Origin of the sequence: Thermogemmatispora tikiterensis, assembly GCF_003268475.1 — a bacterium.
Classification (GTDB): domain Bacteria; phylum Chloroflexota; class Ktedonobacteria; order Ktedonobacterales; family Ktedonobacteraceae; genus Thermogemmatispora; species Thermogemmatispora tikiterensis.
The window spans coordinates 3,456,671-3,687,356 of sequence record NZ_MCIF01000002.1 but is presented as its reverse complement, the minus strand read 5'-3'; the positions used below and the strand labels follow the sequence as shown (position 1 = coordinate 3,687,356).

At 60.0% G+C, this 230,686-nt stretch carries 172 protein-coding genes, 4 tRNA genes and 1 pseudogene (1 of these 177 only partly in view); 94 read left to right on the top strand and 83 right to left on the bottom strand.

Annotated features, from left to right (window positions below):
* The 17 genes from A4R35_RS14790 to A4R35_RS14710 form a co-directional block, all read left to right on the top strand.
* A protein-coding gene (locus A4R35_RS14790) for a heme o synthase (RefSeq protein WP_112430647.1) crosses the window boundary here: on the top strand, positions 1–1,707 show its 3' portion. It extends 150 nt beyond the left edge of the window; 1,707 of the gene's 1,857 nt are visible here — the last part of the coding sequence; its start codon lies beyond the left edge, outside the window; it ends in the stop codon at positions 1,705–1,707.
* Positions 1,708–1,717: 10 nt separating this feature from the next.
* Positions 1,718–2,383, top strand: a complete 666-nt coding sequence (locus tag A4R35_RS14785; RefSeq protein WP_112430645.1) for an SCO family protein — start codon at positions 1,718–1,720, stop codon at positions 2,381–2,383.
* Positions 2,384–2,694: 311 nt separating this feature from the next.
* Positions 2,695–3,507, top strand: a complete 813-nt coding sequence (locus A4R35_RS14780) for a BON domain-containing protein (RefSeq protein WP_189361827.1) — start codon at positions 2,695–2,697, stop codon at positions 3,505–3,507.
* 818 nt (positions 3,508–4,325) lie between these two features.
* Positions 4,326–4,916 (top strand): response regulator transcription factor, encoded by a 591-nt coding sequence (locus tag A4R35_RS14775; protein ID WP_112430641.1) that lies wholly within the window; start codon positions 4,326–4,328, stop codon positions 4,914–4,916.
* 170 nt (positions 4,917–5,086) lie between these two features.
* Complete coding sequence (locus A4R35_RS14770) at positions 5,087–6,016, top strand: protein phosphatase 2C domain-containing protein (RefSeq protein ID WP_189361825.1); 930 nt, start codon at positions 5,087–5,089, stop codon at positions 6,014–6,016.
* A gap of 23 nt (positions 6,017–6,039) precedes the next feature.
* Positions 6,040–8,046, top strand: coding sequence for a protein kinase domain-containing protein (locus A4R35_RS14765; protein WP_112430639.1), 2,007 nt, complete (start codon positions 6,040–6,042; stop codon positions 8,044–8,046).
* A 122-nt stretch (positions 8,047–8,168) separates the two neighbouring features.
* On the top strand, positions 8,169–10,091 hold the full coding sequence (locus A4R35_RS14760) for a protein phosphatase 2C domain-containing protein (RefSeq protein ID WP_112430637.1): 1,923 nt from the start codon (positions 8,169–8,171) through the stop codon (positions 10,089–10,091).
* A 49-nt stretch (positions 10,092–10,140) separates the two neighbouring features.
* Positions 10,141–11,379: a vWA domain-containing protein gene (locus tag A4R35_RS14755; RefSeq protein WP_112430635.1), complete on the top strand. Its 1,239-nt coding sequence runs from the start codon at positions 10,141–10,143 to the stop codon at positions 11,377–11,379.
* Between the two features lie 139 nt (positions 11,380–11,518).
* Positions 11,519–12,187, top strand: coding sequence for an FHA domain-containing protein (locus A4R35_RS14750; protein ID WP_112430633.1), 669 nt, complete (start codon positions 11,519–11,521; stop codon positions 12,185–12,187).
* A 148-nt stretch (positions 12,188–12,335) separates the two neighbouring features.
* On the top strand, positions 12,336–12,470 hold the full coding sequence (gene rpmH / locus A4R35_RS14745; RefSeq protein WP_069805928.1) for a 50S ribosomal protein L34: 135 nt from the start codon (positions 12,336–12,338) through the stop codon (positions 12,468–12,470).
* 139 nt (positions 12,471–12,609) lie between these two features.
* The gene (gene rnpA / locus A4R35_RS14740) at positions 12,610–13,005 is read left to right on the top strand and encodes a ribonuclease P protein component (protein ID WP_189361823.1); all 396 of its coding nucleotides are present in this window, start codon (positions 12,610–12,612) and stop codon (positions 13,003–13,005) included.
* A 17-nt stretch (positions 13,006–13,022) separates the two neighbouring features.
* Positions 13,023–13,235 (top strand): membrane protein insertion efficiency factor YidD, encoded by a 213-nt coding sequence (yidD, locus tag A4R35_RS14735; protein ID WP_228026495.1) that lies wholly within the window; start codon positions 13,023–13,025, stop codon positions 13,233–13,235.
* A 29-nt stretch (positions 13,236–13,264) separates the two neighbouring features.
* Positions 13,265–14,272 (top strand): YidC/Oxa1 family membrane protein insertase, encoded by a 1,008-nt coding sequence (locus A4R35_RS14730; RefSeq protein ID WP_112430627.1) that lies wholly within the window; start codon positions 13,265–13,267, stop codon positions 14,270–14,272.
* Positions 14,273–14,601: 329 nt separating this feature from the next.
* Positions 14,602–15,615 carry an RNA-binding cell elongation regulator Jag/EloR gene (jag, locus tag A4R35_RS14725; protein ID WP_112430625.1) on the top strand — a complete coding sequence of 338 codons (1,014 nt, stop codon included), beginning with the start codon at positions 14,602–14,604 and terminating at the stop codon, positions 15,613–15,615.
* Positions 15,616–15,838: 223 nt separating this feature from the next.
* A complete protein-coding gene (locus tag A4R35_RS14720) occupies positions 15,839–16,759 on the top strand; it encodes a PfkB family carbohydrate kinase (RefSeq protein WP_112430623.1) in 921 nt (306 codons plus the stop codon).
* Between the two features lie 193 nt (positions 16,760–16,952).
* Positions 16,953–18,440, top strand: coding sequence for a replication-associated recombination protein A (locus A4R35_RS14715; protein WP_223258347.1), 1,488 nt, complete (start codon positions 16,953–16,955; stop codon positions 18,438–18,440).
* Between the two features lie 275 nt (positions 18,441–18,715).
* Positions 18,716–19,519 (top strand): hypothetical protein, encoded by an 804-nt coding sequence (locus A4R35_RS14710; RefSeq protein WP_112430621.1) that lies wholly within the window; start codon positions 18,716–18,718, stop codon positions 19,517–19,519.
* Positions 19,520–19,819: 300 nt separating this feature from the next.
* Here A4R35_RS14710 and A4R35_RS14705 read toward each other — a convergent pair whose 3' ends face one another.
* From A4R35_RS14705 to A4R35_RS14680, 5 genes are all read right to left on the bottom strand, one after another.
* Complete coding sequence (locus A4R35_RS14705) at positions 19,820–20,206, bottom strand: hypothetical protein (RefSeq protein WP_112430619.1); 387 nt, start codon at positions 20,204–20,206, stop codon at positions 19,820–19,822.
* A gap of 190 nt (positions 20,207–20,396) precedes the next feature.
* Positions 20,397–21,392 (bottom strand): hypothetical protein, encoded by a 996-nt coding sequence (locus A4R35_RS14700; protein ID WP_112430617.1) that lies wholly within the window; start codon positions 21,390–21,392, stop codon positions 20,397–20,399.
* 4 nt (positions 21,393–21,396) lie between these two features.
* A complete protein-coding gene (locus tag A4R35_RS14695; RefSeq protein ID WP_112430615.1) occupies positions 21,397–21,690 on the bottom strand; it encodes a 4Fe-4S dicluster domain-containing protein in 294 nt (97 codons plus the stop codon).
* A complete protein-coding gene (locus A4R35_RS14690) occupies positions 21,691–23,508 on the bottom strand; it encodes an NAD(P)/FAD-dependent oxidoreductase (RefSeq protein ID WP_112430613.1) in 1,818 nt (605 codons plus the stop codon).
* A 318-nt stretch (positions 23,509–23,826) separates the two neighbouring features.
* Positions 23,827–24,162 (bottom strand): hypothetical protein, encoded by a 336-nt coding sequence (locus tag A4R35_RS14680; protein WP_112430609.1) that lies wholly within the window; start codon positions 24,160–24,162, stop codon positions 23,827–23,829.
* 460 nt (positions 24,163–24,622) lie between these two features.
* On the opposite strand from A4R35_RS14680, the gene A4R35_RS14675 reads away from it, so the two are divergent.
* The 7 genes from A4R35_RS14675 to A4R35_RS14645 all read left to right on the top strand — a co-directional run bounded on the left by A4R35_RS14675 (position 24,623) and on the right by A4R35_RS14645 (position 28,268).
* Positions 24,623–24,695, top strand: a tRNA-Phe gene (locus A4R35_RS14675).
* 312 nt (positions 24,696–25,007) lie between these two features.
* Positions 25,008–25,766 (top strand): DNA methyltransferase, encoded by a 759-nt coding sequence (locus tag A4R35_RS14670; RefSeq protein WP_223258507.1) that lies wholly within the window; start codon positions 25,008–25,010, stop codon positions 25,764–25,766.
* Positions 25,736–26,353 carry a hypothetical protein gene (locus A4R35_RS14665; RefSeq protein ID WP_146747227.1) on the top strand — a complete coding sequence of 206 codons (618 nt, stop codon included), beginning with the start codon at positions 25,736–25,738 and terminating at the stop codon, positions 26,351–26,353. The genes A4R35_RS14670 and A4R35_RS14665 overlap by 31 nt, the downstream gene beginning before the upstream one ends.
* Before the next feature lie 307 nt (positions 26,354–26,660).
* Positions 26,661–27,272: a Bpu10I family restriction endonuclease gene (locus tag A4R35_RS14660; RefSeq protein WP_399357520.1), complete on the top strand. Its 612-nt coding sequence runs from the start codon at positions 26,661–26,663 to the stop codon at positions 27,270–27,272.
* 140 nt (positions 27,273–27,412) lie between these two features.
* Positions 27,413–27,661, top strand: coding sequence for a carboxymuconolactone decarboxylase family protein (locus tag A4R35_RS14655; RefSeq protein ID WP_112430604.1), 249 nt, complete (start codon positions 27,413–27,415; stop codon positions 27,659–27,661).
* Positions 27,662–28,063, top strand: coding sequence for a carboxymuconolactone decarboxylase family protein (locus A4R35_RS14650; RefSeq protein WP_112430602.1), 402 nt, complete (start codon positions 27,662–27,664; stop codon positions 28,061–28,063).
* Positions 28,014–28,268 carry a hypothetical protein gene (locus A4R35_RS14645; RefSeq protein WP_112430600.1) on the top strand — a complete coding sequence of 85 codons (255 nt, stop codon included), beginning with the start codon at positions 28,014–28,016 and terminating at the stop codon, positions 28,266–28,268. Before A4R35_RS14650 ends, A4R35_RS14645 begins: the two co-directional genes overlap by 50 nt.
* A 222-nt stretch (positions 28,269–28,490) precedes the next feature.
* On the opposite strand, the gene A4R35_RS24335 is transcribed toward A4R35_RS14645, so the two are convergent.
* Complete coding sequence (locus tag A4R35_RS24335; RefSeq protein WP_170293340.1) at positions 28,491–28,748, bottom strand: YtxH domain-containing protein; 258 nt, start codon at positions 28,746–28,748, stop codon at positions 28,491–28,493.
* 337 nt (positions 28,749–29,085) lie between these two features.
* Positions 29,086–29,481, bottom strand: a complete 396-nt coding sequence (locus A4R35_RS14635; protein ID WP_112430596.1) for a response regulator — start codon at positions 29,479–29,481, stop codon at positions 29,086–29,088.
* Between the two features lie 893 nt (positions 29,482–30,374).
* Here A4R35_RS14635 and A4R35_RS14630 point away from each other — a divergent pair.
* The 3 genes from A4R35_RS14630 (at position 30,375) to A4R35_RS14620 (ending at position 33,817) form a co-directional block, all read left to right on the top strand.
* Positions 30,375–30,446 (top strand) — tRNA-Lys (locus A4R35_RS14630).
* A 349-nt stretch (positions 30,447–30,795) separates the two neighbouring features.
* Positions 30,796–32,403, top strand: a complete 1,608-nt coding sequence (fdrA, locus tag A4R35_RS14625) for an acyl-CoA synthetase FdrA (RefSeq protein WP_112430594.1) — start codon at positions 30,796–30,798, stop codon at positions 32,401–32,403.
* On the top strand, positions 32,393–33,817 hold the full coding sequence (locus tag A4R35_RS14620; RefSeq protein ID WP_223258345.1) for a YlbE family protein: 1,425 nt from the start codon (positions 32,393–32,395) through the stop codon (positions 33,815–33,817). Before fdrA ends, A4R35_RS14620 begins: the two co-directional genes overlap by 11 nt.
* 188 nt (positions 33,818–34,005) lie before the next feature.
* Here A4R35_RS14620 and A4R35_RS14615 read toward each other — a convergent pair whose 3' ends face one another.
* From A4R35_RS14615 to A4R35_RS14585, 7 genes are all read right to left on the bottom strand, one after another.
* Positions 34,006–35,523 carry a phospholipase C gene (locus A4R35_RS14615; RefSeq protein WP_112430590.1) on the bottom strand — a complete coding sequence of 506 codons (1,518 nt, stop codon included), beginning with the start codon at positions 35,521–35,523 and terminating at the stop codon, positions 34,006–34,008.
* A 710-nt stretch (positions 35,524–36,233) separates the two neighbouring features.
* Complete coding sequence (locus tag A4R35_RS14610) at positions 36,234–37,568, bottom strand: ABC transporter permease (protein ID WP_112430587.1); 1,335 nt, start codon at positions 37,566–37,568, stop codon at positions 36,234–36,236.
* Positions 37,565–38,362 (bottom strand): ABC transporter ATP-binding protein, encoded by a 798-nt coding sequence (locus A4R35_RS14605; protein WP_112430585.1) that lies wholly within the window; start codon positions 38,360–38,362, stop codon positions 37,565–37,567. The genes A4R35_RS14610 and A4R35_RS14605 overlap by 4 nt, the downstream gene beginning before the upstream one ends.
* Positions 38,363–39,775, bottom strand: a complete 1,413-nt coding sequence (locus A4R35_RS24330) for an efflux RND transporter periplasmic adaptor subunit (RefSeq protein ID WP_189361820.1) — start codon at positions 39,773–39,775, stop codon at positions 38,363–38,365.
* Between the two features lie 63 nt (positions 39,776–39,838).
* Positions 39,839–40,603, bottom strand: coding sequence for a DUF5666 domain-containing protein (locus tag A4R35_RS14595; protein WP_112430583.1), 765 nt, complete (start codon positions 40,601–40,603; stop codon positions 39,839–39,841).
* Between the two features lie 331 nt (positions 40,604–40,934).
* Positions 40,935–42,257 carry a sensor histidine kinase gene (locus tag A4R35_RS14590; protein ID WP_112430581.1) on the bottom strand — a complete coding sequence of 441 codons (1,323 nt, stop codon included), beginning with the start codon at positions 42,255–42,257 and terminating at the stop codon, positions 40,935–40,937.
* A complete protein-coding gene (locus A4R35_RS14585; protein WP_112430579.1) occupies positions 42,254–42,952 on the bottom strand; it encodes a response regulator transcription factor in 699 nt (232 codons plus the stop codon). The genes A4R35_RS14590 and A4R35_RS14585 overlap by 4 nt, the downstream gene beginning before the upstream one ends.
* A gap of 634 nt (positions 42,953–43,586) precedes the next feature.
* Between A4R35_RS14585 and A4R35_RS14580 the strand changes: the two genes are divergently transcribed.
* From A4R35_RS14580 to A4R35_RS14565, 4 genes are all read left to right on the top strand, one after another.
* Positions 43,587–43,659, top strand: a tRNA-Thr gene (locus A4R35_RS14580).
* 671 nt (positions 43,660–44,330) lie between these two features.
* Complete coding sequence (locus A4R35_RS14575) at positions 44,331–45,476, top strand: acyl-CoA dehydrogenase family protein (protein WP_112430577.1); 1,146 nt, start codon at positions 44,331–44,333, stop codon at positions 45,474–45,476.
* Positions 45,477–45,970: 494 nt separating this feature from the next.
* Complete coding sequence (locus A4R35_RS14570; protein WP_223258506.1) at positions 45,971–47,626, top strand: ribonuclease J; 1,656 nt, start codon at positions 45,971–45,973, stop codon at positions 47,624–47,626.
* Positions 47,627–48,245: 619 nt separating this feature from the next.
* On the top strand, positions 48,246–51,236 hold the full coding sequence (locus tag A4R35_RS14565; protein ID WP_223258344.1) for a DNA translocase FtsK: 2,991 nt from the start codon (positions 48,246–48,248) through the stop codon (positions 51,234–51,236).
* Between the two features lie 75 nt (positions 51,237–51,311).
* Here the strand turns inward: A4R35_RS14565 and trmD are convergent, their stop codons facing one another.
* Positions 51,312–52,040 carry a tRNA (guanosine(37)-N1)-methyltransferase TrmD gene (gene trmD, locus A4R35_RS14560; RefSeq protein ID WP_112430573.1) on the bottom strand — a complete coding sequence of 243 codons (729 nt, stop codon included), beginning with the start codon at positions 52,038–52,040 and terminating at the stop codon, positions 51,312–51,314.
* A 146-nt stretch (positions 52,041–52,186) separates the two neighbouring features.
* Here trmD and A4R35_RS14555 point away from each other — a divergent pair, with 146 nt between their 5' ends.
* The 7 genes from A4R35_RS14555 (at position 52,187) to A4R35_RS14525 (ending at position 59,869) form a co-directional block, all read left to right on the top strand.
* Positions 52,187–53,839: a sensor histidine kinase gene (locus A4R35_RS14555; protein ID WP_112430571.1), complete on the top strand. Its 1,653-nt coding sequence runs from the start codon at positions 52,187–52,189 to the stop codon at positions 53,837–53,839.
* A gap of 2 nt (positions 53,840–53,841) precedes the next feature.
* The gene (locus A4R35_RS14550) at positions 53,842–54,561 is read left to right on the top strand and encodes a response regulator transcription factor (RefSeq protein WP_069804796.1); all 720 of its coding nucleotides are present in this window, start codon (positions 53,842–53,844) and stop codon (positions 54,559–54,561) included.
* A 6-nt stretch (positions 54,562–54,567) separates the two neighbouring features.
* Complete coding sequence (locus A4R35_RS14545; protein ID WP_112430569.1) at positions 54,568–56,577, top strand: M6 family metallopeptidase; 2,010 nt, start codon at positions 54,568–54,570, stop codon at positions 56,575–56,577.
* Positions 56,578–57,018: 441 nt separating this feature from the next.
* Positions 57,019–58,008, top strand: coding sequence for a uroporphyrinogen decarboxylase family protein (locus tag A4R35_RS14540; RefSeq protein WP_189361818.1), 990 nt, complete (start codon positions 57,019–57,021; stop codon positions 58,006–58,008).
* A gap of 218 nt (positions 58,009–58,226) precedes the next feature.
* Positions 58,227–58,856, top strand: coding sequence for an NUDIX hydrolase (locus A4R35_RS14535; protein WP_112430565.1), 630 nt, complete (start codon positions 58,227–58,229; stop codon positions 58,854–58,856).
* A 4-nt stretch (positions 58,857–58,860) separates the two neighbouring features.
* A complete protein-coding gene (locus A4R35_RS14530) occupies positions 58,861–59,226 on the top strand; it encodes a hypothetical protein (RefSeq protein WP_112430563.1) in 366 nt (121 codons plus the stop codon).
* Positions 59,216–59,869: an MEDS domain-containing protein gene (locus tag A4R35_RS14525; RefSeq protein WP_112430561.1), complete on the top strand. Its 654-nt coding sequence runs from the start codon at positions 59,216–59,218 to the stop codon at positions 59,867–59,869. Before A4R35_RS14530 ends, A4R35_RS14525 begins: the two co-directional genes overlap by 11 nt.
* 259 nt (positions 59,870–60,128) lie before the next feature.
* Here A4R35_RS14525 and A4R35_RS14520 read toward each other — a convergent pair whose 3' ends face one another.
* The 11 genes from A4R35_RS14520 to A4R35_RS14470 form a co-directional block, all read right to left on the bottom strand.
* On the bottom strand, positions 60,129–61,121 hold the full coding sequence (locus tag A4R35_RS14520) for an AIM24 family protein (protein ID WP_112430559.1): 993 nt from the start codon (positions 61,119–61,121) through the stop codon (positions 60,129–60,131).
* Between the two features lie 1,192 nt (positions 61,122–62,313).
* A complete protein-coding gene (locus A4R35_RS14515; RefSeq protein WP_112430557.1) occupies positions 62,314–62,694 on the bottom strand; it encodes a hypothetical protein in 381 nt (126 codons plus the stop codon).
* 79 nt (positions 62,695–62,773) lie between these two features.
* Positions 62,774–64,162: a bifunctional phosphopantothenoylcysteine decarboxylase/phosphopantothenate--cysteine ligase CoaBC gene (gene coaBC, locus A4R35_RS14510; protein ID WP_112430555.1), complete on the bottom strand. Its 1,389-nt coding sequence runs from the start codon at positions 64,160–64,162 to the stop codon at positions 62,774–62,776.
* A 256-nt stretch (positions 64,163–64,418) separates the two neighbouring features.
* Positions 64,419–67,562 (bottom strand): FHA domain-containing protein, encoded by a 3,144-nt coding sequence (locus A4R35_RS14505; RefSeq protein WP_112430553.1) that lies wholly within the window; start codon positions 67,560–67,562, stop codon positions 64,419–64,421.
* Between the two features lie 437 nt (positions 67,563–67,999).
* Positions 68,000–69,325: a threonine ammonia-lyase gene (gene ilvA / locus A4R35_RS14500; protein WP_112430551.1), complete on the bottom strand. Its 1,326-nt coding sequence runs from the start codon at positions 69,323–69,325 to the stop codon at positions 68,000–68,002.
* A gap of 492 nt (positions 69,326–69,817) precedes the next feature.
* Positions 69,818–71,668: a R3H domain-containing nucleic acid-binding protein gene (locus A4R35_RS14495; RefSeq protein WP_112430549.1), complete on the bottom strand. Its 1,851-nt coding sequence runs from the start codon at positions 71,666–71,668 to the stop codon at positions 69,818–69,820.
* 11 nt (positions 71,669–71,679) lie between these two features.
* Positions 71,680–72,813 carry a hypothetical protein gene (locus tag A4R35_RS14490; RefSeq protein ID WP_112430547.1) on the bottom strand — a complete coding sequence of 378 codons (1,134 nt, stop codon included), beginning with the start codon at positions 72,811–72,813 and terminating at the stop codon, positions 71,680–71,682.
* A gap of 187 nt (positions 72,814–73,000) precedes the next feature.
* Positions 73,001–73,612 carry a pyridoxal 5'-phosphate synthase glutaminase subunit PdxT gene (pdxT, locus tag A4R35_RS14485; protein WP_112430545.1) on the bottom strand — a complete coding sequence of 204 codons (612 nt, stop codon included), beginning with the start codon at positions 73,610–73,612 and terminating at the stop codon, positions 73,001–73,003.
* A gap of 227 nt (positions 73,613–73,839) precedes the next feature.
* Positions 73,840–74,730, bottom strand: a complete 891-nt coding sequence (gene pdxS / locus A4R35_RS14480; RefSeq protein ID WP_112430543.1) for a pyridoxal 5'-phosphate synthase lyase subunit PdxS — start codon at positions 74,728–74,730, stop codon at positions 73,840–73,842.
* A gap of 443 nt (positions 74,731–75,173) precedes the next feature.
* Entirely contained in the window at positions 75,174–75,527 is a 354-nt protein-coding gene (locus A4R35_RS14475; RefSeq protein WP_189361816.1) for a type II toxin-antitoxin system PemK/MazF family toxin, read from the bottom strand.
* A gap of 68 nt (positions 75,528–75,595) precedes the next feature.
* The gene (locus A4R35_RS14470) at positions 75,596–75,922 is read right to left on the bottom strand and encodes a hypothetical protein (protein ID WP_112430539.1); all 327 of its coding nucleotides are present in this window, start codon (positions 75,920–75,922) and stop codon (positions 75,596–75,598) included.
* Between the two features lie 566 nt (positions 75,923–76,488).
* Between A4R35_RS14470 and A4R35_RS14465 the strand changes: the two genes are divergently transcribed.
* The 8 genes from A4R35_RS14465 (at position 76,489) to A4R35_RS14430 (ending at position 87,125) form a co-directional block, all read left to right on the top strand.
* A complete protein-coding gene (locus A4R35_RS14465; protein ID WP_112430537.1) occupies positions 76,489–77,247 on the top strand; it encodes a response regulator transcription factor in 759 nt (252 codons plus the stop codon).
* A gap of 77 nt (positions 77,248–77,324) precedes the next feature.
* Positions 77,325–78,602 carry a sensor histidine kinase gene (locus tag A4R35_RS14460; RefSeq protein WP_189361814.1) on the top strand — a complete coding sequence of 426 codons (1,278 nt, stop codon included), beginning with the start codon at positions 77,325–77,327 and terminating at the stop codon, positions 78,600–78,602.
* 388 nt (positions 78,603–78,990) lie between these two features.
* Positions 78,991–80,508, top strand: a complete 1,518-nt coding sequence (locus A4R35_RS14455; RefSeq protein ID WP_112430533.1) for a zinc-dependent alcohol dehydrogenase — start codon at positions 78,991–78,993, stop codon at positions 80,506–80,508.
* A 65-nt stretch (positions 80,509–80,573) separates the two neighbouring features.
* Positions 80,574–81,977: a glycoside hydrolase family 3 N-terminal domain-containing protein gene (locus A4R35_RS14450; protein ID WP_112430531.1), complete on the top strand. Its 1,404-nt coding sequence runs from the start codon at positions 80,574–80,576 to the stop codon at positions 81,975–81,977.
* A gap of 145 nt (positions 81,978–82,122) precedes the next feature.
* Entirely contained in the window at positions 82,123–83,487 is a 1,365-nt protein-coding gene (locus A4R35_RS14445; RefSeq protein WP_112430529.1) for a glycoside hydrolase family 3 N-terminal domain-containing protein, read from the top strand.
* Positions 83,488–83,862: 375 nt separating this feature from the next.
* Positions 83,863–84,447, top strand: coding sequence for a GNAT family N-acetyltransferase (locus tag A4R35_RS14440; RefSeq protein ID WP_112430527.1), 585 nt, complete (start codon positions 83,863–83,865; stop codon positions 84,445–84,447).
* Positions 84,448–84,473: 26 nt separating this feature from the next.
* Positions 84,474–85,697, top strand: a complete 1,224-nt coding sequence (locus A4R35_RS14435) for a lipid II:glycine glycyltransferase FemX (RefSeq protein ID WP_112430525.1) — start codon at positions 84,474–84,476, stop codon at positions 85,695–85,697.
* 273 nt (positions 85,698–85,970) lie between these two features.
* Positions 85,971–87,125, top strand: a complete 1,155-nt coding sequence (locus tag A4R35_RS14430; RefSeq protein ID WP_112430523.1) for a lipid II:glycine glycyltransferase FemX — start codon at positions 85,971–85,973, stop codon at positions 87,123–87,125.
* Positions 87,126–87,396: 271 nt separating this feature from the next.
* Here the strand turns inward: A4R35_RS14430 and A4R35_RS14425 are convergent, their stop codons facing one another.
* On the bottom strand, positions 87,397–91,329 hold the full coding sequence (locus tag A4R35_RS14425; protein WP_112430521.1) for a tetratricopeptide repeat protein: 3,933 nt from the start codon (positions 91,327–91,329) through the stop codon (positions 87,397–87,399).
* 436 nt (positions 91,330–91,765) lie between these two features.
* Here A4R35_RS14425 and A4R35_RS14420 point away from each other — a divergent pair, with 436 nt between their 5' ends.
* A complete protein-coding gene (locus tag A4R35_RS14420) occupies positions 91,766–92,974 on the top strand; it encodes an MFS transporter (RefSeq protein ID WP_189361812.1) in 1,209 nt (402 codons plus the stop codon).
* 160 nt (positions 92,975–93,134) lie between these two features.
* A complete protein-coding gene (locus tag A4R35_RS14415; protein ID WP_112430516.1) occupies positions 93,135–93,974 on the top strand; it encodes a bifunctional 5,10-methylenetetrahydrofolate dehydrogenase/5,10-methenyltetrahydrofolate cyclohydrolase in 840 nt (279 codons plus the stop codon).
* A gap of 308 nt (positions 93,975–94,282) precedes the next feature.
* On the opposite strand, the gene A4R35_RS14410 is transcribed toward A4R35_RS14415, so the two are convergent.
* The gene (locus A4R35_RS14410; protein WP_112430514.1) at positions 94,283–95,167 is read right to left on the bottom strand and encodes a 4-hydroxy-3-methylbut-2-enyl diphosphate reductase; all 885 of its coding nucleotides are present in this window, start codon (positions 95,165–95,167) and stop codon (positions 94,283–94,285) included.
* 121 nt (positions 95,168–95,288) lie between these two features.
* Positions 95,289–95,702, bottom strand: coding sequence for a hypothetical protein (locus A4R35_RS14405; RefSeq protein WP_112430512.1), 414 nt, complete (start codon positions 95,700–95,702; stop codon positions 95,289–95,291).
* Between the two features lie 377 nt (positions 95,703–96,079).
* Here A4R35_RS14405 and A4R35_RS14400 point away from each other — a divergent pair, with 377 nt between their 5' ends.
* The gene (locus A4R35_RS14400) at positions 96,080–96,874 is read left to right on the top strand and encodes a TatD family hydrolase (RefSeq protein WP_223258343.1); all 795 of its coding nucleotides are present in this window, start codon (positions 96,080–96,082) and stop codon (positions 96,872–96,874) included.
* The gene (gene cysS / locus A4R35_RS14395) at positions 96,861–98,057 is read left to right on the top strand and encodes a cysteine--tRNA ligase (RefSeq protein ID WP_112430510.1); all 1,197 of its coding nucleotides are present in this window, start codon (positions 96,861–96,863) and stop codon (positions 98,055–98,057) included. The genes A4R35_RS14400 and cysS overlap by 14 nt, the downstream gene beginning before the upstream one ends.
* Before the next feature lie 176 nt (positions 98,058–98,233).
* On the opposite strand, the gene A4R35_RS14390 is transcribed toward cysS, so the two are convergent.
* From A4R35_RS14390 to A4R35_RS14335, 12 genes and pseudogenes are all read right to left on the bottom strand, one after another.
* Positions 98,234–99,805: an ABC transporter ATP-binding protein gene (locus tag A4R35_RS14390; RefSeq protein ID WP_399358732.1), complete on the bottom strand. Its 1,572-nt coding sequence runs from the start codon at positions 99,803–99,805 to the stop codon at positions 98,234–98,236.
* Positions 99,806–99,913: 108 nt separating this feature from the next.
* On the bottom strand, positions 99,914–100,864 hold the full coding sequence (locus tag A4R35_RS14385; RefSeq protein WP_223258342.1) for an ABC transporter permease: 951 nt from the start codon (positions 100,862–100,864) through the stop codon (positions 99,914–99,916).
* A gap of 3 nt (positions 100,865–100,867) precedes the next feature.
* Complete coding sequence (locus A4R35_RS14380; RefSeq protein WP_112430506.1) at positions 100,868–102,259, bottom strand: ABC transporter permease; 1,392 nt, start codon at positions 102,257–102,259, stop codon at positions 100,868–100,870.
* Positions 102,260–102,648: 389 nt separating this feature from the next.
* The gene (locus tag A4R35_RS14375; protein ID WP_112430504.1) at positions 102,649–103,734 is read right to left on the bottom strand and encodes a BMP family lipoprotein; all 1,086 of its coding nucleotides are present in this window, start codon (positions 103,732–103,734) and stop codon (positions 102,649–102,651) included.
* 546 nt (positions 103,735–104,280) lie between these two features.
* Positions 104,281–106,479, bottom strand: coding sequence for a LabA-like NYN domain-containing protein (locus A4R35_RS14370; RefSeq protein ID WP_112430502.1), 2,199 nt, complete (start codon positions 106,477–106,479; stop codon positions 104,281–104,283).
* Between the two features lie 1,009 nt (positions 106,480–107,488).
* Positions 107,489–107,987 (bottom strand): annotated as a pseudogene (locus tag A4R35_RS25320) (CDP-alcohol phosphatidyltransferase family protein); the annotation flags it as partial.
* Between the two features lie 269 nt (positions 107,988–108,256).
* Entirely contained in the window at positions 108,257–109,426 is a 1,170-nt protein-coding gene (locus A4R35_RS14360) for a glycosyltransferase family 4 protein (RefSeq protein WP_112430498.1), read from the bottom strand.
* A gap of 160 nt (positions 109,427–109,586) precedes the next feature.
* On the bottom strand, positions 109,587–110,408 hold the full coding sequence (locus tag A4R35_RS14355) for a PHP domain-containing protein (protein WP_112430496.1): 822 nt from the start codon (positions 110,406–110,408) through the stop codon (positions 109,587–109,589).
* Positions 110,409–110,496: 88 nt separating this feature from the next.
* Entirely contained in the window at positions 110,497–111,480 is a 984-nt protein-coding gene (locus tag A4R35_RS14350; protein ID WP_146747226.1) for a lysophospholipid acyltransferase family protein, read from the bottom strand.
* Between the two features lie 314 nt (positions 111,481–111,794).
* A complete protein-coding gene (locus A4R35_RS14345; RefSeq protein ID WP_112430492.1) occupies positions 111,795–112,685 on the bottom strand; it encodes a lysophospholipid acyltransferase family protein in 891 nt (296 codons plus the stop codon).
* 3 nt (positions 112,686–112,688) lie between these two features.
* The gene (locus A4R35_RS14340) at positions 112,689–113,051 is read right to left on the bottom strand and encodes an ArsR/SmtB family transcription factor (RefSeq protein ID WP_112430490.1); all 363 of its coding nucleotides are present in this window, start codon (positions 113,049–113,051) and stop codon (positions 112,689–112,691) included.
* A gap of 1,336 nt (positions 113,052–114,387) precedes the next feature.
* A complete protein-coding gene (locus A4R35_RS14335; RefSeq protein WP_189361810.1) occupies positions 114,388–115,773 on the bottom strand; it encodes a glucosaminidase domain-containing protein in 1,386 nt (461 codons plus the stop codon).
* Positions 115,774–116,227: 454 nt separating this feature from the next.
* Between A4R35_RS14335 and A4R35_RS14330 the strand changes: the two genes are divergently transcribed.
* Together A4R35_RS14330 and miaA are read left to right on the top strand one after the other, a co-directional pair.
* The gene (locus tag A4R35_RS14330; RefSeq protein ID WP_112430486.1) at positions 116,228–118,543 is read left to right on the top strand and encodes a serine/threonine-protein kinase; all 2,316 of its coding nucleotides are present in this window, start codon (positions 116,228–116,230) and stop codon (positions 118,541–118,543) included.
* Positions 118,544–118,563: 20 nt separating this feature from the next.
* Positions 118,564–119,502, top strand: coding sequence for a tRNA (adenosine(37)-N6)-dimethylallyltransferase MiaA (gene miaA, locus A4R35_RS14325; protein WP_112430484.1), 939 nt, complete (start codon positions 118,564–118,566; stop codon positions 119,500–119,502).
* A gap of 198 nt (positions 119,503–119,700) precedes the next feature.
* Here the strand turns inward: miaA and A4R35_RS14320 are convergent, their stop codons facing one another.
* Both A4R35_RS14320 and A4R35_RS14315 read right to left on the bottom strand, forming a co-directional pair.
* Positions 119,701–123,483 (bottom strand): AAA family ATPase, encoded by a 3,783-nt coding sequence (locus tag A4R35_RS14320; protein ID WP_112430482.1) that lies wholly within the window; start codon positions 123,481–123,483, stop codon positions 119,701–119,703.
* 207 nt (positions 123,484–123,690) lie between these two features.
* On the bottom strand, positions 123,691–125,136 hold the full coding sequence (locus tag A4R35_RS14315) for a metallophosphoesterase family protein (protein ID WP_112430480.1): 1,446 nt from the start codon (positions 125,134–125,136) through the stop codon (positions 123,691–123,693).
* Between the two features lie 391 nt (positions 125,137–125,527).
* On the opposite strand from A4R35_RS14315, the gene A4R35_RS14310 reads away from it, so the two are divergent.
* A complete protein-coding gene (locus tag A4R35_RS14310; RefSeq protein WP_112430478.1) occupies positions 125,528–126,187 on the top strand; it encodes an HD-GYP domain-containing protein in 660 nt (219 codons plus the stop codon).
* Between the two features lie 154 nt (positions 126,188–126,341).
* Here A4R35_RS14310 and A4R35_RS14305 read toward each other — a convergent pair whose 3' ends face one another.
* The 4 genes from A4R35_RS14305 to A4R35_RS14290 form a co-directional block, all read right to left on the bottom strand.
* On the bottom strand, positions 126,342–127,112 hold the full coding sequence (locus tag A4R35_RS14305; RefSeq protein WP_112430476.1) for an iron-sulfur cluster-binding protein: 771 nt from the start codon (positions 127,110–127,112) through the stop codon (positions 126,342–126,344).
* A gap of 39 nt (positions 127,113–127,151) precedes the next feature.
* A complete protein-coding gene (locus A4R35_RS14300; RefSeq protein ID WP_112434209.1) occupies positions 127,152–127,910 on the bottom strand; it encodes an amino acid ABC transporter ATP-binding protein in 759 nt (252 codons plus the stop codon).
* Between the two features lie 117 nt (positions 127,911–128,027).
* Positions 128,028–128,819, bottom strand: coding sequence for an amino acid ABC transporter permease (locus A4R35_RS14295; RefSeq protein ID WP_112430474.1), 792 nt, complete (start codon positions 128,817–128,819; stop codon positions 128,028–128,030).
* Positions 128,820–129,195: 376 nt separating this feature from the next.
* Entirely contained in the window at positions 129,196–130,056 is an 861-nt protein-coding gene (locus tag A4R35_RS14290) for an ABC transporter substrate-binding protein (RefSeq protein ID WP_223258341.1), read from the bottom strand.
* Positions 130,057–130,554: 498 nt separating this feature from the next.
* On the opposite strand from A4R35_RS14290, the gene A4R35_RS14285 reads away from it, so the two are divergent.
* From A4R35_RS14285 to rpoD, 3 genes are all read left to right on the top strand, one after another.
* The gene (locus A4R35_RS14285) at positions 130,555–132,993 is read left to right on the top strand and encodes an amylo-alpha-1,6-glucosidase (protein ID WP_112430470.1); all 2,439 of its coding nucleotides are present in this window, start codon (positions 130,555–130,557) and stop codon (positions 132,991–132,993) included.
* Positions 132,994–134,398: 1,405 nt separating this feature from the next.
* On the top strand, positions 134,399–136,549 hold the full coding sequence (dnaG, locus tag A4R35_RS14280; RefSeq protein WP_112430468.1) for a DNA primase: 2,151 nt from the start codon (positions 134,399–134,401) through the stop codon (positions 136,547–136,549).
* 194 nt (positions 136,550–136,743) lie between these two features.
* On the top strand, positions 136,744–137,973 hold the full coding sequence (gene rpoD / locus A4R35_RS14275) for an RNA polymerase sigma factor RpoD (RefSeq protein ID WP_084659122.1): 1,230 nt from the start codon (positions 136,744–136,746) through the stop codon (positions 137,971–137,973).
* Positions 137,974–138,050: 77 nt separating this feature from the next.
* Here the strand turns inward: rpoD and A4R35_RS14270 are convergent, their stop codons facing one another.
* The 5 genes from A4R35_RS14270 to tilS all read right to left on the bottom strand — a co-directional run bounded on the left by A4R35_RS14270 (position 138,051) and on the right by tilS (position 143,617).
* Entirely contained in the window at positions 138,051–139,082 is a 1,032-nt protein-coding gene (locus tag A4R35_RS14270; RefSeq protein WP_112430466.1) for an NAD(P)H-dependent glycerol-3-phosphate dehydrogenase, read from the bottom strand.
* Between the two features lie 178 nt (positions 139,083–139,260).
* Positions 139,261–139,863 (bottom strand): hypothetical protein, encoded by a 603-nt coding sequence (locus tag A4R35_RS14265; RefSeq protein ID WP_112430464.1) that lies wholly within the window; start codon positions 139,861–139,863, stop codon positions 139,261–139,263.
* Between the two features lie 40 nt (positions 139,864–139,903).
* The gene (locus A4R35_RS14260; RefSeq protein ID WP_112430462.1) at positions 139,904–141,379 is read right to left on the bottom strand and encodes an AAA family ATPase; all 1,476 of its coding nucleotides are present in this window, start codon (positions 141,377–141,379) and stop codon (positions 139,904–139,906) included.
* A 120-nt stretch (positions 141,380–141,499) separates the two neighbouring features.
* Positions 141,500–142,084 (bottom strand): hypoxanthine phosphoribosyltransferase, encoded by a 585-nt coding sequence (hpt, locus tag A4R35_RS14255; RefSeq protein WP_112430460.1) that lies wholly within the window; start codon positions 142,082–142,084, stop codon positions 141,500–141,502.
* Between the two features lie 45 nt (positions 142,085–142,129).
* Entirely contained in the window at positions 142,130–143,617 is a 1,488-nt protein-coding gene (gene tilS, locus A4R35_RS14250) for a tRNA lysidine(34) synthetase TilS (protein ID WP_112430458.1), read from the bottom strand.
* 129 nt (positions 143,618–143,746) lie between these two features.
* On the opposite strand from tilS, the gene def reads away from it, so the two are divergent.
* Positions 143,747–144,250, top strand: coding sequence for a peptide deformylase (def, locus tag A4R35_RS14245; RefSeq protein WP_112430456.1), 504 nt, complete (start codon positions 143,747–143,749; stop codon positions 144,248–144,250).
* A gap of 147 nt (positions 144,251–144,397) precedes the next feature.
* On the opposite strand, the gene A4R35_RS14240 is transcribed toward def, so the two are convergent.
* Positions 144,398–144,766, bottom strand: a complete 369-nt coding sequence (locus A4R35_RS14240) for a hypothetical protein (protein WP_112430454.1) — start codon at positions 144,764–144,766, stop codon at positions 144,398–144,400.
* Between the two features lie 495 nt (positions 144,767–145,261).
* On the opposite strand from A4R35_RS14240, the gene A4R35_RS14235 reads away from it, so the two are divergent.
* Complete coding sequence (locus tag A4R35_RS14235; protein WP_189361806.1) at positions 145,262–147,214, top strand: S1 family peptidase; 1,953 nt, start codon at positions 145,262–145,264, stop codon at positions 147,212–147,214.
* 243 nt (positions 147,215–147,457) lie between these two features.
* On the opposite strand, the gene A4R35_RS14230 is transcribed toward A4R35_RS14235, so the two are convergent.
* The 3 genes from A4R35_RS14230 to A4R35_RS14220 all read right to left on the bottom strand — a co-directional run bounded on the left by A4R35_RS14230 (position 147,458) and on the right by A4R35_RS14220 (position 148,956).
* The gene (locus A4R35_RS14230) at positions 147,458–148,231 is read right to left on the bottom strand and encodes an enoyl-ACP reductase FabI (protein ID WP_112430450.1); all 774 of its coding nucleotides are present in this window, start codon (positions 148,229–148,231) and stop codon (positions 147,458–147,460) included.
* Between the two features lie 94 nt (positions 148,232–148,325).
* A complete protein-coding gene (locus A4R35_RS14225) occupies positions 148,326–148,697 on the bottom strand; it encodes a rhodanese-like domain-containing protein (protein ID WP_223258340.1) in 372 nt (123 codons plus the stop codon).
* Complete coding sequence (locus A4R35_RS14220) at positions 148,687–148,956, bottom strand: hypothetical protein (RefSeq protein WP_112430448.1); 270 nt, start codon at positions 148,954–148,956, stop codon at positions 148,687–148,689. Before A4R35_RS14220 ends, A4R35_RS14225 begins: the two co-directional genes overlap by 11 nt.
* A 258-nt stretch (positions 148,957–149,214) precedes the next feature.
* On the opposite strand from A4R35_RS14220, the gene hutI reads away from it, so the two are divergent.
* Together hutI and hutH are read left to right on the top strand one after the other, a co-directional pair.
* Positions 149,215–150,498 carry an imidazolonepropionase gene (gene hutI, locus A4R35_RS14215; protein ID WP_112430446.1) on the top strand — a complete coding sequence of 428 codons (1,284 nt, stop codon included), beginning with the start codon at positions 149,215–149,217 and terminating at the stop codon, positions 150,496–150,498.
* Between the two features lie 455 nt (positions 150,499–150,953).
* Positions 150,954–152,504, top strand: coding sequence for a histidine ammonia-lyase (hutH, locus tag A4R35_RS14210; RefSeq protein WP_112430444.1), 1,551 nt, complete (start codon positions 150,954–150,956; stop codon positions 152,502–152,504).
* Between the two features lie 276 nt (positions 152,505–152,780).
* On the opposite strand, the gene A4R35_RS14205 is transcribed toward hutH, so the two are convergent.
* Positions 152,781–153,548: an SDR family NAD(P)-dependent oxidoreductase gene (locus tag A4R35_RS14205; RefSeq protein ID WP_189361804.1), complete on the bottom strand. Its 768-nt coding sequence runs from the start codon at positions 153,546–153,548 to the stop codon at positions 152,781–152,783.
* A gap of 466 nt (positions 153,549–154,014) precedes the next feature.
* On the opposite strand from A4R35_RS14205, the gene A4R35_RS14200 reads away from it, so the two are divergent.
* The 5 genes from A4R35_RS14200 to A4R35_RS14180 all read left to right on the top strand — a co-directional run bounded on the left by A4R35_RS14200 (position 154,015) and on the right by A4R35_RS14180 (position 160,033).
* A complete protein-coding gene (locus A4R35_RS14200) occupies positions 154,015–155,493 on the top strand; it encodes a pyridoxal phosphate-dependent aminotransferase (protein WP_112430440.1) in 1,479 nt (492 codons plus the stop codon).
* A gap of 668 nt (positions 155,494–156,161) precedes the next feature.
* Positions 156,162–157,178: a type I glyceraldehyde-3-phosphate dehydrogenase gene (gap, locus tag A4R35_RS14195; protein WP_112430438.1), complete on the top strand. Its 1,017-nt coding sequence runs from the start codon at positions 156,162–156,164 to the stop codon at positions 157,176–157,178.
* A 73-nt stretch (positions 157,179–157,251) separates the two neighbouring features.
* On the top strand, positions 157,252–158,445 hold the full coding sequence (locus tag A4R35_RS14190) for a phosphoglycerate kinase (protein ID WP_112430436.1): 1,194 nt from the start codon (positions 157,252–157,254) through the stop codon (positions 158,443–158,445).
* A gap of 17 nt (positions 158,446–158,462) precedes the next feature.
* Positions 158,463–159,266 carry a triose-phosphate isomerase gene (gene tpiA / locus A4R35_RS14185; RefSeq protein ID WP_112430434.1) on the top strand — a complete coding sequence of 268 codons (804 nt, stop codon included), beginning with the start codon at positions 158,463–158,465 and terminating at the stop codon, positions 159,264–159,266.
* 284 nt (positions 159,267–159,550) lie between these two features.
* Entirely contained in the window at positions 159,551–160,033 is a 483-nt protein-coding gene (locus A4R35_RS14180; RefSeq protein ID WP_112430432.1) for a DUF5680 domain-containing protein, read from the top strand.
* 189 nt (positions 160,034–160,222) lie between these two features.
* Here A4R35_RS14180 and A4R35_RS14175 read toward each other — a convergent pair whose 3' ends face one another.
* Complete coding sequence (locus A4R35_RS14175; RefSeq protein WP_112434205.1) at positions 160,223–161,635, bottom strand: class II fumarate hydratase; 1,413 nt, start codon at positions 161,633–161,635, stop codon at positions 160,223–160,225.
* A 305-nt stretch (positions 161,636–161,940) separates the two neighbouring features.
* Between A4R35_RS14175 and A4R35_RS14170 the strand changes: the two genes are divergently transcribed.
* From A4R35_RS14170 to A4R35_RS14155, 4 genes are all read left to right on the top strand, one after another.
* Positions 161,941–162,507: a DUF402 domain-containing protein gene (locus A4R35_RS14170; protein WP_112430430.1), complete on the top strand. Its 567-nt coding sequence runs from the start codon at positions 161,941–161,943 to the stop codon at positions 162,505–162,507.
* Positions 162,508–162,593: 86 nt separating this feature from the next.
* The gene (locus tag A4R35_RS14165) at positions 162,594–162,884 is read left to right on the top strand and encodes a hypothetical protein (RefSeq protein ID WP_112430428.1); all 291 of its coding nucleotides are present in this window, start codon (positions 162,594–162,596) and stop codon (positions 162,882–162,884) included.
* A 472-nt stretch (positions 162,885–163,356) separates the two neighbouring features.
* Positions 163,357–163,779, top strand: a complete 423-nt coding sequence (gene panD, locus A4R35_RS14160) for an aspartate 1-decarboxylase (protein WP_112430426.1) — start codon at positions 163,357–163,359, stop codon at positions 163,777–163,779.
* Between the two features lie 321 nt (positions 163,780–164,100).
* On the top strand, positions 164,101–164,784 hold the full coding sequence (locus tag A4R35_RS14155; RefSeq protein ID WP_112430424.1) for a regulatory protein RecX: 684 nt from the start codon (positions 164,101–164,103) through the stop codon (positions 164,782–164,784).
* Here A4R35_RS14155 and A4R35_RS14150 read toward each other — a convergent pair.
* The 3 genes from A4R35_RS14150 to A4R35_RS14140 all read right to left on the bottom strand — a co-directional run bounded on the left by A4R35_RS14150 (position 164,774) and on the right by A4R35_RS14140 (position 169,791).
* Entirely contained in the window at positions 164,774–166,960 is a 2,187-nt protein-coding gene (locus A4R35_RS14150; RefSeq protein WP_189361802.1) for a serine/threonine protein kinase, read from the bottom strand. The genes A4R35_RS14155 and A4R35_RS14150 overlap by 11 nt on opposite strands.
* Before the next feature lie 142 nt (positions 166,961–167,102).
* Entirely contained in the window at positions 167,103–168,596 is a 1,494-nt protein-coding gene (locus A4R35_RS14145) for a PrsW family glutamic-type intramembrane protease (protein WP_112430420.1), read from the bottom strand.
* Between the two features lie 508 nt (positions 168,597–169,104).
* Positions 169,105–169,791: a tryptophan 2,3-dioxygenase family protein gene (locus tag A4R35_RS14140; RefSeq protein ID WP_112430418.1), complete on the bottom strand. Its 687-nt coding sequence runs from the start codon at positions 169,789–169,791 to the stop codon at positions 169,105–169,107.
* A 274-nt stretch (positions 169,792–170,065) separates the two neighbouring features.
* Between A4R35_RS14140 and cmk the strand changes: the two genes are divergently transcribed.
* Positions 170,066–170,749, top strand: coding sequence for a (d)CMP kinase (gene cmk / locus A4R35_RS14135; protein ID WP_112430416.1), 684 nt, complete (start codon positions 170,066–170,068; stop codon positions 170,747–170,749).
* Positions 170,746–171,549 (top strand): lysophospholipid acyltransferase family protein, encoded by an 804-nt coding sequence (locus tag A4R35_RS14130; RefSeq protein ID WP_112430414.1) that lies wholly within the window; start codon positions 170,746–170,748, stop codon positions 171,547–171,549. The genes cmk and A4R35_RS14130 overlap by 4 nt, the downstream gene beginning before the upstream one ends.
* Positions 171,550–171,677: 128 nt before the next feature.
* On the opposite strand, the gene A4R35_RS14125 is transcribed toward A4R35_RS14130, so the two are convergent.
* Positions 171,678–172,925 carry a glycosyltransferase gene (locus A4R35_RS14125; protein WP_112430412.1) on the bottom strand — a complete coding sequence of 416 codons (1,248 nt, stop codon included), beginning with the start codon at positions 172,923–172,925 and terminating at the stop codon, positions 171,678–171,680.
* A gap of 974 nt (positions 172,926–173,899) precedes the next feature.
* Between A4R35_RS14125 and A4R35_RS14120 the strand changes: the two genes are divergently transcribed.
* The 8 genes from A4R35_RS14120 (at position 173,900) to A4R35_RS14085 (ending at position 181,783) form a co-directional block, all read left to right on the top strand.
* Entirely contained in the window at positions 173,900–175,273 is a 1,374-nt protein-coding gene (locus A4R35_RS14120) for a type 1 periplasmic-binding domain-containing protein (RefSeq protein ID WP_112430410.1), read from the top strand.
* A 5-nt stretch (positions 175,274–175,278) separates the two neighbouring features.
* Positions 175,279–176,286 carry an ARPP-1 family domain-containing protein gene (locus A4R35_RS14115; RefSeq protein ID WP_146747224.1) on the top strand — a complete coding sequence of 336 codons (1,008 nt, stop codon included), beginning with the start codon at positions 175,279–175,281 and terminating at the stop codon, positions 176,284–176,286.
* A gap of 255 nt (positions 176,287–176,541) precedes the next feature.
* On the top strand, positions 176,542–177,579 hold the full coding sequence (locus A4R35_RS14110) for a hypothetical protein (protein ID WP_146747223.1): 1,038 nt from the start codon (positions 176,542–176,544) through the stop codon (positions 177,577–177,579).
* Between the two features lie 219 nt (positions 177,580–177,798).
* The gene (locus A4R35_RS14105) at positions 177,799–178,443 is read left to right on the top strand and encodes a chromate transporter (protein WP_189361800.1); all 645 of its coding nucleotides are present in this window, start codon (positions 177,799–177,801) and stop codon (positions 178,441–178,443) included.
* Complete coding sequence (locus tag A4R35_RS14100; RefSeq protein ID WP_112430403.1) at positions 178,440–178,976, top strand: chromate transporter; 537 nt, start codon at positions 178,440–178,442, stop codon at positions 178,974–178,976. The genes A4R35_RS14105 and A4R35_RS14100 overlap by 4 nt, the downstream gene beginning before the upstream one ends.
* A gap of 559 nt (positions 178,977–179,535) precedes the next feature.
* Positions 179,536–180,159 (top strand): superoxide dismutase, encoded by a 624-nt coding sequence (locus tag A4R35_RS14095; RefSeq protein WP_112430401.1) that lies wholly within the window; start codon positions 179,536–179,538, stop codon positions 180,157–180,159.
* A 422-nt stretch (positions 180,160–180,581) separates the two neighbouring features.
* The gene (locus A4R35_RS14090) at positions 180,582–180,929 is read left to right on the top strand and encodes a hypothetical protein (protein ID WP_112430399.1); all 348 of its coding nucleotides are present in this window, start codon (positions 180,582–180,584) and stop codon (positions 180,927–180,929) included.
* 89 nt (positions 180,930–181,018) lie between these two features.
* A complete protein-coding gene (locus A4R35_RS14085) occupies positions 181,019–181,783 on the top strand; it encodes a hypothetical protein (RefSeq protein ID WP_112430397.1) in 765 nt (254 codons plus the stop codon).
* Positions 181,784–181,954: 171 nt separating this feature from the next.
* Here the strand turns inward: A4R35_RS14085 and A4R35_RS14080 are convergent, their stop codons facing one another.
* Both A4R35_RS14080 and A4R35_RS14075 read right to left on the bottom strand, forming a co-directional pair.
* On the bottom strand, positions 181,955–182,758 hold the full coding sequence (locus A4R35_RS14080; protein ID WP_112430395.1) for a type III pantothenate kinase: 804 nt from the start codon (positions 182,756–182,758) through the stop codon (positions 181,955–181,957).
* A 123-nt stretch (positions 182,759–182,881) separates the two neighbouring features.
* The gene (locus A4R35_RS14075; RefSeq protein WP_146747222.1) at positions 182,882–183,553 is read right to left on the bottom strand and encodes a hypothetical protein; all 672 of its coding nucleotides are present in this window, start codon (positions 183,551–183,553) and stop codon (positions 182,882–182,884) included.
* Positions 183,554–183,975: 422 nt separating this feature from the next.
* On the opposite strand from A4R35_RS14075, the gene A4R35_RS14070 reads away from it, so the two are divergent.
* The 8 genes from A4R35_RS14070 to A4R35_RS14030 all read left to right on the top strand — a co-directional run bounded on the left by A4R35_RS14070 (position 183,976) and on the right by A4R35_RS14030 (position 196,277).
* On the top strand, positions 183,976–187,773 hold the full coding sequence (locus tag A4R35_RS14070; protein ID WP_112430391.1) for a UvrD-helicase domain-containing protein: 3,798 nt from the start codon (positions 183,976–183,978) through the stop codon (positions 187,771–187,773).
* Between the two features lie 319 nt (positions 187,774–188,092).
* Positions 188,093–188,788: a hypothetical protein gene (locus tag A4R35_RS14065; protein ID WP_112430389.1), complete on the top strand. Its 696-nt coding sequence runs from the start codon at positions 188,093–188,095 to the stop codon at positions 188,786–188,788.
* A gap of 211 nt (positions 188,789–188,999) precedes the next feature.
* A complete protein-coding gene (locus A4R35_RS14060; protein ID WP_112430388.1) occupies positions 189,000–190,745 on the top strand; it encodes an ATP-binding protein in 1,746 nt (581 codons plus the stop codon).
* A 3-nt stretch (positions 190,746–190,748) separates the two neighbouring features.
* Complete coding sequence (locus tag A4R35_RS14055) at positions 190,749–191,144, top strand: hypothetical protein (RefSeq protein ID WP_112430386.1); 396 nt, start codon at positions 190,749–190,751, stop codon at positions 191,142–191,144.
* Positions 191,145–191,147: 3 nt separating this feature from the next.
* Entirely contained in the window at positions 191,148–192,125 is a 978-nt protein-coding gene (locus A4R35_RS14050) for a glycosyltransferase family 9 protein (RefSeq protein ID WP_112430384.1), read from the top strand.
* Positions 192,126–192,279: 154 nt separating this feature from the next.
* Positions 192,280–193,092, top strand: coding sequence for a hypothetical protein (locus A4R35_RS14045; RefSeq protein ID WP_112430382.1), 813 nt, complete (start codon positions 192,280–192,282; stop codon positions 193,090–193,092).
* Positions 193,093–194,001: 909 nt separating this feature from the next.
* Entirely contained in the window at positions 194,002–194,961 is a 960-nt protein-coding gene (locus tag A4R35_RS14035) for an AAA family ATPase (protein ID WP_112430378.1), read from the top strand.
* Complete coding sequence (locus tag A4R35_RS14030) at positions 194,958–196,277, top strand: DUF58 domain-containing protein (protein WP_112430376.1); 1,320 nt, start codon at positions 194,958–194,960, stop codon at positions 196,275–196,277. The genes A4R35_RS14035 and A4R35_RS14030 overlap by 4 nt, the downstream gene beginning before the upstream one ends.
* Positions 196,278–196,398: 121 nt before the next feature.
* Here the strand turns inward: A4R35_RS14030 and A4R35_RS14025 are convergent, their stop codons facing one another.
* A complete protein-coding gene (locus A4R35_RS14025; protein ID WP_112430374.1) occupies positions 196,399–196,995 on the bottom strand; it encodes a hypothetical protein in 597 nt (198 codons plus the stop codon).
* A 384-nt stretch (positions 196,996–197,379) separates the two neighbouring features.
* Between A4R35_RS14025 and A4R35_RS14020 the strand changes: the two genes are divergently transcribed.
* Positions 197,380–198,432, top strand: a complete 1,053-nt coding sequence (locus A4R35_RS14020; protein WP_112430372.1) for a serine/threonine protein kinase — start codon at positions 197,380–197,382, stop codon at positions 198,430–198,432.
* Here A4R35_RS14020 and A4R35_RS14015 read toward each other — a convergent pair.
* From A4R35_RS14015 to purL, 15 genes are all read right to left on the bottom strand, one after another.
* On the bottom strand, positions 198,429–200,423 hold the full coding sequence (locus A4R35_RS14015; protein WP_189361798.1) for a DUF6909 family protein: 1,995 nt from the start codon (positions 200,421–200,423) through the stop codon (positions 198,429–198,431). The two genes, A4R35_RS14020 and A4R35_RS14015, sit on opposite strands and share 4 nt — an antisense overlap.
* A 141-nt stretch (positions 200,424–200,564) precedes the next feature.
* The gene (locus tag A4R35_RS14010; protein WP_112430370.1) at positions 200,565–201,416 is read right to left on the bottom strand and encodes a TRM11 family SAM-dependent methyltransferase; all 852 of its coding nucleotides are present in this window, start codon (positions 201,414–201,416) and stop codon (positions 200,565–200,567) included.
* Between the two features lie 234 nt (positions 201,417–201,650).
* On the bottom strand, positions 201,651–202,985 hold the full coding sequence (locus tag A4R35_RS14005; RefSeq protein WP_112430368.1) for a hypothetical protein: 1,335 nt from the start codon (positions 202,983–202,985) through the stop codon (positions 201,651–201,653).
* 99 nt (positions 202,986–203,084) lie between these two features.
* Positions 203,085–204,317 carry a glycosyltransferase gene (locus tag A4R35_RS24725; protein ID WP_223258505.1) on the bottom strand — a complete coding sequence of 411 codons (1,233 nt, stop codon included), beginning with the start codon at positions 204,315–204,317 and terminating at the stop codon, positions 203,085–203,087.
* Complete coding sequence (locus tag A4R35_RS13995; RefSeq protein ID WP_112430364.1) at positions 204,220–205,668, bottom strand: glycosyltransferase; 1,449 nt, start codon at positions 205,666–205,668, stop codon at positions 204,220–204,222. Before A4R35_RS13995 ends, A4R35_RS24725 begins: the two co-directional genes overlap by 98 nt.
* 111 nt (positions 205,669–205,779) lie before the next feature.
* A complete protein-coding gene (locus tag A4R35_RS13990; RefSeq protein WP_112430362.1) occupies positions 205,780–206,988 on the bottom strand; it encodes a glycosyltransferase in 1,209 nt (402 codons plus the stop codon).
* A gap of 157 nt (positions 206,989–207,145) precedes the next feature.
* Positions 207,146–208,744 carry a carotenoid biosynthesis protein gene (locus A4R35_RS13985; protein WP_112430360.1) on the bottom strand — a complete coding sequence of 533 codons (1,599 nt, stop codon included), beginning with the start codon at positions 208,742–208,744 and terminating at the stop codon, positions 207,146–207,148.
* Positions 208,745–208,942: 198 nt separating this feature from the next.
* The gene (locus A4R35_RS13980; protein WP_146747221.1) at positions 208,943–210,409 is read right to left on the bottom strand and encodes an ADP-ribosylglycohydrolase family protein; all 1,467 of its coding nucleotides are present in this window, start codon (positions 210,407–210,409) and stop codon (positions 208,943–208,945) included.
* A 157-nt stretch (positions 210,410–210,566) separates the two neighbouring features.
* The gene (gene purN / locus A4R35_RS13975; protein ID WP_112430356.1) at positions 210,567–211,280 is read right to left on the bottom strand and encodes a phosphoribosylglycinamide formyltransferase; all 714 of its coding nucleotides are present in this window, start codon (positions 211,278–211,280) and stop codon (positions 210,567–210,569) included.
* The gene (locus tag A4R35_RS13970; RefSeq protein ID WP_112430354.1) at positions 211,261–211,758 is read right to left on the bottom strand and encodes an AIR carboxylase family protein; all 498 of its coding nucleotides are present in this window, start codon (positions 211,756–211,758) and stop codon (positions 211,261–211,263) included. Before A4R35_RS13970 ends, purN begins: the two co-directional genes overlap by 20 nt.
* Before the next feature lie 100 nt (positions 211,759–211,858).
* Entirely contained in the window at positions 211,859–213,130 is a 1,272-nt protein-coding gene (purD, locus tag A4R35_RS13965) for a phosphoribosylamine--glycine ligase (protein WP_112430352.1), read from the bottom strand.
* Between the two features lie 134 nt (positions 213,131–213,264).
* Positions 213,265–214,818, bottom strand: a complete 1,554-nt coding sequence (gene purF / locus A4R35_RS13960; RefSeq protein WP_112430350.1) for an amidophosphoribosyltransferase — start codon at positions 214,816–214,818, stop codon at positions 213,265–213,267.
* Between the two features lie 74 nt (positions 214,819–214,892).
* Entirely contained in the window at positions 214,893–215,639 is a 747-nt protein-coding gene (locus A4R35_RS13955) for a phosphoribosylaminoimidazolesuccinocarboxamide synthase (RefSeq protein ID WP_189362304.1), read from the bottom strand.
* Positions 215,640–215,778: 139 nt separating this feature from the next.
* Positions 215,779–217,761, bottom strand: a complete 1,983-nt coding sequence (gene purM / locus A4R35_RS13950) for a phosphoribosylformylglycinamidine cyclo-ligase (protein WP_112430346.1) — start codon at positions 217,759–217,761, stop codon at positions 215,779–215,781.
* On the bottom strand, positions 217,758–220,805 hold the full coding sequence (gene purL, locus A4R35_RS13945; protein WP_223258338.1) for a phosphoribosylformylglycinamidine synthase subunit PurL: 3,048 nt from the start codon (positions 220,803–220,805) through the stop codon (positions 217,758–217,760). Before purL ends, purM begins: the two co-directional genes overlap by 4 nt.
* Positions 220,806–221,121: 316 nt before the next feature.
* Here purL and A4R35_RS13940 point away from each other — a divergent pair, with 316 nt between their 5' ends.
* Entirely contained in the window at positions 221,122–222,036 is a 915-nt protein-coding gene (locus A4R35_RS13940) for a class I SAM-dependent methyltransferase (RefSeq protein ID WP_112430344.1), read from the top strand.
* Between the two features lie 45 nt (positions 222,037–222,081).
* On the opposite strand, the gene A4R35_RS13935 is transcribed toward A4R35_RS13940, so the two are convergent.
* Positions 222,082–223,227: a LacI family DNA-binding transcriptional regulator gene (locus tag A4R35_RS13935; protein WP_112430342.1), complete on the bottom strand. Its 1,146-nt coding sequence runs from the start codon at positions 223,225–223,227 to the stop codon at positions 222,082–222,084.
* 299 nt (positions 223,228–223,526) lie between these two features.
* Between A4R35_RS13935 and A4R35_RS13930 the strand changes: the two genes are divergently transcribed.
* Positions 223,527–227,045 (top strand): DNA polymerase III subunit alpha, encoded by a 3,519-nt coding sequence (locus A4R35_RS13930; RefSeq protein WP_112430340.1) that lies wholly within the window; start codon positions 223,527–223,529, stop codon positions 227,043–227,045.
* 101 nt (positions 227,046–227,146) lie between these two features.
* Positions 227,147–227,220: transfer RNA gene (locus A4R35_RS13925), tRNA-Pro, on the top strand.
* 335 nt (positions 227,221–227,555) lie between these two features.
* On the opposite strand, the gene A4R35_RS13920 is transcribed toward A4R35_RS13925, so the two are convergent.
* Both A4R35_RS13920 and A4R35_RS13915 read right to left on the bottom strand, forming a co-directional pair.
* Entirely contained in the window at positions 227,556–228,107 is a 552-nt protein-coding gene (locus A4R35_RS13920; protein ID WP_112430338.1) for an anti-sigma factor family protein, read from the bottom strand.
* Positions 228,094–228,762 carry an RNA polymerase sigma factor gene (locus A4R35_RS13915; protein WP_170293327.1) on the bottom strand — a complete coding sequence of 223 codons (669 nt, stop codon included), beginning with the start codon at positions 228,760–228,762 and terminating at the stop codon, positions 228,094–228,096. Before A4R35_RS13915 ends, A4R35_RS13920 begins: the two co-directional genes overlap by 14 nt.
* 137 nt (positions 228,763–228,899) lie before the next feature.
* Between A4R35_RS13915 and A4R35_RS13910 the strand changes: the two genes are divergently transcribed.
* From A4R35_RS13910 to A4R35_RS13900, 3 genes are all read left to right on the top strand, one after another.
* The gene (locus tag A4R35_RS13910) at positions 228,900–229,334 is read left to right on the top strand and encodes a DUF6249 domain-containing protein (RefSeq protein ID WP_146747220.1); all 435 of its coding nucleotides are present in this window, start codon (positions 228,900–228,902) and stop codon (positions 229,332–229,334) included.
* 160 nt (positions 229,335–229,494) lie between these two features.
* Positions 229,495–229,986 carry a beta-class carbonic anhydrase gene (locus tag A4R35_RS13905; RefSeq protein WP_112430332.1) on the top strand — a complete coding sequence of 164 codons (492 nt, stop codon included), beginning with the start codon at positions 229,495–229,497 and terminating at the stop codon, positions 229,984–229,986.
* A gap of 71 nt (positions 229,987–230,057) precedes the next feature.
* The gene (locus A4R35_RS13900) at positions 230,058–230,282 is read left to right on the top strand and encodes a hypothetical protein (protein ID WP_112430330.1); all 225 of its coding nucleotides are present in this window, start codon (positions 230,058–230,060) and stop codon (positions 230,280–230,282) included.
* Positions 230,283–230,686 lie beyond the last annotated feature (404 nt).

The following is a 230,686-nucleotide window of genomic DNA, read 5'->3' as shown; positions in this document are numbered from 1 at the left end:
CGTACCTTGCTTGAGGAGTCGCACCGCTATACGGCTTCGATTGTGAGCGCCTTGATTGTAGCCCTGGCCATCTGCGCCCTGCTGTGGGCCCGGAAGGAGCGGCAGGTACTGATCCCTGCTTTGATTGCTCCCGCGCTGCTGGTAGTGCAGATTGTGCTGGGAGGGCTGACGGTGCTTTGGAAGCTGCCCCCCGAGATTATTACCGCTCACCTGGCGACGGCTCTGGCTATCTTCGCGACGGTGATTACGATCGCGGTGATGGCCGGCCAGCCCTCTCCCAGCCAGGAGCATCCGGCTCAGACCCGTCGTTTCTTGCGCCTGGCGCTGACAACGGCCTTACTGGTTTACGGGTTGATGCTGAGCGGCTCCTACGTGGTTGGCAGCGGGGCGACTTTTGCCTGCACGAGCTGGCCCCTGTGCGGGCAAACGCTTCCCGGCATGGCGCGCCTCGGAGATATTAATACCCTCCACCGCCTGATCGCGACCATTGTAGGACTGGTGGTGGCCTGGACCCTCTATACGGCCTGGCGTCGGCGCCAGGTCGCCCCCGGACAGGCTCGCGTGGCTGTAGCTGCCGCCTTGCTCTTTGTCTTGCAGTCCCTGATTGGCGGCACCATTCCCCTGCTCGGCAGTGGCTCGCTGCATTTCGGTAGCATTTCCAATCAGGATGCGGCTACCTTTATGCGCGGCTTGCACCTGGCGGTGGCAAGCGCCGTCTGGGGCCTGTTGGTCCTCCTGGCCGTCTTGGCCGCTCGCCAGTTGCGCGCTGCTCCCCAGGGCGCCGAGCTGGAGCGGCTGGAGGCCGCTGAGGCCGCTGCACGCGAGAGCGTCAGCCCCCTGCGCCAGACGCTCTCGGGCTACATCGACCTGATGAAACCCCATGTGACGGTGCTGTTGCTGGGAACAACCGCGGCGGCGATGGCCATCGCCTACCAGGGCCTGCCCCCACTGGGCTTGACAGTGGCGACCTTACTGGGCGGCGCTCTGGCAGCGGGCAGCGCCAATGCCATTAACTGTTACTACGACCGCGATATCGACAGCATCATGTCCCGCACATCGCGGCGCTCTCTTCCCGCCGGGCGCGTGCAGCCACGCCAGGCCCTGATCTTCGGTCTCGCGCTGGGCGTGGCCTCTTTCTTGATCCTGGCCCTCTTTGTGAACCTGCTAAGCGCAGTGTTGGCCTGTGGTGCCATTCTCTTCTATGTGGGTGTCTATACCATGTGGCTGAAACGCACCACGGCGCAGAATATCGTCATTGGGGGGGCCGCCGGCGCTGTTCCTGTCCTTGTCGGCTGGGCGGCGGTTACTGGTACGATCTCGCTGCCAGCGATCTGGCTCTTCGCCATCATTTTCTACTGGACACCGCCCCACTTCTGGGCCCTCTCGCTCTTGATCGAGAAAGACTACGAGAAGGCCCATGTGCCTATGCTTCCGGTTCTCTTTGGCGAGCAGGAGACGCGCAAGCAGATTTTCCTCTACTCGCTGCTGTTGCTGGCAGTGACCCTGGTGCTCTTCGCCATGCGGGCGATGAGCTACCTCTACCTGGCGGCAGCGCTGGTACTGGGGGGCATCCTGGTTTATATGGCTCTGCGCCTGCTTTGGGAGAGACACTCCCGGCGCTGGGCCCGCACATTGTTCTGGTATTCTAATTGCTATCTGGCGATGATCTTCGCTGCAATGGTGTTGGATCGCGTCATTTTCCATTAGGAGCTGAGCCGTGAGGTGGCTGAACTGGCGTCTGGCTTCACGCCTTTCGGTATTGACAATGGCCTTGCTGGTGGTCCTCGTGGTGGCTGTGCTGAACTTGCGGGCCGGCCAGGGAGGGAGCGCCAGCGGCCAGCCTGCAGCTCAGCCCACCGCTAACAGCTCTGGGCTGCAGGGGACGCTGCTGGATGGTCGACCTGCCCCTGGTTTCCAGCTCACAGATCAGTTCGGCCATTCCGTCTCACTGGCAGAGTTCAAGGGGAAGCCGGTGGTGATCACCTTTCTCTATACTCACTGCCCAACGGTCTGCCCCTTGACCGCCGATAAGCTGCATACAGTCATGCAGCAGCTCGGCAGCGAGGCCCAGCGCGTGGCGGTCCTGGCTGTAAGCGTCGACCCGGTAGGCGATACCCAGTCCGCCGCTCTGGCCTTTTCGAATACGCACAAGATGACCGCCTACTGGCACTTCTTGATCGGCTCGCGCTCAGCTCTCTCGCCTATCTGGAGCGCTTATAGTATCGATGCCGAGGCGGCTACCGCCAATAGTAGCAGCGGTTCGGTGTCCCATACTGCCGTGCTCTATGTGCTGGATAAACAGGGGCGTGAGCGCGTCCTCCTGAGCGATGACTTCGACCCATCTCAGCTAACGAGCGACCTGAAAATACTGCTTAAGGAGTAGTGCCAGCGCAGCCAGCCAGCCAGCCAGGCTCGCTCTTCAGGCCGGAGTCAAGGCCCAGGCAGACAACAGGACGGGAGAGGTTCGGCGTTACTGGCGGCAGCAGACAGGCCAGGGCAGGGCAAGACGCCGCGCCCAAAAGAAGAGCTATGGAGAGGATGGGGCCCCTGTCTGAAAGCCTGAAGCTGTGGGGCCTGGCTTGCAAGAACCTTCCTCTCCTGCTATCCTTAGAAAAGGAGGGGACTCTTGCAATCTGTCCGCGCTCGTACGCTATTTATTCTGCAGTAGAAAGATTTCGCGGAGATGCGATAAGTATGGAAACTCACCTGCAAGGCATCAATCTCTCGACAGGTGACCTGACCGCCACGCTCCTCCCGGCCTATGAGGAGGAGCATGAGGGGGCAGGAGAGCATCACCTGCCCATTCCTAGCTACTGGCCGCTGATCGCCAGCGTGTCAATCTTTGTGACCTTCATCGGCCTGCTGATCATCGATCAGACGCCGGTGCTGGCCTTACTTGGTGCGCTGGGCACGCTCATCGGGATCGTCGGCTGGGGACTGGAAGACCCGCAGGCTCATGCTCATGCCGAGGCCTACCCCGGTTTCGGTGTCGGCACCGCCGAGGGCGAGGTCAGTCCGCTAGCCGAGGCGGTGCGCGAGCAGGCCCAGGAGATTGTCGATCGCCTGGTGGTGCGTGGAGATCTGGCCTGGAGTGCCCACCCGGTCAACGTGGAGGTAGAGCAGGAGGGTGTGGTCCTGGCCCTCTACGGTAAGGTGGAGCTGGAGGCTCAGAAGCAGGCTATCGAGGAAGAGATTCGTAAGCTGCCCCATGTGATCGATGTGCGCAACTTCATTATCGCTGAGGATGCCATCCTCAACGAGGCCAACCGCCGCATTGCTAAGCTACAAGAGGCGGGCAAGCTGGAGGGCGCCACAGACCTGCGGGTGCTGGTTGAAAACTATGTCCTTCACCTCTACGGCGAAGTGCCTACGCGCCAGATGAAGTACCTGCTGGAGGATGAGCTGATCCAGATCCCTGGCGTGCGTGTAGTGGTGAACCACATTGGCCTGAATGAGGATATCCCAGGCGAGCTGGGTCGCACAAAGGGGAAAGTCGGAAAGGGCTAGTCTCGGTCTCGGTTCCGGGCCGGGGGATGTTTCTTTGGCCGTTCAAAGGCTGTCCGACCCGTTCCCCACTCCATCTCTCGCCTCCGGCTTAGCCTGGGTGTTGAACGCACCTGTCAGCTGATCATAGGACCCGTCTATCTGGCCAGTGACTTTACTGGCCAGTCAAATCAGTCGCTCATCCGGCCCTGCGGGACGAGCGAGAACATAGCAGGGAGAGGGTTTCTGTGCTTAATCGATAGCCCTGGCCCTGTTTTCCTCATGCCAACGACTAGGCCTGGCTGCCAGACTGCCAGTCGTTTTGGAGATTCTTTTTGAGCTGAGGCGACGCAAGCAAGGCGAGCAAAAGCGGTTGCTTTTGCTCGCCTCCTTTCTTTGTTTCCCGGGAGCAATAGACGCAGCGGCCTGCCGCTACTCCCTCTGCTCACCTGGCCGGCTTAGGCCATCTTGCTCTGCCGGATGCAAAAGCACTTGCGACCGCGAAGACAGAGATCGGACCTTCGCCTGTTGGGGCCAGACTCCCTCTCAACTCAACATTCTGTAACCGCTCGCCAGACCGAAACGTATCCTTTAGGGGGATGGCGATAGCCCCTGGCAGGTCCACTTCGGCTGGCCCGCGGCTATAGCCGAGGAGAAGAGAAAGGCGCCGCTGCAGGCTCATGTCTAGATCGCTTGGGATCATAGCGTAGTATCTTGACAGGGGAGATCATAGTCTGCCCGTAGAGAGGCTGCCACAGAGGAGGCCACTCTGCAGGAAGGAAACCAGTCTCTGCTCATGACTGTCCATGACAAGCCGCCGCTGAGTAGGAGGCCAGAGAGCAATGGCAGATTCGCCCACCCAAACCGTCCTGTTGATCGAGGCAGAAGCCTCCCTACGGCGCCTGATCACCCTGGGCTTGCAACAACAAGGGATCTCGGTCATCGCGACCGATCCCCAGCACTGGCCCTCTCTCTCACCTGATTATCAACCAGCACTTCTGGTCATAGACATCGATACCGGTCGCAGGCAAGATGCTTCTCTCCTGCAGATCCTGCGCGCTCAACCGCAGTTTGCCGGAGCGACAGCCATCGCCTTGTCTTGGGATTGGGAAACGCCTTGGTTTCCGCGAGATGAAACTACGTTTTACGTACGTAAGCCTTTCGATGCACGTTTTCTCTATGCATTAATCAAAGAGCGGCTCACGGCCCAGCCTGTGGTCGCAGAGGCCGTGAGCCATCAGACGAGCTTTTGCCCGCTGGCAACGGCTGCGGGTCTGCTTCTGGTCATTGTTGGCCTGATGGGGCAATTGGTCCTTGCGGGAATAGGTCTGGCGATTGCGCTGGCTGCTCTTCTGTGGTGGACCCTGGACCAGCAGCCGCGCTCCTACCTCTCCGCCCCCGGGCTACAACCTTCGCATCCATGCCACGTATAGACTAGTGTCAAGGCTAGATGATACAGTAATGAGAGTTTCCTGAACCCTTTTTAAATGACGTAGGTAGAGGCGGTCTGTGCCTTTCACCTCCCCCATAAATATGAGTTATGCTATAGTAAACAAACAGTGAAATACAGGCAGAAAAGCCCGCCTGCATGAGGTATTCGACCATGCCATTGAAACTGCTTGCCGCGGATAAAACCGATGTTGGTCGGCAACGAGAACAGAATGAAGACTGCGCCTATCGGAGGATTAGCTCAGAGGGGGATGTGGCCCTTTTCATCGTCGCCGATGGAATGGGGGGCTACCGCGCCGGGGAAGTTGCCAGCCGCCTGGCGGTAGAAACGATCAGCCAGGCCCTCGACAGCTTTTTCCAGCCGCTTAGTGAGCAACCAACCATTCAGCTTGCTCCTCCGATAGAAGAGCAGCCGACCGTGAAACTGGCTCCCCCAGCCGAGGAGGCACCCGCGGTAAGGGGCAGCCAGGAAGCCGTTCCTCATCATTCACCCGCCCCGGAGCAACAGGCGCGACTGACGATCAAACTACCTGAGACGCCGCTGTTGCGCTCCGTTGAAGAGCGGCTTGTGAACGCCATCAGGCAGGCCAACAGCGCCATCATCCACCACGGCGAGCAGCGAAGAGAGGCCCGGGGACTGGGCTGTACCGTCACCGCGGCCCTGGTTTACCAGGGCACAGCCTACATCGCCAACGTTGGTGACAGCCGGACCTACCTGCTGCGTCATGGCCAGCTCAAGCCATTGACACGAGACCATTCGCTGGTGGCCAAGCTGGTCGAAGCTCACCAGATTTCGCCTGAAGAGATTTACACTCATCCTCAGCGCAATCTCATCTATCGCTCGCTAGGAGCGGGCCGCCGGCAGGTCGAGGTAGACATCTTTCAGGAGCGCTTGCAGCCTGGCGATATGTTGCTTCTCTGTAGTGATGGGCTTTGGGAAATGGTCCGCGATGATGAAATCTGCAAAACCTTAAGCGAACAGAAGTCCCTTCAGGACATCTGCGATCAGTTGATCGCTCTGGCCAACGCACACGGGGGCGAAGATAATATCACCGCCCTTGTCGTGCGCGTCGAGGCGGCCTGAAGGCGGTTGAGGAAGAAAGCGCTATGGCTCTCCCGATCGGCACAATTCTCGATGGTAAATTCCGCGTTGTTGAAGTGCTCGGCGAAGGCGGGATGGGCACCGTCTACAAGGTCGAGCAGGTTGATCGCCCCGGCTTTTATCGCGCGGTCAAGGAGCTGCTCATCAACCCGGCCATGCCAGAGGAGGAGCGCAAAGCCGCCATCGAGCGCTTTAATAAAGAGATTGATTTGATGTTCAATCTCAAGCATCCCAATATCCCCTCGTTGATTGTCAGCTTCCAGGAACGGGGCAATTACTACTTCGTCATGGAATTTGTGCCCGGTAAAAGCCTCGATAAGATCCTGGAAGAGAACAAGGGGCCGCTCGATGAGGAACAGGTCATTCGCTGGATGATGAAGGTCTGTGAGGCCCTCAGCTACATCCACTCGCGTAACCCGCCGATCATACTACGCGACCTCAAGCCCGGCAATATCATGATCACGCCGGAGGGCGATGTGCAGCTGATCGACTTTGGGATTGCCCGCCGCTTCAACCCGAATAAGCGGACCAACACAGAGAACCTGGGCACCATCTCTTATGCCTCGCCCGAGCATCTTGGCTCAATTACTGCTCCGGGCCAGAAGCGCTCACCTCAGAACCCCGGTCGTCTGGTTCAAACCGACGCCCGCTCGGATATCTATTCGCTTGGGGCCACCATGTATCACCTGCTGACCAACCAGGAGCCGGAGCCGATGCAGACGCCGGCTCCGGGCAGCATTCGCGCCAGGAATCCGAAGTTGCGCACGATCCAGGTAGACGGGCGCATCATCTGCCCGATCGAGCAGGTGATTATCAAAGCCATGCAGCAGGACCCGGCCCATCGCTTTCAGAGCGCCGAGGCCATGCGAGTAGCCTTGCAGCAGTGTCTGCCTGGTCAGGCGGCGCCCGCTACCATTCACATTCCGGCGATCTCACCCAACGCCACCATTGTGGTGCCGGCAATAGGTGGACAGGCAGCCACACCAGCGGCGTCGCTGCCCCAGGCTCCCCAGGGCCAGGGGCCCATTTGTCCCCGCTGCGGCCTGCAGAACCGCCCGGGGGCCAAATTCTGCAAGCGTGATGGTCAGCCCCTGTTCCAGGGAGCGGCCACGGTCCCCCCCAATGTACGCCTGCAGGCACAAGCTTACGCCTCACTGCCAGCAGGCGTCGTGCGCCAGCCGATCCGCGCCCGTCCCGTCTCCGTCGGTGCCCCGGTCAGCAACGACCCGCTGGCCTTCTATCGACGCGGCTTGCAAGATCTCAACAACCGGCACTACGTCGAGGCGATTGAGGAATTCAAGCAAGCGCTGGCCCTGGGTCGCCCTACCTACGACGTACTCTACAGCCTGGCCCGAGCTTATCGTCAGTACGCTCAGTCCCTGCGCGATAAAGATGAGAAGCTTTTTCATGAAAACATGACGCATGCTGCTGAGTACTTCGCCCAGGCGGTCAATAACCGGCAGAACGCCCTGGATGCCCACTTCCAGCTCGGCCTCTGCTATCTCGACCTGGGCCTTTATCCCAAGGCCGAGGCCGCTTTCAAAGAGGCACAGCGCATTGCCCCCCAGGACGCCGCCATCTATTATCAGCTAGGGCAGGTGGCCATGAAACAGGGCTACCATCGCGAAGCCGAGGGCTACCTGCTCGAAGGTCTCAAGATTAATCCCGATCACGCCCTCATTTTGCTCGCCCTGGGGCGCCTTTACAGCGAAACACGCCAGTACAACTCGGCGATCCGCGTCCTCCAGGAGGCCACGCGTTGCGACCCCTCACACGTGGACGGCTGGTATGAGTTAGGTCGCGCTCACATGCGCGCCAACCAGTGGAATCAGGCCCTCAGCGCCCTTGAACAGGCGCGGCAACGCGATCCCGAGCGAGCCGAGATCTATAGCGCCATGGCCACGTGCTACCTGAAAATGCGTAAAAAGGTGGAAGCCAGACAAATGCTCCGCGAGGCCCTCCAGCGCGATCCCAACAGCGCCGAGGCGCTGCGTCTGCAAAAGCAGCTGTGATGAGCCTGACCTGGAGCATCAACAAGACAGCAATGAATGAAAGGATCGTCGCCAGCCACTCCTGAGCCGAACACCAGGAGAAGAGAGGACCGAATCTGTCTCAGAGAGCGAGGAGAGCAGGTATGATCTGTCCAGTGTGTAGCACGCCCAACCGCGACGATGCAAAATTCTGCAAAAGCTGTGGGCGCTCGCTTCCGCGGGAAACCCCCGCCGGCGAAAGCTCCACCGCTTCCGAGCAGTCAATTGGACAACCACAAGGAGCGGAGCGCATCGCCACCAGCCAGGAGCCGGAAGACCCCAGTCTGGCACCGACCCTGATCCTTACTCCCGAGCGCATGATGGCCTACCATAGCCAGCGCTGGCAGCGCGAGCTGGAGGAGGCCGAACGTCAGCAAAAGCAGCAGCAGCAAGCAAGCAGCAGATCGGAAGAAGAGGCCAGGGACGTGGCCGACTTACCAACCATTCTGCTTGCGCCGGGCATGAGCGAGAAGGTAGCCGAGACGCCGGGTGGCACCATCGCCAGTGAGCAGCCCGCTGCTTCAGCGGCTGCGACCGGCGAGAGAAGTGGCCAGGCAGAGCCAGGCTCAGCGGCAGCGATGAGCAGTCCACCAAGCAGCGGCGAGCTGATGGGGACCTCAGCAGCTCAGTCTGTCGAGAGCGAGCAACCGGCCTCCGCTGCGGTCAGCCGCGCGGCTGACCGCCCAGCAGAGTCAGCCGCGCAAGGAGCAATAGAAGAACAATCACAAGAAGGGATAACAACCGCGGTGGAAGAGCAATCATCAGCAGATCAACCTGCTCAGCCAGAGGCTGCCGAGCAGACCTCCGCAGCCAGTGCTGGATTGGATTCAAAGAGCCAGCAAGCAGAGAATCTCGGCAGCGAAGTCATGGCAGGAGCGAGCAGCGGGCCGCTAGAGAGCGGCACCCTCCTTGGTGGGCGCTACCTGATCAACCAGCTCATACGAGAAGAGGAACACGAGCGCATCTATCAGGTCACCGACCAGCAGGGCTACCAGCGCTGCTGGAACTGTGGCAGCCAGGAAAATGCCGAAGGTGACGAATTCTGCATCAATTGCGGCGCCGAATTGCTGGGTATGCCCTACCTTTTGCATGAATTTAGCGGCGAGCGGACCAGCCCAGAGACTCGGGTCACCGGAGGTCACATCATCAACACTTTCATTGAAGGAGGGCGCACCTACGCCGTTGAGCAGCCGCAGGCCGAGCGCGATCCCTTCCCCGAGGGCGTGCATTTGATGGCGGCGGCCCTCTCCGACGCGGGCATCCTTCGCCGCGATCAGCCGAACGAGGACAGCACCCTGGTCCTCCTCCTGGAGCGCTCGCACGAATCCATCTCCCAACCAATGGGTATCTTCATCGTCGCCGACGGCATGGGAGGACATGCCAGCGGTCAGCTTGCCAGCCGCGTCGCCGTCAATACTATAGCCGAGCGCATTGTCCGCGACCTGCTGGCAGCCCCCCTGAGCGCCGAAAGGGAGAGCCAGCAACCGCCGGCACCCGCGGAGGAAGACCAGCTTGTGCGCTTGCTTCAGGAAGCCGTCGAGGAGGCCAACAGCCGCCTCTGCCAGATTAACCAGCAGAACAAGACCGATATGGGTTGCACCCTGACCGGTTTTATGATTGTGGGGCGCCACTCGTATATCGTTAATGTGGGCGATAGTCGTACCTATATGGTCCGTGGCGGACAACTCTATCAGCGGACGACCGATCACTCGCTCGTGGGGCAGCTTGTGGCCGGCGGTTTGCTCCAGCCTGACGAAGTGTACACCCATCCGCAGCGTAGCCAGATCTTCCGCAGCCTGGGCGATCGCCCCAACGTGCAGATCGATCTCTTCAAGCAAGAGTTGTACCCGGGAGACATCCTGCTGAGTTGCTCGGACGGGCTTTGGGAGATGGTACGCGACCCACAGATCGAGAGCATTCTCAACACAGCCCCAGATCCACAGACAGCCTGTGCCCAGTTGATAGAGGCAGCCAATGCAAATGGGGGAGAAGATAACATCAGCGCTGTTGTGGTCTTTGTACGTTGAACACTATGATATACTGAAGGCTGCCACCAATGAAAGGAGCTGATAGACTATGCCTGGTGAGGTAGTGCTGGCGTATCAGCTGGGGAAGGACTATATGCCGGTCACCGGTGGGAGCCAGCTCGCCTATGTCCTGTTGGAGGCCAAGCCCACCGAGATGATGGCCCAGGTCCGTCTGCCCCTGAATTTTGCCCTGGTTCTGGATCACTCCGGCTCCATGAAAGGAGCCAAGCTGCATAACGTCAAAGAGGCGGTCAAGATGGTCATTGACCACCTGGAGCCGACCGACTACGTTTCAGTCATCGTCTTCGACGACACGGCCCAGGTGATTATCCCCTCCATGCCCGCGCAGGACAAGGTAGGCATGAAGGCGGCCATCGACCGCATTCGCGACGGAGGCGGTACCACCATGTCACTGGGCATGATCCAGGGCCTCAACGAACTGCGACGCTACAGCTTTCCTAATACCGTCAATCGCATGATACTGCTGACGGATGGGGTCACCTACGGCGATTCAGATCGCTGTCGCCAGCTTGCCCGCGAAGCAGCAGCTGCGGGAATCGCCATCTATCCGCTGGGCATTGGACAGGACTGGGATGAGAATCTGCTAGATGACATTGGCCAGCTCAGTGGGGGGATGCCGGCGGAATTCATCAGGAATCCCGCCGACGCCATGAGCATCTTCCAGCAGCAGGTTCAGAGCGCCGTCGCTGTGGCCGTGCGCAACGCCGTCCTTACCCTGCGCCTGCCAACAGGCGTCACTCCGAAAAAGGCCGTCAAAGTCTTGCCCATCATCAGCGATCTCGGGCAGTCCGTCCTCTCGGACCGTCAGGTGGTGATTCCCCTGGGCGACCTGGAGAAGGAGACGCCCCAGGCCGTGCTGGTCGAACTGCTCATCGATCCACGTCCGGCGGGCCTCTTCCGCATCGCTCAGGCCGAGCTGTCCTACGATGTGCCCATCGCCAATCTAGTGGGCGAGCGCATCCGCGAAGATATTAAAGTCACATTCACCACCGATCCCAACCAGGCAGCTCAGGTGAACGCGCGAGTCATGAATTTCGCTGAGAAGGCTAACGCCCAGCGCCTCGTGACACGCATCCTTGATGAGTATAAGCGCACAGGCAAGGTAACAACCCGCCTGGCCCCCAATGTGACGCGTATCCTTGATGAAGAGACACAAGCGGCGCTTGAGCAGATTAGCAAAGGGCAGCAGATCTCTCAAGAGCAAGTCAAATCGATTGGTAACAAGACGAGGAAGCTGACACAACGCCTGGACGACATCCTGCCCTGACAGTGCGCAACAGAGCAGAAAGAGCAGAACAGCACGGGAGGATTCACTGAAGGTGTCGGTCGCCTGCGCCACCGACGCGCGCAGAAGCGAGAAGGCGTGCTTCAGGGGTAACACCGGATTAGAGGAGGAGAGTAGAATTATGCCAGTTTATTGTTCACTGGGTCATGAGAACCCGGATGGTTCGGCATTTTGCGACGAATGTGGCGAGCCGTTGAGCGCGGCAGCACCAGCGGCACCAGCGTCTCCAGCGGCTTCAGCCCCGGCAGTGCCCGTTGCTCCCAGTGGAGCCGCGCAGCCAGGCATGCAAACCTGCCCCTCATGTGGCGCGCAGAATCCCCAGGGCGAGGCTTTCTGTTCGAATTGCGGCGTGAGCCTGCTGGGAGCACCAGCGGCGGTGAGCGCCCCCAGTGTGGCGCCAGCCGCTCCTGTGGCCTCCCCAGCACCAGCAACATCCGCCCCTGCCCCTGCGGCGGCAGGTTCCGCCCTCCACGCCCGACTGATCGTCGAGGCGGATAACCAGGAGTTCGACATCAGTGGGAAGGATAACATCCTGATTGGCCGTGAAGATGCGGTCAGCAACATCTTTCCCGACATCGACCTCACTCCCCACGGAGGCGAAGAGGGCGGTGTCTCGCGCATGCATGCGCGTATCTTTATCCAGAACGGTCAGTACATGATCGAGGATGAGAACAGCACCAATTACACCTTCCTCAATCGGCAGCGCCTGGCCCCCAAGACGCCAACGCCGCTGCACGATAACGACGAGATCAAGCTGGGTCGTGTGCTGTTGCGTTTTAAAACCTCGTAAGCCAGAGGTAGGGGAGAAGAGCTCAAGCGGGGAGGCAGCTGCTGCCAGCGGAGCGCAGCCAGCTATGCCTCCCCCCGTCATTGACAGCCAGGATCGCTACCCGCTATAATCTACAAGACATCCTTTAGTGGAGGAGAACGAGGGGTTTATGAAACGCACCTGGCAACCGAAGCGTATCCCCCGCAAGAGGGAACACGGCTTTTTGAAACGCATGGCGACGCGCGCCGGTCGGCGAGTGCTCAAGGCCCGCCGCCTGAAGGGCCGCTGGCGCTTGACAGTCTAGCGCCCCCCGCAGGCGGGCCATACTCACCTGGCCCGACGGCGTCGACTCGCCGCCTGCGGCAGCTCCCTTCCTGGGGTGTCTCTTAAGGCGCTCTCTCTCACCTGTTGGTGAAGATGATAGATCAGAAGTTATCAAGACGGTGGCATTAAGACGCGAACTGCGCCTGCGCAGAAGCCGCGATTTCCAGCGGATCAGGCAGCAGGGAAGGAGTGTTGCCTCCAGGTTGTTGGTCCTCGCCTGGGCACCGACGGAGAGCGATCAGGTTCGTGTCGGCTTTGTAGTAAGCCGGCGCATTTTCAAGCTGGCCACGCAGCGCAATCGTCTCAAACGCTTGCTCAGCGAGGCCATTCGGCCTTGTCTGCCCCGGCTGCGCAGCGTGGACCTTGTGCTGATTCCCAGGCGCGAAGCGCTTGAGGCTGATCTACAGACGTTGAAGGCCGAGCTGCAGGTTTTGTTACGCCGAGCGCGATTGCTGCTGGCCAATGAGGCGTCTGGGCGGCAGCGCCCGGCAGGGAGTGTCCATAAAGGTCGATAGCCGTGAAGTACGTTGCAATGTTTCTGATTCGTGTCTACCAGCGCACCTTTTCCGTCATTCTACCCCCCTCGTGTCGCTTCGTTCCTTCATGCTCACAGTACGGGTACGAGGCAATCCAGCGCTTCGGGCTGATTCGTGGGGGCTGGCTGACGGTGAAACGCCTGGCACGCTGTCACCCGTTCTATCATGGAGATCTCTATGACCCAGTTCCTGAGCGCCTGGGCCAGTAGGCAAGATCGAGGAAGGCAGGAGAAATCCCGTGGGGATCAGTGATTTTATCAATGTCGTCTTTACGCAGCCCATCTTCAACGTTTTGATGCTGCTGTACCACCTCTTTGGCGATTTCGGCCTGTCGATCATCGTTTTGACGCTCATCATCCGCCTGATTCTCTTCCCGCTGACGCTGCAGCAGCTGAAGTCGGCTAAGGCGATGCAGGAGCTGCAGCCAGAGATCAGCCGCATCCGCGAGCGTTTCCGCGACGATCCGCGCGCCCAGCTAGAGGCCACGCAGGAGCTATACAAACGCTACAATATCAATCCCTACTCGGGCTGCCTGCCGTTGCTCCTGCAGCTGCCAGTGCTCTACGGGCTGTACTTTGCCTTCCGGGCGGTCATTGACGATGCTTCGGTGAAGGGGAATCAGGGGTTGGAGCGGCTCAATGGCTTTATCTATCCCTTCTTGCCAAAGTTTAGCCATTTCCCCAACGTCAACCTCGATTGGTTCACCTTCATTAACCCATCCTGGCACCTGTCGCTGGCCCTACCTGACCCGACCCACATTCTGCCGATCCTGGCCGCTTTGGCCACCTTTGTCCAACTCTATCTGACTCAGTCCCGTAACAATCGCGCTCTCTCTGCAACGGCTTCCTCCGGCACCAATACCCCTGATGCTCTGGCCGCCCAGCAGCAGACGATGAAGATCATGACCTGGATGATGCCGCTGATCACTCTCTTCTTCGCCTGGAGTTTTCCCGCCGGTCTGGCCCTCTACTGGGCCGTCGGCTCCATTATCATGGCGGCCCAGTACTACCTGGTCACAGGTCCAGCCAGCCCTTTCTCTCCCTCCCGCAAAGAGGAAGAGAAGCAGCGTGAGCAACTGACCCAGACCCGTGTTCTTGAAGAGACAATTGAGTCACAGGAGGCGCGACCAGCCTTCTCAGAGGAACGCGCCTGGCGCAATGGCACGAGCGCATCACGCCGCCACCTGCGCAGCGCTTCGGCCCGTCGACGCGGCGTTGTACGAAGGAGGAATGCTACTCCCAGCTAGGAGGAGCTGGCATCGGTCAGGTCGTCTTGAGCCGGGGCGGACTGGATGGATAGATGTTGTTTATGAATTGGGCCGCACCGGCCTACCCCGGCAAATTAGTAGCAGAGCTAATGAGCAGGCCTTGTAAGCCAGCCTGCCTGCCTGCAGAGGTTGGCCGCTGCCATACGATAACCGCCAAGGTCCAGTTCGGTTTGGTTCGGTTGGTCTGCCCTATCCAGGTTAAACCACTGCCCCGGCTGGCAACCAACTGACCGATTTTCTTGCGCTCTCGCTTTCGCTTCTCGTTCTGCCCGGCATTGTGTGATACCTTCAAGGGAGGCAAGTAAGCAGTGGAAAGCATTGAGGCCAGTGGTAAAAGCGTTGAAGAAGCTGTCCAGCAGGCCCTGCTCCGTTTGGGCAGGCGCCGAGATGAGGTCGAGGTGACGGTCCTGCAAGAACCTGCACGCGGCGCCTTTGGGCTTGGCAGCCGCGAGGCACGAGTCCGGGTGACGGTTCGCCCCAGCCGCGGCGCGGTGATTACCCCTGAGATGGCTGATGCCATTCTAAGCCAGGTCGAGGCGGGGGAAGAGGATGAGGAGGATTTCTTCACAAGCGCCTCTCATGGAGCCTACGACAGTCAGGAAGAGTTTGTAGATTTCTCAGAGGATGAGAACGAGGATGAGGAGGAGCAGTATGGCGAGGAGCCTCTGCCGTTCTCCCCAGAAGTGCAGCCTACGGCTCGCCCTCAGCAGCTGCCTGGTGAGCAGATCACCTCTACGGCTCCCCCCGCCGTTAGCTCAGCCTCCGCTGGTGTAACATCCTCCTCGGCCCCTGTTGCTCCCTCTTCCGCCGAGACCTCCACTGGCTCACCCACCATCCAGGAGCCAGTGCAGCCTACACGCGAGGACATCGAGCTGACTGTCGATGTGCTCCAGCAGATCTTACGCTATATGAATATCCGCGCCTCGGTCCAGGTGCGCTCGACCGATCCGCTCACCCTCAATATCCAGGGCATTCATGAAAATCTGGGCCTGCTGATTGGCCGCCGCGGCGAAACGCTCTCTGCCCTCCAGCTGCTGGTGAACCTCATCGTCAGTCACCGCACGAAACGCCGCATGCGCATCATCGTTGATGCGGAGAACTATCGCCAGCGCCGCGAGGAGAATCTGCGCTCGCTGGCGCTGCGAGTGGCGCAACAAGTGCGCAATTATCGCCGTTCGATTGCCCTGGAGGCCATGCCTCCCCATGAGCGGCGAATCGTGCACCTGGCTCTGGCCGACAGCCAGGATATCAGTACGGAGAGCATTGGTGAGGGAGATGCGCGCCGCGTGGTGATCTCTCTGAAGCGTCCCGGACGCTCTTAAGCCAAGCCCGTCCTCGACTGGCCAGCCTGGTTGACTGGCCCGGTTCTCTCTCCCATCAGAAGGGATTGCTGGCTCGCCACTATGCCGCTCGCTTGCTCTCGTCTTCGTCATGAGGGACAGCGGCCAGGAGAAGCATAGCTTGTCCCAGGTGCAGGCGGGCAGATACAGGTGATCAAACTGCGCTGTGCAGCGCTGCGCACGCCAGAGGGGAGGTGTTCTTTTTATGCCTGCGACCGTCCTTCAGCCTGCTCGCGCTGAGCCACCGGCCTTCCTGAGTATCGGTCATATTACTCGCGATGTGCTTCCTGATGGCTCCTTCGCTCTCGGCGGGACAGTGACCTTCGCCACGTTAACCGTTGAGCGCCTCGGCCTGCCCGCAGCGCTTGTGACCTGTGCCTCCCCAGACATCTGCCAGCAGCTGCCTTCGCTGCTACCCGGTATTGGTCTGGCCGCTCGTATGGCAGCTACGACGACAACCTTTGAGAATCGTTATCAGGATGGCTTCCGTATCCAGTATTTACGCGCACGCAGTGAGCCTCTGGAGATCGAGGATGTCCCTCACCCCTGGCGTGCAGCTCCGATCGTGCTCCTGGCCCCCCTGGCCCAAGAGCTGACCCCTGAGATAGTTGCTCTTTTCCCGCGCGGCGAGGGGCGCATTCTGGCCGCAACCCCTCAGGGCTGGCTGCGGCGCTGGGATAGCGATGGCAGGGTCTGGCCCACACCCTGGGAGGCCGCCGAGCAGGTCCTTCCTCATCTGGATGCTCTCATCTTGAGCCATGACGACCTGCTGCCATTTGCCAACGGCAGCCGGGCGGAGGCCGAGGCGATTCTACGCCGCTGGAGCCAACTGGTACCTCTGCTGGTAGCAACGGCAGGCCGCGAGGGGGCTACGCTCTTCCGCGCAGGCCTGGCGCAACATTTCCCAGCTTATCCCGCGCGCGAAGTTGACCCGACCGGGGCCGGCGATGTGTTCGCCGCCGCATTCCTGGTGCAGCTGGCCCGCTCCGGCGATCCTGTTGCCGCAGTCGATTTTGCCAATTGCGTGGCGTCGTTCTCGGTGGAAGACGTGGGCACGCGCGGTATCCCCTCCCCTACCCAGGTGGAGAAGCGCCTGGCCCAGCGCCGAGGCCCAGAAGCTGGCTAACCCTCTCCCCCTCCCCAATCGCCAACAGGTCCCTTTCGAGGAAGTCTGCGACAGATAAGCAGGCAGGCAGGCAGGCAGACAGACAGACAGACAGGACACAGGCGCTGTACGCCAGCACCTCGCGCGTGGTAGAATGGAGAAACCGCTCATCACACTCGGGAGGACATCGCGAGCGCCGACAAGGCCAAGCGCTATGATGGAGCAAGCATCGCTCTTTCCAGATCCAGCATCTAGCCAGAAGGGCGCACCGCCGCGTACCAATGCCACTGCCAGCGAAAACAGAGCTGCAGAGCCGCTGGCTTCCCGCCTGCGCCCCCGAACACTTGATGAGTTTGTAGGACAGGAACATCTGCTTGGAGAGGGGCGCTTGCTACGGCGCTGCCTGGAGGAGGATCGCGTCCCTTCACTGATCCTGTGGGGACCACCCGGCAGCGGCAAGACAACGCTGGCCAGTTTGATTGCCCAGCTGACTCGCGCTCACTTCGTGACGCTCAGCGCCGTTGCCGCCGGGGTGGCCGATTTGCGCCGTGTGACCGAGGAGGCCCGCAGGCTACGCCAGCTGCGAGGAGAGCGCACCATTCTCTTTATCGATGAGATTCATCGCTTGAATAAGGCCCAGCAGGACGCTATTTTACCCTACGTTGAGCAGGGCCTGCTGACCCTGATCGGGGCAACTACCGAGAATCCTTCTTTCGAGGTAAACGCCGCTCTGCTCTCGCGCTGCCGCGTCTTTACCTTGAATCCGCTCAGCGAGGAGGCCGTTATCCAGCTCCTGAGAAGAGCTTTACAAGATGAGGAGCGGGGTCTGGGCCGCTATCACCTGGAGATTGAAGACGAGGCTTTGCAACAGATCGCACGTTTCGCCAATGGCGATGCCCGCACGGCGCTCAATGTCTTGGAGCTGGCCGCCGCCGGCGTCAGAGAGGGACGTATCACCGCGGAAACGGTGGCCGAGGCTCAGCAACAGCGGACCTTGCTCTACGATAAAAGCGGCGATCAACACTACGATACCATCTCGGCTCTGCATAAGGCCATCCGCGGCTCCGACCCCGATGCCAGCCTCTACTGGCTGGCGCGTATGCTGGAAGCGGGCGAGGACCCCCTCTTTATTGCCCGCCGCCTGATTCGGATCGCCACGGAAGACGTGGGCCTGGCCGACCCCCTGGCCTTACCTCTGTGTGTGGCCGCCCAACAGGCGGTCCAGTTCGTGGGCCTGCCCGAGGCTGATCTGGCCCTGGCAGAGGCCGTGGTCTACCTGGCCAGCGCTCCGAAAAGCAACGCCCTCTACCTGGCCTACGGGCGAGCGCGCGATGACGTGCACCAGGAGCGTCAGGAGACGGTACCCCTCTCTCTCCGCAATGCTCCCACTACGCTGATGAAACAGCTGGGATACGGCAGAGATTATAAGTATGCCCATGATTATTACCACCAGCTTGAGGAGGCAAGCGACGACCCTTCCCGACCACCAGCTGTGCAGTTGCAGGAGTACCTGCCAGCGAATCTGCAGGGAAGGCGCTACTACGAGCCTGGACTGCAGGGCAACGAGGCCAGCATCAGGCGCTGGCTGGAGCGACGCCGCACCTCTTCCACCCAAAGTCAGCCAGCATCGCCCGCGGCTCACTCTGATACCCACAGTGAGGGTTCTTCGTCCATTACTGGAGAGAGCCATTCTTCATGCTGATACAGATATCATCAAAAAGCAGGAAACTGCCGTTTTCTTTTCAAAACACGTCTGCATTAAATTGATATACATCTATCCTTGACAACCTGGCAGGTTATCTTACATAATTATTGGGGCTTGCAATTTGTGCGTCTGGTGCTTTCGTCGAGCAACGTGCATTGACATTGTGCGCAGCGCCCAGGAAAAACTGATCGAGAAAGGGAGAGCTAATGTCTGGAGAAGAGAGGCAGCAATACACAACAACGAAGCGATCCGTCCGGCTTAGAAGAGACGAAATGCCCCTCCCTACAACGCAGACACGCCGTGGTGGCTATGTACCACCAGATCCGCTCGATTATTTTGCAGAAGACGATCCAGATGCATCACGACCACCGCGGCCCGGTAGTAGTGCCATTCGGCTCAACGACCCTCGTCTCACGGGGACGCAGCGAGCCATAAGCCCGCAGTCGACCACGCGCCAGATGCCGGTGCCCTACACCTACCGACGCAGCGCCCAGCAACCGGTGACAACTACGGCCAGCCCGGCCATCACGGCGCGCATGCGAGCTACACCAGCGCCAGCTCTGCAGACCTCACAGAAAGCCCCTTACAAAAGTCCCCTCCCCGAGAGAGAGAAGGAAGCAAATCGGCGTATCCACTGGCTGCTCTTTATCGGCGTTGGCATGCTCGTCATGTTAGCCCTCTGGGTTCTTACTTCCTGGCTGATCTCCTGGGGCACCCAGCGCCTTGATGACATCCGCTATGGCTATCCGCGCACCTATCAGACTGACGCCGTCGTTGGTCACGGAGGCGACAGTCCTCAGCATCCGAGCCACTTTATCGCCATCAACCTGCACGGCCACATCATTGTTGTTGAACTGATGGCTGGCGATCCTGCGAAAGCCATCACCTACGGTGGCCCCTATCTCTATGGCACCAATTCGAATGTCGACCAGATTCCTCCAATCCTGGAGTTTAAAGACGTCAACGGTGACGGCAAGCCTGACATGATCATCCACCTCGGCGATCAGAACATTGTGTTCATTAACACAGGGACAAAGTTCAGGCCGTCTGATGCCAATGACAAAATCCATCTCTGAGCAGAGAAAGAGTCACGGACCAGCCACCGCTTTTCTCTGCCAGGGATCGCTGGGAGAAGAGTCCAGGCTGCCTCCCTAGCCAGGCAAGGCGACCACAGGTCGATTGAGGATCACAACAGGGGAACAGTAGAGATAAGATCAGCGCAAGAGCCAGGGTACTGCTCTGAGCGGGGGGATGACCAGACCACCACCGGTGCAGTATGGTCTTGGTGTTTTTTTGATCATCTTTTCGGCTTTCTACCGTGCAGCACCGGCAGAGAAGCTGACTGATAGGCGAGCGCCTCCCTCCGGTTATGCCGGTCAGGGCTGCGCCTTTTTTGGCCGAATGAAGATCCGGCGATAGCCCTCTTCTACCACCTCGGCGGGGAAGACGCGCAAGAGGGATACCAGGACAAGTACCAGCGTCAGCCAGTCGAATCCAGCATCCAGAGGCACCCCCAGGATAGTTCCCACTACAGGTAGCAGCGTACTGCTTACCAGCTCACCAAAGGTATCGGGGAAGAGAAGCAAAAATAGTAAGAGGCCACAGCCGCTCACAAAGAGCACCTTCCGCCCAATTCCGACATGCTCATGTCGCAGCAGGTAGGCAATCAAGCGAACGGTCTTGATGAGATGAAAGAGTAGGTCAAGGCGCCTCGGCCATAGTCGCCGCGGGCGCGTACCGGGCATAAGCAGTTCTCTCGACATAGTATTCCCTCCATTACTTAATACGTAGCAAGCGCTACCAGGGTTTTCCAGGCCGAGAGACCACGGGGAGCGATGGCAGGCGAGGCAGGCAGCTCTCCCCAATCCAGGCCCTCCAGACAGCAGGCAGGCAGATAGGAGAGGAAGAGAGCCCGCCCTGCTGTCTGTGGCTGCTGCAGGATGAGCGCTCACTCTAATGGAACAGCGTGGGGATCACCAGAGAGGCGGCATACTCTAAGTGCCAGATGACCAGGCCAGCAGTGACCAGGGCCAGGAGGATATGGAAAATGCGCCAGTAGCGAATGACATAGCGATAGAATTGCTCGCGCCTCATGGCATGTTCGACCGCCTGCAAGGCAGCCATTTGCTCCTGGGCCCCGGGTAGCAAGGCCCCGGGACGGCTCAGGGGACTTTTACGATCGGGTACAAGGCGATAGCTCTGTTCATAGCGGCTCAGCTCCTGGGGCGTCTCCTCCAGTGTCAGATAGGCCAGGTCCCAGGGGCCATGCAGGGTGCGCCCGCGACCAGCGCTTCCCCCGCGCTCTGGGGCAGCAGAGATAGCAGGTGAGGCCGAGGCCGGCGATGGGGTCAGTCCGCGCACACGCTGCATATTATGCTCGACAATGGCCTGCAGCTGCTGCGAAATGGCCTCAATGCGATCCTCCCCTTCCTGGGTCAGGGCCTTACTTGCTTCTTTCGCAATCAGGCGCGGCATGATTCGATCAAGGCTGCGCCCGATGATGCCGCTGATGACCAGGGCAATGAGGCCATAGAGAGCATAAGTGCCGGAGCGCGGGTTAAAATTGCCAAAGGAGTGATAGAAGATCAGAGCCAGACCGGTCAGGCCAAAGAACATATGCCAGCCCAGGGCCGAGCGCAGTCCACCAATCACCTTTTTGCTCTTGCGCGAGCGACGATGCAAGCTATAGAGGAGGCCGGCCAAGAGGAGAAAAACTGTGCCCAGGACGGCATAGATCAGACCCACAAGGCTATCAGGAGTCGGATCGCTCCCATTGCGACTATACCAGATACAGAATGCCAGCCCAGCCACAATAATGAGCAGCCCGAGCGCTACACGCAGTAAATTGCGTGGCTTGATATACACGAAAAAGAGCGGATAGCCTCTCGTGCCAGCCCACTCTCGATCAGAGGCATAATCATAGGGCGAGGAAGAACGCGAAGCCGGCATCAGTTCAATCCTCCTCTCCAGAACGGTACAGACGGATCTTCAGCCACATCATCATGGCATCACGGTGCAGGCCCACCGGACAGGGAGGCACGCAAGCACCACACTGATAGCACGAGCGGGCAAAGCGCGCAACCGGAGCCGAGATCGGACCGCCGAAGGTCTCGCGATTGAGGACATCGATCGTCAGGGCTTCATCAAGAGCTGGGCAAGCAAGCAGGCATTCATTGCAGCCAATGCAGGCCTCAAGTTCCTGTTGAACCTGAGAAGCGGTTTTATGTAAAAGGACAGGATTACGCATTTAACGTCCTCCCTCCCGTTTCTCACTGTAGGATCGGCTATGCTGCATCTGCGCTGGACTCTGGCGCGGGAATGCGGGCAGCACAGGATCGCTGTAAGCCCACAGATTGCGCCGTCCTCCGCGGCCCTGCTCTTGACGAGAGGGCAGGTCGCCAGAGAGCAAGCGCGTCCCTGCCTGTCCTTGCCCTTGCTCTGGCAGAGCAGGCAAGGTGCCGGTGAAAGGACTGATCTCCTCTTCTTCGTGCAAGATAGGATAACGGGAGCCAGCATGCACAGCAGGAGCGGAGGCCGGAGCATGCTGAGGGGCGGCAACTGGCCCGGTAGAGATTGGGGGTAGTTGCTCGGTTGTTGGCAGACGAGGCTCAAGCTGAGCTGCTGCTGTAGCCGGAGCAAGGCTACGAGCGGCGGGAGCTGGCTCGGGTGTGGTCTGAGCGGTCGTCTGAACAGGAGAGAGCTTCACGCTGGCCAGGCGTCCGCTGGTCACCAGATCCTGAGCGGTGTAGGTGCGCTGGCGTGTCAAATACTGGCGGGCGTCGAACTCGCCTTTCAAGAGGCCCTTCAAAATATCGCGCACGGGCAGCTCTTCATCGATAATGCGCTTGATTGCCAGGCTATCGGGCTGCATCGGACCGAGCGAGAGATAGCCAATGAGGCGCTCACCCTGCAGCAAGAGGCGGCGATAGCCGCCGCGACTGGTATCAGTTAGCACATAGGACCCAGGAGGTGATTGCAGCGGATTACCGACGTAGAGCATCGACAGGTCGCCCAGGTGCGTCGCATGCCAGGGAACACCGAACGGGCGCACAGCTTCACGATGGCCAGTCATCATCGCTCCAGCCATGCGGCCTTGCTCCACAGCGGCGTACCACAGAGCGCGTGGCTCATACTGACCGGTGAGTGGGTTTTTGAGGGCCGCTACATCGCCGGCAACATAAATATCACGGACACTACTGCGCAGATGGTCGTCGACCAGGATGCCATTTTCATGCTTGAGGGGCAGATCACAGTGTTTTGCCAGAGTCGTCACCGGCTTTGTGCCAGTGCAGGCCACGACCAGCTGGCAGGGGATAAACTGCTGATGATTGGTCACCACGCCAATGACGCTGCCCACACGGCCCACAATGCCGATCACCTCGGTAGAAGTATAGACGGTCGCCCCGGCCTGCCTGATGCGCTCCAGCACCATCTCTGAAGCGGTCTCGTCTAGCATGCGCGGCAACAGGACAGCGCTGCGGATCAACCAGTGGACATGGATACCCCAGTGCAGCAGGCACATCACTGTTTCACAGGCATGGGCCCCGCCGCCGATCACCACAGCCTCCTCGACCTCGGGCAGGCGGCGCCGCAGATCCAGGTAGTCCTGCAGACGGTGCAAGGTCAGGACGCCATCGAAATCGCGTCCCGGCAGTTGAGAGGGCAGAGCAGTAGGCATACTGCCAGTGGCTAGAAGCAGCGTACCATAGCCAAAGGCACTGCCGTTGGCCAGGGTCACAGACTTGCTCTGGGCACTGATTTTTTCGACCCGCGCGTGGATCAGGTGGATACGCTCCTGTCGCTCTGTACCGGGGGGATAGGCTAAAAGCTGCTCACGGGTCAGTTTGCCAACGGCGAACTGTTTGAGCGCGGGCGTATTGATCGTGGGATGGTTCTGATCGCTGATAATAGCAATACGGGCATCAGGTTCGAAGCTCCGCGCCTGGAGGGCCGCGGTCAAACCAGCGATGCCGTTGCCAACAATCACAATATCAGCCCGATCAATACTGGGCTGCTCAGTCCCTTTGAAAAAGGGCGCCCGGTGACCTGCTTGATCCTGTCTCATAGCTCCTCTATCTGTACTCACCCATCACCTGAGTTCATCACCTGAGTCTGACCAGCTCCTCGCTCTCGAGCGCGCTGGCCAGGGCCTCGTCTTTGACCGGCCCCGGCTCCAGCGACGAGGCCCTCTGCTCCCCATTCACCTCATTCATCCTCCCACCAGCAAGCTGGAGACTCACTGCTCTCGCCCCCTGACTCTTGCCTTGTCTGTTTTCGGCACTCACTGCCGCCGCCGAGTTAATCACTCGCTTCGAGCGCTCAGGCACTAAGCCGAAAGCCTCGATTGAGACGGGCATGAGAGCCGGTGAGCCAACGGCGACAGCTAATCTACCTGAAAGGCAATCGGAGGCTTGCCCGTGGTCTGCGGATAATAATAGACATCGGTATGCGCTTTCTCACGCAGGTGCCGCTCCATATGCTGCAGCGCCAGACGACAGCGCTCTACGCAGAGAAAGCGCAGGCGTTGACCGCTGGCGGTCTGAAGCACAAAGCTCATATCGGCCTGCTGAATCGCCACAATTTTGCCATCGGCGTGCTCTACACCTGGCCCCTGGGTCACTGTTGGGTTGAACAGGGCGAGCGGGCTGATGCAGGCCAGCGATAAGATAGCTACCAGAAGCAGGACAAATATGACAGCTGTGCTACGCGGAGAAATCATAATCGCTAGCCCGGAAATTCATATCCATACATAGGAGTATTTTATATCAAGGTATTCCGCAGGGTACGGTACCGCCGTGAAATTAGCCAGAATGTCTTAGCGTAGCGCGACTCGAATCCCGAAGAGTAGCCGCGTAGAGCAAGAGCAGAAGGGACGGGCTTCCCCAGGAACGGGGGCGCAGGCGGAGCATCCCTGTTGTTCTCTGGCCAGCGCTACGTCCTGACGAAGCCACTCTTCAATTTGGGTATTAGATGAGGAAGGACATTCGCCCAACCTGGCCCGCTCACTCGGCCATACCACATGGCCAACTGCCCCACACCCCTCTTGACAGCACACCAAAGTATCTGTACAATGAGACCAGAATCCTGATCCAACGTACCTGTACGTGATCACCCTGAGCAATGGGCCAGTGATCAGCTGAACAATATGTCATTGACCCGGGCCTAAAGTGGGCCGAGACGCCAAGGTAGCTCAGTTGGTAGAGCACAGCACTGAAAATGCTGGTGTCGACGGTTCGATTCCGTCCCTTGGCACCTCCCTTTAACCACAAGAGAGAGACCAGCATGGAGAACCTTCCCTTTCCCATGCTGGTCTCTCTCTTTTCTCCTTGCAGTCCAGCTTAGTTGTTGGAACCTGGCCAGGCCCAAACCAGGACGCTGTTGATTGACAGGTTGAGCTGCCTGTGGCAAAATGGAGCCACACGCCTCACCCGCGGCAATCGTAGGGCTGTTGCCGCACCATTCCACCGATGGCGCTCTGGCTCCTCCGGCTCCGCAAGGACAATACAGCGAGGAGGAGAGGAGAACTTCCCTCAGGTGCGAGGAGACTCAAGGTCGTTGAGCGGCATGATGTACCAGAAATCGTCTCAGAGCCTCCTGGATGCGGCCATAGAGCAGAGTCTACCCAAGGATATCTTTTCGTCAAGCGCCAGGCTCCTCGAGCAGGCGACGATTTCGCTGCAAGAGGGCTGGCGCACATCTGCAGGGCGTCTCGACTTGAAAAGGAGAGAGCGCACCAGTCTCTTTCCGTGGCGCGGCCAGTTCTCTCCTCAACTGGTCGAGCTGCTTTTGCACCGCTATGCAGAGCAGGGGACCGTCGTCCTGGACCCCTTTGTGGGCAGCGGTACGACCCTTTTTGAGGCGGCACGTCAGGGCCTGAGCTGCTACGCTGCCGATATCAATCCCGCAGCGGTGGCGCTGGCTCGGACAGTCTACTTTGTCCGCCTGACGCCCTCTGAACGCCAGGATCTGATCCAGGAGGCAGAGTCTCTTTTAAAGAAAGCGCTACAGCCCGCCTTTATAGACCTTTTCTCCCTTAGTAATCTTGAACCTGGGGAACCTGGGGTTGATGACTATTCCCACTCCAAAGAAGAGATTATGCTTTCTCTAATAAAAGAGACGAACGATCACTTTTTAAGAATCATACTAGTAAACACACTAATGAAATATTTTGAAAATAAAAAAACAAAAAGGGGAATAACTGGTATACATCTTTCCATGAGCTGGCTGCGATTATCAGAAATCTACCCTATAGCGTTGCCCAATATCATATCTTTCACAATGATGCCCGCTCTTTGCCTCTGGCTAATACAAGCGTTCAGCTGATTGTGACCTCCCCTCCCTATATGAATGTTTTCAACTACCATCAAAACAACCGAGCGGTGATGGAACAGCTGGGATGGAACCTCCTCACCGTTGCTCAATCCGAGATTGGAGCCAACCGTAAACACCGCCAAAACAGATTTCTCACAGTGATTCAGTGCGCTTTAGACATGCTAGCAGCCCTGCGAGAAATGCGACGCCTGCTTGTTGAGGATGGGCACCTGGTTATCGTCATAGGTCGCGAGTCCACCATCCGCGGCGTGCGGCTCGGCAACAGCAGGCTCATCACCGCGCTCGCGCTAGGAGGGGCCGGTCTAGAGCTGGCCTCGGTCGAAGAACGAAAGTTTCTCAATAAGTTCGGAGAGATCATCTACGAGGATGTACTCCACCTAGCATCGACTTCTACATTTCCTCCATTCAATGATGATTTTGCTCGTTCCCTAGCTCTCTGTATTCTCAGGGATGCATTTCAACAAATAGATACAGAGGCGCCTGCCGGTCAGGAGATCTTGGAAGCCATCAGCAAAGCCCAGCGTGTGCAACCTTCTCCCTTCTTCGATCCCAGGCATACCATCGGAGGACTCCTATGAAATTCCCTACTCCTCACCTGGATAAGCTAACGGCGACACTCCTTAATGAGAAGTTGCCTCACGACGATAAGCCGCTGGTTGAGAAAGCTCTGAAAGATTATTATATTTGGATATCTAGTTTAGAATCAATTAGTCTTCAGTACAGATATCAGCCGCAAAAGCTTCTTCATTACATGGTAAGCGAATTGAATGATACAGACTGCATCTCGATATCAACTTGATCTTTGACAGCCCTCATGACTGGCTCTATCGCCAGAAAGGCCAAACCAAGTTGGATAACTCAATCATTGAGGAGTTCCTTCCTCGCTTGGTACAGGCATTACTTGGTCATAAGCTACCGCCAGGCATTCACCTCGGACCTGTTGAAAGCTTTTCTGCCATCTGGTTTGACTCAAGCCTAATCAGGAGAGAGCCAGGAGGAGGTCTCTCCCTTCGCCAGAAAGCCCAGGACTTCGCTCTGAGCTTGCCTCTCTACATCCGCGCCTCTCACTCGCCCACCTTTGAGGGATCACTCGAACTGAGGACCAATTTAGCTTACATAGCAACCGAATGCAAAACTAATCTGGATAAGACTATGTTCCAGGAGGCATGTGCTACAGCCCGGGATCTGAAATCAGCCCTGCCATTGGCCAAATATCTTCTCCTTTGCGAGTGGCTGGATATGAAGTCCATCAACACGGGCACAACGCCTACTGATAGAGTTCTGATCTTGCGCAAGGCAAAAAGAATCAGCGCGGCCACACGCGAGAAATTCAGCACTTACCAAGGGAGGCAAAGTCTGAAAGGGACCTATCTTACTTTTCTGCGCAGCCATCCTTACCGCGAGGAGGTTTTTCAGCTTTTCATCAGCTATATTGATCAGTTCCTCTCTCAAGAGACGCTGGATGAGGAGACGGTGCTCGACCAGGGATACTTCTGATCCCTCCCTATCGAGTGGGCTGCAGGTGCAGATCTGCAGATCGCCGTCTTCATCGACAGTCAGCCAGGAGGTGCTTGCACCCAGGGTCTGCCTTTCGCTAGAATGATCACAAAGCCAAAGAGCAGGATGAAGCGAGTCCGATGTCACGCATCCCCCCGGTTGAAGACAGCAATTTCTGGCCCGCGGGCGCGGAAGGCGAGTCACATCAACACCAGACTCAGGCTTTCGCTACCATGCAGGAGCTGTTTCGCGTCATGGCCCACCGTCCCGAGGTGGCGCGCCAGACGATGCAGCTGCTGCAAACAGTCATGCGTAGCGGCAGCGTTGAGCCGCGCTTGAAAGAGCTGCTGGCGATCCGCGTCTCCCAGGTCAACTACTGCCACTATTGAATGGCTGCCCATACTGCCCTGGCAGGGCAGCTAGGCGTCAGCGAGGAGCTGCTGGATGCGCTCTATCACATCGATACTCACCGCCATCTCTTTACGGCGCGTGAGCTGGTAGCTTTGCGCTTCGCCGAGATCATGACGACCTCGGCCCGCGACATCGATGAAGAGTTGTGGGACGAACTGCAGAGCCATTTTGATGACGGTGAGATCGTTGAGCTGGCGATGGTGATCGGCCTCTTCAACTGCTTCAACCGCTTCGCGGATGCTCTCCATATTGAGCCACCCACCCGCTCTCGGAGTAAGGAAGAGGCTCAACGGGGCAGCGGCAGCGGAGAGAGGAAGGATACAGAAGCCTATGGCTACGAGCGAGGAGCAACTGAAGGCCCTGATCAAGGACCTGTATGAGCTATCACGCTACTTACACAGCCGCGGCGAGCGGTCTTTAAAGCTCGCTCGCCAGTTTGAGGAGCACGCCCAGAGCGATCCTGGCAACCGTGAGTTCGACCTGACCCAGGCGCGCATGCTCGACTATCAGCACCATATCTGGCATGAGATTGGGAATCTGGTGGATCGTCTGCTGCGCCAGTATGATCGCCCAGGCGCTTCTTGAAGCGGGTAGGAGACGAGACGCTGAGACGAAGAAGAAGAAGGCAGGCAGGCAGGCCCGCGCAAGCCTCTGTGATCAGCCTGCCAGCGGCACCTGCCTTCTTGCTTGCTACTAATCCAATCTACGCCTGAGCGCGCCAGAGGGCACCCCCGGGCCTGCCTCGCGCCCCCACAGCCGAAGGGAGAGTCCCCAGGCACCCAGCAAGTCCCTTCAGCTGAACAAGACCTAGAGCTGGCCGCTCTTGGCCTTGCTATAGCGCTCGCTGAGTTCCTCCTTGGTGCGCTCGTAGATCTCCCGTCCCTGGGATAGGGCCTCGTTCGCGCGCTGACGCAGCTCCTGGCTCAGTCCCAGCGAGCGATCACGCAGCAGCAGTCCCTGCTCCGTAAGCTGCGCCCGAGTCGCCTCGCCCGACTGCGGCGCGAACAGCAGACCGGCGGCAAAACCCAGCCCAAAACCCAGGAGTAAGCCGGCAACAAATTTCATAGGTATCGTCCATCCTCTCTTTCTGTAGAAAGCTCTCTCACTTATTGCTTGCTTTGCTTGTCTTAGTACGCCACTGGCGGGCAAAGGAATGGCGCTGGAGAGGTAGAAGTGGCATGAAAAAGACGAAAGACTAGCTGGAGGCAGAACACGATCCGCATAGCCCTCTCCTGACGCCAGCCTGCCGCTGTAACGGAGCGTTTCGACTCCTGAATATAGTACGCGCGGATCTGCCTGCCAGACTCTGGTGTGGACAACCAGTACCACGACAGGAGGAGAAAAGGCCAGGCATTGAGCGTCAGTCAGCAGGCGGTTCTCCTGCAAAAGAGAGTCAGCACGCTCAATGCGCCGGCTCATTGAGGACCTGCTGGACAAGTGCCAGCAGGTTGGTTAGCTCAAACGGCTTCTGCACCACATGCACCCCCTGGTAGTAGCCTGGCTGCTCTGCCACCAGCTTGCTCACCTGCTCCGCCTCTAACACGGCGGCAGTATAGACAATAACCGGGACCTCTCGAGTGAGAGGATCAGCACGTAGCTGCTTGAGGATCTCCTGACCGGAGACATCGCCCAGTCGCAGATCGAGGATGAGCAGGTCAGGCAGATCACGTTTGACACGCGCCAGCGTCTCGCGCCCGTGCTGTAAAATGGAGACCTGGTACTCCTCGTCTTCCAGGACTCGCCGCATCAGATGCAGCAGCTCGTTTTTGTCATCAACAACGAGTATATGCTTGGTCACGTTCTTTCGGCGCAGCCCCCCGTTCTGCCGCCTGGTCCCGTCCCCGCAGGAGACGGGCCGGATCACGAACAGGGATAGACGCCGCCTCCTGTTAATAGCCGCCTAGCTGTCCTTCCGTTCCGGTACGTTTCCCTATTGTTCAACTGAGGAAAAGGCAGGCCGTTCCTCACGGCGGGTTTCCGCCCGCCAGGCCTTCCGCTGGTCCTCACGACTGGCCAGAGAGGAGAGCGGCACTGGCGCGGCCCTGACCGCTTTGACCTCATGCTACCTTTTCCTATCTACCACGCTCTCCCCCTGGCACAACAAAGCTGTTGCTGCGGCCAGCGCGTCCACGCCGCTCAACATCGTAATTGCCTGCACGGCATCAGATAGCAGGTATGTGACACATACAGGGCCCGCGGCCCTACCGTTGAGCTGGGCCGGGGCAGCTAGAGACCTGTCCCCAGGGATAACAGCCCCTAGACCGACATGAGGATATACACAAACCTGGTCCTTGTCAAGAGAGCGCCTCTGATCCCTTCGAGTGCCATCGAGATCTTGCTTTCCCCAGTGGCGCTTATCGGTAAGTGTACCACGCCCTCTCTGACAAGACAAGGTCGCCAGCCGCCAGCCAGCGCCCTCTCCTCTGACAGCGGATGAGCGAGCGTGGCCAGGGCCGCCTCCTATCCTTCTCCCCTTGTCCATCTCCCCTTCATTATACACGCTGGTCTTAAGCCATCGGCCTCACCCTGGTGGCAAACCAGGCGCGCGGGCCATGTCTCACGCAAGCCTGAACAGGGCAGGGGTCGACCCCCTTAGTGACGCTCCTCTTCTTGACAGGCATGGTATCATTAGCCATGAGCCAGGGAGGAATGTCTCTTCCTTCCCCTTTCGGCGGTGACCCTCCCTGCACCGACCGCGTAGCTCAGCGGTAGAGCAGGCGCCTTTTAAGCGTAAGGTCGTGGGTTCGAGTCCCACCGCGGTCATTGTTTTCTTCTGGCGTCTCCCCTGCGGTATCCTGATGTGATGCAGTACCCATCCGGACCGGATGCGGCAGCACTGCGGTGCTGGTTTTTTCTAGCCCGCATCCGGTCCGGCTTCGCTTTTCTGCCGCCTCTCGTCGCCACCGACTCGTTCCTGCGAGCAGGCCTTGGCGGCAGCGAGCGATGAGGCCAGCACGAGCATCCATCATCGCCAACCCAGTCAAGGCGTCACCTTACCTTACCTTCATTCAGCCAAGTCACGCGGGGGCTGTCTCGCTAGCGCAGAGTGCGCCAGTCTAGTATCTCGCGCTTAGGCGAACAGCCAGCTCAGCAGGAGAAAAGGATCGGACCTATGGTGATTCAAGCGCAGGTCAGGCGACGTACCTACGTTGATTCGATCACCCTGATGCAGATCGCTACGGCCCTCAAGGGGTTGCCAGGCGTCGAGAACGCCGCCGCCGTGATGGCTACCGAGGCGAATCTTCAGCTCCTCGCCGAGACCGGCCTTCATCCCGGCGGGGTAACAGCAGGAGCAGAAGATCTGCTGCTGGTGGTCAAAGCCACTATGCCGGAGGCCGCCGAGCAGGCGTTGCAGGCCGCTGAGGAGTTGCTGACCGCCCGCCAGCCGAAGAAGACACTCCTCCACGACGGCGAGTTCGCGCTCGCTGCCTCCCCGCAGCCGCCACACTCTCTGGAAGAGGCCGTTAGACGCCAGCCCGAGGCTCGCCTGGCCATGATCTCGGTTCCTGGTCCCTATGCGGCCCTGGAGGCCGAGCTGGCCTTGCGCGCCGGCCTGCATGTCTTTTTATTCAGTGATAATGTGCCGCTCCAGGAAGAAATTGCCTTGAAGCAGCTGGCTCAGCAGCGTGGCCTGCTGCTGATGGGACCAGACTGCGGCACGGCCCTGCTTCATGGTGTTGGCCTGGGCTTTGTGAATGTCGTGCCACGCGGCCCCATCGGCATCGTCGGCGCTTCGGGCACCGGTATCCAGCAGGTGATGTCGTTGATCGCTCAGCAGGGCAGTGGCGTCTCCCAGGTCATCGGCAGCGGCGGGCGCGACCTGAGCCGCGAGGTGGGGGCCTTGACTACGCTGGCAGGTATCCGTCTGCTCCTAGAGGATGAGGACACGCGCGTGATCGTCCTGGTCTCCAAGCCGCCCGCGCCGGAGGTGGCGGCTCGCGTGATAGAGGAGGCGGCAAGCGGCTCAAAGGCAGTGGTGACCTGCTTTCTGGGCGCCGACCATGAGGCCCTGGAGCAGCGCTACGGCAGTCGGGTCGTGGTGGCCCGCACCCTGACCGACGCCGCTACCCTGGCTGTTCAACTTGCTGCCACACCCGCCTCCTACCATGCGGCTACCACGCCCGCCGGCGCCATTGCCGCGCGCCTTGAGCGGCTCAGGCAAACCTGTGCCGTCTCCTCGGCCAGCGGGCACCTGGTCGGCCTTTTCGCCGGCGGTACCCTCTGTGACGAGGCGATGCAGCTCTGGAGCGCCCTGCTGGGGCCTATTTATTCAAATATTCCGTTAGAGCCGGCCTGGCGTCTGCACGAAAGCAGTCTGACTGCTCTCCCCGGTCACTGCGCCATCGACTTCGGGGCCGACGAATATACCCGCGGACGTCCCCATCCGATGATCGATCCCTCCCAGCGCCTGCAGGCCCTTGAGACCGTGGCTGACCAGCCGCGAGTTGCGGTGGTTCTGCTCGACCTGGTGCTCGGCTATTGCGCCCATCCTGATCCGGCTGCCATCTACGCGCCCGTCATCGCAGAGCTTCGCCGCCGCGGCCCTCGTCCCGCAATCGTGGTTTCGCTCTGCGGAACCGAAGGCGACCCACAGCGTCTCTCAGTCCAGGCCGCGCGCCTGCAGGAAGCCGGGGCCACCGTCCTTATGAGCAACGCCGAGGCAGCCCTGCACTGTGTCCAGTTACTCTATGAGCAGGAGGAAAGCGGCAGTGTCGCCTAGCACGCCAGAGCAACCCAGCCTTTCACCATTCAGCGTCATCAACGTGGGGGCCGAGCTTTTTGCCGAGGCCCTGCGCAGCCAGGGCGTCACTGTGACCAGCGTGGCCTGGCGCCCGCCCGCCGGTGATCCCGCACTCTTAGCGCGCCTGTTGGCCGATCCCGTCATCGATCGCGCCAACGAGATTGCCGTAGGGCGTATGCTGGCCGCCGAGCCGGTGCTGGTCGACGTACAGCCAGCTCGGACTCTCATTCCCCTCTTCCGCGAGGCCGAAGGAGGCTATGCCCTGCTCCACGCCGGTCCGCCAATTAGCTGGGAGCGGATGTGCGGACCCATGCGGGGCGCCATTATTGGTGCCTGCCTTTACGAAGGTTGGGCGGGCAACGAGGAGGAGGCCACGCAGCTGGTAGAGACGGGAAGCATTACCTTCGCTCCATGCCACCACTATAATGCCGTTGGTCCAATGGCCGGTATTGTCTCGCCCTCGATGCCTCTGCTCATTGTTGAGGATAGAGTGCATGGCAACCGTACCTTTGCTCCCTTGAATGAGGGACTGGGCAAGGTCCTGCGTTATGGGGCCTACGCACCAGAGGTCATCGAGCGCCTGCGCTGGATGCAGGAAGTGCTCGGGCCGGCGCTGAGTCGGGCCTTGCGCCATATCGGCGGTCTTGATCTGCGCTCGCTGCTGGCCCAGGCTCTGCACATGGGCGATGAGGGTCATAACCGCAATAAAGCGGCTACTTCCCTCTTTCTGCGCCAGCTGGCTCCAGCACTGGTCGAAACAGGGACCTCCAGTGCGGAAACCGCCAGCGTGCTGCGCTTCATCGCCTCCAACGACCATTTTCATCTGAACCCATCAATGGCTGCGGCCAAGGCCATGACGTTGGCGGGGTCGAATGTGCCTAACAGCAGCGTGGTAGTCACGATGGCGCGCAATGGGGTCGACTTCGGCATCCGCGTGAGCGGGCTGGGAGAGCGCTGGTTTGTGGGACCAGCCCAGTCGATTCAAGGCCTCTATTTCGCTGGCTTCGGCCCCGAGGATGCCAATCCTGATATCGGGGATAGCGCTATTACGGAGACCGCCGGGCTGGGAGCCTTCGCGATGGCTGGGGCCCCAGCCATCGTCCAGTTTATCGGAGGCACGCCCGCTGACGCTTTGCGCTATACCCGTGAGATGTACGCCTTGACTGTGACCACGAACCCACAGTTCAGTCTGCCTTCTCTCAATTTCCAGGGGACCCCGACCGGCATTGATATCCGTCAGGTCTGTCGCCTCAATCTGCCGCCGGTGATCAATACGGGCATTGCGCACCGCCTGCCCGGCATCGGTCAGGTCGGGGCCGGTATCGTTCATCCGCCGATGGCATGCTTCATTTCCGCCCTGCAGGCCCTGGCCGACAGCCGTCAGGCTACCTGACACGACCCGAACCCGGCCAGATCGCCTGCAACTAAGTCGTCTGCCAATGGCAGGAGGAGCCTGGGCACGCCGGTCAACGGCCCAGGCTCCTCGCCACCCGGCATTCACAGTCAATGACGCAGGAAGGGGAAGCGCTGACGGCAAGCCATCCAGGCAGGCAGAGCAGGCGAGCAATGGCGCCCCACTGCTTAGAGGGGCGTGCCGCTCTCAGGATCGAGGAAGAGACGCGCTGCACGCGGGCCGGAGAAGTCGAACATCTGCGTCAAGGGGCCAGCCAGCTCGTCAAAAGACTGATCGCCAATGCGCCCCAGCTGCCAGTTATCTTCGATAAAGCGCAGAATCGAGGTCTGATCAGTCACCGTATGATCGACGAAGTTGACCCGCGCAAAGGGCGAGATCACCAGCAAGGGCAGACGTGGCCCATAGCCGCAGCGCCCCGAGTAGGCGCCGGGCTGGGGCGTTCCGCACTGGCCCGGACCCGTGAGCGCATCGTAGGTCGAGTCAGCAGAACGGTTCACGATTGGCCCCATCACATGATCGTACCAGCCATCTGAATCGTCATAAGCGATAATGATGGCCATGCTCTCCCAGTACTCCGAGCGCTCCAGGCGATTGATCGTGTTGACCAGAAACTGCTGTTCATCGAGCGGGTCAGAGTAGCCAGCGTGACCATCCTGATAGGCGGGAGGCTTCAGGAAGCTGACCGCCGGCAGATTGCCAGCCTGCAGCGCCGCCCAGAAATCGCTGAGATCGTACTGATGATTGGCCTGGTCGGTGCGCCCGATCATATGCACCGAGGAAGGCGGCAGATGATGGGGATTGGCGGTCGATTGATAGTACTGAAACGGCTCATGGTGAGGGATGTAGTCGGTGACGGTGACCCCTCCAATGTTCTTGTGTGCCGCGCCACAGACCGCCTTGCCATTACTGACCGCCGTGGGGCGGAAACCACCCTGGAACCAGCCCCAGGTAATGCCCTTGGCATTGAGCAGATCCCCTATGTTCTTGCCGCTCAGCGAAGCCGTTGTTCCCACCGAGCAGTCATCGAAGGCGGGACGCACATCGCTGATGACCGTCCCGTTACTGATTAAGCCGGGAACATTGGCCGGCGTGGCGCCATGCGTCTGACCAGAGACCAGATTAAGCGCACCTGGCGTCGAGGGGCCAAACGTGGTGCCGAAAGAGTTATCGCTCATAGCGAAGTGCTGGGCATAGTTCCAGAGCGCAGTGACAGTGTTGCCATCGTAGTAGTCCAGCACGATCGACTTATCGGTGCAGCTTGAGCCAGCCACCGACTGCACAAAGCTATCCATCAGGCCGCGATCAAAGGCCTTCTGCTCATCGGTATAGCCGTGATCCTGATCGCAGGTCAGGGCCTGGGAGCGATCGAGCCGCTTGGGATTGGCAAGATTGGGGTTGTGATTCAACAGGCTCGGAGTCAATCCGTTAACGGTGGGCGTGCCAGGTCTGGCATGGAAAGCCGGCTCGCCCGGAGGATTCAGCGCGACGGGATAGGTGGCGAAATAGTGATCGAAAGAGACGTTCTCATCAAAGATGACCACGAGATGCTGAATAGGAGTGATTGTCGAGCGCCGCGCTGCCGTTGCTCCTGTCCGAAGCTGGGCCGGTGCGCTTGCCGCGGCCACCGTTCCCAGTAGAATGACCATCAGCAACACAGCCAGTCCGACTTGAAAGACGCGCTTCATCGTTTGCTCCAACCTTTCCGCAAGCTCACGAGACCAGAAACTGGTCCTGCCTGGAATCGGTAAGCCTCTGATCATCCCGTATCGCGTCTGACAGCCGCCAGGCGTCGTCTGCCCGGCAATGACTGTCTTCTTTGCAGCTCCATGAGGGATTGTATCACGCCTTGATTAAGCGGGCGCAAAGGTCAGGTTAAAGAATAGCGACTATGTTGAGTATAGCGGAGGCCGAAAAATTCACGTTCTCATACACATCAACAAAATAACGAGCAAGAGCGTCGATCATTTTTTTGTTTCTCAACGCTCTGGCCAGGCGCTCATTGAGGCGAGAAGGAGTACGATCGAGACCTGAGCTGGTGAGAGATAGCTCATGGCAACCGAACCGGGCCGAAAGCGTCGATCGCGGTCGAGCCGCCCAGGGCCGTGGTGGGAGGGATCATCGATCAAGCAGGGGAAAGAGAGAGCCAGCAGCCAGGGCCACGAGCCTGATTACGCTCCTCGGCCATCTCCCCTGTACCGTTTGGGCACTCTGGCCGTTGAGAGAGCTGGCGGTTCCGCTACGATCAGTCAGAGGGTAGCCGTGAAAGAGTGCCAGAGGGGCGGGCACGTCAGGAAGGCGGGCAGGCCATTCCTGGGTGCTCACCCCTCTTCTCAGACAGAGCGCAGTTGAGGGTATCAACGAAAGGATAACAGGCTCGCCTGCTTTGCAAAGAGGCTTACTCGGTGCGCAAGGCGACAATCGGATCAAGGCGCGCCGCCCGCTGTGCTGGATAGAAGCCGAAGATGATGCCGACCAGGGCAGAGACCCCGAAAGCCAGCAACACCGAGAGCGGATCGAGCACAAAGGGCGTATTGGTAAAATGCATCAGCACCAAAGCCCCGACAGGGCCCAGCACGATACCGATCAGTCCGCCCAGGACACTCAGCACCAGAGCCTCGATCAAGAACTGCGTCATCACATCACGGGGACGAGCCCCGATAGCAATGCGAATACCGATCTCACGCGTCCGCTCGGTCACCGAGACCAGCATGATGTTCATGATGCCAATACCGCCGACCACCAGCGAGACCGAGGCCACACTGACCAGCAGGATCGTCAGGGCCTGATTGGTCCCCTGCACCGACTGCAGGACCTGGAGCTGATTAGAGATCTGGAAGTCATCGAGCTGCGGATTAGAAATGTTGTGCCGCTGCTCCAGCAACTGCTCGACCTCATTTTGCACCAGGCCGACATCGGAGGTGCTATCAGCGGTCAGCACGATCTGGCCCAGGGAGCGCCCACCACTCAGACGCTGACGAGCGGTGGTATAGGGCACATAGACCACGTCATCGGCGTTGCGCCCACCGGTGGTTCCCTTGGGAGCCAGGACCCCGATCACCGTAAAGGGGACGCCATTGATCCGCACACTCTGCCCTACTGGATCGGCGCCCGGGCCAAAAAGGTTATCGACCACCGTCTGCCCGAGCACAGCTACGGTATGGCCACTATCCTCATCGTCCTGCGAGATGAAGTTGCCATCCTGAAGCTGCCAGCCTCCGATCTGTTGATACGGGGGAGCCACGCCGACCACCGAGGTTGACCAGTTCTGGTCACCGGCCACCAGCTGCCCCTGGGTATTAATCAAAGGACTGACAGCGGTCACATGGGGGAGCTGAGCGATGGCGTTGGCATCGTCCAGCGTCAGCGACTGGGCGGACCCCAGGCCGGCGCTGACCCCTCCGGTGCCGCGGGCGCTACCGGGGAAGACCGTGAGCTGGGTTGGATTGAGAGAGGAGAGCCGCTGATTAATGGTAGCGGCGTTTCCCTCGCTGATCGAGATCATCATAATCACAGCGCCGACGCCGATAATGATCCCCAGCGAAGTCAGCAAGGAGCGCAGCGCGTTAGCACGCAAGGCTCGCAGCGCGCTGCGAGTTCCCTGGTAGACGGCAGAGAAGCCGCGGGCCCGCCGATATTTGTGAACGGGAGGCAGGAAAGCGCTGCGGTCCAGCGGCGCCGGCTGCGGCACCGTGGCATGCTGTGCACCAGTCTCGGGCCTCAGAAAGCTCATGAGGTCACCTTCCTTCCCTCCTGTTCCTGATTGTGATCATGGGTGAGCTGCAAGCGCGCCTGCAGTGGTTCGGGATTGAGCGTGTCGCCCACGACGCGCCCATCGCGGAAACGCACCTGGCGACGGCAATAGGAGGCGATATCGGCCTCGTGCGTCACCAGAATAATGGTCAGGCCACGACGATTCAGCTCCTGCAGGATGCCCATGATCTGAATACTGGTCTGGCTATCCAGGTTCCCCGTTGGCTCGTCGGCCAGGAGCAGAGTCGGCGACGTTACCAGGGCACGCGCAATGGCCACGCGCTGCTGCTGACCACCGGACATCTCTGTCGGACGATGGAGAGCGCGCGTGCGCAAGCCCACCAGCGTCAGAGCAATCTCCGCCCGTCTCCTACGCTCCTCGGCGGGCATCTGCATATAGGTCAGCGGCAGCTCGACATTCTCCAGGGCAGACATCCAGGGCAAGAGGTTGAAATTCTGGAAGACGAAGCCGATCGAGCGATTGCGCACGTCGGCCAGCTCATTGGGGCTAAGCTCATCGACCGGCACCCCATTGAGCAGGTAACGGCCCGCCGTCGGCTGGTCCAGGCAGCCGAGCAGATTCATGAAGGTTGATTTGCCCGAGCCAGAGGGACCCATGAGGGCCACTAACTCGCCCGGCCAGACATCGAGATCAACCCCCCGCAGAGCTGGCACGACTGTGTGACCCAGGTAATAGTTCTTGACAAGCTGACGGACTCGCACCAGTGGATAGGCGCGATGTCCATCAGCCTGCCACTGCTCACGCTGCTCCATTTAGCGGCCACCTCCTCCTCCGCCGAAGAAGCGCGCGCCACCGCCACCGAAGCCATTCCCACCCAGGCCACCGCCACCAGTGCTCGTGGTAGTCGTGGAGAGGTTAGAGAAGACGCCACCAGTCGCACTGACTACCACCTGGTCGCCGTCCTGCAGGCCCGAGAGCACCTCGGTATAGGTGCCATTGGTCAGGCCCGTCTGAATCACCACCGGGACCAATTGACCATTGCGCAGCGTCAGCACCACATGCGTGCTTCCACTGCTACTGCTGCCAGAGCTGCTCGGGCTGGAGCTGCTGGCCCCGCTAGTATTGGCATTACTCTGGCCAAAGGAGGCGCCGGCATTGCGATAGACCTGCGCCAGCGACTGTCGGCTGATGGCCCCAACCTGCACCGCCTCGTTGGTGAACGTCAGCGCCTGGTTTGGCACCAGCAGCACGCCGATGCGCTGCTGAGTTGTGATATTGACCGTGGCAGTCATGCCCGGATAAATGTGAGCCCCGTTGAGGCTGTTCTGATTGACCGTCAGATCAACGGTATAGCTCACCACATTGGAAGAGTTCTGGCCAAGAATATCGATCGAGGAAACGGTCGCATGGAAGGTCTGGTTAGGATAGGCTGCAACCGTGAAGGAGGCTGGCTGACCTATCCGGACATTGGCAATGTCAGCCTCATTGACAGCCGCGGCGATCGTCAGCGAGCTGGTATCAACAAGCACCATAAAGGCGCTACTCCCGCTGCCGCCAGAGGAACCGGAGCTGGAGCCTGTTGTACCAGGCGTCTGGCCGACCGTCCCATTAATGGCGACGATCGTTCCATTGGAGGGAGCTGTCAGCACAGTCTGGGCCAGATTGTGCTGGGCCGCTGTCAGCTGATCCTCAGCGCTCTGGAGCTGGCCCTGGAGCTGATCAAGCTGCGATTGCGAAGCCCCGCTGTTGACCGCATCGTTGTAGGCCGTTTGCGCGTTGTTCACCGCTTGCTGGGCCTGCGTCACGGCGTCCTGCAGCGAGGGAGAGTCGACTTTCGCCAGCACCTGGCCTTTGGTCACCTGCTGACCCACCTGCACATCGATCTCGCTGATCTGACCACCCACCGAGCTGGGGAAGTTCAGATTGTATTGGGCCCGCGGCATGATGGGACCGGTGCCCGAGACGGTCACTGAGAGGTTGCCGGTGGTCACCGTCGCCTCCGTATACTGAGGCTTCTGCTGCGCCGTCAGATGCATGTAGGACAGCACTCCCCCTGCGGCCAGCAGCAAAACGACGACCAGCACTGTGGCAATCACCCAACCGCGGCGGCGCCGGCGGCGCGGCGGCAAAGTGAGCTTGGTATCGAAATGCGCCGCTTCCTCTGTAGCGATCTCACTCCCTTCGTCCTCCAGTAACGGCTGGAGATTCGTCTCGACATCGGACATGCTTACATCTCCTTTCAGAAGAAGGCTCCTTGTTCGCTTCTGCTATCAACCTGCCTTCATTCCTTACCTCCCCTGCATCTGGGGATTGATGGTGACACTGGAGGCGGTCAGCTGACCCTGGCTGCCATTGGAACCAACGACCAGCACCGTCACCCCGCTCTTGAGATCGCTCGCCCTGGCAGCCTCGGTCTCAACGATGCGCGTGGTGCTGGTCAAGGTCAGCACGAAGTTGCTGCCGCTGCTATCGGTCACTGTCAGCTGATTGCCGGCGATCTGGGTAATGCTACCGCGCACCGCACGCGAGTTTTGACTGCTTGTGCCGTTAGCACCGGAAACAGCCTGACTCTGGCGCCGGAAACAGGCGGCGTTGAAGTTGCCACGATTGCCACCGAAGCCCTGGCGTGAGCCTTGGCCATTACTCGCGAAGCCCGCCTGACCGCTCCCCGCGGTAATAGAGACAGCGGAGTAGGTACCGTCCGAGTTCTGGCTTACAAAGACCGTGACCTGTTCCCCCTCCTTGAGGTCGCTAACCTTCTCCTGCACCTGCTTTGTAAAGCGCGTACTGCTGGTGTAGACGACCTGCTTGCTCTGACCCTGCCGATCCAGCACTGTGAAGGAGCCAGTACTCACGCTCTGCACCGTCCCGCTCACGCTCTGAAAGCGTGGGGTAGGGGGACAGGTGGGAGTCGCGGAAGCAGAGGCGCTGACGCCCCCGGCGGCACTGTTGCTGTTGGTGCCACAGGCCACCAATAACAGGAGAGCCGTCAGCGAGAGCAAGCCAGCGGCACAGCGCAGCAGCCGACGCGCTGCTTGCCTGACAACAATCATGGTGCGGTGACTCCCTTCGCTTAAACACTCTATGGGTCTCGTCACATGAGGGAATCTAGCTGATGGATAATAAAATCTCTGTTAAGATAGTCCGCCAGTCAGGTCTTGGTCCGTTTCTCCTGGTACTGCTCTGGCTTTGCCAGCCATCGAGCAGCTTAACCTGCGCTCAAAGGGTCGTGGGTTGATCTCGCTAGAAAATAGGTGGGCCGAGGGCAGGCCTGCCAGGAAGAAGAAAGCTCTCAGCTGAGATCCTGGCCGCTTGCCAGACCTGTGGGAACAGTTGTCCTGGCCAGTGAGCAGGGTCTCTCTCCTGCTGCCGAAAAGGCGAAAGTTATCTCCCGGCGAATACTGGCATTTCGGAGCCAGCACGTCCGGCAGCCGACGGTAGGGCGGCATGAGCACTGGCGGCCAGCTCACTCTGAACTAACGGCAAGGAAACAGTGAAGATGCTGCCACGCCCCGGCTCGCTCCAGAGGCTGATGTGGCCATGATGCTGCTGCACAATGGCCGCGACAATCGAGAGGCCAAGCCCAGCTCCCCCACTGTGACGCGAGCGCGAGCTATCAACACGATAGAAGCGGTCGAAGATAAGCCCCTGCTCCTCAGGAGGAATACCAATCCCTGTGTCGGCAACGGTAACACGTGCCTGCCCTTCGGCCTCCAGACCATTGACACGCACTTCACCGCCCGGGCGATTGTAACAGATCGCGTTCTCGATCAGGTTGGAGAAGACGCGTGCCAGCAGTAGCTCGTCGCCGATCACGACCAGATCGGGCAGATTCTCAAGCACGAGACTGACCCCATGTTCCTGGGCCAGCGGCTGCAGTTCCTGGAGGACCTCCTCCAGCAGCGGCCCCAGGCTGACCTCACAGCGGTTGCGCAGCGGCTGCTCGCTCTTGACAAGCAGCAGCATATTAGAGACGAGCGATTCGAGACGGCTAAGCGCGCGCTCCTGAGCAGCAGCCATCTCCTGATAATCCTCCAGCGTCGCCTGTGGATCACTGGTCACGACTTCCAGGCTGGCGCGCATGGCCGCCAGGGGTGTGCGCAGCTCGTGGGCCACGTTGGCAACAAAGCGCCCCTGTTGAGCAAAGGTTTCGCCCAGCCGGGCCAGCATGGCATCAAAGGCGTCGGCCAGCTCCTTAATCTCATCGCGTGGCCCCGTCAGCGCCAGACGTGTATCGAGCGTCTCAACACTAATGCGCCGCGCCGCATTGCTGACCTGACGCAGGGGGCGCAGAGCGGTGCCCGCCAGCCAGTAGGCCCCAAATCCGCCCAGCACCGCTACCAGGGCCAGGCCAATCAGCGAGATACTCTGCAGCTCCAGCAAGAGGGCGCGCTCAATAGGATTGAGATGACCGCGGGCGAAGCTCTCGGCCAGGCGCTCCGCCAGCGGGGCCGGCAAGGGCGGCAGCGTATTCCTGAGACGCGTACCATTGGGCAAAACCGTGGTGCGTGGCCGGTCCAGTCCACTACTGTGGATGATGCGAGAGAAACCATTAATGGCTGCAATATTGATAAAGAAGAGAAGCGAGAAACTGAGTACAAAGACCAGCGCAGCGGAGCCAATGGCGATACGTAAACGTAGCGGCAAAAAGCGCCTCCTCTGATGTAGACGCGGGAGGCGCAGGAACGGGAAAGAGAATCTGGTCATGCTTTCTCCTCCGATGGGGCAGAGAGCGGACCGAGACGGTAGCCCTGGCCAACGACCGTTTCGATATAGCGCGGCGCCTCAGCGACGTCTCCCAGCTTGCGTCGCAGTGAATTGATGTGCACGCGCACCGTATTGGTGAACGGATTAGCCTGCGAATCCCAAACGTGCTCAAGGAGCGTTTCCTGACTGACGACCTCGCCCTGGTGGCGCATCAGATATTCCAAAATGCCGAACTCTTTGCCGGTCAGCGAGAGGCGCTGATTACCCCGCCAGACCACGCGCGCCACCGGGTCAAGTTTCAGATCGGCGTAGCAGAGGAGCGGCTCACGCCCGCGGAGATCGCGGCGCAGCAAGGCCCCAATACGAGCCACCAGCTCGGCGAAGTAGAAGGGCTTGACCAGATAATCATCAGCCCCTAGCTCCAGGCCGGCCACCCGCTCATCCGGCTTGCTGCGGGCAGTTAACATGAGGATGAGTAAAGCGGGACGAAGTGCGCGGAGGCGACGACACACCTCCAGGCCATCGAGGCCGGGTAAATTGAGATCGAGAACAACCAGGTCGTAGTCATTGACTTCGGCCAGCATGCAACCGCGCTCCCCATCGTAGGCGACATCTACAGCATAGCCACGCTGGCGCAACCCCTTCGCGAGCGCGTGCGCGATATCAGGCTCGTCTTCAATGACCAGCAATCTCATATGCTCAGCTCTGGCATCTCCTCACAAGGCAGCCAGGGAAGGCGCTACGCTTAGCGAGCGCATCGAGCACGCCTTACTATCTGCGTTTCAGCGTCTCTTTGTCTCATCTACCCCGCCTTGTCTGCACTTGAGGCTGTGAAGCCCGGTAGTAGGTCATGGCAGGCCAGAACCAGGCCTTCATTGGCAGGGCAGCAGGCCCCTCCTCCAGGCCAGGCCGGGCGAGGTGCCCCTGACCACTGCCTCTGGCAGCCAGGCTCATTGGCCGCAGCAGGGGGAGGTGGCCTGCCACCATGCAAGAACCACCGGTGGCAGGAGATTTGGCAGGCCACCATCCCTACTGGAGGATACCCGGTCGCTGCTCAAGTATACAGAGAAGAGTTCAGAAAAGTATGACGGATATGTAAAGAAACTTTAAAGTAAGATACCATGCCACTTGCCAGCTTCGCCGCCTGACCTGGCGGCGCTCCAACTGCCTCCAGCCTGCCTTCACACCCCGCGCAGCGTTACGCCCTCTTCCTCTCCTCCTCTCTTGCAATCTCAGCCCCATTGTGCTATAGTAGAGAGCACAGAAGAAAGTAACCAGAGGGTATCTCAGCGAGCAAAGCAGACAGCGCTCAAGCGAGTGAGAAGAGAGGCCGATGTAGCTCAGCTGGTAGAGCACTCGCCTTGTAAGCGAGTCGTCGTCGGTTCGAGTCCGACCATCGGCTCCGCTGCCCCGGCAGTCGTGGAACGCCGGGGCTTGCCGTATTGTGCAGGGCGTGACGCGACGCCCAGAGCGCAACAGTAAGGACACTGATGCTGCCTGGCTGTCTTGCGTGTCGAGAGTGGTTCAGCAGAGTAGCCCGTATGTCTGGCCTGATCAGCTGCCCGGCTTAGCGTTCGTTCATGGCACCCTGGCTGAACCCGGCAGGAAACACGTCAGCCAGCCAGATGCCTGCGGCCCTGCGGTTACGCACCCGCCCCGTCGCCCGCCGGCCTGTCAGTCTCTCCCTGCCCTCTGGCGCACTGCTCGCTGCCTGCGCAGAACGGATAGCTCGCCGGTGTCAAGCCTAGCGTTTTGGGCGAGCCTGGTGCTCGTCTTGCCCCGCTCCGTTCCTCGCGCCGGCAGCCACCAACGGCACCTGGTTGCAGGACTGCTATAATGATGAAGAGACCGGCAGAGGTTACCCGCCTGTCCGGTGCAGGCGATGCAGTGGCGCACAGCCTGTCCGGCGCACTATACCTCGCCTGCCGCTTCGCCCCGGCCTGCTCGCCTTTCTCTGCCCGGTCTGCGCCAGCCAGTGCCAGCTAGCAAGAGTAAGTGCGTTCGTTCGCTGGCTCCGGCTCTTCCCTGTCTATCGATGGCGAGCCGAAACCAGTAGTAGAACAGGAGCTAGCAGTGCAGTTCGATCTCGACGAGGAGCAACGAGCGATTCGCGACACCGTCCGTCGCTTTACCGAACAGGAGATTGTGCCCCACGCCTCTACGTGGGACGAACAGGAGTATTTCCCACGCGAAGTCTACCTGAAAATGGCCACCTTGGGCCTGCTGGGCATGACAATCCCTGAGATATACGGGGGCAGTGCCCTGAGCCGGACCGTGGCCGCTCTGGTCTATGAAGAACTGGCCAGGGGAGATATGGCCACCGCTGTCGGCCTGTCGGTGCATAACATGGTGGCTGGCTCCATTGCTCGCTTTGGTAACGCGGAGCAGCGCGAGCGCTGGGTCCAGCGCCTGGCCTGCGGCGAGCTGCTCGGGGCCTTTGCTCTCAGCGAGGCCAGCGCCGGCTCGGATGCAGCCAGCCTTCAGTGTCGCGCCGAGCGCCGCGGCGATCACTATGTGCTCAATGGCACCAAGATGTGGGTCACCAACGGAGGCGAGGCTGACCTCTACCTGGTGATGGCCCGTACGAGTCCAGTACGCGGCTCACAGGGAATCAGCTGCTTTGTAGTCGAGAAAGGTACTTCCGGCTTCCGCTTCGGGAAAATTGAGCGCAAGATGGGCCTGCGCTCCTCTCCCACGCGGGAGCTGATCTTTGAGCAGTGCGCCATTCCGCTCGGTCAGCGCCTGGGCGAGGAGGGCCAGGGTTTCAAAATCGCCCTCTCGTCGTTGGACGGAGGCCGCATCAATATCGGCGCCATTGCCGTGGGGGTGGCCCAGGCCGCCTTCGAGGTCGCTCGCTCCTACGCTTGCCAGCGAACGCAGTTCGGCCAGCCGATCGGCGCCTTCCAGGCTGTGCAGTTTATGCTGGCCGATATGGCCATGAAGATCGAAGCCGCTCGCCTGCTGGTCTACGAGGCTGCCTATAAGCTGGACCACGAGCAGAATGCCAGTATGTACGCCTCGATGGCCAAGTGCTTCGCCACCGATGTGGCAATGGAGGTCACAACGAATGCGGTCCAGGTCCTGGGCGGTGCCGGCTATGTGCGAGATTACCCGGTCGAGCGCTATATGCGCGATGTGAAGGTGGCCCAGATCTTCGAAGGCACTAACCAGATTCAGCGGGTGGTGATCGCCCGCGCCTTGCTCGGGAATATCCGTTAATAGACAAGTGTTCTAGTTTGCAGAAAAAGAAGAAAGTGGCCGATAGAAGATCGTAGGGACGGGTTGGCTCAGTGACTGGCGACCTTAAGGGACCGACAGATTGGCCAGCGGCAGTACACAGGTGTCTTCTTGGCTGCTCACTAGCTGAGATAGCTACGGCGAGAAGTCCCTCCGGCCCGCCCCAACTCGACCTGACCCACTCCTAATGGAGCCTGGAACAGGAAACAGCGATGGCGGCGAAGGTAAGAGACGGCTGCTGAGCGTCAGTCGCCAGCGCATAGCTCTTTCTTGTCTTTGCGCATCGAATATGCTAGACTTTTAATAGAATAATAGATCCGAATAGTGTGTATTTCTGATAGTTCAACGTCGCCTGGACTTTTCTGTATTTGGCTATAACTCCTGTTGGCGGAGACAGGAGTCGACATATATCTCAAAAGCAAAGAGTGGGCATACTCATGCTTGAGTGTGGTTAGGAGGTTTTTGTTACCTTGACAATGGAAAAAATTCGACTTATCCCCCTGGGTGGGCTTGGGGAAGTCGGAAAGAACATGATGGTGATCGAGTATGGTGAGGACATCATCATCGTTGACGCGGGGTTGATGTTTCCTGACGATGAGATGTTTGGGGTTGATCTAGTGATACCGGACACGACCTATCTGCAGGACAAAAAGCAGCGTATCCGGGCTATTCTGATCACCCACGGTCACGAGGACCACATCGGTGGTCTCCCCTATGTCCTTCCCGCGCTCGACTTTCCCCCCGTCTATGCCACCCGTCTGACCCAGGGGCTGATCCAGGTGAAGCTGAAGGAGCATAAGTTGCAGGATCGCGCCATCGTTAAGATGGTAGCTCCGGGCGATAAGGTGAAACTGGGCAAGTGCACCGCGGAGTTCTTCCACGTTAATCACAGCATTCCTGACGCAGTGGGTATTGTGATTCACACGCCCGTCGGCACCGTGGTGCACACCGGTGACTATAAATTCGACCATACGCCAGTTGATGGGCAGCCGGCAGACTTTGGAACGCTGGCGCGCATTGGTACAGAGGGCGTTCTGGTGCTGCTGGGCGACAGCACGCGCGTGGAGTCGCCTGGCTATACCCCCTCGGAGCGTGTGGTCAGCGACTCGCTCGACAAGATCTTTGCCAATGCCCCTGGGCGCATCCTGATCGCCACCTTCGCTTCGCTGATCTCGCGCGTGCAGCAGGTGGTCGACACAGCCGTGCGCTACGGGCGCCAGGTGGCTCTGGTCGGGCGCAGCATGGTGAGCAACGTCCAGATGGCTATCGACCTGGGCTATCTGAACATCCCCAAGCACACGCTGATCCGCGCCGAGGATATCAACAAGCTGCCGCCTGAGCGCATCGTGATCATCTGTACCGGCAGCCAGGGCGAGCCGACCTCGGCTCTGACGCGCATTGCCAATCAGGACCATCGTCTCGTGCGCATCCAGCCGGGCGACACCGTGATCCTCTCTGCCACGCCGGTACCGGGCAACGAGAAGATGGTCAATCGCACGATCAATAATCTCTTCCGCCAGGGAGCTGAGGTCTTCTATCAGGGCGTCTCGCCAGTGCACGTCTCTGGCCACGCCGCTCAGGAAGAGCTGAAGCTGATGCTGAGCATGATCCGACCGAAGTTCTTCGTGCCGATCCACGGCGAGTACCGTCAGCTGATGCTCCATGCGAAGCTGGCTGCCTCGCTGGGCATCCCCGCAGATCACATTGTGATCGCCGAGGATGGAGATGTGATCGAGGTAACGAAGAACGCGATCCATGCGGTTGGCCATGTCTCCTGCGGTAATGTCTATGTCGACGGCCTGGGCGTAGGCGATGTCGGTCAGATCGTGCTGCGCGATCGCCAGGTCCTGGCTCAGGATGGCATCCTGATGGCTGTCCTGACAGTCGATAAAGAGACTGGGCGCCCGTTGGCTGGACCGGACATCATTTCGCGTGGCTTCGTCTATATGCGCGATGCCGAGGAGCTGCTGGCGAGTGCGCGCGAGCGAGTGCTGGAGTCGTTCATTGGCCTCAATGGCCACGCCTCCGATTGGTCCTTCGTAAAGGATAAGATCAAGCACACGCTCAGCGAGTTCCTTTACGAGAAGACCCATCGTCGGCCTATGGTCTTGCCAGTAGTGATGGAGGTCTAAGCCGGAACCAGCGCGGGGGGCGCGAGAGCCGCCGCACGACCTGCCGGTCGTCGGCCCCTGTCTCTCGCCTCTCTCGCGCCACTCCCCCTCTCTCTGAATCCACCGCTTGCTCCGTAGTGGCTAGCTGCACTTTGTCCCCTCTTCCTCCCTTGCGACAATTCTGCGACAGATCACTGATGCTCCTGCGACAGCTTCTGCTTATACTGAAGGGAGAGAGCGCATCACGAGGAAGCTCGTCAGCTTAGCATGGAGATGATAGATTCGATCCCTTCTCTGCTCTGTGCTTCTACCTACCGGTTCTCGTCTATGCGCTCTCTCTCTTTTTCCCGCCATCGTGCCCGCCCGAGATGCTGGCTTGCTGCCCTGGTCGGGCCTGGAAAATCAGCTCACCCCCTACTCAGAGTCAGTCGCAGAAGCCGCAGAAACCGCGTTCTTCTTGCCCGCTGAGCGCCGATCGGGTCGCGTCGAGCCGCCATCTCCCCACTTGCGCCCCTGGAACATCTGCGCTATCATACTGGTGTTGCTTATAGAATTCTGGCAGGCGCTATCTTGGCCCAAGCGCTGCAGGAGAGGAAGAAGAGCGCCTGTATAGCTCACGGGAGGAGCAGACGGAGCGGGAATGGCTGCCAGCGATCAGAAGAATCAGCGCAAGGAGCGCATTGTTCCGAGCGTAGAGGCGAGGCGGACCGCGCGGGCGAGCGCTGCTGCAGGCGCCGTCGGGTCCAGCCGCGTCCGCGTTGAGCAGCGGACCCCTGGCCCTGCAAACGCCCGCCAGGCGCCAAAACGTGCCTCGGCTTCTCGGCCATCTGGGCGCAAAGCTTCTTCAGCCCCGTCTTCCCCCCCCGCTGACCAGACGGGGGACGAGCGCTTCATTCACTGGCTCCGCGAACAGTGGCAGCGCCTTGAACCCCATCAGCAGCAGCAGTTTTACAGCGTGATCCTGCTCTTGCTCTCCCTGGTTCTGCTCAGCGCCTTGACGATCCTTCGTCAGGCTTTCATTCTGAAAGAGTTCTACGCCTTCTTTACAACCCTCTTTGGCTGGTCAGCCTATGTGCTGGCCCTGGGTTCGCTGGTGCTGGCCGTGGCCCTGCTGATCGAGAGTCTGCGCCGACGCAGTCTGCTGCGCTGGTCGCTGGTAGGTGGGTTGGTCCTGCTCTGGCTGCTGGTACTGGCCGAAAGTCAGCTGCTTTTCGGGGGGGAGACCGGTGGATTTCTTGGCGCTGTCCTGGTCTGGCCCCTGCGCAATTGGCCGGCGGCTGTCGGTCACATTCTGATCCTGGGCCTGATGGCCCTGGTCAGCATTATCACCTTCCACATCACCTTTGGGCACATTCTGGCCGCCGCTCGCTTTGTGCGTCGGCTCTTCGCCGACCGCGTAGAGAGGCCCGGGACTGGCGAGCGCGCCCGCGGTCCCTCGCCCTTCCTTGGCCAGCGCCCCCGCTATAGCCGCTATAGCGGTCAAGCTCAGGCCAGCGCTGGCTTCAGAGGAGATGAAGGCGTTCCTAATGGGACACGCGCCGGGACGGCCCGCTCAGCCGCTGATCCATCAGCGGCAACGATGAGCGAGGAAGATGAGGAGATTATCGAGTTCGAGCCGGATTTCGAGATCGATGATGATCGCCAGGACGACAGAGCGCTTCGCCGGCAGCAGCCTGGCGCCCTTCCTCGCGGTTCGTATCCGCCTCCTCAGCCGCTTAATCACCAGGAGTATCAGGCCGCCACACGTGGCGCGCAGCAGCAGCCGCTGCCCTTCAACAGCGAGCGGCCTCCCCAGCAGCCGCTGCACATTTCCGCGCAAGACGTTGTCCCTAACCTTCCAGAGATGGAGCCGCTCACACCCAATCCTCTAAAGCGTCAGCCAGCCGCGGAGGCGGGGAGGCGGTCGCAGCCGCGCAGCGGAGGCCAACCCTCACCCTCGTCTCCCTGGAAGCTACCGGACCTGAGCCTGCTCAATCGGCCCGAAGACATGAAGCTGCAGATGCTGGGCGAAGATACGGTAGCCCTGGCCAAGCTGATCCAGGATACTCTGCGCAGCTTCCGCGTTGAGGCCGAGGTGCGGCCTGAAGACATCAGTATCGGCCCTACGGTTATTCGTTTCGGGATTCGCCCGACGGGCAAGCCGGCCATGCAGCCTGACGAGAAAGGGCGCCTGGTTCCCGTGCGCGACGCCTCCGGCAATATTGTCTATGAATCGCGCACGCGTGTGAGCCGCATCATGGCCCTGCAGAACGATCTGGCGCTGGTACTGGAGGCGCGGTCGATTCGCATGGAGGCCCCGGTGCCGGGCCGGCCCTATGTCGGCGTCGAGATTCCTAATAAAAATAGCCGCCTGGTGACGCTGCGCGAGGTCTTGGAGAGCAAGGAATACCAGAGCGCGCGGGCCAAGTCCAAGCTGGCGGTGGCCCTGGGTAAAGATGTCGCTGGCGCGGTCCGCGTTGGCGATCTGGCGCGTATGCCCCACCTGTTGATCGCCGGGGCTACGGGCGCCGGCAAAAGTGTTTGCATCAATGCCATTATCGCCACCTTCCTGATGCAGGCCACGCCCGATGACCTGCGCCTGCTGCTCGTCGATCCTAAGATGGTCGAGCTGACGCACTACAACGGCGTTCCCCACCTGCTGATGCCGGTGGTGACGGAGGTCGATACAGTGGTGGGGCTGCTCAAGAACGCGATTCACGAGATGGAGCGTCGCTATCGCCTCTTCTCTCGACTGGGTGTACGCAATCTCGATAGCTATCGCAAGCTGCGCAACGAGCGGCTGGCCCGCGGAGATAACTCGCTCCAGAACTTACCTTCTATCGTCATCATTATCGATGAGCTGGCCGATCTGATGATGACGGCCCCCGAGGAGGTAGAGAGCCTGATCTGTCGTCTGGCTCAGCTCGCCCGGGCTACGGGCATCCATCTCGTAGTGGCTACACAGCGTCCATCGGTCGACGTTATCACCGGCCTGATCAAGGCCAACATTCCAACGCGTATCTCCTTTATGGTCAGCTCAGCCATTGACTCGCGGACCATTATCGACATGGGGGGAGCGGAGCGCCTGCTTGGACGGGGCGACATGCTCTATCTGCCCGCCGATGCTGGCAAGCCGGAGCGCATCCAGGGAGCCTTTGTCGCAGATGAAGAGATCGAGCGCCTGGTCACCTACTGGAAAGAGCAGGCGTCCCAGCATCGTCCAGCAGGCAGCCCAGAGGTTGAACCTGGCTGGGAGGTTCATGAACAGGAGGCTGAAGAAGCCACGCTGGACGACGAGCTGCTGGAGCAGGCCGAACAGGTAGTACGCGAGTATGGCCGGGCCTCCATCTCTCTGCTGCAGCGACGTCTGCGCGTGGGCTATGCCCGAGCAGCTCGTCTGATCGACCTGCTGGAAGCTCACGGCATCATCGGCCCCCAAGAGAGCGGCGGACGCGCGCGCGAGGTCCTGGAGAGCCGCCCGAGCGTCGGTGGAGGTCGCTACGAAGGCGAGGGCCGCACGATGGCTGACGAGGTCGAAGAGATTATCGCCGAGGAGCGGGCCCGGCAAGAGGCCCTGCGACGCCAGCAAGAGCGCCAGCTACGCGAGCCGCGCGCAGCCGCCAACGATGATCAGCATGTCGATGAGGAGTAAGCGGCGGCGCCGAGGTGTGTCCTGCCAGACAGGAGAGGATCGGGGAAGGCCGGTGCTGAGCTGGCCAGGCGTAACTCACCAGCCTTCGGCTTCTAGCTCCTTAAGGAGCTTCTGATCTTCTTTGCTGCTCAGATCAAGCTTGGCAAAAAGATCGGGACGACGACGCTTCGTGCGTCTCAGAGCCTCCTTCCGTCGCCAGCGCGCGATCTGGGCGTGGTTGCCGGAGAGCAAGATCTCGGGTACCCGCCAGCCGCGGAACTCGGGCGGACGGGTGTATTGAGGATATTCCAGCAGATTGTCGCTGTGCGACTCTTCATGTGTTGAGGCATCGTCGCCCAGAACACCGGGAATCAGGCGGGCCACAGCATCCACTATTACCATTGCCGGTAGCTCGCCACCGGTGAGCACATAATCGCCAATCGAGAGTTCATCGGTAGCCAGATGCTCAGCTACGCGTTCGTCCACCCCCTCATAGTGGCCGCAGATCAGAGAAAGGCGCGGCTCGCGAGCCAGTTCACGCGCAATCTGTTGGTTGAACAGGCGGCCCTGGGGTGTAAGCAGAATGATAGGCCCGCCCTGATAGACGGCCTCGACCGCGGCGAAAATCGGCTCGGGTTTCATGACCATGCCAACGCCGCCACCATAGGGATAATCGTCGACGATATGATGCTTATCGGTTGTAAAATCTCGAATGTTATGCAAGGCTATCGAGAGCAGACCACGCTCGCGCGCGCGCTTGAGGATGCTTTCAGAAAACGGCCCCTCAAACATGGCCGGGAAGAGAGTGAAGATGTCGATGTGCATCTCTGTCCTACCTGAAGGCTTTGTGTTAAAATAGCACTGACACCGAACGTTGACAATCCCCGGCAGGGAGCTGCGCCAACCTGCCCCTGTCGGCCCCGCTCTGTACCTAGATACATGCCTTGTCTCTGTCTTTGTCGGAGCCTGCCATGTCCCAATCCCTGACGCAGCACTTCAAGGACTTGCATGGCCAACTCGTGATTCTTATCGGGAGCGCAATCCGCCTCCTGGGTGGGGAGGCCGGCCTCTTTGTGGTGGCCAACGAAGCCTTCGACCCCCAGAGCAGCGAAGAATATACCGTCTATCAGATCAACGAGGCAGCGGTGGCAAGCCTGCTGGAGTACATCCAACGCGGCTCGTTGCCCACACCAGCCCGACCGTTTGTAGTTGAGCGCCTGCCCTCCTCGCTGCTGGATGAGCTGGACCTCTTTGCCGATTTCATTGGCCCTGACACTGACCCCGAGAGCATCACCTCCCAGGCCCGTAGCGGCCAGCGCCTCAATAGCTCCAACCCTGGCCAACGCCGCCAGATCCAGGAGTATGAGCGCTGCTCACTGATTCTCCATGACCAGAGCGGCCTGGTGGGAATGCTGCACTACCTCCGTCCCACCGCAAGCAGCTCTTGCCTGGAGAACGATGAGATCCGCTTCGCGCTCTTCCGCGCCCAGCTGGCCGCCAGTATGCGCTTCGCCCTCAAGGCGCAATCGCTGGTACGCGAGCAGGAGCGCCTGGCCGCTATTTTCCAGTACAGCACCGATGGCATCCTTACCGTCGATCATGCCTTCCGCATCATCGATTTCAATCCGGCGATGGAGCGCCTGACAGGATGGCGCGAAAGCGAGGTGCTGGGCCGCTTTTATTATGACGTGCTGCGTCCCAAGGATCGGCAAGGGAACGATCTGGGACTGGAGAACTCACCCATTCTCCAGGCCTTTGCCGGCAAGCCCGTGGTCAATCGCGAGATCCAGATCACCGCACGCGATGGCCAGCGTTTCAGCGTGAGCGTCTCGGCCTCCTGCGTCCACTCGGCGCGCGGCGAGCCGATGAACGGTATCCTGACCGTGCGCGACATCACCCGCGAGCGCGAACAAGAAGAGCAGCGCTCAATGTTCATCTCGGTCATTTCCCATGAGCTGCAGACGCCGATCGCCATCATCAAAGGCTACGCCTCAACGCTGGCCCGTGCCGACGCTAGTTTTGACCGCGAGACACTGCGCGCGCGCCTCCTCGCAATCGAAGAGGAGGCCGATCGTCTCAATAAGTTGGTCGGGAATCTCCTCTACGCCTCGCGCATCGAAGCTGGTGGCCTGCATATGGAGATCGCTCCCCTGGATCTGGAGCCACTGATTCGGGGCGTAGTGCGACGCTTCCAGGCCCGAAGCCCCGATCTCGACATCAAGGTGCAGCTTCCGCCCAACCTGCCCCTGGTTATGGCCGACCGCGACCGCATCGAGGAGGTGCTGGAGAACTTGCTGGACAACGCGCTTAAATATTCGCCTCGGCAGCGCACGGTCACGGTGAGCTGCTCCACCGTGGGCGATGAGGTGATCGTGAGCGTCAGCGATCAGGGCATGGGCATCTCCCTGCGCGATCAGGAGCGGCTTTTCCAGCGCTTTCAGCGCCTCAATCACCCATCGACGTCTGGACGCCCGGGCGCCGGCCTCGGCCTCTATATCTGCCGCGCTATCATTGAGGCTCATGGAGGAAGGATCTGGGTAGAAAGTGCGCTCCATCAAGGCTCGACATTCTCGTTCAGCCTGCCTCGCAAGGAGAAGGCGCAACTGCCTATGGTGGTGTTTTAAATATGGAGAAGGAAAATTTCGATCATCGTGATATCACCATTCTCATTGTTGACGATGAGCCACGTATTCGCGATCTTGTGCGTATGAATCTAGAGTTAGAGCACTATCACGTGTTGGAGGCAAGTAGTGGAGAGGAGGCCCTGGAGCAACTGCGCGAAAACCTGCCTGACCTCATTGTTCTCGATGTTATGATGCCAGACATGGATGGCTTTGAGACTCTGCGCCAGATCCGCGAGGTCTCGACCGTTCCGGTGATCATGCTGACGGTGCGCCAGGATGAACACGACCGCATCCGCGGCCTGGACCTGGGAGCCGATGACTACATCGCCAAGCCCTTCAGTCCACGCGAGCTGCTCTCGCGCATCCGGGCCTTGCTACGCCGCGCATTCATGCCGCCGCCGGCGCGCAAGACCGAAATTGTTGTCGACAAGGACCTCAAGATCGACTTTGCTAGGCGCGAGGTGATTGTCCGCGGCCAGAAGGTTACCCTGCGTCCTACCGAATACCGTCTGCTCTACCATCTCGTCAACAACGCCGGGCGTCTTCTCACCCATGAGACGCTGCTCTCCAAAGTCTGGGGGCGTGAATACCGAGACGAGGCTCACTATCTTCGGCTTTACATTACCTATCTGCGGCAGAAGATCGAGAAAGACCCTGCTCACCCCCAATACATCTTGACGGAGCGGGGCGTTGGCTATCGCTTCAAGGAACTGGAGGGCTAAGCGACCATGGGCAAACGGGTTCGGGGTAGTCTCTTGCTTCTTCGCGAATGGCTGGGCTTACTGATCCTGCTACTGACGCTAGCGGTTACAGCGAGCGCCTGTGCTCCCTTTGGCAATGCCGCCGCAGTCAAGACACCGGCGTCCGGCGACGTCACCGTCGGCCCGAAGCCGTCGCCGACGCCCCAGAACCTGTCAGCGCTCCTGCAAGCCGAGCGCTTGCTTACAACGGCAGCTCACCCGCCGCGTGATCTCTACAGCCTGGCGCAGCGTCTCAAGCTGCACAGCCCGCAGCCGCTGTCGCAGCACGGGCGCAGCACACCGCTCAACGCTCACCTTGGCCAGGAAGACCAGTTCTGGCTTCTCAACCTGGACACGCATCGCTATCAACGCATTCGGGCCCGGCTGCTCTACCTCACTCCTCATGTGTACATGTACGTCGAGGACGACCAGAGCGCCAGTCTGACGGCCCTTAAAAGTTCCGCCGACCTCTTCGAAGAGCGCATCTATCCCAGCGAGCACGCCATCTTTGGCAGCGAGTGGCAGCCAGGCATCGACGATGATGTGCACCTGACCATCCTGAACGCCGCGGGCCTGGGCAACGGTGTCGGCGGCTACTTTTCCTCCGCCGACGAGTACCCGACGGCCATCAATCCCTACAGCAATGAGCGCGAGATGATCTACATCGACCTCGACACCATGCTGCCGGGGACAGCTGATTACAACAGTACCCTGGCCCACGAATTTCAGCACATGATTCACTGGCATCTCCATCCCAGCGACCCAGAGTGGATCAATGAAGGAATGTCCTTGCTGGCTCAACACATCAACGGCTTCCCCGTAGACGGCGCCGACGGCGCTTTTCTCTCTCATCCCAATACGCAACTCACCGACTGGAGCGACGATATGCCAGCGGTCTTAGACCACTATGGAGCAGCCTACCTCTTCCTGGCCTACTTCGCCGAGCACTATGGTGGCTACCCTATTCTCAAAGAGCTGCTGAGCGACCCCGCTGATCCTCCCCTCAGCTTTGACCATGTCCTCGCCCGTCATGGTTATAAGGACCGTTTCGCTGACGTAGTAAATAAGTGGTACCTCGCCAATGTCGTTCAGGACTATAGCATCGACAAGGGAGACTACGGCTATGCCACCATCCAGGTCGGAACCCCTGTGCCGTCGCAGCAAGTCAGCAGCTATCCCTTTACCATGCTCAACAGCATTCACCAGTACGCAGCAGAGTACTACACCTTCGAGCCGGCAGGGCAGACAGGCACCCTGACCCTGACCTTTAATGGCACACCCACAACTCCCATTATCGCGAACACGCCCTACCATTCACACTATGAGTGGTGGAGCAATCGATATGATAATATGGATAGTACCCTGACTCACTCCTTCGACCTGAGCACACTCAAAGGCAAGCATGTCACCCTGCAATTTGCCGCCTGGTTTGATCTGGAACGCGACTACGATTATGCCTTTGTAGAAGCCTCGACCGACGGCATCAACTGGACAACGTTGCCCGGACGCTACACAACGGCCAGCAACCCCAACGGGGGAAACTGGGGTTATGGCTACACCGGAACCAGTGGCGGAAGCAGTCCGCAATGGGTCGAGGAGCAGATCGACCTGACCCCCTACGCCGGCCAGCGTATCCAGTTGCGCTTTGAGGAGGTCACCGATGATGCGGTTAATCGCCAGGGCTTTGCCCTGGCCTGGATACGTATCCCAGAGCTGCACTTCGAGGATAATCTGGTCAATGACAACGGCTGGGTCAGCCACGGCTTTATCCGCTCGGCCAACGTTCTGCCGGAACACTATAGTGTGCAGGCCCTGGTCTATGAGGGCCAGGACTTCAGCGTTCGCCGTTTTCCAGTTGACCTAGCCAGTGGTCAGGCCAGTGTAACCATCCCGGACTTTGGCAGGAAGGTCAGCCGGGTCGTCCTGGTCATCTCCGCCTGGGCAGTTGCCACTTCGCTCCCAGTCCGCTATCAGCTGACGGCCCGGCTGGGGCTATAAGCCAGCAGCGTGGCCACAGCGCAGCCCTGTCGCGTCATGCTGGCGGAGGCAACAGAGAGGCAGGATGCGCATGTACTCGCATGTACTACTACCCACTCACCTACCCGGCGACCCAATCAACACAGCACCCGGTCAGTCAGGGTCAGCAGGGGGCCAGGTGCGCCGCCGAGCGACCACCGGGGAGCGGTTCCCCAACCGCAACACCCCGAGTGCTCAGCCAACCAGCGCATCCCTCCCCCCGAGCAGGACCTGCCCATCGAGAGCCAGGTCCCCCTGTGGCTGGGGCCTGTGTGTGCACCGCACTGCGACTCGCTCTGCAGTGGATGGAATGGAACGCCAGGGTAGCGTACAAGCCGCTGCGCTGCCTATCCAGAGCTGTCTGCCAGCAGGCATGGTTGATATCCAAGTTAGTGATCTTGTCTAGAGGGGATGGGAAAGACCTTGAATAAGAAGGAACGTGTTGACGCCGTCTTGCGCGGTAAGCCGGTCGATCGTGTACCGGTGAGTATGTGGGGGCATGACTACGAGCGCGAGTGGAACGTGCAGACATTTGTGGAGGCAATGATTGAGAACTTCACGCGCTACGACTGGGACTTCCTGAAGGTGAATCCGCGTGCCTCCTACCACGTCGAGGGCTGGAAGGTCCGCGTGCGTCCCTCTGGCGACAAATACAAGCCGCCGGTCTTCGAGGATACTCCTATCAAGAGTACCGCAGACTGGAAGCGGCTGCGCCCGCTGGAGCCGACGCAGGGAGCCTTAGCCGAGCAGCTGCGTGCCTTGCAGCTTATTAAATACCATCTCGGGAACGATGCCTACTTTGTACAGACGATTTTCTGCCCACTGGGCGTGGCCAAGTATCTGACCGGCAACAGCACCGAGGCGGTATTGCATAGCATGCGTGAAGATCGTAAGGCCCTCCATACCGGCCTGCGGACTATCCTGGAAACCTTTATCACCTTTGCCATCGCTTGTATGGAAGAGGGAGCCAGTGGCATCTTCTACGCCACCAATGGTTGGGCCCGTGAGGGTTTACTCACCCAGGACCAGTACCGCGAGTTTGGTGAGCAGTATGATCTGGAGTTCCTGGATGCCATCAAGGGACGCAGCAAGTTTACGATTCTGCACAACTGCGGCCCTCGCATCTACTTTGACCTGCTGGCGAACTACCCCGTCCACGCGATTAGCTGGGCCGCCACCCTGGAGGGGAATCCTGATCTGCGTGAGGGAAAGCGCCGCTCGGGTAAAGCAGTGATGGGCGGCATCAGTGAAAAGACTGTGCTGCGCACCGGTACCCCCGATCAGGTGCAAGAGGAGGTGCAGAAGGCTCTGGAGCTGACCAACGGCGAGCACTTTATCCTGGCTCCAGGCTGCGCCGTTCCCCCCGATGTCCCACCCGCAAATTTGGAGGCTGTCCGACGGATGCTGTCTTGACACATGTCAAGGCATTCGCTATACTGCCACGATAAGGAGCGGCGCAACCTGTTCCCTTTACAGGAAGAGGTTTCGCGCTGCGTCAATGCTCTGGCAGGTATCAGTACGCGGCGCGACTCTCTCAGGTCGCGCCCAATTCTTTTGTTGCTGGCTGGCTGGCCAGGATACGCACGCGACAGTCAGCAGCAGCATTCGTAGCAAGGAGGAGTGGGGCGAAGTTGCGATGGCATAGAGAGGGAACAGCTCGGGGCTGGGACCGCTATCAGCACTATCGTACGCTGCGCGCGTACTCAGCCGGAGGCGTGGTCTTCCGCCTGGTTCCTGTACCAGCCCCGCTAGCTCAAAGGCAGCAGCAGTTACAGCAGCAACAACAGCACTACGCCAGACAGCGATCCGTTCAGGGGAAAGCAGTACGCAATTTCAGGGGGCTGGTTGGAAGCGAAGGAATGAGCATTGAGGTGGCCCTTGTCGGTCGTAGCCACCCGGGGATCTGGGTCCTGCCGAAAGGGACGCCGCACACTGGCGAGACGATCGAGCAGGTAGCCTTGCGCGAGGTACAGGAGGAGACGGGCCTGCAAGTGCGCCTGATCGCCTACATCGGCACGATCTCGTATCGCTTCGTGCGCGACCATATCCGCTATCATAAGCAGGTGCGTCATTTCCTGCTGGAGGCCATCGGTGGCGATATCACGCTGCACGATCACGAGTACGACCGTGTGGGCTGGTTCTCCCTGGGTGAGGCCTGCCGTCTCCTGACGTACCAGAACGAGGTCAATATTCTCTACCAGGCGGAGGCTATTCTGCAGCGCTGGCTACAACAGCGGCACCGGCAGGAAGGATCTTGTTAGCCCTATGCAACAGCAACAAGAGCACGTGCGCTATTCCCTGTTTCGGCGGATCTTCTTCCCCTACAGCGGCGGAGAGGCGCTGACGATCAAACAGAGCCTGCGCATCATCATCGCCTGGGCACTGGTTGTCCCCGTGTCCATGACGCTGCTGACGCTCGTCCTGTCCCTGCTCCTCGGTTTCTCTCCGCAACATATCACTCTACTGGTACTCATTACGTTCTTATCAGGTGTGATGGTCTTCGGCCTCTTAAGCCTGGTCGTCATCTCCACGAACAATCGAGCCGCCCAGCTTCGCCAGGAGCGGCAGGCTCGTTTAAGCCAGAGACGCCAGACAGCAGAAGAAGACCGTGGAGGTAGGTATGGATCTTAGTGTTGAGGGCAAATCTGAGCGCATTCCTCCCGGCTCGCACATTTGCCAGCTCTACCGCAAAGTGTCGGAGATTCCTGGTGTGACAGCGCGCCTCCTCCGAGTCGGTCTGACGGCCTCGGAAAAGTGCCTCTTCGCCGCCGCGCCCGCCCAGGTTCAGGAGCTGCGAGAGGAATTAGCCAGTCTGAACGTCGATGTCAATGCCGCGCTCGCCAGCGGACAACTGGTCTTGCACGAGGAGCGGGAGAGCTTCCTCGCCAATGGCTCCCGCTTCGATCCCTATTTCCTGCTCTCCTCTCATCAGACTTTCATCGCCCAGGCGCTGCGCGAAGGCTGGAAGGCCGTGCGCATCTCAATCGACATGAGCTGGCTCACCAGCGACGCGGCGACCCCGGAGCAGATCCTCAAGTATGAAGCAGCCTCTGATGCCGTTTTCACATTCCAGAATGCGCCCATCATCGCCCTGATGCACTATGACCATAACAAGCTGATGCCCGGCCTGGTGGCCGAGCTGCTCAAGCTGCATCCTATCTCCGTGGTCGGGAAATATATCAAACGCAACCCTTACTATCTGAACTCGGAGCAATACATGCTCAAGGTACTGCGCATGAGCCGCGACAAGGACCAGGGACGAGCAAGCTCCTAGTTCTGAAGGTGTCACAGACGTCCAAGAGAGAGGAGATAACATAACACAGAAGAAGAGAGACCGGCAGGAGGCTGCACTGAGGCAGGCGAGACAAGAAAGGGAAGCCGGGCCAGGGAAGAAGGTCTTCAGCAGTGATCGGAAGAGATAGCAGCAGCCGGCACTGCTCCGCCCATCTATCCTTCCCTGCCCGGCTTGTTGGTGCGCAGCTCCCCGGCCCGGCCTGACTCCCGCGCCAGGCACTTCAGGCAGCCCGGTCAGCTCAGCTGAAGAGGCTGCCCAGACCGCCAAAGTTGCTGGTGCCTCCAGCCTGGGGAGACCCCTCATACTGCGGTGGATGGTACGTCATGGACTGAATTCCTACCCGGCCTGGACCAATGAAGCGATTGAGCGTGATCGAGGCACCCGCCATAAACCCACCAATCGCCCCCAGAATACCCCCGACACGCTGCGAGCCAGCCACGGTCGTCACGGTCATCTGGACCGAAGGATCTTTCCAAAGCCAGGCTCCCGGCTCGATATCCAGCGCCTCACCCGGTGCGAGCATCTTCTCGAAGACATTGCCGTAGCCGTGAAGCAACAAGACCCCTTCGCTACCAACAGCAGTAAAACGATCGATAAAGAAGCCTGTACGGCTAAACAGGATATTGGAGATCCCCTGAACAAAGGTAAAGTCGTACTCAATATTGCCGGTAGCGACCAGAAACTGGTGCTCGCGCACCTCGACAGTTTGGCCAGGCTGGAGACGGAGCGCCACAATCTGGCCCACCGAGTCCCGCGAGAAGGCAATATCGCCTGGTCCATAAGCCTCCGTCAGGAAAATCTGCAGGCCGGCAAAGAAGCGACGGGCCGCCCCTTTGAGAGACTTGAAGCCAATTTGAACACCAGGATGCTTCCAGAGCAGAATATGGTGCTCGAAGTAGATGGGCATCTGGCTGCCGAGCATGATATCAACGACCGGAACCAGCTCGCCCTCAATGGAAATGCTCATATCGGCTACCTGAAGGGGGCCGCGCGGGTTGTGCAACTCGGCGCGAGGTACAGCATTGCCAAAGGGGCTGCTGCCATACTCCTCGTACTGATTAGGAGGCACAAATCCCCCTTGAGGAGCACTGTAGGGATCACCTGGGGCACCTGGTGGTACAGGGGACCCGGGCGGCGCGGGTGTTCTTCCCGCCGGCTGTAGCGGCATTCCACAGGTACCGCAGAAACGGACCCCATCGGCGACTTGACTTTGACAACGGGGACAGATCATCACCAAATCCTCCCTGGTGGTAGGTTCACAGAGGTCAGGCGAGAGATAACACGAGCCAGCTTAGCCCCGCGTAGGGGAAGGAGCACCTTGCTCGTTCCTGCCCGGCCTCTCACAACTCACAAAGAGCATCGTAGCACAGCCGTCGCTGTCCTGCTCCCTTGCTTTCTCTCAGATTCGGGCCCCTGGCTATCTATGTGTGCCTTCTGCCACACGCCTCTCTGTTAAGGTATCAGCAGCAGACCAGGCCTCGGGCAAGGTGTCAGCTCAGCCGACAGGCAGGCAGGCAGACAGACAGACAGGTAGACAGGCAGACAAGCGAGCTGATCACTGACAGCAGGCTACTCACACACGGCTGATTCTTTTCTTCGACAGCGCCCTCACCCACTCTCAGAGCAGCGTCACAGTAAACAAGTCCAGGAAGGCAGAGGACACCCCGAATCCACAAAATGACATGCTCTCCTCTGAGAAATATAAACGCAGGGAAAGCCGTGGACTCAAGAACGCATTACCGGGCCGGGCCTGTGTGCCAGATGATAACAGATCTATCCATCCAGCGCAGTTCTTCCCACCAGGCGTAGAGTGGAGAGAGGCCGAGTCAGGAGCAAGAAGGGAAGGTCAAGAAGAAGAAGAAGAAGAAGAACGAGAGGAGGAGGAGGAGAGATCGCCCCAGCTTCACGGGCCACAGATCTCTCCTTTCTCCAGCTTGGCCTGCCATCAGAGCAGAGCTGAGTCAGAGTCGCACACAATGCCAGAGCATAGCAGGAAGCGGAGCGGTTAGGGCCAGCTCTGTCCAGCCTGGAGCCTGGCGTCGTCAGCGGTGCAAGCGCAAGAGGCGCAAACTGAGCCAGCGCCCGCCAAACAAAGGCAAAGAGACCCTCAACCGCGGGCCAACGCGACGCGGGACCGAACAGACAACTGATCTACAGGACCACGAGAAGCCGCTGAGGGTCTCCGCCAGCGACGGCATCTTCAACAGCGACCATCGGCGCGGCAGACAGATGCAAGCCAGAGCAGGAAATAGCCCGCCTACCTGGCATGCGGACAGGCAGCGCGAGGCGCGCTCTCTTCTGACCGTCAGCCATCAGCTCGCGAGCGCAGCGCCAGGTTCTCGTCAGAGTCTCACCGAGTCTCACCGACGGCCAGCAAGCAAGCAAGCTGACCAGGACAGTCGAGCTGGATTGAACCGGGCAAGCTAGAGAACGAAGCTGTCAGCAAGCGGGCTGCGGTTGTTCCCATTCTCCCGCTTCTCGTTCAGATTCACCGACTGTTGGCTACCAGTTTGGCGCATAGGCTGAGAGGGGTAACTGGCATTCTGAGCTGCACTCGGCGTCACAGGAGTGCTCTGGAGATTCTGCAAACTTTGCAGAGCGGCCTGAGACTGAGCCATTGGCTGATCAGTAGCCAGCTGAATGGTCTTTCCCTCGATCACCACGGCGATTCCGATGCCGCGGCGCAGATCGGCGAGCTGGCGGCGCAGCTCGCGGTTCTCGGCCTCCAGGGCCTCCATCAATTTCTTCTGCTCCAGCAGCAGCTGAGCGATGCCTTCGAAACCAGCACTAGCACTGCGTTCCATAGCGGACTCCTCCTGCGTACTCCGTGTACCCAACAATTCTAAGAGCAAAGCACCCATCACAAAGCCACGTCCTCCCAACTTAGTTCGTCCCTAGCAAAGGGACGATCCGATCCCAGATGGCAGCCGCGACCTCCTCCTTCGGCATGACTGGCAGCTCCTCCAAGCCGCCATCGGCGTGGAAGATATAGACCTTATTGGTATCGGAGCCGAAGCCACTATCGGGGCGAGTCACATCGTTGGCGACCAGGAGATCCAGGCTCTTCTGCGCCAGCTTCTGCCGGGCGTAGGAGAGCACGTCATGGGTCTCGGCGGCAAAGCCAACGCGGATCAGGCGGCGTGGGCGAGCAGGCGTTTCCGACGAGCGCGAGAGTGACGACTCAGACACCTCTGCCGGCGGGGCTGGCGCCGGGCGGGCCGCAGCAGCGGTATCCGTCTGTGCGGCAGAGAGGTGTGTGAGTTCCTGCAAGATATCGGGATTGCGCACCAGGCGCAGCGTCAGCACCTCCTCGGCCTCAGCCTGGGCATCAGCGCGCGCGCCCTCATCGGCCCTAAGCTCCTCCTTCTTGATCTTGCGCGGCGCAGGGGCAGCGGGGCGGAAATCGGCCACTGCCGCATTCATCACCAATACATCGGCAGTTGCCACGGCCTGGCGGACAGCCTCCAGCATCTGGAGGGTTGTCTCCACCTCCACAAACTCCGCTCCATAGGGAGGAGTCAGCGCCGTTGGGGCGGAGATCAGCCGCACCTGAGCGCCGCGGGCCAGGGCCTCAGCGGCCAGAGCAAAGCCCATCTTCCCGGAAGAGCGATTCCCCAGGAAGCGGACTGGATCGACTGGCTCGCGGGTACCGCCGGCAGTAACAACGACGCGCCGACCCGCCAGGTCGCCAGTACGGCCTAGCAGCCAGCGCACAGCCCCCAGCAGGACGGGCGTCTCTGGCAGCCGCCCGGGGCCGATCGCCCCGGAAGCCAGATGCCCCACCTCTGGCGGGACCACATGGGCTCCGCGCTCGCGCAGCAGGGCTAGATTCGCCTGGGTCGCCGGATGCTCATACATCTCAGCATCCATCGCCGGAGCCAGCAAGAGCGGGGCCCGTGTGGCCAGGGCCACCGCCGTCAGCAAATTATCGGCGATTCCGTGAGCCAGCTTGGCAATCGTATTAGCCGTTGCCGGCACCACCGCCAGCAGCTCAGCAGCGCGCGCCAGCTCAATGTGCAACTCGGCGGCATGCTCTGCCGCCTGCCACAGATCGCTATAGACGGGCCGATGACTCAGAGCGGCGAACGTCAGCGGACGTACAAACTCTTCAGCGCGCTCCGTCATGATCACATCAACGAGCGCACCCGCCTGCTGCAACTTACTCACCAGATCAGCAGCCTTATAGCAGGCGATTCCTCCGCAAATGCCGACGATAATACGCCTGTTAAGTAACACTTTCCCTGTTGCCCGTCCGCTCGCTCGCTCACTCATTGTTCCCAGAACTGGCCCGGGTGTACCCGGATAAGAACATTGTTACAATAACATAAGGTGAAAAGTGCGATCAAGCAAGATGCCAAGAAGTACCATGCGCCCCTCTTCGCCTTTATGCCCGATATCCTGCCGCCGTTTCTCGCTGTTCCTTGCTATTCCTTCGCTCTCCGCTCTGGTAGAAGAGGAGAGCGAAGAGCGCCTCGCGTCATCTGGCGCGGGATCTATGAGGGTGACGAATCAGTTGTCTCCAGATCAGCTAGCGCCGCACATCCTTGCGTCTCAGGAAGTAGGCGATCAGCAGGGCGAGAATGACGATCATCAGCGCCAGGGCAAACCAGGTCAAGAGCAAATGGAAGACTGCCTCAGCCTGGCTATGACCGTCGTAAGTCGGGAAGAGCGTCCCATGATAGGAGAAGCCGTCGGCCCCCAACTTATCGCCATGCAGCCCGATCGAGGAGCCGAGAGCTGCCATCGCCCAGCGAGCGGCAAAGAAGGCCCCCAGAAATTGCAAGAGTGGTCCCTGAAGGGAGAAGATGATTCCCGAGAAAATGACCTGGGGAATAAGCACAATTGGGACGAAGCTCATCGCCCGGTCATTGTTGGGGGCAATAGCCGAGATGGTCAGTCCCAGCATGAGGCCTGCCAGCGAGGTAAGGGCCATAGTAATGTAGATCTCCAGTCCGACAGGCAGGAAGATCCCCTGATGGAAGGGAGCCTTCAGGTTGACCATCACCACCAGCACCAGGCTCTGCAACAGACAGAGCAGGCCCAGCACGGCGATTTTGGAGAACATATAGGGAATGATGCCCAGGTTCACTGCCCGCTCGCGCCGATAGATGGGTGCCTCTTTGACGATCTCGCGCGCCCCATTGATGCAGCCGAACATGACAGCGGCAAAAGCCATGATGAAGAGGATCTTCTGCGCATCGCCGCCCGAGCCCGGAGTAATATAGTAGTTCAGCGCCTGGTCCTCGGTCAGCCCTTTCTGCGCGAGTAGGGCCTGACCCTGGGGTGTCTGCAAAGCATTCACCACGTTCTGGCAGTCATATTTGTTGCCATTAGGCACCGTGATCGGAATAGCAGGCAGGCCCGACGGCGGCGGATTCGTCTGACAATTGGCGATACTGCTCGAATCAAAAGTGCCGTGCCCGGCCAGGAAGAAGAGGATCAGGCCGATCACCGGCGCCTGTAGGAGCAGAATGAGCAGGTTCCCAACGTCGTTCTTGAGCAATTCCAGGTAACGGAAGGAGAGCAGCCAGAACTGCCGCCAGGGATTGCCACGCTTCGGCGGTTTGACAGCGGCAGTCTGAGTAACCGGCTGATTAAGGCGGCTCGCCGGGCCCGTGCTCAGCGGCATGGCCACATACTTCTGATAATCGGCTGACTGCTTAAAGCGCTCTGCTGCCTGCTGGGGCACGTTGGGATTGTCGTCGGTTGGTTCCAGGAGACTGTAGATTTCCGCGAAGTCGCTGCGCCCAAAGAACTGTTTGGCCTCCTCAGGTGGCCCAAAATAGGCCAGATAGCCGCCCGGGGCCAGAAAACAGATATAGTCACAGACATTGATATTGGTCGTCGCATGTGTCACCAGAATAATGGTGTGGCCCTTATCAGCCAGGCGACGCAGCAGCAGCATCATCTTGCGGTCCAGCCCGGGATCAAGCCCCGAGGTCGGCTCATCCAGGAAGAAGACGCTGGGATTCGCCAGCAGCTCCATTGCGATCGAGACGCGCTTGCGCTGGCCGCCGGAGAGCTTGCTCACCAGGAGATGGCGTCGGTGAGTCATCTCGACGTCTTCCAGCACCTCTTCGATGCGCTTCTGAATCTGCTCGTGAGTGAAATCTTCAGGCAGGCGCAATTTGGCGGCGTAGTAGAGCACACGCTCCACCGTCAGGTCACGATGGACAATGTCATCCTGGGGGACATAGCCCAGCTGCGTACTGAAGGCGGCCAGGTTCTTGTAATAGTCCTGCCCGTTGTAGAGGACCAGCCCCTCTTCAGCTGGTCGCAACCCGTTGAGAGCATCCATCAGCGTCGATTTTCCGGCCCCCGAGCCGCCGACCACGGCGACGAATTTGCGCGGCGGAATCACCAGCGAGATGTCTTGCAGGAGCAGCATGTGATGTGTACCGTAGCGCTTCAGATGCAGAGCATCGATGCGAATGCTGCGGCTCTCGTCGTGCTGCGTCAGTTCCGTACCGGTATAGACCAGTTTGAAGGGGCCGATGCGAATCTCGTCGCCGGGCATCAGGAGGCGCTGACCCACGCGCTGCCCGTTGACATAGACATGGTTGGTACTGCCAAGATCGACGATGCGATAACTGCCATCGGCCAGGCGCTCCAGACGAGCATGATGGCCCGAGACCTGGGGATGGCTGAGCACCAGCATGTTATCGCGATGGCGCCCGATTGTGATGACAGGCGCCCCCAGGGGGACCGGATGGATCTCGGGCAGCATCTCCTGTATCTGGCCGCTGCCATCGTTGTAGGCCAGCGTGACCAGGGTACCATGCTCATCACCAATGCGGAAAATATCACCGCGCTCTAGCGGCTTGCGAAACTGCTCGTCGCCGCGAATCCGTTGGCCACGATAGAGCAGGCCGTTGAGCGTTCGCCCGCGCGCCGGATGCGGGTGCACAATATAGGGCTGATTGCCATCAAAGACGATCTGGGCATGGAAGGCCGAGATGATCGGCTCCGGAATGACAATATCGTTGGAGGGATCACGCCCAATGTTGATGACCGGCTTATTGAGTGGATAGATCAGCTTTTCCTGCCGTACGTTGCTGCTGATCTCCAGCGACGGCACGCCCTGGGCCTGGGGAGCCCCTGCACTCCCACCTGCCATCGCTGCCAGCTGGGCCTTGAAGAGTTCGGAATCAACACGCTCAGTTCCCCCTTCACCTGTCACCGGTACCGCTCCGGCAGGCACTGCGCCCGGCCCTGGGACTGGCGTGGGCGTCGGCGCCACCACTGGCGGCGGCTGTGGCTGCCTGACCTCCCCAGCGCCTGCTCTTCCTCCGCTCGCAACCGGCGAGACTCTCTCAGCACTTCCACCACTGCCACTGCTACCTCCCGCTTGCCCTGCCGCTAGTAGAAAGAGAAAGGTAGTTCCTGGCCCAAGCCCAATCGTGTCTCGATCATGTATGGTCTCCCGCTGCACCTGTCGCTGGTTAACGATCAGCGTATTTTGAGGACTCAGCTTCTCGATGATCCAGGTCCCGTTCTCGCAGAGCAAACGAGCATGCTGGCGCGAAACCGTCGGATCGGAAATCACGATATCGTTGCTCGGCTCGCGCCCAAGGGTCGTGACCGTTTTGGCGATTTGCACCGTCGTGCCCGCCAAGGGGCCTGTCAGAAAACGCAGGGTGGCCAGGCCCGGCGAACTGTTGACAGCATCCATGATCTTCCCCGGCTCCTTCTCTTAACTACTTGATCTCGCTGCAGTCTCTTCTTACTCATTTCTGGATGAACACTCGCCAGCCATTATAGCGGAGCAGACCAAGCATAGCAATTGGCTCCTCCATTAAGGGGCTTCTCCTGGAATAGAGCCGGAAACCAGGACGAGAGGGATAAAGGCAGTGAACAATACCCACCCATGCCTTTGCCAGGTCCCTCACGATTGCTGCGCCAACGCTCTGCAGCCGACTTCCACCGATGGCCAGAATGCCCCTCCGACCCCATTCATTCACAGGATTGAACGCGGCACTCAGGACATTCTGGAGGAGAATCTAGGCAGCGATGAGGAGAGGATGCCCAGCTACGACCAGCTCCAGAACAGTCGCCGATGCTGGCCTGGCCCAGAGACCAGTGATCAAACGACAGCGCCACAGGCCTGGCTCAATCCAGCGACTGCGCCTCTTCTACTACGTAACCAGCAGCTCGCAGACGCTCTAGCAGCTGCTCACACTGCGCCCGATCGCGCGTCTCCAGCGTCAGCGTCTCTTCGCGCTGCATGATGGGAAGATGGCTTGATATGCGCTGATGGCGCACGTCGATCACGTTGATGCGCATATCGGCGATGATACCCAGGAAGCGCATCAACTCGCCTGGACGATCTTCCAGGCGGGTATGGATCACAAAATAGCGACCGGCGGCGGCCAGGCCGTGCTCGATGAAGCGGCCCACGAGGTTGATGTCGATATTACCGCCCGTAAGAGGAACCAGCACCTTTTTGCCCGGCAGTTTGACGGTACCACTCAGCAGAGCTGCCACGCCGGCAGCGCCCGCTCCCTCGACCAGCATCTTGCAGCGCTCCATGAGGAAGAGGACCGCGCTGATAATCGCCTCGTCGTCAACCAGGACCACGTCATCGACCAGGCGCTGGATGACCGAGAAGGTCAGCTCGCCGGGCCGCTTGACCGCGATACCATCGGCCACCGTTGTAATTGCGGGCAGCTCCAGCGGTTTGCCCGCATCAAGCGAGCTGCGACAGCTAGGGGCGCCCGCGGCCTGCACGCCGATAATCGTAATATTGGGACGCAAAGCGCGAGCAGCGATGGCAATGCCAGCAATCAAGCCTCCACCGCCGATGGGGACCAGGATGGCATCGGCATCGGGGAGATCGCTGAGCATCTCCAGGCCAAGCGTTCCCTGACCGGCGATGATATCGGGATCATCAAAGGCATGGATAAAGGTAGCCCCCGTCTGCTCCCGCAGCTCCAGGCAGCGCTGATAAGCATCATCATAAGTAAAGCCATGCAGCACCACCTCGGCCCCATAGCCCTGGGTTGCCATCACCTTGGCCAGGGGAGCGGTCTCTGGCATCACAATTGTACAGGGGATCTTATGCTGGGCCGCGGCAATGGCCACGCCCTGAGCATGGTTGCCGGCAGAGGCCGCAATCACGCCGCGTTGATAATCCTGCTCGCTCAGACGTGAGAGCTTAAAGCTCGCCCCACGCACCTTAAACGAGCCAGAGCGCTGCATATTCTCGGCCTTCAAATAGACCTCGGCCCCGGTCATCTCTCGAAGCGTGCGCGAGGGGGTTAACGGAGTATGGTGCAGCAACGGTTTCAGGAGCTTATACGCCTCCCAGATATCGGCGATCGTCACGGGGAGAGCTGTAGAGGACGACAGGACAGCAGCAGGAGTGGCCGAAGGCGTTCCTCCCCTATCTGCGGGCTCGCCGGTACCGGTGGCATGATCATCGTTCACAACACGCATAGGTAGCGCAGTTCCTTTCACAGAATGTTGGACCTGACCACAGCACTGTGGCTGGTTCCTTCCTTCTCTCCCTGGCCTCTCTCCTCTCTCGACCTTACCTTCCCTCTGCCCTCAGCGCGGCGTTGCGCTGGAGCGCGAGCGACTGATCTTCTCCCTCCCAAGCACAAGCCAACCGCTGTCTCGCCAGATTGACCGGTCTGCCTGCTTCCTATCAGCTGTTGACGGGTCAGGCTCGCCTGCCACTCATTTCTCCTCCTCCGAATTGGGGCTATTATAGCGCAGCGCTAGCGTGAAGCGCAAGAGGATACGGGGAGAGAGCCAGGCCTGTCCCGAGGCCCGGCGGTCCTGCGGCAGCCGGACAGAGTGCGGCGCGGCAGAGGGCCGCTCATCGTCCTTTCACCAGGCTCCAGCCGGCATTGCGAGCGAGCCAGCCAGCGAATAAGCGAGACGAGTGGACCCGTGCCGCGCCGTTCTACAGCGTGACGTTATCCCTCAACTGCGGAAGATCTTCACGCGCCGATTCGGCTCCTTGCCCCGACTACGCGAGAACAGGTTATAGCGGCTGGCGAGCTGATGCTGTAGCCGGCGCACATAAGCATTAGCGGGGGCCAGCTCGGCGGCAGTCAGCCCATTGTTCAAGAGGCGATGAATAGCGTCCTCTGCCTCCAGGAGAGCGCGCCGAGTCTCCTCATCCTGAGCCAGTCCAGCTAGCGAGCCAGACGAGCCGGAGCCGCCCTCGTCATCCTCCTCCTCGGGGAGGGCGAAGATGCGCGCCAGGGCATGCTGCATTTGCGCCACCGTATTATTCTTCAGAATAATAATCGTCTTCTGATCATCGGCGGCTTGTTGCAAGCGCTCGGGCTGACGGCGATAGTAATTCTTGAGTGTGATAACGGCATTGGCCTCATTCTCATTCTTCGTAATGATCACAGGCACCCCGAGCTGGCGAGCAGCCTGTTCCAGGCGATCGCGATTGACCCCGAAGGGGTAGATGCGGATCGGCTGGGGAGGAGAGGGAGCGACGGCTTGCTGAGCCTCCTCCTCGGTTGCCAGAACCTCCTCCGAGGTCAAAGCTGGCGCGGTATTGCTCAGGGTCACCAGGCCGGAGGGCGAGCGGCGCAGGTTGGCCGCCAGGCCGCTGGGCGCGAGCGCTGGGAGCGGCGACTGCCCGTTGCGGCGCAAAGGATCAGCCGTGGCGACGTCGCGCCAGGTCGCCTGGCCGATTTGGCGCAGATTGTTCCAGCCGCCCGCCGAGCGGTCGAAAGGGAGGTAGCCCCCCTGGCGTCCGGCGAACGAGCCGGAGCCGCCGCCCCAGGCTGGCAGCTCCATGCCGCCGATCGTCACGCGGCGCACTGAGACCCGTCCTGTCTCCTCATCGCGCGTCCGCACTTCGGCAATCACCGGCTGGCCGCGCAAGAGATTGTCCACCGTCTCCGCCACATCGCGATGAACGATCAGCTCCTGCCAGCTTTGCTGCTCCACGACCACATCGAAGGTTGGCGGAGCCTTACGCTCCAGGATGCTCTTCTGCGTATGGCGGCGGCGAGCCTCCTCATCACCGAGCGTCACCGTCTGGATACCGCCCACCAGGTCGGAGAGCGTCGGGTTGACCAGCAAGTTACTCAACGAATTGCCGTGCGCCGTTGCAATCAGCTGGACGCCACGCTCTGCGATCGTGCGCGCCGCCTGCGCTTCCAGCTCCGTACCAATTTCATCGATCACGATCACCTGGGGCATATGGTTTTCCACAGCCTCGATCATGACCGCATGCTGCATCGAGGTATGAGCCACCTGCATCCGTCGCGCGCGCCCAATGCCGGGATGAGGGATATCGCCATCGCCGGCAATCTCGTTGGAGGTATCGACCACCACCACTCGCTTATTAGCCTCATCGGCCAGTACGCGAGCGATCTCGCGCAGCAGCGTCGTTTTGCCTACGCCCGGGCGACCAAGGATCAGAATCGACTGGCCCTGCTCGACGATATCGCGGATCAGGGCAATGCTGCCTAACACCGCGCGGCCAATGCGGCAGGTCAGACCGACTACACGCCCCTTCCGATTGCGCAAGGCGCTGATGCGGTGGAGTGTGCGCTCGATGCCAGCGCGGTTATCATCGCCGAACTCGCCGATGCGTTCGACTACGTATTCGAGGTCGGCATAGGTGATAGGCTGGTCGCTCAGGATCACCTCTCCATCCGGGAAGCGGGCCTCGGGCAAACGCCCCAGGTCCATTACGATCTCTAGCAGCTCACCGCGGTTCTCCAGGCGGTCGACCGCTTCGTGGATGCTGGGAGGAAGAGCCTCCAGCAGAGCCTCCAGATCGTCAGTGATCGCATTGTGCATAGACAGTTTAATCACCTCATAGTCTGGCGTGAGTTGGCCGTACCCAGACCCTTCACGCCATAGATTACTCGTTGTTCTAATGCAGGAACGACGCGCTGTCTCACAGCCAGATAGGCCATGTGGCGCACAAGCAAGACTCTGGTGGTTTTTGGCGCAAAGCCGCTGGCGCGCAGGGCATTGATAACGGCGCCCTCATACTCGCGCACCTGACAATAGATGGGGCGCCTGTCGCTCTCCAGCAGACGCTGGCAGGCGAAGCGAACGAGCGGCTCAGCCAGATCGGCATACTCTGGGTGAACAATCAGCGAGAGCTGATGCGGCCTTGTGCCACGCCCCCGGCGCAGCTGAAGCCAGGCGCCCAGACGTACCCCCACGTCACAGACGTAGGTCTCGCACCTGCGTCCAAGCGGCAGGAGTCCTGAACGCTGCGAGCCGACGAGCAGGCGGGCATACTCTTCACTATTCTCCAGCAACTCGGCCATCTGCACCCGTTGGGGCGTAGCGGCACGATAGAGCTGGTGCAGACCCCAGACATGATGACGGCTCCAGCGCTGCAACGAGGCCAGCTCCTGCAGGCGCTCGGCTGGAGTGGGGCTGAGGATTAGCCCGGGGGAGGGCTGCCTGGTTTTGGGTGAGGCGTTCACCTCTTCTTCGCCGGGCACAGCAGCCTCGTTTTCTTCCTCCCACCCCCAGACATAGGTGAATTCGCGCGTATAGCGCTGGAAGCCGCTGCGAGCGAACAGCTCCAGTTCCGGCAGCGCCTCCTCGACCCTGGCGAAGACGCGGAGGACGCCGTGGGAGGCAGCCATCTCCAGGACGTAGTCAAGCAGGGCAGTGAGGATGTCCTCGCCGGAGAAGGCGCTTTGGAGCATTGAGGCCAGATAGGTCAGCTCCCACATCGTTCCCGATGGGCGCTCGCGTACCTGGGCGAATCCTAAGATGCGCCAGCGATCTTCACACAGCCAGGTACGTGCTACCGGATCGAGAGGAAAGATATTGCGCAGGAGAGGAGGCCATGAAGCACGGTGCTCTACCGGTTCCAGCCAGCACACGAAGTTCGCCAGTGCGCGCTGTCGCATGCGGGCGCGCCGATCTAATGCGTAGATGATTCCCGGTAGGTCAACATAGGGTACCGGTCGTATCATCAGTGCTCCTGCGCCAAGCAGAGGCAGATCTCTATACTTCGTCCACGCTCAGTGGCGCGTGCCAAGCCCCGCACCCGTCTGCTCGGTCCCTGTTCTCTCGCCGTCGAGCGACCCTGCGTCTCTGGTTCTCTGTCGTCTGGCAAGGAACGGGTAGCGGGGCCTACCGCCTGGTCGCGTCGCCACGCCTCTACTTCCGAACGCTCTGTACTAGGCGGAGAAAGTAATGATGGAATCGCGGATCTCTGGAAACCTCCGGGTGAAAAGCGGTACCCAGCCGGTTGCCTTCGCGGACAGCGACGATGGTTCCATCATCGAGCGTTGCCAGCACCTCTACACCCGGGCCGACTTCCGAAACGGCTGGCCCGCGAATGAAAAAGGCATGAAACGGTGCTTCACCCAGCACGGGTATCGACAGATCAGTTTCAAAACTTTCCCGCTGACTACCGAACGCATTACGACGGACAGTGATGTTCATCACAGCCAGCAAGGGCTGGCCTTCCAGAGCATTGTCCGTCTTTTTGGCCAGCAGAATCAAGCCGGCACAGGTTCCCCAGACGGGGAGGCCCTGCTCAATCAAGGCTTTCAGCGGCCTATCGAGGCCATAATCAATCATCAGCTTGCCGATAGTGGTGCTCTCCCCACCGGGTATTATTATACCATCTAAATCGGTCAGATGCTCAGGGAGTTTTACGGCGCGTGTTGCCACGCCCAGCTTTGAAAGCGCCTTCAGATGCGCTTCAAAATCTCCCTGGAGAGCCAGCACACCGATCAGCGGTCGTTCCTGTCCATTGTGGATCATCGTCTACGTGTGCGGTGCCCGGTCACCACAATCTTCCGTTGCACCGCCCCCTCCTTCCTTCGTTGTGCTGCAGACACTCTCTGATGAGAGAGAACACCTACGACCGTCGCTTTTCATCCCGCCGCAAAAAGAGGCTCCGCCGACCCGCCTCGGTCTGCTGCAGGTGAGGCGAAGAGCCGGCGGAGCGGGCGAGACAATCCAGGCCCAGGTAGCTCTCTCTTCAACAGCTACCAGCCGCGGCGGGCCATCAGCTCCTGCTCAGGCAAGGTATCGAGATTGATACCCACCATTGGCTCGCCCAGGTCGCGCGAGACCTCAGCCAGGATCTGGGGGTTATCGAAATGGGTGGTTGCGCGCACAATGGCGCGGGCTCGCTTGAGTGGATTGCCGGATTTGAAGATACCAGAGCCGACAAAAATGCCTTCTGCGCCCAGACGCATCATGAGCGCAGCGTCTGCCGGGGTAGCAATGCCGCCCGCCGAGAAGTTCACTACGGGCAGTTTGCCGGTGCGAGCGACCTGACAGACCAGCTCATAGGGGGCGCCCAGGCGCTTGGCCTCGGTCATCAGCTCTTCCTCGGGAAGCATCTGCAGGCGGCGGATGCCATCCTGGATGGCGCGCATATGACGCACCGCCTCCACTACATTACCGGTGCCGGCCTCACCCTTGGTGCGGATCATGGCTGCTCCCTCTCCGATCCGACGCAGGGCCTCGCCCAGGTCACGCGCGCCGCAGACGAAGGGCACCGAGAACAAATGCTTATTGACATGGAACTGCTCGTCGGCAGGCGTGAGCACTTCCGATTCATCAATGCAGTCAACGCCAATGGCCTGGAGGATCTCCGCCTCGACGAAGTGGCCAATGCGGCACTTGGCCATGACGGGAATGGTCACAGCTTCTTTGATACGAATGATCAATTCGGGGTCGGTCATGCGGGCAACGCCGCCTTGAGCACGAATATCGGCAGGAACCCGCTCCAGGGCCATGACCGCGACGGCCCCGGCCTCCTCCGCGATCTTGGCCTGCTCGGGATTGACAACATCACAAATGACGCCGCCTTTGAGCATCTCAGGGAAGCTGCGCTTCACATCAACCGTTCCGACCGTTCTCTGCTCCATAGCTGATCATCTCCTGCGGTCTTGTCTGAACATCTGGTCTCCATTGTAGCACATTGGCGGTTGGCTCACACCAGCCAATTCAAGCAAAGGAGGTCAGCCAGTGGGAAGAGGAGCGGATCGACGAGAGGAAAAGGCACGGTCTCCATCGCTACGCTATCTCAATCTTGCTTGAAGGTTGCTTGAGAGCCGCAGCAGTCGCTGCTCCCTGCGCCAATTCACCGACCGCCTGGCCGCAGAGAGCGACCTGAATCTGGGCCGCAGGCGGTTATCAGATGGCGATGGGCGATGCGCCTTTCAGGCAAGCGGCCAGGCATAACACAGACGAGTAATCTCCAGCAGGGACGCCACCAGTGCCCACAGGAGGGAAAGAGCAGATCGACCCACGCCGGGCTGCTCCCGCTGGGCCTCCTCTCTTCTGCCAGAGCTACCCTCCTTCCCGGTGATCAGGAGAGCAGATCAAGGCTGATTTTGAGCGCCATATCGACGCGCGCGAGTTCCTCCTTGGTAATGCTCCCGCGTTTACGGATCAGGCGCGACTTCTCGATGGTCATGATCTGCTCACACTTTACATCAGTGAAGTCGGTCAATCCGTTTTCCGGCGTTGGCGCGATGCGCACGTGCAGGGGCAGTTCACGCTCTGTACGGCTCATCGAGGCAACAATCGTCAAGGGATAAGTGGAGGAAGCGTTACCTCGATCATTCTGGATGATCAAGGCAGGGCGGATACCCTGCTGCTCCGCGCCGCGCCCGGGAGACCAGTTAACATCCCAGATCTCGCCGCGCCTGGGACTAGGCATTTCGCGTATTCGATTGGCAGAATCCTCGCTATGGCTGGGGCTGGGCGATGTTTGCCTGGCCTCATTACTCATGCAACGATACCTTCACGCCCGGCCTCAAAATAAAATCGGGCATCTTCGAGAGTTTCAGGGAGAGATCCTAGATAAGCATACGCCTCATCGAGGGAGTGAGTCAAGGAGGAAAGAGCCTGTTCGCGTTTCTGGAGGATCGCCTGACGCAGTTGCTGGTAGTTATCCCGGCGCATGAGTTCCATAATTGTCTCCACAACATCCCCGAGGGAGGAGTCCAGTTCCATCGCCAGCGCCTTCAGCTCCTGGTGCTGTGTCAACGGAATTTGAATTGACTTACGAACGAGGTGCTCATGACGATAGAAGTCGGGATGCACAACTGCCATGAATCTGCCTCCTGCTGATTACGTGAGCCGTCTCTATCAATACCATTGTAATGAGTCCCCTCTCACTTGTCAATCAATGTGCAGCGCTCTTAAGAGTTTTTTAAGACCGCTACCACTAACCAGGATAAGACAATGAGAAACACTTTGCCAAAACGCAAGACACTTCCGTTCTTTTACTGAAACTCTTCTATCGCCTTTCTCGTGGGAGGGATAGGTGGAAAAACTACGGTAGCCACCAAAGCTGCTGAGTTTGATTGAGCCAGCCAGCCCTGAGCACACCAGAAGCTCTTTCGCCGACGAATGGCTGGCCGGGGCGCTGGGAGGCGAGACGGCTGCGGCCCTGGAGGTCAAGACCAGGACTTCCGGTCATCCATACGACACAGCCAGTTACCGCTCTGGCCACCCAGGCCGAGGTCCGCTAAGACAACAGTTAGCAGGGAGGCAGCCTATCAGGATAAAGTGCGCTCTGCCTATCCTGCTGAGCGACCCTTGCCGGCTCACGCCTTGCACTGCTGCTGCGTGGTAACTATAATGAAAATTGAATCCCACACCGAAGGATGCAAGCCATGCCGCAAGCGGTTCACGAAGGCACCGATCAGGAGAAACGGCCCCTTAAGGCGCTGGTGATCGACGATGAGCAGTCGATTATCGAGTTTATCAAGCTAGGTCTCCACTACGAGGGCTTCGAGGTGGTGTCGGCCCCCGACGGCGAGCAGGGAGTGACGGCGGCACAGCGCTGTGATCCCGACATTGTGATTCTGGACCTGATGCTGCCGGATATGGATGGTCTGGAGGTCTGCCGTCGCTTGCGCGAGAATCCGGTGACAAGCGATGTGCCAATCTTGATGCTGACGGCCAGAGATGATGTGCGCGATCGAGTGCTCGGTCTCGATAGCGGCGCCGATGACTACCTGACAAAGCCCTTCAGCTTCGAGGAGCTGGTCGCACGTATACGCGCTATCTTGCGCCGCTTGCGTCGCAGCGGACACGGCGAGCGGGCTGGCTCTCCTGACTCTGCGCACATTCTGCAGTTCGAGGACCTCTGGATGAATACGGCCACGCGCGAGGTCCGTCGCGGCAACCGTCCTATCGAGCTGACCGCCACAGAGTATAATCTGTTACACCTGTTTATGACCCATCCGCGCCAGGTGCTGGATCGTCAGACGATCCTCAACCGCGTCTGGGGATACGATTTTCTTGGGGAGACGAATATTATCGAGGTGTATGTGCGCTACCTGCGCGAGAAGATTGAAGATACTCCCAGTTCTCCCCGCCTGATCCAGACGGTGCGCGGAGTCGGCTATATTCTGAAAGGCCAGGGATAGCTGTTATGCCAGCCGAGCGAGGAACGGTGAGGATACGCACGGAAGGAGCTCCCGATGGGTCCACAGATGACGAGAAGATGAATGAGTCATTAGCGGATGGAACCATGGGTCGGGAAGGGCAGGGCAGCGGCCACACGACTGGTCAGGCTGAGGCCACGGCACTGGCTGCTCTTCGGCGGCGTCCCCTGACCGCCGGTCCGCTGGTGGCTGCTTCTGTGCGTCTGCCGCTAGACCGTCTGAGTCTGCGCCTGGCTCTCTTGCAGCTCGCGATTCTGGCCCTGGGCCTGGCGCTGATGGCTCTGCTAATCTTCCTGCTGACTCACGTGAGGTCTCTGAATACGCCGCTCGCCTTCGTGGGCGCTTATGGGCTACTGGTACTGTTGCTTGGAAGCTTGAGCGTACTGACAACGGCACTGCAGCTGCGTCCCTTGCAGGAGCTGGCTCAGGTCGCTCAGGCACTGGCCAGGGGGGACTTCAGCCAGCGCGCACTGCTGCCCCCTTCAGCTTCTCCCCCAGCCCCCGACGAGCTGACTCGCCTGGGCCAGAGCCTCAACGCGCTCGCGGGACAGGTGGAGCTGGCTACGACCCATCAGCACGAGAGCGAGGCCCGCGTCCAGCGTCTCCTCAGCAGCGCCTCTCATGAGCTGCGTACTCCTCTCACATCGATCCGCGGCCTCTCGGAGGTGCTGCTACGCGGACCGGTAGAGAACCCCGAGCTACTTCAGCGTGTTCTGCGTCTGATTAAGAACGAGTCCGAGCGCATGACACGCCTGATCAACGATATGTTGACGCTGGTTCGCTTGGAGGAGGGGCGTCCACTCCAGGTGCGCACGGTGGATCTGGTGGAGCTGGCGGTGGAGAGCGTTGAGCAGGCCCGCCTCTTCTCTGGCGAGCAGGGTCCACGTATTCAATTGGAGCTGGCCACCCAGGAGCGGCTGGTTGTTCACGGCGATATGGACCGCCTGAAGCAGGCGCTGGCCGCCCTGCTGGACAACGCCGTGAAGTACGGACGGCCCTTTCCCGAGGGCCAGGTGATTGTCCGCCTTGATCGCCACGCCGATCTCGGTGAGATCCAGGTGATTGACAATGGGCCAGGTATCGCTCCCGAGGATCTGCCTTATATTTTTGAACGTTTTTATCGCGGTCGCCATATTCCGCCAAGCCGCGCAGATGGCAGCGCGATCCCCGGGGCTGGCCTGGGCCTGGCGATTGCCCGGGCAATTGCTCGCGCTCATCAGGGAGAGGTGAGCGTGCATAGCGAGCCGGATAAAGGGTCGGTATTCTCTCTGACTTTGCCCTGCCTCTCCGGTTCGCCGACGCGACCTCTGCCTCCGGCGTCTGGAACGGAGTCCTAGCACCACCGCCACTCTCAGCCCCGGCCGCATTCCGGCTCGGGCTCCTCCCGGATCTGCCCTGCTCTCCACCCGATCCCCGTCCTCTTGTTGGTCTCCGACGCCTCTTTGATCGGCAGCAGTAGCTCCTTTACAGGCCGCTCTGGACCTCACACATTGCCTCATCCATGAGCCGGTTGACTCTGGTCAGGCGGACGGTCTTATGAGCATTGACCGCGCATTGTGCACATGGTACACTGCCTTCGATCGCTGCAACGCTGCTTATGACGGCAACTGCCACCCATTGGAGTGCACAGAAGCAGCCAGGCAACCGGTGAGCAAGAAGAGGCGCTCTCTCCTGTCTGTAGGAGCAGCCATGTGAGCTGAGCATGCGCGGTGGAGGGCTACCGCTATGTGGATGTCAACCCTGGATCTTGACCCCAAACGGGCGATTGTGACTTCGCTGCTAGGGCACTTCTGGCGGGGAGCGTATTTTTCATCGTTTGCTCCGCTGCAGGTCCAAAACCTGCCCCGGCGCCCTTTGCCAGCCCCCGACTGGGTGCGCGTGCGCAACCGACTGGCAGGGATCTGCGGCAGTGATCTGGCTTTGGTTGCTGCTGATGTTGATCCGCGGGTGGCGGCAGCTCTGGCCGGCCAGCAGTTGTACCCGGGCCATGAGGTGGTGGGCGAGGTGATCGAGGTGGGCGATGCGGTTCAGACCTTGCAGGTGGGCGACACGGTAGTGCTGCAGTACGCCCCTCACTGCCTGACGTTGGGTGTCCAGCCGCCTTGCCGGGCCTGCGCTGCCGGTGACTATAACCTCTGCGAGCGGGCCTATCAGCCCGGACCCGCCCAGATCGGCTCGGGTTGGTGTGAGGAGATGCTAGTTCATGAGCGGCAGCTTTTCCAGCTACCTGAGTCGCCTGAGAAACCGGGGGAGCCATTGCTAAGCGACGAACAGGCGGTGATGTTGGAGCCAACAGCGGTGGCCCTGCATGCGGTACTGCGCTGCCCTCCGCAACCAGACGAGCGGGTGCTCATTATTGGGGCAGGCACGATTGGTTTGTTGACGCTCCAGGTGGTGCGGGCTTTGGTACCACAGGCAGTAGTGGGAGTGATGGCTCGCCACGCTTTCCAGGTGGAGCGAGCCACCCGCCTGGGTGCGACCCATATTATCTACCCCCAGGACCGCTATCGCGAGGTGGCGCGCGTCACGGGCGCCGAGCTGGTTAGTGGGCCTCTCGGCCAGCCGATCGTGATGGGCGGCTACGATGTGATCTATGATACTGTGGGTCAGAGTCAGACCATTCAAGATGCACTGCGCTGGACACGCGCCGGCGGCACCGTGGTCCTGGTTGGTCGCAGCCTTCACCGCTTGCACCTGGACTTGACCCCCGTGTGGTCGCGCGAGGTGAATCTGCTCGGCTCGCTGACGCACGGCCAGGAGTATTGGCCGCCAGAACAGCCAGGCCGCCACTCAACTTTTGCTGTCGCCTGTGAGTTGATCGCTCAGGGATTGCTGGCCCCCGAGCAGTTGATTACTCACCGCTTCGCCCTGACTGACTATCGCCACGCTCTGAGCACAGCCATGCGGCGAGCCCAGACGCGTGCAATTAAGGTGATCTTTGACTACGCGCTGCAACCGGCTCTGGTGGTGCCTAATGTGCGCGCTTCCCGCATGCGCCCCCGGCAGACCGCCCCGGCACCGCTGCATCTGCCTCACGCCGCCTCGATCACGGCAACAACCGGCCCACAGGCCCATACGGATATCGAAAGTGAGACCGAGACCTTCGCTCCGCCCCCGACCTCACGCCGCGCCTCTGCCCCCTCCCATGATGTAACAAATCGTTCTTCCCGCGCGTTAGAACTAGAGAGAGAGGAGGAGGAACCAACCCCAGGCCCCTGCACAGAACGCGCTGACGATGCCTGATTTTAAACATTTGTTGATAACGTTTTTATAATAGATACACAGCATGGTTCCTATTAGGAGTCTTTATGTCTCTGTTCTCGAAAAAGTCTGTCAAAAGTGCTACCTTTTTAGCAGACACCCCAGTTGCGCTACCCGGGAAGAGAGAGACATCGGGGAAGGTACCCTCCCGACGCCAGCGGCGCGCCAGTCGTCTACGGCTCTTTCTCGGAATTGGCATGCTTGTGCTGGCCTTCATCACCGCTGGGGGAGCGCTTTTCGCCTACTTTAACGCGGCCTATCTCTTCCCCGGACCGCTCCCTTCCTCGGTGATAGCTGATCCCTTTGCCAGCAATCCCTCTGGCCCGTTCATCGCTGCCCCCTATAGCCCGGCTCAGATTAACGCCTTACGTCATCTGAGCGACCATATGTCCTACAAGCAGCTCGCGAGTCTCTACGTGGCGCGGATGTCGCTGGATGAGAAGCTGGGCCAGCTGATTATGGTGGAGTACGCCGACGATTACTACTCACCCGACCTGGACAATATGATTACAAATTTGCACGCAGGGGGCGTCATTCTCTATGAGTTTCAGATGCAGAGCTTTGCCCAGACCAAGCACGATATTGCCCTGATGCAGCAGCATGCCAAAATTCCTCTGTTGATCTCCACTGACGAAGAAGGTGGCCCCTACGTTCACCGCCTCTCTCATATCTACGGTTCGCGCCCATCGGCCTGGGATATCTACCAGTCGGGTAGCGTGGCTTATGCAGCTCAACAGGGCCACAAGATGGCCCACGATCTTCTGGCGCTGGGCATCAACGTCGACCTGGCCCCCGATGTCGATGTGATGCTAGTACCAGGCTATGACACGGTGACACGAACATTCGGTACGACCGCCCAGGATGTGATTAAGTACGCCGGCCCTTTTATGGCCGCTATGCAGCAGGACGGTCTGATCGCCTGCATCAAACACTACCCCGGCGGCCTGGGCGATACCACGGAGGACGCGCATAAGACCCTCCCCTCCGATAACCGTAGCGTCAGCCAGATTTACTCGACCGAGCTGGCCCCTTATAAGTACTTTGTAAACGCCTCTAATCCGTATATGCGCCCGGGCATGATTATGTCTACCGATGTGCTGATGCCCGCGATCGATCCGCATTGGCCCGGAGAGCTGTCGTACCGCTTCATGACCCAGATTCTGCGCCAGGAGTTCGGCTACGATGGCGTGGTGATTACCGACGCCCTCTATATGCAGGGCATCGCCCAGCAATGGGACATGTCAGAGGCCGCCGTGCTGGCCCTGAATGCCGGTAACGATATGCTCCTCGGCCCTACCGGCAGCGATCAAACGCTGGCGATGATTAACGGCCTCAAGGCGGCGCTCCAGGATGGACGGCTCTCGATCCTGCGGGTCAACGAGGCAGTGACGCGCATTCTGGCCCTGAAGATGCAGTATCATCTGATGCCCGCGGTTCCTCCTTCAGCCTAGGAGCTGCCTGAGTAATGTGTTTCTTCTCTCTCTTTCATTTGCTCTCTTAGTACGCTGATTGATATCTGTGGATTATATCACTTGTCTTACTTCTCTAGAGTAGAATAAGAGAAAATGCTAAGCTGAATGCAGGAGTCTCCTGGCAATGTTCACTGACAGCAACCCTCCGATGGTGGTCCCTCGCCCGCAAGAGCACCCAGAAGCAGGGGCCAGCGCTGCTACGCCTGTTCGGCAGCGGCCTCGTCGCCGTCGGCGCTCGCTCTCCACCCTGCGTTTCTTGCTGGTCAGGGGCGGCACGCTCCTGCTTCTGGCGACGGTCCTGTTGGGTAAGGGCGATACACCGTGGCAGCCGCGGCAGATGAGCCAGCTCCAGGAGACGCTTCTGGCCGGCCCTTTTATTAGCAATCCGTTGACCCCCGCCCAGGTTGAGGCTCTGCGTCATCGCGAGGCCGCCATGAACGAGCAAGCCCTGGCCCGTCTCTACCTGGCCCACATGACTCTCGACCAAAAGCTCGGCCAGCTCTTCATGGTTCAGTATTATGGCATAACCTACTCGGCGGACCTGGAGACGATGATTCACGATCTCTATGCGGGTGGCGTGATTATGTACGCGGCCCAGATGCGTACCTTCCAGCAGACACGGGCCGATATCCAGCACATGCAGGCACAGGCCTGGATGCCGCTCTTCATTTCTGCGGATGAGGAGGGCGGCTTTGTCGAGCGGATCAACAATATCTACGGCCATCGGCCCGGGGCCCTGGAAGTCTATCAGACGGGCAAAGTCAGCAATGCCGCCGCGCTTGGTCACGGGATCGCTCATGATTTGAAGGCGCTGGGGTTGAACACCGACCTGGCCCCCGATGTCGATGTGCCGGTGGTCAATGGTCCCGATCAGTATCTACGCACGTGGGGCTATACGCCGCAGTCAGTAATCGACTACGGCGGGGCCTACCTGCGCGCTGTCCAGGGCGATGGGGTCATTGCCTGTCTCAAACATTTTCCGGGCCTGGGCGCCGCTCAAACTGATGCCCACGCCGATCTCCCGGTGATCAGGCGCAGCCGTGAGCAGATCTACAGCACTGAGCTGGTGCCTTTCAAACACTTCATCCAGTCCCCCCAGCCGCTAGACCACCCAGGCATGATCATGACAACCGACCTGCTGATGCCGGCTCTTGACCCTGTCTGGCCGGCGGAGCTGTCTCCGACTATTGTGACGGGCATTCTGCGCCAGGAGCTGGGTTACGACGGTGTAGTGATCACCGACGCACTCTATATGGAGGGTATCGCCAAGAAATGGAACCTGCCAGAGGCCGTGGTCTTAGCTCTGGCGGCGGGCAACGATATGATCCTGGGGGTGCGCAGCTCTTACGATCTGCGCAACGCTGTGGCCGCTATCAAGCAGGCCCTGGCCAGCGGACAGCTCTCGCAGAGCGCTATCGATGCTTCGGTCACGCGCATCATCGCTTTGAAGATCCACTACCATCTCTGGCCCATCCCCCGCTTCGTTTAGAGTCAGGGCAGGCGAGTCAACCAGCCAGCCGAGAGGACCGGGCACTGCGGGCAACGGTCGATCAGTGCAGTGCCTTCTTCTCTGCCAGCTGGAGCGGCAGGCCAAGAGGCAGAGAGAGAGGCAGACAAAGAGGCAAGAAGCTGAGCGCCAGCGCACGCGCACCCCTCTGGTCCTAGAGACTGGCCCCGTGCGTTGTCGGCCTTGGGGGACTATGCTATACTGGACTGGCACTAGCCGATTGTGTCAGGATACTCAGCTCAGCGAAGAACAGGTCTAGCACGTTTCTCCTGCCCGCCACGCCACATCTCCCCGGAGCGTTAGCGCGCTCAACAGCAGGCGTGGCGCGCACCATTCTATCCCAGGAGTGAGAAGACGATGGCTGAAGAGACTGCCCAGCTCCAGAATCCGTTTCTCGTCGGCGAGCGCGTCTATTTGCGCCCGCTGGAACCCACTCAGGACAATCATCTCTACGCGACCTGGCTCAACGATGAGGAGATTCGCCGCTATTTTTCGATCTATCCGACAAGCGACTCTCGTGCTAAGGAACGTCTGGAACAACTGTACAGGGATGGTAAACACATTATCTTTGGAGTAGCGCTTAAAAGCAACAATCGCCTGATCGGTCTCGTTGGTTTAAAGGATATTAACTATATTAACCAGACAGCAGAATTCTATATTATCATTGGCGATCGCGCGGTCTGGGGCCAGGGCTACGGTACCGAGGCCACCAAACTGATGATCCGCTATGGTTTCATGGAGTTGAACCTGAATCGTATTCAGACGCAGGACATGGAAGAGAATATCGGCGGCTGGCGGGCGGATGAGAAGGCTGGCTTTAAATACGAGGGGACCCTGCGTCAGGCGATTCTGCGCTTCGGCAAGTACCATGATGTTCGCGTCTACAGTTTGCTGAGAAGCGAATATCTTGAAAACCTACATCAGGACAATAAGGGAAGCTGAAGTTTGTTAGAGGACAGGCGTTTGTCATGACAGTTGTTGTGCAGGAAATCACAGATCGCGAGCAGTGGAACGCCTTTCTGACCTCCCAGCCAGGTGGACATCTGCTCCAGTCATATGAGTGGGGTGAGCTAACGAAGTATCTTGGTGGACGCATTTACCGGTTGGGCGCACTGGAAGGAGGCCAGCTGATCGGCGCCATGATGGTCTCGGTTGCTCCGGTGCCGCTGCCCGTTCGCCTGCCCGGTCTGCAGCTCAACTGGCTCTACAGCTCCCGTGGTCCCACGGTCGAGGCGCCGGACTCGCCAGCCCTGCCCGCGCTGATCGCTGAGGCCCACGCTATCGCCCGCCGCGAAGGCAGCGTGGTGCTGCGCCTCGAACCCAACATCGCCGATGATGACCCGCGTCTAGAGCAATGGCAGAATGCTTACCGCGCGCTCGGCTTTCGTACTTACCCCTATGCTATCCACCCACGGCGCAGCTGGGTGCTGGATATCCGGCCTCCTCTAGAAACCCTCTTTGCCAACTTCAAGATGACCTGGCGGCAGAACGTGCGCGTGGCCGGGCGCAAGGGTGTCACCGTGCGAGAAGCCAGCAGCGATGCCGATTTCGACGCCTATTATGCCCTGCTGAAGATCACCAGCGAGCGCGACGCTTTTTTCATCCACAGCAAAGACTATCATCGCGAGATCCTGCGCCAGTTCGCCACGCACGGTGATGCTGTGCTCTTCCTGGCCGAACACGAAGGCGAGGCCCTGGCCGCCAAGATGCTGATCCGCTTCGGAAATTGGTGTTGGGACATGTTTGGGGCCACCGCCAACCATAAGCGCAACCTGAAGGCCGCTTATCTGCTGCAGTATCGCTGTATCCAGTGGGCTAAAGAGCAGGGCTGCACGCACTTCGATTTTCGTGCTATTCCCGAGGTGCTGGAGCCTGGCGAAGAGATGTGGGGCGTCTACGAATATAAGCAAGGCTTTGGCGGCTATTCGCGCCTCAACATGCCAACGCAGGACTATGTCTATCGCCCCCTGATGTATCGCCTCTGGAGCAAGCTGGTAGAGATTCGGCGCGAGCGCAGGCGAGCCGAGCGGCGGCGGGTCGAGCTAGAGCGGGCGGCGCGTGGCAGGCAGGGAGGCAAGCCTGGCTCAGCCGGTCAAACCGATCGATCTGAGGCCTCGGCGCAGGGCGACAGTCAAAAGGAGAAAGGCGCCCGACCAGCAGAGCCAGCCTCGTCTTCCGGTGCCAGCCAGTGAGCGCCCTCCTCGCTCAGGCGTGTTCGCCACCAGCCTTGCGTAAACAGCGATAACGGGGAGAAGGGGGGAGCCGGCGCTTCTGCTTTAGCAGGCGGCTGGCTGGCCCAGGCAAATGCGGAAGAGGTCAGGCTCAGGCGCCGGTCATCGTCCTGAGCCAGGGGTGGGAAACTGTCTCTCCTGTGAGCGTTGATCTGCCATCTATTGCACTGATGCACTGATAAAGCGAGAGATTATGAACGTTGGTTGCACCTGTCCATCTCTGAGGGAAAATTTATGGAAGCGCGCCTTATTAGCGACCGGCAGCAGTGGAACGACTTTGTAGCTGCCTCGGTTTGCTGTAATATCACCCAGTCCTATGAGTGGGGGCAGCTGGCCCCTCATCTTGGAGCCGAAGCTCTGTATACCGGAGTTGTCGACGATCGGGGACAGCTCTGCGCTGCCATGCTCGTCCTTGTCTCGCGCCTGCCGGTGCTGGGAACCTATTTTTACGCTCCGCGCGGGCCAGTCATTGACGATCCCAGCTCACCGGCCCTGGGCCAGCTACTGGATTTTGTGCGCCAGGAGGCCCGGCGGCGCGGCGCCTTCATGCTCAAGGTAGAGCCGAGTGTGCCCGATGGTGATGAGAGCTGGCTGGCCGCCTTGCGCAGGCACGGCTTCCGCCGCACGCCCTACGCCATGCACATCCGCCACGAGTGGGTGCTGGACATCCGTCCCGACGAGCAGACCTTGCTGGCCAACATGAAAGAGAAGTGGCGCTATAACATTCGCCTGGCCGCCCGCAAGGGAGTCAGTGTACGCAGGGGTGAAGGGCCTGCAGACCTGGATACCTTTTACCGCCTCTACCGCATCACCAGTGAGCGTGATCACTTCTTCATCCATGAGAAGGCTCACTACGAGGACGTCATGCGCCTCTACAGCGAAGGCGACCGCGCTGCACTCTTCCTGGCCGAATATGAAGGGCAAGCGATCGCTGGTCTACTCGCCTTGCGCTTTGGCCGCTGGAGCTGGTACATGTACGGAGCTTCCTCAAACGAACACCGCAATCGCATGCCCAATCACCTGCTCCAATGGACAGCCATCCGCTGGGCCAAAGAGCATGGTTGCTGGTATTACAACTTCCGTGGCATTCCTGATGTTCTCGAGGAAGGGCAAGAGCTATGGGGGGTCTACATCTTCAAGCAAGGCTTCGGCGGCTATCCTCTGCGCTTCCTGGAGACCCATGACCTGGCCTACAAGCCCCTCGTCTATCAGGCTTATCGTCGTCTGCTGGATCTGAAGCGCTGGCGTGATCAGCAGCAGCGGAGCCGCTTGCAGCGTCAGCCCCAGGCCCAGCCAGCAATAGGCGGGGAACGGACAGCCCAGGCGCAGCGATCAGCTGATGCTCACCAGGCCGAGGCGGCTCTGCCTGGTGCCTCTCAGCAGGGCTAGAGAGCGCGTTGCTCAGCGGGTCTTTTGAGATCTGGCCCAGCAAAAGCCAAAAAAGAGGGGATCGGCCCTACGGTCCTGCCGATCCCCATTTTCTTGAGTGCTGCTTTAGCTCATCAGAGCGAGCTGCCTGTCTCTCTCCTGTAGCAGAGGAGAGGTCAGCTCTGGTGTCTTGTCTTGATCTCCCCCACGCTCCGAGCGGAGCGAGTCAGGATAAGTCTCCCCCTTATCCCAGCACGAGTGATCTGAGCTGTGCCAGAAAGCCTGGCTCAGGCTACTGACCAGAGCGCAGCGCCTGCAAAGCGGCCAGGCGCTCGCGGGCGATGGTGCTATCGGGCTTCACGCGTGCCAGGTTCTTATACACGCGGCTCGCCTGCTCGTACTCCCCGACTGACTGATAGGTCTGCCCGAGCATATCGTAGGCTTCGTAGTTATGGCGATCGATGGCAATCAACTGCTGCAGAGCAGCCACAGCCTCCTTGACCTGATGGGTCTCGAAGTAGTAGCGAGCCACCACCGTCTGATACTCGGTAGCCTCGCGTGTGCGACCGATGCGCCAGCAGAAAGCCACGACCTCGCGCAAGAGGCTCATATCGTTAGGAGCGAGGTCCACAGCGCGGCGATAGCAGGTCAGAGCCTCCTCATTATTGCCCATTTCGGCGTAGATATCGGCGATGCGGCGCATAGCTTCAGAGGCTTCACCGCGCTGATTACGGCGTTCATAGATATCGGCCAGCAGGCGCAGCTCGGCAATGCCCTCCTCAAGCTGGCCGCGATTAATATAGATGTCAGCCAGCTCGGCATGGGCGCGAGGGTCCTGGGGAGCCAGGCGCACCATCTCATTGAGCACATTGAGAGCGTTATCGCCCTGGCGTTTACTGAGATAGTAGCGAGCCAGCTCAGCGTACTCCTGGAGGGCGCTATCGATATCGCCCTGACGGGCCGAGATCTCGGCCAGAGCTGAGGCCACCTCATCCTGATAGGTGGTCATCTGCTTAATGCGGCGGAGCACCGCCTGCATCTGCTCCTCTTTGCCAGCGCGGCGGTAGGCCTTGGCCAGCAAGAGGGAGATTTCCACCTCGGGGGCCTGATGCTCCTCATCATCCTCGCGAGGGCGAGCGGCCCAGATGGTCGGGTCCATAGCGGCAGGTGAGCGGCGCACCAACTGCAGGGCCTGCTCCAATTGCTGAATAGCCTCCTCGGGCTTTCCCTGGGAGAGCAAGCAATGGGCCATGCTCACACGGGCCAGGACCTCTACCGCACTATCGCGCGTTGCCTGCTGATAGGAAGCCACGGCGCGATCGAAGTAGCCGGCCTGCTGATGGATCTGACCGAGCGAGAAATGGAGATCCGCGTTCCCCGGCTGCAATTCGAGGGCCTGCGTATATTCGCGTGCCACCACCTCATAATGGCGCTGGCCCTGACCGCGCAATTGCCAGCGAATGCGAGTCAGCAGTTCCAGAGCCGAAGCGCGCCCCGAGGGGGCGGCCCCTGTAATCATCAGGAGGTGCCAGCGAACCAGAGCCACGATATTGCGCGGGTCGACCTGCAGCACGCGCTGGTACTCAGCGGCGGCCTGCTGAGAGCGACCGAGCTTTTGAAGAGCCAGAGCGTAGTTCAAGCGAGTAGGCACGCTTGTTGGGCTTTCCTGCAGCGCCTGCTCCAACTCACTGAGAGCGCGATCCATGTAACCCAGGCGCAGATACGCCTCGGCGGCTTGAGTCCGCTCACGTAGCAGATCCTCCTTGTTTCCGTGTGAGGAGAGCAGATTGATCAGGCGCATGCGATAGGTCAGATTATTCGGCTCCAGCTGCAGGATACGCCGATAGGTAGCGATCGCGTCGTCGATGCGTCCATTGGCGATATAGGTATCGACCAGGATAGCATACTTCGTGATCGCCTGCTCGATGCGGCCCTGGCGCACATAGATCTCGCAGAGTACCTGGTGGACATCCAGATACTGGGGAGCAATCTCGATGACCTTCAAGCACTCATCGATGGCAGGATTCAGCAAGCCATGCTCGATGTAGCGCTGGATGTCCTGCATCGAGCGCACCACCTGCATACGGATGCCTTCGGGCAGCGAAGCCGTGCTGGCGAGCACGGCGCCAGCCACCTGCTGTAACGACTCGTCACGGGCCGTATTACCGGCGATTTTACTCAGCAGCTCCTCAACATTATCCCTGGTAGCAGATGGAGGGGTCGGAGAAGCCGGGCTGAGCTGCTCCAGCGTCAAGGGGGCGGGAGCCGGCGCGGCGGCAACGGACGGAGCCGCTGGTGGTGCAGGCACCTGGCCCTGAGCAGGGAACGGGTCCGGGGCCGGAGCCGGGGCTGGGGCTGGAGCTGGCGGAGCCGCTGGGGCCGGGGGCTGGAGCTCCACCTGTCGGGTTGGGCTATCGGTCAGCCAGGAAGCCGATGAAGCCGGGGCCGGTGGATTAGGAGCCGTAGGCGACGGGGGCGGAGCTGCCGGAGTCGCTGGCTGCGGCGCGGGGGCAGCCGGAGCTGGGGCTGGGGCCGGCGCAGCGGCAGCCGGGGCCGGCTGTGCTGGCGCAGGCTCATTGAGAATACCCGTCAGCCAGTCAGGTAACTCGCCGGCGGCAGACGCGGCAGAGGGCGCCGGCGCTGGAGCAGGAGCTGCTGGAGCCGGGGCTGGGGCCGGCGCCACAGGAGCGGCGGGAGGCTGAGGAGCCGCTGCTGGGCCGGGGCCGGGCACCGAGAACATCATGGTCGCCGCATCCTGGATGGAAGGGGTCGCCGGCTGCTCAGGTGGCAGTCCTGGAGGAGCCTGTAGCTGTTGCTGTTGCAAGGAAGGTGGCGGCGTACTGGGCTGAGGAGAAGGAGGCGCACTCTGCATCTGCTTCAAGAGCAGCTCCACCTGAGCGACTTTGTCGCTCCAGCCACGGCTGCGCAGGAAGCCAAGCAACGCGTTGTAGATTGTCAGGGCCTGCTCCTGCTCACCGAGCAAGCGATGGGCCTCTGCCGCCTCCTGACAGAGCTGGACCAGCTGATCCGCCTCCTCAATCGTCAGGGCATCGAGATTGACGCGGTCGACAGCCTCATCGAAATGGACAGTGGCCGTGCGCAGATCGCCGCGCGCGCGATAGCATTGTCCCAGGGCGTAGTAGCAAGAAAGCGCGTATTCAGGGTCATTGAGCAGCATCTGGAACTGGCGAATCGCGTCATCCCAACGCTTCTGCTCCTGATAGAGCCAGCCCAGAAAATAGCGAGCATCGGGACGATCGAAGCCGCTTTCGAGGATCTGCTCACAGAGATCGATGGCATCGTTGTAGCGACCCTGGGCCTGGAAAGCCTGCGCCTGACGCAAAATGCCCGTAACCTGGCTTGCCGTGATCCGTCTCTGCGGAGCTGCTCCTCCGCCAGCGGGGCCTGCAGGGGCGAGAGCCTGCCCCGGGTTCCCCATGCCGCCGAAATTGCCCGCGCTACCCATGTTACCCATGATGCCAGTATTACCTCCGCTTATGTTGCCCGGTGCGGCAGGGCCGGCGACCGGGCTACCAGTGAAAGAAGCCTCCTGACCTGCGTATCCATCCTCACCGGAGGGCGCGCCCGCCAGGGCCTCGCCGGCCAGCGAGCCTGCTGAGCCTGCGGGCCGCTGCGGCAGGCCAGCGATCTGCTCCAGAAGCGACCGCGCCTCAGCGTTGGAGACATCGACACGCAGGACCTCTTCACATTGAGCGCGGGCTGCTGCCAGGTCATTTCGGAGCAGATAGCCCCTGGCGGCAGCCAGGCGCTCCTGTATCATCAACGACAGATCTTTCTTCTCTGCGTAGTAGTTTGCGAGCCGCTCGTGAGGTTCAGGGCTAGCAGGCGAGAACTGAAGCGCCTTCTGCCAGGCGGCCTCTGCCCGTGCTCCCTGGCCAGCCTGGGCGTAAAGATCAGCAAGCTGCAGATAGGCATTGTAAGCCTCCTCGCGCCTGCTCAACCAGCCATACAACTCGGCGACTTTGCTTAGGACAATGATATCATGAGGCTTGCGCTTCAGCAGATACTCATATTCATCCAGCGCCTGCTGCCACTGCTTGGTCTGCATATAGCAGAAGCCCAGGCCCTCATGCGCCGCTGTGTCGTCTGGGAACTCTGCCAGCGCCCGCTGATACTCGCGGGCTGCCTCCGTCCACTTGCTATCCCAACGGTAGCGGTCGGCGGCATCCATTGCTGTCTCGAAAACCTGTCTGTTCCCAGGCATGTGGGCTTCGCTTTCTTCCTTCTCTCTTCTCTACTCAGAATGGGCACCTGCCAACAAGTTCACCTTCATTTTGTCACTAGGTTACTACAATCCTGCATTGAAGCTCTCTTTTTGGTACTAAAGTACTTAGCCCTCCTCTCCCAGCCTCCAGCCCGGCTCACTGCTCACCTCCCACTCCTCTCCCATACAAAAACAGGTTGCTTGCTATAGAAAGAGCGAATAACACTGCTCGCTTGTTAAAGATAATAGAATATATTTAAATTTTGAAGTATACTGAATAGTAGCAAGAAAATTCTAGCCACGATGAATGCCTCACAGGAGTAACGACGAAGGCCGACAGCGGTGCTGTATATCTGCGCTTGTCGCGCCCTACTAGCAAAGCCAGATCGCACGGCACCCGCTTGCCCGGAAGCCAGACATGCAGGAAGGAGGTCTCATGCTCTTCACACGGGCCTTCTCGGGCCGCCCCTCTCTCTCACCTCTGCGCTTGACACTTTTTAGCATCACCCTGTTAGAGGAAATGCTCTCGGGCATTCCCACTATTGGCTTACCCCTACTGCGCCACCAGGTACCGATGACCTATACGCAGATCGGCCTGCTTTTTACGCTGGGGGCGGCAATGTCAATGGTGTTAGAGCCTTTGAGCAACGTGCTGAGTGACCTGGGGAAGACGAAGAAAATCTGGGTTATTGGCGGCCTGCTGGTGCTCTCCGGCTCGTTCGTGCTAGCCGGCCTGGCCCGCTCGTTCGCCGTTATTCTGTTAGCATTCGCCTTGCTTTATCCCTCCAACGATATTGCCCTGGGAGCGGCGCAGTCTTCGCTGATCGATGAGAATCCCCACCGCAGTACGCGTACGATGCTGCGTCTGGCCTTCATCGGCAATTTGGGCGATTTCCTTACACCGCTGACGGTGACCATTATTGCGCTGCTGGCTCTGGGTTGGGCCAGTCTCTGCTGGCTGGCCGCGGTGATCTGGCTGGTGGTGGCCTTGTTTTCCTGCGCCCTGCGCTTCCCCCAGGTGGAGCGCAGCGAGGGGCGACGCTCGCGTCTGGGCCTCTTGCTGGAAGGTTTTGTGGCAGCGCTGCGCAATCCTCTCCTGCTCGGCTGGGTCGTGATCGCCACCTTGCCAGTGATGCTTGATGAAGTCTATAGATCATTTGTTTCTCTTTATTTACAGGATATGCTTCACTTATCAGATGACGCGGTAGAGAGTTTGATCACGTTTGAGAGCGCTTCTGGCTTCGCCGGCCTGCTGCTCTGCGAGCTGCTGCTGGCCGTGGGGTTGACGGTGCGCCAGCTCCTGGCCGGCTCGGCGCTGGTGGCTCTGATCGGGATGACGGCCTTGCTGCTGACCCGCTCGCTCTGGCTGGCCGGTCTGCTGCTCTGCGTGGTGGGAGCAAGTTCGATCTCCTGGTTTCCGCTGGCCCGGGCCCAGGTCTACGAGCGCTTGCCGGGCCGCTCGGGCACGGGTCGAGCCTTGTTGAGCCTGGGCACACCTTTCTCCGTGGTCTTACCCAGTATTGTAGGACTCATCGCCGGTCGCCTGGGCATTACGGCAGGCGTGGCCTTCCTGGAGCTGGCGCCGCTCGGCATTTTCTTGCTGCTCCTGGTGCAGCGTGCTGAGCCGCGGGCAACGCCGGCCTGAAAGCGTCCTCCTTGCTCCCTTTCTCCTTTCCGACGATGCGAGCTGATCGTCGTTCTACCCTGGGCGCCGGACCGCAGGGTAGAACGACGCAGCGCCGCATTCTCGGCTATGGTATGATGGACGCCAGGAGATTTCGCCTGTGGAGGAAGGAGGCTTCTTGATGTCTGCTACGATCTTCGACAGCCGCCCCCTGGCGGCGCGCATGATGGCTGAGTTACAGCAGGAGGCAGCCGAGTTTCGCAAGCAGCACCGCCGCTCGGCGCGCCTGGCGCAAATTATCATTGGTCGTGATCCCGCCGCTGAGGTCTACAGCCGCCAGCTTGTCCGCTCCTGCCGTCGCATTGGTCTGAGCTGCGTGACGCTGGCCTACCCATTCGAGGTAGAGGAGGAAGAGATCCGCTCAGAGGTCGCCACACTGAGCGAGGCCCCAACGACTGACGGGATCGTGCTACTCTTGCCCTTGCCGGACCATATTCGCCAGCGCGTGGTGACCGAGATCCTGCGCCCCGAAAAGGATGTTGATGGCCTTGGGCCACGCAATGCCGGCAATCTCCTGCTCGGTTTTCCTAGCTTTATCCCCTCGACCGCAGATGTGGTGCTAACAGTGCTGCGCGAGGCTGGCATCCGCGTAGCTGGTCAGCATGCGGTCATTGTGGGTCGGAGCAATATCGGGGGCAAGCCGATCGCGCTGACGCTGATGCGTGAGGATGCCACGGTGACAATCTGCCACTCACAGACCCGCGATTTGGCGGAGATTACCCGCAGCGCGGATATTTTGGTAGTAAGCACGGGCAAGCCAGGACTGATCACTGCCGAGATGGTGAAGCCTGGGGCGGTGGTGCTGGACGCTGGCATTACCACGGTTGATGGGAAGGTGGTTGGCGACGTCGATAGCGAGAGTGTAGCCCGCGTGGCCTCATTTCTGACGCCAGTACCCGGTGGTCTCGGCCCTCTGACTCACCTGATGCTGATTCGCCATACGCTACTTGGACCTCAGTGAAGCATGTCGAAGAAGAGGGAGCAAAGAGCAAGAGATGTCGCTTTCGGGACTGCCCTGCGGCGATTGGTCCGGGCCTGAGCCTCGTCGTTGAGGCCCGGACCTGGCCTTGCGCGGGGAGGACAAGACAGAGCGCCTTTGCGCTCTGGCGGTTGCCCCTCGACCAACGGCTCAGCGTCGGCGCGAGGGCCGCGGTGAAAGGAGGCGCTTCTTGCGAGCGAGGACAGGGGCCGGCAGCCCGTTCCGCTCGTTCGTCCTCATCCTCATGAGAGCCATGCCCAGCCCAACCAGACCAGGGCAGCCCTGCTGCGCTAGGGCTCTGGCTCGTATTGTTCAAGAAAACGAATCACTTCGCGCGTGATCTGGCTGGGGGTCGAGGCTCCCGCTGTCACTGCGACGCGCTTCTTGCCCTTGAGCCATTCCAGTTTCAGCTCGGAGAGATCCTCGATGCGGACGGCAGGAACGCCGGCTAGCTCTTCTGAGACCTGCACAAGACGGTTGGTGTTGTTGCTTCGGGGATCACCCACCACGATCGTAAGATCGGCCCCTTTCGCCTGCCGCACCACTGCCTCTTGCCTGAGCTGCGTGGCGGCGCAGATGTCAATGTAGACCTTGACCTGGGGATAACGAGCCTTGATGTACTCAATGATACGTTGTGTGTCCCATTGCGAGAGAGTGGTCTGTGTCGAGATAGCCAGTTTCTTTTCCTGCTCTGGCGTGAGCTGCAGGGCATCGACGTCGGCTTCGCTCTCGATGAGGCTAATATGGCCCGGGACCTCTCCCATGACTCCCTCGGGCTCAGGATGCCCTTTCTTGCCAATGTAGAGAATATAGTAGCCCTCCGCCACCAGCTCGCGCACTAGGTCATGGGTCTTGGTCACATCAGGACAGGTGGCATCAATACAGCAGAGGCCACGCTCACGCGCTCGCTCCTTGACCAGGGGCGAGACGCCATGCGCGGTAAAGATTACTGTTCCTTCTTTGACCTGCTCAAGGATCGCCGCACGGTTCGGCCCATCGAGGGTAATGATGCCCAGGGCGGTCAGCTCTTCAATAGCATGACGGTTGTGAACGATCTGGCCAATGATATGGATTGGACGGGGCAGCATTGGATCTTTGGCAGCCCGACGAGCAATTTGCAAAGCGTCAACGACGCCATAGCAGTAGCCGCGGGGAGAGATCTTGATCACTTCCATAACGTCCTCATTCGCTCCCTGCGCCTGAGAGCAGGCAGATAGATAGCTTTCTCAACAGAAGAGCGGCCAGCTAGGACCTCAAGAGAAGGCTCTCTGTGGCCATTCTTATGGTACCATAGAATCAGCTCGCTTTAGCACAGCTGTTGTGGAGAATACGCTGGAGGTCGGCGGGGGTATAGAGGCAGACAAAGGGCAATAGGCCGACCATTTCTTCAACGGAAGGGCTACGCGCCAGATCCAGAATGATTAAGGGAACCTGGCGATTGCCGCACCCCTGGGCAATAGCCGCCGCGGAAATGAGCGGCGCGGCAGGTGCTGCAGCCGGAATGCTGATAAGCAACTGTACTTGCGGTAGCAGCCTGTCCAGTTGATTTGCACTCTCTTCCTCATAGATAGATTGCATACCAGCTTGCTTCAGCAATTGCACAAATGGCCGCCGTAGCTCTTCCGGTCCAATCAGCAGGGCGGAACGACCGTGCAAGCCTCCCAGGCACGCATCTGCAATTGATACAACCTGTGGCGCGAGATTCTGCATGCGATTCTCTCTCCTCCAGAAACATCCTCTTGATCGCGAGTGCCAGATGCCATGCTCTGACAGCATGGCTCAAGATGTTCCTGTTTATCGTAGCGTATGGCAAAGTGCCAGGCATCAGGTAATCACCTGATTTTGTCTGGGCCTCCCTGGGTATTTTTTTATAGGGTTCTGACCTGGCCTGGCCTGAAGGCGGCCCAGCCCGCTCAAAACTCAGCCTGAGCTGGGGCGCTTGCGCCCGGCCCGCCTACCATCACCGCCGCGTTGTTGACATCCATTTCAGCGATAGACTATACTAAAGAAAGCTCTTGAACAGACAAAGAATAAGCCAGCGTTGACCCTTCTTTTTTTTGCGTGTCTTCCTGTTCACAGAGGAAAGGATGCAGCGGTTGCTTGTTGATAGCCACGCCCATGTCGATGCTCCCCGTTTTAAGAAAGATCGCGATGCGGTGCTGCGCGCCGCATTCGCAGGGGGGATCGGCTACATCGTTGATCCCGGCTGCGATCTGGAGTCGAGTCGTGCGGCGATAGCTCTGGCCCAGAGCTATCCTGGTCAGATCTTCGCCGCCGTTGGCGTGCATCCTCACGAGGCCACCTCTTACAATGAGGAGGTAGAGGCTCAACTGCGCAGTCTGGCACGCGCGCCCGAGGTGGTGGCCATTGGCGAATTTGGGCTTGATTACTTTCGTATGCTTTCACCACGTGATGTGCAGAGGGCGGTTTTCTGTGCCCATCTGGAGCTTGCTCGCAGCTGCAACCTCCCCTGCATCATCCATGTGCGCGATGCTCACGAAGATGTGATCGAGCTGCTGCGTGCTCATGGCCGGGGGCTGCGTGGGGTCTTCCACTGCTTCTCGGGCGATGTAGCCCAGGCTGAGGAATGCCTTTCCTTCGAGGGCTTCATGCTCTCCTTCGCTGGCCCTTTGACCCGCCCGGGCAACGCCCTGCCCGCGGTCGCCAGCATGGTTCCCCTCGATCGCGTGCTGGTCGAGACCGATAGCCCCTATCTTGTCCCGTTGCCCCTGCGCGCCAGACGTAACGAGCCGCTCTTCGTGAAGCATGTGGCCCAGAAGCTAGCCGAGATCCGGGGCCTGACGCTGGACGAAATCGCTCAGATCACTACAGCGAACGCCACGCGCCTGTTCGGTCTTGGAGAACGCCATGAAGCTGTTTAATACGCTCACCCAGCGAGTGGAGACGTTTGTACCCCTCGAAGGGAACAATGTGCGTATCTACGTGTGTGGGGTGACGCCCTACGATACTACCCACCTGGGTCATGCCTTCACCTACGCTTCTTTCGATACGCTCATTCGCTATCTGGAATTCCGTGGTTACTCTGTGCGCTACGTGCAGAATGTCACGGACATCGATGACGATATTTTGCGCAAGGCGCGCGAACTGGGTGTGCCCTGGGACGAGCTGGGCAGGCGCGAGACCGAGAGGTTTCTGCGCGATATGGATGCGCTCAATGTCCGCCGCCCGACTTTCTACGTGCGCGCAACCGATGAGATTCCACACATTATCGAGATAGTGCAGCAACTGATCGAGCGCGGCTATGCCTACGTGAGCGACGGCTGCGTCTACTACGATGTGCGTCGTGATCCCGACTTCGGTGTCCTGGGGCGCGCTATTGGCCTCAACGACTATGACGCCATGCTGGCGGTGGCCAACGAGCGCGGCAATTATCCTGATGACCGGCGCAAACGCGATCCACTGGATTTTGTTCTCTGGCAGGCTCAGGCTCCCGGTGAGCCTGCCTGGCCCAGCCCCTGGGGACCGGGACGCCCGGGGTGGCATATTGAATGCAGTGCGATGGCACTCCACTACCTGGGGGAGCAGCTCGATATCCACGGCGGCGGGGCCGATCTGGCTTTCCCTCACCATACTTGCGAGATCGCCCAATCTGAGCACTACACGGGCAAGGCGCCTTTTGTCCGCTACTGGCTACATACCGGCATGGTCTACCAGCAGGGAGAGAAGATGAGCAAGTCGCTGGGCAACCTGACCCTGGTCAGCGACCTGCTGAAGCAGTATAGCGCTAATGCGATCCGCCTCCTGCTGCTGAATCACCATTATCGCCAGCCCTGGGAATGCTTCCCCGCCGACCTGCAGCTGGCCAGCCAGCAAGCCGCCCTTTTCGAGGAGGTAGCAGCCCTGGCCGCTGGCTGCCCGGCGGAGACCACGGAGAGCAGCAGCGAGCTGCGCGCTCACTTCGAGTCCCTCTTAGATGACGATCTGAAGACGCCCGAGGCGGTGCAGCTGCTACAGGAGACCGGCCAGGCCGCGCTGGCCAGCCGCGATGTCTGCCTCGCCAGCGACGTTGCTCGTCTCCTGCGCGTGCTGGGCCTGCGCTACTAGGTCCTGTCCGCCGCCTCTCATCCGAGATAGACCACGAGGAGGAGGTAGCCAGACCCTCGAACCGGCGCGGCAGAGCAGAGCAGCCTGCCCGCTCAGGTTAGACGGGATCGAGATCACAGCCAGGAGACGAGATCAAGAGCCGCGGGACTCCCAGTTGAGCCGCGGCCTATTTCCGCTCATGCCCCCGAGTCACCCGTCGTCTGCGCCTCTTCTTCTCGTGAGGCTCCCGACGGGCGCCCGCCTGTCATGAGCAGTCCCAGCTCCTCCTCGCTGGCCTCCGGCGTGACGATATCGACAATCCGCCCCTCGTACATTACAGCGATACGATCGGACAGCGAGCGGATCTCGTCCAGCTCGGCGGAGACAAGCAAGATGGCTTTGCCAGCGTCACGCTGCTCAACCAGACGCCGATGAATAAACTCGATGGCGCCAATATCGACGCCACGCGTTGGCTGGGCCGCGATCAGCAGCTGCGGATCAGCGGCGAATTCACGCGCCACAATTACTTTCTGCTGGTTACCGCCGGAGAGAGCACGCACTGGCAGCCTGGTGCTCGGTGTGCGAACATCAAATTCACGCACCAGGCGTCGCGCCCACTGAGCAACCTCGCCTAGACGCAGGATGAAGCGCGCCCAGGCAAAGCGCGGCCAGCGCTCGCGTCCCAGGATAGTGTTGCTTTCAATAGTATCGCTGAGTACCAAACCACTGCCGCGTCGGTCCTCGGGGATGTGCGCCACCCCAACGAGACGCACCTCGCGCGCATTCATGCTGGTAATGTCGTAGGTTTTGCCAGTCTGCTGACCGCTCGCATGGGTGACGGTAACGCGGCCCGCCGTGGCACGGCGCATCCCGCTCAGAACCTCGACCAGCTCGCTTTGGCCGTTGCCTTCCACGCCAGCGATACCCAGAATCTCGCCAGCATGCACCTCAAAGCTGACCCCCTGCAGCGCTTCCAGCCCCCGATCGGAGCTGGCATGCAGATTCTCCACGCGCAGCACCACTGGCCCAGGCCGCGCTGGACGTTTCTCAACGCGCAGAAGGACCTCGCGTCCTACCATCAGACGCGCAATCTCCGCCTGATTCGTCTCGCGAGTCACCAGCTCGCCGACGTTGCGCCCGCGACGCAGAACCGTCACCCGATCAGTGAGGTCGAGCACCTCACGCAGCTTATGAGTGATGAATATGACAGTCTTTCCCTGGCGAGAAAGAGCGCGTAGCACATCGAACAGCTCATAGGTCTCCTGGGGCGTCAGCACACCGGTTGGCTCATCCAGAATGAGGATGTCAGCGGCCCGGTAGAGGGCTTTGAGAATCTCCACGCGTTGTTGCAGGCCAACAGAGAGCTTTTCGATGCGGGTATCGGGATCAATAGGCAGGCCATAACGAGCACTGAGCTGGAGCACCAGCTCACGGGCACGCCGTCGATCATAGACGGCCAAAGGACCACCCGGCTCCTGGCCCAGCACAATGTTCTCAGCCACCGTCAGCGGGGGAATGAGCATGAAGTGCTGATGCACCATGCCGATATGGAGGCGAATAGCATCGCGGGGGCCGCTAATATGAACACGCTCACCGTTGATGTAGATCTCTCCGCTATCGGGGCGCACCAGCCCGTAGAGAATGTTCATGAGGGTCGTCTTGCCAGCCCCATTTTCTCCGACTAGAGCATGAATCTCGCCTCGCCGGACGCGCAAGTTCACGTGATCGTTCGCCACCACGCCGGGCCAGGCTTTGCAGATATCGCGCATCTCCACTGCATAGGGCGAGGCAGCCAGGTCTGGACTTGCCGCCTGAGCGAGAGGCGCCTTCTCCTGTTCGTGCATGCTTCCTTGACCTCCTCGGGCGCTTGCGATGCGCTATTCGGCGCTGCCCGGCTCGTAGGGCACGCCATCGGCAGCCGGGGCCACAGTGCGCCCGACCAGTCCGATCAGAGCAATAATGGTGAGAATGTAGGGCAACGTCGCCAGCAAATTGGAATCAATGCCCGTATCCTGCAGGCGTACGCTTAAGGCCAGGCCCAGGCCAAAAATCAGACAGGCCCCGGCGGCCCCCAGCGGCGTGTATTTCCCAAAGACCACCGCCGCCAGCGCGATGAAGCCACGCCCGGCAGTCATATTGGAATTAAAAGTGCCGGCCACGCCCAAGGCCAGGAAAGCCCCTGCCAGGCCCGAGAGCAGGCCGCTGGCGACAACACAGGCATAGCGGATCAGACGCACGGAGACGCCGGCAGTGTCCGCGGCCTGCGGATGCTCTCCCACAGCCCGGATACGCAGGCCCAGATTCGTTCTGAATAGCAGGAACTGCAGACCGACCAGGATGATGATCGTCACGTAGAAGACGACATTCTGCTGAAAGAGCACCTGGCCGAGGAAGGGGAGCTGCGCCAGCGGCCCCCAGTTCAGCACGGGAAGGCGCAAATTAGAGGCGAGACTGGGGATACCCTGACCACCGGTCTGCACAATATTGAGGTAGTTGGTCAGTCCCAGAGCGGCGACATTGATAGCAATACCACTGATAATCTGGTCGGCCTTGAGATGAATCGAGACTACACCGTGCACCAGAGCCAGCAAGCCGCCAGCAATGATGGCGGCCAGCAGCCCAACGAGGACACTATGGCTGGCCAGGGTGACCACCACCCCGACGTAGCAGCCGATCAACATCATGCCCTCCATCGCAATGTTCACCACGCCGCTGCGCTCTGAGATTACACCACCCAGAGCTGGCAGCAACAGGAGAGCGGCAAACTGCAGAGAAGCCTGCCAGAGATCGCCAGAAGTAATCACCCGCAAAAAGATAGGCCAGAACACGCTTCACGCCTCCCCGTTCTGCTGATGTTGACGCTCCTGAGCCGGAGTCTGAGCCTGTCCCTGCCCATCAGCCAGGGCGGCCTTTCCGGTCCCGGACAGCAGCTGATCATTCATTGTTGGAGCCTCCGCCCCGTTGGTTGGCTCCTGGTCCAGGTCGATCACGCCACCGGCGAGCGCGGCCATCACCGTCGGTCGACGTGCCGCCGAGAAGCGCCTAACGATGGCCTGCTGGATTACCGGGAGGAACTGGACAGCGATACTAAAGAGGACCAGCGCTTCGATAATATAGACCAGGTCGCCAGGGACATTGGCCTTCAACTGCATCAGAGAGCCACCCTGGCGCATACCTCCGAAGAGCAAGGCCCCCAGAAAGATGCCGATGGCTGTCATACGTCCCAGCAAGGCCACACCAATGGCATCGAAGCCAGTTGTATCATTACGGAATACCTGGCCGATAACTTCGTAAGGATACTGTCCCATCAGCTGCAATGTCCCCCCCAGGCCGGCAAAGAGACCAGCCAGCGCCATCACCAGCACCACATTGCGCTTCACCGAGATCCCGGCATACTGAGCGGCACGAGGATTTTCGCCCACCACACGCGTCTCATACCCGAAGGTCGTGCGTGTCATCAGGAACCAGTAGGCTACCAGAGCCACGAGCGCCAAGAGGAAACTAATGTCCACAATGTACTGCTCAGGCTGACTAATGGTGGGAAGGAAATGGCCAAGCGTCTGATTGTAGAGCACCGAGAGTTTCGGGAGATTCGTCTGCGGGGGCATAGAGGGCGTCTGATCAGCCTGGCCGGGGGCCTGCAGTGGACCCGAAACAAGCCAGTCACTGACATAGAAAATAATCCAGTTGAGCATGATCGTCGTCACCACTTCATGAGCGCCGCGCCAGGCTTTGAGCAGACCGACGATCCCTCCCCAGACCGCCCCAGCCAAAGCCCCAGCCACAATCATCAGCGGCACCAGCAGCCAGCCAGGCCATGTCGAGCACTTGAGGCCGACGATCGCCGCCAGAATGGTTCCGGCAGCAAACTGGCCCTCGGCCCCGATATTAAAGAGGCGGGCCCGATAGGCAATGGCCACCGAGAGGCCCGTAAAAATGAGGGGAGTGACATTGACCAGCGAAAATGAGAGATTGGCGGCGTTGCCAAAGGCTCCCACGAAGAGGTAGCCGTAGGCCAGCAAGGCGGCGTTGAAACGGTCGACGAGCGAGCCGGAAGCGGTAATCATGATGACAATCACGCCGGCGACCAGCGCCAGGAGCAGGGCTAGCAGCGGACGCCCTAGCCCGGAGCCAACCCTGCGCAGCCAGAGCAGCCAGGTGGTTGACCTGGTCTCCAACGGCGGGGGAGTAGGTGAGCGCGGTTGAGCAGTCTGCAAGGCCATAGAGCGAATCCTCCCAGATCAGCAGTCACCAGGCAGGAGGAAGAAGCGGCTAGCCTTCTGCCAGGCTCTGTGCTCGGTTACGACACATAAAAAACTGACTTGTAATGATAGCATTGCCACAGGGCAGAGACAAGCAGCGTCTGAGGAAGACCAAAACCAGGCTGTGCGCCAGTAAGCCCTTCGCAGTCGGAGTGCAGCCACGATTGCCCACAACGGAGCAAGGCCAACAATGGAGCGGGGTTCCCGAGTGGAGCCGGTTGGATGGAGTCCATCGCAGGCCAGGGGCGAGGTGCGGAGCGGGAGTGGCCAACGGCGAGAGAAGAAAGGACCAGATCGAGCCGTTCGAGGGCGGCTCGATCTGGTCGTGCCCGGGCCACTCACTACGCAGGTCAGGAAGGAATCGTCTCAGGAACCACCAGCGTGCCGGCCCTGATCTGATCGGCGAACTGATCGGCCTTGTTCTTCGCATCAGCAGGCACCACGCTGCTCAGCGTACCGTAACCGACTCCATCATGGGCCAGGTCAAAGCGCGGGGGATTGTTCGTGAACTTGCCATGAGCGTAATCACTGATCGTATCGTAGACGGCCACATCCACCTTCTTAAGGGCACTGGTAATGACGCTCTTCGGGTGGAGATAGTTCTGATCGGCATCAACGCCGATGCCAAAGACCCCTTCCTGATCGGCAGCATCGAGAGCACCCACGCCACAGCCACCGGCCACCTGGAAAATGATATCGGCATTGTGCTGATTGATCTGGCTGAGAGCAGCGTCCTTACACTTGTCGGTGGCAGCGAAATCCTGGGAATAATTAATCACCACCGTAATGCTCGGATCGACCTTTTGAGCACAGAACTTGTAGCCAGCGATGTAGCGAGTGACAGGAGGAATGGGGAGTCCGCCGACGGCCCCAATCGTATTATGGCCGCGCAGCTGGGGGATCTTGGCCTTGCCGTCAACTTCCATCTGGGCAGCGATGGCCCCAACAAGACAGCCAGCCTCTTGTTCCTTAAAGAAGAGCGGGGCCACATTCGGCAGCGCTTCGCAATCCTGCTTACCCGCAGGAACGGCACAGCCATCGATGATAGCGAACTTCTTAGTGGGGAACTGATGGGCCACCTGGTCGACTGCGTTCTGCATCAGGAAGCCGACCGCGAAGACCAGGTCAGCGCTGCGAGCCGCCAGCGTCAGGTTCTTGACATAATCGGCCTGGTTTTTGGATTCGATCACCTGGCGCGTAAAATGGAACTCGTTCATGGCCTTGGTGTAGCCGACGTAGGCCAGGTGATTGAAGCCACGATCGTTCAAACCACCAATATCGGTGACGAGGGCCACCGAGATGGGCGTCTGAGCCGTAGGGGTGGTGGCGCCTCCGCCACCAGTGCTGCCTGTGTTGCTTCCCCCACAGGCAGCCAGCAGAATACTAAATAAGGCGAGCAGTGCCACGATGCGGGCTGATATGCCACCGTTTCGCATACGCGCGTTCCTTTCTTCTCTCCCCGGAGAACCTGGTGTGTCAGTAGAAAGGCTCTCTTCCTGTTATTGTAGTGGTGCTCTATAAACAAATAAGACGCTCTGCTTCTGTCTTTGGCATCCCCAAAAGCAAGCTGCCGACCCACAGACAAGCAGAGCCTCAAGAAACCAGGACAGCACCGTCTGACTGTTCCGGTGGGATAGCACCCGGGCGAGGAACAGACCTCGTAGCGGTTCCATGACAATTATACGCCGCTGGCTTAAGACATCTCACACACAGCAAGGTCCAGGCGCCGGGCCGCGGCAGCCAGGTCGAGGTTACGCGGCGCGCATGTTTAGTGGCCGACCTGCTTGCCCAGGCAGAGCGGAGGAGAGAAGAAAAGCGGCGAGGAGAGAGGACGGACAGTTGTAAGTCGTTCCTTCCCTTGCTCCTCGCCGCCTTGCTGGTGTGCTATGCTGTGCGAGTTAGCCGTAGTTGCAACGTTCTTCCAGAGGAAGCTGGCGGCCACAGCGGTGACCGCTCACCCAGTGCTTCTCGCAAAGGGATGTTCAGGCGCGGATCTCCTCCAGCACCGAGAGATTGATGAACAGGTCGCAGCTTTGGCGCAGGGTGGCCGACATTGCCTCGTCGAAGGCAGCCACCTCGACGCGCACGCCGTGATCCGAGCAGTAATCAAGCATCGGCATAAAATCGCTATCGCCGCTGACCAGCACAATACAGTCAACAGCCCGGCTTTCCACAAGCCGCACCACGTCCATACACAGATCCAGATCGAGATCAGCCTTCTTTGCACCGCTGGAGAACGTCTTATAGTTCTTCGTCGTAATGCGGTATCCCAGGCCCTTGACGGCCTGCAGGAACATTTGCTCATCGCCGGGCTGCGGGCTGGTCGGGCAGTAGGCATGGGCCCGCACCAGGCGGCGGTTGCCGCGCAGGAAATCGAGCAGCTTGCCAAAGTCAATAGTCAGCCGCAGCGTACGCGCAGAGTAGAGCAGGTTGGCCACATCGACGAAGACTCCCACCCGCTCCGTCGAAGGCGGAGGGGGGATCGAGACCGACACATTGGTCGGCGACTGATGAGTGCGGCGCAGTTCGGCCACAATGCGGTCAGTTTGCGACTGGATAGCTTGCACGACCGTATTGGCGAACTGAGCCATCGGGTCATTCCCGCGATTATTCGGATAGACTACATTGTTCCGCTGCACATCGGAGCGTGAGGGGCGCACACCAGCTTCGCGCACAGCCACGCTGCCGCGTGCGGGCGAAGGTTCTGGCGCCATGAAAGGACCTCCGAACTCGTTGCCCAGATTCATCTGGTTCATAGTAGTGCCGGAGATAATATGGTAGAGTCCGGCAGGAGCTGTCGGCTGCGAGATCGATACCGACGCCGGCTGGGTCACGGGCGGCACAGTGACCGGAGAGACCGGCGTAGGCGGCGGAGCGATCGGGGGTGGCGTCGGCTCGCTGGCGGGCGCGGGAGCGGAGGCGGCAGCCGTCGACTTGGAACGACGGCGGCGACGCCGGCGTGAGGTGGCCGCCTGAATCTCAGAGTACTCCAGGGGAGGCAGATCTTCAGGGGCAGGAACCTGGGTCTCCTGAGCCGCCGGCCTGGCGCCGTTGGCCGTCGGCTGCGCTGGCAATGCCACAGGGGCAGCCGGCTGCTCCTGTTCCTTTTCTTTCTCTTTTTGCCTATTATTCTTGCTCTGCTGTTTTTCCCGCTGTTCCTCGACCGTCTGTTCGTTCAGCATCTCACGAGACGAGAGAGGATAAGCCTCTTCGGGGGGCTGGCTGGGAGCGGCAACCATCTGGGGCTGCTCAATCTCGGGCCGACGCTCCTCCTGGACGGCAGAGGTGCCAGAAGCAGCGAGCTTCTCCCCCGTCTCGCGCTGCTGTTCAGGTGGCGTCGACTGCTGAGATGAATTCACCAGGAACATAGCGCTATTGACCGCTGTTGCTGGGCGATCGAAGCGATAGCGGCGTGCGGGGCGGGTAACCTGTCCCTCCTCGCTGGCTGGTGTCGTGGTCTCGGTGCTGCCACTCTCGCCCGCCCCCGGGCTAGGAGAGGCAGGGGCAGGCTCGCCACCAGCCTGCGTGCTGGTGGCAGGGGCAGGTTGGCTCTCTTCCTCAGTGCTTTTCTCGCTCTCGGAGGGGAGGCGCTCCTCGACAAACGGCTCGCGCAGGCGCCCATAGCGGGGTAAACGAATGCGCGTAGCCGGGCGCAGCAGCGGTGAGGGCGGGCGCTCCGCTGGCTTCTCAGGTGCCGGGGGGGTCTGAGAAGTCTGTGCTGTTTGGGCCGCTGACTGCGGGCCCTCCTCAGCCTTTGCCGAGCGCTCTTCGGCGGCAGGAGAGGCCGGTTCAGGCTGTTCCTGCGCGGCGCCGCCTTCCGCCCCTGGGGCGGTCTCGGTGGATGGGGCCGGTGCCAGCGACTCGGCCTCCCTCTCACCAGCCGCAAGCGAGCTGACAGTTAGGCTGCTGCCGCTCTCCACGAAGGAGAGGCGCCCGGGGATGGCCACCGTAGGGAGTGGCGAGAGCAGTTCAGAGGCCGACGGCGGAGCAGAGGAGCTGCCCTCATCTTCGGCAGACGCAGTCAGATTGCCCAGGGTATTCAAGGTACTGAGGGCATCCAGAGCCTCGTGCACCGCTTCGAAGGTAGCGGCCTGGCGAGCTTCTTCAGCCTGACGGAACTCCTCAATGAACTCACTGAAGGGGCGAACATTCCCCTCGCTGAACGGCAGAAAGCCCTCCATGAGCGGGGAAGGCTCCTCACCCCGCGTCGCAAAGGCCTCCTGTGCTGGTGGTGTAGAGGGAGTGGAAAAGGCGGAAAGGGGTTCAGCGGGTGAGTAGGCAGCGACGCTTTCCTGGATGTGTTGGGAGGAAGCCCCCGTCTGAGACGGAAGCTCATAGCCAGGGGCCGCGTCCGCACTCTCCCGCGCAGGTGGTTGTTTCTGCCCTTCCACGGTACCCTCCGGCAGCTGCGCCCCGGGGGGCGCAGCTGGCTCTAGAGAAGCAGGAGTTGTTGCGTCTTCGGAGGCAAATGCTTCCTTTGCGACGGACACATCAACGTCGCTCTTCTCTGGCTGCGAATGTTCTCTTGTCACAAAAAGATCTCCAGTCTCACTAACTCGGGACCGGAGCGCAGGCGATCGTGTGGAGAGGTACTTGACGCACAGAACTGCCAGGGCGAATGGACGCCGTCATTGCTCGCCTATCGTCTGCTCTACCTCAACGGGTGCTCGGGAAAAGGCAAGACAACAAAGAGTAAGCATATAGGATGCACGCCGTACTTTCACCGATCCGCGTTGCAAAGATGGGCGGATGCGCGCCGCCATCTATCCGCCCTGCCTGTCCTTCGCTTCTGGCGACAGGCACCTCACGCTACATACACGTCCGATCCCGATCTCCTCTACACCGTTCGCAAAGCTTGGTTTCACTCTTGTTGCTGCATACCGCCACTGAGAGGCGGAACATGGCTGGGAACGGGGCGAGCGGATGCTTCTTGAGCCTCGGCGGCCCGGCCCCGGCCCCGGCCCAGGAACCGCGCGCGGCGCTCGCGATCGCGGTTGAGGCGGGCACTGCTCTTCTGATCACTGGCGAGCGTTGTGGGAGCAGGAGCCAGCTGAGGCGCGGGGCGCTCGCGCTCCTGCCGGCGTGTGATGCGCCAGACGTAGAACATGCGCTCAAGGGCGGTCACCTGGGAGAAAACCGCCAGCAGAACCAGTGCCCAAATCTCAATGCCCGCAATCAGGCCAATGGCCAGAATGACGACACGTTCGGGGCGGGCAAGCAATCCTGTTTTACATTCCAGCCCCAGACCTTCGGCGCGCGCCTTAGTATAGCTAACCATCAGTGAGCCGACGACAGCGACAAACACCAGGACAATCATCCAGAGCTGCTCATGGCCAAAGGGCCAGAGCTGCTCATGGAGATCTGGACGCTGCAACACGTACCAGAGCAACCCAAAGAGAATGATGCTTTCCGAATAGCGGTCGAGAGTCGAGTCGAAGAAAGCGCCAAAGGTCGTAGCAGCCTGGCGAACGCGAGCCACGGCCCCATCGAACATGTCGAAAATGCCAGCAAACAACACCAGCAAACCGCCTGCCACCAGGTACCCCTGCGCAATCACCAGGGCTGTTAAGCCGCTAAGCAACAGCCCGACGAGCGTCAACATATTTGGAGTCACGCCAAGGTTGGCTAGCGGTCTGATAATGAAAGCCACCAGGAGTCGAACTTGCTGCTGGATGCGTCTGCTTAACATATCTTTATTGTACCATACCTGGCCCTCTTCGGACTAGCTCTTTTTTTGCGGCGAGCCTGTCGTGGAGGGCCGCTCTCCATGATGTAGATACACACTACCAAACGAAACGAGCAGCGATCCTGCCTCTGACCTTTCCTTGTGACAAAGGCCAGAGCGAAGCGAAGAGCACGAGAGAGGGCGACGCAGTGCCACCATTGCACAGCGCGGGTCATCCAGCGATGAGGAGCGTCGCCAGTCAGCGAACAGCGCCGGCGCCGCAGAGGATCAGGCTAGACCGGTTCCCGCTCGCGCAGGGTATGAAGCAGCTGGCGCTCCTCCAGCAGCTCCTGATAGTAATCCACCACACGGCGGGCGATCCGCGGCCAGGCATACTGCTGGCTTGTTTGTAGCCCAGCTTCAACCAGGCGGCGCCGCAACGGTTCATCTTCAAGCAGGCGGCAGATGGCCATGCTCAGCGCGAGGCTATCGCGAGGGGGCGCTAAGAGGCCATTGAGGCCATGTGTGATGACTGTGGCATAGCCCTCGATGTTGCTGGCCACCACGGGTACCCCGGAGGCCATCGCCTCTAGCAAGACTACGCCCAGGCTCTCGCCGCCGATCGAGGGCGCGCAGAAGACGTGAGCGCTGGCGAAGTAACGTGGTAGTTCCTCTGCCGAGACGCGGCCTACAAAAACCACGTCCTGCCAGCCCTGCTTCTCAACAAAGCGTTCGAAACCGCGCTTCAATCCGCCTTCACCTACGAGAATAAACCGTGTGTCGGGATAGCGTTCGCGGATCGTGGGGATAGCGCGTAACAGGTACTTGGCGCCCTTGCGCTTCTCAAACCGCCCAACAAAGAGGATGTTCCGCTTCCCATCCATGAACCAGGGCAAAGGCTGGTTCCAGATGTTGAAACGCTCTAGATCGACCCCGTTCGGGATCAGGCGATAGTCCGCCGGAAAGTAGCGTGAGACAAACTGGTAGGCCGCCGGTGAAACGGCGATGCGCCCGGCCAGCCGGCGAAAGTAAGGGCGCAGGAAAGGATGTAGCGATGCATAGGCCAGATAGGGCGTGGAGGTGATCCTGGCGGCAGCAAAGGCGTGAAATGTCCCTATGTTGATTGCACGCGAGAAACGCAGCACAGTCAGCGGCAAACCGGGAATCAACGGCTCATGGAGGTGAATAATGTCAAAGCGCTCGTGCTGCAGTACAGAGCGCACGCGCCGTCCGAGATAGGGATTCAGCGCCACACGCGCAATTGAACCATTAAAAGGAACGGGAGAAGCCCCGGCCATCTTATAGACCTGCTCCTCTGCCAGCCGCTCATCATCTCCCGAGACCGGGGCAAGGATGCGCACCTCCAGACCCATTTTGCGAAATTCATGCGCCAAATGGCGGACATGTTCACGCACTCCACCAGGATAGCTCCAGTCGTATGGAGTCACGAGACCTATTTTCACGAGTCGCTCCCTGCCTTACAATGTTGTAGAGACGCGACTATCCCCTGGACCTTACGCAAGCCCGGCCACGGTCCCCTCCTACTCAGCCAAAGGCGCCATACAACATTTTACCAGACTTTCGCAAGAGCTTGCCTCTTCCAAAAGGAAGGCCCTGCGCCCTTCACGCCGCAAAGACGCGACGGTTCCGCTGATTTCGCCTGTTAAAGTGATACTGAGCCAGCTGCAGATAATCGTACATCTGCCAGAGCTTTCCGCCAGGGGCCGTAGTCCCGGCCTGCAGCGATGCGCGCAGATCGAGGGCTGTCTTCCCCTCAAACCAGGTGCAGCCGCGTCCAATGGCATTGAGCGTATGGGCGTCGCTGTTGCCGACCTCGGGCAGGCGATAGACCCGGCGATTAGTGCGCATGGCTACCTGATTGGCGTAGATGCCGCAGAAGCTGGCATTCCAGGTCTCGATACCGTCAAGTTGCACGCTATCTGAGCCGACCAGGCGATCAAGCACCTCACGCTGGCAGCTATGGCGGAAGAGGCGATGCAGGGGATGAGCGACAATGGCCAGGCCCCCTTGCTGATGGATCAGGGCGATACTCTCCTCCATACTCAGCCCGGGTGGAATGCACCGTTCGATAAAGAGGGCCAGCAGGTGCCCCTCACGCGTACTGACCTCCTCGCCGACGATGTAGTCAAAGCGGTAATGGCCCCTGGTCCACAGGTCGCGCGCACGTAGCGAGCCTTCAATGGAATCGTGATCGGTGATGGCGATCACGTCCAGGTCGCTAAAGCGCTCGGTGTACGCCAGAATCTCCTCAATTGTAGCTGTACCATCGCTGTAGGTACTGTGAATATGGACATCGGCCCGACCCAGCTTTCCGGCCAGAGAGGCCTCGACAGCCGTCATTTGCCGATGACGGCCTAGCAAGCGCCTGGCCAGGCTGGCAGGTCGTAATTCCTCAGTCATCCTATTGCTCATACGTCTAGCCATACTACTCCTTCGAGATTGAGAAGGTGTGCTACTTGAGCGGAGGAGGAGAAGTGTTCGCTCCTTACCGCCACCCACTCAGCGGACGAACTTATTGGCAGCCGACCATGCCCTCTTCTTCCCCACTCTCCCCGGCCCCGATCTGGCTCTGGCGCCCTTGATCCTCTGCGCCCGCAGTAGCATGATCCAGCCAGACAGGAGCGAAGACAAGCCACTGCTCGGGATGGGCCCGGATGTAGCGCTCCATGACCTGCACGATTGAGCGCATGAGGGCCTCGGGATTCTGCCGCTCTTCTTCAGGAAGCGCCAGGGAAATCGGCGTAAATTCGCCCTGCATGCGTGTACCCTCCAGGCGCCAGCCGAAGGCGCCAACGAGAGCTGCGCCTGTGCGCTGCGCCAACATGGCTGGCCCTCCCGGCAGGCGAGCCGTGGCGCCAAAAAAGGGCAGCTCGACACTCTGGCCCACCACGGCCCGGTCGGCGGTAATGAGCACCAGTTGATTCTGGCGCAGCGTGCGCAGAATCGCCCGCATGGCCGTTCCATTCCCTACGGGGAGATATTTGATGCCGTGGCTGCAGCGCAGGCTTAGCATCAGTTCGAGCATGCGTCGATCTCTGAGCTGCTCGACCGGAATCACCAGCTCGTAGCCTCTGGCAACCAGCCACTGGCTCAGGTAGTCGAAAGGGCCAAAGTGGGCGGAGACAATCAGCACGCCCTTGCCACGGGCCAGAGCGGCGGCCAGATGCTCCTCCCCTCCGGGAATGATATTGCTGACAATCTCCTCGACGGGTACATAGGGTAAACAAAAGCCTTCGAGATAATTGCGTGCGTTGTTGATAAACATTCGGCGCACTGTGCGCCGGAGACGCCGGCGTCCGGGACGCGTAGCTTGCACCTCTGGCCCCAGCACGTGAAGCATGTTGACGGTAGCCTGCCGACGCGCTTTGAAGGCAATCATCCAGGCAAGCCAGCCCAGTAGAACGCTGAGCGCGGGTAGCCAGCGACGCGGCAAGCGCGGAACAATGACGGCGGCAAGGCGAAATAGCAGATACATCGTCGTTGTTTTCTGGCTCAAGGAGCGCTTCTTTCATAAGATCGTGGCCCGTGGCCTGGCAGGACCTGGCCCAACTTCCTGGCTGCCTGCAGTTGCCGAGAAGCGCCTGTCTCCTGAGAGCCACGCTGGCATCTGACCAGCCTGTTACCTGGGCTGGCGTGATGTTCTCTCTGCATTCCGTCGTCTCGTCTCTGGCGTGGGTGATCTCCGGACCCGCTACCAAAGCGGGACCAGGCAAGCATCTGCGCCTTTGCTGTCGCGTCGTCCGAGCTGCCTTTCTCTCTCTGGCCGCTCTCGCACCAATGCAGAGAGCAGTCAGGCGGTTTTCTCCGCCGCTAGGGATCAGTAGCAGGCCAGAATGGGCGAAACATATACCACTGATCGGGATAGCTACGGACCATCTCCTCTAGCGCATCAAAGATATATTGGGTCAGGCGCACGACTTCGGCCTCGCGGTCTCCCTCAGTCTGAGGGAAGACGGGGGGAAAGGCGCGCATATAGTGCTGGCCCCGTCTGCCGTACCAGACGAAACCAGACATAATCGCGGCGCCAGTCCTTACTGCCAGCCTTGCCGCACCAGCGGGCACATAGGTTGTGCGCCCGAAGAATCTCACGGGAACGCCTTCGTTCTCCATCAAGGGGCGGTCGATCACTATGGCCAACAGCTGATTTTGCTGCAGAACACGCAACATCGGTCGGACAGAGCGCTCCATTGGGATAATGACGATCCCTTTATCCTGGCGTTGCTTTTGCACCAGGGCATTCAGCTGGGGATCGGTGAAGGTTTCGGCGATGGCCGAGAAGGGTACCTCGCGGGCGATAATGGCGCCGGCCAGGTCCCAGTTGCCAAAATGAGCGGTGGTGAGAATCACACCGCGACCAGGTTGGAGCGCTTGCTGAAGATACTCGCGCCAGGAGGAGGCTCCTCGCGTCAGGTCGCGCCCCTGCCGCTCAATGGCTTCGATGTCGAGGTGGGCGAAGCTCAAGAAATCTGAGGCGTAGCGCCCGTAGTTGCTCCAGGAGGCGCGCGCCAACCGGCGCACAGCGCGATCGCTGGGAGGGCGACCCAGGACCTGAGCCATATTGCGTTGCGTCACCCGGCGTTTCGAGCGCCAGGCCAGGTAACTTGCCGTTCCAACTGTCGCCCCGATGGCATGGCGCAAGGGTCGGGGTGTGCGCCCCGCGAGCGCACTTGTGCCACGTGCCAGCCAGTAGATGACAGACACCGGTTACTCCTCCAGGTTGACTTCAGCCGCCGCCTCCACTCTGGCAAGGCTCCCGACGGGCAGCGTTGCCAGCACGAACCCGGGATCGACCAGTTGCTGCAGCCGCTGCAGGCAATACTGAAAGCGCTCTTTATCCAGTGAACAGTAGACCTGGCGTCCGGCGCGACGCATGCGCGTCAGCCCAGCGCGCTGTAGCTTCCGCAGATGCCAGGAAACCAGGGGCTGGCTGATCTCCAGAGCGTCAGTGAGCGCAGTGACCGTCATTTCCGGCTTCCGCGCCAGGTGGTAAATGATGGTCAGGCGCACCACATCCGCCAGCGCTTTCATCATGGTTTTCAGTTCACGCCAGTCATTCGATCTGTCCAAGTCGATCCTTCTTTGCGTGCGCAGACGATTTTGTATAAATCTTTGTTTATATACTAACGCGTGTCGGCAAGGCTGTCAAGATGGGAATTGGGACAGCAGAGCTGCAGGAGCGCTCAAGGAGCGCTTTCTCGCGGTAGAGATCGACCAGCTCTACTGTAAACACACCGTCAGCAGAGGAGGGGCAGGCCCACTGGAAAGAGCGGCTCTGGGAAAGTTTGCAGAGGCGAGGAGGGAGATTGACCGATCCAGGAGAGCAAAGCGGCCTGAGCAGAAGCGGGGAAGCAGATAAAAACAGCCGGAAGTGGGGCGTCTTCATAACCACTTCCGGCCTTCTCTATCCATGAGCATGCCTCCTGACGATCTTTGGCCAAGCAGGCCATGAGCCGATAAACCGGGCAGGCTCACGGACCAATATAACAGGCAATAATAGTGGGTGACCAGGGACTCGAACCCTGAACCTAGCGAGTGAAGCAGACAGCCAGCTCTGCCTGACGGCAGAAGTCTCAAGCCGGGACTACACCAGGTCCGGCCTGGATCATGCTGGTTATCCCCTCCCGAACCGGACGTGCACCTTTCAATGCATCCGGCTCTCCAGAGAAGCGCCTCAAGACACTTCTCCTGCGCCCCTTCCCCATGTATCAGCCATTACGCTGATCGTTTGAGTACTATGGGCGCTCCGTCACCATGAGCCACAGGGGACGAGAAAAGCCCTGTAACTTTTAGGTGATCCCGTAGTTCCCACAACGCCCCGCTCCGTACGTAGGTCTCCCTTCATGGACAACCGCCTGCCTGATGGGAGCATTTGTCAGCCCTCCTAATCACAGCTGACAACACCAGGGCAGGCTATCGAGGGATTCAACCCCTGGCGGGCTTGACCATATACGGCCTAGCTGCCGTTGAAGGAGTTGCATCATGTGATCGGCGCTCCCTCCCTCCAGCTCGGAGGAGAGTGAATGCGACGCTGAGATGCTAGAGACTCCCAACAACGACTTTTCCATCATGCTGTTGTCCCCCGCTACCTTTCGGCGCGAGGTAAGATGGTGCTTTAGCCACGTCTGCTCCAGTGGCGTCGGGTCTCTCCCGACAGGGACGCTGCGAGCACAACGGCGCACTTAAGAGTCGCTTGCTCTACCGATTGAGCTAGTCACCCAGCTTTACAGTGAATCCGCAGCCCCGAGCTTGCTTCGGATGCTGCGGTGGCACTGCACAGTGAAGGATAGCATATCTGGCGCTTCCCGTCAAGTAGGGAAAGAGGCTGTTAGTCAAAGTCAGTCAACGATTGCCTCTTCCTCTTGCCTGGGAACAGGGGAGAACGAGCAGCGGTGGCCTGGCCTCCTCACCCTCTCGTCTCTGAGCGAGCGGCCTGCGCGCTAGAAGGCAGGGGATGGCCAGAGCCGTAACGGCTCAAGAGGCCGCTGCCCGGGCCTGTGCTCCGTCCAGCGAGCAAAGGCACAGCTACTGGAGCTGGCTGAATAGGAGACGAAGGGGCGGCGCCTGCCGGTATTGGCTGCAGCTCTGGCAGGTGGGAGAAGGAGCCAGGCCAAGGCCCGCTGCGGCTGGCGGCAGCCAGGAGAGCTTCGTGGGTTTCAGGTTGAGCTGGTAGATTCCAGAGCGGCAAAGCATCTGTATCGCGTCCTGGCAGCGAGCCAACCAGGCTGGTGAGAGATGTTTCTGCAGCAGTCTGGGCAGGCACGGTGGCGAGTACCAGAGTATCGGTGACCGGCTCTGGCTGTGACCCCACTCCTGCCGATGCGCTGCTCAGCAAGGCGGTCAGGAGACGCTGGCGGCGGCGCAACCAGATAGCAGCGAGAGCCAGGGCCAGTGCAGAGCTCAGGCCGAGGACTACCACGACAGCGTTCTGTCCGCTCGGCTTGCTCAGCTCGTCCGCCGAAGAGGTCGCCGTTATTGCCGGAGCAGAGGAAGTAGTGGAGGAAGAGACCGTCGGCTGAGGCTGACTATCCTCTCGCTCCACATCGGCCTGCTGCCCGCTCTTGTTCTGCAGGGTTGTGGCAATCTTATACTTCAACGTCGCCGGCGTTGGGGTTGGCGTTGGCGTTGGTGGCGGAGCCTCGTTGCGATAGATGGTCATCAAATTCATGACCTTAGCTGCCCAGGAACCCGAGCTAGACGTCCCAACGTAGGGGCCGGCGATCAGATAAACGGTCGTCAGTCCGCGAGCGATATAGCGCTGCTGCACGATTGAAAACCAGTCCTGAATAGCTGCGGCATAGGAGGGATAGATAGTATAGCCACCGGCATCGCTTGGATAGCTGGCGCTGGCACGGACGCCACCAGGATTATGGTCGCCCAGGCCAACCCCTGCCGCTCCCTGGTTCGTTTCGACGTACCAGACGGCCAGGGCAAAGGCATCGTCGATATTTGTCTGGCGGGCCGCTTCTTCAACTACCTGACCGGTGCCAGCCATAGGGGTTGATGCCAGAATACTGTTGACGGTCTCCGCTGGCAGCGTTGGCGGTCCCAGCACGCTGGCGCTGCTGGCCTGGCTTCCGGTGCTACCGTTCATGATTTGCCAGGTCAGAACCAGTGCCCCGACGAGTAACAGCGCCAGGCTGATCAGCATGGCCTGCAGCGAACGCCGGAGGTGTGGCAGTGGAAATGCTGGCTGAACAGTCTGAGTGATCAGCTTGCTCTTCATCATACTCCCGTTATCGCTGAAGCCAGAGAGGCGAGCCACTCCCTCACTACATCTCTGCCAGGCCACACTCACGCCTCACTGCAGATTCCAGCGTAGATCAGATCGCTGAGATCAGTCCCTTACTACCTATCTCCTCTTCTGAAAGCTTACCCATGACTCTGGGCCTGATTCCTGGCCCCATTCGTTGTTGGCGTTTTTCAGGATAATCTTCTTTACCAGACTTTGCAGCTCTCAAACGTTGTAGAGCAGGACAGACGCCCGGCGACTTTCTCCTTTCCTACGCAAGTAGGAGTGGTCGGAAGGCCGAGAGCGTCTATGCTGATTGTACCATGCAGCGCGAATTTACTTGTATCAATAGCATCCAGCATAGGTAGTATCTCCCATAAATGGTATGCTATACTGGAATGCACGAGAGCCACGAAGGCGCTGCAGGCCCTCTGCCTGGCCGGGTCTGGCCGGTCAAGAGTGGCAACGAGGTTGAGCTGGTCCGGCGGCGCCGGCGGTGGACCGAGGAGCTTTGATGTCCGTGAGGAGAGACAGGGGGTTCGCCATCAGTCCCATCAGTCCACAGAACGGTCAGGGAAATGCCCAGACGGGACGCCTGGGACGCAATACCCTGCTCCACAAGCGCTACATCATCCTGCGTGTGATCGGCCAGGGGGGCATGGGAGCAGTGTACCAGGCGCGCGATACGAAGCGGGGCGAGATCTGTGCGGTGAAGGAGATGAGCCTCTCTTCCGTGCCGCCTAGCGAACAGGGCAAGGCTCTGGAGAATTTTCTGGCTGAGGCTACTATTTTATCGCGCCTCAGCCACCCTAACCTTCCTGCCTTTACCGACTTCTTCAGCGAGGGTGAGCGCCATTTTCTGGTGATGGAGTATATCGATGGGAAGACGCTGGAGGAGCTGCTGGAGGAGAACGGTGGGCCTTTCTCTGAGCGGCGCGTGTTGGGTTGGGCTCGTCAGCTCTGCGATGTCCTGGAATATCTGCACAGTCAGCAGCCACCGGTGATTTTCCGCGATTTGAAGCCGGGCAATATTATGCTGCGTCGCGACGGGCGCATCAAGCTGATCGACTTCGGTATCGCCCGGCTGGTGCGTCGCTCTTCCTCGCAAGATACCCAGCTGCTGGGCACGCCCGGTTTCGCTCCTCCAGAGCAGTATGGCAGCGCTCAAACAGATCAGCGCTCCGATATCTACTCACTGGCGGTGACGCTCTTCCAGCTTTTGACGGGCGCACTGCCCGAGAAGGGTTTTGGCCTGCCAGATGCGCGCACGCTGAACCCAGCGGTCTCGTCAACAGTGGCGCGAGCGCTGGAGAAAGCGGCCTCGCTCGATCCCAACGATCGCTATCCAAGTGTGGCCGTTTTCCGCCGGGCCCTCTTCCGTGTGGGGACATTACCTTTTGAGAACGGTCAGGAGGCCACGACACCAGAAGAGCTGGCTGAGTTGTGCGCCCGCTTTCCCGAGGAGGGGGCAGACTACCTGTTCAATGGGGAGATCGAGTCATGGCTCGAGGAGATCGGCGAGAGCGATCTGGCCCGCAAGGTGCGCCGCTTACGGACGACGACCGGTGATCCCGAGCTGGGTGTTGAGCGGCTGGTCCAGCTGATTATGGGGCCAGATGCCCACTTACGCACGAAATCCCAGAGGTCCGTTAGTGCCACAGCGTCTGCGGCTTCTGAGGCGGAGCGCGGACGTCCCCCTGCACGTCCGCGCAAGGCACCGCTGATGATTGTGCGCCCGGCCACGATTAATTTTGGCCAGGTTTACCCGGGCCTGTCTGCTCCTATGTTGCTCACGATCACGGGCAATCAGGGTTCGGTTGTTCAGGGAACTATCCAGCCGGTAGAGCCGTGGATTATCGTGGATCAGACGCGCTTTGATGGCATGAGTACACTGGTGCGTGTGCGGGTCGATAGCAGCCAGCTTGCTGGCTCGCAGCGCTATAGCGGTACCATAGTGATTACGCCTCTGGGCGAGACGACGGGGAAGCCAGCGGAGGTGAGAGTAGAGGTGGAGGTTATGAATTATACCGTCACGGGGCCAGTGACGGCTAGCGGGACAAGAACGGCCAGCGGGCAGGTCTCTGGTAGCGTTGGCGCCGGCGCTGGCCAACGCTTGTTACCTCCCAGCCAACGCTCTGGTCCGATGACCCCAGCTCTGCCAGCCTATATCAATCCCCAGGACGAGGCTTACAAGGCGAAGTATGGCCAACCCGGTGGCTGGGACCTGCTACGGGCCAGTCCCGCTGAGCGCCGCCGGCTCTATTGGCTGCAGGTTTTTGCTGCGGCTTTGCTCACTCCTTCTTTGTTTTATGAGCTATTCTCCCAGCTGCCTTTCTTTTCGCATGCTCCTCTGCCTCCCGATCCATCTTTCCTGCCGGCGTTGCTTGCAATGCTACCACTGGCCCCTCTGGGGGCCTTATTGCTGAACGCCGATCACCGCTGGCAGCTATCAGCGCTGGTGAACCGTTTCTGTACGGGACTGGCCACTACCCTGGCGGCCCTTGGTCTGCTGGAGCCTGCCTGGCATAGCGTTTTCCAGGATGGGGCACCTGCCCTTCATGCCCTGACCCTGCTTGCTCTGGCCGCTCTGGCCGGCACCCTGGGCAGTAGCCAGTTTATCAGCAGCCGCTTGCTGGCCGGAGCAACCTGGGCGATGAAGCGCTTCCGCTTGCCAACGCTGGCCCTGTTGATGGTTACTGGCGTCAGCCTGGGCCTGAGCCTGGCTTTGGGGACAAGCCTGAGCCTGCTGACGCCGCTGGCCGTGGCCGCGGGGGCTGCTGTGGCTCTGGCGTTGATCTTCCGTATCGATCGACTGATCGGGCACCCGTAGCTGTGGATGGGAAAGAGACAGTGAGCGTCGCTGAGAGGGAACAGCCACAGCGGAAAGGGAAAGTGGTGGTAGTGCTGGGACCAACCGCCTCGGGCAAGAGCGCTCTGGGTATTCAGCTCGCCCAGCGCTTCAATGGAGAAATCGTCTCCGCCGATTCGCGCCAGGTCTACCGCGGTCTGGATATTGGCACGGCCAAAGTGACGCCAGAGGAGCGAGCGCTTGTCCCTCATCACTTGCTTGACGTGGCCGACCCAGGCGATGTTTACAGCGCCGCTCGCTTTCGCGAGGAGGCCCTGGCAGCGATTGAGGCGATCTTAGGCCGTGGCAAGCTGCCTTTGCTGGTCGGCGGCTCCCCCCACTATATCCAGCTGGTAGTCGACAACCTGCAGGTGCCCCAGGTGCCGCCCGACCCAGAGCTGCGCCGTCAGCTTGAGCAGCGTCCCCTTGTAGAGCTGGTCGCCGAGCTAGAGAGACGTGATCCACGCGCCGCGGCTCGCATCGACCGTCGCAACCCACGTCGAGTGATCCGCGCTTTGGAGGTCTGCCTTCTCACAGGCCGGCCCTTCTCCGAGCAGCAGGGGGTACCGGCTCCACTCTACGAGAGCCTTCTGTTGGGTATTCACTGGCCGCGGGCGGAACTCTATCGCCGCATCGATCAACGCGTCGATGAGCGCCTGCGCCAGGGGATGGTCGATGAGGTTCGGCGCTTGCTGGCCCAGGGCCTTAGCCACGAGCGTCTGGAAGCCCTGGGGCTGGAGTACCGTTTTATCAGTCGCTTGCTGCGAGGTGAATACGAGAACGAGGCAGAGATGGCAGAACACCTAAAGCACGCGATCCATGATTTTGCCCGCCGCCAGCTGAGCTGGTTTCGGCGTGATCAGCGCATTATCTGGCTGGAAGGTGCTGACCTGGCGCGGGCCGAAGTCGAGGTAGCGCGCTTTCTAGAGGAGGAAGGATGAGGATGACGGGGGGAGGCCAGGATAGTAGATAGAGTAAGCGGAAGGTCAGGAAGAGTCGTCAGCACAGGCTTCCCCGTCCATCCAGGAGGAGCCTGCTCGCTGGGAGCAGCTTCCTCCTGGCGTTGGCTTTCGCAGAGCATTGGCCAGCCAGCCGCCGATGCCTTGCCTCGTTCTGAATGTTGAAGGTTCCCCGCAGCACTAGGCCACCACCGAGGTTGCTTCCGAGCTGGTTTCAGGTCCTTCTTCAGATGAGGAGCGGCTGCCATTGCCGTTGAGCGAGCTGCGCGGTGCTATCACGGGCAGATTGCTCTCGACCACCTGTCCACCGTCGATCAAGAGATAGTAGGGGAACTGAGCGGGATCGAAAGCGCCGCTGTGTGAGATAAAGAAGATCTGCTCGAAGTGCTGTCCCAGCATCTCACCGGTCACCACTTCGACCACCGCCTGCGCTCGTCGCTGATCGAAGGAGCTGAGCGGCTCGTCGAGGAGCAAAAAGCCAGGAGCGGCATTGAGCTCGCGTGGCAGGGCGGCGATTGCAAAGGCCAGACGCAGGGCGAAGGAAATCTGATCCGCCGCCCCGCTGGAGAGCGCTTCACGAGGGATATACTCGCCAGCTGCCGAATCCCAGACCCGCCAGCGCAGCGGCCCGCCGCTTGCGCTGCCCTCCTCCGGCTCGGTCACCAGCTGCACATCGTGATAGCGACCGCTGGTCAAGAGCGGCAGAATTTGTTGCATGTAGTACTCGGTACGCGGGACCATCTTGCGCATCAAGCGCTCGATGACCGCCGTGATTAACATGCTTCCACGCTTCTTGGTTTGATAGCTGCGTTCCTGCTGCTCCATGCGCTTGCGAGTCTGCTCCAGATCCAGCTGCTCGCCGCCAGTGCCGAGTTGCTGGCTAAGCTCCAGCTCCTCCTTCTCATGCTGCTGCAGCTCTTGCTCCAGACGCTCCCGCTCCTCTTCCAAACGCTGGCGATCGGCGACGCCATACTCGCCGACGAGGGGCCAGACTGCCACAATCTCCTCGCGCTGATAGCCCTGGGGAGCGGGGCGGCCACGCAGCTCAAGCAGAGCGCGGATCTGCTCGCGGATCTCCTCGATCTCCTGCCGACACAGTTCGATCTTGGCCCGTGCAGCTCCTTCTTGCATCTGCAGCTGCTCCAACTCCTGCAGAATGCTCTCCTCACTGGCTGCCTGCAGCTCCTCCTGACAGCGTGTACGCAGACCGTTGAGCGTCTCGGCAAAAGGATTGGGCGGGATAATCCAGCTACCGAGCACTGTGCTGAACTTTGCAAGCTGCTGATAGTAGCCAGAGAGCGACTGTTGGCGCTCCTTGAGGAGGGCGGCGTAGTGTTCGCGGCGCCCCTGCAGTTCGATGCGGCGCCCGAGAGTAATATGGAGGGCCTCCAGCTCGCGGCGAGCGGCGCTCTCGGCGTTGCTGACCTGGGCCTGACCGAACTGCAGGCCGAGGGGCTTGACACGCTGGCGCAGGGAATCTGTCAACTTCTGCAAGGCCTCTCTGAGAGCGGCCTGCTGCTCGCGGGCACGCGCCAACTGCTGGGGGGGATCGCTCGTCTGAAAGCGCTCGAGGCGCCCGAGAAGCACCTGCTTGCGAGTCTGGAGGCTTTCCAGCTCCTGCTCACAAACCTTGATCTGCTCTTGTAGCTCGGTGATCGCGTCGATCTTGCCGTCGAGCGCGGCAATCTCCAGTTCGGCAGTTTTGAGCGCCTCTTCAATGATTGCCTGCAGCTCGGCATGCTTTGCAGGAGAATTGAAGACGTTGGCCTCGAAGGTGGGGATTGGCAGGCCCTCGCGACCCATCAAAGTCGCCAGCTCATGGCGAGCCTGCTCTACAGCTACCAGGTCGCTGCGGAGTTTGCTGTGGATATCATCCCAATCCTTAGCGTGTGCCTCCTCCTCCAATTCACTCGCTTGCTTGCGCAGCGTGGCGACTCTCTCAGCAGCCTGAGTCACCTGGGTACGCAGGGTAGCCAGGCGCTCGCGGGCTTCAGCCAGGGCCTGCTGCTCATTGACAGAGGAGCGCTCGGCCTGGGCCTGCTCGATCACGCGCCGTGCTTCATCGGGCGAAGCTGGAACCTCAGCCCCCAGGTTCCGAATCTCCTCTTCGACGCGAGCCAGAGCTTCCTGACCGCCGTTAGCACGGGCTGCCGCCTCACGGGCAGCCACCATTGCGCGGACATGATTGAGGGCCTCCTGCTCGCGCTGCAGGGCCTGTTGGACAGAGACACGAGCGCGACTATAGCGGATAAAGATGACTACAAAAGCGGCAACGCAGGCAGCCGCCAGTACAATGCCGATCACCGCCGGGACCAGAAGCTGCGAGAGCGCCCATATGAAGCTCAGGAGGGCGGCGATGCCGAAGCCGCTTCCGGCCACAATCAGAAAAGCGAACAAGCGGCGCATCACGCTGAGAGCGGCGGCGGCCTCTTGATGGCAGCGCTCGTGTTGCTGGTAAGCAGCGCGTACCTGCCGTTCAGCCTCGGTCAGGCCGCGCAACTTATCGCGCAGGCGCAGCCATTCCTCTAACTGGCGCGCCAGATTCTGACGGCGCCAGCGCTCCTCATAGGTTGTGACCAGCTGCTCAGTCTGGCGCACCTCCTGCTCATAGCGAGCCTGTTCCTGTTCGGCTTCGCGCAGGCGACGGCGCGCATTCTCGATACGGTTTTCCAGCTGCTCAGCCTGCTCGCGCGCCGCCAGGCGCTGGGCGTAGCGCTCCTCCGCCTGACGCAGTGTTTCCAGACGGGAGGCCAGATGACGCAGACGCCGTAGCCGCTCCTCCAGCGAGGGTCGCCCGGCGCGGCGGCGCTCTTCCAGCTCGCTGCGCGTCAAGCGCGCCTGATCGAGGCGCGCCTGAGCGCGACTGATTTGCGCCTCCAACTGCTCAAGGCTCTCCTCAAAGGTTGTGCGCTCCTGAACCTCCTGCTCCAATTCCTTAATTGTATTCACTGTGGCCAGGAGGTCAGTAGCCATACGCTCCAGGGTACCGAACGAGCGCGAAAGGTCTTCCAGCTCGCGCACGCGCTTCTCCAGAACTGGTAGCTCTTCACGTTCGCGCAGTTCCAGATCAGCAATCTGTCGGTCCAGCTCAGGCAACTCGCGGCGGGCCTCAGCCATCTCATCGTAGGCAGTAATCAGCTCAGCGAGGATCGCCTCTGCTTTTTTCAACTGCTGCACGCGCGCCTGGCGACTCTTCAGCTCGGAACGCTTCTGCTGAATAGTAGAGAGAGTGCTCTCCTGCTCAGCAATTTCTGCCTCTTGCTGCTCGATCTCGGCCAGATGCTCATTCACGGTGACAGCATCCAGGGCCTCCTCGACCTGGCCCAGCCTGGCACTTAGCTCAGGAATGCGGGCCTGCAGCTCAGCCAGCCGCAGGCGAGCAGCGCACTCACGCAGCTGCTCCTCATCCTCGGGGGTCAGGCGGAACTGCTCAGCCAGGCGAGTCAGCTTCTCCAGGCCCAAGAGGCGGCGCAGGGCCACCTCGCGCTCACAGCCAGTGATCTGCTCAAGACGTTGGAGGCCCTTCTGCTCGATCAAGCAGGAATTGCGCAGCGTCTCACCATCGAGGCGGCCCAACTCTGCAATGATGCGCTCATTAGCGGCTCGCAGCTGAGTGATTGGCTCGCTCTCGGGCATGCCGAGGCGGCGGACCAAGAGCGAAACGCGCTGACCGCTGCCGCGTTCAATAGTGCGCGTGATGGCCAGTTCAGTGGCGCCGACGGAGAGCGTCAGCTTGACAGTGGCCTCCGTCTCTCCGTACATAATCAGATCGTCCAGCGCCCGTTTCTCCCGATGGGTAGTGAGTGGCTCGCCAAAGAGAGCAAAGTAGATACATTCAAAGAGCGTCGATTTACCAGCCTCGTTCGGCCCCTGGATCAGGATACTTCCGCGCTGGGGAAAGTGCAGATCTATTTCTCGCAAGAGCCTGAAACGCTCGACTGTCAGGTGTTTCAGAATAATCATTTCTGCTTCACTCCGTTCACACTCCTCTCGGGAGATGCGACGCTCTCCGCCGGTTTCTTGAGAGAGTTGAGCAGAGAGGCCAGCATGCTCGCCGCGATCCGCCCTTACGCTACCACATCTCCTTCACATAGCTCAGCGGTGCAGATCCTCCGACCAGCGAGCGCACCGATCAGGCGCCACAGGAGCGGGCGCTCAGAGCACTTCGCGCTAATGGATCTCATCCAGAGCAGTCAACAACACTTCTTTTGTCACCAACAGAGCTTTTTTCTCTTGTTCATCAGAGGCGGCAGCGATCCACTCGTCGGCCAGAGCAGCCAGCTCCTCGCGAGGAGAGAAACGCTCAGTGGCCTCAGCCGGGCCAGAGCTGGCGGAAGCCTCATAGTCAGGCATCAGGGTCAAGGCTGTGTCGTCGATGGCCAGGGAGAAAGCATGCTGCTCGCCGTAACGGCGGATCTGGTTCAGGTCGAGCTGATGATATTGCTGGCGCGTCAGCTCGCCCTCCAGTTTCAGCTGGACCATCGTCTGTTGATCGCAGAGAGGACGCAGGCGCTCCAGAATTACTGCAGTGGGAGAGCCAGCGGTAGCAGAAGCAGAAGCCGCGGCCCCGGTTTCACCGCTGGGCGCTCCTGCCCCTGTTGGTGGGGCAGGCCAGAGCGCGCTGGTCGGTACAACCAGGCGACGCAGGCGCACAGCCTCGACAGAGATATGTTTACACCAGCGGACGCCATCGCTCGCCAGACCGAGAAAGACAAAGCCAGGCTCGGCATCGGGGTCATTGAAATCAATATGCTGAGTTGGACCGGCCACGATCAGCTCACACTGGCCGAGGTGCAACTGCTGAAAGGCATGGTGGTAGCCGGCCAGGATATACTGGAAAGCTGTCTGCCGTGCCAATGTCGCGCGGCTCACCAGGGCCTGGGCCTGGGCTTCAGCAGGGACAGGTTCGGTGCTCAGGCCTTCAATGGGGGCATGGAGGATCAAAATACGGATCTGGGCACGCTCAAGCTCAGCGGCGGGACGAACGTAGGCCAGAGGATCGCCTTCCTGGCCTGCACGCACACTCAGGCCACAGAGGCCGACCCGTAGCTGCCCGATCTCACAGAAGGCCGGCGTTAACTCGATGAGAGGCTGCCCGCTCCCCAGACTGGCGCCCGTAGCCATCGCCGCGGATGGGCGGGAAGGGGGCGCGAGCGGTTCAAAATAATGGAGGGCGCCGAGGCGAGCGAAGCTCAAGTGAGGTGCTGGCAGCGCTCCCTCAGCGAGGGCCCGGCCCAGCGGTGGCGTATCGTGCAAGCCACCGACCATAAACGTGCGCACACCCGCCTGACGGAGCTGAACCAGACGCTCGGCCACAAAGCTACGCTCATGTTCAGCCGGATTCAACGAATCGAAAAGATCTCCGGCCTGGATGAAAAGATCGACACCCTGGCCAATGGCGAAATCCACCGCCTGCTGAAAGGCATGCCGTAGCTGGCGCGCTCGCTCCTCGCGTCGGCGCATCGGTTGGCCAGCGGCAGCGCCCAGATGGTTATCCGCCGTCAGAACCACCGTGATCACATCGCGCGGGCGCGACGCCGCATCCTGCTCCTCATGCGCCTGCTGCTCAGGGTCCAGCCTCTTGTCTGAACCCTCCTCCACAAGTTCTTCTGTCATCGCAAGCTACTTCCAACTGAACTGAGAGACGATCTTACTGCCGTGCAACAAGTCGCAGTGATCTTTCCTGCACATAGAATGGATGGTAAGAGGAGTCTATCATAAATTATGACGATTAAAAAACAGGCGGCCCGGAAAGAGGGACCATTTGGGGGATGAGCAAACGGCCCGCGTTCCCATAGGGAAGCGGGCCGGTCCCAGGCGACTGGCCAGGCTGGCTCGCACGGCTTTCAGGAAGAGCAAAATAGCGGACGAGTGACACAAAAGTACTGCCTGAAAACAAGAGCTTGGGCAGACAGCAAGTGAAAACATTACTATATTATATGATTCATCGTCTTGCACTCATTCTCTTTACCGTTATCCATTGTGGGCTTAGAGGGAGTAGAGCAGAGTGGTGGCAGTCAAAACCCTGAAGGATGGCAGGGAGAGCAGAGAGATTCTGCTTGCCTTTGCCAGGAGCATAAAGGAGCGCGATCTCGTGACCTACGAGCACTCGCGCCGGGTTGCTGTCTACGCCTATCGATTGGCGAGCAAGCTGGGGTGGGAGCACGGTCAGGCCCGTGATCTGGCCCTGGCGGCTCTGGTCCATGATCTGGGAAAGACCTGGATCGCCAACGAGATTTTGCACAAGTCCGCCGCCCTCTCCGCTGAGGAACGGCGCAAGATGCAGCGCCATCCGGTCATCGGGGCTCGCATTTTGATCGGGTGCGATGTGGACCCGTTTTATGTTGAAACGGTCTTGTACCACCACGAGCGCTGGGACGGCCAGGGCTATCCATCAGGACTGCGCGGCGAGGCCATTCCTCTGAGTGCGCGTATTCTGACGGTGGCCGACGTTTACGATGTCTTGACCTCGCAGCGCCCCTACAAGGAGCCATTTTCGTCAGAGATGGCTCGCGAGCGCATTGGGCGTGATGCCGGTACCAGCTTTGACCCAACGGTGGTCGCAGCCTTTGTGGAGCTGTTGGATACTACTCCGAATTTCCTTCTTCCCTGTCAGCCAGCAGACCTGGATCAGCTAGCTGAGATCACCTTGTTACAGTTGCCCTGATTCCCCTACCGCATCATTCGGCCGCTGCTGGCGGTTGGGCCGGGGGAGGAGCCAGGTGGAGGGGAAAGGGCCAGACAGGTCGACAGTTTCATTGACCAGTGAGCTGGTGGACCACTGGCTCACTGGTCAGTGGTCTGCTGGCAGGTTTCTCCTCTCAGCCCTGTGTAAGGATTTGGAGATCAAAGATTGGTCCCTCCTGGCAGATGAGGCGTGGGCCACGGCTGGTCTCCAGAGCACAGGCCAGACAGGTACCAGTACCGCAGACAAGGGGGTGGAGCACGGCAACCTGGGCGAAGCCTGGGCGGCGCAGGCGTTCGAAGTGTCGACGGAGCTGCAGCGCCGTTTCACGTGAAACGCCCAGACAGACGGCATCGGCCCAGCTGAGATAGTCTCCCAGCACAGTCAAGAGCGTGCGCTGCTGGCCCGTACCGCCATCGCTCGTCACCAGATGGTACTCGACTTCTTCCGGTAACAGTGCAGCCGGGTAACCTTCTGGCAGCTGCGTTACTTCTTGAACAAGGGTCACTGCCAGCCCCTGCTCGCTGGCGCGCTGAGCCAGCAGCGCCAGTGTTACAACACCGAAGCCCTCAGCGACCAGCAGCAGCGTGCTCAGGCGGGACGGGAGCCGCCAGCCCTGGCCTAATGGCCCTAGCAGGTCCAGCTCCGCTCCGGCGGGCCGCCTCGCCAGCCAGGCTGTACCACGCCCACGCACCTGGAGCAGAATACGACAGCGCTCGCCCTCGATGCTGTGCACAAAGAAAGGTCGGCGCAGCAGCGGGTCAAACGACCCTTCCTCAGCACAGCGTACCATGCAGTACTGGCCCGGACGCACCGCCTGAGCGAGCGCCGGCGCCTCTAGCTCTAGCAAGTGCAGGCCCCGCCGCAGGGTCCGGTTTTCTGCCAGTGTCGCCCGGTAAAGGCGCATACCTGCTGTGCTCCTCCTACTCACCAGACTTTGCCTCTCCTAATCGGCGGCAATGAGGCCGAGAAAATTACGGGTACGCTCGTTCTGCGGAGTATCGAAGATCTGCTCAGGTGGACCTTCCTCTACGATTACTCCGTGATCCATAAAGATCACGTGATCTGCAACATCGCGAGCAAACCCCATCTCATGGGTCACCACCACCATTGTCATGCCTTCCTCCGCCAGCTGGCGCATGACCTTCAGCACTTCGCCCACCAGCTCGGGATCAAGGGCCGAGGTTGCCTCGTCGAAGAGCATCAGCTTGGGTCGCATGGCCAAAGCCCGCGCAATGGCCACTCGCTGCTGTTGACCTCCCGAGAGCTTATGAGGGTAGACGTGGGCTTTCTCTTCCAGGCCAACCTTGCGCAACAACTCCATTGCCTGGGCAATCGCCTCGTCGCGCGGTATGCCAAGTACATGAACGGGAGCTTCGATAATGTTCTCCAGGGCTGTCATGTGGGCAAAGAGATTGAAGCGCTGGAAGACAAAGCCGATCTGAGCGCGCATCTTCGCAATCTCAGCTTCCCTGGCCTCGACCAGTCGTCCATTAACCAGACGGTAGCCGACAAGTTGCCCATCCACATAGATGTAGCCACTGTCGATCTTCTCAAGGTGATTAATACAGCGCAGCAAGGTTGTTTTGCCGGAGCCGCTGGGGCCGATGATCACCACGACCTGCCCACGCTTCACTGTCATACTGACATTGTTGAGGACGAGCAAGTCCCCGAAGCGCTTCACTGCCTGCTCGACACGAACCATCTCCGCGTTCTCAGTGGCTTGAGGCACAGCGGATGGGAGCGGTGGCTCTTGCTCCTGATAACCATTATAGCTTTGCTGCTGCGTCACTGGTAGGGCCTCCTTTCAAGCAGACACGCCTTAGCGCGCTCCTCCATGTCCACCAGCGATCAACTCGCCAGACTCCAGCGGTGGATTGCCAAATCCCAGGACCCGCTGGGCCCAGCTTTTCTGTCCTGGGCGCCGACCTGGCCGTCCGCCTTTGGCCGCATACTCGGGGTCCAGCCGACGCTCGATCCAGCGCTGGAAGTAGTCCCACAAGGTAGTCAGCAGCAAGTAGTAGACGGTAGCCACGATCAGCAGCTCAAAAATCGAGAAAGTTGGTGCCCCAAGGATCTCGGCGGTACCGGTCAGCTCTTCCAGCCCAATGACTGAAGCGATCGAGGTGGTCTTGAGCATATTGTTGAATTCGTTGCCGAGCGGAGGGATAATGACCCGCGCTGCCTGCGGCAGAATAATGCGGCGCATAGCCAGCCAGTAGCGCATACCCAGAGCACGCGCCGCCTCCATCTGCCCTGGATCGACCGAGCTGATGCCCGCCCGGATGATCTCCGACATGTAGGCTGCCTCGTTTAAAGAGAAGGCAATCAATATGCAGGTGATCTGACTGAAGAGCAGGCCGGGGACCAGCTTGGGCAACCCATCCCAGAGCAAGAGTACCTGGACAAGCAGCGGGCTGCCGCGGAAGAACCAGACATAAACCTGTACGGGGAAGGAGAGCCACTTGAAGCGTGACATGCGCATGAGCGCCAGAAACAGACCGAGGACCACGCCGGCAAGCTGGGCAACGACAGAGAGCCAGAGCGTGGTCCAGGCAGCCTGGAGAAAAAAGGGCGAAACAATGAATTTCCAGACGGCATCCCAATCGAACATGGCGGGGATCTCCTTGGGTCGTTAGATCCGGCAGGCAAGAGGCCAGCTAGCGCTGGACGCAGAGCGAGCCGAGCCAACTGAGTATGCCTTCCTGCCTCTGGCAGCTGAGTCATCCTGGCTGGTCCGCTGGGACCAGCTGGTTTCCTCACTTATGATAGTGTACTGCAGAAGCGGGGAGTCCATGCCACCCTTTTTTCTCTCAGGGCGGCGAGAGAGAGGCAGCCAGCTGTGGTAGCGGCGGCCCCGCCTCAGTCGGCAACAAGCTCACTCTGCCCGCGCCATCAGCCTCCAGCACGAACCATAGGAGTGGGTAAACCAAACACCAGGTGAGATGAAGGAGGCTGAGGTAACATGTGCGAAGAGCCTGCCAGTAAGGCTAGAGGAGGGTACGCCGCTCCATTAGAGCAATAGCGCCGCTGGTCAGCCCCCACTTGTCGATGAGCTGCTTGTAGGTGCCATCGCTGCGCATGGCGTCAAAGGCGCCCTTGACAGCATTGTAGAGAGCCGTATCCCCTTTGCGGAACATAATCCCCTCGGGGGCAGCATTGACCACCGAGCCGCCCACCTCAAACTTGCCTGGATTCTGCTTCAAATAATAGTCAGTCACTGGCGAATCCTGATAGGTGGCAACCACACGATGGTTGGCCAGCAACTGGACGACTTCCGTTTGATCCTTGAGTACTGTCAGATGGATGGGAGGCTTGCCAGCCTTGGTGCAGTTCTGCGAGGCCGTCTGCAGATCAGTCTGCTCAACTGTACCAGTCTGAACGCCAACATTCTGACCACAGAGTTGATCAACGCTCGTGATGTGCAGCGGATTGCCTTTCTCGACCAGGAGCGACTCGCCAGCATTGAAGTAGGGGATGAAATCAAACTTCTTCTGACGATCGGGATTGATCGTGACTGCCGAGATCACGAGGTCGAAGCGCCGGGCCGAGAGGTCATCAAAGATGGTATCGAAGCCGTCAGTGACCACGTGAACCTGCAGCCCCAGGCGCTTGGCGATCTCCGTGATGAGATCGATATCGAAGCCCCTGGGCTGGTTGGTGGCTGGATCAATGAACTCCTGAGGTGGATAGGTTGTATCGCTACCGACCGTGAGAACGCCCGGTGTAATGAGACCGTATTTGTTGCTTGCATTGCCCCCGCCGCTCGCGGGCGCTGACGAACCACCGCAGGCGGCCAGAGCCAGGGCGAAGATGAGCACAATGCCCAGCAAGATCCCACTTCGTAGCACTCGCCGGCTTCCTGCCCTGCGGACGGGAGAGGATACCATGCAGACACCTCCTCTGGTTAACAGAACGACATGGGGTGCAAAGGATATGCGCAGTGTAGCATAGCTCGACTGTTATTGACAAGCTCCCGGTTTGATCGCAGACCTGGACGCCCGTCGACATAATACAAGGTAGAAAGGAGGCCAAGACCGTTGCGCAGGACAAAGGTCAAGGCCCGCCTCGGGAAGATGAGCAATCTGCACTCGCTCGGGGCTTTACACTGGCACTCTCTGCATTGTTATATACGCCTCGCCTGGGAGGATTGTCACCCGAGGCTCATTTGTGCAACGCCAGAAGAACAATCCTTTTACATTGTAGAAAGGACCGTGTGAAAAACGCTGCTTCCTGGCACTTATTATGCTACACTAAATAAGGGGTGCTGTGAGGCACAACGTACAGGCAGAGCATGACGTCCAGCGGGGAGAGCCGCGTATCATTGAAGAGGGCCTGGAGGGTCCACGATGCCCATCACATTTGATCGCCGTATCTGTTGTGACCTGAACGAGACCATTTCGCGCGAGTGGCTGATCACGAACGGGCTGGGAGGTTATGCCGCCGGCACTGTCGCCGGCGTGCTGACGCGCATGCAGCATGGTCTGCTGGTTGTCCCAATTGAGCAGAAGGCTCCTCCCCAGCTATTGCTGGCTAAGATCGATGAGGAGGCCGTCTTTGATCAGCGCACCTACTATCTTGGGACGAACGAGTACCGTGATGGCACGCTCAGCCCCGCCGGCTTTGTTCATCTGGAGGCCTTTCGTTTAGAGGAAGGTTTTCCAGTCTTTCTCTATCGCATTGGCGGTCTCGATGGGGTGATGTTGGAGAAACGGGTCTGGATGATTCCCGGCCAGCATACGACCTGCATCCAGTATCGCCTTTCGCGCAATCATGAGCAGCGCAGCCTCGGCTCGGAGAGCGAGCGCGTGCGTGTGGCGACCTCAGCCTCGGGTTCGACCAGCCCTCCTGTCTATCAGCGCACATACCTGCGCTATCGTGCTTTGGATCAGCATATTTTGGAACTGACCCTGCTGCCATTCTCTGCCTACCGTCCTTTCGACTGCCCCCAAACCGGTCACCACGACTGGCACTTTCAAGTAGAAGTACACCACAGCAGTGAGCGGCAGCCAGGGGCTGCACCGGCCTCATGGTCAGGGGGCCAGCTGCTCTTTCCACGCGGCGTGACGGGCTGCACCATTCGGGCCTTCCAGGATGCTCAGCCCTATCACCTGTTCATCGTCGGCCATCCCGACAGCCAGCCTCTGTTTATTCCGACTGGGGTATGGTACTGGCACTTCCTGCGTCGCGTTGACCGTGATGCCGGACGGCCAGCAGTGGACGATCTCTACCTGCCGGGTGTCTTTCGCGCGCGTCTCTGGCCGGATGAGGAGGCGACGCTGACCATTGTGGCCACGACCGAGGACCCTGCTCTGTTGACGCTGACGCCCAACTATCTGGCTCTGGCCTACCGGCGGAGCATCGAGCAGCAGCGCGCTCTGCTCCAGCCACAACGCTACTTTGGCGAAGGCGGAGAAACCTCCCACCGCCTTCAGGTACTGCCTCTAACAGGAACCACCAATCCTCAGCGCGAGGGCGAGGAGTTTCTGCACCTGCTTGTGCAGGCAGGAGATCGTTTTCTGGTTCGCCAGCGGCCAGCTCGCCTGGTCAGCCTGGGTCACGGGCCTTACGGCAGGCCATTGGCGGATCAGGAAGCAGAGCGCTTCTCGATCCTGTCAACGTTCTACGGACTGGAGGAGTACACCCGCGATGCGCTGATCGCTCTGCCCGGGTTGATGCTGGCCACCGGACGCTTCGACGAGTGCCGCCGCTTGCTCCGAGGACTGGCCCGCTACTTTAAGCAGGGCTTGCTGCCGGATCGTTTACCGCGCACTGGCCAACGCCTCAGCGAGACAGACTATTGCAACATTGATGTGACGCTCTGGTACCTTTATGCCCTCGACCACTATTTCCACTTCAGTGGCGATGAAGAGCTGATTGCCGAGCTTTACCAGCGCCTGGCGGAAAGCCTGCTCTGGTACCTGGAGGGAACGCTGCATGGGATTCAGGTCGATCCCCATGACGGCTTGTTGCGAAGTGCCAGCGCTCACCAGGCCCTGACATGGATGAACGCTTATCTCAACGGCAGCCCGGTCACGCCTCGCACCGGCAAGGCGGTCGAGGTCAATGCCCTCTGGTATCATGCCCTGGCACTAATGGAGGAGTGGTCGGCATTAGTCCGCGGACGCGGCGGGAATACGTATCTGAGTGGGCGCTTTCAGGAGCTGCGTCAGCGCTGCGAAGAGGGGTTTCAGCGCTTCTGGTATGCCGAGGGTCGCTATCTTTATGATGTGCTCGATGGACCCTCCGGCCATGATCCCAGCTTGCGCCCTAATCAGCTGCTGGCCATTTCTTTGCGCCATACGGCCCTCGTCCCTGTCCATCGTCTTGAAGTGCTAGAGCAGGTCACGCACCATCTCTTGACCCCCTATGGGCTGCGTACGCTAGCCCCCCACGATCCCGCTTATCGCGGACGACTGGGCAGGAGCAGCGACGAGCAGCGCCAGGCCCTCTACCAGGGCAGCGTCTGGACATGGTTAATCGGCCCCTATATCGAGGCTCTCTTGAAGCTCGATGGTCGGGATAGAAGAGAGGAGCCAGACCACGGCAACGCTACCCCACTGGGGCACGAGTACATCTGGCGCCAGGGCTTGCGTGCGCTGGAACCCTTTCTCTACGAGCTGGGTCAGAATACGCTCGGTATGATCGGCGGCGTTTTCGATGGTGATCCTCCTCACCACGCTGGCTATCAGGCCGCCAGCGCCAGCGGTGTCGCCGAGCTACTGCGGATCTATAGCTATTTAGCTCAGGCTGGAGCCGGGCGCCTGGTTCCCGCTCTCTCGGTGTAAGAGTAGCGTTTCACCAGCGTTCTACCATTTTCACAGTTCCCTGCAGATAGTTTTATACACATTTCAGGCAGGTTATCCACAGGCAATGTGGATAACCTGTCGATAAAGGTTCCTTGCACCGGCCACTTTTCCACACAAGCAGGCCGTGTTTCAAAGTTTTCCACAGGTTCTGTGGAAAAGTTATCCACATTGGTCATCCTAACCTGACGTGTCAGGACATCCTTCTCTCTAGTTTTCCACCGATTTTGTGGATAACTTTTCCACATTATCCACACAAGCAGGCCGCGTTTCAAAGTTTTCCACAGATCCTGTGGATAAGTTATCCACAAGTTATCCAGAGCGTCGTAATAAAGCGCTCGATCTCCCCCAAAGGTCCGACATATGCGGACAAGAGGACAGGCACTTATCCACCGATTTTGTGGATAAGTTATCCACATTGGTCATCCTAACCTGACGTGTCAGGACATCCTTCTCTCTAGTTTTCCACCGATTTTGTGGATAACTTTTCCACATTATCCACAGGGTATTTCTCGGCCCTCCGACTTCTCCACGCCACCTGTGGATAACTTTTCCACAGGCCCTGAGCGGTCTCCCTCGTCATCCACAGCCTGCCTGTCATTTATCCCCAAGTTTTCCACCACTTTTGCACAGAGCGAGCGGCGTTTCTCAGCAAAATAACATCCATGTCAAGTTGCGCATCGCGCCGCTTCCAGAGCCATCTCAGCCAGCAACGTCTCTTCGAGAATCGGCCTCATCTAGCCGGGGTTATCCACATTTCCACAGGCCCTATTACTACTGCTATCCATATCCATCTCTTTATAATAGATGGATATAACAGTAGTAGGGACTGTGGAAATGTGGATAACTGCCACGGCGCCATTACTTCTGCCCGGCCACGGGAGAACGAAGCGTTGCAGAAATGCAACCTGGCCCAGCTGGGACTGGTCTCCAGGGTTGGTTGGGGGGACCCTGGTCGGGCACTCTGACCACGTTCGCAGGGTGGGAGAGCTGCGATGCTCCCTCCTTGCCCCGAAGTAATCCTGTGGTGTCTGCCTGTCGCCGGCGACTGTTGAACCCGGAGGAAACCTTCTTCCCCAGGAGCGCGACTTTCCCGGCAGTAGCTCGTTATATCTCTAGGGATGGCAGAGAGAGGGCAGACCTGACTGGCAAACGCTCTTGCTCTTTGTCGGCTGGAGCCTGGAGCGGCTGTGGCAAGGACGGATGTGGCATGTGCTTCCCTCCCTCCCTCAGTGCGATATCTTCTGGCGGTACTCGCTTGTTTCCCTCGAAATGAAGCGATAGCATAGGCGGGAGAGGGCCTCGCCTGTCCGACCGGTGCCCTTTTTGTCTAAGACGAAACTCTGAGCGTGACAACAGCAACGTCGTCGCTTGCTGAGGGCGGCCAATGTCTTCAATCATCGAAACTATCAAAGCGCGCCTCGACCTGGTAGATGAAGTTGGCCAGGTTGTGAAGCTCCAAAAAACGGGCCGGGCCTTCAAGGCCCTTTGCCCTTTTCACAACGAGCGCACACCTTCCTTCTATGTCTTTCCAGAGTCGCAGCACTGGCACTGCTTTGGCTGTCATGAGAGCGGCGATATTTTCACCTTTGTACAAAAGGCCCAGGGGCTTGATTTTCCAGAGGCCCTGCGCTACCTGGCCGAGAAGGCCGGCGTCTCTCTTGATGAGCAGCCCGGCTATGATGCGGCCCAACAACGCGAGCTGGCGGCCCTGCGCGAACGGCTGCGCCATCTTAACGAGGACGCTCAGCTCTGGTTTCATCAGGCCCTGCTGCGCTTGCGCGAGGCGGCCCCAGCGCGGGCCTATCTCCAGGGTCGCGGCCTCACTGGGGAGACCGTCATAGCCTTTGGCCTGGGGTACGCTCCCGACAGCCGCGATGCTCTCTGTCGCTATCTGCTCTCCCAGGGCTATAGCGAGCAGGAGCTGGTCAGTGCCGGCCTGGCCCGTGAGCCGGAGGATGGGCAGGGTCTTTATGATTACTTCAGGAACCGCATTATGTTCCCGATTCGGGACCTGCGAGGTCAGGTGATTGGCTTTGGCGGGCGCACCCTGGGCGATGGCCAGCCCAAGTATCTGAATACTCCCCAGACAGCGCTCTTCGAGAAAAACAGCGTGCTCTATGCACTCGACCGTGCCAAGGAGGCTATCAAGCAGGCCAATCAGGTGATCATTGTCGAGGGGTATATCGACGCTATTATGGCCCACCAATATGGAACGCGGCAGACTGTTGCCTGCATTGGCAGTGCGATCACTGAAAAACACATTCAGCAGATCAAAAAGTTGGCGCGGCGCATTACTCTGGCCTTAGATCCCGATGCCGCCGGCATGGCCGCTACAGAGCATGGTATCCAGGAGGCGCTTCGCTCATTAGAGCGCACAATTGTTCCTGTCCCGCTGCCAGTTCCGCCCCAGGAGCGCCGTGGTCAGGCGGGAGGCGCCAGGGCCATTATTCGTCTGGAGGAAGAGGTAGATGCCCAGATCGATGTCCTCTTGCTGCCCGCAGGCCAGGACCCTGATGAGGTGATCCGCCAGAACCCGGCCCGGTGGGAGGAGGCCCTCGCTCATCCGTTACCTTTGGTCGATTATTACTTTGTAGCCAAGACAACGGATCTGGATCTGCGCCAGCCGAGAGACCAGGCATTGGCGGCGCGACGCCTGCTCCCCATCATTGGCATAATCAGCGATCGCGTCAAACGCGATGCCTATGTGCGGAAGCTAGCAAGGATGATCCATGTCGATGAGCAGAGCCTGTATAATGAATTGCAGCGTAGCCTGCGTGGCAGACACCAGAGCGTGGCCGAGATCGTTGTGCCCGCTGAGTCAGGTAGAAGGGAGGTGGAAGGCAGCAGGAAAGGGCGAGGACGGCAGCGTCAGTCTCCACAGGCTCCAGCTCCGCTAGCCGCTCGGCCTGCGCTTGCTCAAACTGGCCTGGGCGCCAGCGGGAAAGCTGACACTGAGGCGCTGTCCCCGGCCTCAGCCGCCGAGGTGAAGGACGCCAGAGCGGGCGCTCTCGCTAGCGCCCGGGTCAGCACTGGCCCCGATGGCAAAGGCCTGGCGCTTGACAGAGGAGGCCTGGATAGAGTAGAATGGGAAGACTACCTGATAGGGCTACTCCTCCAACATCCTGGTTTAAGTCAACATGTTTGTGGTATAATAAACGATGGTGACTTTATCGGGACGGACACGCGGGAGTTGTACCACTTTCTCAACTCTCTTTATCAACGTGGCTCTTCCTCTTTCCATCAACCCTTAGAGCAACTGTTACCTTCCGCGTTGCTGGAAACGGCGGCCCGAGCGCAAAGGCGCGTCGAGGCAGCGTCTCCGCTCGATGGAGCAGGACTGATCAAAGCGGCCACCCAATGCGCCACCCGCTTGAAGCGCATGCGGCTGATGCAGCTCAATACGGAGCTGCGCTATTTGATCCAGGAAGCCCGGGAAGCCGGGGACCTAGCCGCAGTGCACGAGCTGGAGCATCAGCTGCAGGAAATCCACCGGCAGATCCGTGAGATTCACTTGAGGACGAATCTGCAGGGATGAAAATCCTCAAGCCCAGATGTTATATGGGTGATGTGGAATAGCCTGGGCAGGGTGGGAGGCGATGATCAGCATCGCATAGCGCTATTATCTTACTCTTTATTTTCAGAGAGCAGGGTCAGTCTCCTTATTCGTTATTCATTGCGGACCCGTTTTCTGAAGGGGGAGCCAGAATGGTGAATCAGAAGCAGGATGTCATGACAAGATCGCGGAATGAAGAGGTGCATACTGAACAATTGAGCGATGTATATGAGCCTTTCGAGGCAGACATGCTCCTCGAAGACTCGCACCGTGTTTTTGACGATATCGATTCACTAGGTCTGCGTGCTACCACCGCCGGTAGCCTTGTCACGGCTGCCGATGACGGTGAGTCATATGACCTGTTCTCCAAGCTACAGGACGAAGAAACCATGGATGCCCTGGATACCAAGGAGCCACCGGCAGACTGGGAACCTGGACCGGAGGACGAGGTCGACGTTGAGGCGATGACCGGTGCCAAGTGGGATGACCTCCAGGACGGCCTCGGGATCGTCGTTGCCGACCTCGAAAACAGTCTCGACGATCCGGTGCGCATGTACTTGCGCGAGATCGGTCGGGTTCCTCTGCTGACCGCTGAGGAGGAGGTCCGCCTGGCGCGGCTGATGGAGCGGGGCAAGGCTGAGGCTGCCAAGCCTAACCCGAATCGACGCATCATCGAGGAGGGCGAGGAGGCTCAGCGACGCCTGACCGAGGCTAATTTGCGCCTGGTGGTGAGCGTTGCCAAAAAGTACATTGGCCGGGGCATGAGCCTGCTGGACCTGATCCAGGAGGGCAACATTGGCCTGATTCGTGCCGTCGAGAAGTTCGACTACACCAAGGGCTACAAGTTCAGTACCTACGCCACCTGGTGGATTCGTCAGGCCATTACCCGTGCTATCGCCGATCAGGCGCGCACGATCCGTATCCCGGTTCACATGGTCGAGACCATTAACCGGCTGATCCGCATTAGTCGTCGCCTCTTGCAGGATCTCGGGCGTGAGCCAACTTCGGAGGAAATCGCCGAGCAAATGGACATTAGCCCCGAGAAGGTGCGTGAGATCATCAAGGTCAGCCAGGAGCCAGTGAGCCTGGAAACGCCAATCGGCGAGGAGGAGGATAGTCACCTGGGTGATTTCATCGAGGATCATACGGCCCTTGCTCCCGCTGATGCGGCCAGCCATCAGCTCCTGAAGGAGCAGGTTGAGGATGTGCTTGCCAGTCTGACTGAGCGCGAGCGCAAGGTTCTCCAGCTGCGCTTCGGTCTCGATGACGGTCGGAGTCGCACGCTCGAAGAGGTCGGCAAGGAGTTCCATGTAACGCGCGAGCGCATCCGCCAGATCGAGGCCAAGGCCTTGCGCAAGCTGCGCCATCCCAGCCGCAGTCGTAAGCTCAAGGATTACCTCGATTAGCTTATTCCCAAGGTAGCTATGGGGCGCGTTTAACGCGCCCCTACTTTTTGCAGTGCTCTTTCTCTCGTGATCTGGTCTTAGCTCACATAGATGCTGCCTTCGATCAAACCCTCCATCTCCCCTTTGGGGTCGCGCATCATCAGTTCCAGTACGGCCTTGTAGGGATCGTAGCCTTCGAACAAGACAAGGGCAAGCTGCTGGGTGATGGGCATTTCAACCCCGTAGCGCTGGGCTAGCTGGAGGGCAGCGCGGGTAGTATAGACGCCTTCGGCGACGCTGTGCATGGAGGCGAGGATCTCGTCTAGCTTTTCTCCTGCGGCTAAACGGCGGCCCAGTTGATGGTTCCGGCTCAGTGGGCTGGAGCAGGTGGCCACTAGATCGCCTAAACCTGCCAGGCCGGCAAAGGTCAGCGGATGCGCCCCGGCGGCGGTACCAAGCCGCGTGATCTCGGCCAGACCGCGTGTGATGAAGGCGGCGCGGGCATTCTCGCCATAGCCCATGCCGTCATTAATGCCTGCTCCAATGGCAATGATGTTCTTCAAAGCTCCACCCAGCTCAATCCCGGTGATATCTTGGGTGGTGTATACGCGATAGCGAGCGGTGCTCAACAGGGTGCGCAGATAGATGGCGATGGCTTCATCTTGAGCAGCCACCACGGCGGCTGTGGGTTTCCCCTCGGCGACTTCACGCGCAAGATTGGGGCCGCTGAGGGCCGCCAGACGTGCGCGTGCCTCCGGTAGCTCTTCGGCCAGCACCTCCGACATACGCTGGAGCGTGCTGAGCTCGATGCCTTTGCTGGCGCTCACGACGATAGCGCCGCGCTCCAAATAGGGGGCCAGCTGCCGCGCGTTTTCACGCATGCGCTGTGAGGGTGTGACCAGGATGATGACTTCGCGATGGCGAACAGCTTCTTCCAGGTCGGCGGTGACTCCTAGATGCTCGGGAAAGCGAAAGCCGGGCAGGAAGAGTCTATTTTCACGCAGACACGCCATGTCGGCGGCCCGCTCGGGCCGATGCTCCCAGAGGACCGTATCGATCCCTTTGTTGGCCAGCAAAAGCGCCAGCGTGGTTCCCCAGGCACCACTGCCAATCACTGCAACGGATGCCATTGTCCTCCTCTCCTATGCTCGGTTGCCCGCAGGCTCGCTCGCTGAAGGGCTATGGACTGCCTCTCATTGTAGCACAGGGGAGGTGACGGTCAACCTCGTGCCTCTACTGAGGGGCCTGGCTCCCCTCTCTTTCCCATCGCTTCCTCGGCCACGACGTTCAGCGAGCGGCCCTCTCTGGCTAGCGCTCGCGCTTCCTGCCCCGGCGACCCTCTGCAATACGCTGCTCGCTTTCTCCACGCAGAAATGGCCCAATGTCAGCAGATTGATGATCACATGAACAGTAGTGCTTGAAATAGCGACGCAGCTCTTTCAGGACTTTACTCGTCTCGTCAGGTGAGGCTCCGTGGCGGTAGAGACAGGCTTTCCACTGCAGTCGCTGGATATACTTTTTCCCTGGCTCTCCGCATTCTTTACATAGGAGATCTTCGATGCATTGGCGAGTGCGAATAAGCTGGGCAGCGGCCTCCTCGACGCGGCTATGCTTCAGCTCAACCAGGCAGACGGTGCGTTCTGGGGAACCATCCCGGCTGTAGAAGATGAGGCCATCGCAGCGACGATCGCCGTCTCTAATGCCCAGGCTGCGGAGCAGCTCACGGGCCTGCTCGCTACCGTCATCGAGCTGGAAACAGAGAATGACCTCGCCGGCGTAAGGATCGTCCAGATGGCCAAGGTGCGCCTTCACCTTATGATTTTTAGGAGCAATAATGACCTTATCTCCTTTTTCGCCATTGATGCATTTTGAGGAGGTCGCGCCGATCAGCAACAGACGTGTGAACGGCATAGCTGCTCAGCTTCCTTCCTAAAGGGCGATCGCCCTCACCTCAATCGGCCAGTTCGAAGTGGATGCGCTCGACGAGCCGCGTCACTTCGCTAAAAGTGCGCCAATGAATAATGCCCTCTTCATCGAGGATATTGACAGCCTCGCCATCGTCGCGGATATGGTAGACGGCGACCTGGTTCTGAGCGAGAAAGGCCTCTTTGCGCTGAAGGAAAAAGAGCGAGGCCAGCTCATCGTGCCGCTCCTGCGGGTGTCTGGCGGCGGCCAGTAGATTGATCAAGTGATCAATCATATAGGTGCTGTGCGTAGTTATCATGATCTGCAAGCCGGCATTCACCAGCATAGCCAGCAGCTCGATCATTTTGACCTGAGCTTCCGGGTGGAGGTTCATTTCCGGCTCATCGATGACGAGCAGCTCGCCCGGGCGAGCCAGATAGCGCAGATAGAGGGCCAGCGAAGAAAGCTCCTTCACCATCGAGGAGGAGACAGATAATTCCAGCTCTGTTCGGGGCGTCGGCTCAGGAGAGGCGGCCATTGGTCTAGGGCAAAACAGAATCTCGCGCGCCGTTCCAGCTTCGGCGGGGGTAAAGTCGAGCGTTCCCTCAAGAATCTCCTCTTGCAGAAGAGCGCCCAACTCCACATAAGGGCTACGGCTGGCTGCAGCCTGGTTCTGTGCCTGGCTCGAACTCAGGCTACTCTGGCGATGGAAGCGCCAGACGATCTCGACAAAGTCGGCGATGGGCACAGGCACAAGACGTGGTGATTGCTCTGAGAGGGCTGTCAGCAAGCGCTCCAACAAATCTCTGGTATCGGTTGTCCTCCGGTGGCCTCGTTTATTCCTCACTGAAGGAGGTAAAGAGATAAAGCGCTCGTAGATAATGCTGCTGCGCTCGGTCGGGAAATAGCTGATATTGCGCCAGAACGCCTGGAGAATCTCGCGGAAGACGATGCCATCCACGAAGCCCGCGATTTCTCGACGGGGAAGGCGCTCGCTCACATTCTGGCCTGGGTAGAAGTAGAGGCGGGCCTCCCCACTCTCCTTCAAGGCTTTCAAGGGGGCCTCCTCCTTGTCGCCCCCGATATAATCGCTGACGCTGGCCAGGAGCAGCCGTCGGAGGAGCTCCGGCTTAAATGCTGCGATATCGATGCTCAGAGCCAGCTCCTCGAAGCGCGCGTGGTCGCTGCCCAAGAACAGCGGCAGCCATTCCCGTACGCCCAGGAGCAGGTCATTAAGGAAGTGCTCGGCGTGCTCCTCGGCGAAGTCCAGCAGGTCAAGGAACCCGCTGCTCTGCTCGGCAACGCGTCGTACCAGCTGATCAAGGGGAGGATACTTCTGGCGCGTCTGCCCACTCAAGTAGGCGCTGAGGTAGCGGCTCCAGCTATAGTGCCCGAGGGAGCCTGCAATCGTATAGGCCAGCCAGGTTTTGCCCGTGTTGTTCTTCCCAACAAAGACCGTCAGAGGCTTCATGACGATCTCTGCCCGTCGCAATGGGCCGAGGTTACAAACTGTGATCTGCATCGCCTTTCTCCTCGAACGCCCTTCTGATCCTATGAGGAATTATAACACAAAGCAAGCTCCCTCTGCACCAAGCATGCGCTATTTTAGCGATCGATCGCGATCTGAGAGAGAAAGGAAGCGCTAGCTACCTTCTGCTGGACTCTGGTGCTGGCGCTCTGGCTGCTGATTGTTCTGATAAACCTCGGGCTTCAAGACGCCGACGTAGGGCAGATTGCGATAGCGTTGGGCATAATCGAGACCATAGCCGACCACAAACAGGTTGGGGATACGAAACCCGATATAGGCCAGTTCCAGGGGCTTAGCGCGTTCGCGCTCCTTATATAGCAAGGTACAGACGCGCAAGCTCAGTGGGTGCCGCTGGCGCAGGAGATCCAGCATATAATGCAGCGTCAGGCCACTATCCACAATATCCTCGACGATCAGCACATGTTTCTGATCGATCGGCCCCTCCAGATCCTTGAGAATGCGCACCACGCCGCTCGACTGCGTGGCATTGCCGTAGCTAGAGACGGCCATATAGTCGATTTCGTGCAGCATATCAATCGCGCGTGAGAGGTCGGCGATGAAGGGAATGGCCCCCTTCAGAATTCCCAGGAGCAGCAGATTCTTGCCCTGGTAATCCTGGGTGATCTGGTGCCCCAGTTCCTTGACCTTGGCCTTGATCTGCTCCTGTGTAACGAGAATCTCTTCAATATCCTCGTGCATAGTTTTCCCTTCCCGAAGAGTAGCAATGAAAAAGTGCCGCTCGCTCTAGCGGCTGATGCTGAGCTGAACAATGCGGCGGGTAGTACGGCTGAGGCGAACGGACTCAGCCAGGCAGTGGCCAGCGATCCAGATGCAGCGCGAGCCGGCGAAGAAGAGCGGGAGGGTATCCCGTTCTGAGCGCGGGACGTGAGCATCGACGAGCACATCCTGGACCTTACGGCTCTGCTGCATGCCCAGTGGCTGAATGCGATCGCCCGCCCGGCGCGTGCGCACCTGCAACAGCGGGCCAGCGGCTTCACCATCGATATATACAACATAGCGTGTCCGTGGCAGAAGGTGCCAGACCGCCTCCCAGTCTTCACGCGCCAGAGCCTCCAGGGCTGCCTGCTCGACATCAGGAGCCAGGAGCGTTGCCCGAGCGCGCCAGGGGGTGCCAGGAACCTGGCCTTCCCCGGGGACAGGCAAGAGAAGCGCCTCATTATCCAAAGCCATATCCCGCGTCTGTCGATTCTGAGGACCGTGGAAGAGACGTAGCGTTGACCCACTGACCTGCAGCTGAAGCCGACCAGGGAGGTCTAACGAGCGCTCCGCCCGTGAGCGCTGCGCCTGCTGCAGGAAGGCCTCTAGCAGAGCATAGTGACGCGGCTCTAACGGAGACTGGCCTCCGCAGAGCAAAGCCGTGGCGCGGCGTAGCAGGTGTCGCTGCAAGCTGAGCGGCTGTGCGAGCAACGCCGGTAGGGTCATGACTACCTCCTCCGCACTGGCACCGGTTACCACCGCTGACCAACTCTGCGAGACGCAGCTTTCTATCCATTCCAGGTCGACGCGCAAGACCTCGGCACTGCGACGCAGCGTTTCGCGAATACCCGGATTGAGCTGCTCAAGGAGTGGCAGCAGCTCGTGGCGCACACGATTACGCAAGAATCGCGGATCGCGATTGCTCTCATCTTCCAGGGGCTTGAGGCCCTGCTGCTGGCAGTAGGCGAGAATCTCCGCCCGGCTCACTTCCAGTAAGGGACGGATAATATCCTGTTGACGCGGGGCCATGCCGACCAGGCCCGCCAGGCCACTGCCGCGCAGCAGATGGAGCAGAATCGTCTCCACCTGATCATCGGCCTGATGGGCGACAGCGATGAGGCGCCCCCGGGCTACATCGCGCAGGAAAGCATAGCGAGCTAGACGAGCGGCCTCCTCCAGGGAGCGTTTCTCGCGTCGCGCCAGCGCCGGGACATCCACGCTGCCGATGGTGAGAGGAATGCCCCAGGCTGAAACCAGACGAGCGACATGGAGAGCATCCCGCTCGCTCGCCTGGCCGCGCAGGCGATGGTTCAGGTGGGCGGCAAACAGACGCACCGTGGGAAAGGGTCTACCCTCGCCACAGAGCGAGCACAGCAGATGGAGCAGGCAGAGCGAATCAGCTCCGCCCGAGACAGCAATGACAACCTCACTCTGAGGAGGAAGCAGGCCATGACGAGCAATGTAGGCGGCCACCCTGGCCGTGAGCCACTCACTGCTGGCTGGCGCAGATACCACGTCCCACCTCCGCCGTCTATGGATAATCGCATGCTCATGTGATAGGATATATACGCAAATTATATAACATTGACTGCCAGACTGTGGCTGTGTGGCAATTCATTCGGGATACATCTCGGGAAAAGAGCTATGGCGATTCGCAAGATCATTACGGCTGAAAACCCCATCTTGAGGCAAAAAGCTAAGAAGGTGCATCGCTTTGATGCCTCCATGAAGCGGCTGATAGAGGACATGTTTGACACCATGCACGCCGCGCATGGGGTTGGCCTGGCCGCTCCCCAGATCGGCTTGTCGATCCGCGTCTTCGTCGCTGAGTACGAGGACCACAAAGTGGCGGTCTTCAATCCAGAGATCATCAAAGCCGAGGGGGAGACGCTGGGAACCGAGGGATGCCTCAGCATTCCGGGTTATGTAGGAGATAACATCAGGCGAGCCGAAAAGGTAGTAGTCAGAGGCCAGAACGTCGAGGGCAAACCGATCAAGGTTCATGCCGAGGGCTGGTTTGCTCGTATTCTGCAGCACGAGATTGACCACCTGGATGGCATCCTCTTTTTGGATCGCCTCGATCGTCCTGAAGACCTGCGTCCGGCGCGCGAAGGGGAGATCGAAGAGCCGGAACCAGAGGTAGTCTAAGGCCGACGAGAGGACCTGCACCAGCAAGGGCAGAATGTCGACGCTGGCGCAGGTCCTCTTTTTGCTTACTCTTTGCGCTCCTCTAAGGCAGAGCTGCCGGCTTATATGGTGCGTATGGTGCGACCCGGCTGGCTGGACCGCTGTCGACTAGCCCTGTCGTTGCTGCTTGCGTAACATAGGCATCGGCTGCTGGCCTAGAAGACGTTCGCACTCATGACAGATGTAGAAGCCTTCTTCTCGCCAGCGCAGCTCGCTCAAGCGATAGTGCAGATAGCAGATGCCGCAACGCGTGCTATCGGGCAAGCTGGCTATCTGCCGGTCTCGCTCAAACAGGGCGCGTAGCTCCGCAATGAGGCCGTTGAGGTCAAACGAACCAGCAGATCCGCGTCCACTGGCGCTCTGTGACACTGACGCCGGTGTAGCGCCATTCGTCGTGCGCCCTTCACGCCGATGTGAAAAAGAGCTGCCGCTGGCCGAAGCGCCGTTGCCTGAGCCTGGTATTGGATGGCTGCTCACTGCCAGTATTCTCCCCCTTTGTGCCGGCAATGCAAGACCAACTATTATCCGTCAATTATATACCTCGTCGAAGCTCTTCGTCTAGGGCCGCTGCCACGCGAGAGCTGCGCTCTGATGCGGCGCTGGAACAGCATCTTGTTCTTCCTCGCTGCGCTCTATACCTCTCAGGTGCTTTGCTTCCTCCTCACTAGACCTTTACCATCCTCTTATAGAATGAGGATCTCCTTCAGCAAGTATTAGCTCTATCCCTTTGTGTCACTTTGCCTATCTATCTTGTATAATGCTCCTGAGAAAGATCCCGGCTGCCAGAAGCAGGCGGCCAGAGCGTTCTATCTATAGAGAAGGCGCGGTCTCTCTACTGAAAGGCACAAAAGGAAAGGTTGGCCCTGGACCGTGCAGGAAGACAAAAAATCGAGAGCCATGCATATCTCTGTGCTATGATAGACCTTGTTATGGCAGTGCGATGATATTCAACTTGGGGACAGGATGCCTGCTATGAATTGTTATGCAACTATCTCTGCCGGACCCGGCGGCAGCCACGTGCGGGAGAGGAAGGCCAACTCGCGAGGGTTACCTTCTCTGCTCGTTGTTATGTTCTGCTTCATCTGTGGGCCTGTGCTCCTGCTGATGGCCCTGGGAGGGCCGGCAGCGCAGGCCGATGGTGTGCCAGGGGGTGATGTCCAGGACCCCGTGGTGAGAGCGGTAGATATTGCCCGGCCTGCCGTCGTGCGCATCGTCACCCAAATAAACGGACGGCTCACGGTCCAATTCTCTGGTGGGCGCAGTGTGACCTTTCCACTCGGTGGAGGTAGCTATGGCCTGGCTGCCCTTGGAACGGGGACCTTTATCAGCGCCCACGGCGATATACTCACAGCTGATCATGTGATTAATCCTCCCCATAACGATGAACTCAATGCTGTGCTAATCAAGGCGGCAGCCCCCGATGTAGCGACCTACTACGACAGCACGCTGACGCGCGGCAATCAGCTCAGCGCTGATCAGATGGAACAAGCCTTGCTCAGTGGCCAATTCCCCTCTATGCCTAGCTATGATCCTCCACTCAGCGCCGTTTACCTCAGCACTGACTATAGTGGCCCATTAAGTGCGGCCCGTTTACGCGATGTGCCGGACGCCTATTTTGCCCGCGTTGACCGTGTTGAGCAAGAAAGCCCGCCGGATCAGAAGGATGTCGCCATCATCCACGTGAATATGGAGGATACCCCAAGCGTCCAGCTCGGTGACTCCTCGGCTGTCCAGGTCCAGGACAACCTGACCATTATCGGCTTTCCGGGCAATGCCGATGTCAGTATGCGTCCGACGGACTTTCTGACTTCATCGGTGAATCGCATCTTCGTCAGCTCGATCAAGACAACCGACAGTGGGGCGCAGGTCATCCAGGTAGGGGGCAATGTAGAACAAGGTGACAGCGGTGGGCCGGCCCTCGATAGTCGAGGCCAGGTGGTAGGTATTGTCAGCTTTGGCACTCCTGGAGGTACCAGCTTTCTGCAGGCCAGCAATAGCGCGCGAGCTTTGATCCAGAACCTCCAGCTGAATACCGCGCCGGGACCGTTCCAGAGTGCCTGGAGCCAGGCCTTCAACGATTATGCCTCCACTGCTCCTGGCCATTGGCATCGCGCGGCTCAGGAACTTGCCACTCTGGCAGCTCGCTATCCTGCTTTCAAAGCCGTGACACCCTACCTGAACTATGCCAGGCAGCAGGCCGCTCACGAGCAGCTATCGACGGCTACAGGCCAGGGGCTGGGTGTGCCCCTGCTTCTCGTAGTGGCTGGGGGCCTGGGAGCTGTAGTCATAGCGGCGCTGCTGGTGGGGGCCGTCTTCCAGCTCAGACGCCGGCGACGGCCTGCAGGCTTGCCCCCGGTGGTGAACGCCACGGGCAGCCAGAGCTATTCCTATGCAGCGGCCCAGGGTCAGAGCGTGCCGCCGGCATGGCCATCGGCCCCTGCTCCCTATCCCTCGCTTCCAGCTGGAGCGCCGCTTCCACAAGCCCCAGGTAGAGCTCCAGTCCCCGCGGGACCGTCTGTTGTTCCCGGCTCTCGAGCGCCGTGGCCGGCAGGTCCTGGCAATCAGCCCCCTGGGCTTTCCCCGTCTGCTGCACTGCCGTCTGTCTCTGGACCAGCGTCACCGCTCCCGCCAGCTGCGAGAGTGGCGGCTTCCTCTGATCCCTCGCCAGACCCCGAAGATGAGAACACCCTGGTACCGTTCGGCGGTCCTCCACGAGACGCTGGCATCAGGGGGCAGAGGGGGCAGCCGCGGCTGTCCCAGGGAGGCCGGGCTGCTCCTCCAACAAGCGCCGCAGGGAGTCAGTCGCCTACAGAGCAGCTGCGTCCCTGGCCCTGCGGTCACATGAATCGCCCCCACGCACGCTATTGCAGTACCTGTGGTGAGCCAGCACCTCCGCCGCCAACCGTGCGACGGATCGAGCAGTGAGGCGATTGCAAAGACAAGCTGCCGGGAGCTGAAAGAGGAGCAACCAACGGAGCAAAAAGAACAAGGGCACTCCCCTCGCTGGGGGAGTGCCTCTCTTGTCGCCTCTCTTGCCGCCTCTCTTGCGCCATCGATCAGCGCCAGGCCAGGTAAGCCAGAGAGAGCTAGCAGGCTCCTGCATAGGAGCACTCAAAGCTTCTGACGCGCCGCAAGCGAGGCTTGATCTATCCAGATCTCCGCGGGCGTCTAGGCTCCCATAATATGGTAGCCAGCGTCCACGAAGAGCACCTCACCTGTGATCCCTCGTGCCAGCGGACTGCAGAGAAAGAGCGAGGCATCGCCGATCTCGCTCTGCTCAATATTACGGCGTAGCGGAGCCACCTCCGTCATATGATCGCGCATCGTCGTAAAACCAGGAACACCGCGCGCTGCCAGAGTATTCACAGGTCCTGGCGAGACGGCGTTGACGCGGATATTGTAAGCGCCCAGCTCATAAGCCAGGTAGCGCACGCTACACTCCAGAGCGGCTTTCGCCACGGCCATCACATTGTACTTGGGCATCACTCGCTCACTGGCAATGTAAGTAGCCGTCAGAATGCTTCCGCCGCCGCGCGCCTGCATCAGAGGCACTGCGCGCCGGGCCATAGCCACTAGCGAATAGGCACTGATATCCAGAGCGGTCAAAAAGCCCTGACGGCTGGTCTGCCAGAAGGGATTTTCCATATCCTCTTTGGGGGCAAAAGCGATTGAATGGATCAAGATATCGAGGCCGCCATCGAAGAGTTCCGCCGCCTTAGCAAAAGCGGCATCGAGCTGCTCATCGCTCTGCACATCGCAGGGGATCAGCGGTGTACCTGGTACCTTCTCGGCCAGCTCCCGCACAAACTTTTCCATGCGCTCCTGATAAGTCAAAGCCAGTCGGGCGCCCTCAGCCGCCAGAGCCTGAGCGATAGCCCAGGCGATCGAGCGGTGATTGGCCACACCGAAAATAAGTGCGTTCTTTCCTTCCAAGAGAGGCATAAGGTCTTACTCCTTCCTTATGGGTAGGGACTCACCCACAGTATGAGCTATGCACCAAGGATAATAGCGGCAGAGAGAGAAAGCACCTCTTCGGTCAGGAAGAAGAGGTCTGCTCAACAGGATAGCCGGAAAGCAGCCAGCCATGCATGCCAGAAGCCAGATTATAGACCTGCTGGAAACCGAGCAGAGAGGCGATCTCTGCAGCGATGGCGCTGCGCTGGCCAACGGCGCAGACGAAGATCACCTCCTCCGAGGGAGAAAGGGGCAATTCCCGCAGGGCCTGGCCGAATGCATAGATACCACTGAGAGGGAGAAGCGTGGCGCCGGGGATGTGGCCCTGCTGCCACTCAGTAGGCCAACGCACATCGATCACGTGGGCGCCGCGCGCTATCAGCTCTTTGGCCTCGGCGGGGCCGATCGTCTGATAGGGCTGAGAAGCCGCCATTTCAGACTCGTCAGCGGACATTGTACTGCTCCTTTTCTCGCTGATCAGCTTCGTACTGCTCCAGCCAGATCTGGCCCAGCATCGTCTGACTAATCATATACTCATCTCCCACAAAGGTCATCGTCAGCAGCCCCTGATCCTCCATCTCACGGAAATCGTCCGTCACCAGGAAATACCTGCGCAGCATGCGAGAGAGATCGCTTTCTGGCAGATGCTTCCAGATGCGTAGCTCGCGCAGGATGGCGGCGTACTTCTCGCTACTATCATCGATAGCCCGCATACTGCTTGCTCCTTCCTGCTGGCTGGGGCGCTCCACACTGTCCGTCCGAGCTAGTGGCAGCGGGAGCCGACGCGGTTTATCCACCCTCCACTACGAGTGGAGGGCCTTCGGCGTTGCGGAACGGCAGAGCGACCTGCTTCCGAGGAGAGTGTAGCAAATGCGGGGACGAGCCGCAAGCCTCGACGTTGAGGAGCAACTATGCTATAAAAAAACAGCATAGCGAGCCTCACTCACAGCCCTTACAAGGAGAAGCAACTCATGCAGGCCGAACCAGTGCAGCCTCCCATTCGAGCGAGCGCGGTCATTCGCAATATCAAACAGCTCGTAACAGTAGCCCAGCAGCCAATTGAAGGAGCCAGCGGAGCGCTGCAGGTACTGAACAACGCAGCGTTAGCGGTCTACCACGGCAGAATTGTCTGGATTGGGCCTGACAATGAAGCGGAGCCATTATTCCTTTCAACGCGCCAGGATGGGATCACCATCGTCGATGCCCAGGGAGCAGTCGTTACTCCTGGCTTTGTCGACTCGCACACCCACCTTGTCTTTGCGGGTCAGCGTGCTGAAGAGTTTCACCTGCGTCGGGCGGGGGTCAGCTACGCTGAACTGCTGGCGCAGGGCAAAGGGATCTTAACGACCGTGGAAGCGACCCGCAAGGCCGATGCCGAAACCTTACTGGCGCTGGCGCAGAGGCGGCTCCATCTCATGCGGGATCATGGCACGACCACAGTCGAGATCAAGAGTGGCTACGGCCTTGACCGCATCAATGAAGAAGCCTGTTTGCACATCATCAACAATCTCAAGGCCCTGGAGGAAAGGACCTCGTCTTCTGTGCCTCAGCAGGTGCGCGTTGTTCCTACCTTTCTAGCGGCGCATGTTCTGCCCCCGGAATACCGCGAGCGAAGAGCGGACTACCTCGATCTGGTTGTCGAGGAACTGCTGCCCTCCTTTGTGGGGTTGGCGCACTTCTGTGACGTCTTCTGCGAAGCGGAGGCCTTCACGGTAGAGGAGTGTCGCAGGATTCTGAGGCGGGCCAGAGATTTGGGCTATCGTCTGAAGATCCATGCGGATCAGCTCAGCCCCTCGGGTGGTGCGCGCCTGGCGGCGGAGTTAGGGGCGACCTCTGCCGATCACCTGGATCATGCCAGCGACGAAGACCTCAAAGCGCTGCGGGACGCCGGCGTGGTGGCGACGCTTCTGCCAGGCTGCTCTTACACGCTGCGCAGTCCATATCCATCAGCGCGGCGCTTGCTGGACCTGGGTCTCACCGTGGCCCTGGCTACCGATTGTAATCCTGGGACCTCCTATTGTGAAAACATGCAGATGATGATTGGCTTGGCGATGGCGGAGATGGATATGTCCCTGGAGGAGGCACTCACGGCAGCGACCATTAACGGGGCGAAGGCGCTGGCTCTGGAAGAGGAGATTGGCAGCATTGAGATCGGCAAGCGCTGCGAGCTTGCTCTCTGGCAGCTTGAGGACTATCGTGAGATCGGCTACCATTTTGGGGTTAATCTGGTACAGTCGACGCTCACACTGCTCTAGCCACTGGCAAGATCGGCTTAGATTAGGTGTTCAATGAGGCGACCTTGCGCCTGAGCCAGACCCCTGGTTGACCAGTGGACTGACAATCAGCAGCAGACCAGGCCACCCTTGCCAGCCAGAGAAGGGCTACGAAGAGGTGGAGAGAGGCGCAAGGCTTTCAACCGTCAGTCAGGCTCTTGCCTGAGCAAGGCCTGCCATCGTGCTGTGTGAGCTACTCTGGCTATCCTTAGTGACAGGCAGTGTTTCACGTGAAACACTGCCTCCTTTATCAGTCGCGAGGCCGGACCGGGGCTGAGGCCTGTGGCCTCTTCTACCATTGCCCGGTTGGCCAGGCCAGCCGCCCCTGGCAAAGCAGGAAAAGACCTGGCGACCCGCTCAGCCGGGTCGTTTGCCTTTCCAGATTCCTTCTGCTACAATCCTGGCAGGAGGCAAAGTAGCCAGAAAGGACTTCAGCGATGAAGAATCACGCGACCCGTCATCAAACGGACTTCCACAGCGCCCCCCTGGTTCTCAATGGCCAGGCCCTCACGCCTGCCGAAGTCGTCGCCGTAGCTCGGCACCGGATTCCGGTGCAGCTAGGACCAGAGGCTGAGGTCCGTATCCAGCGTGCACGGACTTTTATCGAGCGCATCGTAGCTGAAGATCGCAAAGTCTACGGTGTCACTACCGGCTTCGGTCATCTCAGCCGCGTACGTATCAAGCATGAGCAAGTGCTCGATCTGCAGTACAATCTCCTGCGCAGCCACGCTGCTGGTCTGGGGGAACCACTTGATGAAGAAACCACACGGGCCATGCTCCTTCTCCTCGCAGCCAGCCTGGCCCGTGGCCACTCTGGCGTGCGCGTGGAAGTTGTGCGCCTTCTCATAGACTTGCTCAACGCTCAACTCCATCCCATCGTGCCCTCGCGTGGCTCGGTAGGAGCCAGCGGGGATCTTGCCCCGTTGGCCCATCTGGCGCTGGTCCTTGTAGGAGAAGGTGAAGCCTGGTATCGTGGACGGCGCCTTCCGGGAGCAGAGGCGCTAGCCGAGGCCGGCCTGCGACCGCTCCGCCTCGAAGCGAAAGAGGGGCTGGCTCTGATCAATGGCACTCATCTGATGGAGGCCAGTGCTATCCTTGCCCTGGAAGACGCCTGGAACTTGCTCCAGACGGCAGAAGTAGCCTGTGCCCTGAGCGTTGAGGCCCTCATGGGCAGCCATGTACCTTTCGATGAGCGCATTCAACGCCTGCGCAATCAGCGTGGCCAACAGGAGAGCGCTGGGCACCTGCGCCGTCTGCTGGCTAACAGCGAAATCAAACGCAGTCATGAGGACTGTCCCCGGGTGCAGGACCCCTATACCCTGCGCTGCGCCCCCCAGGTCTTTGGGGCCGTCCGCGACGCTCTGAACTACTGCAGGGCAGTCTTTGAGCGCGAACTGGGAGCGGTGACTGACAATCCGCTCATTTTCCCTGATGAGGGGGAGGTGCTCACGGGCGGGAATTTCCACGGCCAGCCGCTGGCGCTGGCCCTCGATGTGCTGGCACTGGCCCTGACTCAGCTCGCGAGCTTTGCAGAGCGACGGATCTATCTCCTCATGGGACCACACGACTGGGATGACCAGGGGGCGCCCCTCTTCCTGACGCCCGAGCCCGGTCTCAATTCGGGCCTGATGCTGACCCAATATGTGGCAGCAGCTCTGGTCAATGAGATGAAGGTGCTGGCGCATCCGGCGAGCATCGACTCGCTCCCAACCTCAGCGGGAACAGAGGATTTTGTCAGTATGGGGGTGACGGCGGCCCATAAAGCTCGCCGTATCCTGGAGCTGGCGCAGCAGGTGGTGGCCATCGAACTGCTCTGTGGGGCTCAGCTTTTAGAGTTTCGCCGTCCTCTGCGCGCTGGCGAGGGGGTGGAGCAAGCCTTCGCGCTCGTGCGGACCTATGTGCCGAAGCTGGAACGCGATCGCCCGCCTGCTCCTGATATTGAGCGCCTGACTCGCGCTGTGCGGGAAGGAGTGTTTGGCCAACTCTAGACAAAGCAGACGAGCCAACCCGGCAGCGCCAGCCAGAACTGGCAGTGCCACGAGGAAGATAGCCTGTCTCCTGTTTCACGTGAAACGATGACGAGGCGCTCCGACGGACCACCGCCGCAAAGGTTTCACGTGAAACAGTGCAGACGGGGGCTGCCTCTCCTCTGCGCCAGAGGAGAAGATAGCGGATACTCTACAGGCCATCTGCTGCCAATCTGGACCCTGGCCTCTCTGCCGCTGCACTGCTCACCTTTCTCTTGGCCGCCGTCTACTGCCGCTCTAAAGCGCACCGATGACCTCGCCGCCATCGATAATCAGAACTTGTCCCGTGATAAAAGAGGCGGCGGGTGATGCCAGAAACAGCGCTGCCGCGACCACATCGTCCGCCTGCCCCCAGCGTCTCAGCGGAATGCGCTCGGCCACACGCTCGCGAAAGCGCGCCGGACGTGACCGGACCCAATCGTTCTCGATCCACCCCGGAGCAATACAGTTCACACGAAGATCCGGCGCCAGCTCACGTGCGAGGCAGCGGCTCAAAGCGATGACGGCCCCTTTGGCCGTAGCATAGACCTGACTGACGAAGCCAGGTGCTCCATCCAGCGCGTGATTCCAGGCAACATTGAGGATGCAACCGCCGCTGCTCATCAAAGGAACCGCAGCCCGACAACAGCGCCAGGTGCCCAACACGTCAACTTGCAACAGTCGCTCGAAACGTTCCTCCTCGCTCAGGCCGCCTGTCTCAGTTGTATTGGCGCTAGCTCCAGCATTATTGACCCAGACGTCGAAGCGACCGAGGGCTGCGTGTGCCTGAGAGACCAGCCGCTCAACCTGCGCCGACGAGCGTAAGTCGGCCTGCAAGGCCAACGCCAGGCCGCCCTGCTGCTCGATCTCCCTGACCAGCTCCTGAGCAGCGGCCTCCGAGTGCCCATAGTGCACCAGCACTTTGGCTCCCTCTCTCGCAAAAGCCAGTGCTAAGGCCCTTCCCAGTCCTCGCGCGGCCCCGGTGATCACAACACTACGTCCGTGGAATGGCCGCCCTTCGCGCATACGCTGCATCTCCCTTCCCTTGCTTATGGTCTGCTTGCCTACTCGCTCGTGACCTCTCCCAACTGCCTCACGTAGGATCGACGAAACGAGGCCTTCGCCTGCGCTGTGATCTGGCGAGTAAGACCAGCATACAGCCTGTCTTTTCCTACCTGCCTGCTATTGTACCTGGACCTGGCCACTGCTGTCAGTAAAGGGCGACAGCGCCACAACAGCTCCGCCAACTCGATCGCTGTGACAGGACAGAGTGGCTGGTCGCACCCTTGAGAATGGTTCAGCTCGCAGGACCTGTCACTCCTCCAGCGCGCTGGCGCGCGTCTGCCAGTGCCTTGGTTGCCTGGCATCAACGGCATATGTTATCCTGTCTGAGGAGCCGTTTCCTCTGAAGAAACGGCTAGCGACGATCAAGGTCGATCGTTCGCGCTAGCCAGGTTGCGCCAGGACGGCGCAAGGAAGGGAGTAAACAGCGGTGATTACTCACGGGACACCTGCAGATTCATCTCGGGCAGACGATCAGCCGCACCTGCCCGTCCAGGAGCAGCGTGCCATCATCCAGCGCCTACGCCATGAACTCCTGCTGCAGTATCGACCTATGCTACAACAGGGGGCGGGACCTATTCGCGTGATGGCGCGAATGGTCGCCGAATTAAGCAGGCGCTGTCGCGATCTCAAACTCGATGAAGAGATCATCGCCAGCGAAATTGTCGATCGTACCATCGGTGACGTGGATCTCCGTCGGATTGTGGAGTGCGAGGGAGATCCTGGGGGATCAGGAGATTACCGGATGCTTGCCGATGAGCTGGGGATCGCTCTCCCCGGTGAGAATCTCAATGGCTATACGGCCACCGGTGAGGTTTACCTATGGCTGCGCGATCGGATGCTTGACTACGAGCGCTCGCTTCTGGACCAGAAGATCGATCTGCGCATCTACGATATTATTGGCATTGGCAATCCGGTGCTGCGTGACTGGCTCGCCGCCAACTGGCAAGAGCAGTGGGGCCTGACGGTGAAGGGCGAGCAGGTTTATCTGAGCCTGGGGGCGATGGATGGAATTGATAAGACCTTGCGCGGCTTTCGCCAGATGTGCGATGAACAAGGGATCAAGGAGAGAGCAGTGCTCTTCCCTGCCCCCGGCTTCGGCGTGCCCGAGGCCCAGGCCCGGGCCTACGGTTACCGCTTGCATCGTGTCAACACGCGGCCCGAGCATCGCTTCAAACTGACCGCTGAGGAGCTGGAGCAGGCGCTGCAAGAGGCGCCCGATATCCGCCTGATCTATCTGACGGTCACAAACAATCCAACAACCTTTGCTTTTACTCCACAGGAGCTGCTTGCTCTGCATACTGTCGTCCGGCGCCAGCGCGAGGCCGGGCGGCAGCTCTTCTTCCTGGCCGATCTGGCCTACGTGGGCACGGGGCGCCCGGAGGACGATCAGGCGCGCATGGCTACCTTTGCTGATCCCGCTCACCTGGAACAGACCATCTTTGTAAGCAGCCTCTCGAAAACGCTCTCGCTGACTGGCGATCGTTTCGGCTGGGTGACTATCGGCGACGCTCGTCTTGCTCCAGCACTGGCCCCCGGCTGGTCTAATAGCATGGCTTCACTGCCAGCGGAGTGGCAGCTACGCTTCATGGCTTACCTCCAGTTGTTGCGTGAGCGCCCCTATCTGATCGAGAAGCTGCGCAACCTCTATCGTCTACGTCGTCGTCGCTTTATCGCCCAGCTACAGCAACTTGATCAAGAGCTGCAGCTCTTCGCGGAGATCTACCTGGATGACGATGCCACTGTCTATAACTGGAGTCAGCTACGCCCTGGTGAGGATGCCTTTTCTCTGTTCGAGAAGACCGGCATTGCTGGCGTACCAGGCTCCGGCTTCGGTTATACCGATGAGTATGTGCGCTTCTCTGTCGGGGTGATTCCTGTTCCTGTTGCTGCGCCCTGGCGACGCTAGCCGGGACGGGCAGAGGCCCAGGCCAGATCAAGAGGCCAGGTCCAGGAGTTCAGGAACTGAGGAGCACGTGACCTCGGCCACATGGGCGGTGCGTGAGTGGTGAGAGGGCCTGAGCTGGTGGCTGGGCCTTTCTCGCTCGCCACGCCGGCTGGAGACTATTCTTGAGTGCGGAGCGGAGCAGGTTGTGCGTGACATGCGCCTTGACCTGGAGGTGGCGCAGGTGTGCGCGAGCCGGCAAGGCCGCTGCTTGACCCTCACTAGAACTGGTGATACTCTTTTAGCTGAGTGTGGGCGCCTGCGGGACGCTTCCGCGGCGCCGAAGTAGTGGCCGCGTGGACTCTGGCTAATGGCGTGCGTGCAAGCGCGGTGCGGCGGGTGAGCCGCTGAAGAAATGAGCAGCGCCAGCTGAGAAAGTCAGCAGGAGGGCGTCTGGCGCGTGCAAGGCAACGCTGTGTCCAGCAGAGAAGGTGCGGCGGTCGTTCCTCGATGAAGAGGTGTGAGGGGGCAGACAAGATTCTGTCCAGCGCTTCCCTGTGTTTCACGTGGAACACCTGGGGAGGGCGTCTTGTCTCAGGATTGTGGAGGCGCTTTATCCTCCCGCTCCAGCGCTTCTCAGTCATACGATCTATGACTAGTAGCAGCAAGTAGCAAGAAGGAGAAACATCCGCATGGTAACACGAGTAGGCATCAACGGTTTTGGCCGCATCGGACGGCAATCCTTCAAGGCGATGCTCGAACGTTATCCCCACGAGCTAGAGGTCGTCGCCGTCAACGATCTCACCGACACCTACACCAATGCCCACTTGCTCAAGTACGACTCCACCTATGGCCGTTTCCCGGGCCAGGTTGAGGCAACCCCCGAATCTCTCATCGTCAATGGCCACACCATCAAGGTCCTCGCTCAGCGTGATCCCGCGCAAATTCCCTGGGGCGACCTGGGTGTCGATATCGTGATTGAGTCCACCGGCCTCTTCACCGATGCCGATAAGGCAAAGGCCCACTTGCAGGGCGGGGCAAAAAAGGTGATCATCTCCGCTCCGGCCAAGGGCGAGGATATCACGATCGTGCTCGGCGTCAATGAGCACATGTATGACCCGGCCAAGCACCACATTATCTCTAACGCCTCCTGTACGACGAACTGTCTGGCCCCCGCTGCCAAGGTCCTCAACGACCGCTTCGGCATCGAGCATGGCCTCATGAATACGATCCACTCCTATACCAATGATCAGCGTATTCAAGATCTGGTGCACAAGGATCTGCGCCGGGCTCGTGCCGCCGCCCTCAATATTATTCCGACCACCACTGGCGCTGCCCGCGCCGTGGCGCTGGTGATCCCCGAACTGAAAGGCCGCTTCGATGGCATGTCCCTCCGTGTACCTACTCCTACGGTCTCAGTCGTCGACTTCGTGGCAACCCTGCGCCAGCCTGCTACGCGTGAGGAGGTGAATGCGGCTTATAAGGAGGCGGCTGCCGGCTCTCTCAAGGGGATCTTGGATTACACCGAAGAGCCGCTGGTCTCCTCCGATTTCCGCGGCGATACCCATTCAGCTATTATCGATGGCCTCTCGACGATGGTCACCGGGGGCGGCTACATGGTCAAGGTGATCGCCTGGTATGACAATGAGTGGGGCTACTCGACGCGTGTAGCCGATCTGACTCACTTCATCGCCGAGAAGGGCTGGTAGGTAGCGCTTCGGCGTGGTCGCTCATTGCAAGGGCGGGGCCTGCCCCGCCCTTCTGGATGGAGGGTGCACTGGCATGAATAAGAAGACGGTTCGTGATATCGAGGTGGAGGGTAAACGGGTGCTGGTGCGCGTGGATTTCAATGTGCCTCTCGATGAGGAGGGTCACATTACTGATGATACGCGCATCCGGGCCGCGCTGCCAACGATTCAGTATCTGCTCGACCACGGGGCGGCGGTCATTCTGATGTCCCACCTGGGCCGACCTAAAGGCAAGGTGGTGGAGAAGCTGCGCATGGCTCCAGTGGCTGTGCGTCTGAGCGAGCTGTTGCAGCGTCCTGTCCAGCTAGCCCCCGATTGCGTTGGTCCCCAGGTCGAGGAGTTGGCACGAGCACTACAGCCGGGCCAGGTGCTGCTACTGGAGAATCTGCGCTTCCATGCCGAGGAGGAGCAGAATGATCCCGCGTTCGCCCGCCGTCTGGCTGCGCTCGGCGATCTCTATGTGAACGATGCCTTTGGTACGGCTCACCGCGCTCACGCCTCCACAGAAGGCGTGACCCACTATCTGCCCGGCGTTGCCGGCTTCTTGATGGAGAAGGAGCTGAATTTCCTGGGCGCGGCCCTGGAGAATCCTCGTCGTCCTTTTGTGGCGGTAATCGGTGGGGCCAAAGTTTCCGATAAAATCGCTGTCCTGGAACGCCTGCTGACGCTGGCCGATGCCCTGTTGATCGGCGGCGGTATGGCTAATACGTTTCTGAAGGCGGAGGGCTATGAGGTTGGCGCTTCGCTGGTCGAAGAAGGCAAGCTCGATGTCGCTCGCGATCTGCTGATGCGCGCGCGCGAGCGCAAGCTAGAGTTGGTGCTGCCTGTGGATGTGGTGATTGCCGACCGCTTTGCTCCCGATGCTCAATGGCGTGTGGTGCCGCGCGATCAGGTGGAGCCAGGCTGGCGTATTCTGGATATCGGACTCGAGACAGTGGCGGCTTTCCGCCAGGTGCTGGAGAAGGCCCAGACAATCGTTTGGAACGGCACCCTTGGGGTAGCTGAGATGCCGGCTTTCGCTCGCGGCACCAAGGCGGTGATTGAGATCCTGGCAGCCTGCACTGCCCGTGGGGCTACCACTGTCATCGGCGGTGGCGATTCCGCTGCCGCGGTCGAGCAGGCGGGCGCTGCTGACAAGATGACGCATGTGTCAACCGGTGGAGGCGCTTCGCTGGAGTTCCTCGAAGGGCGCATCCTGCCTGGGGTCGCCGCCCTGCAGGATCGCTGAGGGTGAGGTGATTAGCAATGACAACGGCCCCGGCGCGCACTGCCATTATTGCGGGTAATTGGAAGATGCACTATGGCCCGCGCATGGCTTCTAGCTTTGCACTGGAGATCACGCCAGCTTTGGGCAAGTTGCTGAACGAGTATCCGTATTTGCTCTGCATTCTTTGCCCCCCAGCTATCTCGCTCTCGGCGGTCCGCGAGGTGCTCGACGCTCTGCTCTTCGAACGCATTGAACTGGGCGCTCAGAATATGCATTTTGAGGAGAAGGGCGCGTTCACGGGTGAGATTTCGCCTCTAATGGTTCGTGAGCTGTGTACGACAGTCATCCTGGGTCATTCGGAGCGCCGCGCCTATTTTGGCGAGAGCGATGAGCTGGTGAATCGCAAGGCTCAGGCTGCACTCAGTCATGGCCTGCGTCCGATTGTGTGCGTGGGCGAGCGCCTGGAGGAGCACGAAGCTGGAAAAACAGAGGCCGTGATCCGGTCGCAGGTGCAGAAGAGTCTGGCAAATTTCCGTAGCGAGCGGGCCTGTGATGTGGTGATCGCTTACGAACCGGTGTGGGCGATTGGCACGGGTAAGGCCTGCCCCGGCGAAGATGCTCAGCGGACCATCCACCTGATCCGCGAGCTGTATGCCGATATGTATGGCGGCGAGACGGCTAACGCTGTACGTATCCTCTATGGGGGAAGTGTGACCTCAGCCAATATCGCTGAGTATGTGACTCAGGCCGATATTGATGGGGCGCTCGTCGGCGGCGCCAGCCTCAAGTCCGATTTTGTGGAAATTGTCCGTAAAAGTATTGAGGTGCTGAGGCCGTCCTGATCCTCCCCGAGCTGCCTCCTGGCGAGCTGACTTGCTCCTGGCCCGACGGTAAAAAGGTGGTTGCTCCTCTCTGCTCCTGCTTCCCTGACTGACTAGGCTGCAGCAGAGAGGAGCCTTTGCTTCCAATGGGATTGCCCTCCGAGCCGCCTGGTGAGTTCAGCTGAATCTCTCAGCTCTGGTACTGAGACTCCGCTTGAACTGTCAAGATACTGTTACAGTTTAACTGTTGCAGTTAGCCCCGCTATCATGTCAGCTCCTACTTCGGATAAGAGGAGGTACACTTGATGGTAGAGTTTGAGAAAGGGGATTTCCTGACTTTTCTGCTGGAGGCAAAACGCCATACTTATGCCGCTCTGGGCGATGCGGCCTCAGTGAGACCTGTGCTTCCTGGTTCTCGACAGTTGGAGTGGCGTGATAGGGCCTGGCTCTATCGCGATATCTACTTTGGTATGGCCTTCTTTGTTGGACAGGAAGTGGTTTCCTGGCAGGCACAACCGGTTTGGTCAATGGCCTATGCCGGTGGTGTGATCGAGGAGCTTGGAGGCCAGGCGGAGAAAGTCGGCACTATCTACGCATTTTTACGTCGCGCATTGCGTCAGGTGTCAGCAGAGCTACCGTTTCGGGGTCCTGCTTGCTGGGAAGAGCAGGATTGGCGCTATATCAACCGTGTGGAAGGTAACCTGGAGGTTTTTCAGGGAGAAGAAGAGATTACTGCTGCCGGGACGGTCCTCTATCGCCTGCGTTACTGTGGAGGCTTTTTGCGCTAGGTTCTGCACTGGCTCCATGATTGCTGGCTCTGAAGCGACACCACGGACACCACGACGATGCCAACCTGGGGGCAGACGAGCGGGGCCAACCAGGCTGGCATACTGGGAGATGGCAGCTTTTGCTTCGCTCCCTGTGCTGGTTCTGCCTCGCTCGTCTCTGATCTGGCCGGGCTGAGCTGGACTGCCAGCTTAGCCCGCGGCAGGTCCGGCTTCCAGACCTGGCTGTGTCATGCGCTCCGGATTCAAAATGTGTGCCAGTTCTTCTTCGCTCAGTTGCGTGCGCTCGCGGGCGACCTCGCGCACTGTGCGCCCGGTGCGGTGGGCCTCCTTGGCGATCTCCGCGGCGGCGTCATAGCCAATGATCGGGGCCAGTGCGGTACAAATCGCCAGTCCGCGCTCGACCATCTCTGGCCCCTTCTCGGTGGCCTTAATGCCGCGCAGGCATTGCTCGGTGAAATTCCGCACAGCGGCGCTGAGTAGGCTGATGGACTGCAGGAGGTTGTAGGCCGTCACCGGCATCATTACGTTGATCTCGAAGTTGCCCGACTGACCGGCCACTGTGATGGTGGTGTGGTTGCCCATCACCTGGGCGCAGACCATGCACAGCGACTCGGCGATCACTGGGTTGACTTTGCCGGGCATGATGGAACTGCCAGGTTGGACGGCAGGTAGCTCAATTTCGCCGAAGCCAGCGCGTGGCCCCGATCCCATCCAGCGAATATCGTTGGCAATCTTCATCAGGCTCACTGCCAGGGTATTGAGCGCGCCGCTGGCCTCGACTGCGTTATCCAGCGTGCTCTGAGCCTGGAAATGATTGCTGGTCTCGCGCACAGTCACCCCGTTCATGTCAGAGAGTCGGCGGCAGACGCGGGCGGCAAACTCAGGGTGGGTGTTGATGCCTGTACCGACCGCGGTGCCTCCGAGCGCGACCTCGGAGAGTTCGTTTTCGGCGTGCCGCAAGCGGGCAATGCCGCGTTCGATCTGCCCGGCATAGCCGAGAAACTCCTGCCCCAGACGGATGGGCGTGGCGTCCTGCAGATGAGTACGCCCGGTCTTGATAATGGGCCAGAAGGCTTCGGCTTTTTCTTGCAGCACGCGCCGCATCTCCTCTAAAGCAGGGATCAGCTCTTTGTCGATACTCACCAGAGCTGAAAGATGAATAGCTGTGGGGATGACGTCGTTGGAGGATTGCCCGAAGTTCACGTGATCGTTGGGGTGAACCAGCCGCGAACCACGCGCTCCTCCTAGCAGCTCGCTGGCTCGGTTGGCAATGACCTCGTTAGCGTTCATGTTCGTCGAGGTCCCAGAGCCGGTCTGGAAGATATCGACTACGAAGTGCTCGTCGAGTTTACCATCGATAACCTCCTGGGCCGCCTGGACAATGGCGGCGGCAAGGCGCTCGTCAAGCAGACCTAGCTCGGCATTGGTCTGCGCAGCTGCTTGCTTGATCTGGCCTAGGGCACGGATAAAAGCACGCGGGAAGCGGAGATCACTGATGGGGAAGTTGAGAACGGCGCGCTGGGTACTGGCTCCGTAATAGGCGTTTGCTGGAACGCGCATCTCTCCCATGGAGTCACGTTCAATGCGCGTTTCTTCTGCCAGGCTGCTCACAGCATCCTCCTCGATGGAATCCTGGTCATTCTCACTTACTAGCTTACCAGGGCTGGAAGACGATCTGCCGCCTCTCTCTTCTCGGGCCTTGCTTTCGAAGAGTGATGGAGACAAGTCAGGCCCAACCCCAGCTTGCTGCCTGTCCATTATATCACTGCCCTGTGGCGCGGCAGCGGTGTTTGCGCTGGAACCCGCTCGCGAGGGCAGCCTCTGGCATGGCAGGCTACTCTTCGCTATAATGTAGTCTGAAGGCTGCGAAGCATGGGTCGATTCTTTCTGTAGGATGCTCGTCAGACATGTTACTTGAGGTTGAAATACAGAAGATGCTCGTGGATGGCAGTGAGTGGGGAGCGTGGAAAGGCTACCAGCTTCCGCTGAGTGACGAGTACGTCTCGATCTGGACACCGGTCGGTACCCCAATGCACTGGCGACCAGGAACCTGGATTCTAGAGCGGCATTCGCTAACCTACTTCTGGCCCCATGCCTGGTATACTATTCATATCGGCTATGACCAGCAGGACGGGCACTTTGTGAGCGGCTACTGCGATGTGGTGCTGCCGACCGATCCCTATACGAGTACCTCTCAACGGCTGATCTACGTGGACCTCTATGTTGATGTGGTGATTCGTGAGGATTTCAGCGTCTATACCAAAGACCAGGAGGTCTTCGATCGAGCCGCTCAGCGCTATCCACTGGTTGAGCAGGTGCGCCAGCGCTCATTCGAGGTACTGGCCTGGCTGGAAGAGCAGGCCAGGCAGTGGAGCGGCCCCTTCGCGGTGGTCCCGCGCCGGCTGCCGCTGGTGAACTGGGAACAGCTGAGCGTCGAGGAGATGCGTGCGGCCTGGCGCGCCGCTCTTCAGTAGGCAACGCAGGCTGGCCGTCGAGTTGGGTAACTAGCTCACGACCCCGGTCACAAGTTGATTATGAGTGAGAAGGAAGGTGGCTGCGGGTGCTCTCTGATGAGTTGCGTCAGGCCCTGCTGGCACATGGTATCAGTGCCTGTGATGAGGTGACTTTGCGCCAGACACTGGAAACTTATGTTCCAACCTATACGCTGATCCGTCTGGCTCCCTGGCCAGCACGTCGCTGGAAATGTCGCTATCGACTCTTGATGCGCGATCAGATCTACGATGCGCAAAGCGTCGCTGAGGCTTATGCTCGCGGCTTGCTGGCGGTGCTGGAAGGTCGCTTTCAGCCAGAGCCGGAAACGCAATCACCGTTGGCCTCCCAGGATGAGTGAGTCGCGACTGGCTGCGGCTCTGCCGGTAGCGGGTCTGGCTGGTTCGCTGGAGAGAGCACTGCCTTGCTGAAGCGAATCGATCGTCTGCTCCGGCTACCTCTCCTCGCCCAAAAGGCGGGTGAGCGCTCGGGCAGTGTTCCCTGGCCGGGCTTCGATCGTTTAGAAACAATGAGGGCGCTCCGCCTCTCTGGCGCCTTGACCAGCCGATCTGGCTGCCAGCTACTCGATTGATGGGACCTTATGTATACTGGCGATAAGAGGGGGTGGCAAGGGCTTCCGTCTGGCCAGCTCAACCGTTGGCTGAATCGCTGGGCAGTCAGCCGAACAGCGAGCTGCAGAATACTGGGACAGGGTCCAGGCTCGCTGTTTCTCTGTGGCTCTGGTCTAGTAAGAAGCTGCCTGCTTGCTACAGGGTCGGACGTGGTTAGCACCAGAGCATAACCTATCTGAATAAGAGAAAGAGGTGTTCTGTATGCTGCGTACGATGTGCAAATCAAAGATCCATCGTGCCACAGTCACGATGGCTGATCTCAACTATGTCGGGAGCATCACTATTGATCAGGATCTATTGGAAGCTGCTAACATCTATCCTTATGAAAAGGTTCAGGTTGTCAATGTGACCAACGGCTCGCGTCTGGAAACCTATGCTATTCCCGGTGAGCGTGGCTCGGGCGTCATCTGCTTGAACGGCGCGGCTGCTCGCCTGAATGCCGTCGGCGATATTGTGATCGTGATGAGCTATGCACACTTTACCGAGGAAGAGATCCGCTCGCTCAAGCCGCGCGTTGTCCTGGTCAATGAGCAGAACCAGATTACCGAGTTGCGCGAAGTTCCTCTGATCGAACTGTTGCCCGAGACCGTGGCGGAAGAAACCTACGCGGAGGCCGCTCGCTAAACGCAGCGCAGTAATTCATGTCATGTAACCGCCCGGTTACATGAATTACTGCTTACGTAGGATCTATCGAACGTTCGTAAGATTTCCCCTCGTCATACCAATCCTCTCTAAGATCCCTGCTGTTTTGACCCGTTGTTCCGATGCCGACCGTAGGCGAAAGTAACCCTGTTTTCCTCCTCTCATTGCTGCTCGCTTCCTGGCTGGGGCCAGCTTCACATATCGCCTCAGCGTGCCGAGGTCACATAGCAGGCGCGCCAGAAGCGCGCGTAAGCTGCCGACTGCGACATTGCAGCATCCTCAGCGACGTGCTATAGTAGATCTATGCAGATTACCGCAATAGAGCCACAGGCGAATAAAAACGAGCAGGTGAACCTCTTTGTCGACGGTCAGCGTCTGCTTACGGTCAATATCCTGGTAGTCGAGCGCCTGGGTCTGGCTGTTGGTCAGGAGCTAAGCCCGGAGCTGCTGGCCCGGCTCCGACGAGAGGCTGCCCTACAGCAGGCTCTCGATCGGGCCTTAAACTATCTCTCTTTTCGTCCACGCAGTCGCCAGGAGGTGCACCGCTACTTGCGGAGGAGGGGGGTCGCTCCCGATCTGATCGAAGCGGTGCTGGAGCGGCTCACTGAGCTGGGTTTAGTCGACGATCGAGCCTTCGCCACCTTCTGGGTAGAATCGCGCGAGCGTTTTCATCCCGAGGGGGCCAGGGCCTTACAGAGTGAGCTGCGAGCACGGGGTGTAGCGCCCGAAATTGCTGCCGAGGTGGTGAGGCAGGAAGATGACGAAGAGCGAGCCTTACAGGCTGGACGCAAGAAGGTGCGAGTGCTCTTGCGCGGTGGAGCCGCTAAGAACTATGAGGCCTTTCGCAATCAGTTGGGGGCCTTTCTTCTGCGCCGGGGTTTCAGCTACGAGACGGCCAAGCGGGTCGTCCGTCAGCTCTGGCATGAGAGCCGTACCAGCGCCGCGGACGTCGACCCCGCTGATCCCGCCGATGAGCCTATGGATTAGAGGAGGCGTGGACCGTTGGTGAGGCTGTGGCCGTCGCCGACGCCGGGCCGGAACCGCTGGCCGAGGGCAGCTGGACATTGGGCAGGTTCGTGGGATTCACCGGAATGATCTGGATGCGCTGCGGATCATCTGGCAGCACATCATTGCTACCGCCGGTAAGGTGGATACTGACCGAAGCCGGATCGACACCCGGCAGCTTCTGCAGATATGTGCGTGCCTGACCGACCTTCAAGCCTTTGATATGGCTCTTCATGCTCTCCAACTCATCCTGAGAGAAAAGGTACTGCGCTAAAGCGGCAGCGGGCACCTTGAGCGTAGCGGTCCCCTGGTTATCGACGCTCTGCACCTTCACTTTGCCGATCTGGGTGGTCTTCAGCTGGGCATGGGCACCCAGTTGCTGCTGAGCCTGTTGCCCTAACAATTGCAACACGAGCGAGCGCACATCTCCCAGGAGAAAGTACTCGACGCTGCCCTGCTCGGTCAACGTAACAGTCACGGTACTGCTTTCAACCCCAATCGGTGGATCGGTCTTCTCGTCCACATCGGAGAAGACGATGTCTCCCACCTGCTGCGCATTTTGCTGCTGGAGCTGACGCTGCAGATCCTGCGAGATCTGATTGACTAGAACCTGCTTCGCCTGGTTGGCCAACCTGATCTGATCGACGATATCGACCGATTGTTTGCAGTCGAGAACCAGTAAGGTGCACTTACGGCCCGTGGTAGCACCCTGCTGAGAAAGCGTCTTGCTTTCACTGAGCACTCTGGCCGGAACGGTTTTGCCCGCCGCGTCAACCTGTTTGGCCTGGAGGCTGGCGGTGATCGTAAAGACCTGGGAGAGTGCGGCGGAGCGAGGTGTGATATTGATCGCGGCGGTCGACAGGCCGGGCGCTTCCAGAAAGAGCAGGCCGCCGATGAGCAAGAGCACCAGGGCGATGGTCACAAAGATTAGGGCCAGCAAGGGATTCTTACGCCGGCGGGGGGGACGACTGCCGAACCTGTCGCCTGGAGCGCTGGCACCGCCAAGGACTTCTCGTCCCAGGTCCATCGTTGGCGCATCATAGTCCTCCTGCGCAAAGCCTCCCTGTCCTGAGATGGAAAAGGGCGGTCGCCCCGTGGAGCGAAACGGAGGCCGTGCAGAAGGAGTATAGGAAGACTGATCGGAAGCATCTTCGGAACGCTGCAAGGTCATCACCTCGGGAGGAGTGTGGCCCGGCGAGGCCGGTGGCCGAGAGACAGCACGCTGGGTGGCAGCTGCTTGTTGACGTGAAGCAGGTTGGGCAGTCGCCCGCTGGGCTGACTGGTGGTGCTTGCTATCCACTTCCGCTGCCGCGACAGCCTGATAGGCCTGCTCGAAGGCTGCCAGCAGCTCCTCGGCGCTGCTGAAGCGCTCTTCGGGGCGCTCGGCGGTTGCGCGTTCTACAACATAGGCCAGCGGCTTGGGGAGTTGGAGGCGTGGCTGCTCCTGCGAGGGTAGCTGACCAGTGAGCATCTGGTAGAGAATAACACCGAGAGAATAGATGTCGTTACTGATAGCTGCGACACCCTGCAGACGCTCGGGAGCCATATAGGCCAGCGTGCCTACCTCGTTGCCCGGCAGGGTCAAAGGTGCATCAGCATGCTGCCCCTGGATCGTGGCGATGCCGAAATCGATGAGGCGCACGTAGACCTTGCCATCGTTGTTGCGATCCAACAGCACATTGCTCGGCTTCAGATCGCGATGAATGACGCCCCGTCGGTGGATGTAGGCCACGGCTTGCACCAGAGCAGTGAAAAGCGAGTAGACCTCGGATAACGGAAGAGGACCATGCTGGAGGCGCTGGGCCAGTGTTCCCCCCTCAATATAAGGGGTGACGAAGAACAGTCGTCCCTGCTCCTCGCCAAACTCGATCAGCGAGAGAATATGCTCATGCTTCAGGTGGGCGTTCACCTCGGCCTCGCGTAGAAAGCGCTGACGCGCGATCGGATCATGCACCAGATCGGGGCGCATGATCTTGATGGCTACCTCACGGCCAAAGGCGGTATGCTGGCGGGCCAGATAGACCTCGCCCATGCCGCCCACGTCTATGCGACGCACCAATTCGTAGTTGCCGAAGCGCCGTCGATTGCTACTACTGTGCTGGCTTCTCTGAGCGTTATTCTCTGGCTCTGGCATAGGAAGACCGAGTTGCTCCCTCATCTCCCACTCCCCTGGCCGCCGCTCCCTGTCTCTATACAGAGAGACGTGCATCCAAGCTAAAACGCACACAGAACGTGGCAGGCATCGCCAGGCATCGCGCGCCGTGCGGTGAGGATGGCTGCAATGCCTGCCTCTGCCGGTATTATACCCCGACAGCCGCCAATCGCCCACTGGAAGAATCTGCCGCTCCCGCCGAGGCTGGCGTCGGTTCCTGATAATGTGCACGTAGCCAGCGCACGATCAGGATGAAGAGCACCAGGAAGATGATCGTTAGCAGCAGGATCAACAACTCATCGAGACCAAAGCTGATGAAACCCAGATTCAGCTGCCAGCTCTGGACCGCCGGCCCCACGGGCTCAGGTAGCAATGAGAGCGAGCCGCACGCGTTCCAGAGAGCATGCTGCAGTACCGCGTACAACCAGCAGGCGAAGCCGAGGCGCAAACGTCTTTGCTTGGTACGGCTCAGGTGGTACCAGCCCAGGGCCACCATGCCCGCCCCCAGACCATGTAACAACCCTGCTCCTGACCGTACCAGAGCCACATGGGCCCAGTCGCTGTAACCCATGCTGATATAGCCAATGGTCTCAACCAGGTCAAAGCCAATGCCGGCGCTCATTCCCAGGATGAAAGCCTCGATCCCGCTGGTGAGGCGCCCACTGAGTAAAGCTACACCCAGCGGTTTGACCGTCTCTTCCACCAGTGGTGCTATCACCGCTGCCAGAACGATGAGAAGCGTCTTCGTTCCTGTCTGACAGACAGGGTTCGATGGATCGTTCAAGCAGGCCAGGTTAAAGTTAGAACCTGCTGCCGCGAGGAGCAGCGTTGCAGATAGCTCCAGCAGTGAGGCAAAGAGAATGCCCATTGTCGCCCCACTGGTCAGGGCCAGCGTGAAGCGTCGCCAGCTAGTCGACCAGCGGGCCTGGCGCAGGAGATGCAGGCCCAGCGCGAGGAGAGTCAGAGCGGGAAAGATGGCCGTGAGGAAGATCAGGACGGTGGTCGCCGGTAGAAACGCAACGGCCTGGTGGGTGGCCTGCAGAACCAGCCCGATGGCGAGCGTGACCACGTAGCCGATCAGAAAGATCCAAAACGGCGGCATCTTCAGGACATGGCTCGGCTTGCCCAACAACGAGCGGATGCTGTGGTAGAGACAGAAACCGCCGCCTATCAGGCCGGCACAGGTATAGGCCAGCGATTGCACTGTCAGGGGATAAAAGGTCCCTGTTGACCTTGAAGTGCTTGTAACCAGCACAGTAATGCCGGCCAGGACCAGTGATCCCAGTCCGGCCAGGAGGGCAAGCCCTGAGCAGATGAGGCCAATGATCCCCAGCATCACCTGGTAATTGTCTCGTGGGCGCTGGGGAGCAGCGGCGGAGCCAGGCTGCCAATGGGCGGGATAACCGGGCCAGGCTGGCCAGGCAGGGTAGCCTGGGTAGGGCGAATAGCCTGGGTAGGGCGAATAGCCTGGATAGCCTGGGTAGGGCGAATAGCCTGGATACCAATAGCCTGGGCCTGGCCAGGTCGGCACTGGCGGCACACCGGCGTAGTTCGCATAGGGTGGGTAGCCCGGATAAAAAGGATAGGAGGGCGATCCACCGTAGGCTGGAGAGTGAGCGTACCCCGGCGTGGCTGGCGGCATCGGAGACGCTGGCGGTAAGGGCCAGGCGCCCCATCCTGGTCCCCTACCGCCAGGGAGCATCGGACCTGAGCCTGCATGCTCCCAATAAGTGAACTGCGCCAGGCCAGGGGCCATGTCATTGGTGGCCTGGCTCGCCGGGGGGCCCCCCTGTTCTCTTGGGGCAGCAAACTGACCTCTCTCGGCAGACGGCGCGGCCCCGGTCGCTAACGGCGTCTCCCCACCCAGCGGCTGCTGATCCGCCCTCTGCTCCCTCTGTGGGGGCGGCGGCTGCAGCTGAGCCCGCGTCTCTTCAGACGCCTGTGTGACTTTCTCGTGTTCTGAACTCACTGTCAATATGCCTTTTCCAGGACCTTCTACTGTTGAACGATTGATTACTAGACTCGTTCAAAGCATATGACAAATGACGAAAAATGTGAAGAGCCAAAATCCGGTTCTTATGCCAGACCTGCCAGAAAGGAACGCTTTCTTCCATCGAGCTAGATCTGGCCGTCTTCCTGAGCGAGCGTGCTCAGGCGATCACGTATCTCCCATAGCTCGGGATAGAACACATCATGAATAGTACGTTCGAGGAGGGGCATATAGGTGTGCCGCCAGTGCCAGTTGTCGCCGCGCCTATCATGCGCTCGGCGAGCTTATAGTGCCGGAAGCGGAAAGTCTGCATCACCTCATCGTAATCGATGAGGGCCTCAGCGAAAGCGTGCAACAAAGGATAGCGCCCGGCCTGAAGATAGATATCGCTGAGCGAAGCGCCGGCGGTGGCCAGCAGGGTGCGGAAATCATCCCAGAGCAGTGGCGAGAGACGCTGCAACTCGCGATATCCTGGCGAATCGCTCCCCGCGCCGCCGGCCAGCAGCTTGCGAAAAGCGTGAAAGTCCCAGGGGGACATCGTTTCGAGCATGCGCATATTCTCCAGTAGCAAGTACTGAATGCGGATCACGCGCTGCAGCAAGCGCAGAGCCTCGCTGAGATTAGCCTCCTTAAGCAGACGGCTGATGCTGCGCAACTCGAAGGCTGTTTCCTTCCACCATAGCTCGAACACCTGATGAACGATCTGAAATTGCAGTTCATCGTGATGGGCCAGCTCCTCCTCTGACTTCTGCAGAGATAACAATTCAGGCAACCGCAGATAGCGGGCATAGACGCTCTCGCCGCGCGTGGGGCGCGGCACCTCAACGTGTTCGGATCGCTTGCTCATCGTGGCAACCTCCTGCACTGGAATGGGGAAGGGCGGCGTCAATGCCCTCCCTCTCTTGCTGACAGCTCCCTCTAATCGGGTGGACAGCACTTGTCATAAGAAGGATACCATTTCTGACGAAAGAACGCTCCACTGCAATGAACGAAAGCTAGGAAGGACAATGGCGGAGCTGAGCCAGAGGGAGGCGGGAAAGTCAAGGAGGGACTGCCTTGCCGGGGAGCTATGGTATAATCTTAGCGACATTTGCAAGCCGACCGAAAGGCGCGGAAATCACATGGAGCAGGCGGAACGCATTGCCATTGATGGACCAGCCGGCGCGGGTAAGAGCACGGTAGGAGAGCGCTTAGCGCGCTGTCTGGGCTATCTCTATATTGACACCGGGGCTATGTATCGGGCATTGACCTGGCTGGCCCTCCAGCGAGGTCTTGACCCACACGATGGGGAGGCCCTTGGACGCCTGGCGCGCGAGGCCAGTATCGTCATCGGCTATCCTCATATTGACGACGGACGTCAGTACACAGTGACCGTCAACGGCGAAGACGTCACCTGGGCTATTCGCAGTCCTGAAGTAACCCGCACCGTCTCGCTGGTCTCTTCTCATCCTGAAGTTCGCAGAGTCCTGATCGAAGCGCAGCGCGCGCTGGCCCGCGCTGGTCGCGTCGTCATGGTAGGGCGAGATATCGGCGCCGTTGTCCTGCCCGACGCTGAACTAAAGATCTATCTGACGGCCAGCCTGGAGGAGCGCGGGCGTCGACGCTATGCCGAGCTGCTTGAGCGCCTGGGCCATGATCACCCAGCCCTCCCCTCGTTTGAGGAAGTGCTCGCCGACATTCGACGCCGCGATGAGATTGACCGCGATAATATGCAGCCGGCGCCCGATGCCATTGTCATCGAGACCGATCATCTCAGCGTAGCGCAAGTTCTAGAACGCATCTGTCACATGCGGGGAAAGCGATGAAACAGGAAGTCAGCCTCTCCTCCGAGCAGGAACAGCCGGAGAACCGGCAGCCGCTGAAGCGCCCGGCCTCCAGCCGGCGTGAAAAAGACCTCTATCAACCCTACGAGACACCAACGCTGATCTATGAGATCCTGCGAGTGCTGGCCGTGCTACTGCTGGCCGTGATCGCACGCATGCGCCCGCGTGGTCGTCACCACATTCCGCGTCAGGGTCCCTATATTGTCGCCTCCAATCACCTCGCCTGGACCGACATCCCCCTCATTCCCATCTACTTGCCCCAGAAGGTTGTCTACATGGCCAAAGAAGAGGTCTTCCAGGGGCGTTTGCGCTGGCTGGCGCGTTTCCTTGGCGCCTTCCCTGTGCGCCGTGGCGAGGGAGATCGTCAGGCTCTGCGAGCAGCAGAGACTGTGCTGAAAGCTGGTCGTGTGCTGGTGATCTTCCCCGAGGGCACACGCAGCCGCTCACGCACGCTGGCCCGCGCTCATGCCGGCCTGGGAATGATTGCCCTGCGCACCGGAGTGCCGGTTCTGCCCGTCGCTATCTGGGGAAGCGAGGACCTCTTCAAGAAATTCCGTCCCGAAATCCATATTGTCTATGGTGAGCCGCTGCTCTTTAAGCCACAAGGCCCTAAAATCACCCGCGAAGAGATCGAAGAGGCCACCGAGCGCGTCATGCACAGCATCGCCGCACTCTTGCCTGCCTCCTACCGCGGCGTCTACGCCGACGGGCTTCCTCCTTTGGGCGGAGAGCAAGGAGGACAAGGAAAGGCAGGCGAACTGGTTAGCAGTAGTGATGAGTAATCTGACCAGGGGAAGGACGCTAGAGGAGCAGGTCGGGGCCGGCCAGAAGCTGGCTGTCGTCTCTGATTGGCAGCCTGGCCCCATAGGCTGCCAGTCAGAAGCAGAAGCGACAGGGCAGAGATCTGGACTCAGGCGCTGGCGACCAGTTGCCGGACGCGCAGAAGGGCCGCCAGGTAGTCGCGCAGCATCATGGGGAGCAGGAAACGCTCCTGAACGCTGCGATGGGCAGCCTCACCCATCTGGCGCCACAGCTCGCGCTCCTCTAGCAAGCGCAGTGTATAGCTTGCTGCGCTCTCGGCATCATCGGCAAGGAAGCCGTCGTATCCATGCGTGATCTGGTAGCGTACCCCAGTCGCCGAGGTCCCCACTACCGGCTGATACTTCCACATCGCCTCAGTCACAGTCAGGCCAAATCCCTCACGACTAGAGCGCTGCAGGATCACCTGCGAAAAGCGCTGAAAGGCATTGACTACCGGTGCGGTCAGCTGAGCCGGGTCCCAAAGCAGATGAATATCGGGATCGTCGCCTGCGCGCTGTTGCAAATCTGCCAGAATTGCCTGCGCGCGAATGTCATCGCTGGCTTCCAGCGCGCCAACAAGCGCCACCTGGACCTCTGGGTGGCGCTGCTTCACCAGGCGATAGATCTCGAGCACCTGCCACGGGTTCTTCCAACGCCCGAAGCGCGAGACCTGCGTAATCAGGGGACGGGTAGGGTCGATACCGCTGCCAGCCAGTAGGACCACCCCTTCGGTCTCGCTCAAGGGAGCATGGCGCTCGCTAAAGGGATCGATGCCAAGCGTAATCACCGCGGTGCGCCCGGCAGGCAACTGTGGAAAGACCGAGAAAGGCGTATTGAATGTGCACAGCGCATAGGCGTCCAGGAATTGGCTGATGTACTGGAGCGCCGCGGGATCAGGCCGGGCAGTATCGATATGGTTGAACCATAGGGCCGGGCGCATGTATGGAAACAGCTGCCCCAAAGGAGCGAGCTGGATATCGTGGACGTAGTAGAGATCAGCGCGCTCATCGACGAGCGGCTGCATGGCAGATCGGAGCGAATCCAGAAACTGACGCTGGTCTTGGGGAGTGATCAGGCCCGGCTCGCCTCCCTGCAGCATATCGGTCAGCCGCGCCATGAAGGTAGCGGCGAACTCGTCGAGCTGAACCACGCGCCAGGTATGAGGAATGCCCAGCTCCCTGGCCAGCGGCAGTAACACGCGCAGCAGTGCAGCCACGCCCCCACCCTGCGCCGTCGTATTAATATGTAGAACATGCACACCCCGGAGCGGACGCGCCAGATCGTAAATCTCGGAGAGCAGGGCGTCGCTCACCAGACCTCGAAAGCGTTCCAGTCCAGGCGTTGTTACAGTCGTCATGACCCTCTCCTTCACCTGCAAGCAGGCGAAAAACGTGGCTCTTGTGAATCATTGAGCCAGTAGAAGCTGGCAGCCAGCATATCACAGCTACTTGCTAGCTGGCTTCCATAGGTGATTACAACTGGGCGGACGATTCCATTCCCGTGGCAGCCCCTCTTTTGGCGTGTTTGCTGAGGCAAGTCAGCCGCCTGACAAAGGGCCATTCTCAAGAGAACATTTTGGCGATCCCGCGGCCCTCTTCGTGATGAATCTTGTGGCGGACTTCTCTCAAAATGGTGTAGGAAATACTTGACAAACAGCCAGAAGTATGTTATATAGTGCCTGTCAGGAACTTTTTGGATGCAGTGGTTCCTACGCGGGACCTGTTGCCTACGAGCACGAGTCGGGATCAGACATCCTGCATTCAAATGACCCCTCCTGCGCCAGCCAAATCATCTGCGGAAAAAGGTGATTACGCGCTCTATCGCGATGGATCCTGGGACAGCCCAGTCTGGCGGCGCTGTTTCCCCTGAGTAGTCTATTGATTTGATTGCCTGTCCGGCTCCGTCCCTCCTGATGGGACAAGGCAGTTTGCTGTTTTTTGTTGTTCACCATCTTCTACAGGGCGGGAAGCGTATATGTCGATCATACTCAAAGGTATACCGGGTCCAGGAGCTTACCTACAAACAGCATCGGCGGCGGAATATCCGTTTAAGAGGGATGCCTGGAATCGCCTGGTGGGCTGCGCTTCCGCCACCTTCCTCTGCAGAAGTCTCCTCTGTATGCATCAGCACTTTCTGCGAGGGCGGCAGGCGTAGCTCCCAAAGCTGTCAGCGCCGGTCGACCCGTGTTCTCTGGTTCCTGTATCCGTCTTTGCCTGCGCGCGCGCGCGTGACCCACCGCGACATGCTGTCGTCGTGATTTGTCCCATTTTGCGCGCTTATTACATTTTTTTACTCTTATCGTCATGTATTATTGTGACGGAGAAGCTGCCTATGGACAAGAAGTTGCTCATCGAGTACCTGAATTGCCGCCAGATTCCGCTGACCGGACAGGAGCAGATGGTGACATTGCATCGAAGACTGTGCGAGGCGGCTCCCGAGTTCTACCTGTACCTGCTGGCTGATCCATTTGCAGACCTCTCGCACAAGCGAGAGATGCTTGCCAACCTGATTCGCCTGCCAGCAGCTCACACTGTCACCAGGCAGCGTATAGTTGAACAGCTGCGCGTGCTGCCAGCTGAGGAGGCTCTGCTGGTTGCCGATGTGATCCGGCAGCGACGCATCAATAACCGGCGCGCACGTGAGATCGGCCTGCAGCTGCTGATCGGTCATGAGCAGTTCCCGCAGCTTGCGGCAGCCCGACGACAGCGGGTCACGCTCTTGTTAAAGCATCTGCTGGGGGAGCGTACGTGGTCTTCGGTCCGGCGCTTCCTGGCGCAGCCGAGCGAGGTCGGAGAGAAGTTCCTGCAACGCGAGCTGTTGCACTACGCGCCCGATCCGGCTCTCGCGCGGGAGACCCTTTGCTTCCTTGCGGGAGTGCCTTTTGATCCAACCGATCCCACGCTGGCAAAGCGCATAGCCGCGCGTGAGCAGCTAGAGCATGGGGAGGGTCTCCCGCGCGAGACCCTCTTCGGCCTGCGCGGCATCTATCACCGCGATGTACCTGCCAGCCGTGTGCGCTCGCTCTCTGCCTCGGCGGCGCGGAGCGAGCGCCAGGATGGACCGCTGACCGTGCTCTATAGAGAAGCACTCCATCGGGGAGTGAAGAGCGAAGAGTACTCTGAGGAGCTGTGGCGGCGTACCGAGCAGGCGGTGGCCTCGCTACCGCTGATCGAAGGACGGCTGGCTGTGGTCCTGGATCTGTCGGCCTCGATGGCCTCCTCGGGCGAGCGAGCCTATCATCCGGTGGCCCTGGCGCTGGCCCTGGTGCAGCTGCTGCAGCAGCGCGTGACTTCGGTGATGCTCTATCAGGTGGGCGGCAGCGCCCTTGCCAGCGAGGAGCTGCTGCCAAAGCCTCGGGGTGTGACCGATCTGGCGAGTGCTTTGTTGGAGGCCGCTCGCACGCAGCCGCAGGCGATTCTGCTAATTACTGACGGCTACGAGAATGTGCGCCCGGGCGACGCGGCCCTGGTCCTGCAGGGCATGCGTCTGTTGGGCCTGGCCATGCCTGTCTATCAGGTGGTGCCAGTTTACTCTCGCTCCGAGCAGCTGCAACAGCGCCACCTGGGCGGCGATTTCCAGCTGTTGCTTGTGCATCATGAGCAAGGAGTGCGTGAGGTGCTGACTCGACTCTTCCTCGATTACGCGGCTGAGTCTATCTCTCCGGTTGAGGTGGAACAAGTACAACAACTCTTGCTTACGAGGTGATAACTATGATGGAGATTCAGGTCAAGCAGGAGGCGGAGGAAACCTCTCCTCTTACGGGGCTGCTGGCCCACCTGGCCCCTGGTCCGCTCGTCTCCTGGGGCATGCTGGAGGTCATCGGCCTTTTTCCGGTCAGCACTGAGCAGGAGCAGAGCCGCACACGCTTTGTTCCTCCTATGCGCTCCCTGGAGGTGGTTGGGTCGCCGGGCTATGGAACGCTCGTGTTGCGCAATCGCGCCAGCGATGGGGTGCTGGTGCTGCCCATGCACGTGGCTTTCTTCCAACCAGGAGTGCAGAATCACGCAACCAGCCGCGTGCTGCTCCTCGATGCCGGCGAGACGCTGACGGCAGACGATTGCTTCTGCATCCAGCAGGCCCAGGGCGGCACTCTGCGCCAGGCCCAGCAGCGCTTCTGCATGTTGCCTCTGGAGCTACGCCGCGCGGCTTTCGAGCTGCAGGGAGTCAAGGATTTCAGGCGCCTCTGGACGGCAATCGCCGCCTATTCGCGTCGCTATGGCATCAATTACGGCGGCCATCTGGAGCGCTGGCTGCGCCCTAACTTCGCTCAGTTGCTGCCCTACCGCCACGCGCTGGAGTGGCTGCCCGCTCAGGTCGGCGCGGCTTTCTTCCTGGCCGGTACGCTGGTCGGGGTGGAGGTGGCTCCTAATAGCACTTACTGGGCGGAGTTGCTGCCCGTGCTGCTGATCTACTGCTATGGCTCCGCTGCCTTGCTGGCCGGGCGTCAGCACTGTGCTCCGTCTCGTCCAACCCTCAATCTGGAGGGTCTGCGCGATCTGGACGATCTCCAGCAGCGTCTTGCTGAGGCGCGTCGCCGCGAGCAGAGGGCACATCTTGCACAGCTTTGCACAGTGGCTTCGCTCCATAAGCAGGCCCGCCCCGCTGAAGAGCATGCCGGCCTGCGTCTGCTCTCAATCAGCCACGACGGGTGGCTCGGCCAGATGGTCTACGCCGGCTCTGAGCTGGTCTATCTGTCGCTCTTCCGCAGCGAGCTGTAAACTGTTTCCTCGCTGCCTTGTATAAGCGTCGGTCCTCTCTTCTTTCTCGAAGCCCGGGCACGTTCTCCCCCCAGTTTTCGCCCGGGCTTCCCTTTTTCTGCTCTGCCCTCTTTCCCCCCTTTCCCTGGCTGACAATTCATAAATAGGCAACAAAAATTTTCTATAATTTATTAAATAGTATTTAGTAGTTGATAAAAGTAAAAATACCGGCTACACTTTTAACAGAAGTTCACTGAGGAAAAGGAGATTGAATCTGTGGAAACTTCAAGACCAGAGCCAGAGTGGAACCCTGGCCCACCCTCTTCGTCCGACTCGCCTCTGCCTCCCCTCGTGAGATATTGGGGAAACAGCGATTATTGCTATGCGCATAGCCTGGCGATGGCTCTGCAGGCGGCGGGTGCCGAGCGCGACTGGCTCCCTGAACCGGGCTTCCTGGAATGCCTGACAACCCTCCCTTTCGGCAAGCTCTATCTGGAACTGCCGACAGGACCACAGGTCTTTTTCTCCAACGCTGCTGTTAACCCCAATCAGGGGATATCGCTGGCGCTGAAGACTCTTGGCTGGAGTTGCCAGGAATGGCCTTCCTCTCAAGACGCTGCTTCTGTTGATGAGCGCCAGGCTCTAGCTACCTTGCGTGCTGCTGTCGAGGAGCAACCGGCCCTGGTGGGTCCGCTTGATCTGGGGTGGCTCACTTATCATCCTGAGCATAGCTACTTGCGTGGAGCCGATCACTTCGCTCTGGTGCTGGCGGTCCACGACGAGTATGTCTTGCTGCACGATCCCCAAAAGTATCCCTATGCCTGGCTGCCTGTGCGCGACTTCCTGGAAGCCTGGCGAGCGGAGAAGATCGGCTACCCTCATGCCCCTTTCACTCTCCGTATGCGCTTCCGGGCTCAGGAGCGGCCAGCTCCTGAGCGTGCTGTGCTCATCGCTCGCACCCTGTCTCTTATCCGCGCTCAATGGGGCCAGTCTTTCGAAGGCCCTGTTCTCTATAGTGGCGTGGCCGCGCTGAAACGTCTGATGGTCGCTTTGCAGGCTGATCGCTGGTCGCACTTGCTGGAGCGCCAGCTTGTGAATTTCGTTCTGCCTCTCGCCTCCCGGCGCCTGCTCGACGCCGCTCTCTTTCTAAGCGAGGCCGGTCTGGCTGCTGCTGCTACCTGCCTGCAGGAGCAGGCTTTGCTTTGCGGTAGGGCGCAATGGTTTCTTGGGCAACGAAAACGTCAGGCCCTCCAGGACTGCTTACAGCGGCTGGTCGTTCTAGAAAAAGAGTTACCTGCCTTGCTTGCTGGCTGATTTCCTCGGAGGCATTCGGCGAATACCTGAGCGCGAGAGAAGAGAGCCTGGAGCCTGCCGCTGGCTGGCTTATCCCTGAAGCTATGTGCTACAATGAAGGCTGAGCTATAAGCTGGTTGCTGCCAAACTCCTCCTGTAGCTTCTCTACACTACCATACGCCTATGAACAATTTCCACGTCGATCGACAGAAACCATCGACTCAGCCTTTATCTGCCACTGTGGGCACAAGGCCTGCTCTCCAGGAGACGAGGGAGCCGCCGCCGTCGGTCTGGGAGCTGCTGCGTATCTGGGCTTTGATTGGACTGCAATCCTTCGGCGGCGGCTCTTCGACGCTCTTGCTCATCCAGCGTGAGTTTACTGAACGGCATCGCTGGCTAACTATTGAGGAATTTGCCCGTGACTGGAATCTCTGTATTATGACGCCGGGTATCAATCTGGTGGCGATTACTGTGCTCATTGGGCGCAAGCTCGCTGGAAGCTGGGGCGTTCTCGTCTCGCTACTGGGTTTGCTGCTGCCGAGCGCGGCGATCACCACCCTCATCGCCGCCGGCTTTCAGGAGATCCAGCACCTGGCCTTTGTCGAAGCGATGTTCCGCGGGGTAGTACCTGCCACGGCAGGAATCATGCTGGTGGTGGCCATCAACTTTGCTCGTCCGCTACTCAAGCAAGGCTATCAAGAAGGCTTCGGCATGCTGGCGCTCAGTCTGGCTTTCATTGCTCTGGTGACCCTGGCGCTCATCGTTGGCAAGATCGCTGTGGTGCTCGTTGTGGTGGCCTCCGCCCTCGCCGGTAGATTGCTCTTCGTCCGAGCGCCGTCGCTGGCCACGGCAGCGCAGCCGTCTGAGAGGGAGGAGCAGCCATGAAGAATCCTTTCCTCTATTTCTGGCTGTTTCTCAAAGCCTCACTCTTCTCAACTGGCGGTTTCAGCAATTTTCTCAGCCTGCATCAGGATCTGCTGGCTAACCACTGGGCTGAAGAGAGCGACTTTAGCCAGGCCCTGGTCATTGGACAGTTGAGTCCTGGACCAAACGGTCTCTGGGTCATTGCCCTGGGCTACCTGACCTATGGCTATCTGGGAGCTGCTCTGGCGCTGCTGGCGATCATGATTCCACCGTTCGTGGCCCTGATCTGGGAGGCGCTCTATCAACGCCTGGGGGGACTGCGCTGGGTCGAGGCGCTGATGCGCGGGGTCTCGCTGGCGGTAGTTGGAATCACTGTGGGTAATACCTGGACAATCATCGGCCATAGCGCCAGCGATTGGCGGGCCTGGATCATTGGTACTGCTGCCTGCCTGCTGGCATTGAGTCGGCGCGTGCATGTCTTTGTCATTCTGCTACTGGCCGCTGGGGCCGGCCTTCTCCTGTACGGAGGTCTGACGCTACCCTGGTGGCACTGAGCACGCTCGCTGGCTGCTGGTGGCGTTGCGCTGGCTATGGAGGCGAACTGACGTAAGACTGTCTGTCTGGCTGTCAAGGCACTGTCCTTTCGTTCAGAGGCGGCCAGCGCTCTTTACGCTATACTAATACATGAGGCAAGCTTGACCTGGCTTGCCCGTTGGCGTCGCATCTGGCTGGTGGGGAGATGCCAGGACGGGCACAGTCGGCGGACGGTCGACGCTCCTGTGTGGCCTGACGGAAAGGTATGCATCTGCTTGACAATCGCATATCTTATCGAATACAACTAAACAGGAGAGTGCTCTAGTGCTGGCTGACGCGACGCGACGCTCTGGCCGGTCCCTCGACTGCCCCATGTGCTCGGGCGCGCGTGCTCGTGTACATGCGCATCTGTGTCTGCCCGCTTGCCGGACCTGCTGCCCTGCCGCCGGGTCCGGTTCGCTTTTCTCTCCTTTGCCAGCTAGCGCTAGCGCAGGCGAGTGGAACGAGTCGGGCCAGGGCAAGCTCGCTCTCTGAAGCGCCATTCTGGCAATCTCTTGGGTGTAAAAAAGGAGAAGGTCTATGGCATTTGAACTTCCACCTCTGCCCTATAGCTTCGACGCTCTGGAGCCACATATTGATGCGCAAACGATGCAGATCCACCATGATAAGCATCACGGTACCTATGTTGCCAACCTCAACAGCGCGCTGGAGGGTCATCCTTTCGCCAACCTGCCGGTTGAGGAGGTGCTGAGGCGCATCAATGAGGTGCCCGAGAATGTGCGCACGGCGGTGCGCAATAACGGTGGCGGGCATGCCAATCACAGCATGTTCTGGCGCATCATGAAGCCTAATGGCGGCGGCCAGCCCAGTGGTGATCTGGCGAAGGCGATCGAGCAGACCTTTGGCTCGTTCGAGAACTTCAAGGCTCAGTTCAACGATACCGGACTGAAGCGCTTCGGCTCGGGCTGGGTCTGGCTGGTTCTGGACAAGCAGGGGAAGCTGCAGGTGATCTCGACCGCTAACCAGGATAGCCCCTACATGGATGGCCTCTACCCCGTGATGGGCAACGATGTCTGGGAGCATGCTTACTACCTGAAGTATCAGAACCGTCGCGCCGATTACTTGAATGCCTGGTGGAACGTGGTCAACTGGGAGGAAATCGAGCGCCGCTACGCCGAGGGACTGAGCCAGCAGAAGCAGTAGCCTGGCACGGCACTTGCTCCCTGTTCCCGCAGCGGAACAAGCAAGAGGGAAGGCTGTCAGTTGAGATCTCTCGACTGGCAGCTTCTTTTTTTTTAATTCGCCGCTATCCGCTGCGCTGCGCTCCGACCTGCACCTTATAGCCTGACGAGGGTGAGTCTGTCGAGCCGAAGAAGCGGACGCATAGAGACCAGCTCGCTGGCCGCATTGAGCAAATCTTTGGTTGACCTTGAGCTATTCTTGAGGTTTTTCTGCTACACTACCCTGCGGAGTGAAAAGCTCAGGTGCCTTCGTTCGGTGATGAGTCGCCTCACCAGGACGGCACCACAGGCCCTGGCCTGACGGGCCAGATTTTCCTGATCCGTGCACAAAGCCATAACTGATCAGATATCAGGCTATTACTGCTATAGAGAATAGGCTCGGCTATGGAGAACGTGAGCAAAAAGTCAACAGCGCCCGGCGTGGGCGCTATCCGCCCACTGCTCAGCCTCGCCTTGCTGCTGACTCTGCTGATGGCGATGCTAGCCCTGACGGCCTGCGCAGGGCATGCCCTGCGCTCGCAAAACCAGACTGCTCCGGCCAGCTCCCAGAGTCAATCGCTACCAGCGAGCACAAGCAATCAGAGCAGCACGCCATCGGCGGGCAGTGGCAGTCCGGCGCAACAGGTGCAGTCGGTTGACCAGCAGGTCCAGAGTACGTTGCCATCTCTGGACCAGGCCCAAAATGACGCCAACTCTAGCGATCAGGGCCAGGATAATGCTCCCCTCCCCTAGGAAGGGGCCTGGCTGATTGGCTGCTAGTACTGTCTTCTGATCATTCCTCTGTAACATATCATTTAAGAAAAGTGTAAGAGGCCAAAGAGATGATAAAACTATTCAAGGGGCTAAAGCGACCCGGTCAGCTGACCCTCTTGACTCTGGTCAGCCTCGTGGTGGCGAGCTTTGTAGGCTATCTGGCTCTGCCGGCCATCGCCCAGGCGGCGCCGGCTTCTGGTGGACAGTGCGCCCGTAACGATGTCCAATGCGTCATCAACATTGGAAATCAGCTCATCACGGCGCGCCTGAATGCCTTGAATACACTCAGCAGTCGGGTGACGCAGCAGCAGCAGGCTGGACACATCACTGCTGATGCTGCCAGCGCTCTCCAGGCTGATATCGCCACCAACCAGAACGGCCTGAAATCGCTGCAGAGCAAGCTCGACGCCGAGACCTCGGCCCAGGCTGCCCGCCAGGATGTCAGAAACATTTTCTGGCAGTTCCGCATCTATGCGGTTGTGCTGCCACGCGACTATCAGCAACTCCACTTTGATATTGAGCAGAAGCTGGCCAGCAGGATGGAGGCGGCCAAGGCCGCCATTGAGAAGGCCATCGCTGCTGCTCCTGCCAGCAAGCAGGCCCAGTTGCAGAGCCTCTATAACGACTTCAAGGCTCAGCTCGCAACAGCGGAAGCCCAGTTTGATACTGTGCAGAGCACGCTTCCCACGCTGACCCCGGAGAACTATAACCAGGACCATGCCGCCTACGCCAGTAACCTCGCGAAGGTGCGCAGCGCCGAGAAAACGGCCCATACGGCCCTGCATCAGGCCGCCAGCGATCTGCATCAGATTGCCCAATTGCTGAAGAACTAGTCTCCTTGCAACAAAGTGTGGGAACAGGGTCCATAGCAGCGGAAAGGCGAAGAGGTTCACCCTCTTCGCCTTTCTTGCTTTCTGGGGAGTATCTGGCCTGGCTGATAGGGGCCAGGCGCAGTCTGCCTCTTGGCGGTCAGTTGAAGAAGAGGGAGGGTATGCTGCCTGCCGCTAGCGCTCCCGCTGGCGATAGCCGTTTCGTAGACGTTCGTAGGCGATGCGCAGACCCTCCAAGGGGAGAAACTGGTTCACGTATTGAATCTCAGGGATGAGCGGAGCCATAAAATTGGCCAGGCCACCGTGGGCGATGATCTTGACCTCGTTCTGATCGGACACCTGGGGGATCTCAGCGCGCAGGCGGTGGATCAGCCCCTGGACGAGGCCCACATGGCCGTAGATGATGCCTGACTGCATGTTCTCGGTCGTGTTCTTGCCCAGGGCCGAGCGCGGCGGGGTCAGCTCGACGCGAAAGAGGCGCGCCGCGGCATTACTGAGGGCCTCGGCAGAGATCATCAGCCCTGGAGCAATGGCGCCACCAAGGAAGTCGCCCTGGGCTGAAATCACATCGAAGGTGGCGGCAGTGCTGAAAGAGATCACTATGGCGGGACCACCGTATAGCTCATGAGCGGCGATGGCCGTTACAATGCGGTCTGAACCGACTTCCCACGGGTTGTCGACCAGCAGGTGCAGTCCCAAATCCAGCGTGTGATCGACGATGATGGCCTCCTGATGAAAATAGCGCTGGACCAGCTCCTGGAAAACTGGCGTCAACGGCGGCACGACACACGAGAAGATAACGGCGTGCACATCGCCGAAAGCGTGCCCGCTATGGTTCATGAGCGTGCCCAGTAACATCGCGTACTCGTCGGCAGTGCGCTGGCGCACAGTGGAGACGGTCCAGTGATGTTTGAGAGCCTCACTGTTATATAGACCAAACTTGATGTTTGTGTTGCTGATATCAATAGCCAGCAGCATAGGGCACTCCTATTGGTGGCCATAAGATGGCGTGGAAAGGACAAAAGAGGTATATGCATGCCTATATGCGCACGATCGGTCCCCGGGCAAGAGAGAAAGGCGGCTTGTTCCCTAACCCGCCGCTCAGGCGATCTGCTGCGCTCTGGCGGCGTATTGTTTCAGTAAGGCGGCGATCAGGAAGGGGTCGCCGTAGGCTGCATCCGTCGTGACAACGACCTCGGTATTGGTGCGTGTGTCAATGAAAGCAAGCGAGGTAGGGACGCGCGAATTCATCACCTTGCGCCGTTCCTCTGGCGACTGGGTCATACCACGCCCAAAAAGGAAGCCTACCATGTTTTCGCTGGCGCTGCCAAGTTGCTCAAGCTGGTTAGTGGGTGGCGTACGGTCCGGCCTGGCCCGGCCTCTGGCTGTCACATAGCGGACGTTGACCAGGGGAACGTGAATGACTTTGCTCCCAGTTTGCTGCACAAAATCCTCGGGCGTAATGACAATCAGATAATCCTGCGCCCTGATGAGACGACGTACGTCGCTGATCAGGCACCAGATGCTGCCAAGACCGATGAAAAGGAAAACACCGAGAGCAATCGTACTGGCAATCGCTCTGAAGGTGCTGTGGTAGTTTTCGGGTACCATGATAGGAAAGATCGCTGCAAATAGGATGAGGCCCACAGCTGCCCCCAAGAGCCAGCCGATGATCGAGAGGATCACTCTGCCGCGCTGCAGCGGCAGCACGATCCAGCCATCTGGCTTCTCTTCCCCCGCTCTGGCGCGAGTCAATATTTCAGATGCTTCCATGACCAGGAACCTCCCATAGGTGTGAGGGCGTGTCCTCTCCCTTGCCGCCGCGCTACGCCTGGCCGTCTCGCCCGCCGCGCGCACCAGGTAGGACTAGCCGCCTGCCTGTCTCCCTCAATTATAGCAAAATCAAGGCCACTGCACAGAAGGTTTCTGCCCGGTCGCCGCTGCTTGCCCGCCCTGGCCAACCCAGGGCTGGCCCTCGACCGCTGACTCTGGTTCAGGCACCTGTCATCCTTCGGCTCTGGCGGCTCTGCCTCGTCGCTAGTTGGCCACCGCGGACGGGCATGATATAATGCTGCAGAACCTGTGGATCTCCTCTTTCTTCCTCCTTCTGACTCGGCCTGTGGTCTCCAACGAGATGACAGGACGAGAGGAGGGCAGGAAGCAAAGAACGAGTTGCGGGGAGAGAGGCGCCATCTATGGAACAAGAGACCCGCGCGCTGGCCACGCTGACAGCTCGCTATTTGCGCCAGCGCTATCGCTACGTCAAGCCATCCTGGGAGGCCGAGGCTCTTCCGCTGGATGAGTTGGTCGCCTGGCTTGGGCTGGAGGTCGCCACCTTTCACCCTGCTGATCACCCCCCCGGTACCTATGGCTATCTGGAGCCTGGCGACGATCTGATCTGGATCTGCCGCAATTTGCCAGAGCCACAGCGGCGCTTTACGCTCGCGCATGAACTTGGTCATGTTATCCTCCATCGTCCTTTAACTGAGAAGATGCTCCTCCTGGTTCCCGAGCTTGAAAAGATCTTAGAGCTTCTCAAACGAGGACTGGCGGTGCTTGCTGAGGAGGAGCAAGACCAGCTCTCTCTCTGCGGAGAGGAGGAGATCCGTGAGGAGATCGGGGCACTCTCTGACGGGGGGAGTGTCGAGGAGCTGCTCGGCCCTGGTCAGTCCTATAGCCCTCGCAGCCAACGCGAGCTAGCTGCTAATCTCTTTGCTGCCGAGCTGCTGATGCCTCTGGAGGCGGTGCGCGCCCTCTATGTAGGGCAGGGTCTCCCGCCGGCCTACCTGGCCAACCGCTTCGGGGTCTCACAGGCCGCTATGCTTAACCGTCTGGCTGGACTACTCAAAGAATATCCTCCTATCATGGAGCCGCAAGTCCAGCCAGAAAAGCAACCAGCAGAAGGGCCTCAGCAGCGTCCTGGGCCTGTTCTTTCTTCTGTATCGACATCAACGAGTGCGGGCCGGTCTTACGATGAGTTTCAGCAGGCGGCCATTGCTGCGTCCACCCCGGCCCTGGTGATCGCCGGGCCGGGCAGCGGTAAAACCAGCACGCTTATTGGGCGCGCCGAGTATCTGGTCCGCTCCTGTGGCGTCGCGCCGCGCTCGATTCTGGCTCTCACCTTTTCGCGCAAAGCTGCTGAAGAAATGCAGGAGCGTCTGAGACAGGCTCTGCGGTCCTCTGCCGGGCCGAAGAGCGCCGCCTGGGAGCTGCCGACAGTGAGCACCTTTCACGCCTTCTGCGCCGAGTTTCTGCGCCAGTATAGCGAGCTGGCGGGTCTTCGTCCTGACTTTACGCTGGTCGACGACGCCGAAGGGTATTTCTTGCTGCGCAGCCTGGCGCCTCGTCTTCCCCTCTACTATTATCACCATCTGACGCAGCCCACTCTCTATTTCCCCGACATGCTCAAGGCCATCTCGCGCGCCAAGGATGAGCTGGTGACTCCTGAGCGCTATCGTCAGCTGGCAGAGCAGATGCTGGAGCAGGCCCAGACGGTCGAAGAACGTGAGCGGGCAGAGCGTGCTCGCGAAATTGCCTCTGTCTATGCTCTTTATCAGGAGGAGCTAGAGCGGCGTGGCGACATCGATTTCGGCGGCCTGATCATGCTGACCGTGCAGCTTCTCGAACGCCACAGCGATCTCCTGCAGCAGCTGCAGCAACGCTACCAGCACATCCTTGTCGATGAATTTCAGGATATCAACCGGGCCAGCGGCGTTCTTCTGCGTCTGTTAGCAGGAGAGGCGCGCCGCGTCTGGGTGGTGGGCGATGCGAATCAGGCCATTTACGGCTTCCGGGGGGCCTCTCCGGCCAACATTGCCCGCTTCCGTGAAGATTATCCGGGGGCTGCAATCCTCTCGCTGAGCCGCAATTATCGCTCGCGCCCCGATATTGTGGCGCTGGCTGAAGCCTTTCGTCTTCAGCGTCTGGAGGCTGGACAATTCAGTGAGGAGGCTGCGCTGCGGCGCAACGAAGCTGTACGCCCCTCGCTGCCGGAGCCGTATGTGACGCTGGCGGTGGCCGAGGATGAGGCCGCCGAGCTGGCGGGCCTGGTCGCCGATCTCCAGGTGCGCGCTCGCCAGGGATATCGCTACCGCGATCTGGTTGTGCTCTGCCGCACGCGCGCTCAGGCCCGGCGCATCTCGCAAGCGCTGGCGACGGCGGGCCTGCCGGTCATAGAGAGCGGGGGCACTCTGGAACAGGAGCACGTTAAGAATGCTCTGGCCCCGCTCCTGCTGCTGGCAGGACCGAACGGTATGGGTCTGCTCCGCGCGGCTCGCTGGCCGGAGCACTCCCTCAGTCAGGCCGATATTGAGGCCCTGCTGTTGGCGGCGCGCGAGCAGCAGGTTGCCCCGGGCCTGCTCGTGCTGCAGGGCGACATCCCCGAGTCCCTCAGCGATGCCGGGCGGCGCTCACTGCGCCTGCTCAGCGAGCTGCTGCAGCGCCTGGCTGCAGCTCCCGATATCTGGTCCCTGCTCGCTCAATATCTCCTGATCGAGACCGATCAGGTGCGCCGTCTCCTGGCCCGCGACGATGCTCAGGCGCGGGCCATCCTGGCCGACTATGCCCTGTTGCTCCAGCTGGCACGACGCTATGACCTGCAACAACAGCGCCAGCTGCGCGAGGAACCCGCTCCAGCAGAGAACCAGCCTATCAGCCCACTAGCGGGGACCGCACAGACTGGTCCTCTCTATGAGCAGGTCCGCGGCTTCCTGGAATATTTACGCGTTCTTCTGCTGCTGCGTCAGGACAACAGCACGCGTCAGCAGAGTCTTGAGGAGAGCCAGGGGGACGAGGCGGATGTGGTGCGAGTTATGACTGTCCACGCCAGCAAAGGCCTGGAATTTCCTGTGATCTATTTACCTGGGCTGAATCAGCAGCGCTTTCCTGCCATGCGGCGCTATAATCCCGTGCCGCCCCCCGACGGCATGCTCTCCCTCGAAAGCGACGAGGCCGCCCTGCACGAGATCGGCGAAGCCTGCCTCTTCTATGTCGGCATCACGCGCGCCCGCGATCATCTCGTTCTCAGCTATAGCCGTCGCCCAGGCAAGCGTACGGCAAAACCCTCCGTCTTTTTGGAGCCACTGCTGGCCGGTCTACCACCTGAGCGCCTCATCAGGATAGAGTGGCGCGGACTAGGCCAGGACGGGCCTGCCACGGCTGGCGGAGAAGAGCGGCGCGGGGACTCTGAGGCTGCTCCGCTGAGCCGGCCCGCAGAAGAATTTATCCATGCCATGCAGCCAGAAGTCCTCAATGCCTCTGCTATCGAATGCTATCAGCAATGCCCGCGTAAGTATCTCTACAACTATATCTATCGTTTTCAGCCTCTTCAAGAAGGCTACTCCCTCTTTGTTCAGGCTACGCGCAGAACGCTAGAGACGCTCTATGAGTGGGTTGGGCGAGCGCAGCGGGCCACCGCCGAGGGGCAGCAGGCAGCAACGACTCTGCCGACGCGTGAAGAGGTGCATGAACTTTATAGCCGCCACTGGCGCGAGCTTGGTGGTCACGAGTCCCCTTTTGCCTCGCTGTACGAGCGGCATGGGCGCGAAGTCGCTGAGCAGCTCCATCGCAAGCTGTTGGATAACGCCGAGACTCAGCGCTGGCAGCTCTGGCGAGGCTTCACCATTGAGATCGCCGGGCAGACGATTCGCGTCGATGTCGATCGCGTCGAGATACCGCGCCAGCCAGAGCAACCGGTGCGCTTTGTGCGTACGCGCTTTGGCCGACGCAAGCAGGAGCCGGAGCCTGACACGCGCGAATTACTCTATATGCATGCTTATCGTGAGCACTATGCCGGGCAGGAGGTCGAGCTGCACAGCGATAACCTGACCACGGGTGAGATCAAGGCTGTCAGGCTCGGGCAGCGACGCGAGCAGAGTCTCCACGCCAGGCTGGTTGAGAATCTGGAGCGCCTCAAAGAACATGATTACGCCGCGGCTCCCTCGGACCCGGGTCGTTGTCCAACCTGCCCCTTCTTTCTTATCTGCCCGGCCTGAAGTCTGCGATCCGGCCTCTCCTTGCCGGCTATACCCTCATCTGGCCAAGAAGCCTGTAGTCTGGCCTGGGCCAGCGGAGCCAGAAGGCCGACGCGCCTCCCCCCGCGACACTCAGTATGGTATAATGGCCGCCAGGTGAAACGGGCACTGCCACCCATCGCTTCCGTGAAGCTGAGCCTTCCTTCTGGCTGGAGCAGTTACTAAGGGCAAGAGACGCTCTTCAGGAGAAGGTAAATCCAGTCCATTTCTCAAGAGAGAGAAGTAGCAGGTACAATAGATACAGGGCGTGCTACTCCATGCCCGCACACGAGGCATCGGCATGTTCATAGGAAAGATCGTCAAATCCGACTCGCATATTAATTACGTCTGCCAGATTTACGGCCCACGCGAGGTCGAGGTCGAGCCGGCGCCCGAAGACTACGCCTTCGGACGCTTTGTGCGTATTGCTGTGCGTGCACGCCAGGGTGATGATCCCGAGGCGGAGCTGCATCGCGTGCTGGGTATGAGTACGGAGCCGAGAACCTACGCCGTCGGCGTGATCTACGATACCATCCTGCTCAATCCGAGCTTTGGCTCGCTGGGGCCGCGTCTCTCTAACGAGACTCAGGTTGAGCTATTCTCGCCGGACTACATCGCCGAGCGGGCCGTGCTGATCTATGTCATGGTGCTTGGCATGATGCAGGAGCGAACCACTCCCGAGGGCCAGACTGAAGTCTTCTCCATTATGCATGGCGTTCCTCTGCTCTCGCTGGAGCTGGGCAGCGAGATTGAAACAATGGACGACGAGCAGGTGCGGGCTTTCCACTTCTTCAGCGACCCTGACAGGCCAGATGAGCCGCCCTATCTCCATATGGGCTACCTGCCTCACATCATCGCCCAGCGCAATAGCTTGCTACCGATAGTAGCGCTCTGCATTATCGATCAGCTCGAACGCCTATTTCCTCAGAATCTCTCTCTGCTCTCAATTGTCAAGCGTAATTTCGCCTGGCGTCTCAAAGTTGAAACCACTGGCTAGGCCGGGGCCAGAGCGGGTAGAGGAAGGAAGGAAGGAAGAACTGGGCGTGCCGGGCCAGGCCAGGCCGCCCCTTGCTCTGTGCTGGCTGGGACTGGTTAGCTCACTGCGGGTGGGGACTGCGGGATCAGGAGGGATCTGGGGCAGGGCAGGTCTGCCGTCTGTGTGCAGTTCAGAACAGGAAATCTCTCACCTGAGATGGAGTTAAGCGGCTATGGTAAGTGATTCTGCCAATGTGCCACCTGTTTCGCGAGGGCGCACAGGTCGCAAACCTGTGGGCATCACCAAGGGACCGGGTGAATCGGCCCATGAATATACCTTTGTCTCGCGCGACGATGAGCAGGTGCTCAAGAACGGCGAGTATGTCTATTATGAGCTGAACGAGCCTGATGAATGGGGCCAGAACGGCGCTCAGCCGGTGGCACGGCGCGTTCTGGGACGGATCATCAAGCGTGTCCCTCTGCAGCTCTATCCCGACACCTTCCTGGCGGAGCCGGAGGTCTCGCCGGCCCAGGTCGCGGCAATGGTGGGCTACGATGCGCGGGCCAACGAGCTTTTCGAACTGCACGTAGCTATCATGGGTTACTATGATCCCGAAAGCGGCTCCTTCATCAATCCCTGGATACCACCCCAGTCGGGCAAGCAGATTTTCCTGGCGGACGATGAGATGCTCTCGCAGATTCTCTGCCGCAAGCGCGTCGGTCAGCTTGGCTCGGCAACCATTGGCTCGCTGCTGACGCGAACTCCTGGGGCGGTGCCCATCGTGCTCTCGGTCAAGGATTTTGTCAGCACCCATCTGGCTATTATCGCCAGCACCGGCGCCGGCAAGAGCTATCTGGCCAGCGTGATTATCGAGGAGCTGATGCGGCCCTACAATAAGGCCTGCGTGCTCATCGTTGATCCACATGGCGAATACGGCACGCTCGATCAATTGCCCAATCTTCCCGAATTCTCTGAGGAGAGCGGCGAAGAGGGCGTCGAGGGCTACCGGGCCCAGGTGCGTATCTATCACCCCGATCAGGTCAAGGTCCGTCTCTCAACCCTGAACATGGGGGACATGCGTCACCTCCTGCCTGAAATGACTGAAAAGCAGCAGTATCTGCTGAGTCGTGCTTTGCGCAAATTGAACGAGAAGAAACGTGGTACGCCCTGGAGTGCGCAGGACTTGATAGAGGCCATTCGCCAAGTGGCGCGCAGCAAGAACGATGAAGACAGCGAGGGGGCTGACGATTCCAGTACGGTGCGCGCCTTAATATGGCGTATCGAGCAGCGCTTCGTCGATAGCTTCACCTTTGATGATGTCCAGCATCTGGATCTGCCTGAGATCTTCAAGCCCGGTCAGTGCACGGTATTGCAGCTGAACGAAGTTGATGAACGCGATCAGCAGGTTATTGTAGCCACGCTCCTGCGCCGCCTCTATCAGGCGCGCATGAACACCGAGCGCGGCAAAGTGCACTCTGGCGAATCCTATCTGCCCTATCCAGTCTTTGTGCTGCTAGAGGAGGGCCACCACTTTGCACCAAGCGGCACCGAGGTGGTCTCGACCCAGATCCTCAAGCAAGTGTTAGCCGAGGGGCGTAAGTTCGGCATCGGCGTAGGCATTATCAGTCAGCGGCCCGGCAAGCTTGACGCCGATGTGTTGAGCCAGTGCCAGACGCAGTGCATTATGCGCATTGTCAACGAGATCGATCAGAAGAGTGTTGCCGCTGCTATTGAGGGAGTCGGTCGTGATCTGCTGGACAATCTGCCTGCGCTCTCGAAGGGCCAGGTGATTGTGGCGGGAGCTGCTGTCAATACGCCGGTGATCTGCCGCGTTCGCCAGCGCCTGACCCGGCACGGGGGCGAAAGCAAAGATGCTCCCGATATCTGGCAGAAGTACTTCAGCCCGGAGGCCCGCGGGAGCCGCCGCCTCCAGGAGGCCCCGCTGGGGAACAACCAGGGGTTCAGCCTGTTGAAATAAGCCATGACCAAGCAACACCTGCGCTATCGCATCTCCAATCGTACCGCGCTCTCTCTCCTGGGTGGGCTGGCCCTGCCGGTGTGGGCGGCTTTTCTCCTCTTTACCTATTTTGTTCCACCGCAAGGGTTGCTGGCCTTCGTGGCTTTTTTTGTGCTCCTTTTGGGAGCGCTCATCTGCACTTTTGCCCCTCTCGCCTACCTCTGCGGCTTGCTCTTCATTTCTTCGCGTCTCTACCGGGCGACGATCCGACATGCGCTACGTCAGGGTACTCTCTTAGCGCTCTGCATTGTGCTCAATCTGATCCTGCGCGCCTTACATAGCTGGAGCATCGTAGCGGCTCTCGCCATTGTGGCCGCCGCGGTTCTTGTTGAGATCCTCTCGCTGGCCAAGAAGTGGTAAGCCATGAGTATGAGCAAGGCAGATGAGAGGCATGGGGAGCTGCTGGTGATTCGTCCCGGGGCGATTGGCGATACGCTGCTGACGTTTCCGGTCCTGTCTGCCTTACGGGCAGCCTCGCCGTCTGCTGGTCTGACGCTGGTGGGAAATGTCCGGGTGCTGCCACTGGCGCGCTGGCTCGGCGTGGCCGATGCGGTTGAGGACTATGCTGACCTGCGCTGGAGTGCGCTCTTTGCCACAGGGGGTCTGGACCCGACTGGGCTGGGTGCTCGCCTGCGCCGGGCGGAGCGGGTGGTATGCTGGCTGGCCGATCCCGAGGGAGTCGTAGAGCGCAATTTGCGCGAGGCTGGGGTGACCGCGGCAACGGTTCGCCCTGGCCGTCCGCCGGCGGGGACCCGCCTACATGCGACCTCCTATCTGGCGCAGACGCTGGGACTGGCCTTTGATCTGGCCGGGGCAGAGAGCTGTCGCTATCGGCTGCCTTCTGCTGTCCTGGAACAGGAGCCGCCGCTCTTCAGCGCGGCGCCTCTGGTCATTCATCCGGGCAGTGGCTCTGCGGCCAAATGTTGGCCGGCTTCCCACTTTGCAGCGGTGGTGCGCTGGGCCTGGGCGCGTGATTGGCCGGTGCTGGTCTTGGCCGGGCCTGCCGATCATGAGCGGCTGGCGGCGCTGGTGCGTGCGCTGCCCCCCCCATCGCCAGATAGGATAAAAGTACTGATCGATCTACCTCTGCTGCGGGTCGCGGCCCAGATCCAGCGTGCGCGCTGCTATCTGGGTAATGATAGCGGTCTCAGCCATCTGGCCGGCCTGCTCGGTGTGCCGACCGTTGCGCTCTTTGGTCCTACGGACCCGGCAGTCTGGCGCCCTCTCGGGCCTGCGGTGGTGACCGTGCGAAGCCAGCCGCTGGATCAACTGGCTGTTGAGGTAGTTGTGCGACGCATCGAGCAGCTGGCGAGGACCCCTACGGCAGATTTTTGGGGGTGAGGGGAAGCAAAACGAGGTACTTCGGTACCAGAAACAGGGCTTTGATCGTTATCAAATAAGGAGAAGTATGCCGTAATCTCCCCTGCCGGCGGCGGTCGCAGGGATGTCGATCTACACGAGTATACTGAAATGTTGAAATTGAGGATAACGCGCGATGCTAGATCAAGAGCAGCGAGATGAACAAGGAGTGAGAGGCCAACCGCTTTCCGGCAAGCTGATCCTGCCGGCAGCGCCCGGGGCAAAGCCTGGGGAGTGGTCTGCTGATCCGCAGCAGCCAACGACCTACATCGCTCCAGAGATGCTGATCCGGCGTCCGCGGCAGAGCGCGCCGCCGACGCTACTGGGAAAGATCAGTTATTTCTGGCAGAAGGACCCGGCCTACAAGGTTCTGATACTCGCCAGCGTGTTGGTGCTGATCGCGGGGGTAATTTTCTCGATCATTGTCGGCGGTACCCTGATTCAGAGCAGCTCTAGCATGGAGGCTCGTGTGCCTTTGACGCCGCCACCAGGTGTGGCACCGACGGGCACAGTGGATCTGCGTCCGACCTTTCCTACGCCAGGCGGTCAGGGAAGCAATGAGAGCAGCCAGCCTCCCATGCAGAGCACGCCCGCGCTGAAACCGACCCGTACTACTGATAACGGTGCCAATAACGGAGCGGTGCAGATTACTGGCCTCCCCGGCAGCGTACCTAACAATAGCGATGTGACGGTCACTGTCATTACGAATCAGCCGAACAGCTTCGTCCAGCTCCAGGTAACCTATAATGTGGCTCCCTTTGTGGCCGTGGTTAATGGTAATACCGATGCTTCCGGTATGGCTACGCTGACCTGGCACGTGCAGGTTTTCTCTGTGAGCAAGCGCGCTCAGGCCCGTGTCCATGCAACTGTTTTCGGCGCCAATGGCGCGGCTAGCTCGAATACGGTGACGGTACGCATTACAACTGGCGCTTTTGCTCCTGCCGATTAGCCAAGCCCTGCTCTGGCACCTGCTTACTCTTGGCTGATCGCTTTTTTCGTCAGGGGCCTGCCCTGGTTTTACCGTTCCGTACCGTCCCGTCTCGTTCCGTTGTCTGAAGAGCATAGCGGTCAATTTGGCCTGCCATGCCGGGTAGAACACGTTCCCGAAGGCGCTCTCCGTCATCTCTCGCCTGCCCCCGGCGACTCTCCCGCTCGCCTGGCTTCTGGGTGGCGAGTGCGCTCTGTCAGGCGTTTTTCTTCTTTAAATGTAAGATCGCAGAAGCCTGGTCTGCTCGTGCGGCTCCCGATCTTGCTGTGCCCGCCTCGCTAGTGAACATCTAATACTGTTCACCCGCTTCACGATTGCCGATGAATATGGTATCTTATAAAAGCAAGCTTATAACCGTTCCGCTCTTTGTCTGATGGAATAGGAGAGAGATTCGCCTGCAATCACTCCAGCGGATTCTTCTCGTGGCAGACGGATAGCCAGCGCTGCCAGCTGACGGCGAGGTGCAAGCGCTTCTCCTCAAGATTTCCAGGCCGAAACCCAGAAGCCTGCAGCTGCTGGCCTCTTTGTGAGAGGGGGCAGGCTTCTGCTGGCAGCGCTGTTACAATCGAAGCGTATCGTTGGCCCGCCTTCCTGGCCACTGGTCACTTTGCCTCTAGCTAGCAAGCAAACCCAAGACGGCGCCTGGCCCAATGCACCTCATTTGTGAAGGCTGCCGTCGATCAGGCGTATCTCCAGAAGGAAAGGCTCGCATAGGGAGCACGGGGCAGCGTCGAGGGAGGCAGGACCAGGGTCTGGCTGACGCTCCTCGCTTGTAGCTGTTGGAGAAGCTGCCTTCTCTCCGGCTGGCGGTCCTGTCGAGTCTACGACAACCTGAAGGCAGGCCCTGCTGCCAGCCCGAGGACCAAGAGGATGATTCGACCAGAAGAGCTTATTCAAGTAAGTGAGGCGGCCAGGACGCTGCGCCACAACATTGGGCAGGTCATGGTCGGTAAGGAAGAAGTTATCGATCTCTTGTTAGTGGCGCTCCTGTGTGAAGGGCACGTACTCTTTGAAGATGTCCCGGGAACCGGCAAGACTACCTTAGCCAGGTCGCTGGCTCGCTCGCTGGCTTGCTCTTTCCAACGCATCCAGTTTACGCCTGACTTGTTACCTTCCGACATCACCGGGATCACCTTTTTCAACCAGAAGCAGGGTACGTTCGAATTCCGTCCCGGCCCCCTGCTGGCTCAGATCGTTCTGGCCGACGAAATCAACCGGGCCACGCCACGCACTCAATCCGCCTTGCTAGAAGCGATGGAGGAGCGCCAGATCAGCGTCGAACGCGAGACCATTGCTCTACCCCGGCCCTTTATGGTGATTGCTACCCAGAACCCCATTGAACTGGAAGGCACCTTCCCCCTGCCGGAGGCCCAGCTCGATCGCTTCTTTATGCGTCTACACCTGGACTATCCCACGGCGGAGGAGGAGCGCCAGATTCTGCACCGTTTTCGCCAGCGGCAACCGCTGGCCGAGCTGCAGCCCGTGCTTAGTGTTGAGCAGCTCACGCGCTTCCAGCAGATCATTCGTAGGGTGGAGATTGAAGAGAGCGTTGAGGGCTATCTGATTGAGCTGGTACGGACCACCAGACAGCACGAGGCCATCGAGCTGGGGGTCAGTCCGCGTGGTACCCTGGCCCTTTATCGCGCGGCCCAGGCTCTGGCAGCTATCGAAGGACGTGGCTACGTGTTGCCCGATGATATCAAGCGCCTGGCGATACCTGTTCTGGCTCATCGTCTGATCCCCACGGGTCAAACCAGTCTCCGTGGACAGTCCCTGGTGAAGCTCATGGCCTCGATCGTGGAAAGTGTGCCAGTGCCTGTTGAGCCATGAAACGTAGCTGGTATTTTCTCCCGCTCGGCATCTTGCTGGTCAGTGTTCTGGTTCATCAGCTATTGCTGTTGAGCAGCGGGCTGCTGCTCTTCCTTATTTTTCTCTTAATCGATATCTGGAGCACCTTTTGTCTGGTAAACCTGCGCTATCGACGCTCTTTCAGTCAGCAGCGGGCTAGCTTCGGAGAAGAGATCGTCCTGACCCAGCTCCTGGAAAATGCCAAGCTGCTGCCGCTCTCCTGGGTCAGGGTCAGTGATCGCGTGCCTCTGGCGCTGGTCTTCCGCGGCTTGAGTCCCCACCTCATCCCTGACGGTAGGAGGGCCATCATTGAGAGCCTTTTTAGTCCACGCTGGTACGAGCGTATCACGCGCAGCTATCGGCTACGGTGTCTGGCGCGCGGAGTGCACACCTTTGGCCCCACTGTCCTGTGGAGTGGCGATCTCTTCGGTTTCGTCAGCCGGCATCAGGAGCTGGACAATCGGGAGCAGATCCTTGTCTACCCTCCACTTGTCCCGCTCACCCGGCTGGGATTGCCGGCGCGCTCTCCTTTTGGTGAGCGGCGCATGCCCCAGCGCCTGTTGGAAGATCCGGCGCGCATCAGCGGCATTCGCGACTATCGCCAGGGTGACGAGCTAAGGCGGGTGCACTGGAAAGCCTCAGCGCGGGCCATGCGCCTGCAGAGCAAGATCTACGAAGCCAGTGCCACTTACACGCTGGCACTGTTCCTGAATATGCCACCTCCTCTCTCGCTGCTGGAGCTGGGGGTAAGCCAGGAGCTGAAGGAACTGGCCATCTGCGCGGCGGCCTCGGTGGCCGACTGGGGACTACAGGCAGGCTACGCCGTTGGTCTCTACTGCAATGGCATGCTCTCTGGCCTGGAGGGTGGTGGGGCTGACCCCGAAGGCAGAGTCTCGGGGCCAGCGCAGGACGACCTGGAGCCGCGGTCAAGCATTGTGCGCCTTCCTCCGGCGAGTGGCGCCAGGCAGCGTCAGCGTATTTTAGAGGCCCTGGCGCGGGTTGAGCCGTACTATGGCGAGCCTATTGAGGCCGTTATGGGCGCCGAGCGCTCACACCTGCCCTTTGGGGCCACGGTGGTCCTGGTGACCAGCATGATCAATGAGGCGCTGCTCTCAGCTCTGCAGCGCTTTCAGCGTAGTGGTCATCCTGTCTCTGTGCTCTGTATCGGCCAGGTCCAGGTACCAGCGGCAAAAGTGCCCGGCGTCCGGGTGCAGCACATCGGCGGAGAAGGGACCTGGCGGGCCATTCTCGCCTCGTTTGAACGGGGGCAGGATCAGGATACTCCCGGCTCCGCTTAGCCCGGGCGACCGGCTCTACTGGCCTTGCCGGCGGCAGGCTACGCCGGGTGGCGTTGCATGCGAGCGGTCTCCGATCACTATGGTCCGAATGGACTATCCGGCAGCGACCGATGCTGACGCGCTACTGCGGCGGCAGCTGCAGCCACCAACTCCAACCGGCGAGATCGCTCAGGCGGTCACGTAGCCAGAGCACCTGGATCTGTCGCCCTCCCTGGTACTGAGTGGTCGAGGTCGGGCAGCTGTCCCCTGCGGAGGGAGGTACGGAGATTGTACACGACTGCTCCCGAAAAGGAGCGGCCTGCCAGCTGATCAGATGGGTGCCGCGCAGAAGCTGCAGAGGGCTGATAAAGGCGAGGATCGACTTCTGCTGCAAAGGCTGTCCGTCGACAGTGATCTGCGTCCACGGCACATCGACGCTGAGATAGTAGGAGGCGCTATTGATGCTCGCTGGCTGTTCTGGGATGAAGAACCTCACAAGCTGCTGGGCAATCTCTCCTACAGGAAAGAGATAACAGAGCAGCAGAGCCGTTAAAAACAGAGCGAGTAAGGCCGCCAGCCCTGACAGGCGGCTCCCGCTTCTCAGAGCCGCAGCGCGCGGCCACAGCCATGTCTGGCCAGAGCCTGGCAGTAGGACAAAGGCGATCTCTTCTTTCTCGGTCTCCTGAGCTGTGACAGGCTCTAATGGAGACTGCCCACTCTGGTTTGACGGCTTATCCATGTCCGTGCCCGGTTAGAAGGCGAGCAGAGGCTGCCAGTCGTCAGCCTGCGAGAAGGTTGAGCTGAGCAAGACAGGGCAAAGGATGTACAGGCAAGGCCGCACGCACGAACGGCCTCCATTGGTAGACGACCGAGAGCACGCGCTCTACGTAGCTTATTATAGTACTGGCAGAGCACTGGAGAAGAAGGGTGTCAATGATTGTCATGCCTACCAAAATCACCTTGCCCTTGCGTTTTTGCTGATGAAAAGACCGGGTCTGTAGGGTGCCAGAATCGCGTTCACAAGAGGTAGAGGAGAGTGACAGCTTTGAGGCCAGAGCCAGATGTCACTCAGATCCGCGCAGGAGATAGAGAGCGAGGCCGAAGGGAAAGGGATAGGAAGGTTATGCTTGCATTTCCACCAAGTGAGAGCTTAATCGGTACCACCCTGGGGAACTACTATCTGGAGCAACTCGTCGGACGCAACGAGCTGGGGCCGGTTTTTCTGGGCAGCACCGACGAAGGCAGTACCTATCTGGTGCGCTTCATTCTAGCTCCGTGTGCTCTGGACCCCCAGGAACGGGCGGCATATCAGGAGCGCTTTCTCCAGGTAGCGGGCGAGGTAGCGGCACTCCAGCACCGTCACATTCTGCCCCTGGTCGACTATGGGAGTTATCTGGGCGGTTCATATCTGGTAACGCCCAATCTACCCATGCAGACCCTGATCTCGGCGCTCACTAAAAGCGGCCCGCCCAGTCTGAGCACTATCGGCGACTACCTGGAGCAGATTGCACAAGGCCTGGAATACGCGCACGAGCAAGGGATCATTCATCGGAACCTCAGCACTGATTGCATCTTTCTGCTGCGCGACGGGCGTCTCGCCATCGGCGATTTCGGGGTCATGCACCTGCTGGAGCTGGCCACACCCGCAGGACAAGGCTATCCCGACTATGGCAGCGGCGAGGGGCGAGCGCCGGAACAGCTTCAGGAAGGCTCCTGTGGACCCTGCACCGATGTCTACGCCCTCGGGGCCGTCCTCTACCGACTCTTGACCACACATGCGGTCTTTCGGGACAGCTCCCGCGAGGGAGTCTACGCCCAGCATCTCCACGCGCCCGTCACCTCGCTCCAGCGCTGGCGCAGCGATTTGCCCGAGGCCCTGGACGAGATCATCAGGCAGGCGATGGAGAAGGAGCCGGCCCGGCGTTTTCAGCGTCCCAGCGAGCTTGTCGCAGCCTATCGCCAGGCCGTCGGCTTGCGTGCCGGTGCCGCCGAGCGGCTCGAAGAGAGTGCCAGCTCGTCCCTTGAAACAGCGACTGTCAGGGATCAGGCAGCCGAAGAGGCCGCGCCAGCGTCGTCAGTCGCTGAGGCCGGGCGCGGGCGTGCCTCCTTGTGGCGTCACCTGCTCAGGCGTCTTCGCGTCACCTGGAACCGACGCAGCTCCTCCTCAACCGGCTAGGTGAGTGAGGCTTCCATCGGGCGCGAATCATCCTGGCCTGACTCGGGCGGCGATTGTCTTCCGTCGCGAGCCGCGGCTGCCTCCTCGCGCGACTCCGCCTTTCCGTACCTCTCCTGCACGTAGCGGATCTCGCGCTCGAAGATACGGCGCACGATCGCCACAGCGCAGGCATAGGTCGAATCCATGCCAAAGTACGAGAGGCTGCCGGCACCGAGATTCTTGCCGCGGGTGTAGGGCGTATCCGAGGCGTAGTGCAGGATGCCGAGGTCGTAGGGCAGGCGTGCAAAGTTAATATTCTCGCCGATGGGGTAACGCGTCAGATACTGGTCCTCGTAGACGGCATTGAGGTATGGGCCGCTCTCCATCTCCACTACCGTGTAGTTGGCGCTATAGTAGAAGTCGAAGTACTGGCGGTTTTGGAGGAATGTGCCTTTGCCCGAGACAGCTTTCTGATTATCAAGCACCGATCCATAAATCAGGTACGGCTGCACGTCCTGGGCAGAGAAGCAGTTATCAAGCCAATACGTATTCTGACTATGTTCATCCAGGACCACATTCGAGATCATTACATCGCCGATGCTGCCGTTGAGCGTGGCCGCCTTGCCCAGGATATAGATGCCCAGGATTGTCGAAGTATTCTCCATGATCTCGCGCAGCATCCGGTAGGCGGCCATACCCAGCGGGTAGTCGATATTCAGAACAATGGCCTTACTCCTGGCCAGCAGATCCATGCCGGGCATGCGGCAGCGCGGATCAACATCGGTCGGGTGGAGGCGGGCCAGCTCGAAGATCTGAGCATCGATCTCCAGGCCGTGACGGGCGCCGACGTGCCAGATGCCGCGCTCCTGCTCCTCGGCAACGCGCTGGCGCATGGCCTCCTGGCCCTCGGGCGTGCGGGCCCACTCGCGGGCGGCAAAGTACAGGAAATTCTGCCAGTTGCCGGGTACTTCGCCGGACTGCAGCTTGCGGCACTCCTTCGCCAGATACTGGTCCTGACCGCTGAGGGCGAAATCGATCAACTCAGCCTCGCGCCGCAAGACGGAGCCAGAGGTCAGATTGACCAGGCTATGAGTATTGCTAGAGACGAAGTAGACCGGGCGCTCGCGCAGCCCCAGCGAGTCGAGCAGGCGCTCGACTGGTGCCCACCATTTCCGTGTCGCGCGCACGAAGCCGACGTGGGAGCCGCCGAGCATGCGCAGGGTGAAGCTCTTGCGCTGGCGTCCGATGATCAGCAGATTCTCCCACAAGCGGTCTCCCCAGACCACTTCCAGACGGCGCCAGTCATCGGCTGCGATATGCAGGCGCTGGCGTAGCACGCGCGTGATCTCCGCAAAAACCGGCGACGAGCGATCCATGCGCGTCGAGAGCAGTTGGATCGTGGTCGGATCGGCGTTGATCAGATAGTAGAGCTTGTTCCATTCGATCTGGAAGGCCACCAGAATCGGGACAATATCGTCGGTATCGCTCACGCTCGCCACGTAGACCGCCAGCGTTTCTTTGCCATCGTAGAACCACTTGCGGCGGCGGGCAGGCGCTGTCACGGCCTGCCAGCGATCAACCTGGAAACCTTGTTTCAGAAAGACCTCTTCGGACTGTCCGAGCAGGACATGCGTGCAGTAGAGGATGGCTGAGGGCAGGCGCAGAGCGCAGTAGATGAGGGCTGACATATCGGGATAGGGCGAGCGGGCATCGGGGTGCAGGCTGGAGTCAATATTGTAGTGGGCCTGGACCAGGGCCTTCAAACTTACCTCGCCCGAGCTACGCAACAGCGTATTGTAGGTCCGAATGTACAGCTCAACGTCACGTTTACCCGCCTCATGTCGTCCCTCGCCACGCTCTACCATATATTCGTCGCTGCTCTCCCGCGCTACCTCCTCCTGCAAGCGTTCGCTATCCTCCTCCTCATTCACGAATTCCTCGATGCGCTCGCGTGGCTCAAAAGCATCGGGATCGGGGATACGACGCGGAGGTGTTGGCTTCTTCCTTGGCATAGGCTCTGTCCCCTTCTTCTCTCCTCTGCTGCGCTGCTGTCACAGAGATCTGAGCGCTACCTATTCGCTGCTTTCTGGTAATTATAACCTACGCTGTCCACTCGCTGAGGAACTGGTTCATGCAGACTCGGGCTGTTAAGCTTAGCTGCGTCGATTAGCTGCCGGCTTGCGCAGGACGACGATATACTGATGGGCAATATTTGGCACATAGGCGCTTGGATAGCCGTAGGGGCGCAACCGTGTGCCGGCCTGGTACCAGATGATCTCTCCCTTTGGGACAAAGCCCTGCTGGCGGGCGCGTCGGGCCAGGTCCACATGCGTGAAAATATATTCTCCGTGTTGGTAGGCGTTGCGCACGATCACAACCATATATTTGCGCGGTTTCAGGACGCGGAAGCACTGCGCAAAAACCTGCTCCATGGCCTCTAGATAGGCTTCATAGCTGGCCAGATTGGCGAGATCGCGCGGGTCATCTGAGCGCATATAATAATCGGTGCGACGATTAGGGAAGGTGGCGGCATAGCGCCCGTTACTCATGGTCTGGGCCAGGTGGATATTGTACGGGGGATCAGTGGCGATAAAATCGAAAGAATGCTCGGCGAAGTCCTGCATCACCTGCAGGCAGTCGCCCTGGATCAGGGTCTGGGGCTGCAGCGAGTCGCGGTGCTCGCTCAGAATACGCTGGTAGATCTCTACCCAGCGGGGATTGATCTCGATGCCAACGGCCCGGCGTGGCTTCTTGCAGATGGAGGCCCCAATGAGAGTGCCGCCAACGCCGGCAAAAGGATCAAGCACGCACTCGCCGGGCTTGGTAAAGAACTCGATGAGCTGACTCATCAACTGCGGCGGCTTGTTGGCGCCGTGCGCTTTACGCAGGTCGTGTCCATAGACGGAGGGGTAGTTCGTGATGAGTACACTTTTGGTGAAATAGAGCCACTCAGCTCCAGTTAATTCATTTAATGTATTTTTCTGCGAGACGCTCTCGGTATCCACATCACCCTCCCGTTGATATCGTCGTTGCCAGGCGAGGGGCTATTTGGGCGAGCAGGTTACTGCTCTGATTTTGGCCGGTTCCTGCGTTTCTCCCTGTGGGAGACGTTACCAACAACGTCGGTTGCCCCATTGACCGACGTTTCCCCCTGGCAACGTCTCCTTTCCTTCCTCTTCCCTGTCAGTCTCTCTTCCCTGTGTCAGGCGTGCTGGCTGTAGGGTAGGCGGCTGCCTTCGCTAGCGTGTTCCGGGCCAGATCAGCAGATCGTCTGGGCCAGGCACTGGCTCTGATGCATCGGCCTCTTCTGACGGCGGGGTAGGGCGAGGACGTCGCCATTCACAGCGGACCAGGCCCTCGCGCAGCAGGCGTTGAATGACGGCATTGTGCTCGGCCTGCGTGAACTGGCCAAAGGTACTGCTGATGAGCTGCTGGCGCAGGTCGGGCCAGCGCCGGCTGCGCAGAGCGCGCCCCATCTGCAGTGTACGCTGATAGAGCTGCTCACGGGCAGTGGCCAGACGCTCCTCTCGCCGGGCCTGGAGCCAGTCGCTGCCTAGCAGGTCCGCCTGGCTCTGCTCCTCAAGCCGACGCCAATAGCTGCACACGGCGTCATTCATAGCCAGCAGGCTATCCTGGCGACGTGTGGCAAAGAGCAGGGTATAGGGAGCTGTCTCAATGAGGGCCGGGCCGCTGGCCCGTGGCAGGGCGATACGCTGTGTCAGAGGGAAGTGACGCTGAATCTGGGATAACAAAAGATCGAGTAATTCGGCGAGCGCCTCCGGCGAGAGCGGCGCCGTCTCATCGCGAGGCATCAAGGCCCGCCAGCGATCGCTGCGCAGCAGATTGTGCAAAGCGATGGCCTGCTGCTCCAGGCGTCGAGCGGCGCGCAGTCGGCTCTCCAGTTGGCGATGCATGATCAGCAAGCAGAGTTCTGTCGGGGCGGCGCGCTGCAAGAGCGGCTCCAGGTCCTCATAGCGGAAGAGTGCTGGGGCCAGAGGGTTCAGAGCAAAAACTGCCGGGGCCTGATCAAGAAGCTGGAGGATGGCCGTTGCCGCTTCTGGCCAGCTGGCGGAGACCAGGCCACCTTCCCGGGGAATCACCAGCCCGGCCTTGTGACTGCTGGAACTGGAGCCTGGGCGACCGGCGCTGCGTCTGCTGGCTGAGCCTGTCAGCAGCAGCCCGTAGAGGGCAAAAGGCCGTCCCTCTGCGAACAAGCGAGCATGGAGGGCGCTCAGTGATTGCAGCCACGGATGCTGCCGCTGAGCCTGGGCGCTCCTCCTGCCACGGGAGCCCTGGCGCGCGCTGGGAACGGGCTCGCTCCTGCTCTCTGCTTCGCTGCTGTTGGCGGCCTGCTCTCCTCGCTCTGGCTCGCCGCCGAGGGCATCGATCCAGTAGCAGCGTCGGTAGAGCGGGTTCTGACGCAGTGCCCGGCAATAGCCAGCAAGGTACTCCTCCTGGAGCCAGAGACGCAGGGAGGTCAGCAGATCTCCCTGGCGAGCGGAGCGGGCGCGCGTCCCCGCGCGTGCTGCCAGCTGAGAGTATTCTTGATCGACATCTGCCCACAGATCATGCATGGTGAACCTATTCTACCACAGGCGACGGCAGATAAGTAAGCAGCAGCATCGCTGCCAGGCAGAGAGGTTGTGAGCTGAATGCGAAGAGCAAAGCGCTGCTCAGCGTCGACGGATGCTGTCGTGGCGGTGGCGCTGCAGGGGCAGGCCCGGTACCTGGATGCTCGGCGGCTGACGGGGGGCCAGGCGTCCCTTCCACTCGGCTCCCCGTCCGCTCAGTGCCAGACGCACCGTATCGAGCATCAACAGGCCGAAAGCTATCCAGCTCACAGGGGCCAGCAGCGACCAGGCGAATGGCTGCCGCTGCTCGCGCTCGAAACTGCGACGCGCGCTCACCTGTAGGGCCAGCGTCAACAGGGCGGGGAGCAGCAGCGGCAGAGATCGCTCCCGCTGGCATCCCCTAAGTAGCTGGCGCAGGGCTGTTAGCACGCTGAGCAAAGGCAGCAGGCCATAGCTGATCAACCCCAGACCGGCGCCCAGGCAGAGCAAAGGGGCTGAGGCCGTCACCGAATACACGCTTTTGCGCCAGCCCTGCCAGGCACTACGCCAGGTGGTCCACTGCTCATTAGAGACCAGATGGCGCCCATCGACGAAGTCTTCGCGGCAGCCTCGCTGTTTGAGAAACTGCGCCAGGCCCACGTCATCGCCGAAGCTGGCGCGCAGCTCGGGCGCGCTGTAGCCACCGCTCGCCTCGTAGGCTGAGCGACGGACCAGCAGATAGTGACCGACGGCCAGCGCTCGGCCAGGCTTCCGCGGGTTCCGCATCTCTCCAGGAGTCGCAAAGTGGGTCATTAACACGATCCCCGCCGGCGTCAGCAAGCGGGAGCCGCTGCCTACAAGCCGGGCGTCTGTCAGCATTGAAAGGAAGTCCAGCTGTTGGGCCAGGGCATGAGCCATCATCCGGCGTAGCGCTTCAGGCTTGTGGCGTGTATCGGCGTCAGTGAAGAGCAGCCACTCGCCCTGGGTGAGCGTGACGCCAGTGTGCAGGGCGTGGGCCTTGCCAGCCCAGCCGGCGGGCAGCTCCTCGATGCGATAGACGCGCAGGCGCGAGTCGCGTTGCTGCCAGATCGCCAGCAGGGCCGGCGTCGCATCCGTCGAGCCGTCATCAACGACGAGCACCTCAAAGTCAGGATAATCCTGGGCCAGCAAAGAGGCCAGGCAGGAGCTGATGTGTTGCTCTTCGTTACGCACCGGCACAATGATCGAAACATGAGGCGCCGGGTCCGGCGGGTCCGCCTCAACGGGCGGCAGCGTCTCCCTGAGCGTGCGTCGAACGCGCCAGAGCTGCCAGCCGGCTCCCAGCGCGGTCAGGCACAGATAGGCGCTGTGCAGCAAGGAAAGAAGACGAAAGCGTTTCTCCATTGCAAAGTCCTGTCAAGTAGTGGGCGCGGCAGCTGAAGGGCCTGGTGCCGCCCCTGCCCGTGTGAAGGCGCTCAAGAACCTGGCCCATAAAAGCCAGCGGATGGACGGCGTGGTGCTGCGGCGGAGCGGTACGGCCTTTCCAGGTTGCGCCACGTCCCTTGAGCACGAGCCGCGTGGTATCGAGCATCAGCAGGCCAAAGGTGACCCAACCTGCAGGCGCTGTCAGCGACCAGGCGCAGGGCAGACGATACTCGCGTTCGAAACGCCGCTTCGTGTCGATCTGGAAGAAGAGAGCGAGCGCCGCCAGCGCCCTCGTCAGCAGCGAGAGATGGTCTCGCTGGCCCTGCGGCTGCTGCCGGGCCTGGCGTCGCCTGGGCCACAACTGATGCACAAGGGTGACAGGCGGCAGCAGGCCGTAGAGGATCAGGGCCAAACCCAGAACCACGCCCAGGAGCGGGCTGCTGGCTACCAGGCCATAGTTGCTTTTACGCATGCCTTCCCAGGCGCTCTTCCAGGTCGTCCATTGGTCGTTGAAGACCAGCCCCCGCTCGGCCACAATATCTTCACGGCAACCGTGACGCTTGAGGTACCAGGCCAGCGTTAAGTCATCTGAGAAGGTCGAGCGCAGCTCAGGAGCGCTATAGCCACCGCAGGCCAGATACGCAGAGCGCCGCACCAGCAGGTACTGCCCAACGGCTAGCACACGTGTCGGCTGATGCGGATTACGCATCTCGCCCGGCGTTGCCAGCATGGCCAGCAGCGTTGCGCCGATCGCGGTGAGCAGGCGAGCGGCTGCGCCGGGCAGGCGAGTATCCGTAAAGAGAGTCAGCAGATCCAGGCGATGAGCGATAGCGTGGGCTACAGCTCGACGCAGGGTCTGAGGCGCATGGCGCGTATCAGCATCGGTAAAGAGCAGCCACTCGCCCTGGGTGAGCGTGACGCCAGTGTGCAGGGCGTGGGCCTTGCCAGCCCAGCCGGCGGGCAGTTCCTCGATGCGGTAGACATGCAGGCGTGGATCGCGCTGCCTCCACTCCGCTAAGCGAGCGGGCGTGGCATCAGTTGAGCCATCATCGATGACCAGGACCTCGAAGTTGGGATAGTCTTGGGCCAGCAGCGAGGCGAGGCAATTATCAATATGCGCCTCCTCGTTGCGCACGGGCAGAATGATGGAGACATGGGGAGGTGGCTCTGGTAGAGGAGCCTCATCGAGCGTAGTCAACTCTTTAATGCCCTTCTTGATGCGGTGGCGCTGCCAGAAAGCGACCAGAGCGACGAAGAGCAAGAAAAACAACTGCAGTTGTAAGAAGAACTGCGAGAGTTTCATGCTAGACACCTCGCCTGTCTAAGGCAGGCCTGCCGAGGGACAGTCACGCAGACCGTGGCTCCGCTGCTCCTTCACCAGGGGCAGCGGAGCTGTGCTGATACTATTGCCGTCCTACAATAAAGGTAGCATATTGGTTCTCGTCAAGCGAGGAGCGCGGCGACCTTTCCAGTCGGCCCCCTGGCCGCTGATGGCCAGACGCATGGTATCCAGTAACAGAAAGCCGAAAGCCGTGCTGGCGAAAGGCGCCAACAGCGCCCAGCGCGCTGGCAGGCCAAAAGCCTGACCGAAGCGGCGCTTACTGTCGACCTGCAGGCAGAGAGCCAGCAGGGCCAGCAGGGCCGAGAGGCGTTCCTGACGCAAGTGCCCAGGCCGCAGAGCTGCGCGCAAGGTCAGCAGGGGGGCCAGCCCGTAGTAGACCAGGAAGCTCCCACCGACGAGGCTCAGCAGCGGATAGGGAGCCAGTTTTCCGTAGGCGCCCTTGCGCAGGCCGCGCCAGGCGCTGCGCCAGGTCGTCCACTGGACATTTTTCACCAGACCACAGCCACCAACGATGTCCTCGCGCCAGCCCTGACGCTTGAAGACCTGGGCGATGCCCATATCCTCGGTGAAGGAGGCGCGCACCTCGGGAGCTGAGAAGCCGCCGGTGGCCTCGTAGGCCTCGCGCCGCACCAGGATATACTGACCGAAGGCAAAAGCCTGGCGTGGACGGGCGGCGCTGCGAATCTCGCCGGGCGTGATCAGCACTGTCAAGAGCAGACCCGTCATCGGCGTCAGCAGGCGGGCTGCCAGACCGATGATCTGCATTTCGGTAAACATCGAGAGCAGATCGAGGCGGTGGGCAATGGCATGGGCTACCATGCGGCGCAGGGTCTGAGGAGCGTGACGCGTATCGGCATCGGTAAAGAGCAGCCACTCCCCGCTCGCCAGGGTGGCACCGCTGTGCAGGGCGTGGGCCTTGCCGGCCCAACCAGCGGGCAGCTCCTCGATGCGCTGGACGCGCAGGCGTGGGTCGCGCTGCTGCCATGCCGCCAGGCGAACGGGCGTGGCATCGGTTGAGCCGTCGTCGACCACAATGACCTCGAAGTCGGGATAGTCCTGGGCCAGCAGCGAAGCGAGACAGCTGTCGATATTCTCCTGCTCGTTGCGCACAGGGAGAATAATCGAGACCCGCGGGGCCGGCCTGGGCAGCCGTCGCGGAAGCGGTGTGGCCGTTTCACGGATGGCCTTCTGAATGCGGTAGTCCTGCCAGAGTCCCAGCAGCACGCTGGCACCGAGCAGGATTGTGCGCAAAGCGCTCAGAAAGCGCGCTATTTTCTGCATACCTCTATGATTCCGCCTTTTACATACTTGTATTGAGTCAGTGACAAGCAAGCTTGCTGTTTTCAAGCACAGGCAGGGCCCCAGGCTTGCCGGGGCCCTGAGTGAGCAGCGAACGGCGCTCAAGCCAACATGGGAGGGCCGGCCAGTACTGGCCAGCCTAGACTGGAAGTGGGCTTTCCATCTGTGGGGCAGAAGGCGGTGGCGCAGCGGAGGAGAGTCGCTGCACCTCTTCCTCGACGACGCGCCGCATCTGCTCGGCGGAAGCAAAATCTTTCCGGTAGAGTGGGGGGCCGAAGCGCACGATCACACGCCAACGCCGGCGTCGCCCATTTTCTGAGGTGTAGGCCAGACCGGCAGGCACGACCGCCACCTGGGTGTGGCCATCGCGTTCCGCCAGCTCGACCAGCTTGACGAAGCCGGGGCGGAAGGGCAGGAACTGCTGCAGGTCCGCTTTCGGCGAGGGATGCGGGTCAATATTGGGGTAAGCCTCTGGAAAGATCACCAGCACCTCGCCAGCGCGTAGCAGGCTGACAGCGCGCGTGGCCATTTGCCGCAGGTAGCGCCGAACCTCGCGCGGGCTGTAGGCGCGGGACGTGTCGCTGGCCTGCTGCTCGCGGAACTGCTCGCTGCGCAAGACGACAAGCCAGTCAACGAGCGAGCAGCCCAGCTCGATGGCGAAGCGCAGGCGCTTCGAACGCAGCCAGTCGAGGGCTACCACCGTGTGCAGACGGCGCGGAATGGCTCGCAGCAGGGCATAGCCATCGTAAAAGTAGTGGAAGTGGCGGGCCGCGATCACCACCGGCCCCTTGCGCGGTACCTGTTCCAGTCCCTCGACGCGGATGCGGACCGCCCAGTGCGAGATTGCGCGCGCGCCGGAGCGCATCAGCAGCCAGGTCGACTGGCTTAACGCCCGACGCCCAGGATGCTGGGGACGCGGGTGCGCCTCCTCGCGGGGAAAGACTACCAGCGACTCCGGTACCAGTACGAAGACCGCTGTCAAGAGCAGAGGCGACCAGAGGCCGCTGCCCAGGTTGAGGGCCATGATGAAGCCGGTGTTAGCGGTGTAGACGGCAAAGGGCAGCCAGATCGCCAGATGGTGCGCATCGAGGTTGGAGCGCCACAGCCAGCGACTGACAATCATCAGGAGCAGGCAATTGCAGATCCACAGGAAGAGATTGCCCACCGGCAGACCGTAGGCGCTGCTGTAGCCATTCAGCAGACCGGTAGGGCTGGAGAAATGGCCGCTTACCAGGACTGCGTTCAGCGCCAAATCCCAGACTGTCAGAAAGTAGGTGCCGAGCACCAGCGACCAGAGCGTCTGCCGCTCCAACCCGAGTCGATCTGTCAGCTTGCTTGCCAGCAGGTAGGACGTAAAGCCCATATAAAACCATGAGAGCGGGAGTGAGTAGGGAACGATGCCGGCCAGCTTCGGACCCGGGAAGGCGGAGAAGGAGGCGGTGCTCAGGGGAACGCCAGTCAGACTGAGCAGGCTCACGATGATGGAAATCAGGACCGAGGCGGCGAAAAAGACCAGGGTGCGCCGCGCATCGATACAGAGCAAACCGAAGAGCAGCATTGTCGCTGCCCCAAAGAGGATGTGCAGCGAGCCGGCCCAGTGTAGGGCAAACTGGAAGATGCGCACTCCAATGGGTGTGCTGTTCCACAGCTCGGGGTGAGGCAGAATGATGAGAAGGCCACCCAGGGCAAAGACAAGCGCCGCCAGGTGGCAGATAAAGAGCAGTTTGACAACTCTCATTTGGCAAGTCTACCTCCACGAACAGGGACAGTCGGGCGGCATCCGGCGCGAACTCTTTTACATTCTATAACCTCTGAATGCTTCCCGGCCAGTCCCAGTGCTCGCTTGCTTTTGCCTCGCCCCCGCTCAGGAGCGAGTGAGCGAGGCAACGACCTGCCGCTTCTTGTAAGCAGGGAGCCGCTGGACTGCTCTCTGTTCTCACTCTTGCAAGGCTCGCACCACCTCGCTCGCCAGGCTTTCTGAGGGAGATCCGTCCTCTTTCACTCGTGAGTGGAAAACGCAGGTTTGACCGCATTTGAACAGGACGCGAACCAGGCGAGCAACATAGCCATCGCGGCGCAGCGGCTGCTCCTCTTGAGATTGAATGGCTCCTGAGCCAAGGGCTGGGTGGATGAGCCTATCCCCATCCTGATATTCGCCGTGGAACATCTCATGAAAGGCCACTTCCCAGGAAAGAATACTGAAGTAGGAAGCCTCTCGGTCGCTGGTGACGGCGGTTGACTCGGTTGAACTGGCAGCGGCCTCGGCGATGGTGTGGAGGTGGCGAGCGAGATCAAGCAGAAAGTGGCGATCCTGAACCTCATCGAGGAGAGTGGGAGGAATAGCCTTCAGGCCATGAAAGGCCCCCAGGAGGCTGCCCAGAAAGAGGGCAGTGGTGTCAGTGTCACTGCCAAAGGTATTGACGGCGACGACGATCCCTTGCTGAGGCTGGTGGAGATATTTCAGGAAAAGATAGATGGCAACGCAGACGGTGGCGATGCCTGAGCCTTTTGTCTGCCGGTCCAGAGCGCCCACAAAGGTATAGTAGTCTTTGGGATCACGCGGCAAGAAGGCTGGGATCTGTTTCAGATAGTGCACTGCCTCATGGAGCGTGCTCTGATAAAGCTGGGCAAAGTTCAGCTCCTTATTCAAAAGGCCGCGGTTCCAGGTATGTAGCCAATGTTGCAGACGTTGATCGCTGCGAATGACCTGGGGAACCTGTCGCAGGCCGTCGAGGATGCACTCGATAAAGAGAGGCGGCGGCGGGGGCTCGGACAAAGTCAGAGCGCAGTGGACTGCCAGACCGAAGAGGATGGTTCCTAAGATGGCACGTGGATGACCGTGGGTAATAATGGCATTATAGAACGAATCGCGAATCAGCTCCCGCTTATTGTGGACATGGACCAGGGCAATCGGGAGATTGCGCATAGCGGCCCCATTAGCCCCGGCTTGACGATAGTCGAGGTCCTTTTGTTGATAAAAGTTGTTGAGCCAGCTGGCTCTCCTGGTGAGCAGCTTGCGAGCGGCAGTTTTGACAGTTCGACCGCCGCCGCGCTCATATTGCAACCAAAGTGGCAGCTCTATGTAGGCGAAGTACTCTGGTATAAAGTGACCAGCCTCGTCTATCGAGCGGGCAACGGCAAGCATTAACTGGGTGTCATCTGAGTACTCGCCAGGGCCAATCGCATCTTCGTAGCCCCACCATTGCCCGCCAACACGCTTTGTCCAAGGGACAAAGCGTTGCACGGGAAGTTCAAAAGAGCATTGACGGCTTCCCGCAATGAGGAACTCAGTGGGCCAACCCAGTGCGTCGCCGATCGAACCGTAGAGCATGGCGCCCTCGAAGCGCTCACGAGGAGGCACAGAGGGCCGCCGAGGTGGGTGCTGACGCTCCGGCTCTTCCATCTCTGGCTCCGTGGTGATTCTGCCCAATGCGTTAACCCTGCTTAAGGGAAACCTGCTCTCATTATACCTGCCTGCGACGCCTAAATCTATATCTTCCGCAGGTCAAAGGCGATAAAGAGGGGGAAGTAGCATCTGATCTTGCTACTTCCCCTGCTGGCTAATCTGCCTGGGAAGGGCCTCCCCCAGAGTGGCCGGATTGCCGTAGCCCAGACAGCTCGCGTGCGCGCCAGCGCTCGATGGCCTCGATAACAAGCGAGTGCTCGACCGCCTTGATGCGCTCGTGCAGCGTCTCCTCGCTGTCGCCCTCCTGAATAGGCACCTCCGCCCGGCAAAGCACCGGCCCCGCATCGACCGCCGGCGTGACATAGTGGACGGTGCTCCCCGTGACCCTAACCCCGGCCTCTAACGCCTGACGGACAGCGTGCAGGCCGCGGAAGGCCGGGATCACACTGCCGTCGCTGGCGATATAGACGTTGGCGCTGGGATCATCGGGCAAAAGAGCCGGATGCAGGTTGATCACCCGCCGCGGGAAACGAGCCAGAAAATCGGCGCTCAGGATGCGCATCCAGCCCGCCAGCACCACCAGATCGACGCGGAACAGCTCCAACAGATCTGCGAGGCGCTGCTCGCTTTCTTCGCGCTCACGCCAGGGCAGGTAGATCGCTGGCAGGCGATGCTTGAGGGCGCGCTGCAGGCCCGCCGCCCCGGCTACATTGCTCACCACCAGGGCGATCTCAGCCGCCTGCAGCCGCCCGCACTCGCAGGCATCGATGATAGCCTGGAGATTGGTTCCACTGCCGGAGATCAGTACCCCCAGGCGCAAATGAGGCACCGCCTGGCTCACCTCAGCGCTAGGCACTGGCTCCACCATGACCGCGCACCTCTGCATCGGCGCGCTCCAGTTCAGCAGCAAAGCGCTCGCGGTAGCTGGCCAGACGTTGCGCCAGCTCCTGATCAAAGAGCGCCAGCATCTTGGCTGCCAGCAGGGCCGCCCCGTCTGGCTCCAAAATCGTCGGCGAAGCGATACCCGACGGCAGGCGCAGCGACGACAGGACGTCCATCCCCGCGAAGCGATCGCTATAGGGCGGGCAGGCAATCACCGGAAAACGGGTGTTGGCGTCGACCACGGCAGACAGGGCGTTGGAGCGCCCGGCAATCGTAATATAGACAATGGGGTCGCTGCTTCCCTCGTAGCTCTCCAGGATCTCCAGCAAGCGGCGCGTGGCCTTGTGAGCCGAACAGACGCGCAGCTCATAGGGCAGATTCAGCTCCTGCAACGTCTTAACAATGCTCTCCGCATGGCCACGATCGCCTTTGCTCCCCATGATGATCACAACTTTCGCTGCCATAATAACCGGATAATCTCCTTTTCCGCTGAAAGAGTCAAATCAGGCAAAAATACCTTCAGAAGCCGTATCTGTTAGCCAGTCGCGCGCTGGTCTCAGCCGTCTAGGACTGCAGCGCGCGCAGGCCACGCTTGGCAATATCGCGGCGGTAGTGCATGCCCTCGAAACGAATCAGGCGGGCCGCTTCGTAGGCGCGCTCTACAGCCTCTGCGAGCGTCGTTCCATAAGCGGCCACGCTCAGGACGCGCCCGCCCGCTGTCACCAGCTTGCCATCGTGCAGAGCCGTGCCGGCGTGGAAGACCTGGACCTGCTCCAGGCGTCCCGCTTCAGCCAGGCCCTCGATGGGCAGGCCCGTGCGATAGCTGCCTGGATAGCCGCCCGAGGCCAGCGTCAGGCTGACCGCATAGCCCGGATGCCAGAGAGAGTCGCTCGCCAGGCGCTCGGGCGCTTGCAGCAGATCGAGCAGGTCGGCTGCAAGCAAAAGCATCATGGCCTGCGTCTCGGGGTCGCCGAAGCGTGTGTTATGCTCCAGCACCATCGGTCCGCGCTCGGTCAGCATGATATTCGAATAGAGGACACCCGAGAAGGCGATGCCGTGCTCCTGCAGCGCACGCAGCGTCGCCGCGATAATGCGCTCGTGCACGGCTCGCTCGGCCTCAGCACTCACGAAGGGCAGCGGGGCATAGGCTCCCATGCCACCTGTATTGAGGCCCTCATCGTTATCCAGGGCGCGCTTATGATCCTGCGTCAGTACCAGCGGCACAAAGCTGGTCCCGTTGCAGAGCGCCGTCGAACCGATCTCATCTCCCTGCAAATAGTCCTCGATGACCACCACCTCGCCGGCGCTGCCGAAGACCCGCTCGACCATCATCTGACGTACTGCAGTTCGAGCGGTCTCCAAATCCAGGGCTACGATGGCCCCCTTGCCGGCAGCATTCCCGTCGGCCTTGACAACCACGGGAGCGCCGTGCTCCTCCAGGTAAGCGAAAGCGGCGGCGGGATCGCGAAAGGTCCGGTGCTGGGCCGTCGGAATGCCTGCCGTCTCCATTAGCTCTTTGGCAAAGGCTTTGCTGCCCTCCAGCATGGCGCCGGCCTGTGTTGGCCCGAAGATCGGCAGACCGCGGGCTCGGAAAACATCGACAAGGCCGGCAATTAAGGGCGCCTCGGGACCAACCACCGTCAGCTCGATCGCCTGCTGCTCGGCAAAATCGGCCAGGCGTTCCAGCTCGTTCAGGCCAATGGGCACGCACTCGGCCAGCGCGGCCATGCCTGGATTGCCTGGAGCGGCCCAGAGCTGCGAGACACGCCGGCTCTGCGCCAGCTTCCAAAGCAGCGCATGCTCGCGCGCACCCGAACCAATTACCAGTACACGCATAATCGCTAGCTCCTCCTTATACCCCTCGTCACTCCTTACACCTGGCTCTGCGACGTCTGGTCTCAAGCACTGAATGATCAGCTCGCACTCTTATTCATCCTTTGATTGATCGGACGCTTGCCTGTCGACTGGCCTCACGAGGGCGAGGGCTGGCGCATGAGCGGCAGGGGAGAAGATTCGTCGGCAGCCACGAGCGGATCAAAGGGCCAGCCCTCACGGCGCATGCAGCCGTAGCAAAACTCGCGATGCAGCAGCTCCTCGTAGGATGCCGGCTCCTCGCCCTCAATTGGCTCCACCTTGCCCGCTCCCGGTTCTGCCACTGCTGACTCCGTCCGCTTGCTCACATGGCGGACCGAGGCGATGGCGCGGCCCAGGCCGGCGATACTGAGGTAACCCAGACTATCGACGCCGATATACTCGGCCACCTCCTGGATGCTGCGTCCTGCCGCGACCAGCTCGCTCTCGTGGGGGATATCGATGCCGAAGTAGCATGGATGGCGCAGCGGCGGCGCACTCGATCGCAGATGGATCTCGCGCACGCCCTGATGGCGCAGGGCTGCCACCAGGCGCTTCATCGTGTTGCCGCGCACAATCGAATCGTCGACAATCACCAGGCGCTGGCCCTCCACCTTGGGGCGGACAAAGTTGAACTTGAGATCGACCTCCATCTGGCGCAGACGCTGATCGGGTTTAATGAAGGTGCGATCGCTGTAGCGGTTCTTAATAATCGCCTGGCCGTAGGGAATACCCGAAGCGGCAGCATAGCCCAGAGCTGCCGGGATCGACGAATCGGGCACTGGTACCACCAGATCAGCCTCTACCGGATGCTCGCGGGCCAGCTCGCGGCCCAATGCCTCGCGGACCAGGTAGACGTAGCGATTGTTCACGTAGCTGGTGGCATCTGAAAAATAGATATACTCGAAGACGCAGAGCGTCTGGCGCGGGGCCTGAACCAGAATCTCGGAGTGCAGGCCTTGCTCATCGATCGTGATCAGCTCGCCTGGCTCGACGTTGCGTACAAACGTGGCCCCAATGCGGTCGAGAGCACAGGACTCCGAAGCGGCGATCCAGATGTCGCCGATACGTCCCAGACAGAGCGGACGCATGCCCCAGGGATCGCGCACTGCATAGAGCTTGCCCTCGGCCAGGATCACCAGGCTGTAAGCACCCTTCAACAGCGGGAAGGCCGTCAGCATGCGCTCGCGCAGCGTTGCGCCCTCCGTGAGCAAGAGCAAGAGAGCGATGGCCTCGCTGTCCGTTGTCGAAGAGAGCAGATGCTGCGGCAGGCGAGCGCGCAGGGCCGGACCATTGACCAGGTTGCCATTGTGGGCTACTGCAATCGCCCCAGGGCGTGCGCCATCCCGGCTCTCGGCATTGTCGCCGACCACGAACGGGCCTGCGTTCTCAACGCAGCTAGAGCCGGTGGTTGAATAGCGGACATGGCCAATGCCGCAGCGCGTGGCTGGCAGGCCCTGACCCATATCCCCAAAGACCTCGCGCACCTTGCCCATGCCCACACGGTGGGCAATACAGTTCCTCTGATCGTAAACCGCCATGCCCGCGCTCTCCTGGCCGCGGTGCTGCAAAGCCGTCAGCGCCAGCGTCAGATACTGACGCACATCGATACTCTCATCTCCCGGCCTGGCATAGATCCCAACAATACCGCAGGCATCGCGCAGTCGCTCCATGGCTTTCTTCCTGCTTCTCCTTCAAGACGCTGCGGGCGGTGCAGAACGTCTACTGCACCGCCCTACAGCATAGATCAAATGCGCAGTTTCCCAGTCAAATCGGCCACCAGGGCATAGCGATCGGCGATTCCCTGCAGATCCTGCTCGGTGACCTCCTTGAGATTGCGGTAGACCTGCTTGTCGAGCATGCGATTCTTATCGCCGCCGGGCCAGAGTCGCCAGCTATCGTTATCGATCACGTCGGCGACCAGCAGCTTTCCCTCGCTGTCGCGCCCGAACTCAATTTTCAAATCGACCAGCGTGACGTCCACGCTCGCCCAGGCCCGTTCGAGGGTTTCGAAGACGCGGCGCCCTTGCTCGGCCATCCAGGCGATTTCCTCGGCGGTGGCCAGGCCCATATTGATAATATCCTCGTCCCAGATCTGCGGGTCGTGGCGCGCGTCGTCCTTCAAGAAGGTCTCAATGACCACAGGGTCAAAGCGCGTCCCCTCGCTGACCTCGGGATTGCGCTTCAGATAGGAGCCGGTGGCAATGCGGCGCTGCACATGCTCAATGGGCACCATCTGGCAGCGCTTCACCAGCAGTGTGGTATCGTTGATCTGGCGCACAAAGTGGGTGGGAATGCCTGCCGCGTTCAGCAAACGGAAGACATTGGCCGTTGTGATAGTACTCCAGCGCCCCTTGCCGGCTAGCTCGTCGCGACGTGCCCCGTCGCCCGCCGTGATCTGGTCCTTACTGACCATATAGACCAGATTGGGGTCTTCGGGGTGGGCATAGATCTGCTTGGTCTTGCCCTCTGCCAGCAGAGGCCCAAAGGTCACCTGCTCCTCATTCCCAGTGCTCATGCTAGTGTCTGCTCCTTTCTTGCTCTATCTTGTGCTCTGCGGGTTTGCCACGGTGGAAGCTCCCTCAGCGGGCTAATCAATAGGCTGATCCTGGTCTCAGAAAGACGCTTCTCACTCAGGTCAGAGTGACTCCCTCGCCCTCACGAATCTCGCCGATTGGTACCAGCTCGGGCACCAGGCGCAGGGCCTGGTCCACCTGGTCCTGCGCAACTACCAGCACCATGCCGATGCCCATATTGAAGGTACGGTACATCTCGGCATCGCTGATCTGGCCCAGGCGAGCGATCAGCGTGAAGAGGGGGGGAACTGTCCAGGCCGCGGTCTCGATAATTGCCTGCGTACCTGGCGGCAGAATGCGTACAACGTTGCCCTGGAAACCGCCGCCGGTGATATGCGCCAGACCCTTCAGGGCTGTCCCCAGCCCGGCGCGCAGGCGCATAATCTCCGACAGATAGCAGCGATGGGGACGCAGCAGAGCCTCGCCCAGCGGCTCCCCCAGCTCCGGAAAGACTGTTTCCAGCGGATAAGCGGCAAAGACGCGCCGCGCCAGCGAGTAGCCATTGGTATGCAGGCCGCTGGAAGGCAGTCCGAGCAGGACATCGCCGGCGCGAATCGTCGCCGGATCGATGCGCTCCGCCGCCTCGACCACCCCGACCAGTGTCCCGGCCAGATCGAAGCTACCGGGCACATACATATCGGGCATCTCGGCGGTCTCGCCTCCCAGCAAGGCACAACCAACCTCTTGACAGGCCTGGGCCACGCTTGCCACAATCGTTGCCGCCTGCTCGGGGTCAAGCTGGCCCGTTGCCAGATAGTCCATGAAGAAGAGCGGCCTTGCTCCCTGGGTCAGCAAATCATTGACGCAGTGGTTGACCAGATCGTAGCCAATCGTCGAAAAGCGGTCCATCTGGACCGCCAGGAGAGTTTTGGTGCCCACCCCATCGGTGGTAGCCACGAGTACTGGCTCGCGCATCTCCTTAAGCGCTTCGGCCCGGAAGGCAGCAGCAAAGGCCCCCACACCGGCTAACACTGCGGGACCGTGGGTAGCGCGCACCGCTGCCTTCATCAGCTCAACAGCATGTTCACCCGCCTCAATATTGACCCCGCTCGTTGCGTACGAGAGAGAGGTTGGCGCCGGCTCGCGCCTTACCACGGCCACCGCCGCTGTGCGTCCTCGCTCTCCGCTCGTTGAAGCCGACATCGTCGCAGACGTGCGCAGGTGCCCAGGCTGCTCGCGACCCTCACGCTCACCATCCAGACGCGCCGTCCACATGCGCCGCCTGCTGTTCTCATCGCTACCTTCACTGCCTTCGGCAGGAACCACTGGCGGCTCTATTCCCAGCAGCTGACAGACGTAGGCAAAGGCATTCTGGAAAAGCAAGAGACCATCAGCTGGACTGCGCTGCTGTGGATGCTGCAGCGCGCGCACATAGCGCTCGGGATGGGGCATCAGGCCCAGCACATTCCCCGCCGGATTGCAGACGCCGGCCACGTTCGCCTGGGAACCGTTAGGGTTAGCCGGATAGCCATCGCCATCGTAGAGTAGCGCAATCTGCTCGTGCTGGCGCAGCTCCTCTAGCTGCTCTGCGCTGGCTACCACAAAGCGCCCCTCGCCATGCGCTACAGGAAGTTCCAGGGGGCGATAAATGCCGCGCGTAAAGATACAGCGGCTACTTTCCGTCACCAGCGAGATCCAGCGGCATTCGAAGCGACCCGAGCTATTGAAGGTCAGGCTGGCCGTCTGGCGGAGATTCCTCCAGTCAGTATGTGGCAGCAAACCGGCGCGCACCAACACCTGAAAACCATTGCAGATGCCCAGCAGTGGGCGGCCCTCCTCCACAAAGCGCTGCAACTGCCGCCCCAAATGCACCGTCAGATTCTTGGCCAGCAGCGTTCCGGCCCCCAGATCATCGCCATATGAGAAGCCCCCAGGCAATACCAGGAAATGGTAGCTCAGCAAGCGCTCTGGCTCGCGCAGCAGCCTATTGATATGGACTAGCTCCGTCTCAAAGCCGGCCAGACGACAGGCATAAGCCGTCTCGCGTTCACAGTTAATGCCCGGCGCACGCAGCACCAAAGCGCGCGGCACAACGCTCATGGCAACTCTCCCTTCCAGGCAGCCTGCAGCTCAGCGATTGAAAGATCGATCAGTGTCTCCGCCCCGTGTTTGATTACAAAACGCCCGCTGGCTGTCACATGGCCGAGAGCCGCCAGCGCTGTCACACCCCCAGCCCGCATATGGGCCTCAAAAGCCTCGCGCTGACTTGGAGCCACCTCAACCAGAAAGCGCGAGGGACTTTCGCTAAAGAGCAGCACAGCAGGGCGAAATCCTTCGGCCAGCTCCTCCAAACCGGTCGCCGGCTGACGTGCCAGATCGAGACTCACGCCGAGCAGGCCAGCCAGGGCCATCTCCGCCGCCGCTACTGCCAGTCCCCCTTCCGAAAGATCGTGACAGGACTGCACCAGGCCGCGGCGAATGGCCTCCCCGAGGGCCTTCATCGTTGTTCGCGCCTGCTCAAGCTCCACCTGTGGCAGGGCCGTTGTTGGCAACAGCTCCGGGCCCACCACCTCGGCATAATGGGAGGCCGCCAGCTCATTGCGCGTCAGGCCCACCACATACAGCAGATTGCCCGCCGCCTTCAGGGCCATGTCGACCGTACGGGAAGCATCCTCAATCACTCCCAGTGCTGAAATCAGCAGCGTGGGAATCACCGGCAGACGGCGCTCACCAAAGCGATACTCATTATTCAGGCTATCCTTGCCCGAGATAAAAGGAGTGCCAAAGCCCAAAGCGGCGTCATAACAGCCACGCACCGCCCGCACCAGCATCCCAAGCTGCTCAGGATCGGCAGGATTGCCCCAGCAAAAATTGTCCAGCAGCGCTGCCCGCTCGATATCGCCGCCCAGAGCTGTCAGATTGCGCAGGGCCTCATCCACCGCGTTGAGGGCCATATGATAGGGATCGATCTTGCCGTACAGTGGATTAATCCCATTCGTCAGCACCACCCCGGCACGCGGCGCGCTCAGGTCCTCTAGCAGCGGCTGCAAGACCGCCCCATCGCCGGGACCATTGCCGGCGCGCCCCACCAGCGGCTTGCGCACTGTCGCCCCCTGCACCTCATGGTCGTAGCGTCGCACCACTCCCTCTTTCGAGCCAATCGTCGGGTGGCGCAACAGCGTCAACAGGACATCAGCCGCATCAGGAAGGGCCTCCGGCGAGGCCGTCGCTGACCCGACTGTGAGAGGGCGCCGTTGCCAGAGGGCCTCCAGGGTGCGCTGAGGACGGCCCTCGTGCAAGAAAGCCATCTCCAGGTCGGCTACCACCTCCTTACCCCAGGTGACCGTCAGCCGCCCATCGGCAGTAAACTCGCCCAGGACTGTTGCCTCCACCTCCTCCAGCGCGCACAACTCCAGCAGCTCATCGAGGCAGGCGGGAGGGACAGCTAACACCATACGCTCCTGAGCCTCCGAGAGCCAGACCTCCCAGGGGGCCAGTCCCTGATACTTCAACGGCGCCCGCGCCAGGTCCACCCGCACCCCTGTCTGGGCGCCCATCTCACCGATCGCCGACGAGAAGCCACCCGCTCCACAATCGGTGATGGCATGATAGAGACGGCGCTCGCGGGCCTGGAGGACTACATCGGTCACCTTCTTCTCCGTGATGGGTGCTCCGATCTGCACCGCACTACCGGCCACTGCCTGTGTCTCGCTGCTCATCTCGCCGGAAGAGAAGGTTGCACCGTGAATCCCATCGCGTCCTGTGCGACCGCCGAGGACCACCACCAGGTCGCCCGGCTCCACGGCCCGTGGATGGCTTCCATGAGGCAGCAAGCCCAGACAGCCGCAGAAGACCAGCGGATTGCACAGGTACTCACGATGGTAGAGCACCGCCCCGTTGACTGTCGGGATGCCCATCTTATTGCCGTAGTCACGTACCCCATTCACCACCCCCGAGGCTACCCGTCGCGGAGCCAGTACACCCGGGGGTAGCTCCTCCACTGGCGTATCGGGCGGCCCGAAGCAGAGCACATCAGTACAGGCGATGGGGCGAGCCGAAACCCCCAACACATCGCGGATCACGCCGCCGACCCCCGTATTGGCCCCACCGAACGGCTCAATCGCCGACGGATGATTATGCGTCTCCACCTTAAAAGCCAGATCATAGCCATCCGTGAACTGCACCAGCCCCGCATTATCGCTGAAGGCTGAGACCACCCAGGGGCGAGCTAGTTCGCTGGTCGCCTGCATGATGAAAGAGCGCAGCAAGCCAGGAATCGTCTCCTCGATCGCGGTCTCCCCGGCGGGGGTCAGCTCGCGATAAACAACCGTGGCCTTAAACGTCTTGTGAGAACAATGTTCCGACCAGGTCTGCGCCAGCGTCTCCAGCTCCACATCGGTCGGAGCGCGCCCCTGCCGGCGGAAATACTCCTGGATCGCCTGCATCTCCTCTACCGTCAGCGCCAGCATTCTCTGCCTGCTCAAATTGCTCAGTTCTTCAACGTTCATTTCAGAGAGGGCCAGGCGAGCAACGTGGGGGGGAGAGGAAGGGGAGGGAGCAGGACCAGCTAAGGATAGACGAGGAGCTGAACGTCCGGAGCTGCCGGCAGCTCGCTCGCCCTCTGCTGGCAGCAAGCGATAGAACTGGATCACCGGGTTATAGAGCAAAGCCTCGGCGATTGCTCGCACATCCTGCCGGCTTAAGCGCTCATCCAGAAAATATCGCCGGCCCGTAGCAACTCGTTCCAGGCCGGCGATTCCAAGCAGTGAAGCGGCAAGCAAGACGCTTTCCGCCAGAGTATCAGTGACGCCTGGAAGAAAAAATACGTCTATGATATGACCAGTAGCCCCAGAGGAAGAGCGCCCAGCAGAAGGCAACAAAGAGAAGGTCTGAGTGACAGGATCAATCAGCAGCTCGCGGGCGAGGCGTGTAATCTCCTCCGGCGAGCAAGTTCCACTGAGAGAGTAGAGCTGAGCGGTGCGGAGAAAAAGGGAGGGAAGACTCTCACCGAGGGCGGCCAGCGCGGGCAGCCTGGCACGCGAGAGAAAAGACAGCTCACGGGCAAGCTGTTGGGCCGGGATGTCATACTGCGGCGAGGTTGCCCGTACCTCAATATGGTAGTCGGTCACGGTGCTTCTACCCACACTTCGTCCCGTCCAGGGGACAGATTGCTGTTTCCATTGAATGGAACAGCCTCATTGTAGCACTTTCGGGTAACCTCTGGCAAGGCTATGGAGGGGTAGCCTGCTATGCTTTCTACAGATCAGAATTGACAGAGTTTCGGTGACCGATAACTGCTATCTTGCAGTACAATATCTTGATGCAGAATAACCTTTCAGCTTATACTACTATGCAGTAAAACTCTGCTTTAAGAAAAAGACTATTTTCTCGTGAAGTCGGGGCAGATATCGATCCTACCCCGTAGGACTGGCGTTTGAGGTGAATGAAGGAGTGCATTTCATGGTGGCTTCCCAGAACCACATCCTGAGAGGCTGCGGCTACATACTGGATGCGGAGAACGCAGCAGAAACGGCGCGCCTCATGTTGCGTGACAGGCTGGTCAATGAGGTCATGGGGGGAGTGCTGCCGGAAGGAGTCGAGGGCCGGCGCTTGGAGAGCATTCTGGATCTGGCGTGTGGACCTGGGGGCTGGGTACTGGAAACGGCCCAGTGCTATCCGTGGGCGCGAGTCACGGGTATAGACATCAGCGAGACACTCATCCAGTATGCGCGAGCCCAGGCCCAGGTTCAGGGGCTGAGGAACGCATGCTTTGAGGTCATGGATCTTCTAGAGCCGTTCCCGTTGCCCGGCGACAGCTTTGACCTCGTCAATGCCCGCGACCTGACAGGCCTCCTCACGCCTGCCACCTGGCCGCGAGTTGTGCATGAGGCTTTACGGGTCTGTCGACCTGGGGGCATCCTGCGGCTCACCGAATTTGAGCGACCGATAAGCAACGGTGCGGCCTTTACGCAGCTCCAGGAGTTGACCAGGCGTGCCTTTCAACGCACAGGGCGCAGTTTCGCGCCGCCCAGCCATCATCTCGGCATCCTGCCGCGACTGGCTTCCCTCCTGCGCGATGCAGGCTGTTACCAGATTCAGCAGCGGGCCTATGTCCTGGACTTCTCCGCGGGCAGCGAAGCTCATGAAGCCCTCTGTCGCGGCTACGAAGTCGAGCTATTGCTGATCCGCCCCTTCCTTCTGGAAGCGGGAGTTACCACCCCGGCTGAATTTGACGACCTCTATCGCCGTGCCCTCGTGGAGATGTTCGACGAAGACTTCGCCGGTCTCTGTTACATTCTGAGCGCCTGGGGCAAGAAAGTCTGCCCCGATCCTGGTCTCAACGGGAGAGAGGCGCCGGTATCCTGGTCCGCTTAATCTGGCTGCTGGGCCAGTAGCGAGATCGCCACGACATAGCTGTGGCTACAAGCGGGCATAGCAAGGAGGAGGAGCCGTTGTAGCCCGCACCACCAGTGTCGTCGCCAGGCGGAGGCGCACCGGCTCTGCGCTCTCAATCGTAGCGGTCATCGCTGTTTGCGATTGCGACTGCGGAGAGCCAGCGAAGCGTGCCAACAGCGGCGAAGCGCGCAGCAGCGCAGCCCCAGGGCGATCAGGGGTCTCTAACAGAGATAACAGCAACTCTAGTGCGCACCGGCCCATCTCCGTGAGCGGCTGGCGCACTGTAGTCAAAGGCGGGCGCATATGGCCAGATGAGGAGATGTCATCGAAGCCGACCAGCGAGACATCTTCGGGGATACGCAGGCCAAACTCCTCGGCTGCTCCCATAACGCCGTAGGCTGTCAGATCGCTGGCGGCAAAGATCGCCGTTGGGCGGCTACGCTCGGGCATTGCAAAGAACTGGCAGGCGCAGGCCCGGCCTCCTGGGGGCATAAAATCGCCTTGCAGGATCAGCGACGGGTCCAGAGGGAGGCCGTAGTCCTGGAGAGCATCGCAATATCCCTGGAAACGCTCGCGTGAAACCTGATACTTGAGTGGCCCCTGGATATGAGCAATGCGCCGATGCCCTAGCTCGATCAGGTGGCGTGTTGCCGCATAGGCGCCAGCGCGATTATCTGCCGTGATCCACGGAAGCTGCTCGGGCGGCAGGCCCTGATCATCGAGCAAGACCACAGGCAGGCCCTGCCGCTGCAGTGCAGGCAGGTAACGTGCTGACTGACCCGGGAAAATCGCCAGCAGCCCTGCGATCAAGCGATTCGCCAGAATGCGGTTAATGACATCACTGCGGTCACGCTCATGGTTGCTGGTCTTAATGCTGTAGAGCACCAGCTCATAGCTGGTCTCCTCAACGACCTCGGCGATGCCCCGCATGATGTCAGGGATCAGCGGCCAGGTAAGGGCCGGCACCAGGACGCCGATCAGGTGGCCCTTGCCAGCGGCCAGGCCCGAGGCGGCCACGCTCGGCACAAAATTGTGTTCTTCCATGATACGCAAGATGCGCTCACGCGTCACCGGATCAACGTCCGGCTTGTGATTGAGCACCCGCGAGACCGTGGCCTTGGAGACACCAGCCAGGCGGGCGATATCGCTGATCGTCATGCGCGTGCTCATGCTCCTGCCTCACTGCGTCTTGCATGCAGCCTCTGCTATGCTGTCGCCTTCTAGACGTTACCGGTTACGATACCGGTATCGTAACCGGTTACAAGGTAAAGTGTAATAGCGAATGCTTGCTATGTCAAGGGGACACGACCGTAGTCGGAAGGCAGCAAGTAGAGGGTGGGGGAGGAATTACTCCCGAAACAAGTGCAGGCGGGATGCAGGTCATAGGCCGATGGTCACATTGACAGCGCAGATGGCGCCTTCTATCCTGAAGTACTGGAAATTCTTACGGCGGAGGCAGATATTCAGTCATGGCTCCTGACTTTGCCCATCTGCATGTTCATACGGAGTACTCCCTGCTTGATGGCCTCAGCCGCATCAACGCCCTGGTCAAGCGTACAAAAGAGCTAGGTATGAAGCATCTGGCCATTACCGACCACGGCGTCATATACGGGGCCATCGAGTTCTATAAAGCCTGCAAAAATGAAGGTATTCATCCTGTTATCGGTGTCGAAGCCTATCTGACTGAAGATCTTCATGATCGGACCAAGCGCTATAAAGAGGACTATAACCATTTATTGCTTTTGGCGAAGAACTATACAGGCTATCGCAATTTAATGAAGCTGACGACCATTGCCAACACCGAAGGGGTGCATCTCAACAAGCCGCGCATCGACCGCCGCTGTCTGGAGCAGTATGGCGAGGGGCTGATTGCCACCTCCTCCTGTCTGGGCGGCGAGATCCCGCAGCTCTTGATCCATGACAAGATCGATGAGGCGCGCAAGATCATTCGCTGGTACCAGGATGTCTTTGGCCCGGAGAACTTTTATTTCGAGATCCAGGAGCATAGTGGCTATCCCGAGCAGGAGATCGTCAATAAGCGCCTCTACGAGCTGCATCGGGAGCTGGGTGTGCCCCTGATCGCCACCAACGACCTGCACTATGTCACTGCCGAAGATGCTCATACCCACGAGGTACTCCTTTGTGTCCAGACTCAGAGCCAGCTCAGCGATCCGCGGCGCTTCAAATTCGAAAGCCATGAGTTCTACTTACGCAGTCCCGAGGAGATGCTGCGGCTCTTCCCTGACCTGCCGGAAGCGCTGCTGAATACGGTGCGCCTCGCCGAATCCTGCGAGGTTGATCCGCTGGCCTATAAAGCTTCGCTGCCCGCCTATACCATTCCCCCTGAGTTTCCCTCTCAGGAAGCTTACCTCTATCATCTCTGCCTGGAGGGAGTCAAAGAGCGCTTCGGCGAGATGACCGAGCGCATCAAGCAGCAACTTGACTATGAGTTCAACCTGATTGTACAGAAAGGCTTTGTTCCTTATTTCCTCATCGAATGGGACTTTGTGAACTACGCGCGCCAGCACGGCATTCGTTGTTCGGCGCGTGGCTCGGCAGCGGGCAGCCTGCTGGCCTACGTGCTCGGCATCACGAATGTTGATCCGCTGCGCTACCAGTTGCTCTTCGAGCGCTTCCTGAACCCTGAGCGCTCGGATATGCCCGATATTGATATGGACTTTCCCGATGACCGGCGTGCGGAGGTCATCGACTATGTAGCGCGCAAGTACGGACACGAGTGCGTAGCCCAGATGGTCACCTTCATGACCATGGCCGCCAAAAACTCGGTGCGTGACGTAGCGCGCGTCATGGGGCAGCAGGAGCTGGGTGACCGCATTGCGCGTCTGATCCCGACGGGACCCAAGGTCACATTGCGCAGTGCCGTTGACAGCGTTCGCGAACTGCGCGCCCTCTACGATCAGAGTCCGACGGCGCGCGAGCTGATCGATCAGGCGATGGCTCTCGAAGGCTCGGTCCGCGGCACCGGTGTTCACGCCGCTGGCGTTATCATCGCCAACGAGCCACTGGAACACTTTGTACCGTTGCAGGCCATTAACCCGAAAGATCTCTCGCAGGGCTGGAAGACTCAATACGAGCAGGCCCATCTAGAGGAGCTGGGCCTGATCAAATTCGACTTCCTGGGCCTCTCCAACCTGACCATACTCGACAACACCCTCAAGTTCATCAAGCAATCGCGCGGCGAAGAGGTGATTCTGGAGCAGCTGCCGCTTGATCCGCTACCCGAGAGCGACGAGCGCAGCCGTGAGCTGAACGAGAAGCGCGCCCGCGCCTTCGCCCTGCTCGCCGAAGGCGAGACCACCGGCATCTTCCAGCTTGAGGGTGCCAAGATGCGCGAATACATCAAGCAGCTCAAGCCGACCTGCATCGAAGACATCACCGCCATGGTGGCCCTCTATCGTCCCGGGCCGATGGATAGCATCCCGGACTTTATCGCCGCCAAGCATGGCAAGAAGCAGGTCAGCTACCTTGATCCGCGCCTCAAGGAGTGGCTGGAAGAGTCCTACGGAGTGATTGTCTATCAGGACCAGGTGTTGCAAATCGCCGTCCATCTGGCTGGCTTCTCATGGGGCAAAGTCAATAAATTCCGCAAAGCCCTCAGCAAGAAGAAGATGGACGAGGTCGAGAGCTACAAAGGTGACTTCATCGAGGGCTGTCTCAAGAATGGCATGAAGCGCGAGGTGGCCGAGCAACTCTTTGAGCTGATCCTGCCCTTCGGTGGCTACGGTTTCAACAAAGCCCACGCCGCCAGCTACGCCGTCGTCGCCTACTATACCGCCTATCTCAAGGCCAACTATCCCGCAGAGTTCATGGCGGCTACCATGACAACGGAGGCAGCCGATGCCAAGAAGATCGCCAATGCCGTAGCCGAATGCAAGCGCCTTGGCGTCCCTGTCTGGGGGCCGGATGTCAATGCCAGCCAGAAGGGTTTTACCGTCGAAAACGGCGGGGTCCGCTTTGGCCTGCTGGCGATCAAAGGTATCGGCGAAGGCCCCATCGAAGAGATCTTGAAGGCCCGTGCCGAGGGTGGCCCCTTCCGCGATCTGGCCGACTTCTGCATTCGCGTCGACCCGCGCACGGTGACCCGCGCCGTGATCGAAACACTGATCAAAGCCGGCGCGATGGATAGCCTGGGCGATGGTAAGCGTCATCAGCTTCTGGAAGCCGTCGAGCGAGCCATGCAGATCGGCAAGAGCGAGCGCACCGCCCGAGAGAAGGGACTGATCAGCCTCTTTGGCGAGAGCCTGAGCGTCGAGCAAAGCTTCGCCTTCCGCCTCAATCCTGACACGCCCGAGATCCCGCGAAAGCAGTTGCTCAACTGGGAAAAGGAATTGCTGGGCGCCTATATCTCCCGCCATCCCCTCGCCTATATCAGCGATCTGCTGAGCAAGCGCACCACCCATACGACTGGCCAGCTCAGCGAAGAACTGGAGAACCAGGAAGTGACGCTCGGCGGCACCATTCTGGAGGCACGGCGTATTACCACTAAGAAGGGCGAGACCATGTGCGTGGCGAAGCTGGAAGACCTGACAGGAACGGTCGAGGTCACGGTCTTCCCGCGTGTCTACGAGCGCACCGCCGATCGCTGGGTTGAGGAGGCAGTGGTCCTGGTGCGGGGAAAGGTGCAGATGCGTCGCGATGAGCCGACGCTGATCTGCGATGAGATCGAACCGTTGCAGGCTGCCGAGGAGGAGCTGAATCGCCGCCGTCATCAGGTCTGCCTGCGTTTCCGCACCGGCGGCGAGAGCGAGCGTGCTATCTCTGACGACCTCATCAAACTGCAGGACCTCTACCGCTACATCCAGGAGCGGCCCGGGCGCGACCGCTATGAACTGATCATCGAGAACGGCCATTGGCGTGTGCGCCTGCGTCCGCGCGATAACACGATGCATTATTCGCCAGAGCTGCATGCAAAACTTGAGGAGCTGCTCGGGCGCGAGGCCATTACAGTCCAGGCGCTCGATGCCTGACCTGACAGCGCCATCGGCCCTGAGCGAGGAGGCACTACCGGGCGAGCGGACCAGGGCTTGACAAAGGAAAAGCCATTCTGCTATACTGCAGTTGTCAATGGCGGGGCGTAGCGCAGCCCGGTAGCGCACCACAATGGGGTTGTGGTGGTCGGAGGTTCAAATCCTCTCGCCCCGACCTGTCGAGGCACTGGTGAAAAACCAGTGCCTCTTTTCTTGTGCTCTGTAAGAGAAAGGGCTGCTAACAGAGCCAGGCAGCGCGATCGAGACAGCATGCTGCGACCAGCGCACTGCCTGGGAAGATCAGAAAGAGCCACCCACAGCAACGCCATCAGGGCGGGCGCTGCAACGATCCAAGCCAGGTAGCAAGCATGCGTCAACGCTCAGGAGCAGGAGGCACACACCTCGCTAAAGCTGCCCTGACCTCGGGTGATCCATTACCTTCGCTGGTGGCAAAGAGGGAGAGAGAAGCAGGCAGCCTCTGGATCTGCCGGCGACTGGATGCGCTGCAGCCTAGTGCAGGACAGGCAAGCGCTCCCAGACGGCACGCAGCCAGCGTGAACGCATTTCCTCCCCGGCTACCAGCAGCGTGATGCAGATGCCGATCAACGTGCCCATGATCCAGCAGACCAGCATCAGGGTCGTCGCATCCATCGTTTGCAGCAGGTGGGTAGTGGAGGCCAGAAGGGCGAACAGCGGACCACCCTCCAGCGGAAGGAGGCGAAGGACAGCTGGCTGAGTCAACAGGCTACCCAGGGAGGCAACCGTTGCCAGCAGAGCGGCGGCCAGCAGCTCGCCTGGGGAAGGACGCAACTGGGCCAAGAGCGAGGCGGGCTGCTGCTGGGGAGTTCGAGCGACACGCTCCATAATGCGCAGAGAGAGATCCTCTGGCTCGGCGATCAACTGAAGGCTCTCCAGGTGGTGCACCACCTCCTCAAGCAGCTCTAGCTCAGCGCGGCAGCGGGCGCAGCGCGCCAGGTGGCGCTCCAGCGCCTGCAAGCGCTCACCAGGCAAGCGCCCGTCAAGATAGAGCTGGAGCTGGGAGACAGCCTCACTGCAGCGCATTCGTCACCTCCGCTTTCTGGGAATCTGCCTGGCGCTGGGCCTGTAGACGCTCCTTGAGCAGATTGCGGGCCCGGAAGAGGTGAGTTTTAATGGTACCAATCGGCATCATCAGAATCTCCGCCATCTCCTCATAGGTCATTTCCTGCAGGTGTCGCAGTACCAGAACAATGCGGTACTTTGTGGGTAACGCCTCCAGTTGTTCACGGACCAGAGCCTGGCGATCACGAGCTTCGAGGGTAGACTCGGCCTGGCATCGTTGGCCGCCGGCTTCATCCAGGAGCTGCTGTTCCTGCATGGCGTTCTGGAGAGCCTTATCGCGTCTGCGCTGTTCAAGCTGGCGCAGGCAACAATTATAGGCGATGCGATAGAGCCAGGTAGGGAAACGGGCCTCGCCACGAAAGGTTGGTAGACCCTGCCAGGCGGCCAGGAAAGCCTCCTGTGTAATCTCGCAAGCCTCCTCGTAGTCCTGCAGCATGCGCAGAATCATATTAAAGACGCGTCGCTGGTAGCGCTGGACGAGCAGAGCGAAAGCCTCGCGGTCCCCATGCTGGCTGGCTCTGACGAGCTGAGCGTCATCCTGCTCCAGGCGAGCGCGAGCAGCGCCGGAGAGGGGGAGATTCAGGCTGCGAGCGGAATGCAGCAGATCCTCGTTCATAGGTTGTGCATCAAGCCTGGTACGACTGGAGAGCGAAGCTCGGCCAGGAACGAAACAAATTCGTAGTGCAGGACCCTTTCTCAACCGACTTATCTTATATATTATACACGCGAGGCAACAGTAACGAGGTCGGATGCATGTCATCGAATGTCCTGGCGGCCCTTTTGGGCTGGCTCCTGGCCCTGGTCATCTTTTGTGGCTTTATTGTCCTGCTACGCTACCTTGACCATCGAGAGCGCATGGCGCTCATTGCCCGTGGTCTAGACCTGGAGAGCCTGCAGAGGCGTAGCCACAACCGGCGAACTCTACGAGCAGGACTGATTACCATGATGGTCGGGCTGGCCTTAACCTTTGGTCTCTATCCCCTGGGTTTCATGCTTCCACCAATGCTGAGGGCGGCCCCTTTTCATCTTGGCCCCTGGCTGCTGCCGGGCCTGATCCCCTTGGGAGTGGGAGCTGCCCTGGTAGTCAGCTACTATCTGGAGCAGGATGGACAGCCCCCGCGCGATCGCCAGCGACCGTCTCCGCCCTTCACCCCACCGCTCGAAAACAGCCAGTCAGAGCCTGACTGAAAAAGAGGTCAATGGCCAGCTACGCCAGGCGTACGCCATTGACCTCCTTTATCCTCCTTTTGGATCTGTCTCTTGACAGTCGCCTCTCGCCGGTCTATACTCAGAGCAAGTTATTTTAGTAGATCAACTAAGTCAACAATAGCCACTAGAGGAGGTAGCCATGTCGCTTATCGAGGAGCTGCTAGCGGCCAACGAGCGTTATGCGGCCACCTTTCAGCAAGGGGAGCTGCCGCTGCCGCCGGCCAAAAAGTTAGCGATTGTCACCTGTATGGATGCGCGAATTGATCCGGCGCGTATCCTGGGATTAGAGGAAGGCGATGCCCATGTCATTCGCAACGCTGGGGGACGCACGGCGGAGGCCCTGCGCTCACTCATCATCTCTCAGCAGTTACTAGGGACCAGGACCATCGTGGTCATTCACCACACCGACTGTGGCATGCTCACCTTCGAGAACGCTGATCTGCAACGGCGCCTGCGAGAGCAATTCGGCGTGGACGCCTCGGCGATCGACTTTCTGCCATTTAAGGATCTGGAGCAGTCGGTGCGCGATGACATCGCCCTGCTCCGCTCTTCTCCTTTCCTCCTGAAGGAAAGTGAGATTGTTGGATTCATCTACGCTGTCCATAGCGGGAGACTCTTGCCCGTCCACTAGCAGGCTCGCTGCTCAGGAGAGGCGGCGGACCAACAGAGAGAACGACGAGGAGGAGGAACAAGCAGAGCGGTATGGAGCGCGATAGTCTGGTGCTGGGATCGCTCGTCTTTCGAACCAGCCGCGAAGGATTGATCGTTGAAATCGCTGGGCGGCGCTATCTACTTGATAGCCAACATAGTCGGCAATTGCACCAGTTTCTCCATAGCTATCAGTGTGAGCAACGGCAGGATTCAGAAAGCGAGGGGCGAGAGCATCACCTTCCCCTCTGGGTCTATGCGATGCATGAGCTGGGATAAGTCTCAAGCAGCGGGAAACTTCTGCCGCGATCGGCAGAGGAGCTACCTACGGCCTCCCCCGCTCTCAGCAGCTATCCTAGAGCAGGCTCTGGCCTGGGCAGGCAGCGTGCTTACCCAGCAGGGGATGACCTTCTGATTTTTTCCCAAATTCCTCGCCTAACCCCCTTGACAGCCGCGCCAAACAGTGCTATCATCTCCACTGCACTCGGGAACGCAGAAACAACACCAAACCTGCCCCGGGTGCTCGCTGGATCACATGGCCGTAGTGCCAGGTGCACCTGAACAACTGAAGAGTGATAAGGCTTTGAGTTGAGTGACGACCGGAAACCTGGGTTTACAGGCGGCTGGCCTTTACCAGAATGCCAATGAGAGTCTCCAGGTGAGGAGACTTTCTGATAGATCTT

Bases quoted from the DNA above. Each gene is read 5' to 3' on its own strand.
- A4R35_RS14780 (WP_189361827.1), top strand. From the start codon at position 2,695: ATGGAAACTCACCTGCAAGGCATCAATCTCTCGACAGGTGACCTGACC.
- A4R35_RS14775 (WP_112430641.1), top strand. From the start codon at position 4,326: ATGGCAGATTCGCCCACCCAAACCGTCCTGTTGATCGAGGCAGAAGCC.
- A4R35_RS14770 (WP_189361825.1), top strand. From the start codon at position 5,087: ATGCCATTGAAACTGCTTGCCGCGGATAAAACCGATGTTGGTCGGCAA.
- A4R35_RS14765 (WP_112430639.1), top strand. From the start codon at position 6,040: ATGGCTCTCCCGATCGGCACAATTCTCGATGGTAAATTCCGCGTTGTT.
- A4R35_RS14760 (WP_112430637.1), top strand. From the start codon at position 8,169: ATGATCTGTCCAGTGTGTAGCACGCCCAACCGCGACGATGCAAAATTC.
- A4R35_RS14755 (WP_112430635.1), top strand. From the start codon at position 10,141: ATGCCTGGTGAGGTAGTGCTGGCGTATCAGCTGGGGAAGGACTATATG.
- A4R35_RS14750 (WP_112430633.1), top strand. From the start codon at position 11,519: ATGCCAGTTTATTGTTCACTGGGTCATGAGAACCCGGATGGTTCGGCA.
- rpmH (WP_069805928.1), top strand. From the start codon at position 12,336: ATGAAACGCACCTGGCAACCGAAGCGTATCCCCCGCAAGAGGGAACAC.
- yidD (WP_228026495.1), top strand. From the start codon at position 13,023: ATGTTTCTGATTCGTGTCTACCAGCGCACCTTTTCCGTCATTCTACCC.
- A4R35_RS14720 (WP_112430623.1), top strand. From the start codon at position 15,839: ATGCCTGCGACCGTCCTTCAGCCTGCTCGCGCTGAGCCACCGGCCTTC.
- A4R35_RS14715 (WP_223258347.1), top strand. From the start codon at position 16,953: ATGATGGAGCAAGCATCGCTCTTTCCAGATCCAGCATCTAGCCAGAAG.
- A4R35_RS14710 (WP_112430621.1), top strand. From the start codon at position 18,716: ATGCCCCTCCCTACAACGCAGACACGCCGTGGTGGCTATGTACCACCA.
- A4R35_RS14705 (WP_112430619.1), bottom strand. From the start codon at position 20,206: ATGTCGAGAGAACTGCTTATGCCCGGTACGCGCCCGCGGCGACTATGG.
- A4R35_RS14700 (WP_112430617.1), bottom strand. From the start codon at position 21,392: ATGCCGGCTTCGCGTTCTTCCTCGCCCTATGATTATGCCTCTGATCGA.
- A4R35_RS14695 (WP_112430615.1), bottom strand. From the start codon at position 21,690: ATGCGTAATCCTGTCCTTTTACATAAAACCGCTTCTCAGGTTCAACAG.
- A4R35_RS14690 (WP_112430613.1), bottom strand. From the start codon at position 23,508: ATGAGACAGGATCAAGCAGGTCACCGGGCGCCCTTTTTCAAAGGGACT.
- A4R35_RS14680 (WP_112430609.1), bottom strand. From the start codon at position 24,162: ATGATTTCTCCGCGTAGCACAGCTGTCATATTTGTCCTGCTTCTGGTA.
- A4R35_RS14670 (WP_223258507.1), top strand. From the start codon at position 25,008: ATGATGTACCAGAAATCGTCTCAGAGCCTCCTGGATGCGGCCATAGAG.
- A4R35_RS14655 (WP_112430604.1), top strand. From the start codon at position 27,413: ATGTCACGCATCCCCCCGGTTGAAGACAGCAATTTCTGGCCCGCGGGC.
- A4R35_RS14650 (WP_112430602.1), top strand. From the start codon at position 27,662: ATGGCTGCCCATACTGCCCTGGCAGGGCAGCTAGGCGTCAGCGAGGAG.
- A4R35_RS14645 (WP_112430600.1), top strand. From the start codon at position 28,014: ATGGCTACGAGCGAGGAGCAACTGAAGGCCCTGATCAAGGACCTGTAT.
- A4R35_RS24335 (WP_170293340.1), bottom strand. From the start codon at position 28,748: ATGAAATTTGTTGCCGGCTTACTCCTGGGTTTTGGGCTGGGTTTTGCC.
- fdrA (WP_112430594.1), top strand. From the start codon at position 30,796: ATGGTGATTCAAGCGCAGGTCAGGCGACGTACCTACGTTGATTCGATC.
- A4R35_RS14615 (WP_112430590.1), bottom strand. From the start codon at position 35,523: ATGAAGCGCGTCTTTCAAGTCGGACTGGCTGTGTTGCTGATGGTCATT.
- A4R35_RS14610 (WP_112430587.1), bottom strand. From the start codon at position 37,568: ATGAGCTTTCTGAGGCCCGAGACTGGTGCACAGCATGCCACGGTGCCG.
- A4R35_RS14605 (WP_112430585.1), bottom strand. From the start codon at position 38,362: ATGGAGCAGCGTGAGCAGTGGCAGGCTGATGGACATCGCGCCTATCCA.
- A4R35_RS24330 (WP_189361820.1), bottom strand. From the start codon at position 39,775: ATGTCCGATGTCGAGACGAATCTCCAGCCGTTACTGGAGGACGAAGGG.
- A4R35_RS14595 (WP_112430583.1), bottom strand. From the start codon at position 40,603: ATGATTGTTGTCAGGCAAGCAGCGCGTCGGCTGCTGCGCTGTGCCGCT.
- A4R35_RS14590 (WP_112430581.1), bottom strand. From the start codon at position 42,257: ATGACCAGATTCTCTTTCCCGTTCCTGCGCCTCCCGCGTCTACATCAG.
- A4R35_RS14585 (WP_112430579.1), bottom strand. From the start codon at position 42,952: ATGAGATTGCTGGTCATTGAAGACGAGCCTGATATCGCGCACGCGCTC.
- A4R35_RS14570 (WP_223258506.1), top strand. From the start codon at position 45,971: ATGGAAAAAATTCGACTTATCCCCCTGGGTGGGCTTGGGGAAGTCGGA.
- A4R35_RS14565 (WP_223258344.1), top strand. From the start codon at position 48,246: ATGGCTGCCAGCGATCAGAAGAATCAGCGCAAGGAGCGCATTGTTCCG.
- trmD (WP_112430573.1), bottom strand. From the start codon at position 52,040: ATGCACATCGACATCTTCACTCTCTTCCCGGCCATGTTTGAGGGGCCG.
- A4R35_RS14555 (WP_112430571.1), top strand. From the start codon at position 52,187: ATGTCCCAATCCCTGACGCAGCACTTCAAGGACTTGCATGGCCAACTC.
- A4R35_RS14550 (WP_069804796.1), top strand. From the start codon at position 53,842: ATGGAGAAGGAAAATTTCGATCATCGTGATATCACCATTCTCATTGTT.
- A4R35_RS14545 (WP_112430569.1), top strand. From the start codon at position 54,568: ATGGGCAAACGGGTTCGGGGTAGTCTCTTGCTTCTTCGCGAATGGCTG.
- A4R35_RS14530 (WP_112430563.1), top strand. From the start codon at position 58,861: ATGCAACAGCAACAAGAGCACGTGCGCTATTCCCTGTTTCGGCGGATC.
- A4R35_RS14525 (WP_112430561.1), top strand. From the start codon at position 59,216: ATGGATCTTAGTGTTGAGGGCAAATCTGAGCGCATTCCTCCCGGCTCG.
- A4R35_RS14520 (WP_112430559.1), bottom strand. From the start codon at position 61,121: ATGATCTGTCCCCGTTGTCAAAGTCAAGTCGCCGATGGGGTCCGTTTC.
- A4R35_RS14515 (WP_112430557.1), bottom strand. From the start codon at position 62,694: ATGGAACGCAGTGCTAGTGCTGGTTTCGAAGGCATCGCTCAGCTGCTG.
- coaBC (WP_112430555.1), bottom strand. From the start codon at position 64,162: ATGAGTGAGCGAGCGAGCGGACGGGCAACAGGGAAAGTGTTACTTAAC.
- A4R35_RS14505 (WP_112430553.1), bottom strand. From the start codon at position 67,562: ATGGATGCTGTCAACAGTTCGCCGGGCCTGGCCACCCTGCGTTTTCTG.
- ilvA (WP_112430551.1), bottom strand. From the start codon at position 69,325: ATGCGTGTTGTGAACGATGATCATGCCACCGGTACCGGCGAGCCCGCA.
- A4R35_RS14495 (WP_112430549.1), bottom strand. From the start codon at position 71,668: ATGCACAATGCGATCACTGACGATCTGGAGGCTCTGCTGGAGGCTCTT.
- A4R35_RS14490 (WP_112430547.1), bottom strand. From the start codon at position 72,813: ATGATACGACCGGTACCCTATGTTGACCTACCGGGAATCATCTACGCA.
- pdxT (WP_112430545.1), bottom strand. From the start codon at position 73,612: ATGATCCACAATGGACAGGAACGACCGCTGATCGGTGTGCTGGCTCTC.
- pdxS (WP_112430543.1), bottom strand. From the start codon at position 74,730: ATGGAGCAGAGAACGGTCGGAACGGTTGATGTGAAGCGCAGCTTCCCT.
- A4R35_RS14475 (WP_189361816.1), bottom strand. From the start codon at position 75,527: ATGCCTAGTCCCAGGCGCGGCGAGATCTGGGATGTTAACTGGTCTCCC.
- A4R35_RS14470 (WP_112430539.1), bottom strand. From the start codon at position 75,922: ATGGCAGTTGTGCATCCCGACTTCTATCGTCATGAGCACCTCGTTCGT.
- A4R35_RS14465 (WP_112430537.1), top strand. From the start codon at position 76,489: ATGCCGCAAGCGGTTCACGAAGGCACCGATCAGGAGAAACGGCCCCTT.
- A4R35_RS14460 (WP_189361814.1), top strand. From the start codon at position 77,325: ATGAATGAGTCATTAGCGGATGGAACCATGGGTCGGGAAGGGCAGGGC.
- A4R35_RS14455 (WP_112430533.1), top strand. From the start codon at position 78,991: ATGTGGATGTCAACCCTGGATCTTGACCCCAAACGGGCGATTGTGACT.
- A4R35_RS14450 (WP_112430531.1), top strand. From the start codon at position 80,574: ATGTCTCTGTTCTCGAAAAAGTCTGTCAAAAGTGCTACCTTTTTAGCA.
- A4R35_RS14445 (WP_112430529.1), top strand. From the start codon at position 82,123: ATGTTCACTGACAGCAACCCTCCGATGGTGGTCCCTCGCCCGCAAGAG.
- A4R35_RS14440 (WP_112430527.1), top strand. From the start codon at position 83,863: ATGGCTGAAGAGACTGCCCAGCTCCAGAATCCGTTTCTCGTCGGCGAG.
- A4R35_RS14435 (WP_112430525.1), top strand. From the start codon at position 84,474: ATGACAGTTGTTGTGCAGGAAATCACAGATCGCGAGCAGTGGAACGCC.
- A4R35_RS14430 (WP_112430523.1), top strand. From the start codon at position 85,971: ATGGAAGCGCGCCTTATTAGCGACCGGCAGCAGTGGAACGACTTTGTA.
- A4R35_RS14425 (WP_112430521.1), bottom strand. From the start codon at position 91,329: ATGCCTGGGAACAGACAGGTTTTCGAGACAGCAATGGATGCCGCCGAC.
- A4R35_RS14420 (WP_189361812.1), top strand. From the start codon at position 91,766: ATGCTCTTCACACGGGCCTTCTCGGGCCGCCCCTCTCTCTCACCTCTG.
- A4R35_RS14415 (WP_112430516.1), top strand. From the start codon at position 93,135: ATGTCTGCTACGATCTTCGACAGCCGCCCCCTGGCGGCGCGCATGATG.
- A4R35_RS14410 (WP_112430514.1), bottom strand. From the start codon at position 95,167: ATGGAAGTGATCAAGATCTCTCCCCGCGGCTACTGCTATGGCGTCGTT.
- A4R35_RS14405 (WP_112430512.1), bottom strand. From the start codon at position 95,702: ATGCAGAATCTCGCGCCACAGGTTGTATCAATTGCAGATGCGTGCCTG.
- A4R35_RS14400 (WP_223258343.1), top strand. From the start codon at position 96,080: ATGCAGCGGTTGCTTGTTGATAGCCACGCCCATGTCGATGCTCCCCGT.
- cysS (WP_112430510.1), top strand. From the start codon at position 96,861: ATGAAGCTGTTTAATACGCTCACCCAGCGAGTGGAGACGTTTGTACCC.
- A4R35_RS14390 (WP_399358732.1), bottom strand. From the start codon at position 99,805: ATGCGCGATATCTGCAAAGCCTGGCCCGGCGTGGTGGCGAACGATCAC.
- A4R35_RS14380 (WP_112430506.1), bottom strand. From the start codon at position 102,259: ATGGCCTTGCAGACTGCTCAACCGCGCTCACCTACTCCCCCGCCGTTG.
- A4R35_RS14375 (WP_112430504.1), bottom strand. From the start codon at position 103,734: ATGCGAAACGGTGGCATATCAGCCCGCATCGTGGCACTGCTCGCCTTA.
- A4R35_RS14370 (WP_112430502.1), bottom strand. From the start codon at position 106,479: ATGGAGGGCTTTCTGCCGTTCAGCGAGGGGAATGTTCGCCCCTTCAGT.
- A4R35_RS14355 (WP_112430496.1), bottom strand. From the start codon at position 110,408: ATGGCTAGACGTATGAGCAATAGGATGACTGAGGAATTACGACCTGCC.
- A4R35_RS14330 (WP_112430486.1), top strand. From the start codon at position 116,228: ATGTCCGTGAGGAGAGACAGGGGGTTCGCCATCAGTCCCATCAGTCCA.
- A4R35_RS14320 (WP_112430482.1), bottom strand. From the start codon at position 123,483: ATGATTATTCTGAAACACCTGACAGTCGAGCGTTTCAGGCTCTTGCGA.
- A4R35_RS14315 (WP_112430480.1), bottom strand. From the start codon at position 125,136: ATGACAGAAGAACTTGTGGAGGAGGGTTCAGACAAGAGGCTGGACCCT.
- A4R35_RS14305 (WP_112430476.1), bottom strand. From the start codon at position 127,112: ATGCGCCTTTACCGGGCGACACTGGCAGAAAACCGGACCCTGCGGCGG.
- A4R35_RS14300 (WP_112434209.1), bottom strand. From the start codon at position 127,910: ATGGTTCGTGTCGAGCAGGCAGTGAAGCGCTTCGGGGACTTGCTCGTC.
- A4R35_RS14295 (WP_112430474.1), bottom strand. From the start codon at position 128,819: ATGTTCGATTGGGATGCCGTCTGGAAATTCATTGTTTCGCCCTTTTTT.
- A4R35_RS14285 (WP_112430470.1), top strand. From the start codon at position 130,555: ATGCCCATCACATTTGATCGCCGTATCTGTTGTGACCTGAACGAGACC.
- dnaG (WP_112430468.1), top strand. From the start codon at position 134,399: ATGTCTTCAATCATCGAAACTATCAAAGCGCGCCTCGACCTGGTAGAT.
- rpoD (WP_084659122.1), top strand. From the start codon at position 136,744: ATGACAAGATCGCGGAATGAAGAGGTGCATACTGAACAATTGAGCGAT.
- A4R35_RS14270 (WP_112430466.1), bottom strand. From the start codon at position 139,082: ATGGCATCCGTTGCAGTGATTGGCAGTGGTGCCTGGGGAACCACGCTG.
- A4R35_RS14265 (WP_112430464.1), bottom strand. From the start codon at position 139,863: ATGCCGTTCACACGTCTGTTGCTGATCGGCGCGACCTCCTCAAAATGC.
- A4R35_RS14260 (WP_112430462.1), bottom strand. From the start codon at position 141,379: ATGCAGATCACAGTTTGTAACCTCGGCCCATTGCGACGGGCAGAGATC.
- hpt (WP_112430460.1), bottom strand. From the start codon at position 142,084: ATGCACGAGGATATTGAAGAGATTCTCGTTACACAGGAGCAGATCAAG.
- def (WP_112430456.1), top strand. From the start codon at position 143,747: ATGGCGATTCGCAAGATCATTACGGCTGAAAACCCCATCTTGAGGCAA.
- A4R35_RS14235 (WP_189361806.1), top strand. From the start codon at position 145,262: ATGAATTGTTATGCAACTATCTCTGCCGGACCCGGCGGCAGCCACGTG.
- A4R35_RS14230 (WP_112430450.1), bottom strand. From the start codon at position 148,231: ATGCCTCTCTTGGAAGGAAAGAACGCACTTATTTTCGGTGTGGCCAAT.
- A4R35_RS14225 (WP_223258340.1), bottom strand. From the start codon at position 148,697: ATGTCCGCTGACGAGTCTGAAATGGCGGCTTCTCAGCCCTATCAGACG.
- A4R35_RS14220 (WP_112430448.1), bottom strand. From the start codon at position 148,956: ATGCGGGCTATCGATGATAGTAGCGAGAAGTACGCCGCCATCCTGCGC.
- hutI (WP_112430446.1), top strand. From the start codon at position 149,215: ATGCAGGCCGAACCAGTGCAGCCTCCCATTCGAGCGAGCGCGGTCATT.
- hutH (WP_112430444.1), top strand. From the start codon at position 150,954: ATGAAGAATCACGCGACCCGTCATCAAACGGACTTCCACAGCGCCCCC.
- A4R35_RS14205 (WP_189361804.1), bottom strand. From the start codon at position 153,548: ATGCGCGAAGGGCGGCCATTCCACGGACGTAGTGTTGTGATCACCGGG.
- gap (WP_112430438.1), top strand. From the start codon at position 156,162: ATGGTAACACGAGTAGGCATCAACGGTTTTGGCCGCATCGGACGGCAA.
- A4R35_RS14190 (WP_112430436.1), top strand. From the start codon at position 157,252: ATGAATAAGAAGACGGTTCGTGATATCGAGGTGGAGGGTAAACGGGTG.
- tpiA (WP_112430434.1), top strand. From the start codon at position 158,463: ATGACAACGGCCCCGGCGCGCACTGCCATTATTGCGGGTAATTGGAAG.
- A4R35_RS14180 (WP_112430432.1), top strand. From the start codon at position 159,551: ATGGTAGAGTTTGAGAAAGGGGATTTCCTGACTTTTCTGCTGGAGGCA.
- A4R35_RS14170 (WP_112430430.1), top strand. From the start codon at position 161,941: ATGTTACTTGAGGTTGAAATACAGAAGATGCTCGTGGATGGCAGTGAG.
- panD (WP_112430426.1), top strand. From the start codon at position 163,357: ATGCTGCGTACGATGTGCAAATCAAAGATCCATCGTGCCACAGTCACG.
- A4R35_RS14155 (WP_112430424.1), top strand. From the start codon at position 164,101: ATGCAGATTACCGCAATAGAGCCACAGGCGAATAAAAACGAGCAGGTG.
- A4R35_RS14150 (WP_189361802.1), bottom strand. From the start codon at position 166,960: ATGAGGGAGCAACTCGGTCTTCCTATGCCAGAGCCAGAGAATAACGCT.
- A4R35_RS14145 (WP_112430420.1), bottom strand. From the start codon at position 168,596: ATGCCGCCAGCCACGCCGGGGTACGCTCACTCTCCAGCCTACGGTGGA.
- A4R35_RS14140 (WP_112430418.1), bottom strand. From the start codon at position 169,791: ATGAGCAAGCGATCCGAACACGTTGAGGTGCCGCGCCCCACGCGCGGC.
- cmk (WP_112430416.1), top strand. From the start codon at position 170,066: ATGGAGCAGGCGGAACGCATTGCCATTGATGGACCAGCCGGCGCGGGT.
- A4R35_RS14130 (WP_112430414.1), top strand. From the start codon at position 170,746: ATGAAACAGGAAGTCAGCCTCTCCTCCGAGCAGGAACAGCCGGAGAAC.
- A4R35_RS14125 (WP_112430412.1), bottom strand. From the start codon at position 172,925: ATGACGACTGTAACAACGCCTGGACTGGAACGCTTTCGAGGTCTGGTG.
- A4R35_RS14120 (WP_112430410.1), top strand. From the start codon at position 173,900: ATGGACAAGAAGTTGCTCATCGAGTACCTGAATTGCCGCCAGATTCCG.
- A4R35_RS14115 (WP_146747224.1), top strand. From the start codon at position 175,279: ATGATGGAGATTCAGGTCAAGCAGGAGGCGGAGGAAACCTCTCCTCTT.
- A4R35_RS14100 (WP_112430403.1), top strand. From the start codon at position 178,440: ATGAAGAATCCTTTCCTCTATTTCTGGCTGTTTCTCAAAGCCTCACTC.
- A4R35_RS14095 (WP_112430401.1), top strand. From the start codon at position 179,536: ATGGCATTTGAACTTCCACCTCTGCCCTATAGCTTCGACGCTCTGGAG.
- A4R35_RS14090 (WP_112430399.1), top strand. From the start codon at position 180,582: ATGGAGAACGTGAGCAAAAAGTCAACAGCGCCCGGCGTGGGCGCTATC.
- A4R35_RS14085 (WP_112430397.1), top strand. From the start codon at position 181,019: ATGATAAAACTATTCAAGGGGCTAAAGCGACCCGGTCAGCTGACCCTC.
- A4R35_RS14080 (WP_112430395.1), bottom strand. From the start codon at position 182,758: ATGCTGCTGGCTATTGATATCAGCAACACAAACATCAAGTTTGGTCTA.
- A4R35_RS14075 (WP_146747222.1), bottom strand. From the start codon at position 183,553: ATGGAAGCATCTGAAATATTGACTCGCGCCAGAGCGGGGGAAGAGAAG.
- A4R35_RS14070 (WP_112430391.1), top strand. From the start codon at position 183,976: ATGGAACAAGAGACCCGCGCGCTGGCCACGCTGACAGCTCGCTATTTG.
- A4R35_RS14065 (WP_112430389.1), top strand. From the start codon at position 188,093: ATGTTCATAGGAAAGATCGTCAAATCCGACTCGCATATTAATTACGTC.
- A4R35_RS14060 (WP_112430388.1), top strand. From the start codon at position 189,000: ATGGTAAGTGATTCTGCCAATGTGCCACCTGTTTCGCGAGGGCGCACA.
- A4R35_RS14055 (WP_112430386.1), top strand. From the start codon at position 190,749: ATGACCAAGCAACACCTGCGCTATCGCATCTCCAATCGTACCGCGCTC.
- A4R35_RS14050 (WP_112430384.1), top strand. From the start codon at position 191,148: ATGAGTATGAGCAAGGCAGATGAGAGGCATGGGGAGCTGCTGGTGATT.
- A4R35_RS14045 (WP_112430382.1), top strand. From the start codon at position 192,280: ATGCTAGATCAAGAGCAGCGAGATGAACAAGGAGTGAGAGGCCAACCG.
- A4R35_RS14035 (WP_112430378.1), top strand. From the start codon at position 194,002: ATGATTCGACCAGAAGAGCTTATTCAAGTAAGTGAGGCGGCCAGGACG.
- A4R35_RS14030 (WP_112430376.1), top strand. From the start codon at position 194,958: ATGAAACGTAGCTGGTATTTTCTCCCGCTCGGCATCTTGCTGGTCAGT.
- A4R35_RS14025 (WP_112430374.1), bottom strand. From the start codon at position 196,995: ATGGATAAGCCGTCAAACCAGAGTGGGCAGTCTCCATTAGAGCCTGTC.
- A4R35_RS14020 (WP_112430372.1), top strand. From the start codon at position 197,380: ATGCTTGCATTTCCACCAAGTGAGAGCTTAATCGGTACCACCCTGGGG.
- A4R35_RS14015 (WP_189361798.1), bottom strand. From the start codon at position 200,423: ATGCCAAGGAAGAAGCCAACACCTCCGCGTCGTATCCCCGATCCCGAT.
- A4R35_RS14005 (WP_112430368.1), bottom strand. From the start codon at position 202,985: ATGCATGATCTGTGGGCAGATGTCGATCAAGAATACTCTCAGCTGGCA.
- A4R35_RS13995 (WP_112430364.1), bottom strand. From the start codon at position 205,668: ATGAAACTCTCGCAGTTCTTCTTACAACTGCAGTTGTTTTTCTTGCTC.
- A4R35_RS13990 (WP_112430362.1), bottom strand. From the start codon at position 206,988: ATGCAGAAAATAGCGCGCTTTCTGAGCGCTTTGCGCACAATCCTGCTC.
- A4R35_RS13985 (WP_112430360.1), bottom strand. From the start codon at position 208,744: ATGAGAGTTGTCAAACTGCTCTTTATCTGCCACCTGGCGGCGCTTGTC.
- A4R35_RS13980 (WP_146747221.1), bottom strand. From the start codon at position 210,409: ATGGAAGAGCCGGAGCGTCAGCACCCACCTCGGCGGCCCTCTGTGCCT.
- purN (WP_112430356.1), bottom strand. From the start codon at position 211,280: ATGGTGGAGCCAGTGCCTAGCGCTGAGGTGAGCCAGGCGGTGCCTCAT.
- A4R35_RS13970 (WP_112430354.1), bottom strand. From the start codon at position 211,758: ATGGCAGCGAAAGTTGTGATCATCATGGGGAGCAAAGGCGATCGTGGC.
- purD (WP_112430352.1), bottom strand. From the start codon at position 213,130: ATGCGTGTACTGGTAATTGGTTCGGGTGCGCGCGAGCATGCGCTGCTT.
- purF (WP_112430350.1), bottom strand. From the start codon at position 214,818: ATGGAGCGACTGCGCGATGCCTGCGGTATTGTTGGGATCTATGCCAGG.
- purM (WP_112430346.1), bottom strand. From the start codon at position 217,761: ATGAGCGTTGTGCCGCGCGCTTTGGTGCTGCGTGCGCCGGGCATTAAC.
- A4R35_RS13940 (WP_112430344.1), top strand. From the start codon at position 221,122: ATGGTGGCTTCCCAGAACCACATCCTGAGAGGCTGCGGCTACATACTG.
- A4R35_RS13935 (WP_112430342.1), bottom strand. From the start codon at position 223,227: ATGAGCACGCGCATGACGATCAGCGATATCGCCCGCCTGGCTGGTGTC.
- A4R35_RS13930 (WP_112430340.1), top strand. From the start codon at position 223,527: ATGGCTCCTGACTTTGCCCATCTGCATGTTCATACGGAGTACTCCCTG.
- A4R35_RS13920 (WP_112430338.1), bottom strand. From the start codon at position 228,107: ATGCGCTGCAGTGAGGCTGTCTCCCAGCTCCAGCTCTATCTTGACGGG.
- A4R35_RS13915 (WP_170293327.1), bottom strand. From the start codon at position 228,762: ATGAACGAGGATCTGCTGCATTCCGCTCGCAGCCTGAATCTCCCCCTC.
- A4R35_RS13910 (WP_146747220.1), top strand. From the start codon at position 228,900: ATGTCATCGAATGTCCTGGCGGCCCTTTTGGGCTGGCTCCTGGCCCTG.
- A4R35_RS13905 (WP_112430332.1), top strand. From the start codon at position 229,495: ATGTCGCTTATCGAGGAGCTGCTAGCGGCCAACGAGCGTTATGCGGCC.
- A4R35_RS13900 (WP_112430330.1), top strand. From the start codon at position 230,058: ATGGAGCGCGATAGTCTGGTGCTGGGATCGCTCGTCTTTCGAACCAGC.